Origin of the sequence: Buttiauxella sp. 3AFRM03 (assembly GCF_003675305.1) — a bacterium.
Classification (GTDB): domain Bacteria; phylum Pseudomonadota; class Gammaproteobacteria; order Enterobacterales; family Enterobacteriaceae; genus Buttiauxella; species Buttiauxella ferragutiae.
The window spans coordinates 2,703,893-2,934,578 of record NZ_CP033076.1; the positions used below are offsets into that span (position 1 = coordinate 2,703,893).

Annotated in this window: 186 protein-coding genes, 15 tRNA genes, 9 rRNA genes, 1 other RNA gene, 3 pseudogenes and 3 riboswitches (1 of these 217 only partly in view); of the genes and pseudogenes, 75 read left to right on the top strand and 139 right to left on the bottom strand. The window is 50.7% G+C overall.

The window, feature by feature from the left end; genetic code table 11:
• Nucleotides 1-34 precede the first annotated feature (34 nt).
• The gene (gene yjbE, locus D8682_RS14100; RefSeq protein ID WP_064541276.1) at nucleotides 35-280 is read right to left on the bottom strand and encodes an exopolysaccharide production protein YjbE; all 246 of its coding nucleotides are present in this window, start codon (nucleotides 278-280) and stop codon (nucleotides 35-37) included.
• Between the two features lie 379 nt (nucleotides 281-659).
• Nucleotides 660-2,306, bottom strand: a complete 1,647-nt coding sequence (gene pgi / locus D8682_RS14105) for a glucose-6-phosphate isomerase (RefSeq protein WP_064541280.1) — start codon at nucleotides 2,304-2,306, stop codon at nucleotides 660-662.
• Nucleotides 2,307-2,646: 340 nt separating this feature from the next.
• Between pgi and D8682_RS14110 the strand changes: the two are divergent.
• From D8682_RS14110 to D8682_RS14125, 4 genes and pseudogenes are all read left to right on the top strand, one after another.
• Nucleotides 2,647-3,111: pseudogene (locus D8682_RS14110) on the top strand (sodium:proton antiporter); the annotation flags it as partial.
• A gap of 51 nt (nucleotides 3,112-3,162) precedes the next feature.
• Nucleotides 3,163-3,396, top strand: a riboswitch (Lysine riboswitch).
• Nucleotides 3,397-3,553: 157 nt separating this feature from the next.
• On the top strand, nucleotides 3,554-4,909 hold the full coding sequence (lysC, locus tag D8682_RS14115; RefSeq protein WP_121814542.1) for a lysine-sensitive aspartokinase 3: 1,356 nt from the start codon (nucleotides 3,554-3,556) through the stop codon (nucleotides 4,907-4,909).
• Nucleotides 4,910-5,001: 92 nt separating this feature from the next.
• Nucleotides 5,002-5,949: a ketopantoate/pantoate/pantothenate transporter PanS gene (panS, locus tag D8682_RS14120; RefSeq protein WP_064541288.1), complete on the top strand. Its 948-nt coding sequence runs from the start codon at nucleotides 5,002-5,004 to the stop codon at nucleotides 5,947-5,949.
• A gap of 196 nt (nucleotides 5,950-6,145) precedes the next feature.
• Complete coding sequence (locus D8682_RS14125) at nucleotides 6,146-6,418, top strand: DUF3811 domain-containing protein (RefSeq protein ID WP_064541291.1); 273 nt, start codon at nucleotides 6,146-6,148, stop codon at nucleotides 6,416-6,418.
• Here the strand turns inward: D8682_RS14125 and rluF are convergent, their stop codons facing one another.
• The 4 genes from rluF to metH form a co-directional block, all read right to left on the bottom strand.
• Complete coding sequence (rluF, locus tag D8682_RS14130) at nucleotides 6,419-7,291, bottom strand: 23S rRNA pseudouridine(2604) synthase RluF (RefSeq protein WP_121814543.1); 873 nt, start codon at nucleotides 7,289-7,291, stop codon at nucleotides 6,419-6,421.
• 95 nt (nucleotides 7,292-7,386) lie between these two features.
• On the bottom strand, nucleotides 7,387-7,800 hold the full coding sequence (locus tag D8682_RS14135; RefSeq protein WP_370090666.1) for a hypothetical protein: 414 nt from the start codon (nucleotides 7,798-7,800) through the stop codon (nucleotides 7,387-7,389).
• 61 nt (nucleotides 7,801-7,861) lie between these two features.
• Complete coding sequence (locus D8682_RS14140; protein ID WP_064541300.1) at nucleotides 7,862-9,490, bottom strand: Na/Pi cotransporter family protein; 1,629 nt, start codon at nucleotides 9,488-9,490, stop codon at nucleotides 7,862-7,864.
• Nucleotides 9,491-9,732: 242 nt separating this feature from the next.
• Entirely contained in the window at nucleotides 9,733-13,416 is a 3,684-nt protein-coding gene (gene metH / locus D8682_RS14145) for a methionine synthase (protein WP_064541318.1), read from the bottom strand.
• A gap of 185 nt (nucleotides 13,417-13,601) precedes the next feature.
• Here metH and iclR point away from each other — a divergent pair, with 185 nt between their 5' ends.
• The gene (iclR, locus tag D8682_RS14150; RefSeq protein WP_064541323.1) at nucleotides 13,602-14,435 is read left to right on the top strand and encodes a glyoxylate bypass operon transcriptional repressor IclR; all 834 of its coding nucleotides are present in this window, start codon (nucleotides 13,602-13,604) and stop codon (nucleotides 14,433-14,435) included.
• Here iclR and aceK read toward each other — a convergent pair.
• The 8 genes from aceK to D8682_RS14190 form a co-directional block, all read right to left on the bottom strand.
• Nucleotides 14,432-16,174 (bottom strand): bifunctional isocitrate dehydrogenase kinase/phosphatase, encoded by a 1,743-nt coding sequence (aceK, locus tag D8682_RS14155; protein ID WP_064541325.1) that lies wholly within the window; start codon nucleotides 16,172-16,174, stop codon nucleotides 14,432-14,434. The genes iclR and aceK overlap by 4 nt on opposite strands.
• Nucleotides 16,175-16,331: 157 nt before the next feature.
• On the bottom strand, nucleotides 16,332-17,639 hold the full coding sequence (gene aceA / locus D8682_RS14160; protein ID WP_064541328.1) for an isocitrate lyase: 1,308 nt from the start codon (nucleotides 17,637-17,639) through the stop codon (nucleotides 16,332-16,334).
• Nucleotides 17,640-17,672: 33 nt separating this feature from the next.
• Nucleotides 17,673-19,271: a malate synthase A gene (aceB, locus tag D8682_RS14165; RefSeq protein ID WP_121814544.1), complete on the bottom strand. Its 1,599-nt coding sequence runs from the start codon at nucleotides 19,269-19,271 to the stop codon at nucleotides 17,673-17,675.
• Between the two features lie 259 nt (nucleotides 19,272-19,530).
• Nucleotides 19,531-20,460 carry a homoserine O-succinyltransferase gene (gene metA, locus D8682_RS14170; RefSeq protein WP_064541334.1) on the bottom strand — a complete coding sequence of 310 codons (930 nt, stop codon included), beginning with the start codon at nucleotides 20,458-20,460 and terminating at the stop codon, nucleotides 19,531-19,533.
• A 257-nt stretch (nucleotides 20,461-20,717) separates the two neighbouring features.
• A 5S ribosomal RNA gene (gene rrf / locus D8682_RS14175) occupies nucleotides 20,718-20,833 on the bottom strand.
• Nucleotides 20,834-21,037: 204 nt separating this feature from the next.
• Nucleotides 21,038-23,946: ribosomal RNA gene (locus D8682_RS14180) — 23S ribosomal RNA — on the bottom strand.
• Nucleotides 23,947-24,165: 219 nt separating this feature from the next.
• Nucleotides 24,166-24,241 (bottom strand) — tRNA-Glu (locus tag D8682_RS14185).
• 90 nt (nucleotides 24,242-24,331) lie between these two features.
• Nucleotides 24,332-25,873: ribosomal RNA gene (locus D8682_RS14190) — 16S ribosomal RNA — on the bottom strand.
• The 16S, 23S and 5S rRNA genes sit together here with 1 tRNA gene alongside, the layout of an rRNA operon.
• 610 nt (nucleotides 25,874-26,483) lie before the next feature.
• Between D8682_RS14190 and purH the strand changes: the two genes are divergently transcribed.
• Together purH and purD are read left to right on the top strand one after the other, a co-directional pair.
• Nucleotides 26,484-28,073 carry a bifunctional phosphoribosylaminoimidazolecarboxamide formyltransferase/IMP cyclohydrolase gene (gene purH / locus D8682_RS14200; RefSeq protein ID WP_121814545.1) on the top strand — a complete coding sequence of 530 codons (1,590 nt, stop codon included), beginning with the start codon at nucleotides 26,484-26,486 and terminating at the stop codon, nucleotides 28,071-28,073.
• 17 nt (nucleotides 28,074-28,090) lie between these two features.
• The gene (purD, locus tag D8682_RS14205; RefSeq protein ID WP_121814546.1) at nucleotides 28,091-29,383 is read left to right on the top strand and encodes a phosphoribosylamine--glycine ligase; all 1,293 of its coding nucleotides are present in this window, start codon (nucleotides 28,091-28,093) and stop codon (nucleotides 29,381-29,383) included.
• A 46-nt stretch (nucleotides 29,384-29,429) separates the two neighbouring features.
• Here the strand turns inward: purD and D8682_RS14210 are convergent, their stop codons facing one another.
• From D8682_RS14210 to nudC, 6 genes are all read right to left on the bottom strand, one after another.
• Nucleotides 29,430-30,074, bottom strand: a complete 645-nt coding sequence (locus D8682_RS14210) for a DUF1481 domain-containing protein (RefSeq protein ID WP_370090667.1) — start codon at nucleotides 30,072-30,074, stop codon at nucleotides 29,430-29,432.
• A gap of 67 nt (nucleotides 30,075-30,141) precedes the next feature.
• On the bottom strand, nucleotides 30,142-30,414 hold the full coding sequence (gene hupA, locus D8682_RS14215; protein ID WP_032615913.1) for a nucleoid-associated protein HU-alpha: 273 nt from the start codon (nucleotides 30,412-30,414) through the stop codon (nucleotides 30,142-30,144).
• A 185-nt stretch (nucleotides 30,415-30,599) separates the two neighbouring features.
• Nucleotides 30,600-31,190, bottom strand: a complete 591-nt coding sequence (locus D8682_RS14220) for a YjaG family protein (RefSeq protein WP_064541343.1) — start codon at nucleotides 31,188-31,190, stop codon at nucleotides 30,600-30,602.
• 43 nt (nucleotides 31,191-31,233) lie between these two features.
• Nucleotides 31,234-31,905, bottom strand: a complete 672-nt coding sequence (gene nfi, locus D8682_RS14225) for a deoxyribonuclease V (protein ID WP_064541346.1) — start codon at nucleotides 31,903-31,905, stop codon at nucleotides 31,234-31,236.
• Nucleotides 31,906-31,914: 9 nt separating this feature from the next.
• Nucleotides 31,915-32,979 carry a uroporphyrinogen decarboxylase gene (gene hemE / locus D8682_RS14230; protein WP_064541349.1) on the bottom strand — a complete coding sequence of 355 codons (1,065 nt, stop codon included), beginning with the start codon at nucleotides 32,977-32,979 and terminating at the stop codon, nucleotides 31,915-31,917.
• Nucleotides 32,980-33,013: 34 nt separating this feature from the next.
• Complete coding sequence (gene nudC / locus D8682_RS14235; RefSeq protein WP_121814548.1) at nucleotides 33,014-33,787, bottom strand: NAD(+) diphosphatase; 774 nt, start codon at nucleotides 33,785-33,787, stop codon at nucleotides 33,014-33,016.
• Between the two features lie 93 nt (nucleotides 33,788-33,880).
• On the opposite strand from nudC, the gene D8682_RS14240 reads away from it, so the two are divergent.
• The 7 genes from D8682_RS14240 to thiH all read left to right on the top strand — a co-directional run bounded on the left by D8682_RS14240 (nucleotide 33,881) and on the right by thiH (nucleotide 40,014).
• Nucleotides 33,881-34,384: an Rsd/AlgQ family anti-sigma factor gene (locus D8682_RS14240; protein WP_064541354.1), complete on the top strand. Its 504-nt coding sequence runs from the start codon at nucleotides 33,881-33,883 to the stop codon at nucleotides 34,382-34,384.
• A 51-nt stretch (nucleotides 34,385-34,435) separates the two neighbouring features.
• A riboswitch (TPP riboswitch) is annotated at nucleotides 34,436-34,546 on the top strand.
• Between the two features lie 88 nt (nucleotides 34,547-34,634).
• On the top strand, nucleotides 34,635-36,536 hold the full coding sequence (gene thiC / locus D8682_RS14245) for a phosphomethylpyrimidine synthase ThiC (protein ID WP_121814549.1): 1,902 nt from the start codon (nucleotides 34,635-34,637) through the stop codon (nucleotides 36,534-36,536).
• Nucleotides 36,536-37,171 (top strand): thiamine phosphate synthase, encoded by a 636-nt coding sequence (gene thiE / locus D8682_RS14250; RefSeq protein ID WP_121815709.1) that lies wholly within the window; start codon nucleotides 36,536-36,538, stop codon nucleotides 37,169-37,171. Before thiC ends, thiE begins: the two co-directional genes overlap by 1 nt.
• Nucleotides 37,164-37,919, top strand: coding sequence for a HesA/MoeB/ThiF family protein (locus D8682_RS14255; RefSeq protein WP_121814550.1), 756 nt, complete (start codon nucleotides 37,164-37,166; stop codon nucleotides 37,917-37,919). The genes thiE and D8682_RS14255 overlap by 8 nt, the downstream gene beginning before the upstream one ends.
• Complete coding sequence (gene thiS, locus D8682_RS14260; RefSeq protein WP_064541363.1) at nucleotides 37,903-38,103, top strand: sulfur carrier protein ThiS; 201 nt, start codon at nucleotides 37,903-37,905, stop codon at nucleotides 38,101-38,103. Before D8682_RS14255 ends, thiS begins: the two co-directional genes overlap by 17 nt.
• Nucleotide 38,104: 1 nt before the next feature.
• Nucleotides 38,105-38,884: a thiazole synthase gene (gene thiG / locus D8682_RS14265; RefSeq protein WP_064541368.1), complete on the top strand. Its 780-nt coding sequence runs from the start codon at nucleotides 38,105-38,107 to the stop codon at nucleotides 38,882-38,884.
• Nucleotides 38,884-40,014: a 2-iminoacetate synthase ThiH gene (thiH, locus tag D8682_RS14270; protein WP_121814551.1), complete on the top strand. Its 1,131-nt coding sequence runs from the start codon at nucleotides 38,884-38,886 to the stop codon at nucleotides 40,012-40,014. Before thiG ends, thiH begins: the two co-directional genes overlap by 1 nt.
• 164 nt (nucleotides 40,015-40,178) lie before the next feature.
• Here thiH and D8682_RS14275 read toward each other — a convergent pair whose 3' ends face one another.
• Entirely contained in the window at nucleotides 40,179-41,324 is a 1,146-nt protein-coding gene (locus D8682_RS14275; protein WP_064541375.1) for an SIS domain-containing protein, read from the bottom strand.
• 53 nt (nucleotides 41,325-41,377) lie between these two features.
• On the opposite strand from D8682_RS14275, the gene D8682_RS14280 reads away from it, so the two are divergent.
• The gene (locus D8682_RS14280; RefSeq protein WP_083963232.1) at nucleotides 41,378-42,157 is read left to right on the top strand and encodes a GntR family transcriptional regulator; all 780 of its coding nucleotides are present in this window, start codon (nucleotides 41,378-41,380) and stop codon (nucleotides 42,155-42,157) included.
• On the opposite strand, the gene D8682_RS14285 is transcribed toward D8682_RS14280, so the two are convergent.
• Nucleotides 42,147-43,460, bottom strand: coding sequence for a 6-phospho-beta-glucosidase (locus D8682_RS14285; protein WP_121814552.1), 1,314 nt, complete (start codon nucleotides 43,458-43,460; stop codon nucleotides 42,147-42,149). The two genes, D8682_RS14280 and D8682_RS14285, sit on opposite strands and share 11 nt — an antisense overlap.
• Nucleotides 43,453-44,805, bottom strand: coding sequence for a PTS sugar transporter subunit IIC (locus tag D8682_RS14290; RefSeq protein WP_121814553.1), 1,353 nt, complete (start codon nucleotides 44,803-44,805; stop codon nucleotides 43,453-43,455). Before D8682_RS14290 ends, D8682_RS14285 begins: the two co-directional genes overlap by 8 nt.
• A gap of 289 nt (nucleotides 44,806-45,094) precedes the next feature.
• On the opposite strand from D8682_RS14290, the gene D8682_RS14295 reads away from it, so the two are divergent.
• A complete protein-coding gene (locus tag D8682_RS14295) occupies nucleotides 45,095-45,403 on the top strand; it encodes a PTS sugar transporter subunit IIB (protein ID WP_064541379.1) in 309 nt (102 codons plus the stop codon).
• Nucleotides 45,404-45,406: 3 nt separating this feature from the next.
• Entirely contained in the window at nucleotides 45,407-45,724 is a 318-nt protein-coding gene (locus D8682_RS14300; RefSeq protein WP_064541387.1) for a PTS lactose/cellobiose transporter subunit IIA, read from the top strand.
• Between the two features lie 69 nt (nucleotides 45,725-45,793).
• On the opposite strand, the gene rpoC is transcribed toward D8682_RS14300, so the two are convergent.
• From rpoC to D8682_RS14365, 13 genes are all read right to left on the bottom strand, one after another.
• Nucleotides 45,794-50,020, bottom strand: coding sequence for a DNA-directed RNA polymerase subunit beta' (gene rpoC, locus D8682_RS14305; RefSeq protein ID WP_064541391.1), 4,227 nt, complete (start codon nucleotides 50,018-50,020; stop codon nucleotides 45,794-45,796).
• A gap of 85 nt (nucleotides 50,021-50,105) precedes the next feature.
• Nucleotides 50,106-54,134 (bottom strand): DNA-directed RNA polymerase subunit beta, encoded by a 4,029-nt coding sequence (gene rpoB, locus D8682_RS14310; RefSeq protein ID WP_064541394.1) that lies wholly within the window; start codon nucleotides 54,132-54,134, stop codon nucleotides 50,106-50,108.
• A 325-nt stretch (nucleotides 54,135-54,459) separates the two neighbouring features.
• Nucleotides 54,460-54,825: a 50S ribosomal protein L7/L12 gene (gene rplL, locus D8682_RS14315; RefSeq protein ID WP_034461801.1), complete on the bottom strand. Its 366-nt coding sequence runs from the start codon at nucleotides 54,823-54,825 to the stop codon at nucleotides 54,460-54,462.
• 66 nt (nucleotides 54,826-54,891) lie between these two features.
• Nucleotides 54,892-55,389, bottom strand: coding sequence for a 50S ribosomal protein L10 (rplJ, locus tag D8682_RS14320; RefSeq protein ID WP_034461803.1), 498 nt, complete (start codon nucleotides 55,387-55,389; stop codon nucleotides 54,892-54,894).
• 295 nt (nucleotides 55,390-55,684) lie between these two features.
• Nucleotides 55,685-56,389, bottom strand: coding sequence for a 50S ribosomal protein L1 (rplA, locus tag D8682_RS14325; protein ID WP_121814554.1), 705 nt, complete (start codon nucleotides 56,387-56,389; stop codon nucleotides 55,685-55,687).
• Nucleotides 56,390-56,392: 3 nt separating this feature from the next.
• Nucleotides 56,393-56,821 (bottom strand): 50S ribosomal protein L11, encoded by a 429-nt coding sequence (gene rplK, locus D8682_RS14330; RefSeq protein ID WP_064541401.1) that lies wholly within the window; start codon nucleotides 56,819-56,821, stop codon nucleotides 56,393-56,395.
• 159 nt (nucleotides 56,822-56,980) lie between these two features.
• Complete coding sequence (gene nusG / locus D8682_RS14335) at nucleotides 56,981-57,526, bottom strand: transcription termination/antitermination protein NusG (RefSeq protein ID WP_034461806.1); 546 nt, start codon at nucleotides 57,524-57,526, stop codon at nucleotides 56,981-56,983.
• A 1-nt stretch (nucleotide 57,527) separates the two neighbouring features.
• A complete protein-coding gene (gene secE, locus D8682_RS14340) occupies nucleotides 57,528-57,911 on the bottom strand; it encodes a preprotein translocase subunit SecE (RefSeq protein WP_034461807.1) in 384 nt (127 codons plus the stop codon).
• 235 nt (nucleotides 57,912-58,146) lie between these two features.
• Nucleotides 58,147-59,331 carry an elongation factor Tu gene (gene tuf, locus D8682_RS14345; protein ID WP_121814555.1) on the bottom strand — a complete coding sequence of 395 codons (1,185 nt, stop codon included), beginning with the start codon at nucleotides 59,329-59,331 and terminating at the stop codon, nucleotides 58,147-58,149.
• 111 nt (nucleotides 59,332-59,442) lie between these two features.
• Nucleotides 59,443-59,518 (bottom strand) — tRNA-Thr (locus D8682_RS14350).
• 5 nt (nucleotides 59,519-59,523) lie between these two features.
• Nucleotides 59,524-59,598 (bottom strand) — tRNA-Gly (locus D8682_RS14355).
• A 117-nt stretch (nucleotides 59,599-59,715) separates the two neighbouring features.
• Nucleotides 59,716-59,800: transfer RNA gene (locus D8682_RS14360), tRNA-Tyr, on the bottom strand.
• A gap of 10 nt (nucleotides 59,801-59,810) precedes the next feature.
• Nucleotides 59,811-59,886 (bottom strand) — tRNA-Thr (locus tag D8682_RS14365).
• Between the two features lie 675 nt (nucleotides 59,887-60,561).
• Between D8682_RS14365 and coaA the strand changes: the two genes are divergently transcribed.
• Nucleotides 60,562-61,512 (top strand): type I pantothenate kinase, encoded by a 951-nt coding sequence (gene coaA, locus D8682_RS14370; protein WP_064541419.1) that lies wholly within the window; start codon nucleotides 60,562-60,564, stop codon nucleotides 61,510-61,512.
• 31 nt (nucleotides 61,513-61,543) lie between these two features.
• Here the strand turns inward: coaA and birA are convergent, their stop codons facing one another.
• From birA to pepQ, 11 genes are all read right to left on the bottom strand, one after another.
• On the bottom strand, nucleotides 61,544-62,506 hold the full coding sequence (gene birA / locus D8682_RS14375) for a bifunctional biotin--[acetyl-CoA-carboxylase] ligase/biotin operon repressor BirA (RefSeq protein WP_121814556.1): 963 nt from the start codon (nucleotides 62,504-62,506) through the stop codon (nucleotides 61,544-61,546).
• Nucleotides 62,503-63,531 (bottom strand): UDP-N-acetylmuramate dehydrogenase, encoded by a 1,029-nt coding sequence (gene murB / locus D8682_RS14380; protein WP_064541417.1) that lies wholly within the window; start codon nucleotides 63,529-63,531, stop codon nucleotides 62,503-62,505. The genes birA and murB overlap by 4 nt, the downstream gene beginning before the upstream one ends.
• 221 nt (nucleotides 63,532-63,752) lie before the next feature.
• Nucleotides 63,753-63,868, bottom strand: a 5S ribosomal RNA gene (gene rrf, locus D8682_RS14385).
• Between the two features lie 110 nt (nucleotides 63,869-63,978).
• Nucleotides 63,979-66,887: ribosomal RNA gene (locus tag D8682_RS14390) — 23S ribosomal RNA — on the bottom strand.
• A gap of 207 nt (nucleotides 66,888-67,094) precedes the next feature.
• Nucleotides 67,095-67,170, bottom strand: a tRNA-Ala gene (locus D8682_RS14395).
• A gap of 114 nt (nucleotides 67,171-67,284) precedes the next feature.
• Nucleotides 67,285-67,361, bottom strand: a tRNA-Ile gene (locus D8682_RS14400).
• 69 nt (nucleotides 67,362-67,430) lie between these two features.
• A 16S ribosomal RNA gene (locus tag D8682_RS14405) occupies nucleotides 67,431-68,970 on the bottom strand.
• A 409-nt stretch (nucleotides 68,971-69,379) separates the two neighbouring features.
• Nucleotides 69,380-69,913 carry a menaquinone-dependent protoporphyrinogen IX dehydrogenase gene (gene hemG / locus D8682_RS14410; RefSeq protein WP_064541421.1) on the bottom strand — a complete coding sequence of 178 codons (534 nt, stop codon included), beginning with the start codon at nucleotides 69,911-69,913 and terminating at the stop codon, nucleotides 69,380-69,382.
• A gap of 12 nt (nucleotides 69,914-69,925) precedes the next feature.
• Nucleotides 69,926-71,377, bottom strand: coding sequence for a Trk system potassium transporter TrkH (trkH, locus tag D8682_RS14415; protein WP_121814557.1), 1,452 nt, complete (start codon nucleotides 71,375-71,377; stop codon nucleotides 69,926-69,928).
• Between the two features lie 41 nt (nucleotides 71,378-71,418).
• The gene (locus D8682_RS14420; protein ID WP_064541425.1) at nucleotides 71,419-72,033 is read right to left on the bottom strand and encodes an IMPACT family protein; all 615 of its coding nucleotides are present in this window, start codon (nucleotides 72,031-72,033) and stop codon (nucleotides 71,419-71,421) included.
• Nucleotides 72,033-73,364 (bottom strand): Xaa-Pro dipeptidase, encoded by a 1,332-nt coding sequence (gene pepQ, locus D8682_RS14425; protein WP_064541428.1) that lies wholly within the window; start codon nucleotides 73,362-73,364, stop codon nucleotides 72,033-72,035. Before pepQ ends, D8682_RS14420 begins: the two co-directional genes overlap by 1 nt.
• Before the next feature lie 193 nt (nucleotides 73,365-73,557).
• Between pepQ and fadB the strand changes: the two genes are divergently transcribed.
• Both fadB and fadA read left to right on the top strand, forming a co-directional pair.
• Nucleotides 73,558-75,747, top strand: a complete 2,190-nt coding sequence (fadB, locus tag D8682_RS14435; RefSeq protein ID WP_121814558.1) for a fatty acid oxidation complex subunit alpha FadB — start codon at nucleotides 73,558-73,560, stop codon at nucleotides 75,745-75,747.
• Between the two features lie 9 nt (nucleotides 75,748-75,756).
• Nucleotides 75,757-76,920, top strand: a complete 1,164-nt coding sequence (fadA, locus tag D8682_RS14440) for an acetyl-CoA C-acyltransferase FadA (RefSeq protein WP_121814559.1) — start codon at nucleotides 75,757-75,759, stop codon at nucleotides 76,918-76,920.
• Nucleotides 76,921-77,106: 186 nt separating this feature from the next.
• On the opposite strand, the gene fre is transcribed toward fadA, so the two are convergent.
• Complete coding sequence (gene fre, locus D8682_RS14445; RefSeq protein ID WP_121814560.1) at nucleotides 77,107-77,808, bottom strand: NAD(P)H-flavin reductase; 702 nt, start codon at nucleotides 77,806-77,808, stop codon at nucleotides 77,107-77,109.
• 47 nt (nucleotides 77,809-77,855) lie between these two features.
• On the bottom strand, nucleotides 77,856-79,349 hold the full coding sequence (ubiD, locus tag D8682_RS14450) for a 4-hydroxy-3-polyprenylbenzoate decarboxylase (RefSeq protein WP_121815711.1): 1,494 nt from the start codon (nucleotides 79,347-79,349) through the stop codon (nucleotides 77,856-77,858).
• Nucleotides 79,350-79,525: 176 nt separating this feature from the next.
• Between ubiD and rfaH the strand changes: the two genes are divergently transcribed.
• The gene (gene rfaH / locus D8682_RS14455; protein ID WP_064541440.1) at nucleotides 79,526-80,014 is read left to right on the top strand and encodes a transcription/translation regulatory transformer protein RfaH; all 489 of its coding nucleotides are present in this window, start codon (nucleotides 79,526-79,528) and stop codon (nucleotides 80,012-80,014) included.
• Between the two features lie 42 nt (nucleotides 80,015-80,056).
• On the opposite strand, the gene hemB is transcribed toward rfaH, so the two are convergent.
• The 10 genes and pseudogenes from hemB to udp form a co-directional block, all read right to left on the bottom strand.
• Nucleotides 80,057-81,079, bottom strand: a complete 1,023-nt coding sequence (gene hemB, locus D8682_RS14460; protein ID WP_121814561.1) for a porphobilinogen synthase — start codon at nucleotides 81,077-81,079, stop codon at nucleotides 80,057-80,059.
• A 15-nt stretch (nucleotides 81,080-81,094) separates the two neighbouring features.
• Complete coding sequence (gene tatD / locus D8682_RS14465) at nucleotides 81,095-81,874, bottom strand: 3'-5' ssDNA/RNA exonuclease TatD (RefSeq protein WP_121814562.1); 780 nt, start codon at nucleotides 81,872-81,874, stop codon at nucleotides 81,095-81,097.
• Nucleotides 81,875-81,916: 42 nt separating this feature from the next.
• Entirely contained in the window at nucleotides 81,917-82,708 is a 792-nt protein-coding gene (tatC, locus tag D8682_RS14470) for a Sec-independent protein translocase subunit TatC (protein WP_064541450.1), read from the bottom strand.
• A gap of 2 nt (nucleotides 82,709-82,710) precedes the next feature.
• A complete protein-coding gene (gene tatB, locus D8682_RS14475; RefSeq protein WP_064541453.1) occupies nucleotides 82,711-83,277 on the bottom strand; it encodes a Sec-independent protein translocase protein TatB in 567 nt (188 codons plus the stop codon).
• 3 nt (nucleotides 83,278-83,280) lie between these two features.
• Nucleotides 83,281-83,541 carry a Sec-independent protein translocase subunit TatA gene (gene tatA / locus D8682_RS14480; protein WP_121814563.1) on the bottom strand — a complete coding sequence of 87 codons (261 nt, stop codon included), beginning with the start codon at nucleotides 83,539-83,541 and terminating at the stop codon, nucleotides 83,281-83,283.
• A gap of 83 nt (nucleotides 83,542-83,624) precedes the next feature.
• Nucleotides 83,625-85,264, bottom strand: a pseudogene (gene ubiB / locus D8682_RS14485) (ubiquinone biosynthesis regulatory protein kinase UbiB).
• Complete coding sequence (locus D8682_RS14490; protein WP_121814564.1) at nucleotides 85,261-85,881, bottom strand: SCP2 domain-containing protein; 621 nt, start codon at nucleotides 85,879-85,881, stop codon at nucleotides 85,261-85,263. The pseudogene ubiB and the gene D8682_RS14490 overlap by 4 nt, the downstream one beginning before the upstream one ends.
• Before the next feature lie 13 nt (nucleotides 85,882-85,894).
• Nucleotides 85,895-86,650 carry a bifunctional demethylmenaquinone methyltransferase/2-methoxy-6-polyprenyl-1,4-benzoquinol methylase UbiE gene (gene ubiE / locus D8682_RS14495; RefSeq protein ID WP_064541465.1) on the bottom strand — a complete coding sequence of 252 codons (756 nt, stop codon included), beginning with the start codon at nucleotides 86,648-86,650 and terminating at the stop codon, nucleotides 85,895-85,897.
• Nucleotides 86,651-86,742: 92 nt separating this feature from the next.
• Nucleotides 86,743-88,176, bottom strand: coding sequence for a DNA recombination protein RmuC (gene rmuC / locus D8682_RS14500; protein WP_121814565.1), 1,434 nt, complete (start codon nucleotides 88,174-88,176; stop codon nucleotides 86,743-86,745).
• 134 nt (nucleotides 88,177-88,310) lie between these two features.
• Complete coding sequence (udp, locus tag D8682_RS14505; protein WP_034492150.1) at nucleotides 88,311-89,072, bottom strand: uridine phosphorylase; 762 nt, start codon at nucleotides 89,070-89,072, stop codon at nucleotides 88,311-88,313.
• 257 nt (nucleotides 89,073-89,329) lie between these two features.
• Between udp and D8682_RS14510 the strand changes: the two genes are divergently transcribed.
• Entirely contained in the window at nucleotides 89,330-90,157 is an 828-nt protein-coding gene (locus D8682_RS14510) for a dienelactone hydrolase family protein (RefSeq protein ID WP_121814566.1), read from the top strand.
• 1,052 nt (nucleotides 90,158-91,209) lie between these two features.
• Here the strand turns inward: D8682_RS14510 and metE are convergent.
• Nucleotides 91,210-93,471, bottom strand: a complete 2,262-nt coding sequence (gene metE / locus D8682_RS14520) for a 5-methyltetrahydropteroyltriglutamate--homocysteine S-methyltransferase (RefSeq protein WP_121814567.1) — start codon at nucleotides 93,469-93,471, stop codon at nucleotides 91,210-91,212.
• 116 nt (nucleotides 93,472-93,587) lie between these two features.
• Between metE and metR the strand changes: the two genes are divergently transcribed.
• Nucleotides 93,588-94,541 carry an HTH-type transcriptional regulator MetR gene (metR, locus tag D8682_RS14525; RefSeq protein ID WP_064541480.1) on the top strand — a complete coding sequence of 318 codons (954 nt, stop codon included), beginning with the start codon at nucleotides 93,588-93,590 and terminating at the stop codon, nucleotides 94,539-94,541.
• Here metR and D8682_RS14530 read toward each other — a convergent pair.
• The 3 genes from D8682_RS14530 to pldB all read right to left on the bottom strand — a co-directional run bounded on the left by D8682_RS14530 (nucleotide 94,429) and on the right by pldB (nucleotide 97,268).
• Nucleotides 94,429-95,328, bottom strand: coding sequence for a carboxylate/amino acid/amine transporter (locus D8682_RS14530; RefSeq protein WP_121814568.1), 900 nt, complete (start codon nucleotides 95,326-95,328; stop codon nucleotides 94,429-94,431). The two genes, metR and D8682_RS14530, sit on opposite strands and share 113 nt — an antisense overlap.
• A 112-nt stretch (nucleotides 95,329-95,440) precedes the next feature.
• Complete coding sequence (gene yigL / locus D8682_RS14535; RefSeq protein WP_121814569.1) at nucleotides 95,441-96,247, bottom strand: sugar/pyridoxal phosphate phosphatase YigL; 807 nt, start codon at nucleotides 96,245-96,247, stop codon at nucleotides 95,441-95,443.
• Between the two features lie 28 nt (nucleotides 96,248-96,275).
• Nucleotides 96,276-97,268, bottom strand: a complete 993-nt coding sequence (gene pldB / locus D8682_RS14540) for a lysophospholipase L2 (RefSeq protein ID WP_121814570.1) — start codon at nucleotides 97,266-97,268, stop codon at nucleotides 96,276-96,278.
• A gap of 79 nt (nucleotides 97,269-97,347) precedes the next feature.
• On the opposite strand from pldB, the gene rhtB reads away from it, so the two are divergent.
• Nucleotides 97,348-97,965 carry a homoserine/homoserine lactone efflux protein gene (rhtB, locus tag D8682_RS14545; RefSeq protein WP_121814571.1) on the top strand — a complete coding sequence of 206 codons (618 nt, stop codon included), beginning with the start codon at nucleotides 97,348-97,350 and terminating at the stop codon, nucleotides 97,963-97,965.
• 69 nt (nucleotides 97,966-98,034) lie between these two features.
• Here the strand turns inward: rhtB and rhtC are convergent, their stop codons facing one another.
• From rhtC to pldA, 3 genes are all read right to left on the bottom strand, one after another.
• Complete coding sequence (rhtC, locus tag D8682_RS14550) at nucleotides 98,035-98,655, bottom strand: threonine export protein RhtC (protein WP_064541498.1); 621 nt, start codon at nucleotides 98,653-98,655, stop codon at nucleotides 98,035-98,037.
• A gap of 65 nt (nucleotides 98,656-98,720) precedes the next feature.
• Nucleotides 98,721-100,547, bottom strand: coding sequence for an ATP-dependent DNA helicase RecQ (gene recQ / locus D8682_RS14555; protein WP_121814572.1), 1,827 nt, complete (start codon nucleotides 100,545-100,547; stop codon nucleotides 98,721-98,723).
• A gap of 30 nt (nucleotides 100,548-100,577) precedes the next feature.
• The gene (gene pldA / locus D8682_RS14560) at nucleotides 100,578-101,447 is read right to left on the bottom strand and encodes a phospholipase A (protein ID WP_064541503.1); all 870 of its coding nucleotides are present in this window, start codon (nucleotides 101,445-101,447) and stop codon (nucleotides 100,578-100,580) included.
• A gap of 171 nt (nucleotides 101,448-101,618) precedes the next feature.
• Here pldA and D8682_RS14565 point away from each other — a divergent pair, with 171 nt between their 5' ends.
• Both D8682_RS14565 and rarD read left to right on the top strand, forming a co-directional pair.
• Entirely contained in the window at nucleotides 101,619-102,089 is a 471-nt protein-coding gene (locus tag D8682_RS14565; RefSeq protein ID WP_064541505.1) for a thioesterase family protein, read from the top strand.
• 51 nt (nucleotides 102,090-102,140) lie between these two features.
• Nucleotides 102,141-103,037 (top strand): EamA family transporter RarD, encoded by an 897-nt coding sequence (gene rarD, locus D8682_RS14570; protein ID WP_064541508.1) that lies wholly within the window; start codon nucleotides 102,141-102,143, stop codon nucleotides 103,035-103,037.
• Between the two features lie 80 nt (nucleotides 103,038-103,117).
• On the opposite strand, the gene corA is transcribed toward rarD, so the two are convergent.
• From corA to D8682_RS14605, 8 genes are all read right to left on the bottom strand, one after another.
• Nucleotides 103,118-104,068: a magnesium/cobalt transporter CorA gene (corA, locus tag D8682_RS14575; protein WP_064541513.1), complete on the bottom strand. Its 951-nt coding sequence runs from the start codon at nucleotides 104,066-104,068 to the stop codon at nucleotides 103,118-103,120.
• 163 nt (nucleotides 104,069-104,231) lie between these two features.
• Nucleotides 104,232-104,288, bottom strand: coding sequence for a YsgD/CorL family protein (ysgD, locus tag D8682_RS27455; RefSeq protein ID WP_367597360.1), 57 nt, complete (start codon nucleotides 104,286-104,288; stop codon nucleotides 104,232-104,234).
• A 148-nt stretch (nucleotides 104,289-104,436) separates the two neighbouring features.
• Nucleotides 104,437-106,599: a DNA helicase II gene (uvrD, locus tag D8682_RS14580; protein ID WP_064541517.1), complete on the bottom strand. Its 2,163-nt coding sequence runs from the start codon at nucleotides 106,597-106,599 to the stop codon at nucleotides 104,437-104,439.
• A gap of 55 nt (nucleotides 106,600-106,654) precedes the next feature.
• Nucleotides 106,655-107,371, bottom strand: a complete 717-nt coding sequence (gene yigB / locus D8682_RS14585) for a 5-amino-6-(5-phospho-D-ribitylamino)uracil phosphatase YigB (protein WP_121814573.1) — start codon at nucleotides 107,369-107,371, stop codon at nucleotides 106,655-106,657.
• Nucleotides 107,371-108,276, bottom strand: coding sequence for a tyrosine recombinase XerC (gene xerC / locus D8682_RS14590; protein WP_064541522.1), 906 nt, complete (start codon nucleotides 108,274-108,276; stop codon nucleotides 107,371-107,373). The genes yigB and xerC overlap by 1 nt, the downstream gene beginning before the upstream one ends.
• Nucleotides 108,273-108,977 (bottom strand): DUF484 domain-containing protein, encoded by a 705-nt coding sequence (locus tag D8682_RS14595; RefSeq protein WP_064541525.1) that lies wholly within the window; start codon nucleotides 108,975-108,977, stop codon nucleotides 108,273-108,275. Before D8682_RS14595 ends, xerC begins: the two co-directional genes overlap by 4 nt.
• Nucleotides 108,974-109,798 carry a diaminopimelate epimerase gene (gene dapF / locus D8682_RS14600; RefSeq protein ID WP_121814574.1) on the bottom strand — a complete coding sequence of 275 codons (825 nt, stop codon included), beginning with the start codon at nucleotides 109,796-109,798 and terminating at the stop codon, nucleotides 108,974-108,976. The genes D8682_RS14595 and dapF overlap by 4 nt, the downstream gene beginning before the upstream one ends.
• A gap of 38 nt (nucleotides 109,799-109,836) precedes the next feature.
• Complete coding sequence (locus D8682_RS14605) at nucleotides 109,837-110,043, bottom strand: lipoprotein (RefSeq protein WP_121814575.1); 207 nt, start codon at nucleotides 110,041-110,043, stop codon at nucleotides 109,837-109,839.
• Nucleotides 110,044-110,168: 125 nt separating this feature from the next.
• On the opposite strand from D8682_RS14605, the gene cyaY reads away from it, so the two are divergent.
• The gene (cyaY, locus tag D8682_RS14610) at nucleotides 110,169-110,489 is read left to right on the top strand and encodes an iron donor protein CyaY (RefSeq protein WP_064541534.1); all 321 of its coding nucleotides are present in this window, start codon (nucleotides 110,169-110,171) and stop codon (nucleotides 110,487-110,489) included.
• Here the strand turns inward: cyaY and cyaA are convergent.
• Nucleotides 110,486-113,038 (bottom strand): class I adenylate cyclase, encoded by a 2,553-nt coding sequence (gene cyaA / locus D8682_RS14615; protein ID WP_121814576.1) that lies wholly within the window; start codon nucleotides 113,036-113,038, stop codon nucleotides 110,486-110,488. The two genes, cyaY and cyaA, sit on opposite strands and share 4 nt — an antisense overlap.
• A 281-nt stretch (nucleotides 113,039-113,319) precedes the next feature.
• Between cyaA and hemC the strand changes: the two genes are divergently transcribed.
• The 4 genes from hemC to hemY are packed head-to-tail and all read left to right on the top strand — an operon-like array spanning nucleotide 113,320 to nucleotide 117,403.
• Complete coding sequence (gene hemC, locus D8682_RS14620) at nucleotides 113,320-114,261, top strand: hydroxymethylbilane synthase (RefSeq protein WP_064541540.1); 942 nt, start codon at nucleotides 113,320-113,322, stop codon at nucleotides 114,259-114,261.
• The gene (gene hemD / locus D8682_RS14625) at nucleotides 114,258-114,998 is read left to right on the top strand and encodes a uroporphyrinogen-III synthase (protein ID WP_121814577.1); all 741 of its coding nucleotides are present in this window, start codon (nucleotides 114,258-114,260) and stop codon (nucleotides 114,996-114,998) included. Before hemC ends, hemD begins: the two co-directional genes overlap by 4 nt.
• A gap of 24 nt (nucleotides 114,999-115,022) precedes the next feature.
• A complete protein-coding gene (gene hemX, locus D8682_RS14630; RefSeq protein ID WP_121814578.1) occupies nucleotides 115,023-116,204 on the top strand; it encodes a uroporphyrinogen-III C-methyltransferase in 1,182 nt (393 codons plus the stop codon).
• A gap of 2 nt (nucleotides 116,205-116,206) precedes the next feature.
• A complete protein-coding gene (hemY, locus tag D8682_RS14635) occupies nucleotides 116,207-117,403 on the top strand; it encodes a protoheme IX biogenesis protein HemY (protein WP_121814579.1) in 1,197 nt (398 codons plus the stop codon).
• A 631-nt stretch (nucleotides 117,404-118,034) separates the two neighbouring features.
• Here the strand turns inward: hemY and D8682_RS14640 are convergent.
• From D8682_RS14640 to trxA, 17 genes are all read right to left on the bottom strand, one after another.
• Nucleotides 118,035-118,148: non-coding RNA, RtT sRNA (locus D8682_RS14640), on the bottom strand.
• Between the two features lie 36 nt (nucleotides 118,149-118,184).
• Nucleotides 118,185-118,261 (bottom strand) — tRNA-Pro (locus D8682_RS14645).
• A 46-nt stretch (nucleotides 118,262-118,307) separates the two neighbouring features.
• Nucleotides 118,308-118,394: transfer RNA gene (locus tag D8682_RS14650), tRNA-Leu, on the bottom strand.
• A 16-nt stretch (nucleotides 118,395-118,410) separates the two neighbouring features.
• Nucleotides 118,411-118,486: transfer RNA gene (locus tag D8682_RS14655), tRNA-His, on the bottom strand.
• Nucleotides 118,487-118,559: 73 nt separating this feature from the next.
• Nucleotides 118,560-118,636, bottom strand: a tRNA-Arg gene (locus D8682_RS14660).
• 157 nt (nucleotides 118,637-118,793) lie between these two features.
• Nucleotides 118,794-119,534: a lipopolysaccharide N-acetylmannosaminouronosyltransferase gene (gene wecG / locus D8682_RS14665; protein ID WP_121814580.1), complete on the bottom strand. Its 741-nt coding sequence runs from the start codon at nucleotides 119,532-119,534 to the stop codon at nucleotides 118,794-118,796.
• Nucleotides 119,531-120,907, bottom strand: a complete 1,377-nt coding sequence (gene wzyE, locus D8682_RS14670; protein ID WP_121814581.1) for an ECA oligosaccharide polymerase — start codon at nucleotides 120,905-120,907, stop codon at nucleotides 119,531-119,533. Before wzyE ends, wecG begins: the two co-directional genes overlap by 4 nt.
• A complete protein-coding gene (locus D8682_RS14675; RefSeq protein ID WP_121814582.1) occupies nucleotides 120,904-121,983 on the bottom strand; it encodes a TDP-N-acetylfucosamine:lipid II N-acetylfucosaminyltransferase in 1,080 nt (359 codons plus the stop codon). The genes wzyE and D8682_RS14675 overlap by 4 nt, the downstream gene beginning before the upstream one ends.
• A complete protein-coding gene (wzxE, locus tag D8682_RS14680; protein ID WP_064541560.1) occupies nucleotides 121,980-123,230 on the bottom strand; it encodes a lipid III flippase WzxE in 1,251 nt (416 codons plus the stop codon). The genes D8682_RS14675 and wzxE overlap by 4 nt, the downstream gene beginning before the upstream one ends.
• A gap of 1 nt (nucleotide 123,231) precedes the next feature.
• A complete protein-coding gene (gene rffA, locus D8682_RS14685; protein ID WP_121814583.1) occupies nucleotides 123,232-124,362 on the bottom strand; it encodes a dTDP-4-amino-4,6-dideoxygalactose transaminase in 1,131 nt (376 codons plus the stop codon).
• 4 nt (nucleotides 124,363-124,366) lie between these two features.
• On the bottom strand, nucleotides 124,367-125,056 hold the full coding sequence (rffC, locus tag D8682_RS14690) for a dTDP-4-amino-4,6-dideoxy-D-galactose acyltransferase (RefSeq protein WP_121815712.1): 690 nt from the start codon (nucleotides 125,054-125,056) through the stop codon (nucleotides 124,367-124,369).
• Between the two features lie 25 nt (nucleotides 125,057-125,081).
• Complete coding sequence (wecC, locus tag D8682_RS14695; protein ID WP_121814584.1) at nucleotides 125,082-126,344, bottom strand: UDP-N-acetyl-D-mannosamine dehydrogenase; 1,263 nt, start codon at nucleotides 126,342-126,344, stop codon at nucleotides 125,082-125,084.
• Nucleotides 126,341-127,474, bottom strand: coding sequence for a non-hydrolyzing UDP-N-acetylglucosamine 2-epimerase (wecB, locus tag D8682_RS14700; RefSeq protein ID WP_064541569.1), 1,134 nt, complete (start codon nucleotides 127,472-127,474; stop codon nucleotides 126,341-126,343). The genes wecC and wecB overlap by 4 nt, the downstream gene beginning before the upstream one ends.
• Nucleotides 127,475-127,536: 62 nt before the next feature.
• Nucleotides 127,537-128,586 (bottom strand): ECA polysaccharide chain length modulation protein, encoded by a 1,050-nt coding sequence (wzzE, locus tag D8682_RS14705; RefSeq protein WP_121814585.1) that lies wholly within the window; start codon nucleotides 128,584-128,586, stop codon nucleotides 127,537-127,539.
• Between the two features lie 23 nt (nucleotides 128,587-128,609).
• Nucleotides 128,610-129,701, bottom strand: coding sequence for a UDP-N-acetylglucosamine--undecaprenyl-phosphate N-acetylglucosaminephosphotransferase (gene wecA / locus D8682_RS14710; RefSeq protein WP_121814586.1), 1,092 nt, complete (start codon nucleotides 129,699-129,701; stop codon nucleotides 128,610-128,612).
• 252 nt (nucleotides 129,702-129,953) lie between these two features.
• Nucleotides 129,954-131,213, bottom strand: coding sequence for a transcription termination factor Rho (gene rho, locus D8682_RS14715; protein WP_034492237.1), 1,260 nt, complete (start codon nucleotides 131,211-131,213; stop codon nucleotides 129,954-129,956).
• A gap of 356 nt (nucleotides 131,214-131,569) precedes the next feature.
• A complete protein-coding gene (gene trxA / locus D8682_RS14720; protein WP_034461718.1) occupies nucleotides 131,570-131,899 on the bottom strand; it encodes a thioredoxin TrxA in 330 nt (109 codons plus the stop codon).
• A gap of 131 nt (nucleotides 131,900-132,030) precedes the next feature.
• Between trxA and rhlB the strand changes: the two genes are divergently transcribed.
• Complete coding sequence (gene rhlB / locus D8682_RS14725; RefSeq protein ID WP_064541580.1) at nucleotides 132,031-133,302, top strand: ATP-dependent RNA helicase RhlB; 1,272 nt, start codon at nucleotides 132,031-132,033, stop codon at nucleotides 133,300-133,302.
• A 6-nt stretch (nucleotides 133,303-133,308) separates the two neighbouring features.
• A complete protein-coding gene (gene gppA / locus D8682_RS14730) occupies nucleotides 133,309-134,793 on the top strand; it encodes a guanosine-5'-triphosphate,3'-diphosphate diphosphatase (RefSeq protein ID WP_121814587.1) in 1,485 nt (494 codons plus the stop codon).
• A 1-nt stretch (nucleotide 134,794) separates the two neighbouring features.
• Here gppA and rep read toward each other — a convergent pair whose 3' ends face one another.
• Entirely contained in the window at nucleotides 134,795-136,816 is a 2,022-nt protein-coding gene (gene rep / locus D8682_RS14735) for a DNA helicase Rep (protein WP_064541587.1), read from the bottom strand.
• Nucleotides 136,817-136,905: 89 nt separating this feature from the next.
• Here rep and ppiC point away from each other — a divergent pair, with 89 nt between their 5' ends.
• Complete coding sequence (ppiC, locus tag D8682_RS14740) at nucleotides 136,906-137,187, top strand: peptidylprolyl isomerase PpiC (protein ID WP_064541590.1); 282 nt, start codon at nucleotides 136,906-136,908, stop codon at nucleotides 137,185-137,187.
• 1 nt (nucleotide 137,188) lies between these two features.
• On the opposite strand, the gene rtcR is transcribed toward ppiC, so the two are convergent.
• Nucleotides 137,189-138,769, bottom strand: coding sequence for an RNA repair transcriptional activator RtcR (gene rtcR, locus D8682_RS14745; protein ID WP_121814588.1), 1,581 nt, complete (start codon nucleotides 138,767-138,769; stop codon nucleotides 137,189-137,191).
• 188 nt (nucleotides 138,770-138,957) lie between these two features.
• Here rtcR and D8682_RS14750 point away from each other — a divergent pair, with 188 nt between their 5' ends.
• Genes D8682_RS14750 through D8682_RS14760 form a run of 3 tightly spaced genes read left to right on the top strand, consistent with a single transcriptional unit; the run spans nucleotide 138,958 to nucleotide 142,352 of the window.
• Nucleotides 138,958-140,193: an RtcB family protein gene (locus D8682_RS14750; RefSeq protein WP_064541596.1), complete on the top strand. Its 1,236-nt coding sequence runs from the start codon at nucleotides 138,958-138,960 to the stop codon at nucleotides 140,191-140,193.
• Nucleotides 140,194-140,196: 3 nt separating this feature from the next.
• Nucleotides 140,197-140,988 carry a nucleotidyltransferase domain-containing protein gene (locus D8682_RS14755; RefSeq protein ID WP_064541600.1) on the top strand — a complete coding sequence of 264 codons (792 nt, stop codon included), beginning with the start codon at nucleotides 140,197-140,199 and terminating at the stop codon, nucleotides 140,986-140,988.
• 11 nt (nucleotides 140,989-140,999) lie between these two features.
• Nucleotides 141,000-142,352, top strand: a complete 1,353-nt coding sequence (locus tag D8682_RS14760) for a HEAT repeat domain-containing protein (protein WP_121814589.1) — start codon at nucleotides 141,000-141,002, stop codon at nucleotides 142,350-142,352.
• Between the two features lie 60 nt (nucleotides 142,353-142,412).
• Here D8682_RS14760 and ilvC read toward each other — a convergent pair whose 3' ends face one another.
• Nucleotides 142,413-143,888, bottom strand: a complete 1,476-nt coding sequence (gene ilvC, locus D8682_RS14765; RefSeq protein WP_064541606.1) for a ketol-acid reductoisomerase — start codon at nucleotides 143,886-143,888, stop codon at nucleotides 142,413-142,415.
• Between the two features lie 166 nt (nucleotides 143,889-144,054).
• Between ilvC and ilvY the strand changes: the two genes are divergently transcribed.
• Nucleotides 144,055-144,948 carry an HTH-type transcriptional activator IlvY gene (gene ilvY, locus D8682_RS14770; protein ID WP_064541609.1) on the top strand — a complete coding sequence of 298 codons (894 nt, stop codon included), beginning with the start codon at nucleotides 144,055-144,057 and terminating at the stop codon, nucleotides 144,946-144,948.
• Here the strand turns inward: ilvY and ilvA are convergent.
• The 6 genes from ilvA to ilvL all read right to left on the bottom strand — a co-directional run bounded on the left by ilvA (nucleotide 144,945) and on the right by ilvL (nucleotide 151,494).
• On the bottom strand, nucleotides 144,945-146,489 hold the full coding sequence (ilvA, locus tag D8682_RS14775; RefSeq protein ID WP_064541612.1) for a threonine ammonia-lyase, biosynthetic: 1,545 nt from the start codon (nucleotides 146,487-146,489) through the stop codon (nucleotides 144,945-144,947). The genes ilvY and ilvA overlap by 4 nt on opposite strands.
• A 2-nt stretch (nucleotides 146,490-146,491) precedes the next feature.
• Nucleotides 146,492-148,342, bottom strand: a complete 1,851-nt coding sequence (ilvD, locus tag D8682_RS14780) for a dihydroxy-acid dehydratase (RefSeq protein WP_064541615.1) — start codon at nucleotides 148,340-148,342, stop codon at nucleotides 146,492-146,494.
• 61 nt (nucleotides 148,343-148,403) lie between these two features.
• The gene (locus D8682_RS14785; protein WP_064541618.1) at nucleotides 148,404-149,336 is read right to left on the bottom strand and encodes a branched-chain amino acid transaminase; all 933 of its coding nucleotides are present in this window, start codon (nucleotides 149,334-149,336) and stop codon (nucleotides 148,404-148,406) included.
• 19 nt (nucleotides 149,337-149,355) lie between these two features.
• A complete protein-coding gene (gene ilvM / locus D8682_RS14790) occupies nucleotides 149,356-149,613 on the bottom strand; it encodes an acetolactate synthase 2 small subunit (RefSeq protein ID WP_064515142.1) in 258 nt (85 codons plus the stop codon).
• Nucleotides 149,610-151,256 (bottom strand): acetolactate synthase 2 catalytic subunit, encoded by a 1,647-nt coding sequence (gene ilvG / locus D8682_RS14795; RefSeq protein WP_121814590.1) that lies wholly within the window; start codon nucleotides 151,254-151,256, stop codon nucleotides 149,610-149,612. Before ilvG ends, ilvM begins: the two co-directional genes overlap by 4 nt.
• A gap of 139 nt (nucleotides 151,257-151,395) precedes the next feature.
• Complete coding sequence (ilvL, locus tag D8682_RS14800) at nucleotides 151,396-151,494, bottom strand: ilv operon leader peptide (RefSeq protein ID WP_072009493.1); 99 nt, start codon at nucleotides 151,492-151,494, stop codon at nucleotides 151,396-151,398.
• A gap of 354 nt (nucleotides 151,495-151,848) precedes the next feature.
• On the opposite strand from ilvL, the gene D8682_RS14805 reads away from it, so the two are divergent.
• Nucleotides 151,849-153,369 carry a YifB family Mg chelatase-like AAA ATPase gene (locus tag D8682_RS14805; RefSeq protein WP_121814591.1) on the top strand — a complete coding sequence of 507 codons (1,521 nt, stop codon included), beginning with the start codon at nucleotides 151,849-151,851 and terminating at the stop codon, nucleotides 153,367-153,369.
• A gap of 27 nt (nucleotides 153,370-153,396) precedes the next feature.
• On the opposite strand, the gene D8682_RS14810 is transcribed toward D8682_RS14805, so the two are convergent.
• Nucleotides 153,397-153,735, bottom strand: coding sequence for a DUF413 domain-containing protein (locus tag D8682_RS14810; RefSeq protein WP_121814592.1), 339 nt, complete (start codon nucleotides 153,733-153,735; stop codon nucleotides 153,397-153,399).
• Between the two features lie 119 nt (nucleotides 153,736-153,854).
• On the opposite strand from D8682_RS14810, the gene hdfR reads away from it, so the two are divergent.
• Complete coding sequence (hdfR, locus tag D8682_RS14815) at nucleotides 153,855-154,679, top strand: HTH-type transcriptional regulator HdfR (protein ID WP_121814593.1); 825 nt, start codon at nucleotides 153,855-153,857, stop codon at nucleotides 154,677-154,679.
• A gap of 80 nt (nucleotides 154,680-154,759) precedes the next feature.
• Here the strand turns inward: hdfR and D8682_RS14820 are convergent.
• The 9 genes from D8682_RS14820 to btuB form a co-directional block, all read right to left on the bottom strand.
• Nucleotides 154,760-154,835 (bottom strand) — tRNA-Trp (locus tag D8682_RS14820).
• A 55-nt stretch (nucleotides 154,836-154,890) separates the two neighbouring features.
• Nucleotides 154,891-154,967: transfer RNA gene (locus D8682_RS14825), tRNA-Asp, on the bottom strand.
• A 60-nt stretch (nucleotides 154,968-155,027) separates the two neighbouring features.
• Nucleotides 155,028-155,143 (bottom strand): 5S ribosomal RNA (gene rrf / locus D8682_RS14830).
• 110 nt (nucleotides 155,144-155,253) lie between these two features.
• Nucleotides 155,254-158,161, bottom strand: a 23S ribosomal RNA gene (locus D8682_RS14835).
• A 207-nt stretch (nucleotides 158,162-158,368) separates the two neighbouring features.
• Nucleotides 158,369-158,444: transfer RNA gene (locus D8682_RS14840), tRNA-Ala, on the bottom strand.
• Between the two features lie 114 nt (nucleotides 158,445-158,558).
• A tRNA-Ile gene (locus D8682_RS14845) sits at nucleotides 158,559-158,635 on the bottom strand.
• A gap of 69 nt (nucleotides 158,636-158,704) precedes the next feature.
• Nucleotides 158,705-160,244, bottom strand: a 16S ribosomal RNA gene (locus D8682_RS14850).
• A gap of 400 nt (nucleotides 160,245-160,644) precedes the next feature.
• Complete coding sequence (murI, locus tag D8682_RS14855) at nucleotides 160,645-161,511, bottom strand: glutamate racemase (RefSeq protein WP_121814594.1); 867 nt, start codon at nucleotides 161,509-161,511, stop codon at nucleotides 160,645-160,647.
• Nucleotides 161,456-163,327 (bottom strand): TonB-dependent vitamin B12 receptor BtuB, encoded by a 1,872-nt coding sequence (gene btuB / locus D8682_RS14860; protein ID WP_121815713.1) that lies wholly within the window; start codon nucleotides 163,325-163,327, stop codon nucleotides 161,456-161,458. Before btuB ends, murI begins: the two co-directional genes overlap by 56 nt.
• Before the next feature lie 68 nt (nucleotides 163,328-163,395).
• Nucleotides 163,396-163,587, bottom strand: a riboswitch (cobalamin riboswitch).
• A gap of 109 nt (nucleotides 163,588-163,696) precedes the next feature.
• On the opposite strand from btuB, the gene trmA reads away from it, so the two are divergent.
• On the top strand, nucleotides 163,697-164,797 hold the full coding sequence (trmA, locus tag D8682_RS14865; RefSeq protein WP_121814595.1) for a tRNA (uridine(54)-C5)-methyltransferase TrmA: 1,101 nt from the start codon (nucleotides 163,697-163,699) through the stop codon (nucleotides 164,795-164,797).
• A 44-nt stretch (nucleotides 164,798-164,841) separates the two neighbouring features.
• On the opposite strand, the gene D8682_RS14870 is transcribed toward trmA, so the two are convergent.
• On the bottom strand, nucleotides 164,842-165,198 hold the full coding sequence (locus tag D8682_RS14870) for a YijD family membrane protein (RefSeq protein ID WP_064541639.1): 357 nt from the start codon (nucleotides 165,196-165,198) through the stop codon (nucleotides 164,842-164,844).
• Between the two features lie 14 nt (nucleotides 165,199-165,212).
• Nucleotides 165,213-165,857 (bottom strand): HTH-type transcriptional repressor FabR, encoded by a 645-nt coding sequence (gene fabR / locus D8682_RS14875; protein ID WP_074388501.1) that lies wholly within the window; start codon nucleotides 165,855-165,857, stop codon nucleotides 165,213-165,215.
• A gap of 193 nt (nucleotides 165,858-166,050) precedes the next feature.
• On the opposite strand from fabR, the gene sthA reads away from it, so the two are divergent.
• On the top strand, nucleotides 166,051-167,451 hold the full coding sequence (gene sthA, locus D8682_RS14880; protein ID WP_064541645.1) for a Si-specific NAD(P)(+) transhydrogenase: 1,401 nt from the start codon (nucleotides 166,051-166,053) through the stop codon (nucleotides 167,449-167,451).
• Here the strand turns inward: sthA and oxyR are convergent.
• From oxyR to argC, 5 genes are all read right to left on the bottom strand, one after another.
• Nucleotides 167,425-168,351, bottom strand: coding sequence for a DNA-binding transcriptional regulator OxyR (oxyR, locus tag D8682_RS14885; RefSeq protein WP_064541648.1), 927 nt, complete (start codon nucleotides 168,349-168,351; stop codon nucleotides 167,425-167,427). The genes sthA and oxyR overlap by 27 nt on opposite strands.
• 267 nt (nucleotides 168,352-168,618) lie before the next feature.
• The gene (argH, locus tag D8682_RS14890) at nucleotides 168,619-169,992 is read right to left on the bottom strand and encodes an argininosuccinate lyase (RefSeq protein ID WP_064541651.1); all 1,374 of its coding nucleotides are present in this window, start codon (nucleotides 169,990-169,992) and stop codon (nucleotides 168,619-168,621) included.
• A 157-nt stretch (nucleotides 169,993-170,149) separates the two neighbouring features.
• Nucleotides 170,150-171,367 carry an argininosuccinate synthase gene (locus D8682_RS14895; protein WP_064541654.1) on the bottom strand — a complete coding sequence of 406 codons (1,218 nt, stop codon included), beginning with the start codon at nucleotides 171,365-171,367 and terminating at the stop codon, nucleotides 170,150-170,152.
• A gap of 18 nt (nucleotides 171,368-171,385) precedes the next feature.
• Nucleotides 171,386-172,162 carry an acetylglutamate kinase gene (gene argB, locus D8682_RS14900; RefSeq protein ID WP_121814596.1) on the bottom strand — a complete coding sequence of 259 codons (777 nt, stop codon included), beginning with the start codon at nucleotides 172,160-172,162 and terminating at the stop codon, nucleotides 171,386-171,388.
• Nucleotides 172,163-172,174: 12 nt separating this feature from the next.
• Nucleotides 172,175-173,179 (bottom strand): N-acetyl-gamma-glutamyl-phosphate reductase, encoded by a 1,005-nt coding sequence (gene argC, locus D8682_RS14905; protein WP_121814597.1) that lies wholly within the window; start codon nucleotides 173,177-173,179, stop codon nucleotides 172,175-172,177.
• 183 nt (nucleotides 173,180-173,362) lie between these two features.
• Between argC and argE the strand changes: the two genes are divergently transcribed.
• The 4 genes and pseudogenes from argE (at nucleotide 173,363) to D8682_RS14925 (ending at nucleotide 178,733) form a co-directional block, all read left to right on the top strand.
• Complete coding sequence (gene argE / locus D8682_RS14910; protein WP_064541663.1) at nucleotides 173,363-174,514, top strand: acetylornithine deacetylase; 1,152 nt, start codon at nucleotides 173,363-173,365, stop codon at nucleotides 174,512-174,514.
• A 238-nt stretch (nucleotides 174,515-174,752) separates the two neighbouring features.
• Nucleotides 174,753-177,404: a phosphoenolpyruvate carboxylase gene (ppc, locus tag D8682_RS14915; RefSeq protein WP_121814598.1), complete on the top strand. Its 2,652-nt coding sequence runs from the start codon at nucleotides 174,753-174,755 to the stop codon at nucleotides 177,402-177,404.
• A gap of 90 nt (nucleotides 177,405-177,494) precedes the next feature.
• Nucleotides 177,495-177,617: pseudogene (locus tag D8682_RS14920) on the top strand (fructose-6-phosphate aldolase); the annotation flags it as partial.
• A 12-nt stretch (nucleotides 177,618-177,629) separates the two neighbouring features.
• Nucleotides 177,630-178,733 carry a glycerol dehydrogenase gene (locus D8682_RS14925; RefSeq protein ID WP_064541670.1) on the top strand — a complete coding sequence of 368 codons (1,104 nt, stop codon included), beginning with the start codon at nucleotides 177,630-177,632 and terminating at the stop codon, nucleotides 178,731-178,733.
• Nucleotides 178,734-178,786: 53 nt separating this feature from the next.
• On the opposite strand, the gene katG is transcribed toward D8682_RS14925, so the two are convergent.
• The 4 genes from katG to metB form a co-directional block, all read right to left on the bottom strand.
• Entirely contained in the window at nucleotides 178,787-180,967 is a 2,181-nt protein-coding gene (gene katG, locus D8682_RS14930) for a catalase/peroxidase HPI (protein WP_064541673.1), read from the bottom strand.
• A 250-nt stretch (nucleotides 180,968-181,217) separates the two neighbouring features.
• The gene (metF, locus tag D8682_RS14935; RefSeq protein WP_064541676.1) at nucleotides 181,218-182,108 is read right to left on the bottom strand and encodes a methylenetetrahydrofolate reductase; all 891 of its coding nucleotides are present in this window, start codon (nucleotides 182,106-182,108) and stop codon (nucleotides 181,218-181,220) included.
• Between the two features lie 226 nt (nucleotides 182,109-182,334).
• Nucleotides 182,335-184,767 (bottom strand): bifunctional aspartate kinase/homoserine dehydrogenase II, encoded by a 2,433-nt coding sequence (locus D8682_RS14940; RefSeq protein ID WP_121814599.1) that lies wholly within the window; start codon nucleotides 184,765-184,767, stop codon nucleotides 182,335-182,337.
• 2 nt (nucleotides 184,768-184,769) lie between these two features.
• The gene (gene metB, locus D8682_RS14945; RefSeq protein WP_064541682.1) at nucleotides 184,770-185,930 is read right to left on the bottom strand and encodes a cystathionine gamma-synthase; all 1,161 of its coding nucleotides are present in this window, start codon (nucleotides 185,928-185,930) and stop codon (nucleotides 184,770-184,772) included.
• A 262-nt stretch (nucleotides 185,931-186,192) separates the two neighbouring features.
• On the opposite strand from metB, the gene metJ reads away from it, so the two are divergent.
• Nucleotides 186,193-186,510 carry a met regulon transcriptional regulator MetJ gene (metJ, locus tag D8682_RS14950; protein WP_034461414.1) on the top strand — a complete coding sequence of 106 codons (318 nt, stop codon included), beginning with the start codon at nucleotides 186,193-186,195 and terminating at the stop codon, nucleotides 186,508-186,510.
• Nucleotides 186,511-186,697: 187 nt separating this feature from the next.
• On the opposite strand, the gene rpmE is transcribed toward metJ, so the two are convergent.
• A complete protein-coding gene (rpmE, locus tag D8682_RS14955) occupies nucleotides 186,698-186,913 on the bottom strand; it encodes a 50S ribosomal protein L31 (protein WP_034500060.1) in 216 nt (71 codons plus the stop codon).
• A 208-nt stretch (nucleotides 186,914-187,121) separates the two neighbouring features.
• Here rpmE and priA point away from each other — a divergent pair, with 208 nt between their 5' ends.
• The 7 genes from priA (at nucleotide 187,122) to rraA (ending at nucleotide 195,247) form a co-directional block, all read left to right on the top strand.
• The gene (priA, locus tag D8682_RS14960; RefSeq protein ID WP_121814600.1) at nucleotides 187,122-189,317 is read left to right on the top strand and encodes a primosomal protein N'; all 2,196 of its coding nucleotides are present in this window, start codon (nucleotides 187,122-187,124) and stop codon (nucleotides 189,315-189,317) included.
• Between the two features lie 165 nt (nucleotides 189,318-189,482).
• Nucleotides 189,483-190,517 (top strand): DNA-binding transcriptional regulator CytR, encoded by a 1,035-nt coding sequence (cytR, locus tag D8682_RS14965; protein WP_064541688.1) that lies wholly within the window; start codon nucleotides 189,483-189,485, stop codon nucleotides 190,515-190,517.
• Between the two features lie 89 nt (nucleotides 190,518-190,606).
• Nucleotides 190,607-191,575, top strand: coding sequence for a cell division protein FtsN (gene ftsN / locus D8682_RS14970; protein WP_121814601.1), 969 nt, complete (start codon nucleotides 190,607-190,609; stop codon nucleotides 191,573-191,575).
• Between the two features lie 214 nt (nucleotides 191,576-191,789).
• Nucleotides 191,790-192,320, top strand: a complete 531-nt coding sequence (gene hslV / locus D8682_RS14975) for an ATP-dependent protease subunit HslV (RefSeq protein WP_064541694.1) — start codon at nucleotides 191,790-191,792, stop codon at nucleotides 192,318-192,320.
• Between the two features lie 9 nt (nucleotides 192,321-192,329).
• Nucleotides 192,330-193,664 (top strand): HslU--HslV peptidase ATPase subunit, encoded by a 1,335-nt coding sequence (gene hslU / locus D8682_RS14980; RefSeq protein ID WP_064541697.1) that lies wholly within the window; start codon nucleotides 192,330-192,332, stop codon nucleotides 193,662-193,664.
• Nucleotides 193,665-193,739: 75 nt separating this feature from the next.
• Complete coding sequence (gene menA / locus D8682_RS14985) at nucleotides 193,740-194,669, top strand: 1,4-dihydroxy-2-naphthoate polyprenyltransferase (RefSeq protein ID WP_064541699.1); 930 nt, start codon at nucleotides 193,740-193,742, stop codon at nucleotides 194,667-194,669.
• A gap of 92 nt (nucleotides 194,670-194,761) precedes the next feature.
• The gene (rraA, locus tag D8682_RS14990; protein WP_064541702.1) at nucleotides 194,762-195,247 is read left to right on the top strand and encodes a ribonuclease E activity regulator RraA; all 486 of its coding nucleotides are present in this window, start codon (nucleotides 194,762-194,764) and stop codon (nucleotides 195,245-195,247) included.
• Nucleotides 195,248-195,305: 58 nt separating this feature from the next.
• On the opposite strand, the gene zapB is transcribed toward rraA, so the two are convergent.
• Nucleotides 195,306-195,545: a septal ring assembly protein ZapB gene (zapB, locus tag D8682_RS14995; RefSeq protein WP_064561531.1), complete on the bottom strand. Its 240-nt coding sequence runs from the start codon at nucleotides 195,543-195,545 to the stop codon at nucleotides 195,306-195,308.
• Between the two features lie 444 nt (nucleotides 195,546-195,989).
• Between zapB and D8682_RS15000 the strand changes: the two genes are divergently transcribed.
• The 4 genes from D8682_RS15000 (at nucleotide 195,990) to fpr (ending at nucleotide 200,589) form a co-directional block, all read left to right on the top strand.
• Nucleotides 195,990-196,841 carry an MIP/aquaporin family protein gene (locus tag D8682_RS15000; protein ID WP_121814602.1) on the top strand — a complete coding sequence of 284 codons (852 nt, stop codon included), beginning with the start codon at nucleotides 195,990-195,992 and terminating at the stop codon, nucleotides 196,839-196,841.
• A gap of 21 nt (nucleotides 196,842-196,862) precedes the next feature.
• Nucleotides 196,863-198,377, top strand: a complete 1,515-nt coding sequence (gene glpK, locus D8682_RS15005) for a glycerol kinase GlpK (RefSeq protein WP_064541712.1) — start codon at nucleotides 196,863-196,865, stop codon at nucleotides 198,375-198,377.
• A 353-nt stretch (nucleotides 198,378-198,730) separates the two neighbouring features.
• Entirely contained in the window at nucleotides 198,731-199,741 is a 1,011-nt protein-coding gene (gene glpX, locus D8682_RS15010; RefSeq protein WP_121814603.1) for a class II fructose-bisphosphatase, read from the top strand.
• A 101-nt stretch (nucleotides 199,742-199,842) separates the two neighbouring features.
• Complete coding sequence (gene fpr / locus D8682_RS15015; protein ID WP_121814604.1) at nucleotides 199,843-200,589, top strand: ferredoxin--NADP(+) reductase; 747 nt, start codon at nucleotides 199,843-199,845, stop codon at nucleotides 200,587-200,589.
• Between the two features lie 14 nt (nucleotides 200,590-200,603).
• Here the strand turns inward: fpr and D8682_RS15020 are convergent, their stop codons facing one another.
• Nucleotides 200,604-201,023: a DUF805 domain-containing protein gene (locus D8682_RS15020; RefSeq protein ID WP_034500043.1), complete on the bottom strand. Its 420-nt coding sequence runs from the start codon at nucleotides 201,021-201,023 to the stop codon at nucleotides 200,604-200,606.
• A gap of 114 nt (nucleotides 201,024-201,137) precedes the next feature.
• Here D8682_RS15020 and D8682_RS15025 point away from each other — a divergent pair, with 114 nt between their 5' ends.
• Nucleotides 201,138-201,737 carry a YiiQ family protein gene (locus tag D8682_RS15025; RefSeq protein WP_121814605.1) on the top strand — a complete coding sequence of 200 codons (600 nt, stop codon included), beginning with the start codon at nucleotides 201,138-201,140 and terminating at the stop codon, nucleotides 201,735-201,737.
• Between the two features lie 234 nt (nucleotides 201,738-201,971).
• Entirely contained in the window at nucleotides 201,972-202,739 is a 768-nt protein-coding gene (gene tpiA, locus D8682_RS15035) for a triose-phosphate isomerase (RefSeq protein WP_034461430.1), read from the top strand.
• 49 nt (nucleotides 202,740-202,788) lie between these two features.
• Here tpiA and D8682_RS15040 read toward each other — a convergent pair whose 3' ends face one another.
• From D8682_RS15040 to cpxP, 5 genes are all read right to left on the bottom strand, one after another.
• A complete protein-coding gene (locus D8682_RS15040; RefSeq protein ID WP_121815714.1) occupies nucleotides 202,789-203,547 on the bottom strand; it encodes a CDP-diacylglycerol diphosphatase in 759 nt (252 codons plus the stop codon).
• Between the two features lie 93 nt (nucleotides 203,548-203,640).
• Complete coding sequence (locus D8682_RS15045) at nucleotides 203,641-204,630, bottom strand: sulfate ABC transporter substrate-binding protein (protein ID WP_064541724.1); 990 nt, start codon at nucleotides 204,628-204,630, stop codon at nucleotides 203,641-203,643.
• A 152-nt stretch (nucleotides 204,631-204,782) separates the two neighbouring features.
• Nucleotides 204,783-205,745, bottom strand: a complete 963-nt coding sequence (gene pfkA / locus D8682_RS15050; protein WP_064541727.1) for a 6-phosphofructokinase — start codon at nucleotides 205,743-205,745, stop codon at nucleotides 204,783-204,785.
• A 183-nt stretch (nucleotides 205,746-205,928) separates the two neighbouring features.
• Entirely contained in the window at nucleotides 205,929-206,831 is a 903-nt protein-coding gene (gene fieF, locus D8682_RS15055) for a CDF family cation-efflux transporter FieF (protein ID WP_121814607.1), read from the bottom strand.
• Nucleotides 206,832-206,955: 124 nt separating this feature from the next.
• Nucleotides 206,956-207,453: a cell-envelope stress modulator CpxP gene (cpxP, locus tag D8682_RS15060; RefSeq protein ID WP_064541733.1), complete on the bottom strand. Its 498-nt coding sequence runs from the start codon at nucleotides 207,451-207,453 to the stop codon at nucleotides 206,956-206,958.
• 150 nt (nucleotides 207,454-207,603) lie between these two features.
• Here cpxP and cpxR point away from each other — a divergent pair, with 150 nt between their 5' ends.
• The 3 genes from cpxR to trmL all read left to right on the top strand — a co-directional run bounded on the left by cpxR (nucleotide 207,604) and on the right by trmL (nucleotide 210,231).
• The gene (cpxR, locus tag D8682_RS15065; RefSeq protein ID WP_034461436.1) at nucleotides 207,604-208,302 is read left to right on the top strand and encodes an envelope stress response regulator transcription factor CpxR; all 699 of its coding nucleotides are present in this window, start codon (nucleotides 207,604-207,606) and stop codon (nucleotides 208,300-208,302) included.
• A complete protein-coding gene (cpxA, locus tag D8682_RS15070; protein ID WP_064541736.1) occupies nucleotides 208,299-209,669 on the top strand; it encodes an envelope stress sensor histidine kinase CpxA in 1,371 nt (456 codons plus the stop codon). The genes cpxR and cpxA overlap by 4 nt, the downstream gene beginning before the upstream one ends.
• 88 nt (nucleotides 209,670-209,757) lie before the next feature.
• Nucleotides 209,758-210,231 carry a tRNA (uridine(34)/cytosine(34)/5-carboxymethylaminomethyluridine(34)-2'-O)-methyltransferase TrmL gene (trmL, locus tag D8682_RS15075; RefSeq protein ID WP_064515046.1) on the top strand — a complete coding sequence of 158 codons (474 nt, stop codon included), beginning with the start codon at nucleotides 209,758-209,760 and terminating at the stop codon, nucleotides 210,229-210,231.
• Here trmL and cysE read toward each other — a convergent pair.
• The 5 genes from cysE to D8682_RS15100 form a co-directional block, all read right to left on the bottom strand.
• Entirely contained in the window at nucleotides 210,228-211,049 is an 822-nt protein-coding gene (gene cysE / locus D8682_RS15080; RefSeq protein ID WP_064541738.1) for a serine O-acetyltransferase, read from the bottom strand. The genes trmL and cysE overlap by 4 nt on opposite strands.
• 91 nt (nucleotides 211,050-211,140) lie before the next feature.
• Nucleotides 211,141-212,160, bottom strand: coding sequence for an NAD(P)H-dependent glycerol-3-phosphate dehydrogenase (gpsA, locus tag D8682_RS15085; RefSeq protein ID WP_121814608.1), 1,020 nt, complete (start codon nucleotides 212,158-212,160; stop codon nucleotides 211,141-211,143).
• Nucleotides 212,160-212,633, bottom strand: coding sequence for a protein-export chaperone SecB (secB, locus tag D8682_RS15090; protein ID WP_034461441.1), 474 nt, complete (start codon nucleotides 212,631-212,633; stop codon nucleotides 212,160-212,162). The genes gpsA and secB overlap by 1 nt, the downstream gene beginning before the upstream one ends.
• A gap of 60 nt (nucleotides 212,634-212,693) precedes the next feature.
• The gene (grxC, locus tag D8682_RS15095) at nucleotides 212,694-212,945 is read right to left on the bottom strand and encodes a glutaredoxin 3 (RefSeq protein ID WP_064541744.1); all 252 of its coding nucleotides are present in this window, start codon (nucleotides 212,943-212,945) and stop codon (nucleotides 212,694-212,696) included.
• Between the two features lie 26 nt (nucleotides 212,946-212,971).
• Nucleotides 212,972-213,403, bottom strand: coding sequence for a rhodanese-like domain-containing protein (locus D8682_RS15100; RefSeq protein ID WP_064541747.1), 432 nt, complete (start codon nucleotides 213,401-213,403; stop codon nucleotides 212,972-212,974).
• A 245-nt stretch (nucleotides 213,404-213,648) separates the two neighbouring features.
• On the opposite strand from D8682_RS15100, the gene gpmM reads away from it, so the two are divergent.
• Genes gpmM through D8682_RS15115 form a run of 3 tightly spaced genes read left to right on the top strand, consistent with a single transcriptional unit; the run spans nucleotide 213,649 to nucleotide 217,455 of the window.
• Nucleotides 213,649-215,196, top strand: coding sequence for a 2,3-bisphosphoglycerate-independent phosphoglycerate mutase (gpmM, locus tag D8682_RS15105; RefSeq protein WP_064541751.1), 1,548 nt, complete (start codon nucleotides 213,649-213,651; stop codon nucleotides 215,194-215,196).
• Between the two features lie 9 nt (nucleotides 215,197-215,205).
• A complete protein-coding gene (envC, locus tag D8682_RS15110) occupies nucleotides 215,206-216,489 on the top strand; it encodes a murein hydrolase activator EnvC (protein WP_064541754.1) in 1,284 nt (427 codons plus the stop codon).
• Between the two features lie 3 nt (nucleotides 216,490-216,492).
• A complete protein-coding gene (locus D8682_RS15115; RefSeq protein WP_370090677.1) occupies nucleotides 216,493-217,455 on the top strand; it encodes a divergent polysaccharide deacetylase family protein in 963 nt (320 codons plus the stop codon).
• On the opposite strand, the gene D8682_RS15120 is transcribed toward D8682_RS15115, so the two are convergent.
• Nucleotides 217,446-218,255 (bottom strand): glycosyltransferase family 2 protein, encoded by an 810-nt coding sequence (locus tag D8682_RS15120; protein WP_121814610.1) that lies wholly within the window; start codon nucleotides 218,253-218,255, stop codon nucleotides 217,446-217,448. The genes D8682_RS15115 and D8682_RS15120 overlap by 10 nt on opposite strands.
• Before the next feature lie 186 nt (nucleotides 218,256-218,441).
• On the opposite strand from D8682_RS15120, the gene D8682_RS15125 reads away from it, so the two are divergent.
• Both D8682_RS15125 and D8682_RS15130 read left to right on the top strand, forming a co-directional pair.
• On the top strand, nucleotides 218,442-219,674 hold the full coding sequence (locus tag D8682_RS15125) for a glycosyltransferase (RefSeq protein WP_121814611.1): 1,233 nt from the start codon (nucleotides 218,442-218,444) through the stop codon (nucleotides 219,672-219,674).
• Entirely contained in the window at nucleotides 219,667-220,587 is a 921-nt protein-coding gene (locus D8682_RS15130; protein ID WP_121814612.1) for a hypothetical protein, read from the top strand. Before D8682_RS15125 ends, D8682_RS15130 begins: the two co-directional genes overlap by 8 nt.
• 51 nt (nucleotides 220,588-220,638) lie before the next feature.
• On the opposite strand, the gene tdh is transcribed toward D8682_RS15130, so the two are convergent.
• Both tdh and kbl read right to left on the bottom strand, forming a co-directional pair.
• The gene (gene tdh, locus D8682_RS15135) at nucleotides 220,639-221,664 is read right to left on the bottom strand and encodes an L-threonine 3-dehydrogenase (RefSeq protein ID WP_121814613.1); all 1,026 of its coding nucleotides are present in this window, start codon (nucleotides 221,662-221,664) and stop codon (nucleotides 220,639-220,641) included.
• Between the two features lie 10 nt (nucleotides 221,665-221,674).
• A complete protein-coding gene (kbl, locus tag D8682_RS15140; RefSeq protein WP_121814614.1) occupies nucleotides 221,675-222,871 on the bottom strand; it encodes a glycine C-acetyltransferase in 1,197 nt (398 codons plus the stop codon).
• A gap of 219 nt (nucleotides 222,872-223,090) precedes the next feature.
• Here kbl and rfaD point away from each other — a divergent pair, with 219 nt between their 5' ends.
• Genes rfaD through D8682_RS15170 form a run of 6 tightly spaced genes read left to right on the top strand, consistent with a single transcriptional unit; the run spans nucleotide 223,091 to nucleotide 229,314 of the window.
• Nucleotides 223,091-224,023, top strand: a complete 933-nt coding sequence (gene rfaD / locus D8682_RS15145) for an ADP-glyceromanno-heptose 6-epimerase (protein ID WP_121814615.1) — start codon at nucleotides 223,091-223,093, stop codon at nucleotides 224,021-224,023.
• 16 nt (nucleotides 224,024-224,039) lie between these two features.
• Nucleotides 224,040-225,089: an ADP-heptose--LPS heptosyltransferase RfaF gene (gene rfaF / locus D8682_RS15150; RefSeq protein ID WP_121814616.1), complete on the top strand. Its 1,050-nt coding sequence runs from the start codon at nucleotides 224,040-224,042 to the stop codon at nucleotides 225,087-225,089.
• Complete coding sequence (rfaC, locus tag D8682_RS15155; protein WP_121814617.1) at nucleotides 225,089-226,066, top strand: lipopolysaccharide heptosyltransferase RfaC; 978 nt, start codon at nucleotides 225,089-225,091, stop codon at nucleotides 226,064-226,066. Before rfaF ends, rfaC begins: the two co-directional genes overlap by 1 nt.
• Nucleotides 226,067-226,072: 6 nt before the next feature.
• On the top strand, nucleotides 226,073-227,167 hold the full coding sequence (locus D8682_RS15160; protein ID WP_121814618.1) for a glycosyltransferase family 9 protein: 1,095 nt from the start codon (nucleotides 226,073-226,075) through the stop codon (nucleotides 227,165-227,167).
• 21 nt (nucleotides 227,168-227,188) lie between these two features.
• Entirely contained in the window at nucleotides 227,189-228,112 is a 924-nt protein-coding gene (locus D8682_RS15165) for a glycosyltransferase family 2 protein (RefSeq protein ID WP_121814619.1), read from the top strand.
• Nucleotides 228,100-229,314 carry an O-antigen ligase gene (locus tag D8682_RS15170; RefSeq protein ID WP_121814620.1) on the top strand — a complete coding sequence of 405 codons (1,215 nt, stop codon included), beginning with the start codon at nucleotides 228,100-228,102 and terminating at the stop codon, nucleotides 229,312-229,314. The genes D8682_RS15165 and D8682_RS15170 overlap by 13 nt, the downstream gene beginning before the upstream one ends.
• A 14-nt stretch (nucleotides 229,315-229,328) precedes the next feature.
• On the opposite strand, the gene D8682_RS15175 is transcribed toward D8682_RS15170, so the two are convergent.
• Nucleotides 229,329-230,291 (bottom strand): polysaccharide deacetylase family protein, encoded by a 963-nt coding sequence (locus tag D8682_RS15175; protein ID WP_121814621.1) that lies wholly within the window; start codon nucleotides 230,289-230,291, stop codon nucleotides 229,329-229,331.
• Between the two features lie 157 nt (nucleotides 230,292-230,448).
• Here D8682_RS15175 and rfaQ point away from each other — a divergent pair, with 157 nt between their 5' ends.
• Nucleotides 230,449-230,686 carry the 5' end (the start) of a putative lipopolysaccharide heptosyltransferase III gene (rfaQ, locus tag D8682_RS15180; RefSeq protein ID WP_370090682.1) on the top strand. It continues 839 nt past the right edge of the window, so 238 of the gene's 1,077 nt are visible here — the first part of the coding sequence; the start codon lies at nucleotides 230,449-230,451; the stop codon falls past the right edge of the window.

Consider the following 230,686-nt stretch of genomic DNA (forward strand, 5'->3'; position numbering starts at 1 on the left):
CCGAAGTGTGGTTAGGGTTAAATCACCCGTGAAATTAACGGGTGCTGGTCGTGGTGGTAGTGGTGGTTCCGGTATTGGAGCCATCGCCGCCACCGGTTGCCGCAAGTGCTACACCCACTGCCGACCCGACAGTGCTGGCGCTGGTCGCAGTAGAACTACCTGCGGACACAGAAGTTGCTTGTGCGCCGGCTGCTTCACCCACCGCTACCGGGTCAGCACTCGCCGCGCCAGCAGTTGCCAGCGTGAATATGGCTAAAGCGCCATAAAGAACTTTCTTCATAACTATTTCCCTTCATTGAATGAATGGAGATTTGCCCAAAAGGAATTTCAGGCGGTTTCGAGTATACACAACTAGTAATAGTGTTAGGCCGCAGAGGGGAATATCAGCAGTGCTTTAAGATAAATGGAAATATAACAACAACCAGATATTAATTTTTATTCATATGCATATAAAACAACAAGTTAAAATATTTATAAAAAGCATATCAATCTAATTAATCCGAAAGTAAACCTCCTGAATTATCAGGATACAGTGAATTTTAGGATTAACCTCAGCGGAGAAATAAACAGATATTATGCGGCAAGGGGAATTATCTTATATTCCCCTTTAAATAAATAAGCCGGCATAACGCCGGCTTATATTTGAAGTATGACGGGTATTAGCGCCAGGATTTATAACGGTTAATCAGGCCATTTGTAGAACTGTCGTGGCTGCTGATTTCTGCATTATCACCCAGCTCCGGCAAAATGCGGTTAGCCAGTTGTTTCCCTAATTCCACACCCCACTGATCAAACGTGAAGATGTTCAGAATGACACCCTGAGTGAAGATCTTGTGCTCATACAGCGCAATCAGTGCACCGAGGCTGAACGGTGTGATTTCACGTAGCAGGATGGAGTTAGTTGGGCGGTTACCTTCGAAGACTTTGAACGGTACAACGTGTTCCAGTGTTTTCGGGTCTTTACCCTGGTCGGCATATTCTTGCTCAACTACATCGCGAGCTTTGCCAAACGCCAGCGCTTCTGTCTGCGCGAAGAAGTTAGACAGCAGTTTTGGATGGTGGTCGGAAAGCGGGTTATGGCTGGTTGCTGGTGCGATGAAATCACAAGGAACCATTTTGGTGCCCTGGTGAATCAGCTGGTAGAACGCGTGCTGGCCGTTAGTGCCCGGCTCGCCCCAGATGATTGGGCCAGTCTGGTAATCAACAGCGTTGCCGTTACGGTCAACGTATTTACCGTTGGATTCCATGTTGCCTTGCTGGAAGTAAGCCGCAAAACGGTGCATGTACTGGTCGTATGGCAGAATCGCTTCGGTTTCAGCACCAAAGAAGTTGTTGTACCAGATGCCGATCAGCGCTAACAGCACTGGCAGGTTTTGTTCTGCTGGCGTATTGGCGAAGTGTTTATCCATGGCATGCGCGCCGGACAACAGTTCAACAAAGTTTTCATAGCCGACAGACAGAATGATCGACAGACCGATCGCCGACCACAGGGAGTAACGGCCACCGACCCAGTCCCAGAACTCAAACATATTGGCAGTATCAATACCAAACTCACCGACAGCTTTCGCGTTGGTCGACAGCGCAGCAAAGTGTTTCGCAACGTGTTTGTTATCGCCAGCAGTTGCCAGGAACCAGTCGCGCGCGCTGTGGGCGTTGGTCATGGTTTCTTGAGTGGTGAAGGTTTTAGAGGCTACCAGGAACAGCGTGGTTTCCGGGTCAACGTTCTTCAGCACTTCAGCGATATGCGTGCCATCAACGTTAGACACAAAGTGCATGTTGAGGTGGTTTTTGTACGGACGCAGCGCTTCGGTCACCATGAATGGGCCAAGATCAGAACCGCCGATACCGATGTTAACCACATCAGTAATCGCTTTACCGGTGTAGCCTTTCCAGTTGCCGCTAATAATGCTTTCGGAGAAGGTTTTCATCTTCTCAAGCACTGCGTTCACTTCTGGCATCACATCTTTGCCATCAACGACGATTGGCGTGTTGCTACGGTTACGCAGCGCTACGTGCAGCACAGCACGGTCTTCAGTACGGTTAATCTTCTCACCAGAGAACATGGACTTAATTGCGCCCTGCAAATCAGTCTCTTTCGCCAAAGCCTGCAGCTTCGACAGGGTTTCTTCGGTGATGCGGTTTTTGGAGTAATCCACCAGCATTGAATCGTCGAAAGTAGCGGAGAACTTAGCAAAACGGTCGGCATCCTGCGCGAAAAGCTCAGCGATGGTGACGTCTTTCATTTCGTCAAAATGCGCCTGCAAAGCCTGCCATGCAGCGGTCTGCGTTGGGTTGATATTTTTCATAGCGATACCCTTTTGATTTGAGAACTGTGACTGCGGTCAATTGTATATCCACAAAACGGGATTTGTGATGATTTTTCTACCCTTGTATCGGGAATACCGTTTCAGATTATGTGCCAGCTAAAAAGTCGTCGCGCCTGGTTCCGCCCACGCAGAGCGCGTCTACACTGAGAAAAACAGTATGGCTTCGTAATCCAGGTAAGGTAAAAAATTTACGGAACTGTCCGTACCTCTTCTATCGGTGATTATCACCATCAGCTCACTGGCGGCACGATGGCTGGCGTGGTCGGCGCAAACTGTGGTGTTCGGTTTAGCCTGCGGCGGGCTGTTTGGATGGTTGCTCGGGAACGCGTGGTCTGAGCATGCGGAAAACCACTTCGATTTAAGCAATATTGCGCAAGTGCTGGCACTTTCGCCCAATCGGCATCAAAACGCACTGGCGGTTTATCATTTCAGCCATATTTTCGGCAGTGAAAATGTTTTTTCCATCCGCTCCGGTTCCGCATTAAAAGGTCGAACCAGCAACGAAAGTGCTCGTTTTCGTCGTCACGAGAAATTTTTTCCTGAAGATGTCACCTGGAGCAGTTTAAGCAGTCAGTTGGCCAAAGGTGCAACCATCAAAGCGACGCGACTAAATGAAAATTTTGGCTGGCTGGATTATTTGGAGAAAAATCGCGGTGTAGTGCCATTATTTTCCCGTCTGGAAGAAGGAAAAACTACTGCTATAAATGGCCCCACTGCTCCGACCTTACCCTGCACCCTGATTGCACTGGTGCAGAATGAAAACTCCTCAACTTCCAGGCGTTGACTTCTGTCGCGTTCCATTTTATTTGTATACGGCTACTTGCTCACTTGTGAGTAAGCCAGAAGAGGTGCGTCGCCCAGGTATCGTGTTTGAGGAGCCAATCCGAAGACGACACAGGAGGGGGAGCGACGCCGAGGTAATGTGCGTATGGCAGCGGATATTATCGACTACAAGGGCTGAATCCCTTGGGTTGTCACCTGAAGCATTCGGCAGTTGGATGCTTATACCCGGAATATTGCGCTGTGATGTACAGACTCTGGGTAGACAAGGTGGGGCGCTTCTGGGTGTATCCGTAGTTCAGTCTTCTTTTCTACGTCTGCCCCTTTCCCGCTCCCCCCTTGTGCCAAGGCTGAAAATTTAATGCCATTACCCCGTAATGATTCGAGTGTATCCAACAAAGATGCAGGCTGAAGAATGACGGATTGGTCCCTGACACGAGGTTGTAATGTCTTACCCACAAACCGTTATTGCCAAATTTGGCGGCACAAGCGTAGCCGATTACGACGCAATGAACCGCAGCGCCGATGTTGTGCTTGCTGATGAAAACGTTCGCGTAGTGGTGCTTTCCGCTTCTGCGGGTATCACCAATTTACTGGTTGCCCTGGCGCAAGGCCTGGAAGCGACCGAGCGTTTCGTTAAGCTCGATGCTATTCGCAAAATTCAATATGACATCGTCGAGCGTTTGGCTAATCCGCAGATTATTCGCGAAGAGATTGAACGCCTGCTGGAAAACATCACCACGCTTGCCGAAGCCGCATCACTGGCGACATCCACCGCGTTAACTGACGAACTGGTCAGCCACGGTGAATTAATGTCTACGCTGCTGTTTGTCGAAATCCTGCGTGAACGCAAAGTGGATGCGCAATGGTTTGATATTCGTAAAATCATGCGTACCAACGACCGTTTTGGCCGTGCTGAACCGGATGTGGCAACCTTAGCAGAACTGGCGACCCAGCAACTTCAACCGCGTCTGGTACAATCTCTGGTGATTACTCAAGGCTTTATCGGTAGCGAAGCCAAAGGCCGCACCACTACGCTTGGCCGTGGCGGCAGCGACTATACTGCGGCACTGTTGGGTGAAGCGTTGAAAGCAACCCGTGTAGATATCTGGACTGACGTTCCGGGCATTTACACCACCGATCCACGCATGGTGCCAGCGGCAAAACGCATCGATAAAATCGCCTTCGAAGAAGCCGCTGAAATGGCGACATTCGGTGCAAAAGTCCTGCATCCTGCAACATTACTGCCTGCTGTGCGTTGCGATATTCCGGTGTTTGTTGGCTCCAGCAAAGATCCCAAAGCGGGTGGCACCCTGGTGTGCAACCAAACCGATTATCCGCCGTTGTTCCGTGCGCTGGCGGTCCGTCGCAAGCAAACCCTGGTGACACTAAACAGCCTGAGTATGCTGCATGCTCACGGCTTCCTCGCAGAAGTGTTCAATATTCTGGCACACCACAATATTTCCGTAGATTTGATTACCACTTCCGAAGTGAGCATCGCACTGACGCTGGATACCACCGGCTCAACGTCTACCGATGAAAGCCTGCTGACCACTGCATTGCTGACCGAACTTTCTTCGTTATGCCGTGTGGAAGTGGAAGAAAACCTCGCGTTGGTCGCTATCATCGGTAACAACCTGTCCAAAGCTTGTGGCGTGGGTAAAGAGGTCTTCGGCGTACTCGAGCCGTTCAATATCCGCATGATTTGCTACGGCGCATCCAGCTATAACCTGTGCTTCCTGGTGCCGGGAGACGATGTTGAACAAGTGGTGCAAAAACTTCATCACAATCTGTTTGAATAAATTTTAATCTCATGCCATGAATACCAAGTGCCGGGCTCGATCCCGGCATTTTTATAACCATAAAACAACACAACACTTGCAAGGATCTCAATATGCTCGCTGTATTCACCCGGCTGTTTCCGCTCTGGGCGGTTCTGCTGTCTGTACTCGCCTATTACACTCCCGCAACGTTCACGCCCATCGGCCCGTGGGTCAGCACGCTGTTGATGCTGATTATGTTTGGTATGGGTGTGCATCTGCGCATAGATGATTTTAAACGGGTGCTATCACGCCCAGCTCCTGTTGCGGCAGGGACTTTTCTGCACTATTTGATCATGCCGCTGGCAGCATGGGTTCTGGCAAAGCTGTTCCATATGCCACCTGACCTTTCCGCAGGCATGGTTCTGGTAGGAAGTGTGGCAAGTGGCACAGCGTCAAACGTGATGATTTATCTGGCAAAAGGCGATGTGGCGCTCTCAGTAACCATTTCCTCGGTTTCCACACTGGTCGGGGTTTTTGCGACACCTTTGCTGACGCGTTTGTATGTCGATGCGGATATCAAAGTGGATATAGTGGGTATGTTGCTTAGCATCCTGCAAATCGTGGTCATTCCGATTGGCCTTGGATTGATTGTGCATCATCTTTTCCCGCGCCTTGTAAAGCGTGTAGAGCCCTATTTACCGGCGTTTTCGATGCTCTGTATTCTGGCGATTATCAGTGCCGTAGTGGCGGGTTCGGCTTCGCATATCGCGTCTGTTGGCCTGATGGTTATCATCGCTGTGATTTTGCATAACGGTATTGGGTTACTGAGCGGATATTGGGGCGGGAAGCTGTTTGGATTTGATGAATCCACGTGCCGCACACTGGCAATTGAAGTGGGTATGCAGAACTCAGGCCTTGCGGCGACTCTCGGTAAGATCTACTTCTCGCCATTAGCTGCACTACCTGGCGCACTGTTCTCGGTGTGGCACAATCTGTCCGGCTCGATTCTGGCGGGTTACTGGTCTGGCAAACCGATTGATGAAAACAACGGTAAGCATTTGAAAAAACGCCGCGCCTGATTCAACTCTGATTGAGCAAACTGCCCGGGAATCCGGGCTTTTTGCTTTTAACTCAGCGAAACGATGACAATCTTGCCATTGCAACTGAGCATATTTACCAACATTTTAGGGTAACTTTGCGACCAGACGCTGATTTTTACTGAGCTAGCGGGCACTTTGCTTTACACTGGAGGCCACTTCTTAAGAGGCCGCAACAATGTCCACATCAAGACTGACACAACAAGATATGACCGAAGCCGAGCAGCGCGAATTGAAAACGCGGCTAGACCGCGCACGCATCGCCCATGGTCGTCCCCTGACAAACTCAGAAATCAACCACGTTAAAAAAACTTATATCGACCAACTAATGGAAGCGCGTGAACAAGCAGCTAAAAAAGTTCGCCAAATCAAAAAGCAAAAAGCAGCAAAACCAGATACTTCTGCAACCTATTCCTGGTCTGCCAACAGCCATTCACGCGGAAAGCGCTAACTAGCGCCCTTTCTTTTTGCGCCCTGGCTGGGCAAAGCGTTTGCGCGAAGCAAGCTCTGCCGGGGTTTTCGCGCTGCTCTTTGGCCCTGCACTTACCGGTTTTTTGGCAACGGTAGGTTTGGATTTTGGCTTTTTCGCAGGCTTCGCCTCGGAAGAAGAGTTCTCAATCAATTTAAACAGCTCAACCAATTCATTATCGGTTAAATCACGCCATTCACCCAGCGGCACCCCTTTCATGCTGACGTTCATAATGCGAGTCCGCTCAAGCTTCGTCACTTCATAACCAAAATGTTCGCACATACGGCGAATCTGACGGTTAAGCCCTTGTACCAAAGTGATGCGAAACACAAACGGCGCTTCTTTCTTCACTTTGCATTTCTTGGTGACCGTTCCCAGCATAGGCACACCTGCGCCCATGCCACGAATGAACTCGTCGGTGACTGGTTTATTGACCGTGACGACGTACTCTTTTTCATGGTCATTCCCGGCACGCAGGATTTTATTCACCAAATCGCCGTGATTGGTGAGGAAAATCAACCCCTGGGAGTCTTTATCTAAACGGCCAATCGGGAACACGCGTTTACTGTGGTTAACAAAATCGACAATGTTGTCTTTTTCGCCATCTTCGGTGGTACTCACGATACCCACAGGCTTGTTCAGCGCGATAAGCACCAGGTCGTCTTCATCACGGGGTTCAATTAACTGACCGTTGACCTTCACCACATCTCCGGCAAATACCTGGTCGCCAATCGCGGCGCGTTTGCCGTTGATGAAAACATTTCCCTGTTCGATGTAACGATCGGCATCACGACGGGAGCAGATACCGCTCTCGCTAATGTATTTGTTCAGACGTATAGATGAGTTGGTCAGCATGGTTCCTCCGTAAAACCTGGAATATACCTTACCTGAGGGGCGATGCGAACAGACTCGGGCAACAAACGCGAAGTTCATTGCCCGTAGAGGGGTGTTTATTTTGCAGGTGTCGCCGCAACAATGGCTAACCGTTTCTGAATATCTTTATCGAGGTTATTGACCCAATGATTATACGAGCGGTGAATTTCGCCACCAGAGGCCAGTAAATTCACGCTGTTTACATAGTTAATTGAGTAATCTTTCTCGCTGTAGTTAATACGCACAGTGACGCTGTGCTTGCGAATGTTTTGTGTCGCATTAATGACGCCAGGCCCCGCTACCGACATAATCCAGTCGCGCCCTTGTCCGGCGGTGATAATCGCCTCCTTAACCTGCTCAGTCGTGACATGAGAGGTGATTATCGTCCGTGGCGTGCGAACCGGTTCAGTCCTGTCTAACGCCGAACATCCTGCCAATGCTGCAATACACACTACACCTGCCAACATCTGTTTTAGTTTTAGCTTCATCATTAAATTCCATTTTTAATCCATCAACAGAACGGATTATAAGCTGATGATTCATGCAGGAAAATTAGTATTCATCACGATCATCATCGTCGGGTTGTTCCAGAACGCTGTAGGCCACGGCGCAGAATAACGAGTTCAGGCGCTTCATATCGCCGAGCAAGCCCAGATGAAGTGAGCTGGTTTCGATACTCTGCACGTTTTGCTGATGCAGACGATCAACGTGGGCATGCGAGAAGCGGCGGTTCAGAATGCGGAAGCGATGTTTATTACGGCGCAAACGGCGCGCGCTGTTCACATCCGCGGAGAAGAATACCGACAGACTGAGTTTCAGGTTGCTGGTGAGTTGCTGAAGCAGAATATCCAGTTCTTTCAGGCCATCCGGGGAAAACGCCCGGCGCGCAGCTAACGATTTATCGGCGACTTCGCTACCCATACGTTCGAGAATATCCGCCGCCTGTTCGAGGTTTAGCGACATCTCGATAATTTCCGCCCAACGGCGCGATTCGACTTCCGCCAGCTCTTCTTTCTGCATCTGCGCCATATACAGTTTAATCGCGGTATACAGCACATCGACATCGTCAGCGAGTTTGCGCAGCTCTTTTTCCTGGCGCGGTTCGCCGTGCATCACCTTGCTCCAGGTATCCAGCATTTGCTCAAGCACATCCCCCATACGTAAGGTTTCACGTGCAGCGTTCGATAGCCCAAGCGCCGGAGTATCCAGCGCGGTGACATCCAGATGTTTCGGCTTCATACGCGCATCGACTTCAGGGACTTCGCTAATCACCCTACGGCAAAAACGCGCCATCGCCCCGGCAAACGGCACCATCGCCAGGCAGCGAATCAGGTTGTAGAAGACGTGGAAATAGATAACCAGTTCAGATTCCGGCTGCGACAGTTTCTGCATCGCATCCGCCAGAATATGCACGAACGGCAGCACGATGATACCGCCCACCAGCTTGAACAGCAGGCTCCCTAACGCGACTCGGCGCGCCGCTGCATTCGCGGTGCTGTTGTTGATCATCGCCAACAGGCCAGAACCGAGGTTAGCACCAATCACCAGACACAGCGCGACATCAAACGAGATGATACCAGCAGAGGTCAGCGTGGCGGTCAGCAACACGGCAGCGAGGCTGGAATAACTGATAATCGCAAACATCGCGCCAATCAGTGCATCGAGCATGATGTCGCCCGTCAACGAGGCGAAAATCACCTGCACTCCGGAAGCCTGGGTTATCGGTGTGACGGCGGCAACAATCAATTCCAGCGCCAATAAAATCAACCCAAGGCCGATACCGACGCGCCCGAGTTGGCCCGCCCGCGTCTGTTTACGGCTGAGGAAGAAAATCACGCCAAGGAAGATGAGTAGCGGCGACAGCCAGGAAAGATCGAAAGTCAGGATTCGCGCCATCAGCGCCGTCCCTACATCCGCGCCCAGCACGATGACCAGCGCCGGTGTGAGAGCCACCAAATCCTGGGCAACAAACGAGGTCACCAACATGGTGGTGGCGTTGCTGCTTTGCACCAGCGCGGTGACACCAATACCCGCGCAGAAGGCGAACGGTTTTTTTTCAACACTGCGGCTAAGCACGCTACGGAGATTGGCCCCATACACTCGCATGATGCCGGTACGCACAATGTGTGTGCCCCAGACCAGTAGCGCCACCGCAGAAAGCAGATGCAGTAAAGTAAGCACGCGTTCTCCTGGAGGTTTTTACTTAATAAATTCCAGTATATAACGCCTGGCGACAATTAAACGATTCGAGATGTAAACCACCCTCACCCTGACCCTCTCCCTGAGGGAGAGGGAATAAGGCGGGAAGCGCCTCTCCACGAGGGAGAGGGAATAAGGTGGTAAGCTCCTCTCCACGAGGGAGAGGGCCTAAACGGTGTGCTCCTTCTCCTGGGAGAGAAGGTTGGGATGAGGGCGTGCGAATGTTAGTCCGCGTCGTAGCCCAGGTTCGGAGCTAACCAGCGTTCAACATCGGTCACCGACATCCCTTTGCGACGCGCGTAATCTTCCACCTGGTCACGTTGAATCTGCGCTACAGCGTAGTATTTGCTGTCAGGATGGCTGAAGTACCAACCAGAAACGGAAGCACCAGGCCACATGGCGTAGGACTCGGTAAGTTTCATGCCGATCACGTTTTCTACATCCAGCAATTCCCAGATAGTCGCTTTTTCAGTGTGTTCCGGGCAGGCCGGATAGCCCGGTGCCGGGCGAATCCCCTGGTAGTTTTCGCGGATAAGCTCTTCGTTGCTGAGGTTTTCTGTTGGTGCATAGCCCCAGTAAACTTTACGCACCCGCTCATGCAGATATTCAGCAAACGCTTCAGCCAGACGGTCAGACAACGCTTTCACCATGATTTTGTTGTAATCATCATGCTGCGCTTCATAACCTTCTGCCAGTGCGTCTTCTTCCATACCGCCAGTGACCGCAAACGCGCCGATGTAATCTTCTTTGCCACTATGTTTTGGCGCGACAAAATCAGCCAGACAGTAGTTGGCAAAACCGACTTTCTCGGTCTGCTGACGCAGATGGTGCGCCACAGTTTGTACTTGGGTACGAGATTCATCGCGGTAGATTTCAATGTCATCATCCACGCGGTTTGCCGGGAAAATCCCCACCACGCCACGCGGCGTCAGGAGTTTTTCGGTATGCAGTTTGTCCAGCATATCGTTAGCATCTTTAAACAGGCGCTGTGCCTCTTCACCCACCACTTCATCTTCAAGGATGCGCGGATATTTCCCGGCCAGCGACCAGGTCATAAAGAATGGCGTCCAGTCGATGTAATTGCGCAGCGTTTCGATGCTGGCGGTCACTTCCTGCACACCCGGGCGGTGTGGTACCGGAGGCGTGTAGCTTGACCAATCAAATGCCAGATCGTTTTCACGTGCGGCAGCAAGCGACACCGGTGGAGTGCGCGGTTTTTTACGGCCATGTTGGGTACGCACGGTGACATATTCTTTGCGTGTACGTTCTACGAAATCGTCATGCTGTGTTGGCGAGAGTAGCGCTGAAACCACGCCAACGGTGCGCGAGGCGTTTTGCACGTAAACCGTTGGGCCACTGTAGTTTTGCTCTATTTTCACCGCCGTATGCGCTTTAGAGGTGGTCGCCCCACCAATCAGCAGCGGCAGCGTAAAGCCCTGGCGCTCCATCTCTTTGGCGACGTTGACCATTTCGTCCAACGACGGTGTAATCAACCCGGAGAGGCCGATAATGTCTGCGCCGACTTCGCGGGCGGTTTTCAAAATCTTCTCGGTTGGCACCATTACGCCAAGGTCGATGATTTCGTAGTTGTTACATTGCAACACCACCCCGACGATATTTTTGCCGATGTCGTGGACATCGCCTTTCACCGTGGCGAGCACGATTTTGCCGTTGGTTGAGCCTTTTTCTTTGCTGGCTTCAATGTACGGTTCGAGATACGCCACCGCCTGTTTCATCACGCGGGCAGATTTCACCACCTGCGGCAGGAACATTTTCCCTTCGCCAAACAGGTCGCCAACCACGTTCATGCCATCCATCAGCGGGCCCTCAATAACCTGAATCGGGCGTTCAGCCTGCTGACGAGCTTCTTCGGTGTCGAGTTCAATAAACTCAGTGATACCTTTCACGAGTGAGTATTCAAGGCGCTTTTTCACGTCCCAGCTACGCCATTCGGCTTGTTGCGCGGCCGCGCCGTCGTCACTTTTGCTACCGCGATATTTCTCGGCCAGATCCAGTAAACGTTCGGTACTGTCATCACGACGGTTGAGGATCACGTCTTCGACGGCATCACGCAGCTCCGCAGACAAATCATCGTAAATCGCCAGTTGCCCGGCGTTAACGATGCCCATGTCCATTCCGTTACGGATGGCGTAATAGAGGAATACGGCGTGAATGGCTTCGCGCACCGGGTCGTTGCCACGGAAGGAGAACGACACGTTCGACACGCCGCCGGAGATCATCGCATGCGGCAGTTCGCGTTTAATGTCAGCACACGCGCCGATAAAATCCTGGGCGTAGTTGTTGTGCTCTTCGATTCCGGTCGCGACGGCAAATATATTCGGGTCGAAAATAATATCTTCTGGCGGGAAGCCGACTTCTTCAGTCAGAATTTTATAGGCGCGGCGGCAAATTTCGATTTTGCGCTCGCGAGTATCAGCCTGGCCGACTTCGTCAAACGCCATGACCACCATCGCGGCACCGTAGCGGCGCACCAGTTTGGCGTGATGGATAAATGCCTCAACACCTTCTTTCATCGAGATGGAGTTAACGATGCCTTTGCCCTGAATGCACTTCAGGCCTTTTTCGATGACGTCCCATTTCGAGGAGTCAATCATGATTGGCACGCGGGCGATATCTGGTTCACCGGCAATCAGGTTGAGGAAACGCACCATCGCCGCTTCGGCATCGAGCATCCCTTCATCCATGTTGATGTCGATGATTTGCGCGCCGCTTTCGACCTGTTGCAATGCCACTTCTAGCGCTTCGTTATATTTTTCTTCTTTGATCAGGCGCTTAAATTTGGCGGAGCCGGTGACGTTGGTACGTTCACCGACGTTGACGAACAGGCTGTCAGCGCCGATGTTTAGCGGTTCAAGCCCTGCCAGACGGCATGCCACCGGCAAGTCTGGTAGTTTACGTGGGGCAACGCCTTCAACCGCTTTGCTCATCGCCGCGATGTGTGCTGGTGTGGTACCACAACAGCCACCGATGATGTTCAGGAAACCTGCCTGCGCCCATTCGCCAATCTGGCGCGCCATTTCATCGGCATCGAGATCGTATTCACCAAAAGCATTTGGCAGGCCGGCGTTCGGGTGTGCGGTGACGTAGCAGTCAGCAATGCGTGAAAGCTCAGCCACGTACTGACGCAGTTCATCTGGCCCCAACGCACAGTTCAGGCCGAAGGTCAGCGCATCGGCATGGCGTAATGAGTTATAGAAAGCTTCGGTGGTTTGCCCGGAAAGGGTGCGGCCTGAGGCGTCGGTAATGGTGCCGGAAATCATGATTGGCAGGTCGACACCCAGCGCTTCAAATTCGGTTTTCACCGCAAAAATAGCGGCTTTGGCGTTCAGGGTATCGAACACCGTTTCAATCATGATGAGATCTGCACCGCCTTCCACCAGCGCACGCGTGGATTCGCGATAAGCCTCCACCAGCTGATCAAAAGTGACGTTACGGAATGCCGGGTCGTTCACGTCAGGTGAAATAGACGCAGTACGGTTGGTTGGGCCTAATACCCCAGCCACGTAGCGCGGTTTTTCCGGTGTGCGTGCGGTCCATTCATCGGCACAAGCGCGGGCAAGTTTTGCCGCCTCGTAGTTAATTTCCGCCGACAGGGATTCCATTTGGTAATCCGCCATCGCGATGGTTGTTGAGTTGAAGGTGTTGGTTTCGACGATGTCGGCACCGGCTTCAAAGTAGGCGTAGTGAATGGCGGCAATAATTTCCGGTTTGCTCAGCACCAGCAAATCGTTGTTCCCTTTCAGGTCACACGGCCAGTCTGCAAAGCGTTCACCCCGGAAATCGCTCTCATCAAGACGGTAGCTCTGGATCATGGTTCCCATACCACCATCCAGTACCAAAATGCGTTGCTGCAACTGCTGATGCAGTTTTTCTAATTTATTGCTCACTCTCGCTCCCACCTGTTTACCCAAGCCTGTCAGCCTAACCAATCATACTGTCACAAGTTGTAATGGGCGCAAAGCAATGGAACATGAGACATGTTCACCTGACTGATCCGATGAGTTGGATGCAGGTTGCATTATCGCCAAATAAAACGAAAATGATTTCCACGATATGAAAACAGGAGTCAGTTATGGTCGCTGCCGTTCCCGCCAAACGTGGAAAAAAACCACGTACAGCCACAGTGGCTGCACCACAGCCTACCGGACAGGTTCAGTCATTAACTCGCGGTTTGAAACTGCTTGAATGGATTGCCGAATCGCACGGTAGCGTGGCACTCACTGAACTTGCACAGCAAGCTGGCTTACCTAATTCCACTACGCATCGTCTGCTGACTACCATGCAGCAACTTGGCTTTGTTCGCCAGATTGGCGATTTGGGCCACTGGACGATTGGCGCACATGCGTTTGTCGTCGGCAGTAGCTTCCTGCAAAGCCGTAATCTGTTAGCGATTGTTCACCCGATGCTGCGCAAGCTGATGGAAGATTCCGGCGAAACGGTGAATCTGGCGGTGCTTGACCATAGCGACCATCAGGCGATTATTATCGACCAGGTGCAATGCGCTCAACTGATGCGGATGTCGGCACCCATTGGTGGCAAATTGCCGATGCATGCCTCTGGCGCAGGCAAGGTGTTTCTCGCCAATCTGAGTGATGACGAAGTCGTGACGTTGCTGCACCGCAAAGGGCTGCACAGCTATACGCCTGCCACGCTCACTTCCCCGCTGCATCTGAAAGAAGATTTAGCGCAAACCCGCAAACGCGGTTATTCATTTGATGATGAAGAACATGCGCTGGGGCTGCGTTGTGTGGCGGCGTGTATTTATGATGAGCATCATGAAGCGTTTGCGGCGATTTCGATTTCCGGGCCAATTTCTCGCGTGACAGATGATCGCGTAACCGAGTTGGGTGCGTTAGTGATAAAAGCAGCCAAAGAGATTACCCAGGCTTACGGCGGCGGGCGTTAACCCGCCTGCTTCAATTCTCCGAAACGGAGAATAAACCGCTGACGTTTGCGATAAGCAAAAACATCTTCCACATGCCCGTTGCGGATACGCTCCTGCAATGCGCGCCAGTAATCCGCACGGAACAAGTCGCTGTGCATTTCATCAAATATCTGGCGAATACGCGGGTCGGCGCATAAGTAGTGGCGGAATTCTTCAGGGAACACGTCGCCTGGCGCCACGCTGTACCACGGCTCGGCAGAGAGTTCGTCCTCCGGATAACGCGGCGGCGGGACGTCGCGGAAATTCACCTCGGTCATATAGCAAATTTCATCGTAATCGTAGAACACCACCCGCCCGTGGCGTGTCACGCCAAAGTTCTTAAACAGCATGTCACCGGGGAAAATATTCGCCGCCGCAAGCTGGCGAATCGCGTTGCCATATTCCTCAACGGCATCTCGTAATTGCTGGCCTTCGACCTGTTCCAGCCACAAATTCAGCGGCACCATTCGGCGTTCAATATAAAGATGGCTGATGGCGATGCGGTCACCGAGGTCGGTGAGTTTTTCAGGAACTTCCTGCTGTAATAATGCCAACAGCGGCTGGCTAATTTGATGTTTAGACAGCACAAAGTTTTCAAACTCCTGGGTATCGGCCATGCGCCCGACACGATCGTGCTCTTTGACCAGTTGATAGCATTCGCGCACGCGTTCGGCGGTCACCTCTTTTTGCGGCGCAAACTTGTCTTTAATCACCTTAAATACCCGATCAAAACCGGGGAGCGTAAACACCAGCATCACCATGCCACGAATGCCTGGCGCTTCAATAAACTGCTCATCGGTAGCAGAAATGTAGGTCAGATATTCACGATAACTTTCGGTTTTACCGTGTTTCTGGCAGCCAATCGCCATATACAGTTCAGCGGTGGTTTTGCCGGGGAGCAGCTCACGTAACCATTCCACCAGAGCCGCAGGGTGTGGGGCATAAACCATAAAGTAGGAACGGGCGAAACCAAAAACAATGCTGGCTTCGGCGCTGCTGGTTAAGCAGGTATCCACCACTAAATATCCGTCATCGGTGCGATGAATCGGCAGCAAAAACGGCACCTTGCCCGTCGGAAGCACCAGCTTCCCGACCAGCCAGGCGGCTTTGTTGCGATAAAACAGCTCGTTGGCAATGTCGAGGGAAGCCTGCTGCAAAGCCTCAGCACCAAAGGTTTCGTTGAGATGCGCAATGATGTAACCCGCATCACGTGCTAAATCTTGCCACGGCAGGCGCAAAGGTAAATCTCTGAGCAAGGAACGCAAAAGTGGCTGCCATCCTAAAGCCGGGGTAAAGGTTTTTGACAGCGGACGGGGGATAGTACGGAAACGTTTTTCATCCTGAGAGCTGAAGATAAAAAGCCGCTCGGGAGATAACGAGCGGTGATCGAAGAGGCGACAATAAACAGAATTGAAGAAGCTTTCAGCGATTTCGAAACGAGGGTAATCGGGTAACAATTGGGTGTACTGCGCTTTAACACGCAATAAAAACTCGTCGTCAGTATTTTGGCCGCCCGTGATACAGCGCAATTGCTCCACCACCAGGCCAACATGGTGATCATAAAGATGGATGCGGCTTTTCATCGCCCGCTGAACCGCATGCCAGTCAGCCTGCTCGAAGCGCTGCTGCGCTCCGGCAGTTATCTCAAGAAAGCGCCCATACTGCGCGTCAAAACCTTGCAGGATGGTGTGGGCAATTAACAGTTCCAGCCGACGAGTCATGAGTTACTCCGTGGTGTTTTCCACCCTCACCCTGGCCCTCTCCCTAAGGGAGAGGGGATTGATCGTGTTTTCTCCTTCTCCCTGTGAACTGAGGAAGAAAGGATGGATCGTGTTTTTCTCCTTCTCCCTCAGGGAGAAGGTTGGGATGAGGGTTGTTTTAGAACTGTTCTTCTTCCGTCGAACCCGTTAACGCCGTCACCGAAGACGCGCCGCCCTGAATAATCGTCGTCACTCGGTCGAAATAACCCGTGCCCACTTCCTGCTGATGGGAAACGAAGGTGTAGCCTTCAGGTGCTGCGGCAAATTCTGGTTGCTGGACTTTTTCAACGTAATGACGCATCCCCTCTCCCTGCGCGTAAGCGTGCGCCAGGTCGAACATGTTGAACCACATGCTGTGAATGCCTGCCAGTGTAATGAACTGGTATTTGTAACCCATTGCTGACAGCTCCTCCTGGAAGGACGCGATGGTTTTGTCATCAAGATTTTTCTTCCAGTTAAATGATGGCGAGCAGTTGTAGGCCAGTAATTTACCTGGGAAGCGAGCATGAATGGCATCGGCAAAACGGCGCGCCTGCTCAAGGTCTGGCTTTGACGTTTCACACCACACCAAATCGGCGTACGGCGCATAGGCCAGGCCGCGGCTGATTGCTTGTTCGATACCAGCACGAGTGCGGTAGAAGCCTTCTTGTGTGCGCTCACCAGTGACAAATTCGCGGTCGTATTCGTCGCAATCAGAGGTGATCAAATCCGCAGCATCGGCGTCAGTACGGGCAATCACCAGCGTCGGTACGCCCATAACGTCAGCAGCAAGACGAGCAGCAACCAGTTTCTGAATGGCTTCCTGAGTCGGTACCAGTACCTTGCCGCCCATGTGTCCGCATTTCTTCACGGATGCCAGTTGGTCTTCAAAGTGAACGGCAGCGGCACCGGCCTGAATCATCGATTTCATCAGCTCGAATGCGTTCAGTACGCCACCAAAACCCGCTTCGGCATCGGCGACGATCGGCAGGTAGTAATCGACATAGCGCGGATCCCCTTCTTCAATGTTCGAGGCCCATTGGATCTGATCGGCGCGGCGGAAAGTATTGTTGATCCGATCGACCACCGCAGGGACGGAGTTTGCCGGGTATAGCGATTGGTCCGGGTACATGCTGGAAGCCAGGTTGGCATCTGCCGCAACCTGCCAACCAGAAAGATAGATGGCTTCAATACCTGCTTTTGCCTGTTGTAACGCTTGCCCGCCAGTTAACGCACCCAGGCTATTGATATAACCTTTTTTCGATTCGCCATGTAGCAAACGCCACATCCTGGCCGCGCCATTTTGCGCCAGGGTACATTCCGGATTCACCGAGCCGCGCAGCTTAATGACTTCTTCTGCGCTATACGGGCGCTTAATGCCTTCCCAGCGTGGTTGTGTCCAGTCTTGTTGTAATTGTTGGATTTGTTGGGTGCGTGAGGTTTTCATTGCAGATGCTCCATATTTTTATTTGTGTAGGGTTCAGGCAAGCAGGCGGTAGCCTGGCAGCGTCAGGAAGTCGATTAACGTATCGGAAGTGGTGATTTGCTCCATCAGGCGAGCGGCTTCATCGAAACGCCCCTGGCTGAAACGCTTGTCACCTAATTCTTCCTGAATAACGAACATTTCTTCAGCCAGCATTTGGCTGAACAGCGCCTTAGTGACTGTCTCACCGTTACTCAACGTTTTTTCATGATGAATCCACTGCCAGATAGAAGTACGGGAAATCTCTGCGGTCGCAGCATCTTCCATCAAGCCGTAAATCGGTACGCAACCATTGCCAGAAATCCATGCTTCGATGTACTGCACCGCCACGCGAATATTGGCTCGCATACCCGCTTCTGTGCGCTCACCAGGACAAGGTTCAAGCAGTTGTGCGGCAGTAATCGGTGCGTCTTCTTCACGCAAAACAGGAAGCTGGTTTTTATCGTCGCCCAACGCTTTGCTAAAGACCTCCATCACTGTGTCAGCAAGGCCCGGATGCGCAATCCATGTGCCGTCATGGCCATTGGTCGCTTCCATTTGTTTGTCGGCTTTAACTTTGTTAAGCACCCAGTCGTTACGTTGGCTGTCTTTACTCGGAATGAACGCCGCCATGCCGCCCATGGCGAAAGCACCACGGCGATGACAGGTTTTAATCAGCAAGCGCGAATAAGCATTCAGGAAGGGTTTGTCCATGGTGACGGACTGCCTGTCCGGAAGGACGCGATCCGGATGATTCTTTAGTGTCTTGATGTAGCTGAAAATGTAATCCCAGCGGCCACAATTCAGCCCCACAATGTGATCTCGCAGCGCATGCAGGATCTCGTCCATCTGGAATACCGCAGGGAGCGTTTCAATCAGCAACGTCGCTTTAATGGTGCCACGCGGCAGAGAGAAATGATCTTCAGTAAAACTGAAGACTTCACTCCACCAGGCCGCTTCTTGCCAGGATTGCGTTTTTGGCAGGTAGAAATACGGGCCGCTACCTTTTGCCTGCAAGGCGTCCACGTTATGGAAGAAGTAGAGTGCGAAGTCGAACAAGCTGCCTGGAATAGGCTCATCACGCCAGGTGACATGTTTTTCTGGTAAGTGCAGGCCACGAACACGGCAGACTAATACGGCTGGATCAGGCTTCAACTGGTAGATTTTACCGGCTTCGTTAGTCCAGCTGATCGTCCCGCGAATGGCGTCGCGCAGGTTGATTTGGCCGTCGATCACTTTGCTCCAGCTGGGAGCGAGGGAGTCTTCAAAGTCAGCCATAAAAACTTTGACGTTAGCATTCAGCGCGTTAATCACCATTTTGCGTTCGACAGGCCCGGTGATCTCAACGCGGCGGTCGAGTAAATCGGCCGGAATACCGCGAATAGTCCATTCTGATTCACGAATGGAACTGGTTTCCGAAATAAAATCTGGAAGTTTCCCTGCGTCAATTTCAGCCTGCTGAACGGTGCGTGCCGCCAGTAGCTTATTACGCTGCGGTGTAAAGCGGGTGACGAGCTCACTGAGAAACTCTACTGCATCAGGCGTCAGAATCTGTCGCTCTGGTTCACCAAACGGCTGGCTAAAGGCCAACTCTGCGCTAACTGTCTGTTGTGTCATTGGATTTCTCCCCTCGTCTTATCCCATCGATCATGCCAAATAGATCTGGTACGTCCAGTGTCTGGTTTTCATTCAACAGAGTTAAGACTACTTCATGATTTTTTAAAATCAAAAACAATTTCCATTTTTGAAATGAAAATCATTTATCACATTGATATATATGAAATTAAAATTTATTCATTTGGGGAATGTGTTTTTAGAAAACAAAAAAGGCACCTTAAAGTGCCTTGATCGTAGAGGTGACGGGATGCTGAAACGCTTAGTCGAGCGTTGGATTCATATTGCGCAGATCGAATGGAGTGATCTGGTAGACGTAGTAGTTTAGCCAGTTGGTGAACAGCAAATTCCCGTGGCTACGCCATGTTGCATATGGCTTCTTCTGCGGATCGTTACCAGGGAAATAGTTATATGGCACTTCAGGGTTCAAGCCTGCTTCTACATCGCGGAAATACTCACCTGACAGTGTGTGCGAATCATATTCCGGATGGCCGGTGACAAATGCGATACGCTTGTCTTTGCTGCCAAATAAGTACGCATCCCCCTCTTCTGATTCAGCCAGAACTTCAAGATCGGTATAGTCACGAATCAATGATGCGGGGAAATCTGCGTAGCGTGAGTGTGGTGCCAGAAAAGTGTCGTCAAAACCGCGAGTTAACAAGGCATGTGGGTAAGTGAGGTTGTGTGCATAAACGCCAGACAGCTTATCATTGCGCGTTTGTTTAGGGATGCCGTAGAGAATATTCAGTGCAGCCTGCACAGCCCAACACACAAAGAGTGTTGAGGTAACATGATCTTTTGCCCAATGAATCACCTGTTCGATCTGTGGCCAATACGCAACATCGTTAAATTCTACCAGGCCAAGTGGGGCTCCTGTGACAATCAGACCATCAAAATTTTCATCCTGAATATCTTCGAAGTTGCAGTAGAAATTGTTGAGATGTTCAGTCGGTGTATTACGGGATTCACGGGAGTCGATGCGTAACAGCTGGACGTCAACCTGCAGGGGAGAGTTAGAAAGCAGACGCAAAAACTGGTTTTCGGTCTCAATCTTTTTCGGCATCAGATTAAGTATGAGCACCTTTAGCGGACGGATCTCCTGGTTGCTTGCGCGCGATGTAGTCATAACAAAGACATTCTCATCCCGCAGGAAATTGACGGCTGGTAACTCATCCTGCACCCGAATTGGCATAACCTTATATCCTCACAACATACGTTTAAACGTTTAGACATCCAGATAGCTGAAGATAACCCGACATATGTCAAATGTCGAGTATTCATAAGATAGTTGAAAATGTTTCACTTAAGCACGGATTTTAGAAATAGTGGATTAAACTGCGTACAGGCATGATCTTCAGAGGATTAGAGGGAGGAGATGAGTGTAATTTTCGTAAATCGCAGACAGCAAAAAGCCCTGTACGTCAGTACAGGGCTTTTTGCTTAATTGGAGCCTGGCAGTTCCCTACTCTCGCATGGGGAGACCCCACACTACCATCGGCGCTACGGCGTTTCACTTCTGAGTTCGGCATGGGGTCAGGTGGGACCACCGCGCTAGTGCCGCCAGGCAAATTCTTTGAATTCTTATTATTCGTATCATCCTGATACTCACCCCTTCGGGGCCAACGCTAAGCGTTGTTCAAAATCGTTCCCTACGATTTTGTCTGTTTCATCAACCGTCACAGTCTTACCTGTAACCATCGACTTAAAATCTCGGTTCAAGCTGAAAATCAAATGTCATAGTCTCTCAACCAAAACACCTTCGGTGTTGTAAGGTTAAGCCTCACGGATCATTAGTACTGGTTAGCTCAACGTATCGCTACGCTTACACACCCAGCCTATCAACGTCGTAGTCTTCAACGTTCCTTCAGGACCCTTAAAGGGTCAGGGAGAACTCATCTCGGGGCAAGTTTCGCGCTTAGATGCTTTCAGCGCTTATCTTTTCCGCATTTAGCTACCGGGCAATGCCATTGGCATGACAACCCGAACACCAGTGATGCGTCCACTCCGGTCCTCTCGTACTAGGAGCAGCCCCCCTCAATTCTCCAGCGCCCACGGCAGATAGGGACCGAACTGTCTCACGACGTTCTAAACCCAGCTCGCGTACCACTTTAAATGGCGAACAGCCATACCCTTGGGACCTACTTCAGCCCCAGGATGTGATGAGCCGACATCGAGGTGCCAAACACCGCCGTCGATATGAACTCTTGGGCGGTATCAGCCTGTTATCCCCGGAGTACCTTTTATCCGTTGAGCGATGGCCCTTCCATTCAGAACCACCGGATCACTAAGACCTGCTTTCGCACCTGCTCGAGCCGTCACTCTCGCAGTCAAGCTAGCTTATGCCTTTGCACTAACCTCACGATGTCCGACCGTGATTAGCTAACCTTCGTGCTCCTCCGTTACGCTTTAGGAGGAGACCGCCCCAGTCAAACTACCCACCAGACACTGTCCGCAACCCGGATTACGGGTCTACGTTAGAACACCAGCCATTAAAGGGTGGTATTTCAAGGTTGGCTCCACAAGAACTGGCGTCCTCGCTTCAAAGCCTCCCACCTATCCTACACATCAAGGACCAGTGTTCAGTGTCAAGCTATAGTAAAGGTTCACGGGGTCTTTCCGTCTTGCCGCGGGTACACTGCATCTTCACAGCGATTTCAATTTCACTGAGTCTCGGGTGGAGACAGCCTGGCCATCATTACGCCATTCGTGCAGGTCGGAACTTACCCGACAAGGAATTTCGCTACCTTAGGACCGTTATAGTTACGGCCGCCGTTTACCGGGGCTTCGATCAAGAGCTTCAGCTTGCGCTTAACCCCATCAATTAACCTTCCGGCACCGGGCAGGCGTCACACCGTATACGTCCACTTTCGTGTTTGCACAGTGCTGTGTTTTTAATAAACAGTTGCAGCCAGCTGGTATCTTCGACTGCCTTCAGCTCCATCCGCAAGGGACTTCACCTACCGACAGCGTGCCTTCTCCCGAAGTTACGGCACCATTTTGCCTAGTTCCTTCACCCGAGTTCTCTCAAGCGCCTTGGTATTCTCTACCTGACCACCTGTGTCGGTTTGGGGTACGATTTGATGTTACCTGATGCTTAGAGGCTTTTCCTGGAAGTGCGGCATTTGTTACTTCAGCACCGTAGTACCTCGTCATCACACCTCAGCGTTAGATAAGAGTCCGGATTTACCTAAACTCTCCGCCTACATGCTTAAACCGGGACAACCGTCGCCCGGCTAACATAGCCCTCTCCGTCCCCCCCTTCGCAGTAACACCGAGTACAGGAATATTAACCTGTTTCCCATCGACTACGCCTTTCGGCCTCGCCTTAGGGGTCGACTCACCCTGCCCCGATTAACGTTGGACAGGAACCCTTGGTCTTCCGGCGAGCGGGTTTTTCACCCGCTTTATCGTTACTTATGTCAGCATTCGCACTTCTGATACCTCCACCAGACCTCACAGTCCAGCTTCAACGGCTTACAGAACGCTCCCCTACCCAACAACGCATAAGCGTCGCTGCCGCAGCTTCGGTGCATGGTTTAGCCCCGTTACATCTTCCGCGCAGGCCGACTCGACCAGTGAGCTATTACGCTTTCTTTAAATGATGGCTGCTTCTAAGCCAACATCCTGGCTGTCTGTGCCTTCCCACATCGTTTCCCACTTAACCATGACTTTGGGACCTTAGCTGGCGGTCTGGGTTGTTTCCCTCTTCACGACGGACGTTAGCACCCGCCGTGTGTCTCCCGTGATAACATTCTTCGGTATTCGGAGTTTGCATCGGGTTGGTAAGCCGGGATGGCCCCCTAGCCGAAACAGTGCTCTACCCCCGAAGATGAGTTCACGAGGCGCTACCTAAATAGCTTTCGGGGAGAACCAGCTATCTCCCGGTTTGATTGGCCTTTCACCCCCAGCCACAAGTCATCCGCTAATTTTTCAACATTAGTCGGTTCGGTCCTCCAGTTAGTGTTACCCAACCTTCAACCTGCCCATGGCTAGATCACCGGGTTTCGGGTCTATACCCTGCAACTTAACGCCCAGTTAAGACTCGGTTTCCCTGCGGCTCCCCTATACGGTTAACCTTGCTACAGAATATAAGTCGCTGACCCATTATACAAAAGGTACGCAGTCACCCCATAAAAGAGGCTCCCACTGCTTGTACGTACACGGTTTCAGGTTCTGTTTCACTCCCCTCGCCGGGGTTCTTTTCGCCTTTCCCTCACGGTACTGGTTCACTATCGGTCAGTCAGGAGTATTTAGCCTTGGAGGATGGTCCCCCATATTCAGACAGGATACCACGTGTCCCGCCCTACTCTTCGAGTTCACAGTATGTGCATTTTTGTGTACGGGAGTATCACCCTGTACCCTGCGACTTTCCAGACGCTTCCACTAATACACAAACTGATTCAGACTCTGGGCTGCTCCCCGTTCGCTCGCCGCTACTGGGGGAATCTCGGTTGATTTCTTTTCCTCGGGGTACTTAGATGTTTCAGTTCCCCCGGTTCGCTTCGTTAAGCTATGTATTCACTTAACGATAGTGCAACGAATTGCACTGGGTTTCCCCATTCGGAAATCGTCGGTTATAACGGTTCATATCACCTTACCGACGCTTATCGCAGATTAGCACGTCCTTCATCGCCTCTGACTGCCAGGGCATCCACCGTGTACGCTTAGTCGCTTAACCTCACAACCCGAAGATGTCTCGTAAGACACAATCGTATGTTGTGAAAATTTGAGAGACTCGAACATATCGTATTCCCATTCCTTATTACGGAGGAATGAGACGACATGTCGTTTCAATTTTCAGCTTGTTCCGGATTTTTAAAGAGCAATATCTCAAACATAACTCACTGAGTTAGTTTTGAGATATTCGGTGATAATGTCTTTCACACATTATCGGAGATGGCGTCCCCAAGGGGATTCGAACCCCTGTTACAGCCGTGAAAGGGCAGTGTCCTGGGCCTCTAGACGATGGGGACACGAATAATCCTTTGCAGGATATCGCTTTTTGCTCATTTACTTCTATCAGACAATCTGTGTGAGCACTACGCAAGTTCGTATCTATTAGGTAAGGAGGTGATCCAACCGCAGGTTCCCCTACGGTTACCTTGTTACGACTTCACCCCAGTCATGAATCACAAAGTGGTAAGCGCCCTCCCGAAGGTTAAGCTACCTACTTCTTTTGCAACCCACTCCCATGGTGTGACGGGCGGTGTGTACAAGGCCCGGGAACGTATTCACCGTAGCATTCTGATCTACGATTACTAGCGATTCCGACTTCACGGAGTCGAGTTGCAGACTCCGATCCGGACTACGACGCACTTTATGAGGTCCGCTTGCTCTCGCGAGGTCGCTTCTCTTTGTATGCGCCATTGTAGCACGTGTGTAGCCCTACTCGTAAGGGCCATGATGACTTGACGTCATCCCCACCTTCCTCCAGTTTATCACTGGCAGTCTCCTTTGAGTTCCCGGCCGAACCGCTGGCAACAAAGGATAAGGGTTGCGCTCGTTGCGGGACTTAACCCAACATTTCACAACACGAGCTGACGACAGCCATGCAGCACCTGTCTCACAGTTCCCGAAGGCACTAAGGCATCTCTGCCGAATTCTGTGGATGTCAAGAGTAGGTAAGGTTCTTCGCGTTGCATCGAATTAAACCACATGCTCCACCGCTTGTGCGGGCCCCCGTCAATTCATTTGAGTTTTAACCTTGCGGCCGTACTCCCCAGGCGGTCGACTTAACGCGTTAGCTCCGGAAGCCACTCCTCAAGGGAACAACCTCCAAGTCGACATCGTTTACGGCGTGGACTACCAGGGTATCTAATCCTGTTTGCTCCCCACGCTTTCGCACCTGAGCGTCAGTCTTTGTCCAGGGGGCCGCCTTCGCCACCGGTATTCCTCCAGATCTCTACGCATTTCACCGCTACACCTGGAATTCTACCCCCCTCTACAAGACTCTAGCCTGCCAGTTTCGAATGCAGTTCCCAGGTTGAGCCCGGGGATTTCACATCCGACTTGACAGACCGCCTGCGTGCGCTTTACGCCCAGTAATTCCGATTAACGCTTGCACCCTCCGTATTACCGCGGCTGCTGGCACGGAGTTAGCCGGTGCTTCTTCTGCGAGTAACGTCAATCACTGCGGTTATTAACCACAATGCCTTCCTCCTCGCTGAAAGTACTTTACAACCCGAAGGCCTTCTTCATACACGCGGCATGGCTGCATCAGGCTTGCGCCCATTGTGCAATATTCCCCACTGCTGCCTCCCGTAGGAGTCTGGACCGTGTCTCAGTTCCAGTGTGGCTGGTCATCCTCTCAGACCAGCTAGGGATCGTCGCCTAGGTGAGCCATTACCTCACCTACTAGCTAATCCCATCTGGGCACATCTGATGGCAAGAGGCCCGAAGGTCCCCCTCTTTGGTCCGAAGACGTTATGCGGTATTAGCTACCGTTTCCAGTAGTTATCCCCCTCCATCAGGCAGTTTCCCAGACATTACTCACCCGTCCGCCGCTCGTCACCCAGAGAGCAAGCTCTCCTGTGCTACCGCTCGACTTGCATGTGTTAGGCCTGCCGCCAGCGTTCAATCTGAGCCATGATCAAACTCTTCAATTAAAAGCTTGATTTGCTTCAACTCGTGAAGCGGTGCTCAAAAATTAACTTTCGTAATAATTCAACTAAATGAATTACTGCTTGGTCACTCTTCAAGACTTGATATTTTTTTGATACCCGAAGGCATCTGAGATATCAATCCTGCGAGTGCCCACACAGATTGTCTGATAAATTGTTAAAGAGCAGTGAGTTAGGCGCTTTCGCTTGCTAACTCGAGGTGGCGTATATTACGCTTTCCTCTTTCAGAGTCAACCCTTAATTTCAGGATATTTGACTCTCATCGCCGCCGTTACTCTGTGATGTTGTTCACATGTTCCGTGTCGATGGAGGCGCATTATAGGGAGTTCTGCTGAGGCTGCAAGCCTAAATATGCAGTAATTTTACTGACTGCTGCATTCCACAGCAAAACCCCGCCTTATACGCAGTTGTTCACAAAGTTATCCACAATTGTGATGAAGTCCCAAATTTTGCGAGCGTGACGCAAACGTTTTCGCTACAATGCCCCCGCATTAAAAGGACACCCCGTTTTGGGGCGTTAGCTGAGTTTTAGGGAAAATAACTAAAATTCAGCTAACGCTCTTCTATATGCGAACCAAAGCTAAGGGATCAAACCATGCAACAACGTCGTCCTGTACGCCGCGCTCTGCTCAGTGTTTCTGACAAAGCCGGTATCGTCGAATTCGCCCAGGCGCTCTCCCAACGTGGCGTGGAGCTGCTGTCCACTGGCGGAACCGCTCATCTGCTGGCTAAAGCTGGCCTGCCGGTAACCGAAGTCTCTGACTACACCGGTTTCCCGGAGATGATGGATGGACGTGTCAAAACCCTGCATCCAAAAGTCCACGGCGGCATTCTGGGTCGTCGCGGCCAGGATGATGCCATCATGGAACAACACGCTATCTCCCCGATTGATATGGTTGTCGTCAACCTCTATCCATTCGCCCAGACTGTTGCCCGCGAAGGTTGCTCTCTGGAAGATGCGGTAGAGAATATTGATATCGGCGGCCCAACCATGGTGCGCTCGGCGGCGAAGAACCATAAAGATGTCGCAATCGTAGTAAAGAGCAGTGACTACGAAGCGATCATTAGCGAACTGGATACTAACGAAGGATCCCTGACGCTCGAGACGCGTTTCGATTTGGCGATTAAGGCTTTCGAGCACACCGCCGCTTACGACAGCATGATCGCCAACTACTTCGGTAGCATGGTTCCTGCCTATCATGGCGAAAGCAAAGATCCTTCTGGTCGCTTCCCTCGCACGATGAACCTGAACTTCATTAAGAAGCAGGATATGCGCTACGGTGAAAACAGCCACCAGCAAGCCGCCTTCTATATAGAAGAAGAAATTAAAGAAGCGTCGGTTGCCACCGCGACACAAGTTCAGGGCAAAGCGCTCTCTTATAACAACATTGCTGATACCGATGCAGCACTGGAATGTGTGAAAGAGTTCAGCGAGCCTGCCTGCGTAATCGTGAAGCACGCCAACCCTTGCGGCGTGGCTGTCAGCGATTCCTTATTTGATGCATACGACCGCGCCTATAAAACCGACCCAACTTCCGCATTCGGCGGCATCATCGCGTTCAACCGTGAACTGGATGCCGAAACCGCGCAGGCGATTATCTCTCGCCAGTTTGTCGAAGTGATTATTGCCCCGTCAGCAAGCGTTGAAGCGCTGAAGATTACTTCCGCTAAACAAAACGTTCGCGTTCTGACTTGCGGCCAGTGGCAGCAGCGTGTTCCGGGTCTGGATTTCAAACGCGTTAACGGCGGTGTGTTAGTACAGGATCGCGATCTGGGTATGGTGACGGCCGCAGACCTGCGTGTTGTCAGCAAGCGCCAGCCGACAGAGCAAGAACTACGTGATGCGTTGTTCTGCTGGAAGGTGGCGAAGTTCGTGAAGTCCAACGCGATTGTGTATGCCCGCGAGAATATGACTATCGGTATAGGTGCGGGCCAGATGAGCCGTGTTTACTCCGCCAAAATCGCCGGTATCAAAGCAAGCGATGAAGGCCTGGAAGTGAAAGGTTCAGCAATGGCGTCTGATGCCTTCTTCCCATTCCGTGACGGTATTGATGCCGCAGCGGCAGTTGGCGTGAGCTGTGTTATCCAGCCTGGCGGCTCGATCCGCGATGACGAAGTGATTGCCGCCGCTGACGAACATGGGATCGCGATGATCTTCACAGACATGCGCCACTTCCGCCATTAATCCTGGAGCATCTATAAATGAAAGTATTAGTGATAGGTAATGGTGGGCGCGAACATGCGCTGGCCTGGAAAGCGTCACAGTCGCCATTGGTACGCACGGTATTCGTTGCACCAGGCAATGCCGGTACAGCTCTGGAAACTGCTTTGCAGAACGTGGCGATTAACCCGACGGACATTCCTGCTCTGTTGAGTTTTGCGCAAAATGAAAAAATCGACCTGACGATTGTTGGCCCGGAAGCACCACTGGTGATTGGCGTGGTTGATGCCTTCCGTGCCGCTGGTCTGAAAATCTTTGGCCCAACCCAAGGTGCCGCGCAGTTAGAAGGCTCTAAAGCCTTTACCAAGGATTTCCTGGCTCGCCATAAAATCCCAACTGCTGAATACCAGAACTTCACCGAAGTGGAGCCTGCACTGGCCTACGTCCGTGAAAAAGGTGCACCGATTGTGATTAAGGCCGATGGCCTGGCCGCAGGTAAAGGCGTGATTGTCGCTATGACGCTGGAAGCAGCAGAAGCCGCCGTTAACGATATGCTGGCGGGTAACGCATTTGGCGATGCCGGCCACCGTATCGTGGTGGAAGAGTTCCTTGATGGCGAAGAAGCCAGCTTCATTGTCATGGTAGACGGCGAAAACGTGTTACCAATGGCCACCAGCCAGGATCATAAGCGTGTTGGCGATGGCGATAGCGGCCCGAATACTGGCGGTATGGGTGCGTACTCCCCGGCTCCGGTCGTGACTGATGAAGTCCACCAGCGTGCTATGGATCTGGTTATCTGGCCAACCGTGCGCGGCATGGCGGCTGAAGGGAATACCTATACCGGTTTCCTGTATGCCGGGCTGATGATCGACAAGCAAGGTAACCCAAAGGTTATCGAGTTTAACTGCCGCTTTGGCGACCCTGAAACCCAGCCTATTATGCTGCGCCTGCAATCAGACCTGGTTGAGCTGTGCCTCGCCGCATGTGATGGCAAGCTGGACGTGACAACATCGAAGTGGGACGAGCGCCCATCTCTGGGTGTAGTGATGGCGGCTGGCGGCTACCCTGCCGATTACCGTAACGGTGATGTGATTCACGGTCTGCCCCTTGAAGAAGTCGCAGACGGCAAAGTATTCCACGCCGGAACGACATTGCGTGAAGACGATATGGTGGTGACTAATGGTGGGCGCGTTCTGTGCGTGACCGCATTAGGCGATACCGTCGCACAAGCGCAACAGCGAGCTTATGAGTTAATGAAGGATATCCACTGGGATGGCAGTTTTAGCCGCTCAGACATTGGTTATCGTGCCATTGAGCGTGAAAACGCGAAATAAGACTCGAAGTGCTCCTGAAAGACCGCCCGCGTGGCGGTTTTTTTATCTAGAATTTCGCAGGCTTCGGTTGCCAGCTACAGAAGTCCTGATTCGCCACCAGTAATAGTTGTGAACCTTCTGGTGCTTCCAGCCACGCAATGCTGACATCCATCGATGAGTGACGTTGTCGATTCGCAATATGGCTTAGCGCCGCGCTATCGAGATTGGGTTCGATTGTCTCGCCTTCACAGGTCGTCACTGTACCATTGTTGTGCCAGCGCCCTTGTCGCAAAACAACACGCCCAGTACGCAATGCTTCACTTGTGGCTTTCATCTGGCTCGCCTGATATTGATACAAGGCGATTTGGTCGTTAGAGAGCTGCTGCTTTTGACCGTCTACTTCGCGCTGCATAAAGCTCAGTTCGCCGTGATCGTCAAAACGCACTTTTACGTGCTCTGACGGCTGACTCAAAATCGTCATTTCAATCGAAATGAGTTGCTCACCCTGCCAACGGTAATCACTGGTGGTGGTTGCACCCTTCTGCCTCGGGCTAAACGCCGTAAGCATGCGGATAGTGTCATCATCACTGTTGTCTTTACGCCAAATGCGCACAACACCTTGATCGGCAATATAGCCGCTCGCGGTAAATGGCGGGAGAGGAGGTTTGCTGCTGCATGCCATTAACAGCAATGTGCCTGTCAGAACGGCCAAAGGACGCCAGACAAACAAAAGGGGCGTAAACGCCCCCTGCTAAAACTGTTCACTGACACTTGTTAACTTACTTAACAGCGTCTTTCAGTGCTTTGCCTGAAACAAATGCCGGCACGTTAGCTGCGGCGATTTTGATTTCATTACCGGTTTGCGGGTTGCGGCCAGTGCGCTCAGCACGGTGGTTTACCTTGAAGGTACCGAAACCAACCAGTTGTACAGCATCACCTTCTTTCAGAGACTCAGTAATTGCAGCCAGAGTGGATTCCAGAGCAGCTTTAGCCTGTACTTTAGACAGGTCAGCCTTGTCAGCAATTACATCAATCAGTTGAGTCTTGTTCATAAGTTATCCTTACAATGTGTTTATCGCTTGCTAAGCATCGAGTGCGACGGAAATGCCAAAAAAGCACTCTCCTGCATACACGCACCGATAGCCACTATTTTTCGCCCCACAAATGTAGACCAGACGGGGGCTAATTGGAAGCCTTCAGGGGTGACAATTCGGACTGTAAGTCACGTTTTGCTGTCTTACTGCTGAAAAATTATACCAATATTGCTGCTACCCGCCTCGCGCAGGTCCGAGCGAAGCCCTTTGATCAACTCAATATCACGTTCTTCGCAGTCAGCCAACAGGCGGAAAATCTCCCACTGAATGTCCCATTCCTCTTCAACAGCAGGGTTTTCTTTCAGTTCTTCGTCGGTCATTTCGCGACCAGCCTGGGTCATTTCTAACATAGCAACAGTGGTAATTGATGCCTTGCTGACTTCAATTGCGTGTTCCAGCGTTTCCCCTGAAAGACGTGAATGAAGTAATTCACTCAGCGCAACGCAAGCATCGATTGCCGGATAGACACCGTAAATATCGTAGTCATCAGCAACTGGAATACCTTCTTCGAATTTCTCGAGTTGGCTATCAAAGTTAACTTTCGCATCTTTGACCGTCAATGTTTCCCAAATCAAATCGAGAATGCGGCGATACAGTTGAGGATCACCAAATTCGGTCTGCTGGCAGAACATGGCGTAATTCGGGTACATACGTTCGCATAAAGAAGCCATGAAAGTGACATGCTGCCAGCTTTCCAGTTTCTCAAGGCGCAGATGGATTGGGTTTTGTAACATAACGATGTCTCAAAGACGGAATATTAGTGGCAGTTTACCTTAATCACCCTTGAATTGCTTGCCACCGAGTGAAAGCCGGACGCCCCGAAGCTACGGCATCCGCCCAGCGAGTCGGCTCGGGTAAACGGTAACCTGCCAGGCAACGATTAACCCATAACAACGCGGTATCAAGGCTGACACGATGGCCTGTTGAGACAAACAGCGGGTTGCAGCGCTTTTTACTGCGCAGCACCCAGGCAAGCGCTTCACCTTTGTCGGTCAGCAACTGGCAAGCGCCAGGTTCTTCAGAGAGCGCGTCAAACTTCCCACACAAGCGTTTCTTGGCAACGCCAATCGTCGGCACATCCACCAGTAGGCCAAAATGGGCAGCAACGCCCAAACGCCGTGGGTGCGAAATGCCGTGGCCATCGACAAACAGCAGGTCAGGTTTTTGCGATAGCATTTCCCACGCGGCAAGCAGTGCGGGATATTCGCGAAACGAAAGGAATCCGGGGATATAAGGCATGGTGGTGGCGACACGCGCCACCTGATATTCAACCAGCTCGAGGGAAGGATATTTCAACAGTACGATTGCGGCTCGTGTCACATCACCGCCCTGCTCAAAACCAACGTCAGCCCCGGCGATTAACCGGGGAGGATCTTGATCAAAGCGATCCTCGCGGCAGACCTGTGAAGCGAGTTCGATCTGTTGTGCGCGCAAGCTTGCAAGATCCATCCCCGATCCTTACTGGTGATACGGCTTCGACAAACGGTGCACCGCTTCGACAAATGCACCCGCGTGTTCTGGTGGAACATCCTGGTGAATACCGTGGCCCAGGTTAAAGACATGCCCTTCGCCTTTACCGAACCCAGCCAGAATAGTCGCCACTTCTTCTTCGATGCGAGCCGGTTGCGCATACAGCATGGACGGGTCCATATTACCCTGCAACGCCACTTTATGGCCCACACGACGGCGAGCGTCGGCAATGTCGGTCGTCCAGTCTAACCCCAGCGCATCGCAGCCGGTTTCAGCCATTGCTTCCAGCCACTGGCCGCCGCCTTTGGTAAACATCGTCACCGGCACACGACGACCTTCGTTTTCACGCAGCAGGCCATCAATGATCTTGTGCATGTAATACAGCGAGAACTGCTGATAATCACGCCCGGTCAACACGCCGCCCCAGGTATCGAAAATCATCACCGACTGCGCACCCGCTTTGATTTGCGCATTCAGATACAGCGTGACGCTTTGCGCCAGCTTGTCGAGCAGAAGATGCAGCGCTTGCGGGTCGGCATACATCATCTTTTTGATAACGGTAAAGGCTTTGCTGCTACCGCCTTCAACCATATAAGTCGCCAACGTCCACGGGCTGCCGGTAAAACCAATCAACGGTACTTCGCCTTTTAGCTCACGGCGAATGGTACGCACTGCATTCATCACATAACCCAGTTCATCTTCTGGATCAGGAATGGGCAGTTTTTCAACATCGGCGCGGCTGGTAATCGGTGCGCGAAAACGTGGGCCTTCACCCGCTTCAAAATAGAGACCAAGCCCCATCGCATCAGGCACGGTGAGGATGTCAGAGAAGAGGATCGCTGCATCAAGCTTGTAGCGACGCAGCGGTTGCAGAGTCACTTCGCAAGCCAACTCAGCGTTTTTGCACAGTGACATAAAATCGCCGGCCTGGGCACGCGTCGCTTTATATTCTGGCAAGTAACGACCCGCCTGCCTCATCATCCATACTGGCGTGGTATCTACAGGCTGGCGTTGCAGCGCCCGTAGGTAACGATCGTTCTTCAGTTCAGTCATGTTTAATTTCCTTTGGCTGTATGCCGCCAGTTTATCACTCATATTCCGCGCGACACAGGGCGACAGTATCTTCAATCAAACGGCGCGCGACCGTGCCTGGCGGAGGCAATAATGGCAATTGATCGTAGCGATACCAACCTGCATCAAGTAACTCTTTCGGGTCGATTTCAATCTCACCGCTGTGATATTCCGCCATGAATGCGGTCATCAGCGATTGCGGGAACGGCCACGGCTGCGACGTCACATAGCGTAAATTCTTCACGCGGATACTGCTTTCTTCCATGACTTCCCGTGCCACCGCTTGTTCAAGGGTTTCCCCGACTTCAACGAACCCAGCCAATACCGTGTAAATCCCGTTGCGATGGCGCGTGTGTTGGGCAAGCAGGATATGGTCATCGCGGCGAATAGCCACAATGATGCACGGTGAGATTTGCGGGTAGTAGCGTTCGCGGCAATGGCTGCACAGCATCGCCCATTCGGTTTTGCTGACGTGCATCTCATGGCCGCAATAACCGCAGAATTTGTGCGAGCGATAGAACTCCGCCAGTTGCACACCACGCCCGGCGAGCTGGAACAACCCCACATCCTGGTCAATGACCTGACGAACAGAGCCCATATCCGCACGGCGATTTTGCCGCACCAGCCATACCGGCTCATTTTCCCACTCACCGATGGGCATCCCCATCGCACCATCAAGCTGGAATTCTTGCGCTGCTCCGTGAGGTAGTTCACCTTTTGGTAACCACAATTTTTGCTCATGACTGACGATAAACCAGCCTTGATCTAACTTTTGAATTACACGTTCCATAACCTGGTGCACATCCCCGAGTTCGCTGGTATAAACAAATAGTCATAACTATTTTGGGTACGTTTGCGCTACATTTTACTCACGGAGTCAATCATGCTTAACCAGTTAGAAAATCTGACTGAGCGCGTTGGTGGTAGTAATGCGTTAATCGACCAATGGCTTCATGCCCGCAAACAATTATTGGTGGCTTACTACAATATGGTTGGGATAAAGCCTAACAAGGAATCCCATACTGCGCTCGATGAAAAGGCTCTGGATAATTTTTGCCACAACCTGGTGGATTATCTTTCATCCGGCCATTTCAATATTTATGAACGTATTATCAGTGAAATGGAAGGCAGTAACCCACATTTAGCCGCCACTCACCTCTACTCTCAGATTGAAGCCAATACCCAGCACATCATGGATTTCTACGATTCGCATCTCGAGAGCGCGATCGATGATGATAACTACATTGAGTTCCAGAAAGCGTTGTCCGGTATCGGTGAAGCGCTGGAATCACGTTTTTCGCTGGAAGATAAGCTCATTCTGTTAGCATCCAACCACGATTTAGATAACAGTGCTAATGAGAGCGGCGGGCTGGCACGCCCTGCTTGAGTTCTGCGTTGTTAACGAGTAGTTTACATAGCGACCCGTAGTAATACGGGTTTCTTCTTGTCGGAGTGCCGAGTGCGTCAAGCACCGGCTGAGACCGTTAATTCGGGATCCGCGGAACCTGATCAGGCTAATACCTGCGAAGGGAACAAGAGTAATTCTGCTTTTGGGTTCACCCGTGCGCGGGCGGTCCACATTCATTACTCCTCCGTTGTTCTGACAAGCCACTCCTTGATATTTACTGGAATGAGCTATGTCTATTACTGAAAAAAAATCAAACCGCCGCGAACAGCGCGCTGCTGCCCAACATTTTATCAATACCCTGGAAGGCACTGCTTTCCCTAACTCTCAGCGCATTTACCTTACCGGCTCGCGTGAAGATATCCGCGTCCCGATGCGTGAAATCCAACTTAGCCCAACCGCCACGGGCGGCAGTAAAGAAAATCCCCAGTTCACCCCCAATGATGCCATCCCGGTTTATGACACTTCTGGCGCGTATGGCGACCCGGAAATCAGCATTGATGTCCTGCGCGGTCTTTCGCCACTGCGCGAAAACTGGATTACCGAACGTGATGATTGCGAAATCCTGACCGATAGCAGTTCTGCCTACACCAAAGAGCGCCTGGCCGATGACGGTCTGGATGAATTGCGTTTCGAAACACAGCTCACGCCTAAGCGGGCTAAAGCCGGGAAAGCCGTCACGCAACTGCACTATGCACGCCAGGGAAAAGTGACGCCAGAAATGGAGTTCATCGCCATCCGTGAAAACATGGGTCGCGAACGCATTCGCGATGAAGTGTTACGCCACCAGCATCCAGGCCAGAGTTTTGGCGCTCGTCTGCCAGAAAATATCACGCCGGAATTTGTGCGCGACGAAGTGGCTGCTGGACGGGCAATTATCCCCGCCAACATCAACCATCCCGAATCCGAGCCGATGATTATTGGACGTAACTTCCTGGTGAAAGTGAACGCCAATATCGGTAACTCGGCGGTTACGTCGTCGATTGAAGAAGAAGTAGAAAAACTGGTGTGGTCAACGCGCTGGGGTGCTGACACCGTGATGGATCTGTCTACCGGCCGCTATATTCACGAAACCCGTGAATGGATATTGCGTAACAGCCCGGTCCCCATCGGCACCGTGCCCATTTACCAGGCGCTGGAGAAAGTGAATGGCATTGCCGAAGACCTGACCTGGGAAATGTTCCGCGACACACTCCTGGAACAGGCCGAGCAAGGCGTGGACTATTTCACGATTCACGCCGGTGTGCTGCTGCGTTACGTGCCGATGACCGCCAAACGCCTCACCGGGATTGTTTCGCGCGGTGGTTCGATTATGGCGAAATGGTGCCTGTCGCATCATCAGGAAAACTTCCTGTATGAGCACTTCCGCGAAATCTGTGAAATCTGCGCGGCTTACGACGTTTCACTCTCTTTAGGCGACGGCCTGCGTCCTGGCTCTATTCAGGATGCCAACGATGAAGCTCAATTCTCTGAACTCCACACGCTGGGCGAGTTAACCAAAATCGCCTGGGAATATGACGTACAGGTGATGATTGAAGGCCCAGGACATGTGCCGATGCAGATGATCCGCCGCAACATGACCGAAGAACTGGAGCATTGCCACGAAGCACCTTTCTATACCCTCGGGCCGTTAACCACAGACATCGCACCAGGTTACGACCATTTCACTTCAGGCATTGGTGCTGCGATGATCGGCTGGTTTGGTTGCGCGATGCTGTGTTATGTCACGCCAAAAGAGCATCTCGGCCTGCCAAACAAAGAAGATGTGAAACAAGGGCTGATTACTTACAAGATTGCAGCACATGCCGCAGACCTGGCAAAAGGCCACCCTGGCGCACAAATCCGCGACAACGCCATGTCAAAAGCGCGCTTCGAATTCCGTTGGGAAGACCAGTTTAATCTCGCGTTAGACCCGTTCACCGCGCGCGCTTATCACGATGAAACGTTGCCGCAGGAATCCGGCAAAGTTGCGCACTTCTGTTCGATGTGCGGGCCAAAGTTCTGCTCAATGAAAATCTCCCAGGAAGTCCGCGATTTCGCCGCCAAACAAGCCATTGAAGTTGGTATGGAAGACATGTCGCAATCTTTCCGTGCGAAAGGTGGCGAAATTTATCTGCGTCAGGAGGAAGTGTGATAAATCAATCCGCTTTCCCCCCTGTCCCACTACGGCTGGGCTTGTATCCGGTAGTAGATAGCGTTGAATGGATTGCCCGTTTGCTAGAAGCAGGCGTGCGCACTATTCAGTTGCGTATCAAAGATAAGCGTGACGATGAGGTTGAAGCCGATATTGTTGCGGCAATCAAACTCGCCCATAGCTCCAAAGCTCGTCTGTTCATCAACGATTACTGGCAACTGGCAATCAAGCATCGCGCTTACGGCGTACATCTGGGCCAGGAAGATATGGACGTTGCCAATCTGGATGCCATTCGCGATGCGGGCCTGCGCCTCGGGCTTTCCACGCATGACAATATGGAAATGGATCGCGCCCTGTCGGCGCGCCCCTCTTACATTGCGCTGGGGCATGTTTTCCCTACCAACACCAAGCAGATGCCGTCGGCCCCGCAAGGGCTTTCGCAACTCGCAGCGCATATCAAAACGTTGGGCGATTACCCGACTGTCGCCATTGGTGGGATAAGTATTGAACGCGTTCCGGCGGTGCTTGCCACGGGCGTGGGCAGTGTCGCGGTGGTGAGCGCAATTACTCTGGCTCCAGACTGGCGAGCGGCAACCGCACAGCTACTGGAGCTTGTGGGAGCCGGCGATGAATGATGCCGATTTCATGCGTTACAGCCGCCAGATGCTGCTGGAAGACATCTCCATTGAAGGGCAGCAAAAACTGCTCACCAGCAAAGTGTTAATCGTCGGGCTTGGCGGACTAGGTTCGCCAGCCGCGCTGTATCTGGCTGCCGCGGGCGTTGGTACGCTGATTCTGGCTGACGATGACCTTGTGCATATTAGCAATCTTCAGCGCCAGATTTTGTTCACTTCAAACGATCTAGACCAACCAAAATCCCTGGTCGCCCAACGCCATCTACAGCAACTTAATCCTGATATCGAACTTCAGGTTATTAGTGAACGGCTGGCGGGAAAATTACTCAGGCAGACGGTAAAAAACGCCGATTTAGTACTGGATTGCAGCGACAACCTGGCAACGCGTCATGCTATTAACGCGGCGTGCGTTACGCATAGCAAGCCGCTGATTTCCGCCAGCGCAGTCGGTTTTGGCGGGCAACTGATGGTGCTGACACCGCCGTGGGAAAATGGCTGTTATCGCTGTGTGTGGCCGGATGAACACGAGCCGGAACGTAATTGCCGCACCGCAGGAATCATCGGCCCGGTGGTGGGTGTAATGGGAACATTGCAGGCACTGGAAGCGATAAAACTACTGAGCGGAATGCTCCCGGCCAGCGGTTCTTTGCGCCTGTTCGACGGCCGTCAACATAGCTGGCGCACCCTCGCTATGCAGAAAGCGGCGGGCTGCCCGGTATGCGGAGGGCAAGATGCACATTCAGTTTAACGACGAGCCGATACAATGCGTGGAAAACCTGACATTGGCAAAGCTGCTGGAACAATTGCGTTTCTTGCAGCCAGGCGTCGCGCTGGCGATCAACCAAACCATCATTCCGCGTGAGCAATGGGAAACTTATTTGTTGAATGATGGCGACCAGATCCTGCTTTTTCAGGCTATAGCCGGGGGCTAACATGCTAAAGATTGCTGATAAAACCTTCTCATCACGCTTGTTTACAGGCACCGGGAAATTCTCCTCACCACAGATGATGGTTGAAGCGATTCGCGCTTCTGGCTCACAGTTAGTCACGATGGCGATGAAACGTGTCGATTTGCGTAACCATAACGATGCGATCCTCGCGCCATTACTCGAATCTGGCGTGCAATTGCTACCTAACACTTCCGGTGCAAAAACAGCTGAAGAAGCGATTTTTGCTGCCCAATTGGCACGTGAAGCGCTCGGCACAAACTGGCTAAAACTGGAAATCCATCCGGATGCTCGCTATTTGTTACCCGACCCGATCGAAACGCTGAAAGCGGCTGAGAAGCTCGTCAAACTGGGGTTTGTGGTACTGCCTTATTGCGGTGCCGATCCAGTTTTGTGCAAACGGCTTGAAGAGGCAGGATGCGCGGCGGTAATGCCGTTAGGCGCTCCCATTGGGTCAAATCAGGGCTTACAAACCCGGGCGCTGTTGGAGATTATCATCGAGCAAGCCCGGGTGCCGGTGATAGTTGATGCGGGAATTGGTGCGCCAAGCCACGCCGCGGAAGCGTTAGAAATGGGGGCTTGCGCAGTGCTGGTTAACACCGCCATTGCTGTGGCACGCGACCCAGTTCAGATGGCACACGCTTTTCGTTTGGCCGTGGAAGCTGGTGCAATCGCGGCGCAGTCTGGACTGGGCTCTCGCCACCAGCATGCGCAGGCTTCCAGCCCACTAACGCAATTTCTGCAATTCGGCCAGGAGGATGCGTGATGGCCCGAACTTTCACTGACCGCTGGCGTGAACTGGACTGGGACGACATCCGGCTTAGCATCAACAGCAAAACAGCTGCCGATGTAGAACGGGCATTGAGCAGCAGCAAAATCACTCGCGACGATCTCATGGCACTGCTTTCGCCCGCAGCCAGCCAATATCTGGAACCGCTCGCACAGCAGGCACAGCATTTAACTCGCCAGCGGTTTGGTAACACGGTGAGTTTTTACGTGCCGCTTTATCTCTCGAACCTGTGCGCTAACGACTGCACGTACTGCGGTTTTTCGATGAGCAACAAACTCAAACGTAAAACACTAGACGAGCACGAGATTGAACGGGAATGCGCGGCGATTCGCAAATTAGGCTTTGAGCATTTGCTGTTGGTGACCGGTGAACACCAGAGCAAAGTGGGAATGGATTATTTCCGCCAGCACCTGCCCACGATTCGTCGCCAGTTCAGCTCGCTGCAAATGGAGGTTCAGCCGCTGGATGAACATGAGTATGGCGAACTGAAAACCCTCGGCCTGGATGGCGTCATGGTTTATCAGGAAACCTATCATCAGGCAGTCTATGCGCAACATCATTTGCGCGGTAACAAACAGGACTTCTTTTGGCGGCTGGAAACACCGGACAGGCTTGGTCGTGTGGGGATCGATAAAATTGGCCTCGGTGCGTTAATTGGTTTATCGGATAGCTGGCGTACCGACTGTTTTATGGTGGCAGAGCATTTACTATGGCTTCAGCAAAACTACTGGCAAAGCCGCTATTCGATTTCATTTCCACGATTACGCCCTTGCGCAGGTGGCGTAGAACCGGCATCGGTGATGACAGAAAGCCAGCTGGTGCAGGTGATTTGCGCGTTTCGTCTGCTTTCGCCAGACGTGGAGCTTTCGCTTTCTACCCGTGAATCGCCCTGGTTCCGCGACCATATGATCCCGCTTGCGATTAATAACGTCAGTGCATTCTCCAAAACCCAGCCCGGAGGCTACGCCGATAATCATCCCGAGCTTGAACAGTTTGCGCCACACGACGGACGCACACCTGCAGAAGTTGCAGCCGCCTTAACACATTCCGGTTTACAACCTGTCTGGAAGGATTGGGATAGTTTTTTGGGAAGAGCCTCGCAGTAGCATTGCAAGTTTGCAGGACAAGCAAAATGCTTCCCGAGCCGTGCCGAAGAGTGGTTCATTCACCGTTGTCTTGATGGCTTCAGTAAAATATTGTCGCCCCTGTCGGAATGCAAACCCGGCTGGGGCGGGAACTCATCCCTTCTCATTGCCGCCCCACCTTCCCATTAGTAGACGGTGACTTTCGCGACCTTCGCGACTTTACCATCACGGGAAGGCGTATCAGGCGTGACGCCCAGCTCAATAGCACGGTAAAGCCCAGCCAGTTGTGCGAACACCACATAAATTAACGTAGCCCACGATTCGTGGTAATCCGCCAGTTCCGGAGAGGCAAAATGAAAATAACGATCCCCCGGTTTAGCGCTAGCAGGTAGAGCATCATGACCGATGGCAATAATTTGCGCGGTGGCGCTTCGCTCACGTGTCAGCTCCGCCATCATGTCACTGTCATAGCGGTGGATGTCGGCACGCGCGGCAAGATAACCGATGACGGTGGCATCGCGGTTGATAATAAGCTTTGGCCCATGGCGGAATTCCAGCATTGAATGCCAGGCTGTCATCACCTGGCCGTTACCCATTTCCAGCAGTTTGAGACTGGTTTCACAGGCAACGGCTTTTAGCGACAGGGAACCCACCACCACGACATTGTTGCGAGACTCTGCCGCCCACTGTTCGATATCCGCGGCATAGGTGCCCAGGAAATGGTTCAAACCACGTTGTAAAATCGGCAGGACTTTTTCTGCTTCAGGCCAGCCCGCAGGAGCCACCAGCAACATCAAATACCACAGGGGAACCGTGAATTCGGAAGTGGCGGCAAAGCTACCGTTAGAGGTGCCCTCTGGTACCGGGACAAAAAGCCCTTCGGGATGCTGCTGCGCAAGCTGAGCCAGGCGGCTACTGGCATTATTTGTCACCGCGAGGTGGCGCATTTTCGGATACGTTGCGAGAGCACGCTCCACAACCTTAACGGTTTCTGGTGTGTTACCTGAACTACTCACAGAAACCAACACGGTATTTTCTTGTAAGCTTTCAGGCATGAGTACCAGGTCGGTTGCCGGCACCACATCAATTTGATTTGGTACCACACTACGCAACCAATTCACGCTCGCCTGTGCAGCCAACAAAGATGAACCCGCGCCAGTAATGAGGATACGCATACCGGGATCGCATTTAGCCCAAAATGCTTCAACATCCGACTGACGCGCTTTGATTTGTGCTAGCCCTTCTTCCCACAGACGTGGCTGAGCCACGATGGCTTCAACGGTTAAACTGGCTCCCTTTTGCTGCCAGTACGCTTCATTATGATTTAACATGTTTATTTTCCACCTCTTATGGAACTTGCGCCGCGCCGGAAAATTGCTTTAGCATGCCGACACTCGCACTTTTATTCGTTAACAACCCTATCGGGGGAACCATGAAACCGGTGTACATCCTTATTCGCGATACGCTGAAAAGCGATATTCAGAACCAAAAGTACCCGGTTGGCTCCCTGATCCCTTCTGAACGCGAACTGGCGGAAACCTACCAGGTCACGCGTGCTACGGTGCAAAAAGCCATTGCCCATATGGAACAAGAAGGCCTGGTTAAAAAAGTGGTCGGCAAAGGTACCTACGTAAATCGCGCTTTTGCGCCACCGGTTTATTTGCTCAACCCAGACGGCGAAAGCAGTGCGCTAGGCGTCACGAAAGAACTCAGTGGCAAAGTCACCATCACCAGCCGGCTGATTTACCATGTCCAGCAACCTGCCGGTGAATACCTTGCAAACCAGTTTGGCGTGCCTGAAAACGAGCCTGTACATGCTATCCGCCGCGTTCGCCTGTTTGATGGCACGCCGGTGCTAGTTGAGGACAGCTACATTCCGTTAGCGATTGTCGATGCCATTGACGACGACGTTCTGCAAAACCACTCGCTTTACGCCTTCATCGAAGAGAAGTGCCAGCAAAAAATCGGCGGCACAGACTCAATGGTAGGAGCCAGCTTGTTTGACGATGTAATGGCGGCCCTGCTAGACATCCCCGTTAACTCCCCCATGTTGCACATCAAAGAGAGCACCTGGCTTGAGGACGGCACGGTGTTTAACTACTCGTGGAGTTACAACCGTGGCGACCTCTTCAGAATGCGCAGCCGTAAAAATCTCATTCCTTAAAGAATTGCGGCAGATATTCGCGGTGCGCTTCGAGTAATTCATCAAGCACCACTTTTGCTACTTTTCCCGAAGGAACCAACGGGTTCAGGGTTAACGCTTGCAAAGCTGCACCGTAGTCACCGGTGACAGCGGCTTCGACCGCCATTTCTTCCCAGGCTTTCATCAGAGAAACTAAACCTGAAACAGTGGCAGGCAACGGATCGTTGTTCAGCGGAATCGCACCGTAGCGCCCAATAACGCAGGTCGTTTCAATGGCGACGTTATCCGGCAGTGAACGAATTGCCCCGTTGTTGCGCACGTTAACTGTCATCAGGAGATTTTTATCGTTGTAAATTGCACTGATTAGCTCGCAGGCTGCTTCGGAGTAATAAGCCCCACCGCGCTGCTCAAGCAGTTTTGGTTTTTCATGCAGCTGTGGATTTCTGTACAGCTCAAATAACTCATGCTCAACCGCTTGCACCACTTCGCCACGAGTTCCATGTTCTTCGAATTCCTGAAGCTGCTTTTCCAGCACATCACTGGTGGCGTAGTAATACTGGTGATATGGGCATGGGATCACGCCAAGATGCTGGATTTGCTCCTGAAGCCACGGAATGTCCGGGATATTTTTCGGTTTGTGTTCAGTGTCATATTTAAGGTTTTTCAGCACGTCTGGCATGACATCTTTGCCATCCATGTAGACATGGGTGCCATACAGGAAATGGTTTAAGCCAACGAGTTGCAGCAAGAAGCGAGATTTATCTACACCGAGAATTTCTGCCACCATGCGTTGCATTGACTGGGATAAATTACATAGCCCAACGCATTTAATTTTGCTGTGCTTGATAACCGCTTCAGTGACGATGCCACTCGGATTGGTGAAGTTAATCAGCCACGCGTCCGGACAAAGCTCTTCCATGTCGCGGCAGATATCCAGAATGACCGGAATGGTGCGCAAAGCTTTGGCCAGCCCGCCCGCACCGTTTGTCTCCTGCCCAATTAGCCCATGTGACAATGGAATACGTTCGTCTTTAATACGCGCATCAAGTTGCCCCACACGTAGTTGGGTGGTGACAAAATCAGCATCTTTCAGCGCTTCTCGCCTGTCGAGGGTGAGATGTACCTGGCAGTCGATGCCAGCAGCCTCAACCATGCGTTTTGCCAGGTTACCAACAATCTCGAGCTTTTCGCGTCCGGCTTCTACGTCCACGAGCCAGATTTCTTTAATCGGCATTTCTGCATAGCGTTGGATAAAACCTTCGATAATCTCCGGCGTATATGAACTGCCGCCACCGATGGTCACTATCTTTAATTTATTATTCATTACGTAATCCTTCTTTATATTCCAGGGCTATTTCATCCTGATTAACGATATTTTCTTCTAGCTCGTTTTCTTCTCGCAGATACTGCTTATCCAGCGTCATAACGAACGGATAATAAATTGTCATCGCGACCGCGAGGTTAATGGCCTGGAACAACATACCTTTCCAGCCGCAGATTAAAAAACCGCTGATGAAAATAGGTGTAGTCCAGGGAATTTCCAGACCCGATGTCAATGGCAGCCAGCCAAAAGCCATAGCGCTATAGGTTATGACGCAAAGCACAACCGGAACGATAATAAAGGGGATAAACAACAGTGGATTTAGAGCAATGGGAACGCCAAATATAATGGGCTCATTAATATTAAAAATGGCGGCTGGAGAGGCAAGTTTGGCGATTTCACGCATGCGTTTGCTCTTCGCGCGGAACAACATCACCAACAGCATCGCCAGGGTAAATCCAGTCCCGCCACAAATCAAAAACACATCACGAAACTGTTGAGTAATGATGTTGACCGGTGGTAATCCTTGTTTCATTGCCTGCATGTTTTCAAGCGTTAATGAACGCCAGATTGGCCCCATGATGGCAGTAACGATAGAGTCGCCATGCAGCCCGAAAAACCAGAAGAAGCTGACAAAGAACTCTGCAACCATCTGCGATGGTAGCGTGTTACCAAGATGCATCATCGGTGCTTGCAGCACTTTGAAAATCATCTCCTGGGCCGTACCAAACGGTGTGATTTCAAAGACCAGACGAAGCAGCCAGAAGATAACAACAATCAAAAATGACGGAATGAGCGAGCTGAAGCTATTGGCAACCGCTGGCGGAACGCTGTCCGGCATTGAAATCATCAGCCGTGGATGGTTGAACAACCTGTAGAGCCGAACCGCCACCAGCGTGACAATTAAAGACAGGAAAAGCCCCTGCGCACCAAGCGCAAAGGTCGGAATGACATCCGTGATTGCGTCGCCATTTTCTTGTGGCATTCTGAACGGCGTAACAATTAAAAAAGCCACCAGTGAAATTAACACACAGGATATTTCATTTAACTGCCAGCGCTTTGCGAGGCTGATACTGGTACTGACTACCACCAGCAATGCCATCACAGAATAAGTGGCATCAAGAATATAATTCAGTTGCCCAATAAAATGCTCTCCGAAAATTCGAATAATAAATTCGCTATAACCGGGAATAGGTAAATTCGCTATCAGCAAAAAGAAAGAACCAATAATTAAAAATGGCATAATCCGAATGAAGCCATCTTTAATGGCCGAGAGATAATCATTCCCTTCAATCTTCATTGCCAGAGGCAATATTTTCCTTTCCATAAAAGCAGTGAAATTTTGCATGTTGTGGCTCACTGTGCTGGTTTTGATGTAAGTGGTATATACCACTAAATTGAAGACTATGTAGTTCAGGGTTTTCTGTCAATGGAGCACAATGAGGTTTACCAGGATTAAGCTGGTTTTGTGAGCAGCGCCACAATCGCAAGCTACCAGGGAAACGCGATATGTAACCGGTTTCAGCTCATACGAGTTTCTTTTGTGATACCTCACACACAATCATCGCAAAGCGGTTGTTGTATCGAGGCGTCACGGATAATTATCTGTATATCCAACGGACACTGAGAGCAGATCTATGAAGAATATCGTTTTGTGTTGTGCAGCGGGTATGTCGACTAGCATTTTGGTCCAACGCATGAAGGACGCCGCTCAGAAGAAAGGTATTGAAGTCTCTATCAAGGCAGTGCCGGTTGCCGAATTCAAAGACAATATCGACACCGCCGATATTGTGCTGTTAGGCCCACAAGTTAAATATGAACACGCCAAGCTACAGGCGATTGCAGAACCCATGGGTAAAACCGTGGCTGTCATCGATATGATGGATTACGGCATGATGAAAGGCGATGTCGTGCTGGATAAAGCCATGAAAATGATGGAGTCATAAGACGTGGAAGATTTAGAAACGATTATCATGGAATTGTTGGTCAATGCCGGTAGCGCACGTAGCCAGGCACTGACAGCTCTGCAAATGGCACGCAAAGGTGATTTTGCAGCAGCTCAACAAGCGATGGAAGAATCCCGTGAGTTTGTGAAACATGCTCACAAAATCCAGACCCAGCTTATCGGCTTAGACGAAGGTACTGGCAAACTGCCAGTTAACTTGATTACTGTTCATTCGCAGGATCACCTGATGAATGCGATGGTGATTCAGGATTTAGCCGAAGACATGATTGAACTGTATCGTCGCCTGCCTTTAGCTAACTGATTTTTGATTTATTTCAGGCATAAAAAAACCGCTCTTTCGAGCGGTTTTTGTTTTTGGCGTCTCTAACGATTAATCGTTATCGCTTCCGCCCAGATTACCTGCATTCAACAATTCTGCCAGGCTGGCAGTTGCATCTGCTGCAGTCACCTGAGGTACAACTGGCGCTTCGCCCGCTGCACGACGGCGCATACGATCCTGGTGGTACGCATAACCGGTACCAGCTGGGATCAGACGACCCACGATAACGTTCTCTTTCAGGCCGCGCAGTTCGTCACGTTTACCCGCAACAGCTGCTTCGGTAAGCACACGAGTTGTCTCCTGGAACGATGCCGCGGAGATGAAGGACTCGGTTGCCAGAGAGGCTTTGGTGATACCCAGCAGATCACGCGCAAAGGTCACGTTGATCTTGCCGTTCGCTTCCAGTTCGCGGTTAGCGATCTTGACGCGAGAGTATTCAGCCTGCTCACCTTCCAGGAAGTCAGAACCACCAGCGCTAACGATAGTTGCTTTACGCAACATCTGACGCACGATGACTTCGATGTGTTTATCGTTAATCTTAACGCCTTGCAGACGGTAAACGTCCTGCACTTCGTTGGTGATGTAACGAGTCACAGCATACACGCCACGCAGACGCAGGATGTCATGCGGAGATTCTGGACCATCGGAAACAACGTCACCACGTTCAACACGTTCACCTTCGAACACGTTCAGCTGGCGCCATTTCGGAATCATCTCTTCGTAAGCATCGCTGCCGTCGAGTGGAGAGATAACCAGACGGCGTTTGCCTTTGGTTTCTTTACCGAACGAGATGATACCGCTGATTTCAGCAAGGATCGCAGGCTCTTTCGGACGACGTGCTTCGAACAGATCCGCAACGCGTGGCAGACCACCGGTGATGTCCTTGGTACCACTGGATTCCTGAGGAATACGCGCCAGGGCGTCACCAGAGTGAATCTGAGTACCATCTTCCAACTGAACAATTGCTTTACCTGGCAGGAAGTACTGCGCAGACATATCGGTACCTGGAATCAGTACGTCATTGCCCTGGGCATCAACAATTTTCAGCGCTGGACGCAGATCTTTACCACCGGTGGTACGTTCTGCAGAATCCAGAACAACCAAAGATGAAAGACCTGTCAGTTCGTCGGTCTGACGAGTAATGGACTGGCCGTCGATCATGTCAGTAAAGCGGATGAAACCACTTACTTCGGAAACGACTGGCATGGTGTGCGGATCCCAGTTTGCTACGGTCTCGCCCGCTGCAATCTGCTCGCCATCACCTTTACCCATTACCGCACCATAAGGAACTTTATAGCTCTCTTTAGTACGACCGAATTCGTCAATCAGTTTCAGCTCGGTGTTACGAGAAGTGATGACCAGTTTCCCGGCAGAGTTCACAACCGACTTAGCGTTGCTGAGTTTGAGGCTACCTTTGTTCTTAACCTGAATGCTTGATTCAGCAGCAGAACGAGATGCCGCACCACCGATGTGGAACGTACGCATCGTCAGCTGAGTACCAGGTTCACCGATGGACTGTGCCGCGATAACCCCGATTGCTTCACCTTTGTTGATGATGTGGCCACGCGCAAGGTCACGACCATAGCAGTGTGCACATACGCCGAAGTCAGTTTCACAACCCACAACAGAACGTACTTTCACGCTATCAACAGAGTTAGCTTCTAACAGGTCACACATTTGCTCATGAAGCAGAGTGTTACGTGTAATCAGGATATCAGCAGTACCTGGTTTCAGGACGTCTTCAGCCGTTACACGACCCAATACGCGATCGCGCAGTGGTTCTTTAACGTCGCCGCCTTCGATAACCGGAGTCATCGTGATACCTTCCAGGGTGCCACAATCGTCTTCGGTAACAACCAGATCCTGTGCAACGTCAACCAGACGACGAGTCAGATAACCGGAGTTCGCAGTTTTCAGTGCGGTATCCGCCAGACCTTTACGAGCACCGTGCGTGGAGATGAAGTACTGGAGTACGTTCAGACCTTCACGGAAGTTCGCGGTGATTGGCGTTTCGATGATGGAGCCATCTGGCTTAGCCATCAGACCACGCATACCTGCCAACTGACGAATCTGTGCCGCAGAACCACGAGCACCGGAGTCAGCCATCATGTAAATGCTGTTGAAGGAAACTTGCTGCTCTTCGACGCCGTCACGGTTAATAACGGATTCGGTTTGCAGGTTGTCCATCATCGCTTTGGATACACGATCGTTCGCCGCAGCCCAGATATCGATTACTTTGTTATAGCGCTCGCCCGCTGTTACCAGACCGGACTGGAACTGTTCCTGAATTTCAGCAACTTCAGCTTCCGCTTCAGAGATGATTTCAGTTTTCTTCGCTGGGATGACCATGTCATCGATACCAACAGAAACACCTGAACGTGCCGCATAGGCAAAGCCGGTGTACATGGTTTGGTCAGCAAAGATTACGGTCGGCTTCAGACCCAAAATGCGGTAACAAGTGTTCAGCATTTTGGAGATTGCTTTCTTACCCAACGCCTGGTTGATGATGGAGTAAGGCAGACCTTTCGGTACGATCATCCACAGAATCGCACGACCAACGGTGGTGTCGATAATGCTGGTTTTCGCAACGAACTCTTCGTTTTCGTCTTTTTCGTACTCGGTGATACGCACTTTTACACGCGCATGCAGAGAGGCCAGACCTGCGCGATAGATACGCTCAGCTTCTTTAGGGCCAGTCAGCACCATGCCTTCGCCTTTGGCGTTAACACAGTCACGGGTCATGTAGTACAGACCCAATACAACGTCCTGAGAAGGAACGATGATTGGCTCGCCGTTCGCTGGTGACAGGATGTTGTTGGTAGACATCATCAGCGCACGCGCTTCCAACTGAGCTTCAAGCGTCAGTGGAACGTGTACTGCCATTTGGTCACCATCGAAGTCGGCGTTATATGCCGCACAAACCAGCGGGTGCAGCTGGATAGCTTTACCTTCGATCAGTACTGGCTCAAATGCCTGGATACCCAAACGGTGCAGAGTTGGTGCACGGTTCAGCAGTACCGGGTGTTCGCGGATAACTTCGTCCAGGATATCCCAAACGACAGCTTCTTCGCGCTCAACCATTTTCTTCGCAGCTTTAATGGTGGTAGCAAGACCACGCAGTTCCAGCTTGCCGTAGATGAACGGTTTGAACAGCTCCAGTGCCATTTTCTTAGGCAGACCGCACTGATGCAGACGCAGGTATGGACCTACGGTGATTACAGAACGACCGGAGTAGTCAACACGTTTACCCAACAAGTTCTGACGGAAACGACCCTGCTTACCTTTGATCATATCAGCCAAAGATTTCAGAGGACGCTTGTTAGAACCGGTGATCGCACGACCGCGACGGCCGTTATCCAGCAGGGCATCTACCGCTTCTTGCAACATACGTTTTTCGTTACGTACGATGATGTCAGGAGCAGCCAGATCCAGCAGGCGTTTCAAACGGTTGTTACGGTTGATAACGCGACGATACAGATCGTTCAGATCTGACGTTGCGAAACGACCGCCATCCAGCGGAACTAATGGACGCAGATCTGGCGGCAGAACCGGCAGAACTGTCAGGATCATCCACTCTGGTTTGTTACCAGACTGAACGAACGCTTCCAGCAGTTTGATACGCTTGGTCAGCTTTTTACGTTTGGTTTCGGAGTTGGTTTCGTTCAGCTCTTCGCGCAGAGTTTCACACTCTTGCTCCAGATCCATGTTTTTCAACAAGGCCTGAATAGCTTCCGCACCCATCTTCGCATCGAATTCGTCACCGAACTCTTCCAGCGCATCCAGATACTGCTCTTCAGTCAGGATCTGACGACGCTCGAGGTTGGTCATACCGCCTTCGATAACCACATAAGATTCGAAGTAAAGTACACGTTCGATATCACGCAGTGGCATATCCAGCAGCAAGCCGATACGAGACGGCAGTGACTTCAGGAACCAAATGTGTGCAGTTGGGGAAGCCAGCTCGATGTGACCCATGCGCTCACGGCGCACCTTAGTTTGGGTTACTTCAACGCCGCACTTCTCACAAATTACACCACGGTGTTTCAGGCGCTTGTACTTACCGCACAGGCACTCATAGTCTTTTACTGGCCCAAAAATACGAGCACAGAACAGACCGTCACGTTCTGGTTTGAACGTACGATAGTTAATGGTTTCCGGCTTTTTAACTTCGCCGAACGACCAAGAACGGATCATGTCTGGCGATGCCAGAGCGATTTTGATCGCATCAAACTCTTCGGTCTTAGTTTGCGCTTTCAGAAACTTAAGTAAGTCTTTCACGGATTAGCTCCCGTCGGAGTGAGACTTCTCAGAGACGTCCGGTGTGACCCGGACATCCTGTAACCAGTACAGCAGATGCGAGTAATTACTCGTCTTCCAGCTCGATGTTGATACCCAGCGAACGGATTTCTTTCAACAATACGTTGAAGGATTCCGGCATGCCTGGTTCCATCTGATGGTTACCATCCACGATGTTTTTATACATCTTGGTACGGCCATTAACGTCATCAGATTTAACAGTCAGCATTTCCTGCAGGGTATAAGCAGCACCGTAAGCTTCCAGTGCCCACACTTCCATCTCACCGAAGCGTTGACCACCGAACTGAGCCTTACCACCCAGCGGCTGCTGAGTAACCAGGCTGTAAGAACCGGTAGAACGCGCGTGCATTTTGTCATCAACCAAGTGGTTCAGTTTCAGCATGTACATGTAACCTACGGTTACTGGACGCTCAAACTGCTCACCACTGCGGCCGTCGAACAGTGTGATCTGGCCAGAAGTCGGCAGGTCACCCAGTTTCAGCAGCTCTTTGATTTCCGACTCTTTTGCACCGTCGAAGACAGGAGTAGCAATCGGCATACCTTTTTTCAGGTTCTCAGCCAGACGCAGAACTTCATCATCAGTGAAGGTGTTCAGGTCAACTTTCTGACGAATATCAGAACCCAAATCATAGGCTTTCTGGATGAATTCACGCAGCTTGGAAACTTCTTCCTGCTTCTTCAGCATAGCGTTGATTTTCTCGCCGATGCCTTTAGCAGCCATACCCAAGTGGGTTTCCAGAATCTGACCGATGTTCATACGAGATGGTACGCCCAACGGGTTCAGTACGATGTCTACCGGCGTGCCGTTTTCATCGTAAGGCATATCTTCGATCGGGTTGATCTTGGAGATAACACCTTTGTTCCCGTGACGACCTGCCATCTTGTCACCAGGCTGGATCTGACGTTTAACGGCCAGATACACTTTAACGATTTTCAGCACGCCAGGTGCCAGGTCATCGCCCTGAGTGATTTTGCGGCGCTTAGCTTCAAGTTTCTTCTCAAACTCGTGCTTCAGCTCGTCGTACTGCTCTGCCAGCTGTTCCAGCTGGTTTTGCTTCTCTTCGTCAGTCAGACCCAGTTCCAACCAGCGATCGCGTGGCAATTTGTCGAGCTTCTCAGCTTCAACACCGCCAGCAACCAGCACAGCATGGATACGAGCAAACAGACCAGCTTCAAAGATCTGCAGTTCTTCAGTCAGGTCTTTCTTCGCCTGCTTCAGTTGCATCTCTTCGATTTCCAGCGCGCGCTTGTCTTTTTCCACGCCATCGCGGGTAAAGACCTGCACATCGATAACGGTACCGGAAACGCCGTTTGGTACGCGCAGAGAAGAGTCTTTAACGTCAGACGCTTTCTCACCGAAGATTGCACGCAGCAGTTTCTCTTCTGGAGTCAGCTGGGTTTCGCCTTTAGGCGTTACCTTACCAACCAGAATGTCGCCACCGGTCACTTCAGCACCGATATAAACGATACCGGATTCATCCAGTTTAGAGAGAGCTGCTTCACCCACGTTCGGGATGTCAGCGGTGATCTCTTCTGGCCCCAGCTTGGTGTCACGAGACACACATGCCAGTTCCTGGATGTGAATAGTGGTGAAACGATCTTCCTGAACAACACGCTCGGATACGAGGATGGAGTCTTCGAAGTTGTAACCGTTCCACGGCATGAACGCTACGCGCATGTTCTGGCCAAGAGCCAGTTCACCGAGGTCAGTAGACGGACCGTCTGCCAACACATCGCCACGTTCAACAGGTTCGCCCAAAGAAACACATGGCATCTGGTTGATGCAGGTGTTCTGGTTCGAACGGGTGTATTTGGTCAGGTTGTAGATGTCGATACCAGCTTCACCAGCCAGCATTTCGTCTTCGTTAACTTTGATAACGATACGAGACGCATCAACGTACTGAACAGTACCGCCACGTTTAGCAACCGCAGTAACACCGGAGTCAACGGCAACAGCACGTTCCATACCAGTACCAACCAGCGGCTTATCAGCACGCAGAGTTGGAACGGCCTGACGTTGCATGTTCGCACCCATCAATGCACGGTTGGCGTCATCGTGTTCCAGGAACGGAATCAGGGACGCACCGACGGAAACTACCTGTTGGGTAGAAACGTCCATGTAGTCAACCTGGTCGTTGCTGAACAAGCTGGATTCGCCTTTACTACGGCAAGTTACCAGGTCGTCTACGAAACGGCCTTCTTCGTCCAGATTGGTGTTCGCCTGAGCAATAACGTAGTTACCTTCTTCAATTGCAGAAAGGTAATGGATTTCGTCAGTGACAACACCTTCAACAACGCGACGATACGGAGTTTCTAAGAAACCGTATTCGTTAGTCTGTGCATAAACAGACAGGGAGTTGATCAGACCGATGTTCGGACCTTCAGGGGTTTCGATTGGACATACACGACCGTAGTGGGTTGGGTGTACGTCACGTACTTCGAAGCCTGCACGCTCACGGGTCAAACCACCCGGGCCGAGTGCGGAGATACGACGTTTGTGCGTAATCTCAGACAACGGGTTGTTCTGGTCCATAAACTGAGACAGCTGGCTGGAACCGAAGAACTCTTTAACCGCAGCAGAGATAGGCTTGGCGTTGATCATATCCTGAGGCATCAGGGTATCGAGATCGCCCAGAGACAGACGCTCTTTCACCGCACGCTCAACACGTACCAGGCCAACGCGGAATTGGTTTTCCGCCATTTCGCCTACAGAACGGATACGACGGTTGCCGAGGTGGTCGATATCATCCACTTCGCCTTGACCGTTACGAATGCCGATCAGCTTACGCATTACCTGGATGATGTCGTCTTTGCTCAGGATACCTGAACCTTCGATCTCATCACGCAGCAGGGAACGGTTGAACTTCATACGACCAACCGCTGACAAGTCATAACGGTCTTCGGAGAAGAACAGGTTCTCGAACAGGTTTTCAGCCGCTTCGCGAGTTGGTGGCTCGCCAGGACGCATCATGCGATAGATTTCAACCAGTGCGCTAAGGCGATCGTTGGTTGGGTCGACACGGATGGTCTCAGAAATGTATGCGCCGTGATCCAGGTCGTTGGTAAACAGCGTTTCGATACGCTTATGACCACACTGGCTCAGTTTTGCCAACAGATCCAAAGACAGTTCCATGTTCGCCGGGCAAATCAGTTCGCCAGTCGATGCATCAACGTAGTCTTTAGCCGCGACTTTACCAGCAATGTATTCAACCGGAACTTCGATAAGCTTAATATCGTCTTTTTCCAGTTGGCGAATATGGCGCGCTGTAATACGGCGGCTTTTTTCGACATAGATTTTGCCGTTAGCTTCGATGTCAAAGGATGCAGTCTCACCACGAAGGCGTTCTGGCACCAATTCCATCTGCAGCTTGTTGTCACGGATTTCGAAATAAACTTTCTCAAAGAACAGATCAAGAATCTGCTCAGTGGTGAACTGCAATGCACGCAGAATGATAGTCGCAGGCAGTTTACGGCGACGGTCGATACGCACGAACAGGTTGTCTTTCGGGTCGAATTCGAAATCCAGCCAGGAACCACGGTAAGGGATGATACGTGCGTTATACAGCACCTTCCCGGAAGAGTGGGTTTTACCTTTGTCACTATCGAAGAACACGCCTGGGCTACGGTGTAACTGAGAAACGATAACACGCTCAGTACCGTTGATAACGAAGGTGCCGTTATCAGTCATGAGTGGAATTTCACCCATGTAGACTTCTTGTTCTTTAATATCTTTAACGGTGCCTTCCGGCGCTTCACGCTCGTAGATCACCAGACGCAGTTTTACGCGCAGGGGAGCGGAATACGTCACGCCGCGGATCTGACATTCTTTAACGTCAAATACCGGCTCACCCAGACGATAGCTCACATATTGCAGCTCAGAGTTACCGCTGTAGCTTGCAATAGGGAACACGGAACGGAAAGCCGCTTCCAGACCGTACTGGCCTTCAGGATCTTGCTCGATGAACTTCTGGAACGAGTCAAGCTGGATAGAAAGGAGATAAGGAATGTCCAAAACTTGTGGACGCTTTCCAAAATCCTTACGAATACGTTTTTTCTCGGTATAGGAGTAAACCATTAGGGTTCCTCAGCTCGCTGACAAGTCGACCCATCTGCCCGACAAGGGGACAGTTTGTGCAACACTATTTTGTGGACCGGAAAGTGGAACACTTTCCGCAATACCTGTTTCTATCACTCTTAAACCATTTCGCTACGCTTTACCCCGGAACTCCCGGCGTAGAAAGTCGTAGTATATTAAGGCGTAGATAGAGACAAACATTGAATGGAAACCAGCAGTCAAACAGTGTGAAACGCTACTGGTACCCTACAGCGCAAAAAGGCTGGTGACTAAAAAGTCACCAGCCATCAGCCTAATTTCTCAGGCTGCAACCGGAAAGGTTGGCTTATTTAACTTCAACTTCAGCGCCAGCTTCTTCCAGAGATTTTTTCAGTGCTTCTGCGTCATCTTTGCTCACGCCTTCTTTCAGCGCAGCTGGAGCGGATTCAACCAGGTCTTTAGCTTCTTTCAAGCCCAGACCAGTTGCGCTACGTACTGCTTTGATGACGGCAACTTTGTTAGCGCCAGCAGCTTTCAGAATAACGTCGAACTCAGTTTTCTCTTCTACAGCTTCAGCAGCAGCAGCAGGGCCTGCAACAGCAGCAGCAGCTGAAACACCGAATTTTTCTTCCATTGCAGAAATCAGTTCAACAATGTCCATTACAGACATAGCGGATACTGCTTCAATGATTTGATCTTTAGTGATAGACATAACAATTGTTCCTGAAAATCAGAATAAGTTTATACGTAAGCAAATGCGTGAGAAAGAAAAGTGCTATTAAGCCGCTTCTTTCTGATCGCGTACAGCAGCCAGAGTGCGAACCAGTTTGCCTGCAGAGGCTTCTTTCATGGTTGCCATCAGGCGTGCGATTGCTTCTTCGTAAGTTGGCAGAGTTGCCAGGCGATCGATCTGGGCCGCCGGGATCAGCTCACCTTCAAAGGCTGCAGCTTTAACCTCGAATTTTGCATTCGCTTTAGCGAATTCTTTGAACAGACGAGCAGCAGCGCCCGGGTGTTCCATAGAATATGCAATCAAGGTTGGACCAACAAACGTGTCTTTCAGGCACTCAAACTGAGTACCTTCAACAACGCGGCGCAGCAGGGTGTTACGAACAACACGCATGTAAACGCCAGCTTCACGACCTGCTTTACGCAGTTCAGTCATTTTACCTACGGTCACGCCACGGGAATCCGCAACAACCGCAGACAGCGCACCTTTGGCTACTTCGCTGACTTCAGCAACAATCGCTTGTTTGTCTTGAAGATTTAAAGCCATTAGCTTTGCTCCTGGATATTAGCCGGGGTTTCCCCCGGAACTCACTTCATTCATTACCAAAACGATAATGAACGTCGACATACGGTGAGCAGAAACAAGCCAAAGACTATCAAAAATATTCTTCAGGTTCTGTCACCGTCTACGCAGGGGATTAAGTCTCTTGCGAAACTCCTGCGGTCTTGGACGGAGGCCTGGATAAGGCCAGGCTCCAACCGAAAATTCTGTGTGCCCTGCATTGCAAGGCAACGGGCGTAAGATTTTAGACTAATCGAACGCCCGCGTAAAGCAGTGAATCTTAGTTCACTACTGCGCTCAGACCAGAGTGGTCGATCGCAACACCTGCACCCATAGTGGTAGACAGGCTAACTTTCTTAATGAAAACGCCTTTAGCTTGAGATGGTTTAGCTTTTTTCAGCGCAACCAGCAGAGCTTCCAGGTTTTCTTTCAGTTTGTCAGTGTCAAAATCCACTTTACCGATGGTGGTGTGAATGATGCCGTTTTTGTCGTTACGGTAACGAACCTGACCAGCTTTAGCGTTCTTAACCGCTTCAGCAACGTTAGGAGTTACAGTACCAACTTTCGGGTTAGGCATCAGGCCACGTGGACCCAGAACCTGGCCCAGTTGGCCAACAACGCGCATTGCATCTGGAGATGCGATAACAACGTCAAAGTTCATTTCGCCTTTTTTGATCTGGTCAGCCAGATCTTCCATACCTACCAGCTCAGCGCCAGCAGCTTTAGCTGCTTCAGCGTTAGGGCCTTGGGCAAATACGGCTACGCGAACTGAACGGCCAGTACCGTGCGGCAGTACAGTTGCACCACGTACGTTCTGGTCAGATTTACGAGCGTCGATACCGAGGTTTACAGCAACGTCAACGCTTTCTACGAATTTCGCAGTGGCCAGCTCTTTGAGCAGAGCAACGGCTTCGTTGATGTCATACTGTTTAGTTGCATCAACTTTGTCACGGATCACGCGCATGCGCTTGGTCAGTTTAGCCATTTCTTAATCCTCCACTACCAGGCCCATGGAACGAGCAGTACCTTCGATGGAGCGAGTCATCGCTTCAACGTCAGAACCAGTCATGTCCGCAGCTTTGGTTTCTGCGATTTCACGCACCTGAGCACGGGTCACTTTACCCACTTTGTCTTTGTTCGGCTTGCCAGAACCAGACTTGATACCTGCAGCTTTCTTCAACAGAACAGCAGCTGGTGGAGTTTTAGTAACGAAAGTGAAAGAACGGTCAGCGTAAACGGTAATAACAACCGGAATTGGCAGACCTTTCTCCATGGAATCAGTTTTGGCGTTGAACGCTTTACAGAATTCCATGATGTTCACACCTTGCTGACCCAGAGCTGGACCAACTGGTGGACTTGGGTTCGCCATACCAGCTGCAACTTGCAGCTTGACGTAGGCTTGTACTTTCTTAGCCATCTTAATTTCCTCTAGTGGGTTATAGCGCCTTACACAATGAAGGCTCCCCGTGAATAAATCGTTTCATACGTACAAGACGCATAAAAACAAAAGGCGCGAAATTGTAGTCCAATCTCGCGCCTTGTGCAACGAATAATCGCTGCTTTTACAACCTAATTATTAGGCTTTCTCTACCTGAGCAAAATCCAGCTCAACCGGCGTAGCACGACCAAAGATAGATACAGAAACCTTCAAGCGGCTCTTTTCGTAATCTACTTCTTCAACCACACCGTTAAAGTCGGCAAATGGACCATCACTGACGCGTACCATTTCGCCTGGCTCAAACAGCGTTTTAGGACGCGGCTTGTCACCAACCTGCTGCAGGCGGTTCATAATCGCATCAACTTCTTTATCGCTGATTGGTGCAGGACGGTCAGATGTACCGCCGATGAAACCCATCACTCGAGGCACGCTGCGCACCAGGTGCCAGCTAGCATCGTTCATTACCATCTGGACCAGAACATAGCCCGGGAAGAATTTACGTTCGCTTTTGCGACGTTGGCCACCACGGATTTCGACCACTTCTTCGGTCGGAACCATGACTTCACCAAACAACTCTTCCATGTTGTGCAATTTGATATGCTCACGCAGCGATGTTGCTACGCGGCCTTCAAAACCGGAAAACGCCTGAACGACGTACCAGCGCATTTTAGGGGCTTCAGACATCTCAGAACCTCAGGCCAGTAATAAAAGAAACCAGGCGGACAAGAATACCGTCCAGCCCCCACAAAATCAGTGACATTACAGCTGTAACAGCCGCCACGATTAAGGTGGTGTGTAAAGTCTCCTGCCGAGTTGGCCAAATCACTTTACGAACTTCGGTTCTCGCTTCGCGGGCGAAAGCAACTGTCGCTTTGCCTTTCGTCGTTAACAGCGCGACACCACCCGCTGCAGCAATCAGCACAACCACTGCCAGGGCACGCAGAGGCAGAGACACATCACGATAAATGTAGTTGCCCACGATCGCCACAATAAGCAGAGCAGCAACTGCCAGCCATTTCATCGCTTCCAGGCCGCGCCCGCTTCCTTGAGCTTCGGTATTCGCACTCATAAACCAACCCGTCACAGTAATTCAGACAAACATTTTTGCCCCGCATATGCGAGGCAAAACCAAACCGAACGGCTATTACTCAGGTGCTATTCGGTATAACGCCATCTTCAGAGCCTGTCTCAGCAATGATTATGAGTAAAAAATCACTGATGAGCCAGGTTCTGGGTAGAGAGCGTACAAAAAGGGCATCAAATGATGCCCTTTTCTTGCGCGTTGCGTCAAATGTTATCAGCGATTAAGCGATAACTTTAGCAACAACGCCCGCACCTACAGTACGGCCGCCTTCACGGATTGCGAAACGCAGACCGTCATCCATCGCGATTGGGTGGATCAGGGTAACAACCATTTTGATGTTGTCGCCCGGCATTACCATCTCAACGCCTTCTGGCAGTTCGATGGTACCAGTCACGTCAGTTGTACGGAAGTAGAACTGTGGACGGTAGCCTTTGAAGAACGGAGTATGACGGCCGCCTTCATCTTTGGACAGAATATAAACTTCAGATTCGAACTGGGTGTGCGGCTTGATTGAGCCTGGCTTAGCCAGTACCTGACCACGTTCGATATCTTCACGTTTAATACCACGCAGCAGAACACCAACGTTCTCACCAGCACGGCCTTCGTCCAGCAGTTTGCGGAACATTTCAACGCCAGTACAGGTTGATTTCACGGTATCTTTGATACCAACGATTTCAACTTCTTCACCAACTTTAACGATACCGCGCTCTACACGACCGGTAACAACTGTACCACGGCCGGAGATGGAGAATACGTCTTCGATTGGCAGCAGGAACGGCTTGTCGATAGCACGTTCTGGTTCTGGGATATAAGTATCCAGGAAGCCAGCCAGTTCGATGATTTTAGCTTCGTAATCCGCGTCGCCTTCCAGTGCTTTCAGCGCTGAACCACGTACGATTGGAGTATCGTCGCCTGGGAAGTCGTACATAGACAGAAGTTCACGAACTTCCATTTCTACCAGTTCCAGCAGCTCTTCATCATCAACCATGTCGCATTTGTTCAGGAACACGATGATGTAAGGAACGCCAACCTGACGACCCAGCAGGATGTGCTCACGAGTCTGTGGCATTGGGCCATCAGTCGCAGCAACAACCAGGATAGCGCCGTCCATCTGAGCAGCACCGGTGATCATGTTTTTAACGTAGTCGGCGTGCCCTGGGCAGTCAACGTGCGCATAGTGGCGAGTCGGGGTGTCATATTCAACGTGGGAAGTGTTGATGGTGATACCACGAGCTTTTTCTTCTGGTGCGTTATCGATCTGGTCGAAAGCACGAGCAGAACCACCGTAGGTTTTAGCCAGAACGGTAGTGATTGCTGCAGTCAGAGTGGTTTTACCATGGTCAACGTGGCCGATAGTACCGACGTTGACGTGCGGTTTTGTACGTTCAAATTTTTCTTTAGACATCGATTGTCCCTCTAAGACACGGATAAATCGGTGATATCACCACATCAACCAGGCGAAAGCCTGAATTTGTTGAATTCATTAACAGAAGAGAAACAGGAAGGATAAAGGAGGTGGTGCTGATAGGCAGATTCGAACTGCCGACCTCACCCTTACCAAGGGTGCGCTCTACCAACTGAGCTATATCAGCACATCTGGAGCGGGCAGTGGGAATCGAACCCACATCATCAGCTTGGAAGGCTGAGGTAATAGCCATTATACGATGCCCGCATCTCTGGAACTCGGCTACCTGCTTGAATTCTGTTTTAACTAAGGAGAGGCTCCTTAGTATTCGAGTCGACTAGTTGGATCTCGTCGCCTCGGGCTACGCATAGCGTTGCCTGAAAATGGTGGTGGGGGAAGGATTCGAACCTTCGAAGTCGATGACGGCAGATTTACAGTCTGCTCCCTTTGGCCGCTCGGGAACCCCACCAAGCACTTGATGGTGCCGACTACCGGAATCGAACTGGTGACCTACTGATTACAAGTCAGTTGCTCTACCTACTGAGCTAAGTCGGCATCAAGTAGCGCGCATTCTAGGAACACCGGCTCCATGATGCAACAAAAAAATTAAAGAAAATGCACTACCGCTTATATTTTGCGCGATAGCTCGTAAAACTGGTGGATTAATCATCATTACAGAGTGATTTTTGTACGCGGGATACGGAGGTGATGTATTCAAACTGCCTTTTTTCACGCTTTAATGCATCTTCGTCATGCATTCCTTTCTTTTCGATGTGCTCTTTTATGTAAATTTCGTGTCCGGTGTCTGGAAACAATGGATATACCCACTACGCGGCGTTTGGAACACTACTTGTTTGAGTGAGGCACGAGTTTGATATGCCCACCAAAGAGGAGGAATGAAGATACCGCTGTTTGGGGTGTTGCCTGAGTATACCGGTTCGTCAGACGGCTTTTATCTTCCCGCCGTCATCTATTACAAATAGCTTATACGCCGTTAATCAATTTGCGCAGCGCATAGCAAGTTGAAGTCACACCACAACGTGATGCTTTCCTCTGAAAGCATCATCACTTTGTTTTTTTCTTATTATTCTCACTCATCTGGTGTTACCCTCCTGCCCATTGTGAAAAGTAATATACGTTGCACGCCTTTGATTTCCTGAGATGAGTATCCTTTTCTCAGTCCGCGTACTACGTTCATTTTTGTCCTGAATTACAGGCAGAAGCATGCTTATGAGTAATAAAGAGCAAATGTTGACGACTCCTTATATGCAGTTCAACCGCAACCAATGGGCAGCCTTGCGCGACTCAGTACCGATGACCTTGACTGAAGGTGAGATCGCTCAGTTGAAGGGTATCAATGAGGACCTCTCTTTAGAGGAAGTTGCAGAAATTTACCTGCCTCTTTCACGGCTATTGAATTTTTATATCAGTTCAAACCTACGCCGACAGGCAGTGTTAGAGCAATTTCTCGGCACTAATGGGCAACGTATTCCCTACGTCATTAGTATCGCCGGAAGCGTTGCGGTCGGGAAAAGTACAACCGCTCGCGTGCTGCAAGCTCTGCTGAGTCGCTGGCCTGAGCATCGTCGTGTGGAATTGATTACGACTGATGGTTTTCTGCATCCGAATAAAGTGTTGAAAGAACGCAATCTGATGAAGAAAAAAGGATTCCCACAATCCTACGATATGCACCGTTTGGTGAAATTCGTTTCTGATATTAAATCAGGGGCACCGAATGTGACTGCACCAGTCTATTCTCACCTTATTTATGATGTTATTCCTGATGGTGATAAAACAGTTGCTCAGCCTGATATTTTAATCCTTGAAGGATTAAATGTTTTGCAAAGCGGCATGGATTACCCACACGATCCACATCATGTATTTGTATCAGACTTTGTCGATTTTTCGATTTATGTCGATGCGCCAGAAGATCTGCTACAAGATTGGTATATCACGCGATTCCTGAAGTTCCGTGAAGGTGCATTTACCGACCCTGACTCTTATTTCCACAGCTATGCGAAGCTCTCAGAGGATGAAGCCGTTAATGTCGCATTACAGCTATGGAAAGAGATTAACTGGCGGAACCTAAAAGAAAATATACTACCAACTCGTGAGCGTGCCAGCCTGATCATGACGAAAAGCTCAAATCACGAAGTTGAGTGCGTACGGCTAAGGAAATAAAAAAGCGGGGGGATAAAATCCCCCGTGCGAATTAGTTAACGCCACGCAGTGATATTTCTCCACCCACCCAAGGTTTAACGACTCCGTCCTGCTCTAATAACAATCCACCTTGCTCGTTAATCCCTCTTGAAATGCCGTGTATTTCTCTATCCCCAATTATTAACTTCACCTGGCGATGAATAAAGTTATCCAGTGGCTCCCAACGCGGCAGGAAAGGTACTAAACCTTCATCTTCAAATAACTGTAATGCTTTTCGCAATTCTTTTATGATTCTAATAGCTAACGCATTACGATCTATATTAATTCCGGCTTCCTGGAGATTAATCCAGCTTTGATTAATCACATCCGTCGCTACATTACGCATTGCAAGATTAATACCTGCCCCAATAACAATCTGCGCGGCATCTCCAGTTTTACCAGTCAATTCAACCAGAATACCAGCAAGTTTACGATCGTTGAGATATAGGTCATTTGGCCACTTAACTCTGACATCTTCAGCACCTAGTTCACGTAGTACCTCGGCCATAACAATCCCAATGACAAGACTTAAGCCAACAGCTGCCGCAGGACCTTGCTCAAGTCGCCAGTACATGGACAGGTAAAGATTAGCACCGAAGGGTGAAAACCACTGACGTCCTCGACGACCTCGACCCGCCTGCTGATATTCAGCAATACAGGCATCCCCCGAGTGAAGTGTTTCAAGTCGGTCGAGTAAAAACTGATTGGTGGAGTCAATGACAGGTAGAACCGTAACTGAGCCTGTATCAATCTGCAATTTTATAAGTTCTTCATCAAGCAACTGAATGGGATCGGGTAGGCTATACCCTTTTCCAGGCACGGTAAAAACATCAACACCCCAATCTCTTAAAGTTTGGATGTGTTTATTTATGGCCGCCCGGCTCATACCAAGCTGCTCACCTAACTGCTCACCAGAGTGAAACTCGCCATCTGCAAGAATACTAATTAGTGTCAGAGGAATTTTATTATCTTTCATGCAATGGTCTCCACAGCGCTAACTTCGCCACACGTACCTATGAAGCGAACTTCGGGTTCCAACCATACTTTAAATTTATCCCCGACACACTGGCGAACGTGATGAGCCAGACCCACAACATCCAGGCTGGAAGCGCCGTTTTCATTTATTAATACCAGAGCTTGCTGTTGATGCACTGTTGCACCACCAACCTTGTAACCCTTCAACTGGCACTGATCGATTAACCAGCCTGCCGCCAGTTTTATTGACCCATCGGGCTGAGGGTAATGTGGAATGGCGGCGAAAGTAGCAATAAGCACAGATGCCTGTTCGGCAGTAATGACTGGATTCTTGAAAAAGCTTCCCGCATTTCCGTTAACACGCGGATCCGGAAGTTTTGTCATACGCATATGGCAAACTGCATTAAACACTTCCTGCGGCGTGACATTTGCAGCGTCAAGCCGGGTTAAATCACCATAACTTAATACTGGCTGCCATAATTTTGGCAAACGTAATCCCACAGCAATAATTGCATAGTGATTCTGATATTCATGCTTAAAAATACTGTCGCGATAGCCAAACTGGCACTGTGAATTATCCAGGCGATGCATCTCACCGCTGAGCAAATCGACACAATCAACGTAATGACAGACGCTTTTGAGCTCTACACCATAGGCACCGATATTTTGAATAGGTGAAGATCCGGCACATCCTGGAATTAAAGCCAGGTTTTCAAGCCCTGGCATTCCTTGCTGTAAGGTATATTCAACCAGATGATGCCAGTTTTCCCCCGCGCCAACATGTAAATACCAGGCATCTTGCTCTTCTGTAACTTGAATGCCTGAAATTCGGTTAACAATTACGGTACCGGAGTAATCCTCAAGAAAGAGAACGTTACTTCCCTCACCCAAGATCAAAACGGGCATATTTGCTGCCACTGTCTCACTCCAGGCGTCTTTTAATTGCTGTACTGTTTCAGCAATGACAATACGTGAAGCGTTAGCCTGAATACCAAATGTATTGAAAGGTTTAAGAGAAGTGCTCATGTTGGGTATCTTTCCTGAGTTTAAACCCAGTTAGTTTACCTTATATGCCAGGGGTTCGCTTGCGTGACAGGGGTTATACCGTGAGGTTGATAAATTACTCATATCATCCTGGTACTCCCCTCCGGTACCACCGCCAGCGGTGTTCAACATTGTTCACGACTATTTTATTGCAGACAGCAAAAAGCCCTGTACGTCAGTACAGGGCTTTTTGCTTAATTGGAGCCTGGCAGTTCCCTACTCTCGCATGGGGAGACCCCACACTACCATCGGCGCTACGGCGTTTCACTTCTGAGTTCGGCATGGGGTCAGGTGGGACCACCGCGCTAGTGCCGCCAGGCAAATTCTGTTTTGTTAACCGTTGCGTTATCCACACAACCATCAACTTAATCTCGGTTCAAGCTGAAAATCAAATGCTTAGTCTCTCAACCAAAACACCTTCGGTGTTGTAAGGTTAAGCCTCACGGATCATTAGTACTGGTTAGCTCAACGTATCGCTACGCTTACACACCCAGCCTATCAACGTCGTAGTCTTCAACGTTCCTTCAGGACCCTTAAAGGGTCAGGGAGAACTCATCTCGGGGCAAGTTTCGCGCTTAGATGCTTTCAGCGCTTATCTTTTCCGCATTTAGCTACCGGGCAATGCCATTGGCATGACAACCCGAACACCAGTGATGCGTCCACTCCGGTCCTCTCGTACTAGGAGCAGCCCCCCTCAATTCTCCAGCGCCCACGGCAGATAGGGACCGAACTGTCTCACGACGTTCTAAACCCAGCTCGCGTACCACTTTAAATGGCGAACAGCCATACCCTTGGGACCTACTTCAGCCCCAGGATGTGATGAGCCGACATCGAGGTGCCAAACACCGCCGTCGATATGAACTCTTGGGCGGTATCAGCCTGTTATCCCCGGAGTACCTTTTATCCGTTGAGCGATGGCCCTTCCATTCAGAACCACCGGATCACTAAGACCTGCTTTCGCACCTGCTCGAGCCGTCACTCTCGCAGTCAAGCTAGCTTATGCCTTTGCACTAACCTCACGATGTCCGACCGTGATTAGCTAACCTTCGTGCTCCTCCGTTACGCTTTAGGAGGAGACCGCCCCAGTCAAACTACCCACCAGACACTGTCCGCAACCCGGATTACGGGTCTACGTTAGAACACCAGCCATTAAAGGGTGGTATTTCAAGGTTGGCTCCACAAGAACTGGCGTCCTCGCTTCAAAGCCTCCCACCTATCCTACACATCAAGGACCAGTGTTCAGTGTCAAGCTATAGTAAAGGTTCACGGGGTCTTTCCGTCTTGCCGCGGGTACACTGCATCTTCACAGCGATTTCAATTTCACTGAGTCTCGGGTGGAGACAGCCTGGCCATCATTACGCCATTCGTGCAGGTCGGAACTTACCCGACAAGGAATTTCGCTACCTTAGGACCGTTATAGTTACGGCCGCCGTTTACCGGGGCTTCGATCAAGAGCTTCAGCTTGCGCTTAACCCCATCAATTAACCTTCCGGCACCGGGCAGGCGTCACACCGTATACGTCCACTTTCGTGTTTGCACAGTGCTGTGTTTTTAATAAACAGTTGCAGCCAGCTGGTATCTTCGACTGCCTTCAGCTCCATCCGCAAGGGACTTCACCTACCGACAGCGTGCCTTCTCCCGAAGTTACGGCACCATTTTGCCTAGTTCCTTCACCCGAGTTCTCTCAAGCGCCTTGGTATTCTCTACCTGACCACCTGTGTCGGTTTGGGGTACGATTTGATGTTACCTGATGCTTAGAGGCTTTTCCTGGAAGTGCGGCATTTGTTACTTCAGCACCGTAGTACCTCGTCATCACACCTCAGCGTTAGATAAGAGTCCGGATTTACCTAAACTCTCCGCCTACATGCTTAAACCGGGACAACCGTCGCCCGGCTAACATAGCCCTCTCCGTCCCCCCTTCGCAGTAACACCGAGTACAGGAATATTAACCTGTTTCCCATCGACTACGCCTTTCGGCCTCGCCTTAGGGGTCGACTCACCCTGCCCCGATTAACGTTGGACAGGAACCCTTGGTCTTCCGGCGAGCGGGTTTTTCACCCGCTTTATCGTTACTTATGTCAGCATTCGCACTTCTGATACCTCCACCAGACCTCACAGTCCAGCTTCAACGGCTTACAGAACGCTCCCCTACCCAACAACGCATAAGCGTCGCTGCCGCAGCTTCGGTGCATGGTTTAGCCCCGTTACATCTTCCGCGCAGGCCGACTCGACCAGTGAGCTATTACGCTTTCTTTAAATGATGGCTGCTTCTAAGCCAACATCCTGGCTGTCTGTGCCTTCCCACATCGTTTCCCACTTAACCATGACTTTGGGACCTTAGCTGGCGGTCTGGGTTGTTTCCCTCTTCACGACGGACGTTAGCACCCGCCGTGTGTCTCCCGTGATAACATTCTTCGGTATTCGGAGTTTGCATCGGGTTGGTAAGCCGGGATGGCCCCCTAGCCGAAACAGTGCTCTACCCCCGAAGATGAGTTCACGAGGCGCTACCTAAATAGCTTTCGGGGAGAACCAGCTATCTCCCGGTTTGATTGGCCTTTCACCCCCAGCCACAAGTCATCCGCTAATTTTTCAACATTAGTCGGTTCGGTCCTCCAGTTAGTGTTACCCAACCTTCAACCTGCCCATGGCTAGATCACCGGGTTTCGGGTCTATACCCTGCAACTTAACGCCCAGTTAAGACTCGGTTTCCCTGCGGCTCCCCTATACGGTTAACCTTGCTACAGAATATAAGTCGCTGACCCATTATACAAAAGGTACGCAGTCACCCCATAAAAGAGGCTCCCACTGCTTGTACGTACACGGTTTCAGGTTCTGTTTCACTCCCCTCGCCGGGGTTCTTTTCGCCTTTCCCTCACGGTACTGGTTCACTATCGGTCAGTCAGGAGTATTTAGCCTTGGAGGATGGTCCCCCCATATTCAGACAGGATACCACGTGTCCCGCCCTACTCTTCGAGTTCACAGCATGTGCATTTTTGTGTACGGGAGTATCACCCTGTACCCTGCGACTTTCCAGACGCTTCCACTAATACACAAACTGATTCAGACTCTGGGCTGCTCCCCGTTCGCTCGCCGCTACTGGGGGAATCTCGGTTGATTTCTTTTCCTCGGGGTACTTAGATGTTTCAGTTCCCCCGGTTCGCTTCGTTAAGCTATGTATTCACTTAACGATAGTGCAACGAATTGCACTGGGTTTCCCCATTCGGAAATCGTCGGTTATAACGGTTCATATCACCTTACCGACGCTTATCGCAGATTAGCACGTCCTTCATCGCCTCTGACTGCCAGGGCATCCACCGTGTACGCTTAGTCGCTTAACCTCACAACCCGAAGATGTCTCGTAAGACACAATCGTATGTTGCGAAAATTTGAGAGACTCGAACACACCGCATTTTCCTTTCTTATTACGGAGAAAGGAAACAGTGTGTCGTTTCAATTTTCAGCTTGTTCCGGATTTTTAAAGAGCAAATACTTCTCAGCACACTGTTAAACAGTACACTTAGAAGTATTGGGTGAGCATGAAATGATGGTGGAGCTAAGCGGGATCGAACCGCTGACCTCCTGCGTGCAAGGCAGGCGCTCTCCCAGCTGAGCTATAGCCCCATCGATTTCGTAAAACCTTTTGATTTACCTTTAACTTCTCATCAGGCAAGGCGCGTCACCGCGAAGCATACTAAAGTATGTGAGCGGGGTCGCAACACAGCATGGAGAGAAGTTTGGTAGGCCTGAGTGGACTTGAACCACCGACCTCACCCTTATCAGGGGTGCGCTCTAACCACCTGAGCTACAAGCCTATAAGGTTTTACTGCTCGTTTTCTATCAGACAATCTGTGTGAGCACTACGCAAGTTCGTATCTATTAGGTAAGGAGGTGATCCAACCGCAGGTTCCCCTACGGTTACCTTGTTACGACTTCACCCCAGTCATGAATCACAAAGTGGTAAGCGCCCTCCCGAAGGTTAAGCTACCTACTTCTTTTGCAACCCACTCCCATGGTGTGACGGGCGGTGTGTACAAGGCCCGGGAACGTATTCACCGTAGCATTCTGATCTACGATTACTAGCGATTCCGACTTCACGGAGTCGAGTTGCAGACTCCGATCCGGACTACGACGCACTTTATGAGGTCCGCTTGCTCTCGCGAGGTCGCTTCTCTTTGTATGCGCCATTGTAGCACGTGTGTAGCCCTACTCGTAAGGGCCATGATGACTTGACGTCATCCCCACCTTCCTCCAGTTTATCACTGGCAGTCTCCTTTGAGTTCCCGGCCGAACCGCTGGCAACAAAGGATAAGGGTTGCGCTCGTTGCGGGACTTAACCCAACATTTCACAACACGAGCTGACGACAGCCATGCAGCACCTGTCTCAGAGTTCCCGAAGGCACTAAGCTATCTCTAGCGAATTCTCTGGATGTCAAGAGTAGGTAAGGTTCTTCGCGTTGCATCGAATTAAACCACATGCTCCACCGCTTGTGCGGGCCCCCGTCAATTCATTTGAGTTTTAACCTTGCGGCCGTACTCCCCAGGCGGTCGACTTAACGCGTTAGCTCCGGAAGCCACTCCTCAAGGGAACAACCTCCAAGTCGACATCGTTTACGGCGTGGACTACCAGGGTATCTAATCCTGTTTGCTCCCCACGCTTTCGCACCTGAGCGTCAGTCTTTGTCCAGGGGGCCGCCTTCGCCACCGGTATTCCTCCAGATCTCTACGCATTTCACCGCTACACCTGGAATTCTACCCCCCTCTACAAGACTCTAGCCTGCCAGTTTCGAATGCAGTTCCCAGGTTGAGCCCGGGGATTTCACATCCGACTTGACAGACCGCCTGCGTGCGCTTTACGCCCAGTAATTCCGATTAACGCTTGCACCCTCCGTATTACCGCGGCTGCTGGCACGGAGTTAGCCGGTGCTTCTTCTGCGAGTAACGTCAATCGCCAAGGTTATTAACCTTAACGCCTTCCTCCTCGCTGAAAGTACTTTACAACCCGAAGGCCTTCTTCATACACGCGGCATGGCTGCATCAGGCTTGCGCCCATTGTGCAATATTCCCCACTGCTGCCTCCCGTAGGAGTCTGGACCGTGTCTCAGTTCCAGTGTGGCTGGTCATCCTCTCAGACCAGCTAGGGATCGTCGCCTAGGTGAGCCATTACCTCACCTACTAGCTAATCCCATCTGGGCACATCTGATGGCAAGAGGCCCGAAGGTCCCCCTCTTTGGTCCGAAGACGTTATGCGGTATTAGCTACCGTTTCCAGTAGTTATCCCCCTCCATCAGGCAGTTTCCCAGACATTACTCACCCGTCCGCCGCTCGTCACCCAGGAGCAAGCTCCCTGTGCTACCGCTCGACTTGCATGTGTTAGGCCTGCCGCCAGCGTTCAATCTGAGCCATGATCAAACTCTTCAATTAAAAGCTTGATTTGCTTCAACTCGTGAAGCGGTGCTCAAAAATTAACTTTCGTAATAATTCACTTAAATGAATTACTGCTTGGTCACTCTTCAAGACTTGATATTTTTTTGATACCCGAAGGTATCTGAGATATCAATCCTGCGAGTGCCCACACAGATTGTCTGATAAATTGTTAAAGAGCAGTGAGTTAGGCGCTTTCGCTTGCTAACTCGAGGTGGCGTATATTACGCTTTCCTCTTTCAGAGTCAAGCGTTTATTTTCGCTTTTCATCTGGCTGACGGGCCGGTTTGTAAGCCGTTGTGCCGTGTCAGTGGAGGCGCAGTATAGGGATTTTCTGGGAGCTGACAAGTGTTTATTGCAAATAAATGACTGAGCGCATCTTTTTTCATCAAACAGGGTGTTTTGGACACTATTTGCTGTTTAAGTGCGCTATCTCGTGGGCGAAACGCGCCACCTGAGGCCAATCTGTATAAACAACTTCTTTGCTGATATCTGTTTCACCGCCCGTCATCTTCATAATCAAACGAATCATCACGCGATCATACCAGCGATAACGCGGATAACGCAGTGCACCCGCAAACACCGCGCAATGATTTGGCTGCCACGGGGAGGTCAGCAAGAACTTACGCGTATAAGAGTTGGTTTGAGGAGAACGCTTCTCTGGTTTACGGGCGACCAGGTTTACGGAAAAGAAAGCGCTGGGAATCTTATTCAATGCTTGCTGATGCTTTTTCACAAACGCAGCCACTGACGAATGGAAATGCCCATAGCGAATAGAAGCGCCAATAACGACGCGTTCGTAGTTTCCCCAGGCGATCTCGCCACTGCGATGCAGATTAACCACATCACTCTCGGCGCCCAGCTCTTTAAGTTCAGATGCTATATAAGAAGCAATCTCGCGAGTTTGACCATCGCGGGTCGAAAATAGAATCAACGTTCTCACAGCAGGCTCCGATTACTCTCGCCAGAAGGTTGGCGTAAACAGTACAAGTAAAGTAAACACTTCAAGACGACCAAACAGCATATTGGCTATCAATATCCATTTTGCCACAGGATTCATGCTGGCGAAGTTATAAGCCACAACCCCCAAACCTGGGCCGAGATTATTCAGCGTTGCCGCCACTGAAGCAAAGGCGGAGAAATCATCCACGCCGGTGGCGATAATCGCGAGCATGCTGAGGATAAACACCAGCGCATAGGCAGAAAAGAATCCCCATACTGCTTCAAGGATACGTTCGGGCAGGGCTCGATTGCCAAGCTTGATGCTATAGACCGCATTGGGGTGAACAAGTCGCTTCAGTTCGCGGTTGCCTTGTTTGAACAGCAACAGAATACGGATGACCTTCAGACCACCACCGGTCGAACCAGCACACCCCCCTATAAAAGCAGAGCACAACAACAGCACCGGTAAGAATAGAGGCCAGCGAGCAATACTATCAGTCGTAAACCCGGCGGTCGTCGCCATCGAGACCACCTGGAAGAATGCCTGGTTTAGCGTAAGCAGGGCGGTTTGGTAAGTGTTGTGGAACCAGAGTACTAAGGTACAGATAGCCACCAGCGTCAGTTGCACGCCAATAAACATGCGGAACTCAGGGTCACGCCAATAGACTTTTATATTACGCCCGCTTAATAGAGAGAAGTGCAGGCCATAGTTACAACCGGAAATCAGCAAGAAGATGGCGATAATTGTATTAATGGTTGGGCTGTCGAAATAACCGACGCTGGCATCATGAGTAGAAAAACCACCAATCGCGATAGTCGCAAAGCTGTGACCTATTGCATCAAACGCAGGCATCCCTGCAAACCAAAGTGCCAACGCACAAGCGACAGTTAACAGAACATAAATAATCCACAGAGTTTTTGCGGTATCTGCAATACGCGGGCGCATCTTATTATCTTTAAGCGGCCCCGGCATTTCGGCACGGTATAGCTGCATCCCGCCGACGCCCAGAATCGGCAGAATGGCCACTGCCAGCACGATGATCCCCATGCCGCCAAACCACTGCAACATTTGCCGATAAAACAGAATGGCGTGAGGAAGCGTATCCAGCCCGACAAGCGTTGTCGCACCGGTGGTAGTTAAACCCGAGAACGATTCAAAGAATGCATCAGTAATAGTGAGATTCGGTTGTTCCGCGAAGATAAAAGGCAGCGCACCCACGCTCCCCAACACCGTCCAGAACAAGACGACGATCAGGAACCCTTCTCGTGGTTTCAACTCACTTTTTTGCCGCCGGTTAGGCCACCACAAAAAAGAACCAATCAGTAGCGCTGCGAAGAAAGTCTGGGTGAAAGCTCGGCCAGCACCATCGCGATAAATTAAAGCTACCAACCCAGGAATAATCATGGTCACGGAAAATAGAATGACTAACAGACCAACGATTCGGGTTATGGCGCGAAAATGCATTTCAGCCGCTTCCTTAACTATCAATAAAATACGAGTGGGGATTATTGTTCAGCCGGCAATAAATGCAATGCACCGCGGCTAAAATCAGCAAGTCTGACTGAAAAGTCAGCGAGTTTCGCGTGTGGTAACGCGATAAGTAATAAAACAGACGCCTGAAAATCACTTTGCACCACAACGCCGTCACACTGTTTAAGCAACGCCTCGATTCCGGCAAGCTGCGCGTACTCACATTGCAAAGTATATTCGGTTAACGGAGTTTTGAGCACGGTAGGCAATTGATTTAACGCTGCCTGCACCCCGCCGCCATAGGCTTTCACCAGGCCGCCAGTACCTAGTTTGATGCCGCCAGAATAACGTACGACGACTGCGGTAATTTCACCAATACCACTTCCCATAAGCTGGGCAAGCATCGGCTTACCGGCTGTGCCAGCAGGTTCACCATCATCAGAAAAGCCTAACTGCTGCGAGTCATCTGGCGCACCAGCCACCCAGGCCCAGCAATGATGCCGGGCCGTCGGGTGCTCTGAACGTACTTTTTCAAGAAATGCTTTCGCCGCAATTACGCCAGTCGTATGAGCGACCAGAGTAATAAAGCGGCTTTTCTTGATTTCCTCACTGAACGCAACGGTTTCAGCGGGAATCAGCCAACTATCCATTACGCCAGTTTCAGATCGCGCGTCATGTTTTCAATACTATTTTCATGAACAATCACGTTGTCTTCAATGCGAACGCCACCGAAAGGTTTCATTGCCTCAATGCGCTGCCAGTCAAAGTGCTTGCTGTACTGGCCTTCGCGCCACGGTGCGAGCAAAGATTCAATGAAGTAAATGCCCGGTTCAATGGTCAGAACCATACGCGGTTCAAGAATACGCGTGCAACGCAGATACGGATACTGAGAAGGTGCAGCAAGGTGTGTACCGGAATCATCCTGCATAAAGCCTGCAACATCATGCACCTGCAAACCCAGCGGGTGGCCCAGACCATGTGGCATAAATGGCCCAGTGATGCCGGTTTCAACCATCGCTTCTTCGCTAATCCCGGTAACCAATTTATGGCGGCTCAGCAGCTTCGCGATACGTTGATGGAACTGGATGTGGTAATCGGTGTAGCGCACACCTGCTTTCAGGGTATCAATCAGCGCTAGTTGCTCGCTGTTAACGTCTTTAACCAGTTGTGCATAATCGTTATCGCTTTTTGCCGACCAGGTACGCGTTAAATCAGCCGCATAACCGTTATATTCCGCGCCAGCATCCAACAGGAAACTGCGCATTTCGGCAGGTGCGCGGTTCTCAAGTTTGGTGTAATGAAGAACTGCTGCGTGCTCGTTGAGCGCAACAATGTTGCCATAAGGCACATCGGTATCGCGATGTCCGGTTGCGGTCAGATACGCGAGATTAATGTCAAATTCGCTCATTCCAGACAGGAACGCTTCGTGAGCCGCCTGATGACCAACCACTGCGGTTTTCTGCGCTTCACGCATACATGCCAGCTCATAATCAGTTTTATAAGCACGATGATAATGCAGGTAATCAATCACCCCTTTCGGGTTGATGTTAGCGCCCTGGATTTCAAGCTGTACGGCACGCTCTGGAACCGGCCCGATATAACCGATATTGCCACGCGCGGCAGGCAACTGGCTGCCAATGCCATCAGCTTTCGGCAGCGCAATCACTTCAATTTCGTCAGTCCAGAAGGATTCTGGCAGCGGCTCAACGTTGTGCCAGTAATCAACCGGCAGGTAGAACCACAGCTTCGGTTTGTTAACACCATCCACCAGCAGCCAGCAGTTTGGCACTTGTGTGACCGGAACCCAGGCTTTGAATTGTGGGTTAACTTTGAACGGATATGGATGATCATCGAGGAAGACGTTGACTAGCTCGCCCGAGTGAATCAACAGCGCGTCAAGATTGAAGCGCGCCAGAACATTGCGGGTACGTTCCTGCAAAGTTGCCACATGATCTTTATAAAGTGAGGCCAGTGAATCCATGATTTACCCTTCTGGTTTTTTATAAACTGAACGCCACGCATCTTAGCACACCGTAAACAGAGCGAACTTATTTCCAGCGGCTGTGATCATCTTTGCAAATATTTAAAGAGTTATTTGCATTTCATTAACATCAATTCCACACTCACCCTCATCTGGTACGACCAGATCCCATTGCTGGATTCAGGAGACTGACATGCTCTACCAAGGTGAAACCTTACATCTCGACTGGCTGGAAGATGGCATCGCAGAATTGGTATTCGATGCCCCCGGTTCAGTGAACAAACTCGACACCGCGACCGTAGCAAGCCTGGGCCACGCGCTGGATGTACTGGAAAAGCAGCCTGGTCTGAAAGGCCTGCTGCTCAGTTCCAACAAAGCCGCGTTTATCGTTGGTGCGGATATTACTGAATTTCTGTCGCTGTTCCTGGTTCCTGCGGAGCAACTGACTCATTGGCTGCAATTTGCCAACAGCGTCTTCAATCGTCTGGAGGACTTGCCGGTTCCGACCATTGCAGCAGTGAATGGTTACGCCCTTGGCGGCGGTTGTGAATGTGTACTGGCAACCGATTATCGCCTGGCAACACCAGATACCCGTATTGGCCTGCCAGAAACCAAACTCGGCATCATGCCTGGTTTCGGTGGATCTGTACGTTTACCTCGTTTGCTGGGTGCTGATAGCGCGCTGGAAATTATCACCGCCGGTAAAGATGTCGGCGCGGTTGAAGCGCAAAAGCTCGGCTTAGTCGACGGCATCGTTAAAACTGAGAAACTGCGCGACGGCGCACTGGCGGTATTACGCCAGGCGATTAATGGCGATCTGGACTGGAAAGCCAAACGCGCGCCAAAACTGCAGCCGCTGAAGCTGAGCAAAATCGAAGCCACCATGAGCTTCACCATTGCTAAAAGCATGGTGATGCAGATTGCGGGCAAGCACTACCCTGCCCCGATGACGGCAGTCAAAACCATCGAAGCCGCGGCAAGAATGGGCCGTGACGAAGCATTACAACTGGAGACTCAAAGTTTCGTGCCGTTGGCGCGTTCCAATGAGGCCCGTGCGCTGGTCGGGATTTTCCTTAACGACCAATACATAAAAGGTCAGGCGAAGAAGCTGACCAAAAATACCGAAACCCCGAAACAGGCAGCCGTTCTTGGTGCCGGGATCATGGGCGGCGGCATTGCTTACCAGTCTGCCTGGAAAGGCGTACCGGTATTAATGAAGGACATTAACGAGAAGTCGCTGGAGCTGGGTATTAACGAAGCCAGCAAGCTGCTGAACAAACAGCTGGAACGCGGCAAAATTGACGGCATGAAACTGGCGGGTGTGATTGCCACCATTCATCCAACGCTGGATTACGCCGGTTTTGAGCGTGTCGATGTGGTAGTTGAAGCAGTGGTAGAAAACCCGAAAGTGAAGAAAGCCGTTCTGGCAGAAGTGGAAGATAAAGTACGCCCGGATACCGTTCTGGCGTCGAACACCTCCACCATTCCAATTGGCGAACTGGCAAACAGCCTGAAGCGCCCGGAAAACTTCTGCGGCATGCACTTCTTTAACCCTGTGCACCGCATGCCGTTAGTGGAAGTGATTCGCGGCGAGAAAACCTCTGAGCAAACTATCGCGAAGGTTGTTGCGTGGGCCAGCAAAATGGGCAAAACGCCGATCGTAGTGAACGACTGCCCTGGCTTCTTCGTCAACCGTGTGCTGTTCCCGTACTTTGCCGGCTTTAGCCAGCTGATGCGCGACGGTGCAGATTTCCGCCAGATCGACAAAGTAATGGAAAAGCAGTTCGGCTGGCCGATGGGCCCGGCATACCTGCTGGATGTAGTCGGTATTGATACCGCGCACCACGCGCAGGCTGTTATGGCTGCCGGTTTCCCACAGCGTATGCAGAAAGATTATCGCGATGCGGTCGACGCCATGTTTGACGCAGGCCGTTATGGCCAGAAAACCCAGCAGGGTTTCTATCGCTACAAACAAGACAGCAAAGGCAAACCGCGTAAAGAACAAGACGAAGCCACCGATAGCTTGTTGGCTGATGTCAGCAAACCGCGCCAAAACTTTAGCGACGAAGAGATCATCGCTCGCATGATGATCCCAATGGTCAACGAAGTCGTGCGCTGCCTGGAAGAAGGCATTATCGCCAGCCCGGCAGAAGCAGATATGGCACTGGTTTACGGCCTGGGATTCCCTCCGTTCCACGGCGGCGCATTCCGTTGGTTAGACACCATCGGCAGCGCGAAATATCTCGATATGGCGCAACAGTACGAACATCTTGGCCCGCTTTACCAGGTGCCGGACGGTCTGCGTACTAAAGCGTCCCGTAACGAGCCGTACTATCCACCCGTTGAGCCAGCGCGCCCAGCCAGTGACCTGAAAAGTGCCTGAGGAGTGATTATGGAAAAGGTTGTAATTGTTGATGCCATCCGCACCCCGATGGGCCGTTCAAAAGGCGGTGCGTTTCGTAATCTGCGTGCGGAAGATCTTTCTGCCCATCTGATGCGTGGCATTTTGTCACGCAACCCGGCTTTAGAAGCCGCTGCACTGGATGACATTTATTGGGGCTGTGTGCAGCAGACGCTGGAGCAAGGTTTTAATATTGCTCGTAACGCCTCGCTACTGGCAGAAATCCCACATTCAGTACCGGCGGTTACAGTGAACCGCCTGTGTGGTTCTTCGATGCAAGCGCTGCACGATGCTGCTCGTATGATTCAGACCGGTGATGCGCATGCTTGTCTGGTAGGCGGCGTGGAACATATGGGCCACGTGCCAATGAGCCATGGTGTTGATTTCCATCCAGGCCTGAGCCGCAACGTTGCAAAAGCAGCTGGCATGATGGGCTTAACCGCCGAAATGCTGTCTCGTATGCATGGTATCAGCCGTGAAATGCAGGATCAGTTTTCTGCACGTTCACACCAGCGAGCCTGGGCTGCAACCGAAGCGGGTCATTTCAAAAATGAAATTCTGGCAACCAGCGGCCATGACGCAGACGGTGTGCTCAAACGTTTTGATTACGATGAAGTGATTCGCCCGGAAACTACAGTTGAAGGTCTGGCGGCATTGAAACCTGCGTTTGATCCGGTCAATGGCACCGTTACAGCAGGCAGTTCTTCCGCGCTTTCCGATGGTGCCTCAGCGATGTTGCTGATGAGCGAGTCACGCGCCAAAGAGCTGGGCCTGAAGATCCGCGCTTATGTTCGCTCTATGGCAGTCGTTGGCTGCGATCCATCCATTATGGGTTACGGCCCAGTTCCGGCATCACAACTGGCGTTGAAAAAAGCGGGCCTGACTGCCGCCGACATAGACCTGTTTGAGATGAACGAAGCCTTCGCCGCACAGATCCTGCCATGTATTAAAGATCTGGGGCTGATGGATAAGATCGACGAGAAGATTAACCTGAATGGCGGTGCGATTGCACTGGGTCACCCGCTGGGTTGTTCCGGTACACGAATCAGCACCACGCTGCTCAATTTGATGGAACGTCGCGATGCGCAGTTTGGCCTCGCCACCATGTGCATCGGATTGGGTCAGGGGATTGCCACAGTTATTGAACGCGTTTAAGGAATTGATCCAATTTTCAAAGTCATTGATGTTGTAACGCGGCGGCAAATGAGCGAATCCCGATGAGCTTACTAAAGTAAGTGATTCGGGTGAGCGAATGCAGCCAACAAAGTTACAACACCAAGGACGCAGAAAAAAGTTTAGTTGCCGTTTTTCCCGCCTGTCAGGGGCGGGTTTTTTATTGCATTAGATAAACGAAAACGCGTCGCCAAACATGCGGTCGGCCTGCGCACTACGTTCATTGCAGAACAGGTCACGGGCAATTTTCGCCATTTCAAAACGTCCGGCAATATAGATGTCGTGCCCGGCAAGCGTTCCGTAATCCTGCATCACCGCGGTTAACACAGTGCCAGTACGCCCACGCCAGCCTGTTTCCGGTTGCTCAACCACCGCTTCAACACGCAGATTCGGGTGAACCACGGACAGCGCTTCTAACTCAGACAGATCATAAAGATGTTTATCTTCACGGCCGCCCCAGTAAATGGCGATTTCACGCTGCGGGTTACGCGCCAGCGCCGTCAGCAAAATAGAACGCACATAAGAGAAGCCGGTCCCGCCAGCAATCAGAATCAACGGGCGATCTTCATCTTCACGCAGCCAGGCATCGCCGTGTGGAATATCAACAACGATTTCTTTCTCTTTCAGAATGCGATCCATCACCGCCATGGCGTACAGATTGATATCTGATGCGCCAATGTGCAGTTCGATAAACTCCTGGTCGCTCGGCGTGGATGCCATGGAGAACGGGCGTTTATCGCGCTCATCCATCACCACCATCAAATACTGCCCGGCCTGAAAGGAGAATTTCGCTTCCGGCAGTAATCGAACGCGATACACCGTGTCAGTTATCGCTTCTACCGAGGTCACTTTACAGCTTAAGGTTGTCATGCTTCCCCTCTGTCGGGTCAATAATGCAAAACGGTAAAACCCGCCGATCAGGCGTTTTTACTGTCGTCGAAAATAGCCAGTTCATCCCAGATAGCATCAATACGCGCACATACTTCTGCATCTTTCTTAATAGGACGCCCCCACTCACGCTGGGTTTCCCCAGGCCATTTATTGGTGGCATCCAATCCCATTTTTGAGCCAAGGCCGGAAACCGGCGAGGCAAAATCCAGGTAATCAATTGGCGTGTTTTCTACCAGAACGGTATCACGTGCCGGGTCCATCCGCGTGGTGATGGCCCAAATTACATCGTTCCAGTCACGCGCATTAACATCGTCATCGCAGACAATGACAAACTTGGTATACATGAACTGCCGCAAGAAAGACCAGACGCCCATCATCACGCGTTTCGCGTGGCCAGCGTACTGCTTCTTGATAGTGACAACCGCAAGGCGATAAGAACACCCCTCCGGCGGCAGGTAGAAATCGACAATTTCCGGGAACTGCTTTTGCAGAATGGGCACAAACACTTCATTCAATGCCACGCCGAGAACCGCAGGCTCATCTGGCGGGCGACCGGTGTACGTTGAATGATAAATCGCATTCTGGCGCTGGGTTATATGCGTCACGGTAAACACAGGGAAGTCATCTACTTCATTGTAGTAGCCCGTGTGGTCACCATATGGCCCTTCAGGTGCCATTTCGCCAGGCTCGATATACCCTTCCAGCACAATTTCAGCGCTAGCTGGCACTTCAAGATCGTTAGAAATACACTTAACAACTTCGGTTTTTGTACCACGTAGCAAACCAGCAAAAGCATATTCTGACAAAGTATCTGGCACTGGAGTGACCGCGCCAAGAATGGTTGCCGGATCAGCACCCAGTGCAACAGAAACCGGGAACCGCTCACCAGGATGTTCAGCACGCCACTCCTGGAAATCCAGCGCGCCGCCGCGATGCGAAAGCCAACGCATGATCAGTTTATTTTTGCCAATCAGTTGTTGGCGATAAATCCCGAGATTCTGCCGTTCTTTATGCGGACCACGCGTTACCGTCAAACCCCAGGTAATCAGCGGCGCGGCATCTTCAGGCCAACACTGCATAATCGGAATACGAGATAAGTCGACTTCATCCCCTTCCCAGATTTGTTCCTGGCATGGGGCATTACGCAGACGCTTAGTCGGCATATTCAGGACTTGTTTAAACTGCGGAAGTTTATCGAATAAATCGCGGAAACCCTTCGGTGGCTCGGGTTCTTTCAGGAAGGCCAGTAATTTCCCGACTTCACGCAGCGCAGAAACATCTTCTTGCCCCATTCCCATCGCGACGCGTTTCGGAGTGCCGAACAGGTTGCACAGCACCGGCATGTCGTACCCTTTTGGATTCTCAAATAACAGAGCCGGGCCATTAGCGCGCAAAGTACGATCGGCAATTTCAGTCATTTCCAGGTACGGATCGACAGGCATTGCGATACGCTTTAGCTCGCCGCGTTGTTCAAGTAGTTCCAGAAAGTCGCGTAGGTCGTGGTATTTCATGCCATTAATCATCGTCAGGATTTGGCGGACATTATACGGGCTTCATGCAGCGCATGCTGTATTTTTGTTAAAAAGGTGTAGATGGTTGCCTGATGACCAAACAGTCATTGGTTATACTTCTGCTGTCTATCTCTCATACCAGCCTTTTGCTATTCTTCCGCGGCTGATTAGGAAAAAGAGACATTATGGAATCCTGGTATCTTTTGTACTGCAAAAGGGGTCAATTACTGCGGGCGCAAGAACATCTTGAGCGTCAGGAAGTGAATTGCCTCACCCCGATGATCAAAATTGAAAAGATCGTGCGAGGAAAACGCACTGCGGTCGACGAACCATTGTTTCCAAATTATATGTTTGTCCGCTTTGATCCTGAGACTATTCACACCACGACAATACATTCAACGCGTGGCGTCAGCCATTTCGTCCGCTTCGGCAGCCTTCCAGCCACTGTACCGAATGATGTGATTGAACAACTTATCCATCATCAGCCAGAAAACGTGACTGACCCAGACACCCCTTATCAGGGCGATCGCGTGGTGATAACTGAAGGGGCATTCGAAGGTTTGGAAGCTATCTTCAGCGAACCGGACGGTGAAGCCCGCTCTATGCTGCTGCTGAATTTGTTGAATAAACAAGTGATGCAGAGTGTGAAGAATACCGATTTCAAAAAGACGTAAAAAAGGCCAGCGATTGCTGGCCTCTTAGTCTGTATTCCGTTCCTAGCGCTGCATTTGCTCGTCGTGCAGCCATTGTGCGACACGCTTCGAGAAGTACGTCAGCACACCATCTGCGCCGGCACGTTTAAAGCACAACAGTGATTCCATAATGGCCGGTTTTTCTGCCAGCCATCCGTTTTGAATCGCCGCCATATGCATCGCATACTCACCAGAAACCTGATAGGCAAATGTCGGCACGCCGAAAGTATCTTTCACGCGGCGAACCACATCCAGATAAGGCATACCCGGTTTCACCATCACCATATCCGCGCCTTCTTGCAAATCCTGCGCAACTTCCTGCAATGCTTCATCGCTATTGGCCGGGTCCATCTGATAGGTCTTTTTATTGCCGCCTTTCAGGTTGCCGGATGAGCCAATTGCGTCGCGGAACGGGCCGTAATAACAGGATGCGTACTTCGCTGCATAGGACATGATTTGGGTGTTCACTAAACCATCCAGCTCAAGCTGATCGCGAATCGCGCCGATGCGCCCATCCATCATATCGCTTGGCGCGATGATTTCCGCACCAGCTTCTGCATGAGACAACGCCTGACGTACCAGAATCTCACGAGTAATGTCGTTGATAACGTAACCGTCTGCATCAATCACGCCGTCCTGGCCGTGAGTGGTATACGGATCAAGCGCAACGTCAGTCAGTAAACCCAGTTCTGGCACGGCATCTTTCAGTGCACGAACCGCACGCTGAACCAGGCCGTTCGGGTTATAAGCTTCTTCAGCATGCAGCGACTTTCCTGCGCTCTCGATGACCGGGAACAGGGACAGCACAGGCACACCCAACTTCGCAACGGCCTCCGCTTCTTTGAGCAGCAAATCGATAGTCATGCGGTAAACACCCGGCATTGACGACACTTCTTCCTGACGGTTTTGACCTTCCATCACGAACACAGGGTAGATCAGGTCGTTAACCGTTAACTGATTTTCTGCAACCAGGCGGCGGCTGAAATCGTGACGACGAACGCGGCGCATACGGCGGCCAGGAAACGTACCGGGAAATGCATAGCTCATTAATTTTCTCCTGATTTAAGCCAGCCGGAAAAGACGGCGGGCATTGTCATCTGTTACTTGCGCAAGCCAGGTGGGGTCTTCTCGACGCCATTCGGCTACCTTGTTCAGGATATGCGGCAAGTAGCAGGGTTCGTTCCGGCGGGAAGCAGGTTTTGGTTTTAGATCCCGCGGTAACAAATAGGGGGCATCAGTTTCCAGCAACAGTTGATGTGCTGGGATTACCGGTAGCAGCTCACGTAATTCAAGGCCGCGGCGCTCATCGCATACCCAGCCAGTGACACCTATAAAAATGCCTCGGGCCAGGCATTCACGAACTTCATTTTCTGTTCCGGTAAAACAGTGCAAAACCACACCCGGTAACTTATCCAGCCACGGGTCCAGCAGAGCAATAAAGCGTTCGTGTGCTTCCCGACAATGTAAAAATACCGGCATCATCAGGTCTGCAGCAAGGGCCAGTTGTGCGGTAAAAGCGCGTTCTTGTTCAGCTGGCGTCGAGAAATTACGGTTGAAATCCAGGCCACACTCACCAATAGCTACCACTTCCGGCGCACCCGCAAGCTCGCAAATCACAGCCGCAGTTTCATCTTGCCATTGGCTGGCATCATGCGGATGAACACCCGCAGTAGACCAGCAGCCCTGATACTGTTGTGCCAGTAACAATGCCTGCTGACTTTCGTGAATATTTGTCCCGGTAAGCAGCATGCCGCTCACGCCGGCATGATGTGCGCGAGCCACAACGTCAGCGTGGTCTTTAGCAAACTGTGAGCTGGTAAGATTTACACCGATATCAAACATAGCGTCTTCCAAACGACGACCGCCCTAATGGGCGGTCTGAAATTATGATTCTTTTTTAGAGTGATCGTCTTCTGCTTCTGGAGCATCTTCCGGGTCTTCCTCTCCACCTCTGCGCCCTTTACCGACGTAGAAACGAGAGAAAAATACACCAACTTCAAACAGGCAGTACATCGGTATTGCCAGCAGCGTTTGCGAGAAAACATCAGGCGGCGTTAACAACATGCCAACAACAAATGCACCAACCAGAATATACGGACGCTTTTTCTTAAGCGCTTCAGGCGTTGTTACACCCATCCAACACAACAGAATAATGGCAACGGGGACTTCAAAAGCCACGCCAAATGCCATAAATAGCGTCATGACAAAATCAAGGTACTTGCTGATGTCAGTCGACACCACCACACCTATCGGGGCGGTTTTGGTCAGAAAACCAAATGCGAGCGGGAACACCACAAAATAAGCAAAAGCGATGCCGATATAAAACAGCATTGAGCTGGAAAACAGTAACGGCATAACCAGCTTGCGCTCGTGCTTATAGAGCGCAGGGGCGATAAACGCCCAAATCTGATAAAGAATGACCGGTGCAGACAAAAATACCGAAACATAAATCGTCAGTTTGATTGGGGTGAAAAACGGTGACGCCACATCAGTCGCAATCATCGTTGAGCCAATAGGCATCTGCTTAATCAGCGGTGAGGCGACAATCTGATAGATGTCATTGGCAAAGTAAACCAGTGCCAGGAAAATCACCAGCACAGCGATAATGCTATTTAACAGTCGCTTGCGCAGCTCTATCAGATGGCTGATAAGCGGTTGGGTATCTTCAACGGCCATGTTTACTGTTTATCACTCGAAGTTGGGGAAGACGCTGGAGTTTTGACGGGCTCTGCTACAGGTTTAATCTGAGGTTGAATCAGCTCTTCAGAAACCTCTGCTGCAGCTGCAGCTGATGCAGGAACAACTGCTTCAGTTTCAACAGCGGGCGCTTTCTCAGGCGCGCTGGCCTGATGCGCAGCAGTAGCTGGAGTCACGCCATCATGGCTGTCCTGGGCATCTTTCACTAGTGGGTTATGGATGGTGTGAGCTTCGTCACTCGCCTTTTCAGGGTCGAGAGTGTACGAGCGCTTCATCGACTCTGCTGCCTGACGCAGCTCATCCATTGATGCCTTTAGTTCCGGAGTGAGGTTATCCATGCTCGCTTTTTCAACCTTCTTCAGGCTGTCTTGTAGCTCCTGGATTTTCAACTCCTGAACCAGTTCGTTTTGTACAGTTGCTGCCAGCGAACGCAAAGCACGGACCCAACCGACGACCGTTTTAACGGCCACAGGCAAACGCTGTGGCCCGAGTACGATCAAGCCAATCACAAAAACCAGTAGCAGCTCACTGAAACCAATATCGAACACGGTTTACACCTGCTCTTTATCGTTGCTCTTTGCTTCGTTTTTTTTCACATCAGCTGGTTGCTTATCGGCCAGTGTTTTTGCTGTGAAATCAGCATCCTGAGCAGATTTATCTTTCTCTTTGTCTTCATCGTCACTCATGGCTTTTTTAAAGCCTTTGATGGATGCGCCCAAATCAGAGCCGATAGAACCCAGTTTCTTAGTACCGAAAAGCAGAACCACGATGACAGCAATGATCAACAATTGCCAAATACTGATACCACCCATAATGTTGCCTCAAATCACTGTGATGAATAGATTACGGTCTGTATTGTACCGCACGTTGTCCGTTAAAAACGATTAAAAACAGCTCAGGATGAGCGCCGCCAGCCAATCAACCAGGCCACGATGCCACCGGCCATTATCCAGGCGGGCATAAATTCCCACTCTGGCTTATTAATCAACAGCAAAGTACCACTGAGCATCAACACCGCACCAATACCAAACAGATAGCGTGACTGCGACTGGCGTACCTGGTTGCGTTGCAAATCGCGCGTTATTTTATCAACACTGTGCTGCAATTGTTTACCCTGACGCAAACTGTCGTACATCAGTTCTGGAAGTTCTGGCATTTTTTCTATCCAGAACGGGGCTTTTTCTTTAAGTGTACGAATAAGAGCCGGAATACCAACCTGATCTTTAATCCAGTCTTCCAGGAAAGGTTTGGCGGTTTTCCACAAATCCAGCTGTGGATAAAGCTGCCTTCCCAGGCCTTCAACGTAAAGTAGTGTCTTTTGTAGCAAAACCAGCTGTGGTTGCACTTCCATATTAAAGCGGCGTGCCGTATTGAACAGGTTCAGCAGCACATGGCCAAAGGAAATTTCCGCTAATGGCTTTTCAAAAATAGGCTCGCAAACGGTGCGAATAGCAAACTCGAAGTCTTCAACATTGGTTTCTGGAGGTACCCAACCTGAATCAACGTGCAGTTCAGCAACTTTGCGATAGTCACGGTTAAAGAAAGCGATAAAGTTTTCAGCCAGGTAGCGTTTGTCTTCTTTATTGAGCGAGCCGACAATGCCGCAGTCGATACCAATGTATTGCGGATCTTCAGGATGCTCGTAGCTGACAAAAATATTTCCAGGGTGCATATCCGCATGGAAGAAGCTGTCGCGGAAAACCTGGGTGAAGAACACTTGCACGCCGCGTTCCGCTAACAGTTTCATGTTGGTGCCTTGCTTGTGAAGCATCGCAATATCTGAAACGGGAATACCGTAAATTCGCTCCATCACCATCATGTCCTGGCTGCAATAGTCAGAGAACACTTCCGGCACATACAGCATCGGGCTGTCTTCAAAATTGCGGCGTAACTGAATGGCGTTTGCCGATTCACGCAACAGATTCAGCTCATCGATCAAGGTTTTTTCATATTCGCGTACCACTTCGAGCGGGCGTAAACGGCGGCCATCCGGCATCAAGCGCGGTACCCAGCGTGCGAGGCGATAGATGAGTTTCATATCCGCTTTAATGATTGGCAGGATGTCCGGGCGAATCACTTTGATGACCACATCTCGGCCATTCTCTTTCAGGCGAGCAGTATGCACTTGCGCGATAGAAGCCGATGCGAGCGGTGTTATGTCGAAATCGTCAAACCAGGTTTCAATAGGAATCCCCCCATCGCCTGTTCGATTTGTTTCTTAGCCAATGCCCCGTCAAAAGGTGCAACACGGTCTTGCAACATAGCGAGCTGGTCAGCGATTTGTGGTGGGAACAGGTCACGACGGGTAGAGAGCATCTGCCCAAACTTGATCCATACCGGTCCCAGTTCCTGCAATGCCAGACGTAAACGCTCGCCGAGAAGTTTGTCTTTATGGCGGTTTGGCATCCAGAAAAGCATGCGCCGCCAGATGCGTAACGGCAGCGTAATACGAATGCGTGGGATCAGCTCATCCAGACCATAGCTGAGAAAAGTACGGATAATGAAATAGAGGCGACGAATTTCTCCAGGCGTCATTTGTTCTCCAGTTTGTCCAGTCGCGCAATGAGTGCGTCAACCTTACGTTCGACTGCTGCCGTTTCCTCGGCAAACCATGCGACTTCCAACGACCCCGGTGCCATTCTCCACTCTTCAGTAATGGCTTCTGAAAGGTATTGTTGGTTACGGGTAAAGCCTTTTTTTAGCAACTTACTGCCGCCGCGAATCACCTTGCCGATGCCTTCCGCAGCAATGTCTCCGATATAGGGAGCCAACAATTCTGCCGGGTCAAATTCAGCAAGGTCCATCAACGCAACCCAATTCTGCACAACCTGAAGGTCACCTTCTACTTCCAGCTCACCGCTACGAATCAGCGCCGTAAGCTGCTGTCGGTCACGCAATTTCGGTAATGTGCTCAGCCCAGTTTTCACCAGACAGTCGGCTTCGCCTTCCCACTGCGCTAACACATCAAGTTGTTGCTCGCTGAAGACCAGCACAATCGGCGATGAGAACTCTTTGAGTTCAACACGCAACACCTTACCCACTAAGCGCTGACGCGCGGCTTTCAATCCACGGTCACGCCAGAGAAATGTATTGAGGATATTTTCTATTCCAGCAGTGATTAGCGGCGTACCTGAAGAAAGCAGCAATGGCATCACGAGTTCCCTGTCAGAATTTATAACCACGGTGCAGTGCAACCACGCCAGCGGTCAGATTGAAGTAGGTGGTATTTTCAAAGCCAGCCTCTTCCATCATCGCTTTCAGTGTTTCTTGATCCGGGTGCATACGAATAGATTCAGCCAGGTAACGGTAGCTTTCGGCATCTTGTGCAACGATTTCACCGATACGCGGCAGAATGTGGAAAGAATAGGCATCGTAGGCTTTGCTCAGGGGTTCGATAATCGGTTTGGAGAATTCCAGAACCAGCAGACGACCACCTGGTTTTAATACGCGGTACATTGAACGCAGTGCTTTTTCTTTATCGGTCACATTACGCAGGCCGAAAGAGATAGTGATGCAGTCAAAGAAGTTATCCGGGAAAGGCAAGGCTTCAGCGTTAGCCTGAACATAGTTCACATTGCCAACCACACCGATGTTGCGCAGTTTTTCGCGCCCCATTTTCAGCATTGAGTCGTTGATATCCGCCAGAACCACTTCGCCCGTTTCGCCAACCAGACGGGAGAACTTAGCGGTTAAATCGCCAGTGCCTCCAGCTAAATCCAGTACGCGCTGACCACGGCGAACACCACTGCAATCAATGGTGAAACGCTTCCAGATGCGATGGATGCCGAATGACATTAGATCATTCATGACGTCGTATTTTGCGGCCACAGAGTGGAACACATTAGCGACCATATCGGCCTTTTGTTCTTTCGCTACAGTGCGGAAGCCAAAGTGTGTTGTTTCCTGGGATTCTTCAACCATCTCAATGCCTGCTTGTCCAAAAAAATGTTCGTGAAGTGTAACAGAATGAGCCCTAAAGCCCTATGCTTCAAGCTGCAGGGATTAACCTGAACTTAACGCTCACCAACGATACGTCGGTTCTCTAAACTGTTGTCCGTGCTCTTTTCTTCGTCGTTTTCATGCTCGTGGCGAACTGAATTCTCGTCTTCTTCAAATCTGGCCTGCTCGACCAAATCTGGATTAATCTCACGTTTAACCTCAACGCCCAGACCGCGAAATGCGTCGGCCTGGATGAGGATATTTCCACGGCCTGATGAGAGTTTTTTCATCGCCTGCCGATAGTTATCCTGGGCTTTATCCAGGCTTTGGCCTATCGCAGACATATCATCAACAAAGAGGCGCATTTTGTCATACAGGCGACTGGCGCGTTCGGCAATTTGTTGCGCATTACGGCTTTGGTGTTCATAACGCCACAAATTGGCAACGGTTCGTAGCGCCACCAGCAAGGTCGTCGGGCTGACCAGCATAATGTTATTTTTGAGCGCTTCACTGATGAGTTCAGGCTGGCGGTCAATTGCCAGTAAAAACGCAGGCTCGACAGGAATGAACATCAATACATAATCCAGCGAACGCAACCCCGGCAACTGCTGATAATCTTTACGGCCCAACATGCGAATATGGTTACGCATGGCGGCAATATGTTCGTTGAGGGCGCTTTCACGGGTCAGTTCATCGTCACCGTTGTAATAACGTTCGTAGGCCACTAACGTCATCTTGGCGTCGATCACCACATCTTTACCCTGTGGCAAACGCACGATCACATCAGGCTGCATACGGCTGTTATTTTCGAGCTGAATATTCACCTGTGTTTCGTATTCATAACCTTCGCGTAAACCTGACGCCTCCAACACCCGCGTCAAGATCACTTCGCCCCAATTGCCCTGAGTTTTGTTATCCCCTTTCAGGGCTTTGGTGAGATTCAGTGCCTCTTGCGCCATTTGGGCATTCAGCTGTTGCAGGCTGCGGATTTCATGGGTCAGCGTGTGGCGTTCACGAGCCTCCTGGCCAAAGCTTTCCTGAACCTGGCGGCGGAAACCATCCAGTTGCTCACGCAGCGGCGACAGTAATCCGTTCAAACTCTGGCGGTTTTGTTCTTCAACTTTGCGGCCACTTTGCTCAAAAATACGGTTAGCGAGGTTTTCAAACTGTTCGCTGAGGCGCTGCTCGCTGTTGAGCATCTGGCGATGTTTGTCATCGGCATTCAGGCGGGTTTGTTCCAGCAATGTGGAGAGTTCGCGAATATCAGCTTCTTGCGCACTGTTGATTTCGAGCTGGGTGCGTAGCTCGCGATTAAGCTGCTCACACTCCGCTTTCCAGTGCTGATTTTGCTGCAACTCTTGCCGGGCCGCAGTCAGTTCGCCGTAGATTTCTCGTTGTTCTTCATGCAGTGCGGATTGCCGCCCGGCAGCCCGCAAACTTGCCAGCAACCAACCCGTCAAAACCCCCACCAGCGTAACGCCGATGCCGAATAAAATAGAAAGATCCACAGTCACTCCTACAAGCCATGCCAAACCCCAGCAAAATAAAATTCTGCTGTATAAATGTCCAGATGAAAAGGGATTTCCTGCGAGGTGTTACGCAAAGCGTAAAAATTAAGCCGGCTTGCACCGGCTTTGGGGGACTAGATCAGGCGACGAGCTGCTTCCACGACGATTTTCACCGCATGGCTTTCAGTTTTCTTCATGGTTTCAGCGTTCGGGATCTCTTGCTGAGTACGGTTTACAATCACACCAGCAACCATACCCGCACGCAAGCCCTGGCTTGCACACATGGTCAGAAGGGTCGCAGATTCCATCTCGTAGTTCATCACGCCCATCTGCTGCCATTCTTCCATGGAGCCTTTGTAGCGGTTAACAACGCGGCCTGAGAAGGTGTCGTAGCGTTCCTGACCCGGGTAGAAGGTATCAGAAGATGCCGTCACGCCAATGTGCGTGGTCGCGCCGATAGATTTCGCGGCTTCAACCAGTGCGGTGGTACAAGCAAAATCTGCAACTGCCGGGAATTCCATTGGTGCAAAGTGCAGGCTGGCACCGTCAAGGCGCACAGACGCGGTGGTCACCAGAACATCACCAACATTAATATGCGGCTGAATAGCGCCTGTCGTCCCGATACGCAGGAAGGTACGAATACCCAGTTGTGCCAGTTCTTCCACAGCGATTGAAGTAGACGGGCCGCCGATACCGGTAGAGCACACGATAACTGGCTTGCCGTCTAATTCCGCACGCCAGGTAGTAAATTCACGGTGGGCAGCCAGTTTGACCGGCTTGTCCATCAGCACAGCGATTTTTTCAACTCGCTCAGGATCGCCCGGGACGATGGCAAGTGTTGCCCCCTGCAGATCACTTTTGGTTAGGCCGAGGTGAAAAACATCAGACTTGGACATAACAGAACTCCTGCGTTGAATAGATTGGCTTGCGCCTCAAGAAGGTACTTTACAGAACCCCTGCAAAAAATTTCGTGACGCATTTCACTTTGAATGAAACAAATTACATCAATTTCATATTTTTTGGTGACTCCTGTCACATTTAAGCGTGCTACCTGTTCCTTTTTCAGACAGCGAAAACATTTTAGTCTGGAGATTAGCCTAAATAAATCCTGGCTATAGTTATCGCACTGCGCTAATCAAAAAGGAGAATGCTAATGAAAGAAGAACAAGCCACAGGTCATTTGCCGGGCGGGAATTTTGCGCCAGCGACCTCCCCACCTGCTTCAACAGTACTGCATACCCCAGATGACGCAATTCAGGCCGGGGAAACCTCGATTCCCACCCGGGGCGAGAATATGCCCGCTTATCACGCCCGCCCAAAAGACGCGGCAAGTTCTTTGCCTATCGTAATTGTGGTGCAGGAAATTTTCGGTGTGCATGAACATATTCGCGACATTTGCCGCCGTCTGGCGCTGGAAGGGTATCTCGCCATCGCGCCAGAGCTTTATTTCCGTCAGGGCGATCCTAATGAGTATGCCGACATTCCAACTTTATTCAGCGGGCTGGTATCCAAAGTACCTGATGCACAAGTGCTGGCCGACCTCGATCATGTCGCCAATTGGGCGGCTCGTAACGGCGGTGATGCTCATCGCCTGATGATGACTGGCTTTTGCTGGGGCGGACGGATTACCTGGCTGTACGCCGCGCATAATCCTCAATTAAAAGCAGCGGTAGCGTGGTACGGCAAGCTGGTCGGCGAAAAGTCGTTAAATTCACCGCATTACCCTGTAGACGTTGCCATTAATTTGAACGCGCCGGTTTTGGGATTGTATGGCGCAGAAGATACCAGTATTCCGCCTGAAACTGTGGAGACCATGCGTCATGCGCTGCGCGCCGCAAATGCCAACGCAGAAATCATTGTTTACCCGGAAGCGGGCCATGCGTTCAATGCTGACTACCGCCCGAGCTATCATGAAGAGTCCGCAAAAGATGGCTGGCAACGCATGTTGCAGTGGTTCGTACGCTATGGTGCGAAGAAGTAACGAATACGACCCTGGCCATGGTCAGGGTATTAACCAAAGGAGGGATGAAGGAAATAGCGTAAATGAGATAAACAACATGTCACTCTGATTAGAATAATAAATAGAAAACTACATTCCCGCCATGACAATACATACCATCCACCAATGAATTATCACTTAATTATATGAATATTTCATTGTTGATAATTCATTTATAAAAATGTTGCATCTCAATATTATCGGGAACAAAATAAAAACATTAAAGTTTGTGGGTGGTATTGCAATTTTGTTAAGTGCACCAATAGTTCTTACAACATTTTTTATTATTGCAATAGGTATCAGTCTAAATGTAGGGTTAAATACGTTAGATAACGAAATGGGTTTATCTGCCAGCCTAAAAGAAAAACTTCGCATTGCACTCGAACAAGAACAGCGAATAAAGGAATGGAATAGCCAACATACGTCGCTATTTTTCAATCTATTCTCTAATGCATCGAGCTAAAAAATGAGTAAAGAGACTATTTTACATTGGATTATTATTAAGTTCGCTAATGTAGCATTGCTGCTTTCAGCATCAGCTTTATTGTATTTTATTGTTTATTCCGTACCAATGAATGATCTACACTCACTGTATATACAAGGTGATATTATCTTTACCATGCTAAATCCATCACTTGTGTAGGCACAATCCCCCTTTGTATCTATTTTATATTTTTATCCCTGCGAGTATTTTTTGCTAAAGGAGTTGCACCACCAACAAAGCAAACATTTATTGGTACTATTTGGGGGGGATTTAGTGTTTTCACATTTCTTATATTTTTAATTATCGCATTCCTGCTCCCTATATGGTTGATGTTCTCACCTTATAGCAACTGCCCTCAGGAAAGACTCGGCGCCTATTATGTTACCGATTTAGAACTCTGTAAGACCATCGACCCGAGAAACTGGAAAATCGAAAAAATAAACCAGGGTTGACGATGGTGATCGGAGCAGGAATATCAATAATTGGCTGAGTCGACGGTATGTACGAATACCCTCTCCCTGAGGGAGAGGGTTAGGGTGAGGGCAAAAAATCAAGCGCTACGCAGGTTCTGTGCCGCTTTTACCATGTTTGCCAACGCCTGGCGGGTTTCCGGCCAGCCGCGGGTTTTCAGCCCGCAGTCCGGGTTCACCCACAAGCGCTCAGCCGGAACAGACTCTGCCGCTTTCTTCAGCAATGCTTCAATCCATTCCACACTTGGCACGTTTGGCGAGTGGATGTCATACACGCCCGGCCCAATTTCGTTCGGGTATTCGAACTCTTTAAACGATTCCAGCAAGTCCATATCGGAACGTGAGGTTTCGATAGTGATCACGTCTGCATCCAGCGCCGCAATGGAATCCATGATGTCGTTGAACTCGCAGTAACACATGTGAGTGTGGATCTGCGTGTCGTCGCGCACTACGGCGGCATTCAGGCGGAAGGCTTCCACGCCCCATTCCAGATACGCCTGCCAGTCGGACTGGCGCAGCGGTAAACCTTCGCGCAGTGCGGGTTCGTCAATCTGGATGATGCCGATACCTGCAGCTTCCAGGTCTGCCACTTCGTCACGCAGCGCTAAGGCGATTTGTTTGGCGATGGTTTCACGGCTCACGTCTTCGCGGGGGAATGACCAGCAAAGAATGGTGACCGGGCCAGTTAGCATGCCTTTCACTGGTTTGTCGGTCAGGGATTGCGCGTACTTCGCCCATTCCACCGTGATAGCTTCCGGGCGGCTGATGTCACCAATAACAACCGGTGATTTCACGCAGCGAGAACCGTAGCTTTGCACCCAACCGTTTTGGGTAAACACGAAGCCGTCGAGGTGTTCGCCGAAATATTCCACCATGTCGTTACGCTCGGCTTCACCGTGAACCAGCACGTCCAGACCTAAACGTTCCTGCTCAGCAACAGCCTGTTTGATGTGTTCAGCAATACCGGTGCGGTAGTTGTTGGCGTCCAGATTGCCTTTTTTGAAATCGAGGCGTAGGCCACGGATTTCAGTGGTTTGCGGGAACGAACCGATCGTCGTTGTCGGCCAGGCTGGCAGATTGAAGCGCTGACGCTGAGCCTGAGCACGAACGGTGTAGTCGTTCTGGCGTTGGCTGTCTTGCGCAGTGATCGTCGCCAGGCGCTGTTCTACTGCCGCATTATGTACGCGTTGTGAATGACGGCGAGCCTGAATCGGCGCACTCCACTCAACCAGTTTTTCTGTGTTACCGCTGTTCAGCGCGTCAGTCAGCAAAGACAATTCGGCACATTTTTGCAGAGCGAAGGCAAACCAGCTTTTCACTTCCGCATCCAAACGCGTTTCAACGCTCAGGTCGATTGGGCTGTGCAGCAGTGAGCAAGAAGAGGCAACCCACAGATCACGTTTACCAACCAGGTCTTTAAGCTGCGCATATTTCTCAATCAAATCCGCACGCCAGACGTTGCGGCCATTAATCACGCCGGCTGACAGCAGCCAGCCAGCAGGCAATTGCTGATGCAGCGCGTTGATGTCGTCTTTGCCATGCACGAAGTCAACGTGCAAACCCTGCACAGGCAGCGCGGTGATGGTATTCAGGTTTGGCGTCACGCCTTCAAAATAGGTGGTTAGCAGCAGCTTAACGTTGCCAGCCAGCGCGTCGTAAGCCGGTTTGAAAGCATCCAGCCAAACTTGCGGTAACTCCAGCACCAGCGCTGGTTCGTCAATTTGCACCCATTCGATACCGCGTTTTGCCAGTTCAGCCAGCACCTGCTGGTAAACCGGAAGAATATCTTTCAGCAGGCTCAGGCGGTCGAACTGCTTGCCTTTCACTTTACCCAACCACAGATAAGTGACCGGGCCAAGCAGCACAGGTTTCACGTTGTGGCCGAGTGCCAGCGCTTCGTCGACTTCATCCAGAAGCTGCGTCCAGGTCAGTTTGAACTGCTGGCCTTGGGTGAATTCCGGAACCATGTAGTGGTAGTTGGTGTTAAACCATTTGGTCATTTCAGCGGCTGCGGCAGGTTCACCCGTTGGCGCACGGCCACGGCCCAGGCGGAACAGGGTATCGAGACTGACGCTGCCGTCCGCGTTCTGATGACGAGCCGGCACATTGCCAAGCAGCAAGCTGGTGGTCAGAACGTGATCGTACCAGGCGAAGTCGCCTACAGGCAGTAATTCCACACCCGCTTCTTTTTGTTGTTCCCAGTGGCGGGCACGCAGTTCGCGGCCCACCGCCAGTAATTCTTCCTGAGTGGAGTTGCCCGCCCAGTAACTTTCTTGTGCTTTTTTCAGTTCGCGACGCAGGCCAACACGGGGGAAGCCGAGGGTGTGATTAAGTATTGTCATTTTATGCCCCTTGATGAATTTTCAGATTTAGCCATCCAGATGTTTACACCGCTATCTTGCAAAGGTACTGTATAATCCTCAAGCGCAATTTGCTCATGCCGAAGTGAAGGACATTCATGATCGAGATCAAACACCTGCGGACGCTACAGGCGTTACGAAATTGCGGCTCTTTAGCCGCCGCCGCCGCCGCGTTGCATCAAACCCAATCGGCGCTTTCTCATCAGTTCAGCGATCTGGAGCAGCGCCTTGGGTTCCGCTTGTTTGTTCGTAAAAGCCAGCCACTGCGCTTTACTCCGCAGGGCGAAGTGCTGTTACAACTGGCTGAACAGGTGCTGCCACAAATAAGCCGTGCCCTTCAGGCTTGTAACGAACCACATCAGACTACGCTGCGAATCGCCATCGAATGCCATAGCTGTATTCAGTGGCTGACACCGGCGCTGGAGAACTTCCACAAGAGCTGGCCGCTGGTGGATTTGGATTTCAAATCAGGCGTGACGTTTGACCCACAGCCTGCTTTGCAGCAGAGCGAACTGGATATCGTTTTAACCTCGGACATTCTGCCGCGCAGTGGCCTGCACTATTCGCCGATGTTTGATTATGAAGTGCGCCTGGTGCTGGCCACGGATCACTCGCTGGCGAACAAAACGCGTATTGAGCCTGAAGATTTGAGCAGCGAAACGTTGTTGATTTACCCGGTGCAGCGCCAACGTCTGGATATCTGGCGCCATTTCTTGCAACCGGCTGGAGTTAGCCCATCGCTGAAGAGTGTCGATAACACATTGTTATTGATTCAGATGGTATCAGCACGCATGGGCATTGCCGCACTGCCGCATTGGGTGGTGGAGAATGTTGAACGCCAGGGTTTGGTGGTGACCAAAACCCTGGGCGAGGGATTGTGGAGCCGGTTGTATGCCGCCGTGCGCGATGGCGAACAGCGCCAACCCGCTACGGAAGCGTTTATTCGCTCGACGCGTTCACACGCTTGCGAGCATCTGCCGTTTGTGCGGAACGCGGAGCGACCCAACGGCGATGCACCCATAGCGAAGCCATTATCACCGTCCCACCAATAATGAAACTCGGCCAGTGGGGTTGCTCTTGCCAGATGGCGAGGTTAACCAGCAGCCCTGCCGGAACATGCACGTTGTTCATGATGCCGAGTGTCCCCGCATCCACTTGAGTCGCGCCATAGTTCCACATGAAGTAACCCAGCCCAGATGCCACCACGCCGAGCCATATCAGGATGCCCCATTGCAGATGGGTCGTTGGGAGCTTTTGTGGGTTCCCCAGCGCAAACCATGCCGTCACCGCCACCATAAAAGCGCCAAGATAAAACCATGAAAATGCGCAGTGCTGCGGCATCGGGCGCGTTTCCATCAGGCGTTTGTAGCCGACCATACCTATGGCGAAACAGATGTTTGCCGCCTGTACCAAAAGCAGGCCAATCCAGAAGTGATCGCTGACTTTGTCATAGCGAATAATCGCCGCACCTATCACCGCCAGTCCTGCACTCAATGCATATCCCCAGCGCAATTTATTACCGCTTATCAAATCGTAAATCAGCGTGACATACAGCGGCGTCATCACCGTAAACAGCAGGAATTCCGAAACGGTGAGGTAGAGATAAGCCTGGAAGCTAAACAGGTACATCACACCAAGTTGCAGCGCACCCACCAGCATATAAAGCAGCAGTGTTTTCACGCTGTAGCCTTTAAAACGCAGGAACGGCAAGAACACTAACGCCGCAAGCCCGACGCGCATCAGCACGGAAAAATAGCTGTCGACATGCCCGGCAAGGTATTCGCCAATCAGGCTAAAAGAGAAGGCCCACAGAATGGTGGTGATGATGAGTAACGGCACGATGAAGTCTCTACAACAGGCAATTTATTCACCATTGTAGCGAAGGGTATGACGCGGAGTTGAATTATTTGGTTGACGAGTGGTGATTAATTCACCACTCGTTTTTCACGAATTAATCTTTACCGAGGAACATTTTACGCAGGTAATGTGGAACGGCGTTATCCGCGTTGGTACCAATCACTTCCAGCTCTGACAACAAGTCTTTCAGGCGCTGGTGAGCGTTGCCCATGATGCAGCCTTTACCCGCCATGCTGAGCATTTCAGCGTCGTTCATGCCGTCGCCAAAAGCGATGCACTCTTTCAGGCTATAACCCATCGCTTTGGATACCGCTTCCAGTGCGTGGCCTTTCGATACGCCACCCGCCATCACTTCCAGGCAAGTCAGGGTTGAGAAACTCACGTTGACGCGGTCACCCCAACGGGCAATTAACGCTTGCTCAAGCGGCAGCAGTTTTTCGTGCGAATCGCAGGTAAAGAACACTTTGCTGACGCCATCGGATTCCAGCAAACCAGGTTCAAACAGGCTGTAATTGAACACCGCTTCTTTAAAATATTTCATCTCTTCCGGGCGGTGGCGGTTCATAAACCACTGGTCGCCACGGTAGACGTTGGTCACGATATCTTGATTGGTATGCACCACACCAAACAGATCATGAGCGATGTCGGTATCAAGGTCGTGGCTGAACACCAGGTTGCCGTCTGTATCGTGAACGCGCGCACCGTTTGAGGTGATCATGTAGGCTTTGATTTCGAGGTTGTCGCGGATTTGCCCGACATCAATATGGTGACGACCGGTCGCGAAAACGAAGTGAACGCCTTCAGCGGTGAGCAGTTTCAGCGTTTCTTTAGCATACGGGGTCAGAAGGTGGTCGGGGGACAGCAACGTGCCATCTAAGTCAGACGCAACGACATGGTACATAGGATTAGTAAACCTCTGGTGAAGAAAATTAACGATGCCGATCAAAAAACGCGATGATGGCATTCAGCGCTTCGGTTCGCATATCGTCCTTTTCGAACAGGATCTCATGATACGCACCGTTTATGACGTAAGGTGTTTCCCCCTCACAAGGGTTGCCCGCCGCAGCTCGAAGTTCACAGAATTGGTCATGCGCGCGGTTATCAACAACGCGTTCCTCTTCTGCTTGCAGGATAAATATCGGCGTGGTGATAGCAGTGGCTCCCGCTAAAACCTGTTCTCCTGCGAGTATCCCTTCTCTTACCCAGTGATTCGTTGGCCCACCCAACCGCAATGCTGGCTCATCAGCATAAAAACGCAGATTGCGGCGGTAACGTTCACGGCTATGGGTCAGGACATTAACGCTAAATGGTAATGCGCGCCAGCGGCCAGTTCCGATTGCATAACCCTCGCGAATACGTTGATGGCCTTCCGCCCAATCAAGAATATGGCGCACCATCCAGTCAGGCCAGCGCAAGGCGATACCAAACATCGGTGCACACAGCGCAACGGCATCAAAGCATTGTGAATTTTTTTCAAGCCACAGGGTGATGATTGCCCCGCCCATAGAGTGCGCTAAAGCGTAGCGTTTTCTCCACGGGCCATTGGCGACTTCGTGCCGATAAAAGCGGTCAAAGTCGTCAACATAGTCGCTAAACTTCGCCACGTGCCCGCGATGTGAATCCGATAGCATTCGCCCGGATCGCCCTTGGCCACGGTGGTCGATAATTAAAACGTCGAACCCACAGTGGAACAAGTCATAAGCCAGTTCAGCGTATTTTACGTAGCTTTCGATACGCCCAGGGCAAACCACAATCACTCTGTCATGATCCTGCGCGCGAAAGCGTACGTAGCGTACCGGCACTTCATCGACGCCTGAAAATTCACACTCTTCGCGCTGCCGCCAGAAGTCCATCAGTGGACCGGTGGTGAAAGCTGCAAAGGCGCTTTCCCTGTTTGACCATCCATTTTTATGCTGAGTCATATCGCTTTTTTGTGATTCGTAGCACGCTCATCAACAATAGCGTATTGTGGCATAAAAGTGTTCTTTCAGGGAATTTCACATGAGTGTTGAGTGGTGGTTTACCTATCTCGTGACCACAATAATCCTGAGTCTTTCCCCCGGTTCTGGGGCGATTAATACCATGACTACCGCCATCAGCCACGGCTATCGCGGCGCGGCTGCGTCCATTGCCGGGCTGCAAACCGGCCTGGCGATTCATATCGTGTTGGTGGGGATTGGACTGGGCGCTATTTTTTCGCACTCGCTGCTGGCATTTGAAATATTGAAATGGGCGGGTGCCGCTTACCTTGTCTGGCTGGGTATTCAGCAATGGCGTGCCGCAGGGGCGATTGATTTAAATACGCTCGCCACCAGCCAGCCACGTAGCCGCCTGTTTAAACGGGCGGTTTTTGTGAATCTCACCAACCCTAAAAGCATTGTCTTTCTCGCGGCACTTTTCCCGCAATTTATCGCACCAAATCAGCCGCAAGCGGCGCAGTATTTAATACTCGGCGTCACCACGGTGGTGGTCGATATTATTGTGATGATTGGCTATGCGGGGCTTGCGACACGCATTGCGGGCTGGATTAAAGGGCCACGTCAGATGAAAGCGTTGAACCGCGTGTTTGGTTCGCTGTTTATGTTGGTTGGCGCACTCCTCGCCTCAGCACGCCAGTAATACCCGTCATACTTCAAGTTGCAGGGGTGTTGGCTGCAACTCGAATTATTTTGGGTATACAAGGAAGGATTAGCGGGAAATAATCAGGTGGATGCCGAATCCGGCAAACAATGCACCGGCAACACCATCAATCCACTTCGCAAGGCGCTGATAACCCCGGCGCATTTGCGGCAGTGCGAACAAGCTGGCAACGATGGTAAACCAGGCGAAAGTTTCCAGCGCAATCATCACAAATAATCCCCAACGCTCAGCGCTTCCTACATCATTGCTAACAAACAGCGAGAACACGCTCCCGAAGTAAATAATAGCTTTAGGATTCGACAGGTTGGTGAGCAGACCTTTCAGGAAGCTGCGCCCGCCATGTGCTAATTCGACCGCTGGCAATTCCTGGGTGACCTTTTCTTTCTTCAGTGCGCTACGCAGCATCTGATAGCCCATCCAGCACAAATACAAGCCACCACCAATCATGATGATGTTATGCAGCCAGGCCATTTTTTCGAGGATCAGGTTAAGGCCGAGCAGCGCCACACCTGACCAGACCATCACACCACCGGTAATACCCAGCACGCCCATCATCGCTTCTTTACGGGAACGGCTCACCGCGGTCTGCGAAACAAAAAAGAAATCCGGGCCGGGAGTGACCAGCGCAACTATATGCAATACCGCTACGGTCAGAAAAAGCGTCAACATAGGAAATAACTCGCTGGATTATTATTTTGGAGAATAACTATACGAGTTGCAGCCAGGGCTGGCTACTACTCATCTTCGCCGTCGACATGGCTACGAATAAGTGCCATAAACTCGCGCCCAAAGCGTTCAAGCTTCCGCGTACCCACACCGTTCACACCCAGCATTTCACCCGGCGAGAGCGGCATTTGCTCGGCCATTTCAATCAATGTGGCATCGTTGAATACCACGTATGGCGGGATGTTTTCTTCATCGGCAATGGCTTTGCGCAGTTTACGCAGCTTGGCAAACAGCTTGCGGTCGTAGTTGCCACCGAACACTTTCGGGCTGGATTTCGATTTGATGGCCACAACGCGAGGCACTGCGAGCATTAAAGGTTCTTCACCGCGTAAAAATGGACGAGCGGCTTCGGTTAACTGCAACGCAGAGTGTTGAGCAATGTTTTGCGTCACCACACCAAGGTGAATCAACTGACGAATAACGCTAACCCAGTGCTCGTGCGTATGGTCGCGCCCTTCGCCGTAGATCTTGAGTTTATCGTGCCCATATTCGCGAATACGCTGGTTATTCGCCCCGCGCAGCACTTCGACTACATACCCCATGCCGAAGCGCTGACCGACACGATAGATACAGGATAGTGCTTTTTGCGCGTCCATCAGCCCGTCGTAACGGCGCGGTGGATCGAGGCAAATATCGCAGTTGCTGCAAGACTGCTGGCGACCTTCGCCAAAGTAATTCAGCAGTACCAGGCGGCGGCAGGTTTGCGCTTCAGCAAACGCGCCCATCGCATTCAGTTTATGGCGCTCGATGTCCTGCAATTGCCCGACGGGTTTTTCTTCGAGGCATTTACGCAGCCAGGCCATATCAGCCGGATCGTAAAATAGCATCGCTTCCGCAGGCAGGCCGTCACGCCCGGCGCGGCCCGTTTCCTGATAATAGGATTCAATATTACGTGGTATGTCGAAGTGCGCGACAAAACGGACGTTGGGCTTGTTGATGCCCATACCGAATGCCACGGTAGCGACCACGATTTGCAGATCATCACGCTGGAATTTTTCTTGCACTTCAGCACGCACCTGGTGTTCAAGCCCGGCGTGATACGCACCAGCGCTGATCCCTTTGCTTTGCAGGCGTGCGGCGGTGTCTTCGACTTTTGCGCGGCTATTACAGTAAATAATGCCGGATTTCCCGCGCTGTTCTTGCACGTAACGCATCAGTTGATCGATAGGCTTAAACTTCTCCATCAGCATGTAGCGAATATTTGGGCGGTCAAAACTGCTAATTTCGATATACGGATCTTGCAGACCTAACAGGCGAACAATATCAGCACGTGTGGTGTCGTCTGCTGTAGCGGTGAGGGCAATAAACGGCACCGTCGGCAGGCGCTGGCGCAATTGGCCCAGTGCGGCATATTCCGGGCGAAAATCGTGGCCCCACTGCGAAATGCAGTGCGCTTCATCGACCGCCACCATCGACAAGTGCCAGTGGCTGATTTGCTCGATGAAGTTATCCATCATCAACCGCTCTGGTGCGATGTAAAGCAGGCGAATCTGCCCGGTGCGGCAACCGGCGAGCACGTCTTGTTGCTGCTCGCGGCTTTGTGTGGAGTTAAGACAGGCCGCCGCAACGCCGTTTGCCAGCAGTTGATCGACCTGATCTTTCATCAGGGAAATCAGCGGGGAAACCACCACGGTCAACCCGCCGAATACCAGGGCCGGGATTTGATAGCACAGAGATTTGCCACCGCCGGTCGGCATGACAACCAGGCAATCGCGCCCTTCCAGCACCGTTTCGATGATGGTTTCCTGACCCGGGCGGAACTGTTGATAGCCAAAGGTATCTTGCAAAACCTGTCTGGCCAGCACTGCCTGATTAATTACTTCCGCCTGTGTCACGCTTTCCCCACCACAAAAACCGCCGAATTTTTAGAACAGATCGTTAAGCATAACGCCGACACCGAAGCGTGTCTGGTTAAAGTTGTAATCAATTAATGACTCGCCGTAGCCACTATAAAGTTGGGTATAGAGGCGAACGTGCTTAGTGACCGGATAACTAAAGCCAAATTCCGCGCCGCCGTAACCGGTATTCCAGTTGTACTGGCCTTTCATACTCAGGATCGCATCACCAAATTGATAACCAACGCGCAACTGGTAGTAGCCCATGTATTTGGTGATATCCGGGTTGTCGTCGGTGTCGCCGATGACATACCACGGTTTCACTTCAACCATCCAGTTACCATTTTCAGCCATCAGGCGCGTGTATAAACGGTTCCAGCTACGGGAAGTCGGGTCAGAGCGACCGTTGGAATCGTGATTATAACCAAACTCCACGTCACGTAATGTCCAGCCCGCAAAGGATTCATCGGTCGCGAAACCGAGGAAAACCTGCGGTTCGTAGTTAGTTTCGCGGAAAGGTGAAGACTCGCCGCTGTTCGATAACTGCCACCAGGATTTCTGGGTATAGGACGCACCTAATACCGAGTTTGAGCCGAGAATACCGCGCCAGATAGGGAACGCGAGGCTAAGCTGGAATTTTACTTCATCCTTTCTGGCGTTATCAGACCAGTTGTAACTTTTGATCGCTTCTTTATTGAGGTCATCTGTCACCGTATAAATTAAATAGTTGGTTTCATACGGATACAGTGTGAACGGATTATCGTGCTCCAGCAGCATGTTAGCGATGATACTGCCGCGAACAGCAGGTTTATCATGCACTTCTTTAATCGTGGCTTCCTGTGCGTAAGCCGTCATTGGCAACAGACTGGCAGCCAATAGCCATCCCAGAAACATGCGCATCGGCAATATTCTCCTGAACAAAAAGGTTTCAAATTATTTTCTCGGACACATTCTACATAGATATGGATGCGCAAGCTCTGTCTACATTTCTTAAAGTGGCAATCAACGATTCCGAAGCATAAAATAAACAATTGGTTAACATTATGATTTTGTTTTGATCGAGGATGATCCATGTCTACCGCATTTCTGACCCCTGAAGCCGCCTTGCAACTGGTCGGTGAGATTTTTGTTTATCACATGCCGTTTAACCGCGCGCTGGGTCTGGAGCTTATACGCTATGAGAAAGACTACGCTGAGCTGTGCTTTAATAATCAACCCATGATGGTCGGGAATTGGGCGCAAAGCATCCTGCATGGCGGGGTGATTGCCTCTTCACTGGATGTCGCGGCAGGCCTGGTTTGCGTCGGCAGTACGCTCACGCGCCACGACAGCATTAACGAAGAAGAACTGCGTCAACGCCTGTCGAAAATGGGCACCATTGATTTGCGCGTCGATTATTTACGTCCGGGACGTGGGCAACGCTTTACCGCCAGCAGCAGCCTGCTACGTGCCGGGAATAAGGTGGCGGTTGCCCGTGTGGAGTTACACAACGAAGATAAGCTACATATCGCCAGCGCCACGGCGACCTACATGGTGGGGTGAGAAGATAAATCCTGTTACTATTTGCACACTATTTTTCTCAGAGTTTATTTCATGGATGCGAAACAAACCCGCCAGGGCGTGATTCTTGCACTTATCGCGTATTTTATTTGGGGCATTGCACCCGCCTATTTCAAACTGATCCAGGATGTACCGGCTGATGAAATCCTCACTCATCGCATCATCTGGTCTTTCTTCTTTATGGTGGCGCTGATAAGCATTAGCCGCCAGTGGCCGCAGGTGAAAAAATCCTGTCAGAACCGTAAAAAGGTGCTGGCGATGGCGGTTTCTGCGGTGCTAATTGGCGGCAACTGGCTGCTGTATATCTGGGCGGTGAATAATCATCACATGCTGGAAGCCAGCCTCGGCTACTTCATCAACCCGCTGGTTAACGTGGTGCTGGGGATGATTTTCCTTGGTGAGCGTTTCCGTCGCATGCAGTGGGTCGCCGTGGCACTGGCGGCCTGTGGGGTTTTAGTTCAGCTTTGGACGTTTGGCTCGCTGCCAATTATCGCACTTGGTCTGGCGTTCAGCTTCGCATTTTACGGGCTGGTGCGTAAGAAAATTGCCGTGGATGCGCAAACCGGAATGTTGGTGGAAACGCTGTGGTTGCTGCCGATTGCCGCCATCTATTTGTTTGGCATCGCAGACAGTTCGACCAGCCATATGGGGCAAAACTCACTGTCGCTGAACTTACTGCTGATTGCCGCGGGCGTGGTAACAACGATCCCATTGCTGTGTTTCACCGCTGCGGCAACGCGCCTGCGCCTCTCGACGCTGGGTTTCTTCCAGTACATTGGCCCGACGCTAATGTTCCTGCTGGCGGTAACGTTCTACGGTGAAGTAATAGGCAAAGATAAGTTGCTGACCTTTGGGTTTATTTGGGCGGCACTGGCGTTGTTTATTCTTGATGCGGTTTATACCCAGCGTAAGCTGCGCAAAATAGCCTAACGGTGGATGACGCTGTCGCTTATCCACCCTACGATCAAATGGTTTTGTAGGCCGGGTAAGCGCAGCGCCACCCGACAATTTCACAACCAGTTCTTGCGCTTGAAGTAAAGATACGGTGCCAGGCCCGCGAGAATCATCACGATAATCGCCGCCGGGTAACCGAAGCTCAGTTTCAACTCAGGCATAAACTCGAAGTTCATCCCGTAGCTGGATGCCACAAGCGTTGGCGGCAGGAAAACGACCGATACCACCGAGAAGATCTTGATGATGCGGTTCTGCTCGATGTTGATAAAGCCCATCGCCGCCTGCATCAGGAAGTTCACCTTCTGGAACAGCGATTCGTTGTGTGGCAGCAGGGATTCGATATCGCGCAGGATTTCACGCGCCTGCTCAAGCTGGCCGCTCGGCAAACGCGCTTTACGCACCAGGAAGTTCAGGGCGCGTTGGGTATCCATCAGACACAAACGGACTTTCCAGCCGATATCTTCCAGCTCTGCGAGTGTGGAAAGTGCGGCGTCGTATTCATCGCCCTGGTGCCCTTCCATAATCACGCGGCTGAGTTTTTCCAGATCGCTATAGATGTTTTCGATTTCGTCTGCCAGCTGTTCGATTTTGGTTTCAAACAGGTCGAGCAGTAGTTCGTAAGCATTGCCGTCCACCATGCTCTGGCTACGGGCGCGCATGCGATAAAGGCGAAACGCCGGTAATTCACGTTCGCGTAGCGTAAACAGGCGGCCTTCACGAATGGTAAATGCCACGGTGCTGTTGCCCGCGTGATCGTCGGCATCTTCGTAAAAGAAGAATGAGTGAATGTGCAGGCCGTCTTCGTCTTCAAAGAAACGAGCGGATGCTTCGATGTCTTCCAGTTCCGGGCGGGTTGCCAGGCTTTGACCAAGTTCCGTTTGCACGCGCTGACGCTCGCTCTCTTCAGGCTCGACCAAATCAACCCAAACAGAATTGCTCAGGTTATCGGTCTCATCTAATTCAAGACGGGACAGACGATTGTTTTCCAGTTGAAATGCGCTCAGCATGACCGGTACTCCCAATGCAAAAAATATCAGGGACAGTTCGGTTGGCACACAGACAGAAACTAACGAGGTTTCAGACCATTAAAAAGTCTGACTCATTGCGACGGGATATACGAGATATGAGGTCGCCGACAACCACTAAGGCTATCAGCATACGAGGATAGCCTTAGAAGTTGTACCTGGATGACAGGTTATTGAGCCAGTATTTACTGGGTGTGTCCAAGGCGAGTGTCCTCTTAGCGTAATCGTGCGCGCATGTTACGCCAGCAAAAATATGGCGTCAACACGCAACGGGACACCATAGGCTAATAAACTAAGGTGATATTTATAAGGTAGCAAAAGCGTGAAAAACGATGAGTTATTTCGCTAACTTACACCGTTTCCAGTCGCGCATAAGCGGCGACTAACCACTTAATCCCTTGCCCAGGGAATGCCACCTGGATTCGGCTATGTTCACCACTGCCTTCAAGGTTAACGACCGTCCCTTCACCAAATTTGGCATGGCGCACACGCTGCCCGAGGGTAAAGCCAGAATCATTTTCAGAGATTGGCGTGCCCATGCGTTTATGGCTGACCGGGCGGCTGATGCTGGCTCGCAGGCGAACTTCTTCTACGCAGTTTTCTGGCAGTTCACCAACGAAGCGTGACGGGCGGTGATAAACCTCTTTGCCATACAGGCGGCGGGTTTCAGCGTAGGTCAGTGTGAGTTTTTGCATTGCACGCGTCACGCCAACGTACGCCAGGCGGCGTTCTTCTTCCAGGCGGCCACCTTCATCCAGCGACATCTGACTTGGGAACATGCCTTCTTCCATGCCGACGATAAACACTTGCGGGAATTCCAGCCCTTTCGCCGAGTGCAGCGTCATCAATTGCACCGCATCTTGCCAGGTATCGGCTTGCCCTTCGCCGGCTTCAAGTGCTGCATGAGACAAGAATGCCTGCAACGGCATCAAGTCTTCATCTTCATCCTGATAGCTGAACTGGCGCGTTGCCGTGACCAGTTCTTCTAAGTTTTCGATGCGCGTCTGGCCTTTCTCGCCCTTTTCCTGCTCGTACATCATCATCAAACCCGAGTCTTTAATCACCCGATCGGTTTGGACGTGCAGCGGCATATCGATGGTTTCGTGTGCCAGCGCGTCGATAAGCTCCATAAAGCGTTGCAGAGCAGAAGCAGCACGCCCCGCCAGCGCTTTTTCCTGCAGCAACAAACGGCAGGCTTGCCACATTGTCAGTTGCTGGTCGCGCGACGTTTGGCGCACCACGTCTAATGTGCGGTCACCGATGCCACGCGTTGGCGTGTTAACCACGCGTTCAAACGCCGCATCGTCGTTACGGTTGGCAATCAGGCGCAGATAGGAGAGCGCATCTTTGATTTCCTGGCGTTCGAAGAAGCGCATGCCGCCATAGATACGGTATGGCATACCGACCTGTAATAACGCCTCTTCCAGTACACGCGACTGGGCGTTACTGCGATAGAGAATCGCACAGTGCTCAAGCGCACCGCCGCTTTCCTGCCACGTTTTGATGCGGTTAACCACAAAACGCGCTTCGTCTAATTCGTTAAATGCGCAATACAGTGAGATCGGCTCACCGTCACTGCCATCCGTCCATAGCTCTTTACCCAGACGACCAGAGTTGTTGGCTATCAGGGCGTTGGCAGCATTCAGAATGTTGTTGGTCGAGCGGTAGTTTTGTTCAAGGCGAATGGTTTGTGCGCCAGGAAAGTCGGTCAGAAAACGTTGGATGTTTTCAACTTGCGCGCCGCGCCAGCCGTAGATTGACTGGTCATCGTCACCGACGATCATCACTTTGCCCGTTTCACCCGCCAGCATGCGAATCCACGCATACTGGATGCTGTTGGTATCCTGGAATTCATCCACCAGAATGTTGGTAAAGCGCTCGCGGTAGTGGTTAAGAATGTGTGGTTTGTTCAGCCACAATTCATGCGCGCGCAGCAGCAGCTCGGCAAAATCCAGCAAACCCGCACGATCGCACGCTTCCTGATAAGCCTGGTAAATTTTTTGCCAGGTTTGCTCAACCGGATTGCCGTAACTTTCAATGTGATGAGGGCGTAAACCTTCGTCTTTTTTGCCGTTGATAAACCACATCGCCTGGCGTGCAGGCCACTGTTTGTCATCGAGATTCATGGCTTTGATCAGGCGCTTTAACAAACGCAGCTGATCTTCGCTATCGAGGATTTGGAAATCCTGCGGTAGGTTGGCATCCATGTGATGCGCGCGCAGTAAGCGGTGCGCAAGACCGTGGAAAGTCCCGACCCACATGCCGCCCTGGCTGGTGCCCATCAACTGGCCGATACGGTGGCGCATTTCTGCTGCCGCTTTGTTGGTAAACGTCACCGCCATAATGGAGTACGGCGAGCAATTTTCGACGCTAATCAACCAGGCGATACGGTGCACCAATACGCGTGTCTTACCACTGCCCGCCCCGGCCAACACTAGCATGTTGCTTCGCGTGGCTGCGACGGCTTCGCGCTGTTTGTCATTGAGGCTGTCGAGCAGGTAAGAAACGTCCATTGGCACCGCCGTTGAGGAGATAAAAATATACTGGAATTTTATACAGACTTGTTGATTATATCAGCGCGGTGAGGGATGCCAACTGCGAAATTTCCAGATGTGGTAATAAGCGGCTGTCATCTATCTGCATCAGGTCGCCATCACGCAGGTTTATCCAGCACGCCTGCATCCCGCAACGAACGGCTCCGGCGACGTCTGTCGTCAGGTCATCGCCAACATGCAGAATATGAGCAAGCGGCACATCCAGCTTCTCTGCCGCCAGGTGATACATGTCGTTAAATGGTTTGGAGCGGCCATGTGGGCCAGCGCGTAACACAAACTTAAAGTAATGATCGAGACCAAAAAGATGCGGTTCGGCGTTACCGTTGGTGATCGCCACCAGCGGCCACTTTTCAGCGAGTTTCGCTAATGTATCGTGCGTTTCTTGCGGTACGTCGATTTGGCTGCGCCAGTGGGCGAAATTCGCCATACAAGCCAGTGCGCCAGCGGCAGCTTCATCTGCTGACAAGCCCGCGTCCAGCATGGCTTGTTCAACTGCACGGCGGCGCCATTCGGTCACATCGTGATAAATATCCGGCTCTGCAAGCCGCAGCGCATGACGGATGCGCAAAAAATCAGGGCGTTGAAGATGGTTAAGCTTTGGATGGTAATTCTGCACAAAGCTCATTGATTCACGTTCGGTACGTTCAATCACCGCGCGGTTGTCGTACAACGTGTCGTCGAGATCAAATGTGAGCGCGGCAATAGTCCCTAACGGGCGATAAAAGTGCATTACGATTTCCCTCGTTTAGCGCGTGGATGCGCAGCATCATACACTGTGGCTAAGTGCTGGAAGTCGAGATGGGTATAGATTTGTGTGGTCGAAAGGTTGGCGTGGCCCAATAATTCCTGCACACCACGCAAATCCCCACTGGATTCCAGCATATGCGTGGCGAACGAATGACGCAGTTTGTGCGGATGCACGTGGCTGTTCAGCCCCTGTTTTATTCCCCACTCGCTAAAGCGTTTCTGGACGTTGCGCGTCGAGATACGCTTCCCTTGTTTAGAGAGAAATAGCGCGTCGTCGTCCGGGCCAAAAAGCTCGCGCAGATCGAGCCAGTGCTCAACCCAGCTAACAGCGGATTTCCCCACCGGCACGCGTCGTTCTTTGCTGCCTTTACCAATCACCCAGACTTCGCCCGTGGTGAGGTCGATATGGCGACAATCCATATTAACCAGCTCTGAAAGGCGCAGACCCGCGCCGTACATCACTTCCAGCATGGCGCGGTCACGCACCGCAAGCGGATCGTTGATATCGATATCCAGCAGACGGCTAACGTCATCAACATCGATATTTTTGGGTAGATGGCGGCCAGCTTTCGGCGTGGTTATCCCTTTTGCGGGATTGGCTTTGAGTTCGCCCTGGCTGACACACCAGTCGAAGAAACTGCGCAGTGCGGAAAGACGTAATGCGAGGCTTGATGGGCCGAGGCCAGCCTTGCGGCTGCGAACCGTGATTGAACGCACCGCTGCGGCGTCACACTGTTGCCAGGTACTCATTTTCATCTCGCCCGCCAGAGCGATTATTGCACTGAGCTGGCGGCCATAATTGAGAAGTGTCAGCGGGCTTAACTGGCGCTCTACTTTCAGGTAGCGCAGGAAACCATCGACTAAAGATTGCAGCGGAGAGGCCGTCATACTCGTTCGACCCAGCGCTCCAGCAAGTCTGGCAACATCAGCGCCAGTTCATGAAGGAGTTGTGTACCTTGTCCATCCTGATAATGTTGAGGATCGCGACTACTGAAAACCAGCACGCCTAAATCCGCATCGCTGCCCATCAAAGAAACAGCAACCGAACCGATAGCTTTAGCCTGCGGTAAAACAACCAGTAATTCAGGGCCATTTAGCGGCCCGAGATAATGTTGCCTGTCGCCCAGACGCTGAATACGCAACGGCTCGAAAGCCTGTCGATTCAGCGCCAGATGAGTGAAATCAGAAGGGGCACCAATCCGCCAGCGATCGGCAAAAAGACGCACATTTGCGCCCGCGAGGCCCATTTCACGCGCCCAACGGTGCAGACGATTCAACATTTCCTGCAAACTGGTGGCGGAGGCCAGCCGGCCTTGCAACTTCAGTAAGCGGTAAAACAGCCCTTCGTTGGCACTCGCCTGCTCCATCAGCAGGGTCATGTTTTCCTCAAGAAAATTGATGTGGTTACGGCTACGCGCCATATGCCATTCAACCAACGAAACGGTGCCACGAACCGGGTGTGGCACCTGCATTTGTTCTACATGCTGAGCGTTCCGAATAAAGAAATCAGGATGACGCAGCAGATATTCCGCCACCATACGGTCATCCAGTTCCAGTACGGCTTCTTGCTGTTCCTCGGCGTTCTTCATAGATGTATAAATCCATCATAGACGTGGGCCGCCGGACCGGTCATAAACAGCGGAGTTCCCGGCCCTTTCCAGGCGATATCAAGACGGCCACCAGGCAGCTCTACGCGAACCTGTTCCGCAAGTATTCCTTGCAAGATACCCACAGCAACTGCGCCGCAAGCGCCACTGCCACAAGCTTGTGTTTCTCCGGCACCACGTTCATACACACGCAGGCGGATATGTTCTTTGGTGACAACCTGCATAAAACCGATGTTCGCTCGCTCCGGGAAACGTTCATGGTTTTCCATCACTGGCCCCAGAGTTTCCACGGCCGCTGTCGTCACATCATCGACTTGAATAACGCAATGCGGGTTACCCATCGATACGACGCCGCACATAATGGTTTGTTCGGCAGCACGCATAATATAGGTCTTTTCTGCTTTGTTTGCGCGGAACGGTACGGTAGAGGGTTCGAAATTCGGCTCACCCATATTTACGCACACCAGTTCGTCTTCAGTCACACTGAGAACCATGCGGCCATTGGCGGTGCTGACGCGAATATCGCGTTTGTTAGTCAACCCTTTCAGGCGCACAAATCGCGCGAAACAACGAGCACCATTACCACATTGGGAAACTTCGCTGCCATCGGCATTGAAAATACGGTAATGGAAATCGAGATCAGGATCATAAGGCGGTTCAACCACTAGCAACTGATCAAACCCTACTCCCAAATGCCTGTCAGCCAGACGGCGAATCAGCTCCGGGGAGAAATAGACGTTTTGAGTCACCGCGTCGACGACCATAAAGTCATTACCGAGGCCATGCATCTTCGAAAACTGCATCTTCTGCTCCATATACGCGGCTACTTATCAATAGTTTGCTAGTAGGCAACCTGAGTCGGTGCGTTATCCGTACCACGGTTATTTCGGTCTGGGGTCGCCGGTTGCTGCTGTTTTACAGGAGTGACCTGGCTCGTGGGTTTGGTTGTGCCATCGGCAGGTGGAAAGTACAGAGGACCTTTAAGACCGCAGCCAGAAAGACTGAAAAGTGCCAGCATAAATGCCAGTGGGCAGAAAATTTTCTTCATTATTGAGATGCCTGTAATCCAATATTCTGCCTTCTATCATCGCAGGTGATCCCTGAAAAGCAATACTCTTTTCTCTTCGCGACTGTTGCTATACTGCCGTGAAGACGAACAACTGAGAAACAGATATGAATGACAGTGAATTTCATCGCCTGGCCGACGGTCTGTGGTCAACAATCGAAGAACGCCTGGATGACTGGGATGGTGACAGCGATATTGACTGTGAAATCAACGGTGGCGTACTGAGCCTGAGTTTTGAGAACCGCAGCAAGATTATTATTAATCGCCAGGAGCCTTTGCATCAGGTCTGGCTGGCAACCAAAAACGGCGGTTACCATTTTAATTTGCAGGGCGATAAGTGGATTTGCGATCGCAGCGGCGCTGAATTTTGGGCGTTGCTGGAAGAAGCTTGCACGCAGCAAGCGGGCGAGCCTGTGAGTTTTAGCTAGCTGTTGCTGTACTGCTGAAGCAGCGGCGTATTGCTGTCGTCATGATTAGCTGGCGTCGCTGCTGTAATAGCCTGGTTGCGGAACGGAATAACCTGCGAGCGCCCCTCTACTTTCACAATCTGATAGAACTGCGGCAAGTTGAAGTTGATAAAGCTTGAACCATAGGTAAAGCGATCGTGTGACGAAGAGTAGAAACGGCTCACGTCACGCACTAAATCTTCTTTGCTTCCTTCGCAGTGGTGGTAAACCTCTGCGCGGTTACTTTCATCAAGAATATAGATATTGAAGCCGTGGTCCTCACTCGCTTCTTCAAAGAAGAACTGAATGATCCCTTCACTGGCAAACCCATCGACCACTGACGGTAGCTGAACCTGGTTGGTTTCAACCTGCACTGACAGGCCATGAAGTTTGTTGTGCGAAATCGCGCCGTAGAATTCGACTGCATTCTCCAGTTTTTGCACTGAAACGCTCAGGCGCTCGAAGAACAGCCCCCACGTTTGGCCAGAAATACGCAGCGCTTTAAAGCGCCCAGGCTCCTGGCGAGTGCTCGATAAACGGAAGTCGATGCATTCCGAAACCAGTTGCTGAACACGCGTGCGAATAAGCCCACGCAGATGCTGGCTATAGCAGAATACTTCCACGCTATCTGGTGGCGCAGCATCCTGGTGCATTTTGCCCAGAATGGTTTTCAGCGCCTCAATCATCGATTGCTCACCGTTAAAATGCAGGGTACGCACTTCATTCCAGGAGTTGCGATAAAGCAAGTCAACGCTGCCCACCAGACACTGCTGCTGCTGCCCGAAACTGAACACATCCAGCTTACGGAAATCGAAATGCACGACTTGGTTGCGGAATGCCGCCGTCGGGTCGTATTCGAGGTTCACAATAATTGCCAGATGGCGAATTTCACATGGGCTGTACAACGCTTTCGCGCTTGGCGCAGGCAAACGCAACGGGAAGTGGTGCGAAACGTCAGCCACCATCTCCTGAAGTTTTGGCAAATCGCAAATACCGTTGCCCTTAATAAACAGACGGGTGCGGGAAGTCAGCAGGCCATTAAAGTAGGCCCAGGCCACCAGCTTATTAAGATAACGGTTATATTCCAGCGGTTGATGGCTGACGATGGAATCCATGTTTGGTGCACGGTTGTAGAGATACCAGCCTGAACGGTTAGCACGGCCTGGCGGCACATGAATAAAGGTCAGGTTCGGTTCTGACAAATCAGGGGAGATCTGCGGGTTAACCAGCGTGACTTTGCCTGGCAGCGCTTCAAACGCGGCATACAATTTACGGGTCAACACCCCGATATCTTGCGGGCTTGCGCTGACGCTCAGGTTATTACGGCGCGCGAAACGAATCAGGTTGCGATAGCTTTGCATCATCGCATCAAGCAACTCGTTGTGTGCATCCCGAACCTGGTCAATTTTCCAGTTAGCGCGGTTATCCAGCATCGCCAGACGTGGCTCGTCCCAACCCCAGTCTTTGACCAGTTGGCTCAGGACTTCACGACGCCAGCCTACGCAGGCGCGTTCACGGGAAAGTTTTTCGCACACTTTGAGATAGAAGCAACGGCGAACTAAATCCAGACGTGCGGTATCTTCTATTTGCGTGAGGTAGTGAGTCACACGCTCCAGCATCATGCAGTAAGGATCAAGCCCAAAGGAGACTATCTCGCCATCATGCAAACGCTGCTTAATGTCTTTTGCCAATAAACGAGTGTTCGGGTATTCCCAGGAATAAGCTTCCAGCAACAGTGTTTTCAGCACCGCTTTATAAGGGGAGTCGATACTTTTATAAAGCTGCCACAGGCTGGCACCAAAGTACTCTTCGGCCGAAAGGGTGCTTAAACCACCGAGATCGAGCCACTCGTTTGGCGTGAGCACACCCTGCGAGTAGAGGCTCATCACGTAATCGTCGTAATGATCTTCTTCATCACCCGGAACCATACTCCAGAGAATACGTTTCCCGGCCAGGCGCACTGCGGTGCGGTAGAATTCATCAAGCAGCAAGATGTGTTGTGTTGAACCACAGTCTTCGCCGCCCAGGCTACCACTTTCGTTGTGGCGGAAGCGGTTTTCGTCAATCAGGAAGAAGCTGACTTCAACGCCTAAAGAGGCGGCCCAGCTTTCCAGTACGCTACATTTACGTTGCAGCAACTGGCGCTCGTCGTTATCGAGCCATGACTGGTGACAAACCCAAATATCCAGATCGGAAGAACAGCTTTGCCCAACGGACGATGTGCTGCCCATTGAATAGAGGCCAGTGATCGGTAATTCGCCAGATTCGGTTTTCTGCGGCGGCATGCCGCGCATCAATTCGAGTTCGTTGAGGTAGTGGCGTTGGGTTTCATCAGGCGTGTAAATGCAAATGCCGTGTGGAACGTTACCGTCAAGGTAACCTGGCATCAGCGGGTGATGATAATGTAGCAATGTTGGCAGAAGACTGTAGACCTGTTGAAAAGCAGGCCCCATGGCAGCAAGTGCGCGATCTACACGCAGTTGGTTAATGGCATCCAGTCTCTGTTTAAGAGTCTCAATATAGAGGTACAAGACATATCGCCTGATGGTTTCAGTATTTCGAAAAAACCCGTTTCCCGGTTGTTGCCTCTATTATAAACGACAAGGCAAAGAATTGCTGGAAACGTGATCAATTTAACACCTTGCTGGTTGACCGTAAAGAAAGATGCGCTACGCGCCAAGTTCCTTACCGGCTCCCTGCTTTATATTCCATAATACGAAAGACGTCCCTCTTTTCCGCAAAACCGTTGAAACTGACAGTCTTCTGTGAAGAGTGGTAGGATGGTCAGGGACGATAATTACGGTAACTAGCAATGTTAGACAATGTATTAAGAATTGCCACCCGCCAAAGTCCATTAGCACTCTGGCAAGCACATTATGTCAAACAACGCCTCGAGGCGAACCATCCCCAGCTCACGGTTGAACTGGTACCAATGGTTACGCGTGGCGACATCATTCTTGATACACCGCTAGCGAAAGTAGGTGGCAAGGGATTGTTTGTCAAAGAGTTAGAACTTGCACTTCTTGAAGGGCGCGCGGATATCGCAGTACATTCCATGAAAGATGTGCCAGTCGAGTTTCCTGAAGGCCTGGGTCTGGTGACCATTTGCGAGCGCGATGATCCGCGTGATGCTTTTGTTTCCAATAATTTCACCGACCTCGACTCTCTGCCTGCTGGCAGCGTAGTCGGCACTTCCAGCCTCCGCCGCCAGTGCCAGATTGCTGAGCGCCGCCCAGACCTGGTCATTCGCTCATTACGCGGCAATGTCGGGACTCGTTTGGGCAAACTCGATAACGGTGACTACGATGCAATTATTCTTGCGGTTGCCGGGCTTAATCGACTGGGGCTGCAATCACGTATTCGCTACGCCTTGCCAGCAGAAGTTTCCCTGCCTGCTGTGGGTCAAGGGGCAGTAGGAATCGAGTGCCGTCTTGACGACATACGCACTCAAGAGTTACTTGAGTCGCTGAATCATGAAGAAACCGCGATTCGCGTCAGCGCAGAACGAGCCATGAACATGCGTCTTGAGGGCGGATGCCAGGTACCAATCGGCAGTTATGCCGAGTTGATTAACGGTGAGCTCTGGCTGCGAGCATTAGTGGGCGCACCAGACGGCTCAATCCTGGTTCGTGGTGAGCGCCGTGGTAAACCAGAAGAGGCCGAAGTGATGGGAATTTCTCTTGCGGAAGAACTCCTTGATAAAGGAGCCCGTGAAATTCTGGCCGCGGTTTATGACGGAGATGCCCCGGCATGACGATCCTTGTCACCCGCCCTTCCCCAGCAGGGGACGAGTTAGTGAGCAGACTGCGCGCACTGGGGCAGGTGGCGTATAGCTTCCCTCTCATCGAGTTTTCCCCTGGTCGGCAGTTGGACAAACTGCCGTCTATGCTAGCGAGCCTGTCCACAGGCGATCTGGTGTTCGTGTTATCACAACACGTTATACAGTACGCCCAGCCGCAATTAAGCCAAAATGGTATGCCATGGCCTGCAAATCTTGCCTGGTTTGCTATTGGACGCACCACTGCGTTAGCGTTTCATACCGTGAGCCATTTGCCGGTTCGCTATCCGCAAGACAGGGAAACAACGGAAGTCTTGCTACAATTACCTGAATTACAGAATGTTGCTGGTAAACGTGCACTCATTTTACGCGGCAATGGTGGCCGTGAACTGTTAGGCGAAACGCTGACAGCGCGCGGTGCAGAAGTCACTTTCTGCGAATGTTATCAAAGAAATGCCAGAATTTATGATGGAACCGAAGAAGCCTTTCGCTGGCGCGAACGTGGGGTTTCAACGCTGGTCGTGACGAGTGGTGAAATGCTACAACAACTTTATGCGCTCATTCCCGAATGGTATCGAACAAATTGGTTACTCCACTGCCGGCTTATCGTCGTCAGTGAGCGTCTGGCAGGCCTTGCCCAGGAACTGGGTTGGCAAGATATTCGAGTCGCCGATAACGCTGACAATGATGCGCTGCTTCGCGCATTACAATAAATCAATGACATGGGATGCCCCACAATGACGGAACAACAGAACACCTCCGCCATGGTTGAAGAGACCACACCTGCGGTAGAAAACAAACAGCTTCCAGAACAGCCACCACAAAAAAATCGTAGTGGTATTGCAGGCATTGCGCTGGGCGCTATCGCCATTGCAATTGCTCTGGCGCTGGGTGCAGGTCTGTACAGCTACGGAAAACATGAGGTGGCGGCGCAAAACACCACCAGTGATGCTCTGGCAACGCAACTGACCGCGCTACAAAAGCAGCAAGAACAGCAGCAATCAGCTCTGGAAGCCACCATCAAGCAGCAAGCCACCGCGCTTGAAGAGTCGAATCGCCAACAGGCAAATCTGGCTCGTGAACTGAATGAAGTACAGCAAAAAGTCGCCACGATTTCTGGCAGCGATGCGAAAACATGGCTGCTGGCGCAATCCGACTTCCTGGTGAAATTGGCAGGGCGCAAACTGTGGAGCGATCAGGACGTCACGACCGCCGCCGCATTATTGAAAAGCGCCGATGCCAGCCTGGCGGATATGAATGACCCAAGCCTGCTTACCGTTCGCCGTGCACTAACAGATGATATTTCAACGCTGTCTGCGATTACTCAGGTCGATTACGACGGGATCATTCTCAAGCTCAATCAGCTTTCTAATCAAGTCGATAATCTGCGTCTGGCGGATAACGATACCGATGACACGCCGATGGATTCCGACGGGAACGAACTTTCTTCTACCGTGACTGAATGGCGTCAAAATCTGACCAAAAGCTGGCACAACTTTATGGATAGCTTCATTACTATCCGCCGCCGTGATGAAACGGCCGTTCCGCTTTTGGCTCCGAACCAGGACGTTTATCTTCGTGAGAACATCCGTTCGCGCTTGCTGGTTGCAGCCCAGGCGGTTCCACGTCATCAGGATGAAACCTATAAGCAATCGCTGGAGAATGTCTCCACATGGGTTCGGGCTTATTACGATACCAATGACAGCGTCACCAAGTCGTTCCTTGATGAACTGGATTCTTTGAGCCAGCAAAGCATCAATATGGATGTGCCGCAAACGCTGGAAAGCCAGCCGCTGTTGGAAAAGCTGATGCAGACTCGGGTACGCAATTTACTCGCCCAGCCCGCAGCCAGCACGGCATCCCCTGCTCCAGTTGAACCCGCGCCTGCACCGGTTCCCGCACCCACTCAAGGAGAATAAGCATGATTAAAGTCTTATTACTCTTTCTGCTGTTGATCGCCGGGATCGTGCTCGGGCCAATGCTGGCGGGTCATCAGGGTTATGTGCTGATCCAGACAGATAATTACAACATGGAAACCAGCGTCACAGGCCTGGTGATCATTCTGATCTTAAGTCTGGTTGTGCTATTTGCCATTGAATGGGTGCTGCGTCGTGTTTTCCGCACCGGTGCCCGTACTCGTGGCTGGTTCGTAGGGCGTAAAAGCAGCCGTGCGCGTAAGCAAACCAAAGCGGCATTGCTGAAACTGGCAGAAGGCGATTACCAGCAGGTTGAGAAGCTGATGCTGAAAAATGCCGATCATGCGGAACAACCAGTGGTGAACTATTTGCTGGCAGCCGAAGCGGCACAACAGCGCGGTGATGAAGTCCGGGCAAATCAGCATCTAGAACGTGCAGCTGAACTGGCAGACCACGATCAATTACCGGTAGAAATTACTCGCGTGCGCCTGCAACTGGCTCGTAATGAGAATCACGCGGCACGCCACGGTGTGGATAAATTGCTGGAAACCGCTCCGCGTCATCCGGAAGTTTTGCGCCTGGCTGAAATGGCCTATGTCCGTACCGGAGCATGGGGCTCGCTGCTTGATATTTTACCGGCAATGAGCAAAGTTCAGGTGAGTGATGAAGCCCATCGTGCAGAGCTTCAGCGCCAGGCATGGATTGGGTTGATGGATCAGGCAATGGCAGATCAAGGTAACGATGGCCTGAAAAGCTGGTGGAAAAACCAAAGCCGTAAAACGCGCCACGAGACAGTGTTGCAGGTCGCTATGGCAGAGCATCTGATTGAATGTGACGATCATGACGCCGCGCAGGAAATCATTCTCGATGGCCTGAAACGCCAGTTTGACGAGCGCCTGGTGTTACTGATGCCACGTTTAAAATCTGGAAACCCAGGGCAACTCGAGAAAGCCCTTCGCCAGCAGATTAAAACGCAAGGCGATCGTCCGTTGTTGTACAGCACTCTCGGCCAGTTGCTGATGAAGCACGGTGAGTGGCAGCCAGCATGCGAGACCTTCCGCGAAGCCATTAAACAACGCCCTGATGCGTTTGATTACGCCTGGCTGGCTGATTGCCTGGACAGGCTGCATCAACCTGAGGAAGCCGCGACCATGCGTCGCGATGGCCTGTTGTTAACTCTGCAAAATAATCCTAATCCGTAGATCCCAGGGGCGAAATCTTTCGCCCTTTTCCCTTTCTCGCTTTCCCTTACTGCATGCAAAAAAAAAACACCTGCCAATTGGCAGGTGTTAAAACAGGTCTGTATGACAACTAAGTGGTGCTTCACTCAACGTTATGTCCATGGTGTCGGATGAGGTCTGAAAGACGACATCTGTCGGTGGACGATAAGCACCGTAATCGGCTCTGCGTCATTCCTGGGTTTATGAAGCCTAAGCAAACATAAGAAGTGGAATGAGCATCTACCTGTATATTATTGCACGATGTGTGCCAGGTTTGAATCCATAATTGCCATGAACCTATAATCGTTTGGTATTCATGTTGTTATCGTTGATAGCCCTGGCAGCTGATGGGTTTTGTCTGGACTTTAGGTTTTCCGCAATAGTGTCTCTGTTTAGAGACACATAAACTCAATCCTGGTATTATTCATTTTTATCAATGAGTTAATAGTCACCAAACGGCGACAATCAAAACAGGAATGTCGCGAATAAGAGACTGGGATTGAGATGGACTGTTTTCGCAAGGGTGTCGGATGACGCTGCGCTTATCCGACCTACGAAACGGTAAACTACAGACGTAAGAAAGCCCAACCTTGCGGTTGGGCTTTCTTGAATTTGGTCGGCGAGAGAGGATTATTCCCCTGCGGGCCGTTGCTGAAGCAACGTTGTCTCGCTACGCTCGGCTCAAACCTCCTTCGGAGATTCTCATCCTCTATAAACTCCAGACGTAAAAAAACCCAATCTTTCGATTGGGTTTTCTTGAATTTGGTCGGCGAGAGAGGATTCGAACCTCCGACCCACTGGTCCCAAACCAGTTGCGCTACCAAGCTGCGCTACTCGCCGAAATACTGCTTTTACTTCTTACTTCTTACTTCTTTTAAATTAGAGATGGTGCGAAGAGAGGGACTTGAACCCTCACGTCCGTAAGAACACTAACACCTGAAGCTAGCGCGTCTACCAATTCCGCCACCTTCGCAATATCACTAAATTAATGGGGTGGCTAATGGGACTCGAACCCACGACAACTGGAATCACAATCCAGGGCTCTACCAACTGAGCTATAGCCACCACTGTAAATCTTTTCGCGCGGTCTACCTTCCTAAGAAGAAGTACCGCCGCAGCTCCAGCGCCATTCAATTAATGGTGCGCCCGACAGGATTCGAACCTGAGACCTCTGCCTCCGGAGGGCAGCGCTCTATCCAGCTGAGCTACGGGCGCATAGCGCCGTTGCGGGGTCGGATATTACGGGCTTCATGCCCACCTGTCTAGTGCTTATTTAAATAAAATGCGCATTTGGTTATGCTTTGCACATTCTGATGATTATCCAGCCAAATTCAGCCGTAAAACTCACTTTAACGGTGTGTCGGGTAGCGTTTTATAACCGACCGGTGTAATGCCAGGCCAGATAACGCAGCAACTTTATTTGGCGTGTGATGCGGCTCGGTTGCGACAACAAACGATAAAGCCATTCCAGACCAAGGTTCTGCCATATCTTTGGTGCACGCTTCACATGGCCGGTAAACACATCGTAGGTACCACCCACTCCCATATATAACGCATCAGGATGAACCTTACGGCAATCCCTCATAAAGATTTCCTGCCGCGGCGACCCCATCGCTACCGTCACAATAGCCGCGCCACTGTCCCGAATACGTTCAAACAAAGCCGCTTGCTGTTCCGCTTTGAAGTAACCATCCTGGCAACCGACAATATTAACCTGCCACTGTTCGCGCAGTTTGGCTTCGGTTTGCGCCAGTATTTCTGGTTTGCCGCCAATGAGGAAAACTGGTGTATCTTCTTGCCCCGCACGCTGCATCAAAGCTTCCCATAGGTCAGCACCAGGCACTCGTGACACAACCGCGCCAGGGAATTTTTTGCGAATGGAACGCACCACGCTAATTCCGTCGGCGTATTTGTATTCCGCGGCTTCGATCAGCGTTCGCACTTCCGGCTCACGTTCTGCGGCAAGAATTTTCTCTGCGTTAATCGCCACCAGCGTACCTCTACGCAGTGTTCCTTCTATGTAGAGGTAATCCAAAGCATGCTGCATATCGCGCCAGCCCAGAAGGTTCAGACCGCGAATGGCATAGGAAGGGGCGGTAGTCAGTCGGTTCATGATATTCCTTGTGATGCTTTTTGGGTGCCTGAGACAGCTTGCGGGGAACGTCTTAACCGTTGATGTATCAGCTCCGCACTATCAAATAACCAGTAGAGCAGTTTAGCCAGCAGCAAGCAGGCACCAAATACCATCAGGAAAAATACAACGCGTGAGACGAAGGAATCCAGGCCCTCTCGTGCCAGAACAATCATGTTAAAGATCGCCCCGAAACAGAAACTATGCAGAATGGCTGCTTTGTACTTGTTGGTTTCCCGATTCCCCAGCTCATACAACCAGTCGAACCATTTGATGATTAGCCCCACTACCACTGCGCCCAACGGGATAAACCACACACCGCCCATCACCACTAGCGAGCCAATTAAGGTTGGTGAAATCGCCAGGCCAGAATGGTTGTTGAGAATTTCCCAGGTAAAGTAGTTCGCACTATTCAGTACAATACCAGGCCTACCTGGCCACAGCCATGTCGGAATAAAGACATAGAAATCACGTACTATCGGTGCCAATCCCTGGAATTCAATTTTGTCGTAATTTTGCAGTAGTAATCCCAGGTTTTCCCACGGAGAGAAGGTATCGCGCGTCAGGTACAAGAAGGTATAAAACGCTTCATCACCACTCACATTGAGACCATAGCGTTTCAATGCCAGCCAGAACATGCCGACGATACCGAAGACGCCAGCCGCCGCCAGCATCCACAGCGAAATCCAACCGCGAATAATACCGATGAACAAAAAGATGGCGAACGCGATGATGATATTGGCGCGAGTCCCGCCAACAATCATGTAAGTCAGCAAGCCAAACGCTACTGTGCTGACCAGGAAGAACATCCAGGCGCGGCCATCTTGTTTAAGGAAATAGACCACCAGCATGGCGGGGATAAAGAAGTAGAAGAAGCGCTTTAACGCAACGCCCGACACTTCACTGGAGAAAATCTGGCTGTAGGAGTGCAGCTTAAATAACAAAAAACCATTATGCATAAAGAAGATGCCAACACTGACCAGCGCCACCACCATCAACATCACCCACGTCAGATGAGTCTCGACCCGGTTCATGGTAAAGACAGGACGCCGCACCGTTTCAGTTCTCTTCGCACGCAGCCTCGTTTTGTAGGCAACATAGTAGATACCGTAGAAACAGACTGCTGCAAGTTGTGCTTGTAGCAACACATCGGCCGGTACGACCGCCACGCCGAAGCGGAACACCAGCGTGCAGGTAAACGGGAAGCCAAAGAAAAATGTCAGCAGATAAAGCAGCGAGAAGAACACATTAAAATTGAAACGCACCCGGCGAAATTCCTGGTACGTTAACGTGCCAATGAACATCACTGATAAGAACCAGACCACAAACAAACCGCCAAATTGCAGCATACTCATGCGGTTTCTCCCGAAGCGATGTCCAGCGCCCGTTTCCAGCCGTCAATGTAATTAGGGTTGAAGAAGGCAATTTGTTGTTTATCCAGTAAGCGTAGTTGACGCTGCGCTTCGCGGACGATCGACTCATCCAGTGTGTCACCAGCAAAGAGCACGGGAATATGCTGTTCAGCCATATCCTGCCAGAACGGGTTTTTGCGACTCAACACGCACGGAATGCCCGCCTGAATCAGCAAGCAAAGCGTGCCGATTCCTTGCTGGCGGTCAAAAATGAAATATCCCAGCGAGCATTGACGCAACAGCGCCAGATAGTCGTCGAAGTCCATTTTTTCCGTCAGCACTTGTAGGTTCTCTTCGCTGAACAACGCTCGGCCTGCTTGCTGTACCTCATGAATATACGCATCGTTGTTAGCGGGATAGCCCATCGGAACCACCACGCGTACCGTGTCGCCAAACTGGGCATGAATCGCTTTCAACGCCACAATATGTTGATTGCTAAGATCGCCAGAATTGCCCACCAGCAGCGTCATTTTGCCGATTTTCACGTCACCAGGGTCCAAAGTATTCAGCGACGAATCCATGCGCGTCGGGAAATAAATCAGTTCGCCAGCTACATTCGGGTGACGTTCATGGAAGTAGTTCAGGTCGCCGCGCGTGGCAAAAACTCGCCCCACCCGCCCCTGCGCAATACGGCGCAGCAGGTAAAATACCCGAAACTTGAGGCTCTTCGAGGCCTCGTAAAGATCAGCGCCCCAAATATGCCAGTACATCTGGGTGGGCTTCAAACCACCGGTCAGCAAGGCAATCCATAGCGCACTGTTAAACTGCCCATGGAAGAAAAAGCGTTGTTGGCGATTAGCCCGCGCCTTTTCCACCACGGCCTGCGCCAGCGCTTTTTTAGTTGGGTAAAGCGTTACGGTAAGTGCCGGAAAAGCGGAAAGCAAAGCGTCGTCCTTTGACACCACCATAAACTGGCGGGCATGCAGATTTGAAACAGCCAGTGCGTCATTGAAGAAGCGCAGTACCGTTTGATTATGGTGTGGGATATCCGATCCCAAAACGTGAATCAGTGTCGTCATGCTCGTCTACGATAAATGAGGAAAACGCTGCAACAGAGCGTAAAGTAAATGATGTACGTTGCCATATATGCCTGCGCGGCCCCCAAGGCACCATGCGCAGGTATAAGCCAATGTGAAAAACCGGTCAATAATGTGAACTGGCTGATTTCAGTCAAGATATAGAAGCGAAGCGAGGCTTTGGCTATCACCAGATAACCAAACACATATGAGCCCACTTTCAGCACATCGCCCACCAACTGCCAGGCAAAAAGATCGCGCATCGCAATGAATTTATGCGAAAAAAGCAGCCAGATAGCAAAGTCGCGTAACAGCCAGACGGTGACGCTTGCCGCCGCAACCGCAGGCAGAACAAACTTCAGAGAACGAACAATCTCGCGGCTGATGTCGGTTTTGTTGGTTAAGCGTGAAAGCGTTGGCAGCAAATAAACGCTAAACGAAGCGGTGATGAATTGCAGGTAGGCATCCGAAATGCTGCTTACGCCCTGCCAAATCCCGACATCTTCCCAACTGTAGTGAGCAGCAAGCAGGTTACGCATCATGACATAAGCCACTGGGAGCGTCACAGAGGTGATCAGCGCCATGATAGTGAATTTACCAAGGCTACTGGCGTAAACTTTATCCCACTGCGGTTTCAGGTAGCCAAATGGTACGTGCTCGCGGCGAACCAGCATGATACCTGCCGGAATAAGTACCAACGCAGGCACCAACGCAAGCCCCAGCAACGCCCCCTGATATCCGCCCAGGCGATAACAAAGGTAATACGCCATCACGCCAATAAGACTGCCACCAATCAGTGCCAGCGCGTTACCAGCCGCATCACGAAAACCTTTCATGATGGCTAACGACAAGTTCGCCCAGGCGATACCCATCTGCACTAACGCCACCAGACGCACTAATCCCTGGTAATTCTCATGCCCAAATAAACCAAGGCTGATGGGCTTTGCTGCAACCACAAAAATGATGGCTAAAAGTGTTGAGAAACCCAACACCATCGCCGACGACGTGCCGATAACCTTGCGTAATTGCTCGGGCTGATCGTGATACTGCGCGACGTATTTTGTCACGCCGTTGAAGATCCCCGCTCCGGCAAGCACGCCCAATACCGTGACCATCTGGCGGAAGTTTCCCGCCTGACCGACGCCAGCTGGGCCATATGCCACCGCAAGCAGTTTCACCACCAGCAAACCGGCAGCAATTTTTACCAGTGTGGACCCTGCGGTCCACACTGAGGCTTTCGCGAGTGACATATCAGGAGAAGAAGCTTAACAACGTATTGATAACGGTACGTTGGTTCGCTGGAGACAAGTTGTAGAACAGTGGCAAACGCAGCAGGCGCTCGCTTTCTTGTGTGGTGAAACGGTCTTCGCCGTGGAAGTAACCAAACTTCTCGCCAGCCGGGCAATCATGTAATGGGATGTAATGGAACACCGCCATAATTTCTGCCTCTTTGAGATACGCAATCAGCGCGCTGCGGTCTTCGATATCACGCAGCTTGATATAAAACATGTGCGCATTCTGTACACAGTCTTTTGGAATCGATGGCAATTCGATTCGCCCGGCTTTAGCCAGTGGTGCAAGCGCGTCGTAATAGGCATGCCACAGTTTCAGGCGCTGTTGGTTAATCTTTTCAGCGGCTTCCAGTTGCGCCCAAAGGTACGCGGCCTGTAGGTCGGCCATCAAGTAGCTAGAGCCAATATCACGCCAGGTGTATTTGTCGACCTGCCCACGGAAGAACTGGCTGCGGTTGGTGCCTTTTTCGCGAATAATTTCCGCGCGTTCGATAAGTGAAGCGTCGTTTATCAACGTCGCTCCCCCTTCGCCACCGGCAGTGTAGTTTTTGGTTTCATGGAAGCTGAAACAACCAATATGGCCAATTGTTCCTAAGGCGCGGCCTTTGTAGGTCGACATCACACCCTGCGCGGCATCTTCCACCACAAAGAGTTTATGTTTTGTCGCAATCGCCATAATGGTGTCCATTTCGCAAGCAACACTCGCGTAATGAACCGGAACAATGGCTCGCGTTTTCTCGGTGATGGCTGCTTCAATCAGCTTCTCGTCGATGTTCATGGTGTCCGGGCGAATATCAACAAAGACAACTTTGGCGCCACGTAGAACAAAGGCATTCGCTGTAGAAACAAAGGTATAGCTTGGCATAATCACTTCATCGCCGGGCTGAATATTCAGCAGCAACGCGGCCATTTCCAGCGATGCGGTACAAGAAGGTGTCAGCAGCACTTTTTTGCTGCCAAAACGGTGCTCCATCCATTGCTGACAGCGACGGGTGAAACCACCGTCGCCACAGAGCTTGCCGCTACCCATCGCAGCCTGCATGTATTCGATTTCCGTACCTACAACTGGCGGAGCATTAAATGGAATCATTTTTTCACCTGTATAACCAGAAGGCGGTGCTTTCTATGTTGGCACCGCTTTGAATATAACGTCGCAGAGCTGCGGTATTGCTGGTTTGTGTAGCCACGCGCAGCGTTTGTAGCCCACGCTGCTGACACCATAAACGCGCGGCATCCATCAATTCGGCACCCACACCGCGTCCCGCCAGTAAACCAATACGCGCCTCGCGCTCATTGAGTTGGCACATGCTGACAAAGCCTTGTATCACATCACCATTTTTCAATATCAGGCACTCGTGGTCAAAAGTACCAAGCACTGCATTTTCAACCCATTGTGCATAGAAATTTCCACTATCAGCTGGTTGATACCAGGGCGCGCGAAAACGGCTTTGTGTGAAAATTTTAGCGGCTAAATCCCGTAATACAGGGATATCCGTATCTGTGGCTAGCTGTAGAGAAGATGGAGCATGTTGCGTGCCAACTTTCAGTGCAAGATCGACTTCTCCTTCAACCAGTTTAAAACCGAGTTGCTGCAAACCATCAAGCAAGAGGGTTTGCTGGGTAGCGATTTTTGCCTGCACACGGGTAAACGCCGCAAGGAGTGGTGGAGTCAGCAAGGGCGCGTCATCTTCAAAACGAAGAATTCCGCTATTCGCCGCAAAGAATTGGTTCTCCCAGTCGAGAGATTCAATTCTTGCGTGAACGGGTACAGAGTTAGACGTCATCGGCTTCATCTGCGTCTGGCGAGAACTAGCGCCAGACTCCTTTGGTATCAACAATCCAGCGTTGCTGAACTTGTGTACCCGGAATAACTTTGAATGCCTGGTGATCGACTAACATCACCAACACGTCAGCTTGTGAAAGGGCTTCATCCGTAGTGGCTAATTCACAGTGTCCGAGCAGTTTTTTCGGCAGCTGGTGAATGTTGGGCTCAACTGCGAGAGTTTTACCACTATGCCAGGTGCTGAGAAGCTCAGCGATTTCCATGGCAGGGCTTTCACGCAGGTCGTCAATGTTAGGTTTAAACGCAAGGCCAAAGCAGGCAATAGTGATTTCACTGGCGCGCTTTCCTGTTTCTGACAGGCAGTCAGCTACGGCGGCTTTCACCTGATTGACAACCCAGTGCGGCTTGCCATCGTTGACCTCACGCGCGGTACGGATCAACTGTGCTTGCTCTGGGTTCTGCGCGACGATAAACCATGGGTCAACCGCGATGCAATGCCCACCAACACCCGGACCCGGCTGCAAGATATTGACGCGCGGGTGACGGTTCGCCAGGCGGATTAATTCCCAGACGTTAATCCCTTGTGCGGCACAAATCAGCGACAGCTCGTTGGCGAAGGCAATATTCACATCGCGGAAGCTGTTTTCAGTGAGCTTACACATTTCAGCGGTGCGGGAGTTCGTCACCACACACTCACCTTCCAGGAAGATTTTGTACAGTTCGCTGGCACGAGCCGAACAGATTGGCGTCATGCCGCCAATAACCCGATCGTTTTTGATAAGCTCAACCATCACCTGGCCTGGCAATACTCGTTCCGGGCAGTAAGCCACGTTAACATCTGCTGCTTCACCAGCCTGCTGAGGGAATGTCAGGTCAGGGCGAAGTTCGGCTAACCATTGCGCCATTTGCTCGGTTGAACCGACCGGAGAAGTGGACTCCAGAATCACCAAAGCCCCTTTCTTAAGGACGGGAGCGATGGACTCGGCGGCAGCTTTAACATAAACCATGTCCGGTTCGTGATCGCCTTTAAATGGCGTTGGCACCGCAATCAAAAAAGCATCAGCTTTAACTGGCCTGGTACTGGCGCGTAAAAAACCACCTTCCACAGCAGTTTTGACCACCTTATCCAGGTCAGGCTCAACGATGTGAATAGCACCACGATTTATGGTGTCTACAGCATGTTGGCTGATATCAACCCCTACGACGTGTTGCTGTTTAGAGGCAAATGCAGCCGCAGTAGGTAATCCGATATAGCCAAGACCAATCACAGAGATGGTTGCAAAACTCATTGTTGTGTCACCTGATTCTTCTTCAATGCAGCCAAAATTTGTTCACAGGCCTTACCGTTACCGTAAGGATTATGTGCCCGACTCATCACTTCGTATTCGTTTTGGTCTTTCAACAAACGCGTTACCTGGCGGACAATCTCTTGAGTATCCGTACCCACCAAACGAACGGTTCCTGCATCAACCGCTTCCGGGCGCTCTGTAGTATCACGCATCACCAATACGGGTTTTCCCAGCGATGGCGCTTCTTCCTGGATACCACCGGAGTCGGTCAGAATCAGGTAGGCATGGTTCATTAAATAGACAAACGGCAAGTATTCCTGTGGGTCGATCAGCACCACGTTTTTAACATCACCAAGAATACGCGTCACAGGCTCGCTAACATTTGGATTCAAATGCACAGGATAAACAATCTGAACATCGCTGTTTTCTTTAGCAATTTCAGCCAGCGCGTGACAAATACGTTCAAAACCATCGCCAAAGCTTTCGCGGCGGTGACCGGTAACCAGAATCAGTTTTTTGCTGTTATCGAGGAACGGATGACACTCCGCCAAAGAGCTGCGCAAGCTATCATCAGCCAACACGCGATCGCGGACGGAAATCAGCGCATCAATCACCGTATTACCGGTAACGAAGATCTTACTGTCGCTGATATTTTCACGTAAGAGGTTTTGTCGGGAATTCTCTGTTGGCGCGAAGTGATACATCGCCAGATGCCCGGTAATGGTTCTGTTCGCTTCTTCTGGCCACGGGGAGTACAGGTCGCCAGTACGCAGACCCGCTTCAACATGCCCAACGGGAATACGCTGATAAAATGCAGCAAGACTAGTGGCGAGTGTCGTTGTGGTATCGCCATGTACCAGAACCACATCCGGCTTAAATGACTCAAGAATCGGCTTTAGTCCCTCGAGGATGCGGCAGGTGATTTCCGTCAACCCTTGCCCCGGTTTCATGATGTTTAAATCATAATCCGGCTCGATAGAAAATAGATTCAGCACTTGATCCAGCATCTCGCGATGCTGTGCTGTCACGCAGACTTTTGCGTCAAAAAACGGGTCTTTTGCCAACGCATCAACAAGTGGAGCCATTTTAATGGCTTCTGGGCGCGTGCCAAAAACAGTTAACACTTTCACAGCGATTCTCTTTAATTAAAAAAGGTGAAAGCCGTCCATCGAGCTTTCACCGGGTAAGGGCGTTATAACAATTTTGGACGGCGGGCTAATGCCACACCAGCACCAATCAGGGCCCCAACCATACCCCACATAATCAGCAAGAATGCCCGGCGCGGACTATCACGCTTCACAGGTTCCTCAGGGGTACGTAAATAGCGGTAGGTTTGGAAGCGAGCGTCGAGCGTCGGCCCAACATTCAGCGTCGACAGCATGGCTCGATTCTGGTCATAGTCGATGTCATAGTCTGGACCTACCGCTTGCAAGCTTTCAAGGCGTGCTTGCAACATAGGACGTCCTAACATGAACATTTCAGAATCTGGTAACTCGTCGGCAGGAACTTCTGTTTCACTTTTAGAAATATTTTGCTGCTGTGCTATTTTCAGCGCTTGCTCGACACTGTGCACTTTGCGGTCAAAAATTGCCTTCGCTACTGCTTCCTGGCGTTTAACTTGCGCTTTCATCTGAACAGTACGAGCAGCCCAGGCCCCCGTCAGTTCTTCATTGAGATGGCTTGCCGCACGCTGGCTGGCAAAAGCGACATATTGGCGCAGCAAGTTGTTAGCATCAGCGGCAGTTTCAGCAATTAGCTTCACGCTATCGCTAGTGTTACGGGTGGCATCACCAGCAATAAATTGAATGTTATCAATGACTTCATCCAATAGCGCGGCATCCACTTTACTATTGCCAACCTGACGTTGTTTGTAATAGTCAGTCTGCAGCCAAAAATCACGACGGGTATCGTAAGCAGACAGCTGCATGATGAATTCTTTGTAAGCTTCATCCATCACCGACGGCTGATCGACCGGCAACATGTTAGATCTGAGGTCAAGATTGCGCAGGAATTGCTGCTGAGAATAAAAACCACCCAGCATATTCACGGTTGGACGATCGGTTATCGCGTTAGCACTCCACTCCTGCTTGGCAAAGAAAGTATAGATCAGCGCTACGGCAGCAAACAAAGCTGCCACGCCAATAATCCACAGCTTCCCTTGCCAAAGTGTCCGGAATAAACCACGAATGTCCAACTCGTTGTCTACCATTCCCGGGTTATTTCCTGGCACGTTTTGTTTCATCACTTCCCCAATTACATTCAGAATTAAGAAATGCTACTGCTGTTTCTACGTTGCCGACGCTTATGGCGTCTTATAAAACGAGCCACTTTCCAGGCGCGTTTGATGCAATAATCATATAGGACAAATGCAAGCAAGAATAATGCCAACATTACCCACTCGGGTATGGAATGAATATATTCAGCAGCCACGCCAATACTCGCAAGCAATGCTGCTGCGGCTGTGATAAGCACAAAAGCCTGACGGGAAGTAAACCCAGCACGCATGATTAAATGGTGAATATGCTGGCGGTCTGGGGAGAATGGACTCATGCCTTTGCGTAAACGGCGGTACATGATGGCAATCATGTCCATCAAAGGAATAGCAATAATCCACAAAGCAGTGACTGGACTGATTGGATGAGTTTGACCCTGAGTGGTTTCCAGTAGGATCCAGATAACCGTAAATCCGATGAGCGTGCTACCCGCATCCCCCATAAATACTTTATAGCGACGTCCAAGTATCCCGAGGTTTAAAAGAATATAAGGCAAGATGGCGGCAATCATTGCGAAGCACCACATCGCCAGGCTCAATTGCCCATCGAAATAAAGGATGATTCCCATTGCTGCAAAGGATACGCAAGAAAGCCCACCCAACAGGCCATCAATACCATCAACCATATTGAAGGCGTTTATTGCAGCCCAGACGGCAAACAGGGTTAAAAAATAACCGAATGGGCCGAGAACCATTTCCCAGGAACCAAATATATACCCAAGGCTGACCAGGTATAATTTCCCGACAACCATCATGACAATGCCAATTAATGCCTGAATCGAGGCTCTAATTTTTACACTGATATCAAAGCGATCATCCAGAGCACCGATGAACACCAGTACCCCGGCACAAGTCAAATAAAGCCATGCGTGTGGGATGTAATAATTGGCAATCAGGAAAGTAAAGCAGATCCCGGCATAAACAGAAATGCCTCCGACCAAAGGGATGAGTCCCTGGTGGCGTTTGCGGAAGTTTGGTTTATCTACCAGACCGATTCTTTTTGCCACCTTACGAGCGAAAAAAAGAAAAACGGTAGTGAATAAAAAAATACTTACCAGGTCAGTTCCAGCGGTGATTAAATTCACAGTGCAAGCTCTCTGCAAAATAAAAGGTCAAGGAAAACTCAATCGAAGTCAGCCCCGTCCAATGGTTATATACATCGAATCCCTGAACAACCCGTTTGTTATTTAAACAACACTATCCAAGCGTTGCGACTAATAACATCATGGCATCCATTGCCACGGTTGATGCTTAACCGTGATAGTTGATTCTATATCGTATATACCAGAAAAGAAAAACGCCACGACTAAGCGTGGCGTTCCCCGAGTTTTTATGGCTTACGAGCGTTTCATCATATCGAAGAAGTCTTCGTTGGTTTTCGTCATCGCCAGCTTGTTGATGAGGAATTCCATGGCATCAATCTCACCCATTGGGTGGATGATTTTACGCAGGATCCACATTTTCTGCAGTTCTTCCTGGGTAGTCAGCAATTCTTCTTTACGGGTACCAGAACGATTATAGTCGATGGCAGGGAACACACGCTTCTCAGCGATTTTACGCGCCAGATGCAGTTCCATGTTGCCGGTACCTTTAAATTCTTCGTAGATAACTTCATCCATTTTAGAACCGGTATCAACCAAAGCCGTTGCGATGATAGTCAGGCTACCACCCTCTTCCACGTTACGTGCAGCACCGAAGAAGCGTTTTGGACGATGCAGGGCGTTAGCGTCCACACCACCGGTTAACACTTTACCAGATGCCGGTACCACGGTGTTGTAGGCACGAGCCAGACGGGTGATGGAGTCGAGAAGAATAATTACGTCCTTCTTGTGCTCAACCAGACGTTTTGCTTTCTCGATGACCATTTCGGCAACCTGAACGTGGCGCGAGGCTGGCTCATCAAAGGTAGAAGCAATAACTTCACCTTTAACCAGACGCTGCATCTCGGTCACTTCTTCCGGACGCTCGTCAATCAGCAGAACCATCAGTACACAATCAGGATGGTTATACGCAATGCTGGTAGCAATGTTTTGCAGCAGCATGGTTTTACCAGCTTTCGGCGGTGCCACAATCAGGCCACGCTGGCCGCGACCGATTGGCGATGCCAGATCCAGTACGCGTGCGGTTAAGTCTTCGGTAGAACCGTTACCACGTTCCATGCGTAAACGAGAGTTCGCATGCAGCGGGGTTAAGTTTTCGAACAGGATTTTGCTACGCGCATTTTCCGGTTTGTCATAGTTGACTTCGTTTACTTTCAGCAGTGCAAAGTAACGCTCACCTTCTTTCGGCGGGCGAATCTTACCGGAGATGGTATCCCCTGTGCGGAGGTTGAAACGGCGGATTTGGCTGGGAGAAACGTAGATGTCATCAGGACCGGCGAGGTAGGAGCTGTCTGCAGAGCGGAGGAAACCAAATCCGTCCTGCAATATCTCCAGCACACCGTCACCAAAGATATCTTCACCACTCTTAGCATGTTGCTTCAGGATGGAGAAAATAATGTCCTGCTTGCGCATACGGGCTTGGTTTTCCAGCCCCATATTTTCGCCGAGAGTAATCAGCTCAGAAACCGGCGTATTCTTTAATTCGGTAAGATTCATAATGGTGGGTTCTTAAACTCGGGGTAAATCTCGAACATGATCGTGAATGGTATGGCAGGATCATCCATGCCTGTTTAATGGCCACCACCACATGTCTTATCGCTGTCTGGTCATAGGAAAAACGCAGAACTGAAACGACACGACGGAATGGGTGATATGCCCGAAATCGATTTTGCGACCATATGTTCACTGTAAAACAGCGTCTTAGTGAAAGTTAACTGGAAGCATTGGGTAATACAAAGATTCAAACTACAAGACAAGTTCAAAATGCAGTAAAAGTAACTTAGCATGACTGACGCCGGGCGTCCAGCAGCTCACAAAAAATTGCGAACCCGCACGCACCGGCTGAGATTCCATTATGCCAGATTAGCGTCGAGGAACTCTTTTAACTGGCCTTTAGACAGCGCACCAACTTTGGTCGCAGCCACTTCACCATTCTTGAACAGCAACAGAGTTGGGATACCACGGATACCGTATTTCGGTGCGGTGCCCGGGTTCTGATCGATGTTCAGTTTAGCAACGGTCAGATTGCCCTGATATTCATCAGCGATTTCATCAAGAATCGGGGCGATCATCTTGCATGGACCACACCACTCTGCCCAGAAATCAACCAGGATCAACCCATCAGCTTTTAGCACGTCCGTGTCGAAACTGTCGTCAGTCAGGTGAATAATTTTATCGCTCATGTTCTACTCCGCAGGATTATGTCTACCTTGTTGGTGTAGCCTCAACCAACTTGGGGTGACTTTATTTCACCCCGTTTATTTCAACGGATGTGCTTTCGTAAAGCAATAGTAAACTGATATTCTACTACACTATGAGCAAAACACATTTGACCGAACAGAAGTTTTCCGACTTCGCCCTGCACCCTAAGGTGATTGAAGCCCTTGAAAATAAAGGGTTCCATAACTGCACCCCAATTCAGGCACTGGCACTACCGCTGACACTAGCGAATCGTGACGTTGCAGGGCAGGCGCAAACCGGTACTGGCAAAACGATGGCGTTTTTAACGTCAACGTTCCATTATTTACTCTCTCACCCGGTTCCAGAGAATCGCCAGGTGAACCAGCCGCGTGCTTTAATCATGGCACCGACTCGTGAACTGGCAGTACAAATTCACTCTGACGCAGAGCCACTTGCACAATCGACCGGCCTGAAACTCGGCCTGGCTTACGGTGGCGACGGCTACGACAAACAGCTTAAAGTGCTGGAAAGCGGTGTTGATATTCTTATCGGTACCACTGGCCGTTTGATTGATTACGCCAAACAAAACCACATCAACTTAGGTGCAATTCAGGTTGTGGTGCTTGATGAAGCTGACCGTATGTACGATCTCGGCTTTATTAAAGATATTCGTTGGTTGTTCCGTCGCATGCCTCCTGTTACCCAACGCCTGAACATGCTGTTCTCTGCCACCTTATCTTACCGTGTGCGTGAACTGGCGTTCGAACAGATGAACAACGCGGAATACGTGGAAGTTGAACCGGAACAAAAAACCGGTCACCGCATCCAGGAAGAGCTGTTCTACCCTTCTAACGAAGAGAAAATGCGCCTGTTGCAGACGCTAATCGAAGAAGAGTGGCCAGACCGTGCCATTATCTTTGCTAACACCAAACACCGTTGTGAAGATATCTGGGGTCACCTGGCTGCTGATGGGCATCGTGTTGGTCTGTTAACCGGCGATGTGGCTCAGAAAAAACGTCTGCGCATTCTTGATGAATTCACTCGTGGCGATCTCGACATCTTAGTTGCAACCGATGTTGCCGCTCGTGGTTTACACATCCCGCTTGTCACTCATGTTTTCAACTACGATTTACCGGATGACTGCGAAGACTACGTTCACCGTATTGGCCGTACCGGTCGTGCTGGCGAAAGTGGCCATTCCATCAGCCTTGCTTGTGAAGACTATGCGTTAAACCTGTCTGCCATTGAAACCTATATCGGTCACTCAATCCCAGTCAGTAAGTACAAAACTGAAGCACTGTTAAGCGAACTTCCTCCACCGAAGCGTCTGACACGTTCCCGTCCGGGTAACGGTCCTCGCCGTAATGGTGGTGCCTCCCGTGGTAATCGTCGTCGCACAGGTTAAAAATTTATGCTCAGCTCCACCTCGCTGTATGCAGCAATTGATTTAGGCTCAAATAGCTTTCATATGTTGGTTGTACGTGAGGTGGCAGGGAGCATACAAACCCTTGCCAGGATTAAACGGAAAGTACGCCTTGCTGCTGGTTTAAGCAGCGACAATACGCTTTCACGCGAAGCGATGGAGCGCGGGTGGCAATGCCTGCGCTTATTTGCTGAACGTCTACAAGATATCCCTCAGTCACAAATTCGAGTTGTCGCCACCGCGACACTACGCCTGGCTACCAACGCCAATGAATTCATCCAGCAGGCTGAAAAAATCCTCGGTTGTCCGGTGCAAATCATCCACGGCGAAGAAGAAGCACGCCTGATTTATCAGGGTGTTGCCCATACGACGGGCGGTGCCGATCAGCGCTTAGTGGTTGATATCGGCGGTGCCAGCACGGAACTGGTGACAGGCTCGGGGGCGCAAACAACCGCACTCTTTAGCTTATCAATGGGTTGCGTGACCTGGCTTGAACGCTTTTTTAGCGATCGAAATCTGGCAAAAGAAAACTTTGATGCTGCCGAAACCGCTGCAAAAGAGGTTCTCAGGCCGATTTGCGATCGGTTAAAACATCATGGCTGGAAAGTCTGCGTTGGCGCTTCAGGCACCGTACAAGCCTTGCAAGAAATCATGATGGCGCAGGGAATGGACGAACGAATTACGCTTGCAAAGCTTCAGCAGTTAAAGCAGAGAGCCATTCAATGTGGGCGACTCGAAGAGCTGGAAATTGAAGGGCTTACGCTAGAAAGAGCCCTGGTATTTCCAAGCGGTCTCGCCATTTTAATCGCGATATTCGAAGAGTTATCGATCAATTGTATGACGCTGGCTGGCGGTGCGCTGCGTGAAGGTCTGGTGTACGGAATGCTTCATTTGTCCGTTAACCAGGAAATCCGCAGCCGTACCATACGCAATATTCAGCGTCGTTTTATGGTTGATACCGGGCAAGCAGAACGCGTGCAGCAACTGGCACAGGCACTAGCCAACCAGGTAACGGATTCGTGGAATCTGACGCCACTGAGTGTAGAAATGCTCGACAGCGCGGCCCTGCTGCATGAAATTGGCCTGAGCGTCGACTTTAAGCAAGCGCCTCAACACGCCGCCTATCTGGTGAAAAATCTCGATCTTCCGGGTTATACACCAGCCCAGAAAAAACTGCTGGCGACACTGATGTTGAACCAGACAAACCCCGTTGATCTCTCGTCTCTCCACCAGCAAAATGCCGTACCACCGCGTATTGCAGAATATCTTTGCCGCCTGTTACGCCTGGCTATTATTTTCGCCAGTCGCCGTCGCGATGACATTCTGCCGGATATTACGCTGAAGGTGGAAGGCGAAACTTTAATTCTTGAGCTTCCCGAAAAGTGGCTGGAATGCCACCCACTCGGAGCTGAATTACTCGAACAAGAAAGCCTGTGGCAAAGCTATGTCCACTGGTCACTGGCTATCAAATAACTCAGCTTTTACGTGCTTTTGCCAGCATTTCACGAATGTTGGCTACATTATTCTGGCCTTTGTGCATCCGTTCTTCAGCTGATACCACTTTACGTTCCGTTTCCCACAGCAAATCATCTTGTGGTAATTCCAGCAAGAAACGGCTGGGTTCGGGGCGAATCAGCTCACCATACTGGCGGCGTTCTTTGCAGAGCGTAAAAGTCAGTTCTTTTTGCGCACGAGTAATTCCCACGTACGCCAGACGGCGCTCTTCTTCAATGTTATCTTCATCGATACTACTCTGATGCGGCAGCAGCCCTTCTTCCATCCCGACTAAAAAGACATACGGGAATTCGAGACCTTTTGAAGCATGAAGCGTCATGAGCTGAACCTGATCGGCTTCTTCATCGCTCTCCCCGCGCTCCATCATATCGCGCAGCGTAAAGCGAGTGACCACCTGAGTTAACGTCATTGGATCATCGATTTCCGACCCCTCAAGCATTTCCGTCATCCAGCTAAACAATGTATTGACGTTTTTCATGCGCATTTCGGCGGCTTTCTGGCTGGGTGAGGTTTCATATAGCCAGCTTTCATAATCAATGCCGTGAATCAAATCGCGCACGGCAGCAATGGGGTCGCGTTCTGACAAAGTCGCCACATCGCGTAACCACTGAGTGAAGCGCTGTAACGACTCCAGACCACGCCCACTCAGCGTCTGGCTCAACCCCATGTCGAAGCTGGCGCTAAACAATCCTTTATTGCGCTGCATCGCCCAGGCACCCAGCTTTTGCAGAGTCGCCGGGCCTATTTCACGCTTCGGTGTATTCACTATCCGCATGAATGCACTGTCGTCATCGGGGTTGGTCAGTACACGCAGATAAGCCAGAAGGTCTTTGATTTCCGGTCGCGAGAAGAACGAGGTGCCACCTGAGATGCGATACGGGATGCGGTTCTGCATCAGCATCTTCTCAAACACGCGCGACTGGAAATTTCCGCGATAGAGAATGGCGTAATCTTTGTAATTTGTCTTATTTATGAAGTGATGGGCAATAAGCTCGCCAGTAACGCGTTCAGCCTCATGATCTTCACTGTTTGCCGTCACTACTTTTAATTCGGTGCCATAACCCAGTTCAGAGAAGAGACGTTTTTCAAACACATGTGGATTATTGGCAATCAGAATGTTTGCCGCTTTCAGAATACGCCCGGAAGAACGGTAATTCTGTTCAAGCTTAATCACCTGAAGTGCCGGGAAATCCTGACTTAGCAAGACGAGGTTTTGCGGCCTTGCGCCGCGCCAGGAGTAAATCGACTGGTCGTCATCACCCACCACGGTAAATCTTGCTCGCGCCCCTACCAGCAACTTCACCAGTTCATACTGGCTGGTGTTGGTATCCTGATACTCATCCACCAGCAAATAGCGGATGCGGTTTTGCCAACGCTCACGAACTTCTTCATTGCTCTGTAAAAGCAGTGTTGGAAGCAAAATCAGATCATCAAAATCCAGAACATTGCAGGATTTCAGATGTGTATCGTACAAGCCATAGCAGTGAGCAAAGATTCGGTCGCGCTCCCCTTTGGCCTGCGCAGCCGCCTGCGAAGGCGTCATCAGATCGTTTTTCCAGTTTGAGATCGTCGAGATCAACTGCTGCAATAAAGTCTTATCGTCCTCGAGCAAACCTTCGGTTAGCTCTTTGAGCAACGCCGTCTGATCGGTGTCATCAAATAGTGAGAAGTTAGCCTTCATCCCCAGCGCTGCGTACTCGCGTTTAATAATCTCAAGACCTAAGGTATGGAAAGTGGAGATCAGCAAACCACGTGCTTCTTTGCGCCCTAACGTTTGCGCCACACGCTCTTTCATCTCGCGGGCCGCTTTGTTAGTAAACGTGACCGCTGCGATGTGACGTGCCTGATAGCCGCATTCGCGAATCAAATGCGCCATTTTATTGGTAATCACACGTGTTTTGCCCGAGCCTGCGCCCGCCAGGACCAGGCAGGGTCCGGTGACAAATTCGACGGCTTGTTGTTGGCCAGGGTTTAAACGCATAAGGTCACTCAGTGAAGTCAGGAAGGTACGAAGGGGAAAAAGAGCGTGGTAGTATAGCGAGCCTAATCCATGCGACTCAAGGCACTATCATGGCAAAAACCGCAGCAGCATTGCATATCCTTGTTAAGGAAGAAAAACTGGCCCAGGAAATTCTGGCGCAGCTTCAGAATGGCGGCGACTTCGAAAAACTGGCTAAAAAGCATTCCACCTGCCCATCAGGCAAAAAAGGCGGTCACTTAGGTGAATTCCGTCAGGGCCAGATGGTTCCTGCGTTCGATAAAGTGGTGTTTTCCTGCCCGCTGCTCGAACCATACGGCCCGCTGCACACGCAGTTTGGTTACCACATCATCAAAGTGCTGTATCGTAATTAACTCAGCTATTTTTGACGTCATCCCAACTCAACCCAAAGCGCACCAGATACTTACGTAACCTGTCTGCGTCATTGGGTTGTTTCTTTTGTTCACGTGACACCGCAAAAAGCCGTCGCCCCGCTTCTGAAAGTGAAGGCGAGTTGCGACACACTTCAATAACAGTTTCCAACTGACGTCTGTCAAAGAGATCGATATGCTCGGGCACGGCGCTAAATACCGTACTTGAACCTCGTTCCTGCCCGTTAGTTTTCAGCCTGACAACCTCTTCATCAACCAGCGCCTTTGTCACGCGCCCTTGTTCTGCAAGCGTTGCCATACGCGCTATTGAGGCGCTCAACTCACGGAAGTTACCGCGCCAGGTGGCTTGCGAAGAACACGCGAAAGCCAGATATTCTTCCTTTGCGCCTTTGTCGAAGCGAACCTGGCTTTTTTGATTACGGGCAAAGCGCTGTAATTCGTATTCAATATTAGGTGCGATATCCTCACAGCGTTCCGCAAGTCCTGGTAATCGAAAAGTCCACATGTTGATACGAGCGTATAAATCCTCACGAAACCGGCCCTGCGCGATCCACTCTTGCATGTTGCGGTGAGTACCAGCAATAAGCTGGAAATCACTACTGACTTCTTTATCAGAGCCAAAGGGAAAGAACTTTTTCTCTTCAATGGCTTTTAGCAACATTGCCTGCTCATCCAGCCCTAGTTCAGCAATCTCATCAAGGAACAGCACACCCTCATTAGCTTCCCTAAGCAACCCGGTTCGTGCTTGCAACGCACCGGTAAAAGCCCCTTTCACATGGCCGAATAAAGTAGACATCGCATTATCGCCGCGCAGCGTGGCACAGTTCACCGCAACAAAACTGCCCTTAACCAGATGCCGGGATTCGCGCAACGCGTAGATTCGCTGCGCCAGAAATGATTTACCGGCACCCGTCGGGCCAGTCAGCAGCATTGGTGCATCAGAGCGCAGCGCCACTCGTTCAATTTGAGCGATAAGTGTGTTGAACGTTTTATTACGGGTTTCAATACCGGATTTCAGGAAAGAGACCGACTGCTGCTGTTCACGCAAGAAACGGCTGGTCAGCGTGGCATAGCGGCTGAGATCCAAATCAATGACAGATGCCGTTCCTTCGGGGCTGTTCGCACGATCGGTTTTTTCCCCCGGTGCCGTTTGCAGCAGTCTTGCCGGGAGATAGCGTGCTTCTGTCAGCAAGAACCAGCAAATCTGCACCACATGCGTACCGGTAGTGATATGTACCAAATACTCTTCTGATTCAGTATCGAAAGGATAACGGCTGGCAAAATCGAGCAACGCATTGTAGACCACTTCAAAATCCCAGGGGTCACTCAGCTCCACTTCGTTTAACACGACCTGAGTCGCGGGTGAAACTTTGCCAATGTCCTCCGCAGCCTGTAAAGCCATACCTTTATCTTTAGGCTGGTGCAATAATTCCAGACGATCGACCGTTAGCCAATCCTGCTGGCACAGCCCTATTGTGGGGCGCCATTTCGTCCACCGATTTTCTCGCTTGCCTCGTTTATCCAGCGTGGTCCCCAATACGCCAATAACAACATTGCGTTTCATTTTATCCCTTCATATAAACCAATATCCTTAAAAATAAAATATCTTACAAAGCGATATTTAACCACAAGCGAAGTAATTATTTTTTATCCTTAAATTTCATATAACTAAAAGTATATTTATGGCTATTTTCGTTATTGGCACAGCTTTCGCTATATCTACAGGGACAACAATCAAAAAGGGACAAGACTATGGAAAGCAAAATATTGAACGATTACCAACTTTTGAATCAAACCAACGGTGCGCCGATAAAAATGTGGACTCAGGGCGTACCTGTGGAACCCAGAGCACAAGAGCAATTGCTGAATACAGCAAAAATGCCTTTTATTTTTAAACACATGGCCGTAATGCCGGATGTACATCTGGGTAAGGGTTCGACTATCGGCAGCGTTATTCCCACCCGTGGTGCAATTATCCCGGCGGCCGTTGGCGTTGATATTGGCTGTGGAATGATTGCCGTGCGGACGTCACTGCTGGCAAGCGACCTGCCGGATAACCTTGCCGGTTTGCGTAGCGCCATCGAACAGGCGGTACCACATGGGCGTACTTCAACCCGTTCGAAAAGGGATCGTGGAGCATGGGAAACCCCTCCGCAAGAAGTAGACAAGCACTGGGCCGAACTGGCACCACGCTTCAAGCACCTGACGGATAAGTACCCGCAGTTGGCGAAAACCAATAACTATCAGCACCTCGGAACACTGGGAACAGGTAACCATTTTATTGAGGTGTGCCTTGATGAAACACAGCAGGTCTGGGTAATGCTGCATAGCGGATCGCGCGGAGTAGGCAACGCCATCGGTTCGTTGTTTATCTCGCTCGCACAGCAAGATATGCAGCAGCACATCGCCAATTTGCCGGATCGTAACCTCGCCTACTTTGAAGAAGGGAGCCAGCATTTTGAGGATTACATGGAGGCAGTCAGTTGGGCGCAGGATTTTGCCCGCCATAACCGTGAAGTGATGATGGCACACACGTTGGCAGCGCTTTCGCGCATTGTGACAAAACCCTTCACCACTCAGCAGGAAGCGGTTAACTGCCACCACAACTATGTGCAGCAGGAAACTCATTTTGGTGAATCGGTACTGGTGACACGTAAAGGTGCAGTCTCTGCGCAAAAAGGACAGATGGGGATTATTCCCGGTTCGATGGGGGCAAAAAGCTTTATCGTGCGCGGCCTGGGTAATGAAGAAAGCTTCTGCTCATGCAGCCACGGCGCGGGGCGTACTATGAGCCGCAAAGAGGCAAAAAAGCGCTTTAGCGTAGCGGATCAAATCCGCGCCACGGCCCATGTGGAATGCCGTAAAGACAGCGACGTTATCGACGAAATACCGATGGCTTACAAAGATATTGACGCAGTAATGGCGGCGCAGTCTTCGCTGGTAGAAATTGTTCACACTTTGCGCCAGGTCGTGTGTGTAAAAGGATAAGAGATGAAAACGGGACTGAATAGTGTTGATGCGGTTATGCGTAGCCGTGTGCAACAGGCGCTGCGGGATATCGAAAAACGCCACGACGTGCGCGTGCTGTATGCCTGCGAATCCGGCAGCCGTGGCTGGGGCTTTGCTTCGCCAGACAGCGATTATGACGTGCGATTTCTCTATGTTCATCCACCTGAGTGGTATTTGCGGGTTGAGCCACAGCGTGATGTGATTGAGCTGCCTATAGACAGCGAGCTGGATGTTTGCGGCTGGGAATGGCGTAAAGCGCTGGGGCTGTTAAAAAGCGCCAACCCTACGTTACAAGAGTGGCTTCACTCCCCGCTGGTCTATGAACAAGACAATGAATGTATGGATGCGCTACGAGCACAGGTTCCAGATTGGTTTTCGGCACAGCGAGCAAGATGGCATTACTTCTCGATGGCTCGCAAAAACTTTCGCGGCTATCTACAAGAAGATGAAGTTCGCCTCAAAAAATACTTCTATGTGCTGCGGCCTTTACTGGCAGTGCAGTGGCTGGAAGCAGGAAAAGGATTTCCACCCGTGCGTTTCGACCAATTAATGGAAGGAACGGTAACTGACCCCCTGCTTCTTGAGGAAATCCACCAGTTGCTGGAGGTAAAACAGAATGCAGGCGAAGCGAAATATGGCCCACGCAGGCCACGAATCCACGAGTTCATCCTGCAAGAGCTGAATACTGATAAAGATCGAATGCTGCTTCCCGAAAGCCGGATGCAGGGCACAGCGGCATTGGATGCCTTGTTGTTTAAAACAGTGATGGTTTGAGGATTAAATTAATGGCAACGGAATTATTCTTACTGCGCCAGCTTGATGCATTTATGGCTGAGCCAAATAACTGGGATTTTTGGTACTCGCAGAAGCCCGAGCCAGACCTGGCAAAACGTCTTGAGCAATTAACCCGACATCACAACGGCCACGTTCGGGAACGCGCCGTTTTATGCCTGGGTTTGATGGGGACAGTCCCGGCATTACCAGCTCTGATTGAAAGGGTAAATGACTGGGCAATGCAGGTCAGAAGGGCCGCCCGCACGAGCATTTTGCGGTTTATAAAACCAGAAAACGCACAATCACTGGCGAATTGCTTACCCAATTTATTTCGTCTGCTCGACGGCAAGCGTGACGATCATCAGTCGCTGGTGAATCAAATTATTCACTTCCTGGCACTCTCTGAAAACCGGGGTGTGCTATTAGATATATTGGTTTCTCAAGATAAAAATGTTGCCAGAGCAGCCCTGCGAGTACTGCTTGAGCATCAGATCTTCTCTGAAGATGTGCTTTTTCAGCGCGCAAAACAAAGCAACGACGCGGTAGTGAGGTTAGTGGCAACCAACGCATTGTTGATGCGCCCCGCGATGGTGACAACAGAACGAATAGCCAGGCTGCTTAAAGACAGCTACGCACCGATTAAACAAGCGGTGCTGCATTATATTGTTGAGGAAAAACTGCCTGTTTCGCCATCGTTACTCTTACCGTTGTTGCTGGATCGCAACGAGCTAGTAAGAAAACGGGCGGCCAGGCTCCTGACTGCTGGCGATGTATCGCCGATCAAATGTTATATCGCCGCATTTCACGACAATTCCCGCAAAGCCGAAGAAAGAGGCACGGCATTGCTGGGCCTTGATGAGCAGAAATATGAGCACGTCATTGAGCTGGCGTTAAACAGTCTGGATTGCAGCTCAGTGGCAATGTATAAGGCTGCGCTGCTGGTGATAGTGCGAAACTTGCAGGAAGACGCCCGTGAATATCTTTTAAAAGCATTCACTTACCCATCGTATACAATCGCGAGAATGGTGGTTAAAACATTTGTTAAATTAAAGCTCTACCTAACCATGGCAGATATTCAGCAAAGCCTTGAGGCTGCGCCAACGGTGAAACACGCAGAACTTTGTTTTGCACTAGCCCGCCGCTTTAACGAATGGAATCAACTGATTTTGCTGCTCTCTCACACCAACATTAAAGCGAACGAATTCACGCCAGAAGCCGTCGCCCGTTGGACTTTGCAGCTTAATAGATTCACCGCACAACCCTCCGAATCGCAAAAGAGGGAATTACTGCTTTTAATTGAAAAACACCCCGCAATTACCCATAAAGACAGGGGTTGTATAATGCAGTTCATCGGTAGCCAGTAAAGAAAAATCCCCGGTGTTTTCACCAGGGATTTTTTTTAGAGAGAATATTAACCAGCCAACTTAACCCGCTACAGCAATACGCTTCATATCTTTCATATAGCCGCGCAGTTTCTTGCCAACGGTTTCGATTTCGTGGTTACGAATCGCTTCGTTAACGTCACGCAGTTGCGCGTTATCAACCGCACCCGCCGGGATTTCTTTGCCCAAATCACCCGCTTGCAGAGTTGTCATGAATTCTTTCAGCAATGGAACCGCAGCGTAAGAGAACAGGTAGTTGCCGTACTCAGCGGTATCAGAGATAACCACGTTCATTTCGTACAGGCGCTTACGAGCGATGGTGTTCGCAATCAGCGGCAGTTCGTGCAGTGATTCGTAGTAAGCAGACTCTTCGATGATGCCCGCATCAACCATGGTTTCGAATGCCAGCTCAACGCCCGCTTTCACCATCGCGATCATCAGAACGCCTTTGTCGAAGTATTCCTGCTCGGAAATTTTACCGTCAAACTGTGCAGCGGTTTCAAACGCAGTTTTGCCGGTCTCTTCACGCCAGGTCAGCAGGTTCTTATCGTCATTTGCCCAGTCAGCCATCATGCCGGATGAGAACTCGCCGGAAATGATGTCGTCCATGTGTTTCTGGAACAATGGAGCCATGATGGTTTTCAGTTGTTCAGACAGCGCATAAGCACGGACTTTCGCCGGGTTAGACAAGCGGTCCATCATCAGCGTGATGCCGCCTTGTTTCAGCGCTTCGGTGATGGTTTCCCAGCCGAACTGAATCAGTTTTTCTGCGTATGCCGGGTCAGTGCCTTCTTCCACCAGCTTATCGAAGCACAGCAGGGAACCGGCCTGCAGCATGCCGCACAGAATAGTTTGCTCACCCATCAGGTCAGATTTCACTTCGGCGACGAAGGAAGATTCCAGAACACCTGCACGATGACCGCCCGTTGCAGCAGCCCAGGCTTTAGCGATGGCCATGCCTTCGCCTTTTGGATCGTTTTCCGGGTGAACCGCAATCAGAGTCGGTACGCCGAAACCACGTTTGTATTCTTCACGAACTTCAGTACCCGGGCATTTTGGCGCAACCATCACCACGGTGATGTCCTTACGGATTTGCTCGCCAACTTCAACCACGTTGAAACCGTGGGAGTAGCCCAATGCTGCACCGTCTTTCATCATTGGCTGAACAGCCTTAACAACCGCAGAGTGCTGCTTGTCTGGCGTCAGGTTAACAACCAGATCCGCTTGTGGGATCAGTTCTTCGTAAGTGCCAACTTTAAATCCGTTTTCGGTCGCTTTACGCCATGAAGCGCGTTTTTCAGCGATAGCTTCAGCACGCAGAGCATAAGCAACATCCAGACCAGAGTCGCGCATGTTCAGACCCTGGTTCAAGCCTTGTGCGCCACAACCGACGATGACGACTTTTTTGCCTTTGAGGTAGCTTGCTTCATCAGCGAATTCTGCACGCGCCATGAAACGACATTTACCCAGTTGCGCCAACTGCTGACGCAGGTTCAAAGTGTTGAAATAATTAGCCATCGTGGTGGTACTCCGTAGTCGTTGTGTTGTGCTTTTATAAGGTTCGCCAGCCGTGTCTTGCTTGCGATAATGAACTCACTATATGACAGGAAATGCGTTGCTTAAATTGATATATTAACAACGTGACGTTGCAATTTATGCAACGTAGAAACAAGGGCTGATGACCATGGATTTACGCGACCTGAAAATATTTATCCACCTTGCTGAAAGTCGCCATTTCGGCAGGAGCGCACGCGCGATGCACGTCAGCCCGTCGACGCTTTCGCGCCAGATCCAGCGCCTCGAAGAGGATTTAGGTCAACCCTTGTTTTTACGCGATAACCGCACCGTTACGCTGACCGAGGCCGGAGAGCAACTGAAACAGTTCGCCCAGCACACGCTGTTGCAGTATCAGCAAATGCGCCACACCATCGGGCAGGAAGGGCCGTCGCTCACCGGCGAGTTACATCTTTTTTGCTCCGTCACCGCCGCCTACAGTCATTTACCGCCAATTCTCGACAGATTCCGTGCTGAGCATCCCAACGTGGAGATCAAACTGACCACCGGCGATGCAGCCGATGCAGTAGAAAAAGTGGATTCTAACGAAGCCGATATCGCTATTGCGGGTAAACCGGAGACATTGCCGCCAGGCGTTGCCTTTTCGATTCTGGATAATTTATCTGTGGCGCTTATTGCGCCCGCGCTGCCGTGCCCGGTTCGAGCGCAGGTAAATCAACCGGATCCCGACTGGGCAAAAGTGCCATTTATTTTACCGGATCAAGGCCCGGTACGCCGCCGTATTGAGTTGTGGTTCCGCCGTCAGAAAATCAGCAACCCGTTTATTTACGCGACGGTGGCAGGGCATGAGGCAATGGTTTCAATGGTGGCGCTGGGTTGTGGCGTGGCGCTGATTCCTGAAATCGTGCTGGAAAACAGCCCGGAACCGGTACGAAACCGCGTGCAGGTGCTGGAACGAAACGATGAGACCACACCGTTTGAGCTGGGCGTTTGCGTACAAAAAAAGCGGCTCAATGAGCCGCTTGTGCATGCGTTCTGGAAATTACTGCCCGGAAGCCATTAACCTGCAAGGAAGAAACGGAACGCTGGGTTACTGGTTTCATCGTGGCAGTCGTAGCCCAGTTCATTGAGACGGGTTTCGAAATCTGGCTCATTGTCGCCCAGTTCGAACGCCGCCAGCACGCGGCCATAATCCGTGCCGTGGCTGCGGTAATGGAACAGGGAAATATTCCAGTGCGTGCCGAGCGTTTGCAGGAATTTCAGCAAAGCGCCTGGCGACTCAGGGAATTCGAAACTGTACAGACGCTCTCGCAGGGGTTTCGACGGACGCCCGCCCACCATGTAACGCACGTGCAGTTTCGCCATTTCGTCATCAGACAAATCGACAACGCCGTAACCACCTTCGTTAAGCAATTCGATGATTTCATGCCGCTCTTCGAGGCCACGCGTCAAACGAACGCCAACGAAAATGCAGGCTTCCGCCGAACTGGAATAGCGATAGTTAAACTCGGTAACTGAGCGCCCGCCCAGTACCTGGCAGAATTTCAGGAAGCTGCCTTTCTCTTCAGGAATGGTGACCGCCAACAGCGCTTCACGTTGTTCACCCAGCTCGCAACGCTCGGAAACATAACGCAGGCCGTGGAAGTTAACGTTCGCACCTGATAATACGTGCGCGAGGCGTTCACCACGAATCTGGTGTTGCTGGATGTATTTTTTCATCCCCGCCAGAGCCAGAGCGCCAGACGGTTCAGCAACTGCACGAACATCTTCGAACAAGTCTTTCATCGCAGCGCAGATAGCATCGCTATCCACCGTGATAATGTCGTCGAGGTATTCCTGGCAAAGACGGAACGTTTCATCGCCGATACGCTTAACCGCGACACCTTCAGCAAACAAACCGACACGCGCCAAATCAACCGGCTTGCCCGCATCCAAAGCCGCTTTCAGGCAGGCTGAATCTTCCGCTTCCACGGCGATGACTTTGATTTGTGGCATCAACTGTTTGATCAGCACTGCCACGCCAGCCGCCAGGCCACCGCCGCCAACCGGTACGAATATACGGTCGATATGGGCGTCTTGTTGCAGGAGTTCGAGCGCCAGCGTGCCCTGCCCGGCGATGACTGCCGGGTGGTCAAACGGAGGAACGTAAGTGAAACCTTGTTGCTGCGAAAGCTCGATAGCACGCGCTTTGGCTTCATCAAAGTTTGCGCCATGCAGCAGCACTTCACCGCCAAACGCCCTGACGGCATCCACTTTGATATCTGCCGTAGTGACTGGCATGACAATCAAAGACTTGATGCCTAAACGCGTTGAGGAAAGCGCAACACCTTGAGCATGGTTACCAGCTGAAGCCGTAATCACGCCGCTGGCTTTTTGCTCACTGTTCAGCCCGGCAATCATTGCGTATGCGCCGCGCAGTTTGAAACTGTGCACGGGTTGCCGATCTTCACGTTTCACCAGAATGACGTTATCCAGCCGTGATGACAGTTTTTCCATCTTCTGCAATGGGGTAACTTGCGCGACTTCGTAAACCGGAGCGCGCAATACAGCTCGCAGATATTCCGCCCCGCAAGGGGCATCAGGTAGCGGTTGCGATTCGGCCATGATTAGCCTCCAAGCTTACTTTTATCGCGCACCGCGCCCTTATCGGCACTGGTGGCAAGCATTGCGTAAGCGCGCAGAGCAAAGGAAACCTGGCGTTCACGCGCACGTGGCGTCCAGGCTTTGTCACCGCGAGCTTCTTGCGCTTCACGACGAGCAGCCATTTCCTGATCGCTCAATTGCAGTTGGATACCACGATTCGGGATATCAATCGCAATCATATCGCCATCTTCAATCAGCGCAATATTGCCGCCGCTTGCCGCTTCCGGAGAAACGTGACCGATAGAAAGTCCAGAAGTACCGCCGGAGAAACGACCATCAGTGACCAGCGCACAGGCTTTGCCCAGCCCCATAGATTTCAGGAAGGTTGTTGGGTAAAGCATTTCTTGCATGCCCGGCCCGCCTTTTGGCCCTTCGTAACGAATAACGACCACATCGCCCGCGATGACTTTGCCACCAAGGATGGCCTCAACCGCATCATCCTGGCTTTCGTAGACTTTCGCTGGGCCGCGGAATACCAGGCTTTCATCGTCCACACCCGCAGTTTTCACGATGCAGCCATTTTCGGCGAAGTTGCCGTACAACACCGCCAAACCACCTTCCTGGCTGTAGGCATTTTCTTTGGAACGGATACAACCGTTTTGGCGGTCAACGTCCAGAGAATCCCAACGGCAGGATTGCGAGAAAGCTTTTGTGGTACGAATGCCCGCCGGACCTGCTGAGAACATGCTTTTCACGCTTTCGTCTTTGGTCAGCATGACATCGTACTGTTCCAGCGTTTGCGTCAGAGTCAGACCGAGAACGTTTTTCACATTTCGATGCAATAATCCGCCGCGATCCAGCTCGCCCAAAATACCGATTACGCCACCTGCGCGGTGCACGTCTTCCATATGGTATTTCTGGGTACTTGGTGCGACTTTACACAGCTGTGGCACTTTACGTGACAGCTGGTCGATATCGGTCATGGTGAAATCGAGTTCTGCTTCCTGAGCTGCTGCCAGTAAGTGCAGAACGGTATTCGTTGAGCCGCCCATTGCGACATCTAGCGTCATGGCGTTCTCAAACGCTTCTTTGCTGGCGATGCTACGTGGCAATGCACTTTCATCATCCTGCTCGTAATAACGTTTGGTCAGGGCGACGATGCGTTTACCAGCATTGAGGAACAACTCTTTACGATCGGAGTGCGTTGCCAGCAGAGAACCGTTACCCGGCTGAGACAGGCCCAGCGCTTCGGTCAGGCAGTTCATCGAGTTTGCCGTGAACATACCAGAACAGGAACCGCAAGTTGGGCAAGCAGAGCGTTCAACCTGCTCGCTTTGCTCGTCACTCACTTTCGGGTCAGCGCCCTGAATCATCGCATCAACCAGGTCGAGCTTGATGATTTGGTCAGACAGTTTGGTTTTCCCGGCTTCCATCGGGCCGCCGGAAACAAAAATAACCGGAATGTTCAGGCGCAAAGAGGCCATCAACATCCCTGGGGTGATTTTGTCGCAGTTGGAGATACAAACCATCGCGTCAGCGCAGTGCGCGTTCACCATGTATTCCACGGAGTCAGCGATAAGCTCGCGTGACGGCAGAGAATAAAGCATGCCGCCGTGGCCCATGGCGATACCGTCATCAACGGCAATGGTGTTGAACTCTTTAGCCACGCCACCGGAGGCTTCGATTTGTTCGGCGACTAATTTGCCCAAATCGCGCAGGTGAACGTGTCCCGGCACGAACTGAGTAAAGGAGTTCACTACCGCAATAATTGGCTTGCCGAAATCGTCATCGGTCATCCCGGTTGCGCGCCACAAAGCGCGGGCACCCGCCATATTACGGCCGTGGGTGGTGGTGGCTGAACGGTACTTAGGCATGCTTATTTACTCCAGTCTGTCTGTCGAGCGGACGGTAATCGCCATCCGCCTGGTTATATTTTTACTTAGGGTTGACCTGATCTAACCAGCCCCATTTATCTTCTGTTTCGCCAGTGAACAGGCCAAAGAATGCCTGTTGAATGCGTTTGGTGACCGGGCCACAACGGCCTTCACCCACTTGAATGCGGTCGACACTTCGCACTGGAGTGATTTCTGCGGCAGTGCCCGACATGAACACTTCGTCTGCCAGATACAGGGATTCGCGAGACAGCACTTGCTCACGCACTTCGATACCCAGGTCTTTCGCCAGTGTAATGATGGCGTCACGGGTAATGCCTGGCAGCGCGGAAGAGGTAAATGGCGGGGTAAACAGGATGCCGTCTTTAACTTCAAAGAGGTTTTCACCCGCGCCTTCAGACAGGTAGCCGTTCACGTCCAGCGCGATGCCTTCCTGATAACCGTGACGACGTGCTTCACTGCCAACCAGCAAGGAAGAAAGGTAGTTACCGCCCGCTTTCGCCGCCGTTGGAATGGTATTTGGTGCCACACGGTTCCAGGAGGAAACCATCGCGTCGATCCCTTGTTCCAGCGCTTCTGCGCCGAGGTATGCACCCCATGGGAAGGCTGCGATGATCACATCAGTGGTATAGCCGTCTGGCGGGTTCACGCCCATACCGACATCACCAACAAACACTAAAGGGCGGATATACGCGCTGGTCAGGTTGTTTTTACGGATAACTGAACGGCAAGCTTCCATCAGCTCATCAACACTTTGTGATACAGGGAAACGATAGATTTTTGCTGAATCACGCAAACGCTGCATGTGTTCACGATGGCGGAACACCACTGGGCCAATGTGAGATTCATAGCAACGGATACCTTCAAATACCGATGTGCCGTAATGCAGCGCATGGGACATTACATGGACCTTTGCCTCGCCCCACGGCGTCATCTCACCATTGAACCAAATGTAATCAGCTTTCTTCGTTGTCATTGTTCTCTTCCTTCTGCGCTCAGGCGCGGATTTGTTGTGTTGTTTGTTGCTGGATTTCGACGCGACCAACGTCAACCAGTTTGCTTAATTGACTAAACAGTAATTCGACTGGGCGCAGGCTGGCAACGGTCAATTCAATATTAATGTCGTCGGTGTTCCCCACCGTGACCATGTTCATAGAACACACCTGAAAACCACGATGACGCACCACGCGTAACACGCGCTCCAGCGTTTCTGGACGAAAACGAGCCGTTACTGCGAGCTGATGTTGCATCATGATAATTTCTCCAGCATTTGTGAGTTACTGGCACCTGGTGGCACCAACGGCCAGACGTTTTCGTACTCATCAATTGAGACGTGAAGCATGTACGGGCCATCGCTGTTCAACATCGTTTCGATGGCAGCTTCTACCTGGTCTTTACGAGTGATGTGTTGGCCAGGGATACCAAAGGCGCTGGCCAGCATGAGGAAATCAGGGTTATCGGAGAGGTTGGTTTCGCTGTAACGTTCTGAGAAAAACATTTGCTGCCACTGGCGAACCATTCCTAAACGTTGGTTATCCAGCAAAACGATTTTCAACGGCAACTGTTTTCGTTTTACCGTGCCCAGTTCCTGAACGTTCATCATGAATGAGCCGTCACCCGAGATACAGATGACCGTATCATTCGGGCGGGCCACCTGCGCACCAACCGCTGCCGGCAAACCAAAACCCATCGTCCCCAAACCGCTAGACGTGATGAAGTTTTCAGGGCGAGTGAATGACATATGTTGAGCCGTCCACATTTGATGCTGGCCCACATCAGTGGTTACCACGCACTCCTGCGGCTTGCGATCGGAGATCTGTTTCAGCAATAACGGAGCAAAAATGGCCTCACCGGGGTGATCATATCGCCACGGGTTTTCGGCACGTAAGTTGGCCACTTCTTGCTGCCAGTCCGCGATATTCAGCGGCTGTTGCAGTGCCTGTAATAACTGGACTAAATCCCCCTGCAACCCAACGTGCGCCTGGCGCAATTTGCTTAACTCTGCCGGGTCGATATCCATGTGAATTACTTTCGCGTGCGGAGCAAAGGTATTCAGTTTGCCGGTAACACGGTCGTCAAAACGCGCGCCGACGGCAATCAGCAAGTCGCACTCTTGCACCGCAAGGTTCGCCGCTTTGGTGCCATGCATGCCTAACATGCCGGTGTAAAACGGATGGTCCGCCGGAACCGCACCCAGACCTTTCAGCGTGACGGTAGAAGGCATATTGGTAGCCGCAATAAATTCACGCAGCGCGGGAACGGCCTGTGCCATGCCGACCCCACCACCGACATATAACATCGGCTTGTGGGCATTCGCTATCATTTCGCGAGCTTGTTGCAGCTCGGCATGCGGCATTTCGAAATCATCTTCAACAGTCGATAACCACGGCTCCAGATCACCTTGCGCTAACTGAATGTCCTTAGGGATATCCACCAACACAGGGCCTGGGCGACCGGAGTTTGCTATCTCGAAAGCTTCGGCAAGAACGCGAGGTAAATCGTCAAAAGATTCAACGAGGAAACTGTGTTTGGTGCATGCGAGGGACAATCCTAAAACATCCACTTCCTGGAACGCATCAGTGCCGATGAACGGAGCGGCAACCTGGCCTGTGATCGCGACGACTGGAACGGAGTCTAACAGCGCATCGGCAAGGCCAGTTATCAGGTTGGTTGCGCCAGGTCCGGAAGTGGCGATGCAAACCCCTGTTTTTCCTGTAGAACGTGCGTAACCAATGGCTGCCATTGCTGCGCCTTGTTCATGGCGACAGAGTAAATGTTCGACCCCACCGTCATACAACGCATCGTAGACTGGCATTATTGCACCACCTGGATAGCCGAAAACTGTCTCTACCCCCTGCGCTCGCAACGCATGTACCACCCACTGCGCACCATTCATAGTTAGTTCCCCGTCTCATTATCGGAGAAACAGCATTTTATTCTGTAACGCATCATCTGTTTCTCTCCGAATTTCTTTGCCCAACAAAAAACCCCCGGACCTTTCGGTGCGGGGGTTCTTTTCGATTCAGGCTTGATTTTTAAGCCTTTCTTTCTCCAAGTGCAGCCCCGCACGGTGGGATAATAATCACCACCACGCTAATCACGACCAGGCTAATCACTTGTAGAAGGGCTTTCATGTTTGTTTATTCTGTCTACTTGTTCGAAGTAATGTCTACAGAGTTATCACAGGGTCTGGAGGAAGCACAAGATTTTTTTATGATACATATCGTGCTTTAAAAATCAGGATGAGGAAAAACTTTTTGTTTTCAGCAGATAACGAGATAGTGAAAATATTTCATCCAGAATAAATTCGTATCTCCTTTCGCGAGGTAACCATCAGAAATTAAATCTTTTGCGAGATACATCGCAGAATAATTTCCAAAAAAGAAATCCCAGCCGAAAGCCTGGAAGACATCCCGAAGAACCTCGTTTCAGCTCTTTAGACAAAATTCGCAAACTGACAGGATGAAGTTCACTCAGAGGAACTAACTATGTCATTGGCAGTTGTGAATACAAGAGCTGCTTTAGGTATCGCGGCGCCACAAGTAACCGTAGAGGTCCATATCAGCCAGGGATTGCCTGGCTTAACTCTGGTGGGTTTACCGGAAACTACGGTCCGTGAAGCGCGTGACCGGGTGCGGAGTGCCATCATCAATAGCGGCTATACCTTTCCGGCCCGTAAAATCACAATCAATCTTGCGCCAGCGGATCTTCCTAAAGATGGTGGCAGGTATGACTTACCTATCGCTCTGGCGCTGCTGGCAGCGTCTGAGCAACTCTCTATCGATAAGTTGGATCAATATGAGTTCGTAGGTGAGCTGGCGCTTACTGGTGCATTACGTGGCGTGCCAGGGGCTATTTCATCCGCAATGGAGGCTTTAAAATCAGGGAAGAAGATTATTGTTGCTGATGAGAATGCCGCAGAACTTAGTTTGATTGAGCAGCCCGGCTGCCTTATTGCAAAGCATCTCACTGAAGTTTGCGCATTTCTGGAAGGTAAAGGCGAACTCTCAGCACCAGATAAACTACAACAGCAGTACGTTGAATCCCAGCATGACCTCAATGAAATCTTTGGCCAAGCTCAAGGTAAGCGGGCGCTTGAGATCACCGCTGCTGGTGGACATAACCTACTGCTGATTGGGCCCCCTGGCACGGGTAAAACAATGCTGGTCAGCCGCCTGAATACCTTACTTCCACCATTAAGCGACAGCGAAGCCCTGGAGAGTGCAGCCATTATTAGCCTGGTCAATCCACATGCGTTACAGCAAAAGTGGCGCCAGCGTCCGTTCAGAGCGCCTCATCATAGTGCTTCATTGGCTGCGATGGTTGGTGGAGGCTCGATACCCAGACCCGGCGAGATTTCACTGGCACACAACGGTGTGCTGTTTCTCGATGAACTTCCGGAATTTGAACGACGTGTGCTCGATGCATTACGTGAGCCAATAGAATCAGGTGAGATTCACATATCTCGCACTCGCGCCAAAATTAGTTATCCCGCCCATTTCCAACTACTGGCGGCCATGAATCCCAGCCCGACGGGTCATTATCAAGGCAAACATAATCGCTGCACACCCGAGCAAACGCTGCGCTACCTCAGCCGACTTTCAGGGCCATTTCTCGACCGCTTTGATTTATCAGTCGAGATCCCTCTCCCGCCACCCGGCATGTTAAGTAATCCGGCATTAAGCAGTGAAAGTAGTGCGGATGTAAGAGCTCGGGTCATTTCTACGCAGCAACGGCAATTTGATCGTCAGAAAAAGCTCAATGCAAGGCTCGATAACCATGAGATTCGTAAACATTGTGCCATTGAACATAATGATGCCGTATGGCTGGAAGAAACTCTGATTAAGCTGGGTTTGTCGGTACGTGCATGGCACCGCTTATTGAAGGTCGCTCGAACGATTGCTGATATTGAGGAGTGTGAACAAATAACGAGGGAACATATTTTGGAAGCCCTAAGCTATCGCGCAATTGACCGTTTACTGATTCACTTACAGAAGCTTATAGGATAAAAAAATGGGGCTTTAGCCCCATTTTTATTAGTCATCGCTGTCGGTGTAATCTTCGACCACATCCGCCTGTAGCTTGCCACCAGAGAGAGTATGGAAACGCTTAGGACGCTTGATTCGCGTCATATACTTGCTCCACACACGCTCAGCTTCTGTCACTGGCTCACGTTCACCACGGCATACCGCAACAAATAGAACTTCTTCTTCAGTACCAGGTTCACGCTTGCCAAGATCCAGCTCATTGAACGCGTAACCATGACGTTCTAACAGCTGGGCTTCTTTGATGGTGAAATCACCATGGCGAGCGAACCCACGCGGATAATGTTTATTGTCGAAAAACCGATTAGTCGTCGTAAAGCTTTCCGCCATCCTGCACGCTCCTAATTCTCTTGGTCTAGCTATTTATGGCGCGGAGTATTAGTTACGCTTGACAGAGCGTCAAACAAAACATTTAAATCATAACGACAAATTTTTTTTGGGAGTGGGTCGTGGATACTGAATTACTAAAAACGTTCCTCGAAGTGAGCAGAACGCGGCATTTTGGGCGAGCAGCGGAAGCTCTTTATCTAACGCAATCAGCTGTCAGCTTTAGAATTCGCCAATTAGAGAATCAGCTTGGTGTAAATCTTTTTACTCGCCATCGTAATAATATTCGTCTTACCACGGCGGGTGAACGTTTGCTGCCTTATGCAGAAAATCTCATGAGTATTTGGCTTGCTGCCAAAAAAGAGGTTTCCCACACCTCTCAGCACAATGAGCTCACGATTGGTGCTAGTGCATCGCTTTGGGAATGTATGCTCTCAGAATGGCTAGTGGCGCTCTATCAAGAGCATAAAGACATGCAATTTGAAGCTCGTATTTCCCAACGACAATCGTTGGTTAAACAGTTACATGAACGACAACTTGACCTACTGATCACAACAGAATCACCAAAAATGGACGAGTTTTCCAGCCAATTATTGGGACATTTCAACCTGGCACTATTTTCCGCTTCTGCACAAAACTCTACTGCAGGATTAACATATTTACGCCTGGAATGGGGGCCTGACTTCCAACAGCACGAAACGGGGCTCATCAGTAATGATGATATTCCAGTACTGACGACCAGTTCAGCTCAAATAGCTTATAAGCTATTACCACAGCTCAATGGATGTTCATTTTTACCTGTGGAATGGGCTAAAACTCGCGAAGGGATTTACCAGTTATCCGATACAATTACGCTCTCGCGGCCACTGTATGCGATTTGGTTACAAAATAGCGATAAGCAAAGCATAATCAAAGAGTTATTAAAGACACCACTCACAGCGCAGTAATGCGCTTTTGTAGTTTTGGGGAAGAATTTTGAGGAATTTTAGACAAAAAAAATCCTTTGCCGAAGCAAAGGATCATTATATGGCAGGGGCGGAGAGACTCGAACTCGCGACACCCGGTTTTGGAGACCGGTGCTCTACCAACTGAGCTACGCCCCTAAAGAACGCTTATTATTAAGCCCGCTAATTTAGCAGGCATAATATTTTTAATAAGTGGCGGAACGGACGGGACTCGAACCCGCGACCCCCTGCGTGACAGGCAGGTATTCTAACCGACTGAACTACCGCTCCACCGAATTTCTTTACTACCACCAGATGTCACAGTCTGGCTTTTACTGCTTTGAATTTGGAGCCTGGCAGTTCCCTACTCTCGCATGGGGAGACCCCACACTACCATCGGCGCTACGGCGTTTCACTTCTGAGTTCGGCATGGGGTCAGGTGGGACCACCGCGCTAGTGCCGCCAGGCAAATTCTGTTTTGTTAACCGTTGCGTTATTCACACAACCATCAACTTAATCTCGGTTCAAGCTGAAAATCAAATGCTTAGTCTCTCAACCAAAACACCTTCGGTGTTGTAAGGTTAAGCCTCACGGATCATTAGTACTGGTTAGCTCAACGTATCGCTACGCTTACACACCCAGCCTATCAACGTCGTAGTCTTCAACGTTCCTTCAGGACCCTTAAAGGGTCAGGGAGAACTCATCTCGGGGCAAGTTTCGCGCTTAGATGCTTTCAGCGCTTATCTTTTCCGCATTTAGCTACCGGGCAATGCCATTGGCATGACAACCCGAACACCAGTGATGCGTCCACTCCGGTCCTCTCGTACTAGGAGCAGCCCCCCTCAATTCTCCAGCGCCCACGGCAGATAGGGACCGAACTGTCTCACGACGTTCTAAACCCAGCTCGCGTACCACTTTAAATGGCGAACAGCCATACCCTTGGGACCTACTTCAGCCCCAGGATGTGATGAGCCGACATCGAGGTGCCAAACACCGCCGTCGATATGAACTCTTGGGCGGTATCAGCCTGTTATCCCCGGAGTACCTTTTATCCGTTGAGCGATGGCCCTTCCATTCAGAACCACCGGATCACTAAGACCTGCTTTCGCACCTGCTCGAGCCGTCACTCTCGCAGTCAAGCTAGCTTATGCCTTTGCACTAACCTCACGATGTCCGACCGTGATTAGCTAACCTTCGTGCTCCTCCGTTACGCTTTAGGAGGAGACCGCCCCAGTCAAACTACCCACCAGACACTGTCCGCAACCCGGATTACGGGTCTACGTTAGAACACCAGCCATTAAAGGGTGGTATTTCAAGGTTGGCTCCACAAGAACTGGCGTCCTCGCTTCAAAGCCTCCCACCTATCCTACACATCAAGGACCAGTGTTCAGTGTCAAGCTATAGTAAAGGTTCACGGGGTCTTTCCGTCTTGCCGCGGGTACACTGCATCTTCACAGCGATTTCAATTTCACTGAGTCTCGGGTGGAGACAGCCTGGCCATCATTACGCCATTCGTGCAGGTCGGAACTTACCCGACAAGGAATTTCGCTACCTTAGGACCGTTATAGTTACGGCCGCCGTTTACCGGGGCTTCGATCAAGAGCTTCAGCTTGCGCTTAACCCCATCAATTAACCTTCCGGCACCGGGCAGGCGTCACACCGTATACGTCCACTTTCGTGTTTGCACAGTGCTGTGTTTTTAATAAACAGTTGCAGCCAGCTGGTATCTTCGACTGCCTTCAGCTCCATCCGCAAGGGACTTCACCTACCGACAGCGTGCCTTCTCCCGAAGTTACGGCACCATTTTGCCTAGTTCCTTCACCCGAGTTCTCTCAAGCGCCTTGGTATTCTCTACCTGACCACCTGTGTCGGTTTGGGGTACGATTTGATGTTACCTGATGCTTAGAGGCTTTTCCTGGAAGTGCGGCATTTGTTACTTCAGTACCGTAGTACCTCGTCATCACACCTCAGCGTTGAATAAGAGTCCGGATTTACCTAAACTCTCCGCCTACATGCTTAAACCGGGACAACCGTCGCCCGGCTAACATAGCCCTCTCCGTCCCCCCTTCGCAGTAACACCGAGTACAGGAATATTAACCTGTTTCCCATCGACTACGCCTTTCGGCCTCGCCTTAGGGGTCGACTCACCCTGCCCCGATTAACGTTGGACAGGAACCCTTGGTCTTCCGGCGAGCGGGTTTTTCACCCGCTTTATCGTTACTTATGTCAGCATTCGCACTTCTGATACCTCCACCAGACCTCACAGTCCAGCTTCAACGGCTTACAGAACGCTCCCCTACCCAACAACGCATAAGCGTCGCTGCCGCAGCTTCGGTGCATGGTTTAGCCCCGTTACATCTTCCGCGCAGGCCGACTCGACCAGTGAGCTATTACGCTTTCTTTAAATGATGGCTGCTTCTAAGCCAACATCCTGGCTGTCTGTGCCTTCCCACATCGTTTCCCACTTAACCATGACTTTGGGACCTTAGCTGGCGGTCTGGGTTGTTTCCCTCTTCACGACGGACGTTAGCACCCGCCGTGTGTCTCCCGTGATAACATTCTTCGGTATTCGGAGTTTGCATCGGGTTGGTAAGCCGGGATGGCCCCCTAGCCGAAACAGTGCTCTACCCCCGAAGATGAGTTCACGAGGCGCTACCTAAATAGCTTTCGGGGAGAACCAGCTATCTCCCGGTTTGATTGGCCTTTCACCCCCAGCCACAAGTCATCCGCTAATTTTTCAACATTAGTCGGTTCGGTCCTCCAGTTAGTGTTACCCAACCTTCAACCTGCCCATGGCTAGATCACCGGGTTTCGGGTCTATACCCTGCAACTTAACGCCCAGTTAAGACTCGGTTTCCCTGCGGCTCCCCTATACGGTTAACCTTGCTACAGAATATAAGTCGCTGACCCATTATACAAAAGGTACGCAGTCACCCCATAAAAGAGGCTCCCACTGCTTGTACGTACACGGTTTCAGGTTCTGTTTCACTCCCCTCGCCGGGGTTCTTTTCGCCTTTCCCTCACGGTACTGGTTCACTATCGGTCAGTCAGGAGTATTTAGCCTTGGAGGATGGTCCCCCATATTCAGACAGGATACCACGTGTCCCGCCCTACTCTTCGAGTTCACAGCATGTGCATTTTTGTGTACGGGAGTATCACCCTGTACCCTGCGACTTTCCAGACGCTTCCACTAATACACAAACTGATTCAGACTCTGGGCTGCTCCCCGTTCGCTCGCCGCTACTGGGGGAATCTCGGTTGATTTCTTTTCCTCGGGGTACTTAGATGTTTCAGTTCCCCCGGTTCGCTTCGTTAAGCTATGTATTCACTTAACGATAGTGCAACGAATTGCACTGGGTTTCCCCATTCGGAAATCGTCGGTTATAACGGTTCATATCACCTTACCGACGCTTATCGCAGATTAGCACGTCCTTCATCGCCTCTGACTGCCAGGGCATCCACCGTGTACGCTTAGTCGCTTAACCTCACAACCCGAAGATGTCTCGTAAGACACAATCGTATGTTGCGAAAATTTGAGAGACTCGAACACACCGCATTTTCCTTTCTTATTACGGAGAAAGGAAACAGTGTGTCGTTTCAATTTTCAGCTTGTTCCGGATTTTTAAAGAGCAAATACTTCTCAGCACACTGTTAAACAGTACACTTAGAAGTATTGGGTGAGCATGAAATGATGGTGGAGCTAAGCGGGATCGAACCGCTGACCTCCTGCGTGCAAGGCAGGCGCTCTCCCAGCTGAGCTATAGCCCCATCGATTTCGTAAAACCTTTTGATTTACCTTTAACTTCTCATCAGGCAAGGCGCGTCACCGCGAAGCATACTAAAGTATGTGAGCGGGGTCGCAACACAGCATGGAGAGAAGTTTGGTAGGCCTGAGTGGACTTGAACCACCGACCTCACCCTTATCAGGGGTGCGCTCTAACCACCTGAGCTACAAGCCTATAAGGTTTTACTGCTCGTTTTCTATCAGACAATCTGTGTGAGCACTACGCAAGTTCGTATCTATTAGGTAAGGAGGTGATCCAACCGCAGGTTCCCCTACGGTTACCTTGTTACGACTTCACCCCAGTCATGAATCACAAAGTGGTAAGCGCCCTCCCGAAGGTTAAGCTACCTACTTCTTTTGCAACCCACTCCCATGGTGTGACGGGCGGTGTGTACAAGGCCCGGGAACGTATTCACCGTAGCATTCTGATCTACGATTACTAGCGATTCCGACTTCACGGAGTCGAGTTGCAGACTCCGATCCGGACTACGACGCACTTTATGAGGTCCGCTTGCTCTCGCGAGGTCGCTTCTCTTTGTATGCGCCATTGTAGCACGTGTGTAGCCCTACTCGTAAGGGCCATGATGACTTGACGTCATCCCCACCTTCCTCCAGTTTATCACTGGCAGTCTCCTTTGAGTTCCCGGCCGAACCGCTGGCAACAAAGGATAAGGGTTGCGCTCGTTGCGGGACTTAACCCAACATTTCACAACACGAGCTGACGACAGCCATGCAGCACCTGTCTCACAGTTCCCGAAGGCACTAAGGCATCTCTGCCGAATTCTGTGGATGTCAAGAGTAGGTAAGGTTCTTCGCGTTGCATCGAATTAAACCACATGCTCCACCGCTTGTGCGGGCCCCCGTCAATTCATTTGAGTTTTAACCTTGCGGCCGTACTCCCCAGGCGGTCGACTTAACGCGTTAGCTCCGGAAGCCACTCCTCAAGGGAACAACCTCCAAGTCGACATCGTTTACGGCGTGGACTACCAGGGTATCTAATCCTGTTTGCTCCCCACGCTTTCGCACCTGAGCGTCAGTCTTTGTCCAGGGGGCCGCCTTCGCCACCGGTATTCCTCCAGATCTCTACGCATTTCACCGCTACACCTGGAATTCTACCCCCCTCTACAAGACTCTAGCCTGCCAGTTTCGAATGCAGTTCCCAGGTTGAGCCCGGGGATTTCACATCCGACTTGACAGACCGCCTGCGTGCGCTTTACGCCCAGTAATTCCGATTAACGCTTGCACCCTCCGTATTACCGCGGCTGCTGGCACGGAGTTAGCCGGTGCTTCTTCTGCGAGTAACGTCAATCGCCAAGGTTATTAACCTTAACGCCTTCCTCCTCGCTGAAAGTACTTTACAACCCGAAGGCCTTCTTCATACACGCGGCATGGCTGCATCAGGCTTGCGCCCATTGTGCAATATTCCCCACTGCTGCCTCCCGTAGGAGTCTGGACCGTGTCTCAGTTCCAGTGTGGCTGGTCATCCTCTCAGACCAGCTAGGGATCGTCGCCTAGGTGAGCCATTACCTCACCTACTAGCTAATCCCATCTGGGCACATCTGATGGCAAGAGGCCCGAAGGTCCCCCTCTTTGGTCCGAAGACGTTATGCGGTATTAGCTACCGTTTCCAGTAGTTATCCCCCTCCATCAGGCAGTTTCCCAGACATTACTCACCCGTCCGCCGCTCGTCACCCAGGAGCAAGCTCCCTGTGCTACCGCTCGACTTGCATGTGTTAGGCCTGCCGCCAGCGTTCAATCTGAGCCATGATCAAACTCTTCAATTAAAAGCTTGATTTGCTTCAACTCGTGAAGCGGTGCTCAAAAATTAACTTTCGTAGTACTTCTTTAGTTAAACAAGTCAACTAAATGAATTACTGCTTGGTCACTCTTCAAGACTTGATATTTTTTTGATACCCGAAGGTATCTGAGATATCAATCCTGCGAGTGCCCACACAGATTGTCTGATAAATTGTTAAAGAGCAGTGAGTTACGCGCTTCCGCTTGCTAACTCGAGGTGGCGTATATTACGCTTTCCTCTTTCAGAGTCAAGCGTTTATTTTCGCTTTTCATCTGGCTGACGGGCCGGTTTGTAAGCCGTTGTGCCGTGTCAGTGGAGGCGCAGTATAGGGATTTTCTGGAGGCTGACAACCCCTATTTTCAATTTTTATTTCAACCGTCGATTTTTTATTCAAAATTGCTACGAACAGCCAGTTTTTCTAGTCTTGGGAAGCCATAACGCTGCAAAACGGGTGTTAATTGTGCAATCTCAGGAGTCAGCCCCATACAGAATGCAATATTCTCATCAGAAGATACTGCATGCGGAGATTCATGCTCTAAAAGCCATACAGTACGGCGAGCAATCGCAGCACCGGAATCTATCAGCCTTGTGCCTTCGGGTAAGACTTGTAGCAACTCTTCTTCTAATAGAGGGAAATGGGTGCAACCTAATACCACGGTATCTGGCGGCTCCTTCATTCGCAGCCATGGACGAAGAATCTTGCGTAGTTCCTCAAGATCTACAGGCTGACCATGCAGCTTGGCTTCCGCTAATTCCACCAGCTCTGCCGAACCGAGCATTTCGATTTTGCATTCCGACGCAAAGCGTGCGACCAGTTCGTGAGTATAAGGGCGGCGAACAGTGCCGCGAGTCGCCAGCAAACCTACAACGCCGTTAGTCGTCAAACGCGCTGCCGGCTTAATAGCAGGAACGACGCCCACCACAGGGAATGCGAATTTCTCACGCAGAGCGGGAAGTGAGACGGTACTTGCCGTATTACAGGCGATGATGGCGAGTGCGAGTGGGTAGCGTTCCTGAACCGCAGTAACAATTTCGACTACGCGTTCAACAATGAACTCTTCGCTTTTCTCGCCGTAGGGGAATGCTACGTTGTCGAAAGCATAAATGTAGTGCAGGTCAGGCAAAAGCTGCCGGACTTCATCATACACAGAAAGCCCACCGACACCGGAGTCAAAAACCAGTACGGTGGGACGTGTATTAGAAGGTATAGCTGCCAGAGAGATAGTATTCCCGTCCTGGGGTTTGATAGCCATAAACCGTCTCGTAATCTTTATCGAACAGGTTGGCGATTCTACCACGAACAGTGAGATGAGAGGTGACCGGATATGAAGCCGCTACATCAACTGTGCTATAACTCGGCAAAATTTGCTGAGTCGGGTTATAAGCAGAGGTGTTGTTGTCGTAGCGTTTGCCGTAATACTGCCACGCTACATCCATATTCACGTTAAACATCACCCAGTCGAGCTGGTACTTAGCCTGGCGCTTAGCGCGGCGAGCCAGCACTTCATCACTCTGGTCATCACGCGGATCCATATACTGCAACGTTAGCTTATGAGTAAAGATGCCAGTATCCACGCTACCGACCCATTCCAGTCCTTTGATAGTCGCAGATTTGATGTTGTCATAAGACCCGTCATAAGTGACCGGGTCGGAGTAGTAGGTAATCAGATTTTCAATCGTGTAGTGATAAGCAGACAAACGCCAGTCCACAGGACCTGTTAATCCTTCAAGCCCAGCTTCCCATTGTTTGGATTCTTCTGGTTTCAGATTTGGATTGGAGTCGATACCAAAGCGCGTGGAGCCATATTGTTGCCCGAGGGAAGGTGCAAGGAAGCCCGTGCCATAAGAAACTGTCGCACGATACCCTTCAACGAATTCCCATCCAGCCGCGGTTTGCCATGTACCGTGCCAACCGAATTGCTCGTCGTGGTCTTCACGACCTGAAGCTTCCAGGGTCACATCGCCAAACTGCTGCTGACCACTCAAGTAGACGCCCGTGTTATCACGGTTATAACTGTCAGACATGACTGTGTCAGAAGAAGTCAGACGCTGTTGCTGCCAATCAATACCTGCGCTGATCGAGCCATTCCCGACAACAAAGTTGTTACCCCACTGGACGTTGCGTTGGGTCATATAGTCGAGCGTCGTACCGTCGTTATAGCGGCCATACACGCTGCTATAGTTATAGTCCTTCACTTTTTGATAGCTCGCCAACAGCTGCGAAGAGTAGATCCCGGAATGGAAACGCAGGCCCGCATCGTAGTTCTGGTTATAGAGTTGATGCTCGTCTGCGCTATACGCCGGAGTATAAGGAGGCGCACCTAAATCGTAATCGCTGTTGTTGGAATAGCCATAAGTACGGAAGAAGCCGTCAAACTCCTCGCTAAACTTATGCTCCAGGCCAGCCCAATAGCTTTTGCTACGGTAACCATCTCTATCGTTATCACCGCTATAAGTAGAATGCGGCTGAACGTTAAAACCCTTAGTGGTTTCGTATGAGCCAGACACTGTCGCTACCGTATCGCCAAAACGCTGGCGCCAGGAACCATCATATTGCTGATAGCTATCCGAACCCACACCCGCATTGATTTGCGACTTTTCTTCATCGCTCTGCGTGATGATGTTAACCACGCCGCCAATCGCGCCAGAACCGTAAACCGCGGAACGTGGGCCACGAATGTATTCCACGCGCTGCACTAAAGAAATCGGGATTTGGCTAACATCCGAGGAGTTGGAAATGCCAGGGCGGGCAAGCGGAATACCATCCACCAGCACCAATACATGGCTGGCGCTGGTGCCACGGACAGACATTGAAGAACTCTGCCCAAGACCACCATACTGAGCAATATCGACGCCAGGTAAACGACGCATGACATCGTTCATCGATTTTGCCTGCCATTGGTCGATCTCTTCCCGGGTCACAATATCAGTTGGCGCCAGAACGGTATTGACGGGTTGCTGAAAACGGTTGGCCGTTACCACCAGAGTATCGTCAGAATTGCTGTCTTGCGCCCAGCCTGAAAAAGCCGTTACGGACAGAGCCGTAAGCAGCGAAAGTTTTTTTACCATCATTTTAATAAGCATCCGCTTTCCAATAAGGATGCCGCAGACATAACCGATAGCACGCGATAGTTATGCAGATTGCGACGTATACCGGCAGGTCTTCGGGCTTGGAGGTGTGTGACTACTGGATGATGACTTCCCGCTTTGTTTAGCAGTGTCTGCACTTGGCGCTCATCCCACCGTTCCTTACCGCTGCGCGTCAGCCCCAGAGTTGCACTGGGTTCCCTTTTAACTCATGTAAAAAGGCCGGAAGCGCTATGCTACGATTTTGTTAATAAGATTGTCCAGACACATCAAAATGCAACAGCACTGGACATCATCAACCTATTCCCTACAATCGCCGCGTAGTTTGACTTTATTAACAGGTAGCAGCTCATGACTCCCGAACATCTCCCAATTGAACAGTACGACGCGCAACTGGCCGAAAAAGTCGCCCGCTTGCAAAGCATGATGGCCCCTTTTGCAGCACCAGCGCCGGAGGTGTTCCGTTCGCCAACCAGCCACTATCGGATGCGTGCTGAATTTCGTATCTGGCATGATGAAGACGACCTGTACCACATCATGTTTGACCAGGAGACAAAGCAGCGCATCCGGGTTAACACCTTCCCGGCAGCCAGCACACTTATCAACGCGTTGATGCCTGCGATGCTCGACGGCGTGCGTGATATTCCCGCCCTGCGCCACAAACTCTTCCAGATTGATTATCTGACGACGATGAGCAACCAGGCGGTTGTCTCGATGCTTTACCACCGGAAATTGGGTGAAGAGTGGCAGCAACACGCTGAAGCACTGCGCGACAATCTGCGGGCTCAGGGTTTCAATGTTCATTTAATTGGCCGTGCGACCAAAACCAAAATCGAGCTGGATCAGGATTTCATCGATGAGCGTTTGACTGTTGCCGGTAAAGAGATGATTTATCGCCAGGTGGAAAACAGTTTCACGCAACCCAACGCGGCGATGAATGTTCATATGCTGGAATGGGCGCTGGATGCCACGCACGGTTCAAAAGGCGATCTGCTGGAACTGTATTGCGGTAACGGTAACTTCTCGCTGGCACTGGCTCGCAACTTTAATCGCGTGCTGGCAACTGAAATCGCCAAGCCGTCTGTTGCTGCCGCGCAATACAATATTGAAGCGAATGAAATTGAAAACGTGCAAATCATTCGTATGGCCGCGGAAGATTTTACCCAGGCGATGAATGGCGTGCGCGAGTTTAACCGCCTGAAAGGTATCGACCTGAAAAGCTACCAGTGCGAAACCATTTTCGTCGATCCACCACGCAGTGGTCTGGATGCTGACACCGTGAAAATGGTGCAGGCGTATCCGCGCATCCTTTATATCTCCTGCAACCCGCAAACCCTTTGCGAGAACCTGGAAACATTAAGCGAAACCCATAACGTGTCACGGCTGGCGCTATTTGACCAATTCCCGTACACGCACCATATGGAATGCGGTGTGTGGCTAACACGCAAATAGCAAAACGGACGCCTCGGCGTCCGTTTTTGTTTTAGAGCAGGCTGCTATTCCGTCACCTGGGATTTACGTGCGCGGATTTTAATACCAATCCAGAACAACAATGCGACCGAAAGAACCGCTGGCAAGAAGTTGGAGCCAATAGCTGGATATTCAGCGCGTACCACTGCGCTATACAGCAACACGCCCAACACGAAACAAGCCGCTGCGATACTTGGCAAACCCACCGGCATCGTGCGGTTTTGGTAGCGTTGATGCAAACAGTACACCGTCAGCACCAGCGCGATAATTGGAAAAATGGAAAACGGCACAACCGAGCTGAACACTGCGGCAAACGTTCCGTTGATCGCAAGGCCTGCAATAAACGCTAACCCGAGCGTACCTCTATCTTGTAACTGTTTCATTGCCCTTCCTTCATTCACTCTTCAGATATTTGAGCCAATGCCATTTTTTCTTGCTCCCGGCGATACCAGTAATACGCACCTTTGGAAATCATGCGCAACTGAAGTACCAGACGCTCTTCAAGCTGACGACGCTGATCGGCATCGACGTCTAACGCTTCGGCACCAGCACTAAAAACAATCGTCACCATCGCTTCTGCCTGCGCTTCAGTAAAGCTGCGCGACATACGATTTTCGAGTTCCAGATAATCAGCAAGTTCCGCAATAAAGTGCTGAATTTCACGCGCGACGGCGGCACGAAATGCGGCTGACGTTCCAGAACGCTCACGTAAAAGCAAACGGAACGCGTTGGGATTATTACCGATAAATTCCATAAATGTTGAGACGGAGGTACGAATTACGCTTCCTCCTTTGGCAATTCTTTGGCGGGCCTGGCGCATTAACTGGCGCAGCATCAGTCCACTCTCGTCGACCATTGTCAGCCCAAGCTCATCAACGTCACGGAAATGGCGATAAAACGATGTTGGCGCAATACCAGCCTCACGAGCGACCTCGCGCAAACTCAGGCTGGCAAAACTTCGTTCAGCACTTAACTGGCTAAACGCGGCTTCCACCAGAGAACGCCTGGTTTTTTCTTTTTGTTGCGCTCTTACACCCATCATGTTGCCTGAATCCCTTAAATCGAGCCCGCACTATACCAGAGAATAACTTAACTGCTTTTATACAGGATTGTGAATGATTGTTTACGCGACCCTCCTCGCGTTACGCAGTAAAAAGCACAACGACAATTGGGTTATCCCGGCGTTGATGTTACCATCGTGTTGCTTTTATGTATAAGAACAGGTAAGCCTTACCATGTCACACACCTACGATTATGACGCAATAGTAATTGGTTCCGGTCCTGGCGGCGAAGGCGCTGCAATGGGGCTGGTGAAACTTGGAGCAAGGGTAGCTGTCGTCGAGCGCTACCATAATGTGGGTGGCGGTTGTACCCACTGGGGAACCATCCCCTCGAAAGCCCTCCGCCACGCCGTCAGCCGCATTATCGAATTTAATCAAAACCCTTTATACAGCGACCACACCCATCTTCTCCGTTCTTCCTTCGCCGACATTCTTAATCACGCCGACAGCGTTATTAACCAACAAACTCGCATGCGCCAGAGCTTCTACGAGCGCAACCGCTGCGAGATGCTGCAGGGCGATGCACGTTTTGTAGATGAACACACCATCTCGCTGGAATGCCACGATGGCTCGGTAGAAATGATCACCGCCGATAAATTTATTATCGCCTGTGGTTCACGCCCTTATCGTCCACCAGAAGTCGATTTCAGCCACCCACGCGTGTACGACAGCGATTCCATTCTTAACCTGCACCACGAACCACGCCACGTCATTATTTATGGTGCTGGGGTAATTGGTTGCGAGTATGCGTCGATTTTCCGTGGCATGAACGTTAAGGTTGATTTGATTAACACCCGCGATCGCCTGCTGGCGTTTCTCGATCAAGAGATGTCCGATTCGCTCTCTTATCACTTCTGGAATAGCGGTGTCGTTATTCGCCACAACGAAGAGTTCGAGAAAATCGAAGGTGTGGAAGATGGTGTAATTGTCTCGTTGAAATCAGGCAAAAAAGTGAAAGCTGACTGCCTGCTTTATGCCAACGGACGCACCGGTAATACCGATTCATTGTCACTGGAAAATGTCGGGCTGGAAGCGGATGGCCGTGGTCTGTTGAAGGTCAACAGCATGTACCAGACTGCACAGCCGCATATTTATGCCGTGGGCGATGTGATTGGTTATCCAAGCCTGGCATCTGCGGCCTACGATCAGGGGCGAATTGCCGCGCAAGCGATGGTCAAAGGCGAAGCAACTGCTCATCTGATTGAAGATATTCCGACCGGTATTTATACCATTCCGGAAATCAGCTCCGTCGGCAAAACCGAACAGCAATTGACCTCGATGAAAGTGCCGTACGAAGTAGGACGGGCTCAGTTCAAGCACCTGGCTCGTGCACAAATTGTTGGCATGAACGTGGGTACGCTAAAAATTCTCTTCCATCGCGAGACAAAAGAGATTTTAGGTATTCACTGCTTCGGTGAGCGCGCGGCTGAAATTATTCACATCGGCCAGGCGATTATGGAGCAGAAAGGTGGCGGCAACACGATTGAGTACTTTGTTAACACCACCTTCAACTACCCGACCATGGCGGAAGCCTATCGGGTTGCGGCACTAAACGGCTTGAACCGCTTGTTTTAACGCTGGCTCAAAATGGCCATCCATGTGTGTACGGATGGCCTCTGCGAGTTGCTCATAGCGACCACGCAGCGGAGAACCCGGACGATAAACCAGGCCGATAGTCCGGCGCGGTTCTGGTTTATAACATGGCAGATAGACGACACCATCACGGCAACGCTCATTCGGCACGGCCAGCGCAGGTAATAATGTAATTCCACTGCCTGCCGCAACCATGTTACGCAGCGTTTCAAGGCTAGTTGCACGGAAATGCGTATCTTCGTCTGCACCCGCTTCAAAACAGAAACCCAGCGCCTGATCGCGCAGACAATGCCCGTCTTCCAGCATCAGCAGCTTTTCACCCGCTAAATCAGACAACGGGACGCGATCGCGCTCGGCCCATGGGTGATCCTGATAAATCGCCAGCATCATCGGCTCGTCGAATAACGGTACTTCAATAAACGCTTCGCTCTCTTTCACCAAAGCCAGAATCGCACAATCAAGCTTGCCGCTATCAAGCTGCGCAAGCAGTTGATGGGTTTGCGCTTCGTGAAGATACATTTCTAGTTTGGGGAAAGTTTTATGCAGCATCGGGATAATCTGCGGCAGCAGATAAGGCCCAACGGTTGGGATCAAACCAATGTGTAGCGGCCCGGACATCGCTTCGCCTTGTTGGCTCGCCATCTCTTTCAGGACTTTAACTTCGCGCAGCACAGTACGCGCCTGATCCACCAGCAGTAAACCTGCCTGAGTGAACAATACTTTTCGGCTAGTGCGCTCAAGCAACATTACGCCGAGCTCATCTTCAAGTTTACGAATCTGGCCGCTCAGCGTTGGCTGACTGACGTGGCAGGCATCCGCTGCCCGGCGAAAGTGACGATGTTCAGATAACGCCACCAGGTATTCAAGATCACGAATATTCATTCTCTATCCTCCGGCGCCATGATAGACCATGGCGATAGAAATCATAGCAACGAACGATTATCCCTATCAACCATTGATGTTCAATAATAGCCATCAACAGCACAAACCATCTACGACTCTGGAATGTGTTGTGAGAACTCAGTTCTCCGAATGACCTACTGAAGCCAACGTGAATCATTTAGCGGACATTATGTCCGCTCTTTTTTTATCCCTTATAAACAAACAAGCCCGGCACAAGGCCAGGCTCTTCTTATCTTGCAGATAACGTTAAACCAGACGCTGTTTCGCGTCGACAATCGCCTGTGCTACCTGTTTCGGAGACACGCCGCCTTTGGCTGAACGTTTATCCAGGCAAGATTGCAAAGACAGAATCGGGTAAACATCGTCACCAATCGTCGCACTGAATTTTTGCAAATCGGCGAGCGACAAAGCTTCCAGCGCCTTGCCCTGACGAATCGCTTCCACTACGGCCTCACCCACAATGTGGTGCGCTTCACGGAAAGGAACCCCTTTCGCGACCAGGTAATCAGCCAGTTCAGTTGCGTTGGCATAACCCTGCTCTGCAGCTTCTTTACAACGCGGGCGCTTCACCTGAATGCCATCCAGCACCAACACGGACATATGCAGGCAATCGAGCCAGGTATCAAGCGCGTCAAACAAGCCCTCTTTGTCTTCCTGCATGTCTTTGTTGTACGCCAGCGGCAGACCTTTCAGGGTCATCATCATGCCAGTCAGCGCACCCTGCACACGGCCACATTTGCCACGAATAAGCTCCAGCGCATCTGGGTTTTTCTTCTGCGGCATCAGGGAAGAACCTGATGTCACGCGGTCAGATAACTCAACAAAGCCCGCTTCACCCGTGTTGAAGAAAATCAGGTCTTCAGCAAAACGCGATAAGTGAACCATGCCGATAGACGCGTCAGAAAGCAGTTCCAGGACGTGGTCACGATCGGACACGCTATCGAGGCTGTTACGGGTGGCCGAGGCAAAACCTAACCAGCCCGCCAGTTGATCACGGTCGATTTCATAAGCCGTGCCTGCCAGTGCGCCGCTACCCAAAGGGCTAACGTCCAGGCGTTCGAGCGTGCTCTGTAAACGGCTTTCGTCACGCGCCAGCATTTCAACATAAGCCAGGCACCAGTGCGCAAACGTCACTGGCTGCGCACGTTGCAAGTGCGTGTAACCCGGCATCACGGCATCTTGGTTGTTTTCAGCGGTTTCAATCAGCGCCTGTTGCAATTGGCGAGTCGCCCCCAGCAATTCGCTGATTTGCATTTTGCACCACAGTTTAAGATCGGTGGCGACCTGGTCATTACGGCTACGGCCCGTGTGGAGTTTTTTACCAAGCGCACCAACTTTATCGATGAGCTTCCCTTCCACCCAGCTATGAATATCTTCCGCATCGCTCTCAAGAATGGCTTGCGGATTCGCCTGAACTTCTTCAAGCAGGAAATTAAGCGCTTGCTCAAGCTCCTGTTGTTCAGCAACGGTCAGAACACCAACGGTAACCAGCGCTTTGGACCAGGCGACAGAACCGACAATGTCTTGCTCAGCCAGTCGGTAGTCAAAACGTAATGAGTCATTGAACGATTTGAACCGCTGATCTGCTGCCTGAGTAAAACGTCCACCCCAAAGTGCCATATTGATGCTCCATTAAATTCTTTTGTTCCCTTCTCTGAATGAGAAGAGTTAAACCATTCTGATCCCCTCTCCTAAGGGAGAGGGTTAGGGTGAGGGGAAATTTTGACTACAGACGCCCTCACCCCGGCCCTCTCCCCCAGGAGAGGGAGGCTATTGATTACTTCTTCAGTTCGTTCAGTGCACGAATACGTGACGACAGCGAGAACAGACGGATAAAGCCGCCCGCATGGCTATGGTCATACACTTCGTCTTCACCAAAGGTCGCGAACTCTTCGCTGTACAGGCTGTCAGGAGATTTTTTCTGCGTCGCGGTAACCTGGCCTTTATACAGCTCCAGCACCACTTCGCCGTTCACTTCTGCTGCCAGCGATTCAGCAGATGCCTGCAAAGATTTACGCAACGGCGCGAACCAACGGCCATCGTAAACCACGTAAGACATTTCCAGGCCCAGTTGCTCACGCCATTTGAAGCTATCGCGATCCAGAACCAACTGCTCAACACCACGCAGTGCCGCCATCATAATGGTGCCTCCTGGGGTTTCGTAGCAGCCACGGGATTTAATCCCCACCAGACGGTTTTCTACGATATCGATACGGCCAATGCCGTGTTTAGAGCCAATCTTATTCAGCGTTTCCAGGCACTGATAAGGCGTCATGGTTTCGCCGTTAACCGCAACCACTTTGCCTTGCTTAACAGTAACCGTCACTTGCTCTGCCTGGTCTGGCGCTTCTTTAGGGTCAACAGTCCACACCCAGCAATCTTTGTTTGGTGCATTCCATGGGCTTTCCAGCACGCCGCCTTCAGTGGAGATGTGCCATGCGTTTTCATCACGGCTGTAGATTTTCTCAAGTGACGCGGTGGTCGGAATATCACGCTCTTTCAGGTAATCCAGCAACGCTTCACGGGAACGCAAATCCCACTCACGCCATGGCGCAACCACTTTCAGATGTGGAGCCAGTGCAGCCCAGGTGGATTCGAAACGGACCTGGTCGTTACCTTTGCCGGTCGCACCGTGGCACAGCGCATCGGCGCCCACTTTAGTGGCGACATCAACCAGTGCTTTCGCAATCAGCGGACGCGCCATAGACGTACCCAGCAGGTAGCTGCCTTCGTACAGTGCGCCAGTCTGCAATACTGGATAGACGTAATCGCTGATGAATTCTTCACGCGCATCAACGACATAACACTCAGTTGCGCCAGAGCGCAGTGCTTTTTGCTCAACACCTTTCAGGTCTTCACGATCCTGGCCGATATCCACCACACAAGCGACCACTTCACAGCCGCCGTAGTTTTCTTTCAGCCATGGAATGATGGCTGAAGTATCAAGGCCGCCAGAATAAGCGAGAACGATTTTTTTGATGCCGTGATTTTGCATTGTCTTATCCTTTCAAAACTAAGCCAGAATACGGGTGCCAATGGCCACGCCGTTAAATAAAGAAGGTAACTGCTCCGCGTGACGCCATGACGCAATATCCACCGGGCGACCCAGCGTACGTGCTGCATCCAGCGCCGCGTTAACCTTAACAATCATGCCGTCGGTAATAATGCCTTGAGCGATCAACTGCTCGGCTTTTGCCGCCGTCATTTCTGCAATACGTTGCCCTTTGCCATCCAGAATACCGCTGACGTCTGACAGCAGAATGAGATCCGCGCCGAGCGTGGCAGCCAGTGCCGTAGCGGCCTGATCGGCATTGACGTTCATCAGCTCGCCTTCAGCGGTAACGCCAATAGAGCTAACAATCGGCAGGAAACCGGAATCCAGCAGCGTGGTAATCAGCTTAGCTGAACCTGGCTTTGCAAGGCCGACATGGCCCAATGCTTCATCGAGTTTGGTCACCGTGACGCTGTCGCCATCGCCGAGGCAAAGACCGACACCATTGATGTCATGTTTTTTGGCCCACGCCAACAACGTTTTGTTCGCCGTACCCGCCAGCGCACCGGTAATAATGTCAATCTGGTCAGCAGGCGTAACACGCAGGCCGTTTTTCTTGGTCACCGGTAAGGAGAGCTTTTTCATCAGCTCATCAACCACACAGCCACCACCGTGAACAATCACCAGCGGACGTTGATGGGACTGACGATAGTTCACCAGCGCGGTAAACAAGCGCTCCAGCGCTTCTTCGCTATCCAGCAGTACGCCGCCTAATTTGATAATTAATGGATTCATCATTCACCCAGCCGATTAAATAAGAGACTGCGTTTCGGCAAAGCCAAAACGAATATTCAGGCACTGCACAGCCTGGGCCGACGCGCCTTTCAGAAGGTTATCTTCGGTCGCGACGACAATCAGATGCTCGCCCTGCACTGCGAAACCAATATCGCAGAACGGCAGGCCAACCACGTTTTTCAGTGCTGGCACGCCTTTGTCATACAGGCGCACTAACGGTTTATCTTGATAAGCCTGATTAAACACCTCGGCGACTTGCTGCTGGGTCACCCCGGCTTTCAGGCGGCAAGTAATGGTCGCCAAAATCCCGCGCGGGAAATTGCCCAAGTGTGGAGTGAAAATCACTGGAGTCCCGAGATGCGTGACAATTTCGGGATGATGGCGATGATTAAAAATGCCATACGGTTGCAGGCTCACTTCGCAGAAACTGTTAGAGATCGCCGCTTTGCGCCCTGCACCGCTCACACCGCTGGTTGCGTTAATCACCGGCCACTGGTTTAAATCCAGCAAACCCGCTTCAATCAGAGGTTTTAACGCCAGTTGGGAGGCCGTTGGATAGCAGCCAGGCACAGAAATTAAACTGGTTTCTTTTATTCTGTCGCTCTGCCATTCCGCGAGGCCATAAACCGCCTGCTCCAGCAATTCAGGGTGCTGATGCGTAAAGCCGTAATAGAGTTGATAAAACTTAGCATCGTTGACGCGGAATGCACCGGACAAGTCAATGACAACGCAGCCTTTCGCAAGAAACTGCGGTGCCAGGTCATGGCTGACTTCATGGGCTGTGGCAAGAAAAACAACATCCACACCATCGGTAAATTCGCTGATATCCGACATTGGCAGTAACGGCATGTCCACGATACCTTTTAATTGCGGATGCAAATCAGATATCAATTTTCCTGCGTCATTACTTTGCGCTGAAACCGTCAAAGCGGTTATGTTCATATGAGGATGGCGATTCAAATAGGTCACAAGCTCTGCGCCTGCATAACCGCTGGCACCAACAATCAGCGTATTCAACATCTCGGCTGTACACCTTCTTAGGTTGTGTCTGCTAAAGGTGTCAGCTGAAAGCCATCACCCAACGTACAACGACGTGGTTCAATCCACCGGAACCAGGGGTTCCATCGCGGCAGGTAATAATGTATTTTTATTCAATATTACTGCATGATTATGTATACCAACCTGAGCTAAGGCCTGTCAACAGTGAAGATGAAATTACCTCCTTTTATCGAGATTTACCGCGCATTGATCGCCACCCCTTCCATCAGCGCTACCGACAGTGCATTGGATCAGAGCAATCAGTCTTTAATCAATTTGCTGGCGGGCTGGTTCCGCGATCTTGGCTTTAATGTCGAAATACAACCCGTACCAGGTACACGTAATAAATTCAATATGCTGGCGAGCACCGGTACCGGTGCCGGTGGGTTGTTGCTGGCGGGTCACACGGATACCGTTCCGTTCGACGATGGCCGCTGGACACGCGATCCGTTCACGCTGACCGAACATGAAAATAAACTGTACGGCCTCGGCACTGCCGATATGAAAGGTTTCTTCGCCTTTATTCTCGATGCGCTGCGCGATGTGGATGTGACGACGCTTAAAAAGCCGCTCTATATTCTGGCAACCGCCGATGAAGAAACGACTATGGCGGGCGCACGCTATTTCTCTGAAAACACCAGCATACGCCCGGACTGCGCCATTATTGGTGAGCCGACTTCGTTGCAGCCAGTGCGCGCCCACAAAGGCCATATCTCTAACGCAATCCGCATTCTTGGCCAGTCCGGTCACTCCAGCGATCCCGCTCGGGGCGTGAACGCTATCGAACTGATGCACGACGCAATCGGCCACATCATGTCGCTGAAAAACACGCTGAAAGAGCGTTATCACCACGATGCCTTCACCGTGCCGTATCCAACGCTAAACCTCGGCCATATCAGCGGTGGCGATGCCGCCAACCGTATTTGTGCCTGTTGTGAACTGCATATGGATATTCGCCCGCTTCCGGGCCTTACGTTAAATGATCTTAACGGTTTGCTTAACGAAGCGCTGGAACCGGTAAGCCAGAAATGGCCAGGCCGCCTGACGGTTTCTGAACTTCACCCGCCGATTCCGGGCTATGAGTGCGCCAAAGACCACCAGCTAGTACAAGTGGTCGAAAAGTTATTAGGCGCGCAAACAGAAGTGGTGAACTACTGCACCGAAGCGCCATTTATTCAGACCATTTGCCCGACGCTGGTTCTGGGACCAGGTTCTATAAACCAGGCACACCAGCCGGACGAATACCTCGAAACACGGTTTATCGAGCCAACTCGCAAACTCATTACACAGGTTGTGCATCATTTTTGCTGGCATTGAAAAATAGCGATTCAGGGGGTTTTGCCCCCTTTTTCAGCTGCTTTTTAGCGGATCCTCATAAGAAACGCTTATCCACGAAGTTAGTAATTAAATTTCATGAATTAGCGCCATTTATTCGTTTGCTGAAACGATTTCGTAGCAATTGACGAATGATAACTTACGTGGCTTTATAAAGACGGTGTTGAACCTTCACGGGTGAAATTAAGTTACATAAAAAGATGGGGTGTGTGGGACTACAATGAACGAACAATATTCCGCTTTGCGAAGTAATGTCAGTATGCTCGGCAAGTTGCTCGGGGATACCATCAAAGATGCATTAGGTGAAAACATCCTTGACCGGGTAGAAACAATCCGTAAGTTGTCGAAATCGTCACGAGCGGGCAATGAAGCGAACCGTCAAGAGTTGCTCACCACGTTACAGAACCTGTCTAATGACGAACTACTCCCTGTAGCCCGTGCATTCAGCCAGTTCCTGAACCTGGCCAACACCGCCGAGCAATATCACAGTATTTCCGCTAATGGCGAAGCCGCCAGCAATCCCGAAGTTATCGCTAAGACACTCCAAAAATTAAAAAATCAGCCGGATATTAGCGAAGATGCCGTTCGTGATGCTGTTGAATCGCTGTCATTAGAATTAGTTCTGACCGCACACCCAACCGAAATCACCCGCCGCACCCTGATTCACAAGCTGGTTGAAGTAAACAGCTGCCTGAAACAACTCGACCATAGCGACATTGCCGATTACGAACGTAACCAGATTATGCGCCGTCTGCGCCAACTGGTGGCACAGGCCTGGCACACCGATGAAATCCGTAAATACCGCCCGTCCCCTGTAGATGAAGCGAAATGGGGTTTTGCGGTAGTTGAAAACAGCCTGTGGGAAGGGGTTCCTAACTACCTGCGCGAACTGAACGAGCAACTCGAAGACAATCTGAATTACAAACTGCCGGTCGATTTCGTCCCGGTACGATTCACCTCCTGGATGGGCGGCGACCGCGACGGCAACCCGAACGTGACCGCCGATATTACCCGCCACGTGCTGTTGCTCAGCCGCTGGAAAGCCACCGACCTGTTCCTGCGCGATATTCAGGTGCTGATTTCTGAGCTTTCGATGGTGGAATGCACGCCTGAACTGAGCGAACTTGCAGGCCCGGACGCCGCACAAGAGCCGTACCGTTGCATCATGAAAGGCATTCGTCAGCAATTAATGGTGACTCAAGCCTGGCTGGAAGCACGCCTGAAAGGCCAGCATCTGCCACAACCAGAAGGTTTACTGACGCAAAACGAACAGCTTTGGGATCCGCTCTACGCGTGTTACCAGTCGCTACAAGCTTGCGGTATGGGCATTATCGCTAACGGTCAGTTACTCGACACCTTGCGCCGCGTGAAATGCTTCGGCGTTCCGTTGGTGCGCATTGATGTCCGCCAGGAAAGTACTCGCCATACCGAAGCGCTGGGCGAGATGACTCGCTACCTGGGCATTGGTGATTACGAAAGCTGGTCCGAGGCGGACAAACAAGCCTTCTTGATCCGTGAACTGAACTCTAAGCGTCCACTTTTGCCGCGCCAGTGGGAACCGAGCGAAGAAACTCGCGAAGTGCTGGATACCTGCAAAGTCATTGCCGAAGCTCCACGTGGTTCAATCGCGGCTTACGTGATTTCGATGGCAAAAACGCCGTCGGACGTGCTGGCGGTTCACCTGTTACTCAAAGAAGCGGGCTGCACTTTCGCGCTGCCTGTGGCTCCACTGTTCGAAACCCTCGACGACCTGAACAACGCCGACGACGTAATGACTCAGTTGCTGAATATCGACTGGTATCGCGGCTTTATTCAGGGCAAACAGATGGTCATGATTGGCTATTCTGACTCGGCAAAAGACGCAGGCGTGATGGCGGCATCCTGGGCGCAGTATCAGGCACAAGATGCGCTGATCAAAACCTGCGAGAAAGCCGGAATTACCCTGACGCTGTTCCACGGACGCGGCGGTTCTATCGGTCGTGGCGGTGCGCCAGCGCATGCAGCTCTGCTTTCTCAACCGCCGGGCAGCCTGAAAGGCGGCCTGCGCGTGACTGAACAAGGCGAGATGATTCGCTTCAAATACGGTCTGCCGGAAATCACTATCAGCAGCCTGTCGCTCTACACCAGTGCGATTCTTGAAGCTAACCTGCTGCCGCCGCCAGAGCCGAAGAAAGAGTGGAAACATATCATGGAGGATCTGTCTGCGACCTCCTGTGATATGTATCGTGGGTATATCCGCGAAAACGAAGACTTCGTGCCGTATTTCCGTTCAGCAACACCAGAGCTGGAACTGGGTAAACTGCCGCTGGGTTCACGCCCTGCGAAACGTAAACCTAACGGTGGCGTTGAGTCTCTGCGAGCCATTCCATGGATTTTCGCCTGGACGCAGAACCGTCTGATGCTTCCAGCCTGGTTGGGCGCGGGTGCCGCGTTACAAAAAGTTGTCGAAGATGGCAAACAAGATGTGCTGGAAACGATGTGCCGCGACTGGCCATTCTTCTCGACACGCCTTGGGATGCTGGAAATGGTCTTTGCCAAAGCTGACTTGTGGTTGGCGGAATACTACGACCAACGTCTGGTGAAACCGGAACTGTGGAAGCTAGGTAAACAGCTACGCGACCAACTGGAAGCGGATATCAAAGTGGTGCTGGATATCGCCAACGATTCCCATCTGATGGCCGACTTGCCGTGGATCGCCGAATCTATCCAGTTACGTAACATCTACACCGATCCGTTGAACGTATTGCAGGCTGAATTGCTGCACCGTTCTCGTCAACTGGAAGAGAAAGGTGAGGAACCAAATGCGCAGGTAGAACAGGCGCTGATGGTGACCATTGCCGGTGTTGCGGCAGGTATGCGTAACACGGGTTAAGCCCGAAATCAGGCAGTTTTCAAACCCCGCGCAAGCGGGGTTTTTGTTTTTACCCCTATGCGGTGCCACCCACGATATTAACTGCCAGTCTGCGAAACGATCACCCTGCCGTTAGATGTAGCTCAACAAATACTCAACACCCCTACGGTAGAGTCAGTAGTAGTGAAGTTCGGGCAAGACTCGACTCACGGACTTGACCCTATCCACTTATAAGGGAAATAAAGTATGGATCGCATCATTCAATCACCGAGTAAATACATCCAGGGTGCCGATGTCATTACAAGACTAGGAGAATATCTGAGCCCACTGGCCGAACGTTGGCTGGTCGTGGGTGATAAATTTGTATTAGGTTTTGCGCAGGAAGCATTAAGCAAAAGCATGAAGGATGCCGGATTAGCGCTAGAAGTCGCGCCATTTGGCGGTGAATGTTCGCAAAATGAAATAAATCGTTTACGCGCCGTGGCAGAAAAAATGCAGTGCAGTGCAATACTGGGTATCGGTGGCGGAAAAACGCTCGATACCGCAAAAGCACTGGCGCACTTTATAGATGTTCCGGTCGCGATAGCTCCGACCATTGCCTCCACAGACGCTCCATGTAGCGCCCTTTCCGTTATTTATACCGATACCGGCGAATTCGACCGTTATCTGCTGCTCCCCAACAACCCCGAAATGGTTATTGTCGACACTAAAATCGTCGCCGGTGCGCCAGCTCGTTTACTGGCTGCAGGGATTGGTGATGCTCTGGCGACCTGGTTTGAAGCCCGCGCATGTTCACGCAGCGGTGCCACGACTATGGCGGGTGGCCGTTGCACTCATGCCGCGCTTGCTCTGGCAGAATTGTGCTACAACACACTGCTCGAAGAGGGTGAAAAAGCGATGCTTGCAGCAGAGCAGCATGTTGTTACGCCAGCACTGGAACGCGTCATCGAAGCCAACACCTATTTGAGCGGCGTCGGTTTTGAAAGCGGCGGCCTCGCGGCGGCTCATGCAATTCATAACGGTTTGACCGCAATTCCAGATGCGCATCATTTCTATCATGGCGAAAAAGTGGCTTTCGGTACGCTGACCCAGTTAGTGCTGGAAAACGCCTCGCAAGAAGAGTTCGAAACCGTTGCCGCACTGTGTCACTCGGTAGGTTTACCGCTCACGCTGGCACAGCTGGATATCAAAACTGAAGTTGCAGAAAAAATGCGCATTGTTGCGAGAGCTGCCTGTGCAGAAGGCGAAACTATCCACAATATGCCTGGCGGTGTGACAGTTGATCAAGCCATTGCCGCGCTGTTAGTTGCTGACCAGTACGGTCAGCGCCTGTTAGAAGCCTGGGAATAATACCCATAAAAAATCCCCGCAGTTACGCGGGGATTTTCATGTCAGATAGCAGATTATTTCAGGTCAAAGCGATCCAGATTCATCACTTTCACCCAGGCTGCAACAAAGTCTTTCACAAACTTCTCTTTAGCATCGCCACTGGCATACACTTCCGCCAGCGCACGCAGAACCGCATTGGAACCAAAGACCAGGTCTGCACGAGTCGCCAGATGTTTCACCTCACCCGACTGACGATCGCGGCCTTCAAACAACTCAGAAGAGTCATCGGTCGCTTTCCATTCGGTGCGCATATCCAGCAGGTTGACAAAGAAATCGTTACTGAGCACGCCAAGACGATCGGTGAATACACCTTGTTTACCGCCATCAAAATTCGCACCCAGCGCACGCAAACCACCTACCAGCACGGTGAGTTCTGGTGCGGTCAGCGTCAGTTGCTGTGCTTTATCAATCAGCAGGGATTCTGTTGTCGCCGCATCCACGCGAGCACGGTAGTTACGGAACCCGTCTGCCGCTGGCTCAAGCAGGTTGAACATCTCGATATCGGTCTGATCCTGGCTGGCGTCCACACGACCCGGAATAAACGGAACACGTACGCTGATGCCAGCCGCTTCCGCTGCCTGCTCAACACCCACCACACCGGCCAGTACAATGATATCGGCCAAAGATACTTTACCAGAGGCTTTCTGAATCGCTTCCAGCGCTGGCAGAGCACGCGCTGCCGTCGCATTCACATCCCAGCTACGCTGAGGTGCCAGTGCCAGGCGCGCACCATTAGCACCGCCACGTTTATCGCCGCCACGGAAAGTAGAGGCCGATGCCCAGGCGACAGACACCAGTTCACTCACTGACAAACCGGAACGGGCAATTTCTGCTTTCAGGTGGTCGATATCTGCTGGTGTTGGGCTGAATGTCGCTTTCGGCAACGGATCCTGCCAAATCAGTTCTTCTCTTGGCACTTCCGGGCCGATATAACGCGCTACTGGCCCCATATCGCGGTGAGTCAGCTTGAACCATGCGCGGGCAAAGGCTTCATTGAATGCCTGAGGATCATTAAGGAAACGACGTGAAATTTTCTCGAATTCTGGGTCAAAACGCAGCGTCAGGTCGGTAACCAACATTGTTGGTTTACGCTTTTTCGAGGGGTCAAAAGGATCAGGAATGATTTCTGGTGCATTTACAGCTTCAAACTGAATGGCACCAGCCGGGCTGCGCGTCTGTACCCATTCAAATTTGAACAGGTTCTCGAAGAAGTAGTTACTCCACTGCGTTGGCGTTTGTGACCAGACGACTTCCAGGCCAGAAGTAATCGCATCAGCACCTGCACCTGAGCCGTGGCTGCTCGTCCAGCCTAAACCCTGCGCTTCAATTGGCGCGGCTTCCGGATCGACGCCCACATGGGTTGCTTCCGCCGCACCGTGGGTTTTACCCAGCGTATGACCACCCGCGATAAGCGCGACAGTCTCTTCGTCGTTCATCCCCATATTGCCAAAAGTCGCACGAATGGCAGCGGCCGCGGAGAGCGGTTCACCACTGGCATTTGGCCCTTCCGGGTTAACATAAATCAGCCCCATTTCGGTCGCGGCCAATGGGCGTTTGGCGAGCGCTTCAGGATCACGATGCTCAAGCCAGGCTTTTTCATTACCCCAGTTCACATCAAGGTCTGGCTCCCAAACGTCTTCACGCCCAGCGCCAAAACCGAAGGTACGGAAACCGGAGTTTTCCAGCGCCACGTTCCCCGCTAACACATAAAGATCGGCCCAGGATATTTTCTGACCATATTTCTGTTTAATAGGCCACAGCAGGCGACGGGCTTTATCAAGGCTAACGTTATCCGGCCAGGAATTAAGAGGAGCAAAACGCTGCTGACCACGGCCTGCGCCACCACGACCATCGACTGAACGATAGGTGCCAGCACCATGCCAGGCCATACGAATGAACAGCCCGGCATAGCTGCCCCAATCAGCAGGCCACCATGGCTGAGAATCGGTTAACAGGGCTTTGAGGTCGCCTTTCAGAGCAGAATAATCAAGTTTGCTGAATTCTTTGCGGTAGTCAAAATCTTCGCCCAGGGGGTTTGAACGGTTAGAGTGCTGATTGAGGAGGTCAACACGGAGTTGCTTTGGCCACCAGTCACGAGTGCTTGTACCCGCTCCTGCGCTTACATCCTGACTGCCCTGATGAAACGGGCACTTTCCTGCTGACAACGTATTATGATCGTTTTCGTTCGTGCTCATCTTCCTGCTCCCTTTCACTGTTGTAGTACCAGGATATACATCTCTGCAGATAAGTTATAGATGAAAAAAACTACAGATTTGATAGTTATTACCTTCTGACCAGAGGCAAGGTAGCAAAAGTTTTTTTAACAAAACGTCGACAACCCCATAAACTTTCAAAATTAAGAATTAAAAGTTCGAAGGAAATCAGGAGAATGGATGTGAGTTTACTGCGGAGAAAGTCATGGCCCTTGCGGGCCATTTTCTTCAATCAGATAGTCGGGCGAACACCCAGCGTGTGGCAAATTGCGTAACTCATCTCTGCGCGGTTTAGCGTATAGAAGTGGAAGTCTTTCACGCCTTCACGGCTGAGAATTTTCACCATATCCATCGCAATATTAGCACCGACCATTTTGCGAGTTTCCGCGTCGTCATCCAGGCCTTCAAACATTTGCGCCATCCAGTGCGGAACGCGCACATTGGTCATGGTGGCAAATTTGTGTGCCTGCTTGTAGTTACTGACCGGCAGAATACCCGGCACGATTTCAACGTCGATACCCGCAGCGGCGCAGCGGTCGCGGAAGCGCAGATAACTTTCTACATCGAAGAAGAACTGAGTAATAGCGCGGTTTGCACCGGCATCAATCTTGCGCTTCAGGTTGATAAGATCAGCCTGCGCACTTTTCGCTTCAGGATGAACTTCCGGGTAAGCGGCGACAGAAATATCAAAGTCACCGACATCTTTAAGTAACGTCACCAGGTCAGAAGCGTACATATCCGGTTTGCCGCCGCCTGGCGGTAAATCACCGCGCAGAGCCACGATATGACGGATACCGTTATTCCAGTAATCCTGCGCGATAGCACGCAGTTCATCGCGCGTTGCATCAATACAAGTCAGGTGCGGTGCCGCTTCCAGACCGGTGCGGTCTTTAATGCCTTTGATGATGCTATGCGTGCGGTCACGTTCGCCCGAGTTTGCGCCGTAAGTCACGGAGACAAATTTTGGCTTCAGGCTGCTGAGTCGATCAATTGAGCTCCACAGGGTTTGTTCCATTTCACTGGTGCGCGGCGGGAAAAATTCAAAGGAAACGTTAATTTGCCCGGCGACTTCGGCCAGACTCTGATTCAGTGCTTCCCGCTGGTTGGCGTGAAAAAAGCTCATACCCTTACCTCATTAATCGCATTTTATTATGTGATGTTGTGTTTTGTTGCTATCCAGACGTTTAGACGTCCAGATAGCAAGATGAAGGAAAAGCGTGACGTCGTCAACAGAAAATTCAACACAAGAAATGAGGATTTCTCACTCAAGTTGAAATTTATTCATGTTCGAGGGGAGGATGAAAAAAGGCCAGCTAAAGCTGGCCTCGGTATTTCTGTCACTGCACCGTTTACAGCAACTGCGCCAAACGGTTGAGATCCGACTGAATAGCGCCAGCCGTCACATCCCGACCAGCGCCAGGCCCACGAATCACCAGCGGGTTATCGCGATACCAGCGGCTTTCGATGGCGAAAACGTTATCGCACGGCAGCAGCGAAGCCAACGGGTGCTCAGGGCGCACCGCCTCCACGCCGACACGCGCTTTACCATTGGCATCGAAACGCGCCACGTAACGTAACACCAGACCCATTTCCTGAGCCGCGTCAAAACGCTGAACCATCTGTTCGTTCAGCTCATCGCCATTTTCAAAGAAATGGTCAATTGAACCAGTTTCACTACCGTTTGTTACCAGCGATTCAACGCGCACCTGATCTGGCTCGATGTCATAACCTGCTTCACGGGCAAGAATCACCAGCTTGCGCATCACGTCTTTACCGGAAAGATCAACGCGCGGGTCTGGTTCAGTCAACCCTTGCTGCCAGGCCTGGTCCACCAAATCGGTAAACGGCACCGTGCCATCGAATTGCAGGAACAGCCAGGAGAGCGTACCGGAGAAAATACCGCTGATGGCAAGAATTGAGTCACCGCTTTCACGCAGGTCACGAACGGTATGGTTGACCGGCAAACCTGCACCCACGGTGGCGTTATACAACCAGTGGCGGCCTGTCTTGGTAAAGGCGTTGCGAATTTCACGGTACTTCTGGCTGTTGCTGGCACCGGCCAGTTTATTGGCGCTGATCACGTGGAAACCGTGGCTGGCAAAATCAAGATACTGATCGGCCAATTGCTCACTCGCCGTCACATCCAGAACCACCAAGTCGTCATACGGATGCGAACGCATCCACTGGAACAGGGATTCTTCATCCTGCTCTACCGCTTCGTCGTTAAAGAAAGCGAGCGCGCGGCTGGCATCCAGCCCTTCGTAATTCAGCAAACTGCGGCGGCTATCTACAACACCCGCCAGAACGAATTCAAAACCGGTACGCGCAGAAATAGTTTCTTGCTCGCGGGCGAACAATTCCAGCCAGCGAGAACCAATATTCCCTTTACCGAAAAGCACCAGACCAACACGTTTTTCAGCGCGGAACAGGGACTTATGCAGACCCTTGATGAGATTTTCAGTTGGGCCAACACGCAGTACCGCAACCAAACTAATTCCGTCTTCAGACTGCCAGATAAACTCAACAGGCTGGTCTTTCAACTGCTGCCAGAAGCGGTGGCTATGCAGCGGGTTACGACATACGCCTGCGCCCACCATCGCCACCAGCGCCAGGCCTTCACGCAGACGTAATTCGCCCGGCAGGTTAGCTTTCGTGAGCGTTTCTAACACGCTGCCGGCAACTTCTGAGGTATAGCAAAGTTGCAGCAGGTTACGATCGGGATGAACGCCAACAGACAGCGGGCGAATCTGAGCACGTTTTAACAACGTATCCAGCTCTTTGTGTGCCAGCTTAAAATCTTGCTGCGGGGAAACCTGCAGTTCAATCAGGCAGACATCATCGTGGCTGGTGACGATACGTGCGCCAGTACCGGAAGCCAGCACACGCTCGATACGTGTTGAACCTTGTTCTGGTGAATAGCTGCAACGTAATTGCAGGTCGATATCGCTACCAGAAACAGGCTGCAAGGTACGGGCGTGCAGGACAGGAGCGGCCAGGCGAGCCAGCTCACTCGCTTCATCCAGGCGCAAAAGAGGCAGCAAGCACGCATCTTTCACTTTACGTGGGTCAGCGCTGTAAACCCCGGCAACGTCACTCCAGATGGTCACGCGGGAAACCCCAGCCAATGCACCAATTTGAGTGGCGGAATAGTCAGAACCATTACGGCCAAGCAGCACGGTTTCACCCGCATCATTACGGCAAATAAAGCCGGTAACGACGAGGCGCTTATGCGGATGTTGCGCCATAAGTTCTTGCAGCAAAGGCCAGGATAAGCCTTCGTTAACTTGTGGTTGAGCAGCACGTTCAGCGCGCATAAATTCACGCGCATCCAGCCATGCAGCCGGATGACCTAACTGATTCAGCACCGCAGACATCAGGCGTGCAGACCAAATTTCACCATGACCTACGACTTCGGCATACACTGCGTCAGTCATTTTGCCATCCAGCAAAGCCGCCAGACGCTCAAGATCCTGAATGAATGCACCGATCAGAGCATCAGCAACCTCAGGAGCCACAAGGCCGCTAATCAACTCGCTCTGATAACGACGCAGCGCTTGTTGAACCTGATGAGCAGAAAGACGATCGCTTTGGCTCAATTTTAGCCAGTTAATCAACTGGTTGGTCGTGCTACCGGCGGCGGAAACCACCATCATGTCGCCAGGATGAGAATACTCGGCCATGATCCCTGCAACGCGCAGGTAACACTTCACATCTGCCAGACTACTGCCACCAAATTTATGCAGTTGGCGAACCGGCGCCGCTGCTGGTGCTGAAACACTCATGCTTACCCCTCGGCTGCAACCCGGAACGCATTTTCCAGGTCAGCAATTAAATCTTCACTATCTTCAATGCCAGTCGAAATACGCAGCAAGGTTTCTGAAATCCCTGCTGCTGCACGCGCTTCTGGCGCCATGCCCGCATGGGTCATCGTCGCCGCGTGTGAAATCAAACTTTCTACTCCACCCAGCGATTCCGCTAACGTGAAGAGAGTCAGGCTACTCAGGAATCGACGCAGCGTTTGCTCGTCGCCATTAAATTCAAAACTCAGCATCGCGCCAAAACCTTTTTGCTGACGAGCAGCAATTTCATGGCCCTGGTTTTCTGGCAGCGAAGGATGATACAGCTTTTTCACCAGCGGTTGCGTTTGCAGGAAATCGACAATCGCCTGGGCATTTCGTTGCGCCACTTCCATACGTGGTGAAAGTGTACGCAGGCCACGCAGCAGCAAGTAGCTATCGAAAGCACTGCCGGTTACGCCAATGTTGTTTGCCCACCAGGCAAGCTCGGTGACGGTTTCCGCGTCTTTCGCAATCACCACACCGGCAACCACATCTGAGTGACCATTCAGGTATTTAGTACAAGAGTGCAGAACCAGGTCTGCGCCCAATGCCAGCGGGTTTTGCAACGCCGGGCTCAGGAAGGTGTTATCCACTACACTGATTGCCCCGGCTTCACGCGCGGCGGCGCAGATTTTCGCAATATCTACCACTCGTAACAAGGGATTACTTGGGCTTTCGACCAGCACGAGTTTTGGGTTTTCGTTAAGTGCTGCCGCTAAAGCAGCTTCATCACCTTGATCGACAAACAAAACACGGTATGCACCGCGTTTTGCCAGGCTGTCAAACAGACGATAACTGCCGCCGTAACAGTCATGCGGAGCCACCAGCAGATCGCCAGGCTTCAGGTAAACAGTCGTCACCAGATGGATTGCTGACATGCCGGTATTTGTCAGCACTGCGCCCGCACCACCTTCCAGTTCGGCCAGCGCACGCTGTACGACATCACGCGTAGGATTGCCACGGCGCGAGTAATCATGCGCGCGCGGTTCATTAAATCCGGTGAAATTATAAGTACTGGAAAGATGGATAGGGGGTACAACGCAGCCGTATTGCTCGTCATCGTTCAAACCGCTACGTACTGCGATAGTTGCCTGTTTACGCGTCATGGCTCTCGAATCCTTGCTGGTCGAATAAAAGTCAGAGACCAGAGTAAACACTGCTGAGTTAGACGTCAATACATCTGGACATCTAAACTTCTTTGCGTATAGATTGAGCAAACGCGCAATAGCCGTTAAAATTATACGCTTTAGGGTGATAGCGCCGCAGACCGCGGATCAATAAACGCTGTACACTACGTCCAGAAAATCGCTTCTGTCGTGTGTTGTCCGATTGAAGCACATTTATATTGATAAGAGGATTAAGTATCTCATGGCTGAATGGAGCGGCGAATATATCAGCCCTTACGCTGAGCACGGGAAGAAGAGTGAGCAAGTAAAGAAAATTACGGTTTCCATTCCTCTGAAGGTGTTAAAAATCCTCACCGATGAGCGTACCCGTCGCCAGGTGAATAACCTGCGTCACGCAACCAACAGTGAGCTGCTATGTGAAGCATTTCTGCATGCGTTTACTGGCCAACCGCTGCCAAACGATGCAGACCTGCGTAAAGAACGTAGTGATGAGATTCCTGAAGCAGCGAAGGTGATCATGCGCGAGTTGGGGATTGATCCAGAGACCTGGGAATACTAGTTACAGAAATTATCCTTATTCCCTATAGCATTCGAGTCGTAGGTAGGCGGCAAGGGAGCAAATCCCCGGGAGCTTACTGAAGTAAGTGACTGGGGTGAGTGAGTGCAGCCAACACCCCTACGGCTTGAATGATGACGGGAATAACAAAAAAGGCGCCGTTAGGCGCCTTTCTCTTACCGTCGGCGAATTACTTCTTCGCGCCTGGAACGCTGAAACGCTTGTTGAAGCGGTCAACGCGGCCACCGGTAGCAACATCACGCTGCTTGCCAGTGTAGAACGGGTGGCATTCGCCACAGACGTCCAGGTTCAGATCATGACCCACGGTAGAGCGAATCTTGATAGAATTACCACATGAGCAGTTTGCAGTAATTTCTGCGTAGTTCGGGTGAATATTCTTTTTCATGGAAAACCTCTGTATAAGGCCGCGTCGCTCTTCCAGCCCTAACGCCAGACACCACGCGAAGTTGATAAATTAGGTTTTTTGATACCAAAAACTGCGCATCAAAGGCGGCGAATCATACAGAACCCCGCGAATGGATGCAAACTGATCCGCATTTTCTGGAACACACAGTGTACACTATCTCGTCATTTTTATCAGCCTGGATGCATTCATGCCTGTCGCCCACGTCGCTTTGCCGGTTCCCCTTGCCCGTACTTTTGACTATTTCGTTCCTGATGGAATGCAGGTGGAATCAGGCTGTCGCGTCATGGTGCCGTTTGGTAAACGCCAGGCTGTCGGGATTGTTGTCGCCGTTAGTGAACACAGCGAATTGCCGATTAATGAACTAAAACCTGTTGCTGAAGTTCTGGATGGCGCTTCGTTGTTTCCTGTTTCACTGTGGCGCGTTCTGCTGTGGGCTGCTGAGTATTATCACCATCCGCTTGGCGATGTGCTTTTCCACGCGCTGCCCATTTTGCTGCGCCAGGGGAAACCCGCACACCACGCGCCGTTGTGGTACTGGTTTGCCACTGAAGAAGGTAAAGCCACCGATCTTAATAGCCTGAAACGTGCACCTAAGCAGCAACAGGCTTTGGCGGCAGTTCGACAAAATATTATCTGGCGGCATCAGGTGAGCGAGCTGGAAATCAGCGAAACAGGGCTACAAGCGCTGCGCGCTAAAGGTTTATGCGACCTGAAAAGTGCCGCGCCTTCAACGCAAGACTGGCGCGATAGCTATTCCGTCGAAGGTGAACGTTTACGCCTGAACACCGAGCAAGCCACTGCAATCGGTGCGATTCACAGCTCAGCCGAAAGCTTTGCAGTCTGGCTTCTGGCAGGTATTACCGGTTCAGGCAAAACGGAAGTGTATCTCAGCGTGCTCGAAAATGTGCTGGCACAGGGCAAGCAGGCGCTGGTTCTGGTGCCGGAAATTGGCTTAACGCCACAAACTATTGCCCGTTTCCGTGAGCGTTTTAACGCACCGGTGGAAGTTCTGCACTCCGGGCTTAACGACAGCGAACGTCTTGCCGTGTGGCTAAAAGCGCGCAGTGGCGAGGCCGCGATTGTGATTGGCACACGCTCGTCGCTGTTTACGCCGTTTTGCCGGCTCGGCGTGATCGTGATTGATGAAGAACATGACAGCTCCTACAAACAGCAAGAAGGCTGGCGCTATCACGCACGCGATTTAGCGGTGTATCGCGCACATGCGGAGGATATTCCCATTATCCTTGGCTCCGCGACCCCCGCTCTGGAAACGCTGCACAACGTGCAGTTGGGGAAATATCGGCAGTTGCGCCTGACAAAGCGCGCCGGTAATGCGCGCCCGGCAACGCAACAAGTGGTGGATTTAAAAGGACAGCCGCTGAAATCCGGCCTGGCACCTGCGCTTATCAAGAAAATCGGCCAGCATTTGAAGGCTGATAACCAGGTGATTCTGTTCCTTAACCGTCGTGGATTTGCACCCGCCCTGCTGTGCCATGAATGCGGCTGGATAGCGGAATGCCCACGTTGCGATCACTACTACACCTACCACCAGGGCCAGCGCCATTTGCGCTGCCACCATTGCGACAGCCAAAGACCGGTTCCTCAGCAATGCCCGAGTTGTGGTTCCACTAATCTGGTTCCGGTCGGCATGGGGACGGAGCAACTTGAGCACAGTCTTGCGCCGGAATTCCCGGGCGTGCCGATTTCGCGTATCGACCGCGATACCACCAGCCGTAAAGGGGCGCTTGAACAGCAACTGGCTGAAGTTCATCGTGGCGGCGCACGCATTTTGATTGGTACGCAAATGTTAGCGAAAGGGCATCACTTCCCGGACGTGACGTTGGTGGCTTTGCTGGATGTTGATGGCGCGCTGTTTTCCGCTGATTTCCGCGCAGCAGAACGCTTTGCCCAGCTCTATATTCAGGTTTCCGGGCGCGCTGGACGAGCAGGCAAACCAGGCGAAGTCCTGCTACAAACGCACCATCCAGAGCATCCCTTATTACAAACATTGCTCACCAAAGGTTATGACGATTTCGCCAGCCAGGCTTTGAAAGAGCGCCAGACGGTGTTCTTGCCACCGTTTACCAGCCACATCATGTTCCGTGCGGAAGACCAAAATAACCATCAGGCCCCCCTGTTTTTACAGCAGTTACGAAATCTGCTGGAGTCCAGCCCGTTAAGGGATGACCAACTGTGGATAATGGGGCCAGTGCCTTGTTTACAGCCCAAACGCGGGGGCCGTTTCCGCTGGCAAATTCTGCTGCAACACCCTTCGCGCGCACGCCTGCAACGGCTGGTTAGCCATTCGCTGAAACTGGTTAATACGTTACCTGAATCACGCAAAGTGAAATGGATGCTGGATGTTGACCCGATAGACGGGTAGCACAAAGCGCTACGGATATGCGAAGCGGATCGAAAAATTCAACAACCATCACACTTTTAATGAAATAACTGTAACCAACGGGTCTCAATTTCTGCTAAGAATGTGAGCATGGTCAGACACCAGGGACGTTGTCAGCACCTGTAAAGTGCACGCGAGGAGAAGAAGTTGAAGCCGAAGAATCAGGTTGCCAATGCAACCATGAAAGATGTTGCAGTGCAGGCGAAAGTCTCAACTGCAACAGTGTCCAGGGCGTTAATGAACCCGGATAAAGTATCGCAAAGCACTCGTAATCGTGTGGAACAAGCGGCTATAGCCGTAGGTTACTTACCCCATTCATTGGGGCGAAATTTAAAGCGTAATGAATCACGCACCATTCTGGTTATTGTCCCGGATATCTGCGATCCCTTCTTTAGCGAAATCATTCGCGGTATTGAAGTGACGGCGGCGGAACAAGGCTATTTGGTGTTAATTGGTGATTGCGCTCATCAAAACCAGCAAGAAAAAACGTTCATCAATCTGATTATCACCAAGCAGATTGACGGGATGCTATTGCTCGGCTCGCGCCTTCCTTTTGATGCCAGCATCGAAGAGCAACGCAATTTACCGCCGATGGTGATGGCGAATGAATTTGCGCCTGAACTGGAACTGCCAACCGTTCATATTGATAACCTGACGGCTGCATTCAACGCCGTTTATTATCTGCAACAGCTTGGCCATCAAAAAATTGCCTGTATTGCTGGCCCTGAAGAGATGCCGCTTTGTCACTACCGCTTGCAAGGGTACGTGCAGGCATTGCGCCGCACGGGAACGGTGGTCGATCCACATTACATCGCACGTGGAGACTTCACCTACGAAGCCGGTGCGGCGGCGTTATCGAAATTACTGGCACTACCAAATCCACCAACCGCTGTGTTCTGTCATAGCGACGTTATGGCGCTGGGCGCATTGTCTCAGGCCAAGCGCAGTGGCTTGCGCGTGCCAGAAGACTTATCAATCATGGGCTTTGATGACATCGCTCTGTCACAGTTCTGTGACCCACCTCTCACCACTGTGGCGCAACCCCGTTTCGATATTGGGCGAGAAGCTATGCTGTTGCTATTGGATCAGCTTCACGGGCAAGCCGTGAGTAGTGGTTCGCGTTTGCTGGATTGTGAGCTCATTGAACGAGGCACCACCAGCGCACCTGGCAGTAGAAAATGAACCGCTTTAGGACACTGGATTCTGGTCAAAGGGATGTCCATTAAGTAACATGGCGGGCTGATAAACGTAAAAAATATAGCGAATCGATAGTGGCACAACGAGATTATGTACGCCGCGGGCAATCGGCAGGTACGCGGCGTAAGAAAAGTAGCACCCGCAGCAAGCAACGCAGCCTACCATCTGTCTCGCCGACAATGGTCGCCATTGCGGCCGCCGTTCTGGTGACCTTTATTGGTGCCCTGTACTTCATTACTCATCATAAGAAAGATGAAAGCGAAACCCTGCCTGGACACAAAGTCACAGGTAACGGCCTGCCACCTAAACCGGAAGAACGCTGGCGTTACATCAAAGAACTGGAAAATCGCCAGACCGGTGTGCGTAGCCCTACTGAGCCGACTGCCGGTGGCGAAGTGCAGAATAAAGATCAGCTCACCAGCGAGCAGCGCCAGTTGTTGGAGCAAATGCAGGCGGATATGCGCCAGCAGCCGACTCAGTTGAATGAAGTGCCATGGAATGAGCAAACGCCAGAACAGCGCCAGCACACACTCCAGCGCCAGAAAGCTATTCAACAGCAACAGTTCACCGCTCAACAAGTTGCACCGCAACCAAGAGCTGTGCAGCCGCAGCCGGTAACGCAGCAGCCACGTCCAGTGCAGCAGCAACCGCGAACGACGACGTCAACGCAGCAGCCGTATCAAGATTTGTTGCAAACCCCGCCGCATACCCAGCAGCGTGCAGCGACAACAACGACACAACCCAAAGCGGCTCAACCGGCAGCACCGATCGAAGCGGTCAAACCCGCTCCGGCACCACAGGAAAAGCCGAAAGACGAAAAACGCTGGATGGTACAGTGTGGTTCCTTTAAAGGCAGTGAGCAGGCGGAAACCGTCCGTGCGCAGTTGGCTTTCGAAGGTTTTGATTCGCGCATTACCACCAATAATGGCTGGAATCGTGTGGTGATTGGGCCAATCAAAGGTAAAGAGAATGCCGATGGTACGATCAACCGTCTGAAGATGGCGGGTCACTCTAACTGTATTCGTCTTGGCTCCGGGGGTTGAAACCCCCAAAATCCCCCCATCTATAATTGCATTCAGCCCCGAACATATTTTGGGGATCATATTTCTACCCTAAATAATTCGGGTTGAAGGAAGGCGGCAAAAGAAGGAATCCCGATGAGCTTACTCAAGTAAGTGATTCGGGTGACTGAAAGAAGCCAACGCACCTACAACTTGAATTATGAAGGGTACAGCTGATGCAATAAGGGGTCTGCTCGTGACAACAATAGTAAGTGTGCGCCGTAACGGCCATGTCGTAATCGGTGGTGATGGTCAGGCCACGCTCGGCAACACCGTAATGAAAGGCAACGTTAAAAAAGTGCGTCGTTTGTATAACGACAAAGTGATTGCCGGTTTTGCTGGCGGCACTGCGGATGCCTTCACCCTATTCGAACTGTTTGAGCGCAAGCTAGAAATGCACCAGGGCCACCTGGTGAAAGCGGCGGTTGAACTGGCAAAAGACTGGCGTACCGACCGTATGCTGCGCAAGCTCGAAGCGCTATTGGCTGTCGCCGATGAAAATGCCTCGCTGATCATTACCGGTAATGGTGATGTTATCCAGCCAGAAGATGATCTGATTGCGATTGGTTCAGGTGGCCCTTATGCACAGGCCGCAGCGCGTGCACTGCTTGATAACACCGAACTGGGTGCTCGTGACATCGTAGAGAAATCGCTGGGGATCGCCGGTGATATCTGCATCTACACCAACCATTTCCATACTATTGAAGAATTAGCGTCTAAGGCGTAAGGAATCCCCATGTCTGAAATGACCCCACGCGAAATTGTCAGCGAACTGAACAAACACATCATTGGCCAGGACAATGCCAAGCGTTCCGTGGCGATTGCGCTGCGCAACCGCTGGCGCCGTATGCAGCTTGATGAAGAGCTGCGCCATGAAGTTACGCCAAAAAACATTCTGATGATCGGCCCAACCGGTGTCGGTAAAACCGAAATTGCTCGTCGTCTGGCGAAACTCGCCAACGCGCCGTTCATCAAAGTTGAAGCCACCAAATTCACCGAAGTTGGTTATGTTGGTAAAGAAGTGGATTCTATCATCCGCGATCTGACTGATTCTGCGATGAAAATGGTGCGTTTGCAGTCCATTGAAAAGAACCGATTCCGCGCCGAAGAAATGGCCGAAGAGCGCATCCTTGATGTTCTGCTGCCACCAGCTAAAAACAACTGGGGCCAGGCTGAAGCGCCACAAGAACCTTCTGCGGCTCGCCAGTCTTTCCGTAAGAAATTGCGTGAAGGCCAGTTAGACGATAAAGAAATTGAAATCGATCTGGCTGCAGCACCGATGGGTGTTGAGATCATGGCTCCTCCTGGCATGGAAGAAATGACCAACCAGTTGCAGTCTATGTTCCAAAACCTCGGTGGCCAGAAGCAAAAGCCACGCAAGTTGAAAATCAAAGACGCGATGAAACTTCTGATTGAAGAAGAAGCTGCGAAGCTTGTGAATCCAGAAGAGCTGAAGCAAGACGCGATTGATGCGGTTGAGCAACACGGCATCGTGTTTATCGATGAGATCGACAAAATCTGTAAGCGCGGTGGCAACAGTTCCGGCCCGGATGTTTCTCGTGAAGGCGTTCAGCGTGACTTGCTGCCACTGGTTGAAGGCTGCACCGTTTCTACTAAACACGGTATGGTCAAAACTGACCACATTCTGTTTATTGCATCTGGTGCATTCCAGGTGGCAAGCCCGTCAGACCTGATCCCTGAATTGCAGGGGCGTCTGCCAATTCGTGTGGAATTGCAGGCACTGACGGTTGAAGATTTCGAACGCATTCTGACCGAGCCTAACGCGTCTATCACTGTGCAATACAAAGCGCTGATGGGCACTGAAGGCGTGACTATCGACTTTACCGCAGATGGTATTCGCCGTATTGCTGAGGCCGCATGGCAGGTGAACGAATCCACCGAAAACATCGGTGCACGTCGTCTGCACACGGTGCTGGAGCGCCTGGTTGAAGACATCTCTTATGATGCCAGCGATCTGAGCGGCCAATCCATTCTGATCGATGCCGAATATGTTAGTAAACATCTGGATGAGTTGGTAGCAGATGAAGACTTGAGCCGTTTTATCCTATAATCGCGCTCAACGTATTTTCTTCATTACAAATGGAGGGCTTATGCCCTCCATTTTTTATATCTAACAGAGAGAACTATGAGCGAATCGCACTCTGTAAGCACCACTCAGGCCTGGCTTGAAAGCTTGCGCCCCCGCACTTTACCGCTGGCTTTTGCCTCTATCGTTTGTGGTTCTGCGTTGGCTTTTTGGCAAGGCGTGTTTAATCCGGCTATTGCGTTACTGGCGTTGCTGACTGCGGGGCTACTGCAAATCCTCTCGAATCTGGCTAATGACTACGGCGATGCGGTAAAAGGCAGCGATAAAGAAGACCGAATAGGGCCATTGCGCGGAATGCAGAAAGGTGTGATTACCCAGGCGCAAATGAAAAAAGCGCTTATCATTAGCGTGGTATTAATTTGCTTGTCTGGCATGGCATTGGTCGCTGTCGCCTGCCACACACTGGCCGATTTCCTCGGTTTCATGGCGCTGGGTTTGCTGGCAATCATCGCCGCAATTACCTACACCGTAGGTACACGTCCATATGGATACATGGGGCTTGGCGATATTTCAGTGCTGGTCTTTTTTGGCTGGCTGAGTGTCGCGGGAACCTGGTACTTGCAGGCGCATACTCTGGCACCTTTGGTCTTTTTACCCGCCACGGCGTGCGGATTGCTCGCAACAGCGGTGCTCAACATCAACAATTTACGCGATATCGACAGCGACCGGGAAAACGGTAAAAACACGCTGGCGGTGCGATTAGGCCCGGTGCTGGCACGTCGTTATCATGCCTGCCTGTTGATTGGGGCGCTGGTGTGCCTCGCAGTATTCAATCTTGTCTGGCTGCAAAATTTGTGGGGATGGTTGTTTGTCCTGGCCGCGCCGTTGCTCATTAAACAGGCGCTTTATGTGTTAAATGAAATGGAACCTGTCGCCATGCGCCCGATGCTTGTACGCACGGTGAAAGCCGCATTGCTCACTAACTTGTTGTTTGCGGTAGGAGTTGTGCTCAGCACGGTTTCGTTTTAGCTGACAAATATCAATTAACAATTGATGATTTTGCCAACAGTTAATATTAAGCGATATACTGACAACTCGTGCAGCAACAGAATCTTAATCCTATGAAATATGATACTTCCGAGCTTTGCGACATCTATCAGGAAGATGTCAACGTCGTTGAACCGCTGTTTTCCAATTTCGGTGGGCGGTCGTCCTTTGGCGGGCAAATCATCACGGTGAAATGTTTCGAGGACAACGGATTGTTGTATGATCTGCTCGAACAAAATGGCCGTGGACGTGTTTTGGTGATCGATGGTGGCGGCTCTGTACGCCGTGCTTTGATTGACGCAGAACTTGCCCGTCTGGCGGCTCAAAATGAGTGGGAAGGCATTGTGGTATACGGTGCCGTGCGTCAGGTCGATGACCTGGAAGAACTGGATATTGGTATTCAGGCAATTGCCGCCATTCCTGTTGGCTCTGCTGGTGTTGGCGTTGGCGAAAGTGACGTGCGCGTTAACTTTGGCGGCGTGACATTCTTCTCCGGCGACCATCTGTATGCGGATAACACCGGCATTATCCTTTCCGAAGATCCCCTCGATATTGAGTAACAAAATCGAATAACAAAACGGGCGCCCTGGGGCGCCCGTTTTTATTGAAGCTGTGGTCTTACACTTCTTCCATTTTACCCAGCAGGGCGTGCAGACGATCCTGCCACACATGCTGTTGCTCTTTCAGAGAATTGTTTTCGCGTACTAATTCTTCATGATTGCTCTGAGATTGCTGAACTTGCTGAGACAGATTGGTGTTCGTCTCTTTCAGTTCTTCGATTTCCATCTGCAGCAGGGTAATGGTATCAATCGCCTGCTGTACTTTTGCTTCCAGTTTCTCAAACACTTCAAATGACATTTCGAACCTCTCCTGAATTGCAAGGCGTTGATGGATGTCTAAATCCCCGTCCCGGATATTCCCCGAAGACACCTTATGAATATATGCGCACCACGCAGCGTGTCTCGATTGTAAGTAGCGTGAGTAGCCGTGTCCAGCGAGTTGAAGCGCTCTTTGCGTAACATAACGTTTTTCGGCATATACCGAATGGCGGCATGTCTTAAAATCACTATTTGTTAACGCATTAATTGCGGTTATGAATGTCGAAGTTATCTTCCCTGGGTGATAATGCGCACAAATTGGCGCGAAATCGCTCATTTTTATGACGTGACACACAAATTTAAAGCTCGATATTTCTCGTTTATGTTCGTTAACGATAAATTAACACAACGCCTACATGGCACCTGCGCGGCAGGGAATGCCCGAACAAACAATAAACATTAATTTTGCCTTCAGGACCCTATTATGAGTCAGACAGCTCCATCAACCTTGAAAGGTCAGTGCATCGCCGAGTTTATGGGTACCGCGTTGTTGATTTTCTTTGGTGTAGGATGTGTAGCCGCCTTAAAAGTGGCGGGCGCAAGCTTCGGGCAGTGGGAAATTAGCGTCATCTGGGGGTTAGGGGTGGCGATGGCTATCTACCTGACCGCAGGGGTTTCCGGCGCGCATCTCAATCCTGCGGTGACCATCGCATTATGGCTTTTCGCCTGTTTTGAAAAACGCAAAGTGGTGCCATTTATTGTGTCGCAGGTTGCAGGTGCGTTCTGTGCCGCAGCTTTGGTGTATGGCCTGTATTACAATTTATTCCTCGATTACGAGCAGACGCATCACATGGTGCGCGGCAGCGTAGAAAGCCTGGATTTGGCGGGGATCTTCTCAACCTATCCAAACCCACACATTAATCTGGTACAGGCGTTTGCCGTAGAGATGGTGATTACCGCCATTTTGATGGGCGTTATCCTGGCGCTGACGGACGATGGCAACGGTGTCCCTCGTGGCCCGTTAGCCCCGCTGCTGATTGGCTTGTTGATTGCGGTTATCGGCGCATCAATGGGACCATTGACCGGTTTTGCCATGAACCCAGCGCGTGACTTTGGCCCGAAACTTTTCGCTTGGTTAGCAGGCTGGGGCGATGTCGCCTTTACCGGTGGCCGTGATATTCCTTACTTCCTGGTACCGGTGTTTGGCCCGATTGTAGGCGCGGCGTTAGGTGCCTTTGGTTACCGTAAGCTGATTGGTCGCCATTTACCTTGTGATGTTTGCGTGGCAGAGGAAGAAAAATCCAGCGCCGCCAAACAACAAAATGCTTCTTCGTAAGACTGACTTCAGGACAAAATTATGACTCACGAAAAAAAATACATTGTCGCACTCGATCAAGGAACCACCAGCTCTCGCGCCGTCGTCCTGGATCACGATGCCAACGTCGTTAGCGTTTCGCAGCGCGAATTTCAGCAAATCTACCCAAAAGCAGGATGGGTAGAACATGACCCGATGGAGATTTGGGCAACTCAAAGCTCCACACTAGTCGAAGTGCTGGCGAAAGCAGACATCAACTCAGACCAAATTGCCGCCATTGGTATCACCAACCAACGTGAAACCGCGATTGTCTGGGAAAAAGAGACCGGTAAACCGATTTACAACGCCATCGTCTGGCAGTGCCGCCGTACCGCAGAAATCTGCGAGCAACTCAAGCGCGACGGCCTGGAAGAGTACATCAAATCGGCAACCGGCCTGGTGGTTGACCCGTACTTCTCCGGTACCAAAGTAAAGTGGATTCTTGATCACGTTGAAGGCTCGCGTGAGCGCGCTCGCCGTGGTGAATTGCTGTTTGGTACTGTCGATACCTGGTTAATCTGGAAGATGACTCAGGGACGCGTGCACGTTACTGATTACACCAACGCCTCACGAACCATGCTGTTTAACATCCACGATCTGACCTGGGATGATCGCATGCTGGAAGCGCTGGATATTCCGCGCGCCATGCTGCCAGAAGTGCGTAAATCCTCAGAGGTGTACGGCCAGACCAACATTGGTGGTAAAGGCGGTACGCGTATTCCTATCGCCGGGATCGCCGGTGACCAGCAGGCTGCACTCTTCGGTCAGTTGTGCGTAAAAGAAGGGATGGCGAAAAACACCTACGGTACCGGCTGCTTCATGTTGATGAACACCGGCACGCAGGCCGTTAAATCCACTCACGGTTTGCTGACCACGATTGCTTGCGGCCCACGCGGTGAAGTGAATTATGCGCTGGAAGGTGCAGTATTCATGGGTGGCGCTTCTATCCAGTGGCTGCGCGACGAGATGAAACTGATCAGCGACGCGACGGATTCCGAATACTTTGCCACCAAAGTAAAAGACACCAACGGCGTGTATGTCGTCCCGGCATTTACTGGCCTGGGCGCGCCTTACTGGGACCCGTATGCTCGAGGCGCAATCTTCGGCCTGACTCGCGGCGTGAACGCAAACCACATTATCCGCGCCACACTTGAGTCCATCGCTTACCAAACACGCGATGTGCTGGAAGCGATGCAGGCTGACGCTGATATTCGCTTACACGCTTTGCGTGTTGATGGCGGTGCGGTGGCGAATAACTTTCTGATGCAGTTCCAGGCGGACATTTTGGGGACTCGTGTTGAACGCCCTGAAGTTCGCGAAGTGACAGCATTGGGCGCCGCTTATCTGGCAGGCCTGGCCGTTGGCTTCTGGCAGAACCTGGACGAAGTCAGCGAGAAAGCGGTTATCGAAAAAGAGTTCCGTCCGGGTATCGAAACGACCGAACGTAATTACCGTTACGCTGGCTGGAAAAAAGCCGTTAAGCGTGCGCTGGCCTGGGAAGATCACGAAGAAAGTTAATTGCCCTCACCCACCGGGAGCTGTCTCTTATACACAACTCACCCTGGCAATTTTGTCAGGGTAAGATCTGTAAGCCTCGCAAGTTTTCCGTTCACCCGTGAGTTCAGTTATCTCTGTAAGTCCCGCAAACGGTTAACGTATCAATGGGTTAACGCCAACCCCTTGATAATCCAGGCGCCCGGCAAATCAATCGCGACATAAACATGCTGTCACCTGGTGAACGGAACCTTCTCCGGCTCGGCAGGAACCAGTCCTCAAAGATGTGACTAAGAGACAGCCCACCGGGAGAGGGGATCACCCTACCCCGCCTGTGCTAAACTCCGTCGCAATTGGGCTTGCTAAATGAGTGTGCAATGAGACGAGAACTGGCGATAGAATTTTCCCGCGTAACTGAAGCCGCAGCGTTGGCTGGTTATAAATGGTTGGGGCGTGGCGACAAAAATACGGCTGACGGTGCTGCCGTTCACGCGATGCGTATTGTGCTTAATCAGGTCAATATTGACGGCCAGATTGTGATTGGCGAAGGGGAAATCGACGAAGCACCCATGTTGTACATTGGTGAAAAAGTCGGTACCGGCCAGGGCGACGCGGTAGATATCGCCGTTGACCCGATTGAAGGCACACGCATGACCGCCATGGGCCAGGCAAACGCGCTGGCAGTATTGGCCGTTGGCGACAAAGGCAGCTTCCTGAACGCTCCCGACATGTACATGGAAAAGCTGATTGTCGGCCCTGGCGCTAAAGGCATTATCGACCTGAACCTTCCGCTGGCAGAAAACCTCTATAACGTCGCCGTAGCGCTCAATAAACCGCTCAGTGAACTCACCGTCACCATTCTTGCTAAACCTCGCCACGATGAAGTCATTGCCGAAATGCAAAAGCTTGGGGTGCGCGTGTTTGCGATTCCTGATGGCGATGTTGCAGCATCTATTTTGACCTGCATGCCGGATAGCGAAGTCGATGTGATGTACGGTATTGGCGGCGCACCTGAAGGCGTGATTTCTGCGGCGGTTATCCGCGCGCTGGACGGCGATATGCATGGCCGCCTGTTGGCTCGTCACCACGTAAAAGGTGACAACGAAGAAAACCGTCGAATCGGTGAGCAAGAGATAGCCCGCTGCACAGCAATGGGCATTGAAGCAGGCCTGGTGTTGAAGCTCGATGATATGGCGCGCAACGACAACGTTATTTTCTCGGCAACTGGTATCACCAAAGGCGATTTGCTGGATGGGATCACCCGTAAAGGGAATATGGCGACCACTGAAACTCTGCTGATTCGTGGTAAATCACGCACCATTCGTCGCATCAAATCTATTCACTACCTTGACCGTAAAGACCAGGAAGTACAGACCCATATTCTGTAAGCCCATCGTTTGTCTGATTGAGCTTTCCAGCTTTAACCAGCTGGAAATCTCTCACTTTTCTGGTGAAGATAGGAAAAACACAACACAGGGGAATGAACATCATGGCGGAATGGGTCAAAGGTAAAGTTGTCCAGATTGAAAACTGGACTGACGCTCTTTTTAGTCTCACTGTTCATGCGCCTGTCGCCCCTTTCACCGCCGGGCAATTCACTAAACTTGGGATGGAAATTGACGGCGACCGCGTACAACGCGCTTATTCCTACGTCAATGCACCCAGCGATCCGAACCTCGAGTTTTATCTGGTCACCGTGCCTGAAGGCAAGCTCAGCCCACGTCTGCATGCTCTGCAGCCTGGGGATGAAATTATGCTGGTGAGCGAAGCGGCTGGATTCTTTGTGCTGGATGAAATCCCTGATTGCCAGACATTATGGATGCTGGCAACGGGAACAGCACTCGGCCCGTATCTTTCGATTTTGCAGGAAGGTAAAGGCCTTGAGCGCTTCGATAACATCGTTTTGCTTCATGCCGTACGTTATGCGCAGGATTTGAGTTATTTGCCATTGATGCAAAAACTCCAGCAGCAATATGAAGGGAAATTACGCATTCAGACGGTCGTTAGTCGGGAATCAATTCCTGGTTCGTTAACCGGCCGCGTGCCTGCACTTATCGAAAGCGGCGAACTGGAAGCGGCTGTTGGCCTGCCAATGAACATTGAGACCAGTCATGTGATGTTATGCGGAAACCCGCAGATGGTACGAGATACACAGCAGTTGCTGAAAGATACCCGGCAGATGACCAAACATTTACGCCGCCGACCGGGCCATATGACTGCAGAACACTATTGGTAACTTTATGGGTAATGCTAGCGGTACTTCACTTCGCTGGTGTCTTTGCCAAAGCGGTTTTCACCCTGGGTGCCAACAAACGCGCCCAGGTCCATAATAACCATCACCAAAATCAGCGTTGGGATAAAACGGCCAAGCCCCCACTGCGCTAACGTTCCGAAAGTTTCCCAGTTACCTGCAAGCAACAACCACGCAGGAATAAACAGCAGCGCCCACCAGCCTTTTTTATTGCGGTCATGAAGACGTTTGACGATCACGGCGGCAGTCGGTATCAACGAACCCGAAAGAAAGAAGCCGGCAGTGGAGTAAGGCATAATTTCAGCACCCGCGAGGGTGAAGAGAATGATCAGCGCAATTAGCCAGACGCCAATCCAAATCCAGAAGTCACGACGTCCAATACGTCCGTTAAAAGAGAACAGCCATTGCTGTATGGTCATGGTAAGGTCCATTTTATTGTTTAGCGCCGTAGTGTACCCCAGCTATGATGGGTTTTGACAAGCCAACGGAATGCCGATTTAATCGGAAAGCAGAATTCACAGGAGAATTTGTCGATGAGACATCTGGTTGCAGGTCTGGCTTTGCTGATACTACCCGTTACGGTGGTGTGGGCTGATCCGCCTTCAGATTCCACCTCAACGCTACAAGTTGCTCCCTATTTATTGGCAGGCGCCCCAACGTTCGACATGAACATTACGCAGTTTCGGGAAAAATTCACAACTGCAAACCCGTCTTTGCCCATCAATGAGTTCCGTGCCATCGACTCCAATTCCGATGAAGTGAACCTGATGCGTGCCGCCAGCAAAATCAACGAAAACCTCTACACATCAACTGCGTTAGAACACGGCACTCTGAAAATAAAATCTATCCAGATAACGTGGTTGCCGATTCAAGGGCCTGAGCAAAAAGTGGCGCGAGCAAAAGCGACAGAGTACATGGCCGCGCTGATTCGTACCTTTACCCCCTCGCTTTCAAAGCCACAAAGCGTAGCAAAACTCACCAGGTTGCTCAGTAACGGAAAGAACAAACGTTACTACACACAAACCGATGGCGCGATCCGCTATGTTGTCGCAGACAACGGTGAAAAGGGGCTGACCTTCGCTGTTGAACCGATTAAGCTAACGCTATCTGAAACACTTAACAACGGCGAATAAATGACAAAAAGCAAAGCCTTTCGCCTGTTGAGTCTCTATACCCAAATAATTCAAGTTGCAGCGCGGCGGCAAGAGAACGAATCCCGATGAGCTTACATAAGTAAGTGATTCGGGTGAGCGATCGCAGCCAACAAAGATGCAACTTGAAGTATGACGGGTATATACTGTTCCACAGACCATGCTGCCCTAAATGGCAGCGATTCTTTTATTAGTTTGACCTTGTGGAGAATTAAGATGCGACATCCTTTGGTGATGGGTAACTGGAAACTGAACGGCAGCAAGCACATGGTACACGAGCTGATTGCTGGCTTACGCAAAGAGCTGGCTGGCGTTGCTGGATGTGGCGTTGCTATCGCTCCTCCAACTATGTATCTGGATCTGGCTAAACACGCTGCATCTGGTAGCCACATCATTCTTGGTGCTCAGAACGTAGACCTGAACCTGTCCGGTGCTTTCACTGGTGAAGTTTCTGCAGAAATGCTGAAAGATGTTGGCGCTAAGTACATCATCATCGGTCACTCCGAGCGTCGTACTTACCACGCAGAGTCTGATGAACTGATTGCTAAAAAATTCGCAATTCTGAAAGAAGTTGGCCTGATCCCAGTTCTTTGCATCGGTGAAACTGAAGCAGAAAACGAAGCTGGCAAAACTGAAGAAGTTTGCGCACGCCAGATTGATGCAGTGCTGAAAACTCAGGGCGCAGCAGCTTTCGAAGGTGTGGTTATCGCTTACGAACCAGTATGGGCAATCGGTACTGGCAAATCAGCCACTCCTGCTCAAGCTCAGGCTGTTCACAAATTCATTCGTGACCACATTGCTAAAGCTGATGCGAAAGTAGCAGAGCAAGTGATCATCCAGTACGGCGGTTCCGTAAACGATAAGAACGCAGCAGAGTTGTTTGCTCAGCCGGACATCGATGGCGCGCTGGTTGGCGGTGCATCTCTGAAAGCAGACGCGTTTGCCGTTATCGTTAAAGCTGCGGCTGAAGCGAAAAAAGCGTAAGTCTCTCGCTTAAACATATACAGGCCCTGCCAGCAATGGCAGGGCTTTTTTATTTCAGTAACCCACAATCGTGATCTTGTAGTTGCTCAGAAGAAGCCAGATTCAAACGCAGTAAATTCCGCTCCGTCGCCAACGCTACCCATTCCCCATCGGCCAGTTTAGCCATCGCCAGACTATAACGCCCCATATGCTCCCGAGCCTGTGGAACCTGAGTCGCCAACATCATGAATGGGCTACGTTGTGAAAATTCAGCTGCGCCGACTTTTCTGGCGATGTATGAGTTTCCAGCCAGATCTACCGTGAACGCCTGCCATTCGTTATTTAACGTTTTCGCATACCGATCCAATTCCCCGCGCACATCAGCGCGTAAACAAGAAATGTGGATATGAAGCTGATTTTGCGAGCGACCTGTCGCAGAGTTAATAGTGAGTGAAATAATATCGTCAGGAATCTGAGATCCCCGGCGCAGACTCAAAATAGTGCGCTGTTGCCAGGCTAGCCAGAAGAAATTAGCAGTTTTTGGCTGCAACAATTCCGGGCTTTCCATGCCGCTTATTTTTGCTGTTGGCAACAGCAGATATTGCAGCGGGCCATTGATATCTTTTAGCAGCACGTATCCCGACGGCAAATCCACTTTGGCACATGGCTCAGGGTTCTGATTGTCACGCTGATTGGGAACACATTGCTGGCTGACAATACGCCACAGCGCATCAGGATGATGCAGGTATTGCCGGAGACTGAAGCCGATCACCACAGCAATGGCCAACAACAGGAGAAGGAGAACTAACTTGCGTCGACACCACTGCATTGAAACCTCAGAAACCATAAGAGGGTCGCTCAGCGTAACGCAAACTCTGAAATCCCAAAAGCAAAACGGCCCTTTTCAGGGCCGTGAATACGATTAACGCTGACTAATTTGGTCGAAGGTTCCACCGTTCGAGAAGTGTTCTTTCTGCGCTTTTGTCCAGCCGCCAAACTCTTCATCAATAGTGAACAATTTAATTTTCGGGAAGGCATTCTCATACTTCTTCGCGACTGCGGCGTCACGTGGGCGATAGTGGTTTTTCGCCGCAATCTCCTGGCCTTCTGGCGAGTAGAGGTATTTCAGGTAAGCTTCTGAGACTTCCCGAGTCCCTTTCTTGTCGACGACTTTATCCACCACCGATACGGTAGGTTCGGCGAGAATAGATTCACTTGGCGTGACAACCTCAAACTTGTCTTTGCCCAATTCGTTGGTTGCCAGTAACGCTTCGTTTTCCCAGGCAATCAACACGTCGCCGATTCCACGCTCAACGAAAGTACTGGTTGAACCACGAGCGCCGGAATCCAACACTTCAACGTTCTTATACAACGCCTTCACGAAATCCTGAGCTTTGGCTTGATCGTTGTTGTTGTGATGTAGGGCATAACCCCAGGCCGCCAGATAGTTCCAGCGCGCTCCGCCAGAGCTTTTTGGATTCGGAGTGATAACAGAAACGCCTGGTTTAATCAGGTCATTCCAGTCATGAATTTGTTTCGGGTTGCCTTTACGCACCAGGAAAACGATGGTCGAAGTGTAAGGCGCAGAGTTTTCTGGCAGGCGTTTGATCCAGTTTTTGTCGATACGGCCACGCTCAGCAATCGCATCCACATCGTATGCCAACGCCAGGGTCACCACATCAGCCTCAATGCCGTTGATAACAGAGGTCGCTTGTTTGCCAGAACCACCATGAGACTGCCGAATAACTACGTTGTCGCCGGTTTGTTGCTTCCAGTGAGCGCTGAAGGCTTTGTTGTACTCGTCATAAAGTTCGCGAGTGGGATCATAAGAGACATTAAGTAACTGAATATCTTTCGCCAGCACACTGCCAGACGCCAACAGTAATGTAAGTCCAACTCCCCACTTATTCATTTTTCGCTCTCTTTAATCAGATTTGATAAAAGCAGCGTGCCAGAAAGTTATCCATTCATTAAAGAATAAAAAAAGATTTGCTATAACTATTGAGCATATAACAAACAACAAAAAGCCGGGTTTCCCCGGCTTCAATTTTCACAGAAAGTGAATTAGTACAGTTTCTTAGCGCAATCCAGCCAGTCACCTTTGAACGGACGCTTCATGTTTTCGATAGCGTCGATGATGTCATGGTGAACCAGTTTCTCATTCTGAATGCCTACGCAACGACCGCCGTGGCCTTGCAGCAGCAGTTCGATGGAGTAAGCGCCCATGCGGGAAGCCAGAATGCGATCGTAAGCAACCGGTGAACCACCACGCTGAATGTGGCCCAGAACCGTTGCGCGGGTTTCGCGTTTGGTTTCCGTCTCGATATATCGGGCCAATTCGTCGATGTCACAGATGTGCTCAGTGATAGCCACGATAGCGTGCTTTTTACCTTTAGCGATACCCGCTTTGATTTCTTCAACCAGGTCTTCGCGATTAAACTCAACTTCTGGCAAGACAACAAACTCACAGCCACCAGCGATGGACGCAGCTAAGGTCAGATCGCCACAGTAACGGCCCATCACTTCCACGATAGAAATACGCTGGTGGGAGGAAGAGGTGTCACGCAGGCGGTCGATTGCTTCCACGACTGTTTCCAGAGCGGTGAAGAAACCGATAGTGTAATCGGTGCCTTTGATATCGTTATCAATGGTACCTGGCAGGCCGATGCATGGGAAACCCATTTCGGTCAGGCGCTTAGCACCCATATAGGAACCATCACCGCCGATAACAACCAGTGCATCAATACCGCGATTTTTCAAATTCTCGATAGCCACTTCACGGACTTTCTCGTCCCGGAATTCCGGGAAACGAGCTGAGCCCAGGAAAGTACCGCCACGGTTGATCATATCGGACACGCTGTATCGGTCCAGGTTAACCATGCGGTCTTCATACAATCCCAGATAGCCATCATAAATGCCCGCGACTTCCAGACCTTCCGACAATGCCGCCCGCACCACACCACGAATCGCAGCGTTCATGCCCGGAGCATCACCGCCACTCGTCAACACACCAATTTTTTTGATCATGACTACCTCTGAACTTTTGAATGCAAATTAATCCTGTTGCCGGAAACGGCCTTCGGCATGCCGAGGCATCGACTCTGCTACAAATAGTATAACAACCGCTTCTTGCTGAATTGATTCAGGTCAGGCCATTTATCGGTATTCTATCCAAAAAATATCGACTCTGTCTGACTTTACAACGAAATATTAAAGCTCAAAATGCCCTTGCTGCTGCGTCGGGACAACCGAGCAGGGGTCCTGGTGAATAATCACATCTGACCCAGGGAAACGACGCAAAATCGCCTGTTCAACCTGGTCGGCAATCACATGCGCCTGAACCAGTGGCAGGTTGTCTTCCATTTCGATATGGACTTGAATAAAGCGGGTCGGCCCTGACTGCCGCGTTCGTAGATCATGCGCCCCTTTAACGCCGGGCCATGAATTGATGATCTCAATAATTACCTGTCGCTCATCATCTGGTAAAGCACGATCTAAAAGAGATTGCACAGCTTCATAACCCATGCGCAGTGCGCTATACAAAATATAGACGCCAATCCCTAACGCAAATATTGAATCTGCGCGATGCCAGCCATACCAGGACAACGCAAGAGCAACAAGAATTGCTCCATTCATCATAACATCAGACTGATAATGAAGCATATCTGCTCGAACTGCCTGACTTTGCGTTTTCCGCACCACCCAGCGCTGAAAAGTCACCAGAATTAACGTGCTGAACAACGCAATGACCGTAACCACCACACCCACTAAAGGCTGCTTCATTGGTGACGGTTCAGCTAAATGCTGAATGCCAGTCAAAAACAGGAACAGTGCAGAACCGGAAATAAACATACTTTGTGCCAGTGCTGCCAGCGATTCCGCTTTGCCATGACCAAAGGTGTGTTCTTCATCTGCGGGTTGTAGAGAATAACGTACGACAAGAAGGTTAGTTAGCGACGCGGCAATGTCCACTAGCGAATCGACCAATGCAGCCAGAATACTGACCGAACCGGTGTACCACCAGGCGAAAATCTTAATCAAAAGTAACAGTGAGGCCATTACCGTCGCAGCAATTGCTGCGCGGCTAACCAGCTTCCCATATTGTTGATTCATAGGGGCTCCAGCAAATGATTGCTGGCTAGTATAGCGGATTCATCTGAACCATCAGGCAAAAAAAACCCGCCGGTTAAGGCGGGGAAGACAGGGATGGTGTCTATGGCAAGGAAAACAGGGTTTGTTACTGGTTACTACGCTTACTGCTACTACTCAGTGCCTGCAACGAAGACTTCTGTTGCAGATCCGCCAGTTCACGAAATTGATCCATGCGCTGTTGGTGTTTGTCGTTTAAAACGGCCTGCTGTTCAGGGCTTAACAAGCGGTACATTTGGTTGCGTACTTTCGCCATTTCAACCTGGCGAGCCACTTGTTCTTGTGCCATTTTTTCAGCCTGGGCACGCACTGCCGTTTCATCAAAATTTTCAGCGATGACCAGATTATGCATGGTCTCCATTTCGCTTACATTCACGGGTGGGCTATCATGCCGTGCCCGGTGCATTAGATCGCGCATTTGTTGGCGCTGTTGTTCGGTCAGGTTTATCCCTTCGAACATATGGCTCTGAAGGTTATTTCGCTTAACTAAGCCTTCACCGCCTTGGTACCAGTTATCGCTTGCCTGACTGGACAGGGTAATCAGAGTCAATGTAGAGGCCATGACGGCAGCGGTAACATTGCGCATCACTTGCTCCTGAAATCATCTGTGCTGCGATTCAACGAGATTCAGTCTACGATTCCCGCTGCAAACTAGCGTCAGGGGGTGTAAAACAACGTAAAGTCATAGATTAGCGCGCCTTGATGACGTAATTTCTGCCTCGGAGGTAATTTAACAATGAATAAAATTCTGCTAGTTGATGATGACCGAGAGCTTACTTCCCTGTTGAAGGAACTGCTCGACATGGAAGGTTTTAACGTAATTGTCGCCCATGATGGCGAACAAGCGTTGGAGCTTCTTGATGACACCATTGACCTTTTATTGCTCGACGTAATGATGCCAAAGAAAAATGGCATTGATACTTTGAAAGAGTTGCGCCAGTCACACCAGACTCCAGTCATTATGCTAACAGCACGAGGAAGTGAGCTAGATCGTGTTCTCGGCCTTGAACTGGGTGCAGATGACTATCTACCTAAACCATTCAACGATCGTGAACTGGTGGCCCGTATACGCGCTATTTTGCGTCGTTCACATTGGAGTGAGCAGCAACAAAACAGCGACAGCGGTTCTCCGACGGTCGAAGTGGACGGTTTGAGCCTGAATCCTGGTCGCCAGGAAGCAAGCTTTGATGGGCAAGCGCTTGATTTGACCGGCACTGAATTCACCCTGCTCTATTTGTTGGCTCAGCATTTGGGACAGGTGGTTTCACGCGAACACTTAAGCCAGGAAGTTCTGGGCAAACGCCTGACACCTTTCGACCGTGCAATCGACATGCATATTTCCAATTTGCGTCGTAAGTTGCCGGACCGTAAAGATGGTCATCCGTGGTTTAAAACATTACGTGGCCGCGGCTACCTGATGGTGTCTGCTTCATGATAAGTAGCCTTACCGCGCGTATTTTTGCCATCTTCTGGTTGACGCTGGCGTTAGTGCTGATGCTAGTGCTGATGCTGCCTAAACTGGATTCGCGTCAAATGACCGAATTGATGGAGAATGAGCAACGTCAAGGCATCATGATTGAACAGCATGTCGAAGCGGAACTTGAAAACGATCCACCAAACGACCTGATGTGGTGGCGTCGTTTGTTCCGGGCCATTGATAAATGGGCACCACCGGGACAGCGTTTGTTACTCGTGACCAGCGAAGGGCGAGTTATTGGCGCCCAGCGCAATGAAATGCAGATTATTCGTAACTTTATCGGCCAGTCTGATAACTCCGATCATCCGCAAAAGAAAAAGTATGGCCGCGTTGAATTAGTGGGGCCGTTTTCGGTACGCGATGGTGAAGATAATTACCAACTTTACCTGATCCGCCCTGCAAGTAATTCCCAATCTGATTTTATTAACCTGCTGTTTGATAGACCTTTACTGTTACTCATTGTCACGATGCTGGTCAGTTCACCGCTGCTGTTATGGCTGGCGTGGAGCCTGGCAAAACCGGCGCGTAAGTTGAAAAATGCTGCTGATGAAGTGGCTCAGGGGAATTTGCGTCAGCACCCTGAACTCGAATCCGGGCCGCAAGAATTCCTCGCAGCCGGTGCCAGTTTTAACCAGATGATTACCGCGCTGGAAAGGATGATGACAACCCAGCAAAGGCTGTTGTCTGACATTTCGCATGAACTGCGTACTCCGCTCACTCGTTTGCAATTAGGCACAGCGTTGCTGCGCCGTAAAACAGGTGAAAGCAAGGAACTGGAGCGCATTGAAACGGAAGCTCAGCGTCTGGACGGTATGATCAACGACCTGTTGGTGATGTCCCGCAACCAGCAAAAAAATGCGCTGGCGAGCGAAACCATGAAAGCCAATCAAATTTGGTCAGAAGTGCTGGATAACGCCGCCTTCGAAGCTGAACAAATGGGCAAATCGCTGGAGGTGACTTATCCACCAGGTCCATGGTTGATGTACGGTAATCCCAACTCACTGGAAAGTGCGCTGGAAAATATTGTCCGTAACGCATTACGCTATTCGCACACAAAAATTGCCGTCAATTTCTCCGTTGATAATCAAGGTATTACTATCACCGTCGATGATGATGGCCCAGGCGTCAGCCCAGATGATCGTGAGCAAATATTCCGTCCTTTCTATCGTACAGACGAAGCGCGCGATCGTGAATCTGGCGGGACTGGGTTGGGGTTAGCGATTGTTGAAACTGCTGTTCAGCAACATCGTGGTTGGGTGAAAGCCGATGACAGCCCGTTGGGCGGATTGCGGTTAGTGCTTTGGCTGCCGCTTTATCATCGTTAATTTTTCGCCATAAAGAACAGGTCCTTCGGGCCTGTTTTCCTTCCTGCCATAAATTGATATTCTGCGCGCCAGGTCTTATGGGGGCAGTATGCTAAATATCGTTTTGTTTGAACCAGAAATCCCACCCAATACCGGGAATATTATCCGTTTATGCGCCAATACCGGCTTCCGGTTGCACATCATCGAGCCAACAGGTTTTGGCTGGGATGATAAGCGCCTGCGCCGTGCAGGTCTGGATTATCATGAGTTCGCAGCCGTGAATCGCCATCATAACTACGATGCATTTTTGGCGGCTGAAAACCCGCAGCGAATCTTTGCGCTGACCACAAAGGGAACGCCTGCGCACAGCGCAGTGAGCTATCAGGATGGGGATTATTTGGTGTTTGGCCCGGAAACACGTGGCCTGCCAGCAACGATTCTTGATGCTTTGCCTGCTGAGCAAAAAATCCGTATTCCAATGATGCCGGACAGCCGCAGCATGAATTTGTCGAACGCAGTATCGGTGGTGGTATATGAAGCGTGGCGCCAGCTTGGGTACCCCGGCGCCGTTCTGAGAAGCTAGATTCCGTCGCCGTACTCGAAGCCGTTGTTAGCACCGTTAAAGTGCTGATCCATATCGATGGCTGGCATATCGCTTTCAGGCTTGCCGACAATTCGCGCCGGAACGCCAGCTGCCGTGGTATGAGGCGGAACGGGTTGTAACACCACTGAACCTGCACCAATTTTCGCACCGCGCCCAATTTCAATGTTGCCGAGGATTTTCGCCCCGGCACCAATCATCACACCTTCACGAATTTTCGGGTGGCGATCGCCGCTGGTTTTGCCAGTACCACCAAGCGTTACAGACTGCAAAATCGACACGTCGTTTTCAACGATAGCCGTTTCACCGATCACAATACCAGTTGCGTGATCGAGCATGATCCCACAACCAATTTGGGCTGCCGGGTGAATATCCACCTGGAATGAGACTGAAACCTGGTTTTGCAGGAAAATCGCTAACGCCCGCCGCCCTTCTTTCCACAGCCAGTGGCCGATTCGATAGGATTGCAGAGCATGAAAGCCTTTCAGATATAACAGCGGGGTGGAGTATTTATCCACTGCCGGGTCACGAGTGCGCACAGCCTGAATGTCACAAGCGGCTGAAGCAATCATTTGTGGTTCCGCCGCGTAAGCTTCTTCGACAACTTCACGAATGGCGATAGCAGGCATAATCGGCGAGGCTAGCTTGTTGGCGAGCATATAGCTCAGCGCGCTGCCGAGGTTTTCATGCTTGAGGAGAGTTGCGTGGTAAAAACTGGCCAACATCGGTTCACAATCGGCAAGCGCTCGTGCTTCGGCTTTAATGTTGTTCCACACCAGATCCAGTTCTTCAGACGACATTGCACTCTCCAGATAGAAAAACAGCGCCCGGCACAAAGTACCGGAACGCTTCAGTTATTGCGGTTATGTTGTTCCATCAATTGCAACTGAACTAGTTGCCGCTCCGTTCATCCTTGCGTGTACGACCAAGCAACGTTAATGCTGCCTCGCGAGCGTTTTTTCCGCAATACAATACCTGATAAATTTCCTCGGTTATTGGCATTTCGACGCCAAAACGCGCCGCCAATTCCCGCACTTCTTTGGTATTGCGATAACCTTCAACCACCTGGCCGATTTTCTGCTGCGCAGAGTCAACATCGGCACCCTGCCCCAGCGCCATGCCAAAGCGACGGTTACGTGATTGGTTATCGGTACACGTCAGTACCAGGTCGCCTAAGCCAGCCATTCCCATGAAAGTTTCAGGGTCAGCGCCTAAAGCGGTACCAAGACGCGTCATTTCCGCAAGACCACGAGTAATCAACGCGGTACGAGCATTCGCACCGAAGCCAATACCGTCAGACATTCCCGCGCCAATCGCAATCACGTTTTTCACCGCGCCACCCAACTGCACGCCGATGAAATCAGGGTTGCTGTAGACACGGAAGCTCTTGCCGCAGTGCAGCAATTGCTGGAGATCCTGAGCAAAGGTTTCGTCGGTTGCCGCCAGTGCAATTGCCGTCGGCAAACCCGCAGCCAGCTCTTTGGCAAACGTCGGGCCGGAAATCACCGCTAATGGGATTTCGTCACCGAGAGCTTCACGCGCAACGTCTTGCAACAGGCGTCCGGTTTCCGCTTCCAGCCCTTTAGTCGCCCAAACGATACGCGCGTCTTTGCGCATAAGCGGTTTGATTTGGCGCAGAACTTCGCCAAAGACGTGGCTCGGCACTACGACCAGAATATTACGGCTGGCAGATAATGCTTTCGCTAAATCGCTTTCAAGGTGAAGTGTGTCAGGGAAAGGAACGTCCGGAAGAAACGCCGCATTACAGCGATCGGCCTGCAATACAGCAAGGTGTTTAGGGTCATGGCCCCACAATACAACGTGGTGGCCATTACGCGCCAGAGTGATGGCAAGAGCGGTGCCGTACGAACCGGCACCGATCACAGTCATTGAAGCATTAAGGCTGTTCATCAGGCATCCTGATGGTTTTCAGCACCTTCGCCTTCGCCAGATTGCTGCTGCAGATAGCTCATGAACAGCGCATCGAAATTAACCGGTGCAAGGTTCAACTGCGGGAAGGTACCACGAGAAACCAGGCTAGTGATTGCTTCACGTGCATAAGGGAACAGAATGTTCGGGCAGTATGCACCCAGGCAATGTGCCATCTGCGGACCTTCGATCCCACCGATGGAGAAGATACCAGCCTGCTGAACTTCACACAGGAATGCAGTATCTTCGCCCAGTGTTGCGGTCACGGTTACACGCAACACAACTTCATAAACGTCGTCTGCCAGTTGGCTGGAAGCGGTATCAAGATCCAGCTTCACTTCTGGCTGCCAGTCTTTCTGGAAAACGTGTGGTGCATTTGGTGCTTCGAAAGAGATGTCCTTGGTGTAGACACGCTGAATCTGGAAAGCCATTTCTGTGTTGTTTTGTTCTGACATTGTTAAACCCTTAAAAAATTAATACGTCCTTAAACGACAGTAAGCGACAAAGGAGCTGCTCTAGCGCAGCAGGGGATCGAGTCCACCACGAGCATCAAGCGCATACAAGTCATCGCAACCACCAATGTGCTGTGCATCAATAAAAATCTGCGGCACTGTGGTTCGCCCACTGCGTTTAATCATCTCTTCGCGCTTAACAGCGTCGCCATCAATCGCTAACTCCTGAAACTCGACCCCTTTGCTTTGCAAGAGGTCTTTTGCACGATGGCAAAACGGACAGGTTGCTTTAGTGTAGATTTCAATATTCGCCATGGTTTTACCCCAGTGTGCGTATCAATTTATTTACCGCGAACTAATGGCAGGTTTTCCCCGCTCCAGCCAGCAATCCCTTCTTTCAGTAAGGTCACTTTTTCGAAACCGGCTTTTGTCAGCAGTGCGGCTGAATCTTGAGAGGAAACGCCATTGCCACAAACCACGATTACAGGCTGTGATTTATGTTTTTCCAGCTCACCGAAGTTACCACTTTTAATATCAGCTGGCAGTACATTCAGTGAGTTAGCAATATGGCCCTTGCGGTAATCATCACGAGAACGCACATCAACAACAACGGCATCTTCTTTGTTGATGAGGCGTGTCGCTTCACCACGGGTGATCACCTTAACCTTAGAGGTCAAACCTTTAAAAGTCATGAAAAGTACGGCGGCAAACAAGCCAACCCACGCCAAACTAAGTATGGGATGACGACCAATGAATTGCATAATTTCTTGCATGGGGGGGTGTAGCTCCCGACTAAGTAATATGAAAAAACCAAGTGAGGAGTATACATTTGCGTTGTGCCAAATACAGCCAGTCTGCGTTAGGTTATGTTGATTCTGCGGACTGTTACGAAAAAAATTACCTTAACGACGTAAAACCGATCACAATCCAACCCGTTTCTTTGATCTTCTGCGGCTATTTACCCCGTGGCCTGTAGTAAAATTACGCAAATTTTGTCTTTGACTTAGAGGTTATCGCAATGTCAGTTACTAAAAAACCTATGGTTCTGGTGATTCTGGATGGCTATGGTCACCGCGAAGAGCAGCAGGACAACGCTATTCTGAATGCTAAAACCCCGGTTATGGATAACCTGTGGGCACAGCGTCCACATACTTTAATCAACGCATCCGGTATGGAAGTCGGTCTGCCAGATGGCCAAATGGGTAACTCCGAAGTCGGTCACGTAAACCTTGGTGCTGGCCGCATCGTTTACCAGGATCTGACTCGTCTGGACGTTGAAATTAAAGAACGTACTTTCTTCGCTAACCCAACGCTGACTGCAGCTGTAGACAAAGCAGTTGCTGCTGGCAAAGCAGTGCACATCATGGGCCTGGCATCCGCCGGTGGCGTTCACAGCCACGAAGAACACATTCTGGCGATGATTGAACTGGCCGCTGAACGAGGTGCTGAAGCCATTTACCTGCACGCGTTCCTTGATGGCCGCGATACACCGCCACGCAGCGCAGAATCTTCTCTGAAGAAATTTGCCGATAAGTTTGCTGCACTGGGCAAAGGACGCGTTGCTTCGCTGATTGGCCGTTACTACGCAATGGACCGCGATAACCGCTGGGATCGCGTTGAACTGGCTTACGATCTGCTGACTCAGGCTAAAGGCGAATACCAGGCAGAAACCGCTGTTGCGGGTCTGGAAGCTGCATATGCTCGTGATGAAAACGATGAATTCGTTAAACCAACTGTGATTCGTGCAGAAGGCGAAGCTGACGCTGCCATGAACGACGGCGACGCGCTGATCTTCATGAACTTCCGTGCAGACCGCGCGCGTCAAATCACCCGTACTTTTGTTAACGCTGACTTCGACGGTTTTGCCCGTAAGAAAGTGGTTAACTTCGGTGATTTCGTGATGCTGACTGAATACGCAGCAGATATTAAAGCCGCTTGCGCTTACCCACCAGCGTCACTGACCAATACCTTTGGTGAGTGGATGGCGAAGCACGACAAAACTCAGTTACGTATCTCCGAAACTGAAAAATATGCTCACGTTACCTTCTTCTATAACGGCGGCGTTGAAGAACCGTTTGCTGGCGAAGACCGTATTCTGATCAACTCCCCGAAAGTTGCTACTTACGATCTGCAACCAGAAATGAGTTCAGTAGAATTGACTGAAAAACTGCTGGCAGCTATCAACAGCGGCAAATACGACACCATCATTTGTAACTATCCAAATGGTGACATGGTCGGGCATACCGGCGTTTTCGAAGCGGCTGTTGCTGCAATCGAAGCACTGGATAACTGTATTGCTCAGGTGGTTTCTGCAGTAGAAAACGTGGGTGGGCAGTTGCTGATCACCGCTGACCACGGTAATGCAGAACAGATGGCTGACCCGGCAACGGGTCAGGCGCATACCGCGCATACCAGCCTGCCAGTTCCATTGATTTATGTAGGTTCCCGTAGTGTGAAAGCGGTTGAAGGCGGCAAGCTTTCTGATATCGCACCAACTATGTTGAACCTCATGGGCATGGAAATCCCGCAAGAGATGACTGGCAAGCCGCTGTTCATCGTGGAATAATCCCTCCCCATGAGGGGAAAGGCGATTTTTTCAATAACATGGGCCGTGAAACCGAAAGCGTTTTCAGTCAGGCCTATGATCTACGCCAGCGTTCTAAGCGCTGGCGTATTGTTATGCCCGTTTCCCAGCCATGCAGACGATCGCGCCGATTTGAAATCTATCCAGCAGGATATTGCAACGAAAGAACGCGCGGTACGCCAGCAACAGCAGCAACGTTCCGCCTTGCTTGCTCAACTCCAGGCACAAGAAAAAGCGATTGCCGAAGCCAGCCGCAAACTGCGCGAAACGCAAAACACGCTTGCCGATCTGAATCGCCAAATTGCCACCATGAATGCTTCCCTCGCGAAACTGCAAAAACAGCAGGCATCGCAGGAACGTAATCTGGCCGCTCAACTCGACGCCGCATTCCGCCAGGGGCAACATACTGGCATCCAGCTGATTTTAAGCGGTGAAGAAAGCCAGCGCGGGCAACGCTTGCAGGCATACTTCGGCTACCTGAACGCCGCGCGTCAGGAAACTATTGAACAGCTTAAGCAGACTAAAGCGGAAGTTGATGAGCAAAAAGCCAGTCTGGAGTCTAAGCAAACCGAACAACAGACGCTGCTTTACGAACAGCAAGCTCAACAAAGCAAGCTTGAAGGTGCGCGTAACGAACGTAAAAAAACGCTCTCCACTCTCGAATCCTCTTTGCAACAAGATCAGCAGAAGCTGAGCGAAATGCGCCAGAACCAGGCGCGCCTTCAGGGGCAAATTGCCCGTGCAGAAGCCGCTGCCAAAGCGAGAGCGGAAAAAGAAGCCCGTGAAGCTGAGCAAGTTAAAACTCGCCAAAAGGAAGCAACCAGCAAAGGCAGTACCTATAAACCAACAGAAAGCGAACGTTCTTTGATCTCGCGCACTGGTGGCCTGGGTGCACCGCGTGGACAAGCCTTCTGGCCGGTTCGCGGTTCAATCCTGCATCGCTATGGCGAACAGCTTCAAGGTGAGCTACGTTGGAAAGGGATTGTTATCTCCGCAGGTGAAGGCACTGAAGTTAAAGCTATTGCTGATGGGCGTGTAATCCTTGCCGATTGGCTACAGGGATACGGCCTCGTGGTTGTCGTTGAACACGGTAAAGGCGATATGAGTTTGTATGGTTATAACCAGAGCGCACTGGTTAATGTTGGAACACAAGTTCGCGCCGGCCAGGCTATTGCACTGGTAGGCAACAGTGGCGGTCAGGGCCGCCCGTCACTTTATTTCGAAATTCGTCGCCAGGGCCAGGCCGTCAATCCACAACCGTGGTTGGGAAGATAAGTTTTGCTTCAATTCCGTCGTGTGTTTTTCTCTCTCGTCAGCACACTCATGCTGACAACCCCCGTTTACGCTGGAAAGCTGGCAATTGTAATAGATGACTTCGGTTATCGCCCCGCGCAAGAAAACAAAGTTATCGCCCTGCCTGCCAACATTTCCGTCGCAGTTTTACCCAATGCTCCTCACGCCCGTGAAATGGCCACTAAAGCGCATAATGCCGGGCATGAAGTCCTGATTCATTTGCCGATGGCCCCCCTGAGTAAACAGCCGCTGGAAAAAGACACGCTGCGCCCGGATATGGGCAGCGGCGAAATCGAGCGTATCATCCGCGAAGCTGTCAATGATGTTCCCTATGCCGTGGGGTTGAATAACCATATGGGTAGCGCGATGACATCCAGCCTGTTCGGCATGCAGAAAGTGATGCAGGCATTAGGGCAATACAATCTCTATTTTCTTGACAGTATGACGATAGGAAATAGCCAGTCGATGCGGGCGGCGGCCGGAACTAACGTCAAAGTGATCAAACGTAAAGTGTTCCTGGATGACACTCAAAACGAAGCCGATATTCGTTTTCAGTTTAATCGTGCGGTGGAGTTGGCCCGTCGAAATGGCTCAGCGATTGCCATTGGTCATCCTCATCCGTCGACCGTGCGTGTTCTGCAACAGATGGTCTATAGCTTACCGGCAGATATCACGCTGGTGCGCCCGAGCAGCTTGCTCAATGAGCCTCAGGTGGATACCTCAAGACCAAATAACACGCGTCCTGTAGCGCCAGGCAAACCAGCTGAACAACCGCGTAATCCGTTCAAAGGTGTGAATTTATGTAAGCCTAAACAACCTTTGCAACCCGTCTATGCAACGACATTCTTTAGCGTGATCGGCGAAAGCATCAGCCAAAGCCAGTTGTTGAAGTACATGCAACACCAGTGGCAAGGCTGGGATAAATCGTTAAAGGCTACTCAATCCTGATTTTGTGGGCGTGCAGAGGAAGGATTTTCTCTGCACGTATTGCTGTTTAATTTTCCGTCCCAATACCAGGCCTTGAAGTATTTTAGAAAACTATAGAAAGTGGCATACAAACCTGTAACAAGCCCCACTCGCCCTTTCCTCCACGCCCCACTGAACAAATACCATTTAAAAAATGCACCGATGGCACTTATTATGCCCCTCAGCAATGAGGGCTTGATTTTTTTATTTATGACCAGGCGAGTCGTATAAGTGTTTAATTTATTGAAAACCTCATGAATAGTATAAAAGGTATCATGGCGAACAAAACCAGGAATAACAGATGAGTTAATAAACCCCTCAGCTTGATCATCTACCGGACGATCGTTAAATCGCGTCTGCCGACGGTTATACAAACGCACCGGGAAGTCCGGTGAGGATATGGGATAAATGGTTCGCACCTGTTCTCCGAGTACAAACCAGTAGCGCGAAAAACGCCATGCCTGCCCTTGTTCAGGTTCTTCACCCTGCTTGAGCTTAAGGATAAAAGCGGTTGTCTGCTCATCAAGAATTTCATCACTATCCATACATAACACCCAGTCATGGCTCGCAAGCCCGGTAGCATGGTTCATTTGTTCACCGTGCGTGTTAAATGGGTGATATATAGGTTCAATACCATAACCACGAGAAATATTAATAGTTTCATCACTACTCCCCGAATCCACAATAATGATTTCATCTGCAATTGATATTAATGGCTGCAATACTTCGTGAAGCAGACGTGCAGAGTTATAAGTCAGTAAACAAACTGATATTTTAAACATAGCCATTATGCCATAACAAAAAATCAATTATATCATGGTGAATAATTGTAGCTGCGAATTCGAAATCCGGATTCGAATTTTTATATTATTAATTCCTCCCGTAAAAGAGTCATCAAAAGCGTTAGTTATCACTCAATACTGCCTTTATAATGCCGCGTTGAATAATGCTACAGGAGCTGGTCGACGATGACGCAACAGCGGCATAAGATTCTCTTACTGGATAACGGTAAAGAGTGGGGAGGCGGTACCAATAGTATGTTGGAACTGCTCAAACGTATTGACCGCCAACGGTTTGATATCACGTGCTGCTTTTACTACAACTATGCGCGTGGTGAAGGTGAAACCATTGAGAGCGTGCTGAGCAGCATTCAGATTCCTGTCATTTTCATTCCTCAACGCAAACAACCTGGCTGGGCAAAAATCAGCAAAGAAGTCGCGCGAGCATTTTTGTTTTTCAGCAAGTCTGGGCGTAAAAAGATCACGGCATATATTGATAAACAATGGCGAATCAAACCGAATGCCACGGCTTTGCGCCAGCGATTGCAAAAAGATGGCTACGAAATTCTGTACATGAATAACCAGCCTGGTTCCAATTTGGAAGGTTATTTGGCAGCGGAGCCTCTTGATGTTGCAGTCGTTCAACACTGTCGCATTGAGCCGGTGATGAGTCAGTCGATAACCAGAGTGGTAAACCGTGTCGGCGATGCCGTGATTGCTGTTTCTCATGGCGTGGAGAGTGTGCTGCTCAATCATGGCGTGAAGAAATCACTCTGTGTTACGGTCCCAAACGCCATTGATATTCACCAGCCACTCCCATCAGGTATAGCAATACGTCGGTCACTAGGCATTGAAGATGGCACATTTTTATTTGGTAGTATTGGGTCGTTGATTCCAAGAAAATCCTGCCACCATACGCTTGAAGCATTGCATCGTTTTCAACTGCAACATCCCGAAGCAAAATGGAAATTTGTCCTGGTAGGTGAAGGGAGCGATCGCGAAAAGTTAAAGCGCCAGGCCGCTGACTACGGATTTGCCGATCGCGTCATCTTTACTGGCTTTCGTAATAACCCGCTGGATTATTTGGCCGCATTTGATGCCTTTATTCTTGCATCAAAAAGCGAAGGGTTACCGCGCGTCATTCTCGAATCCATGTTGCTTAAAACGGTAGTTATCGGTTCAAATGTGACGGGGACTGCGGAGTTAATCGACTCAGGCCGCACTGGCCTGCTCTACCCTTATGGCGATACCATTAAGCTCGCTTCACAACTTCAGCAAGTGTGGCAAGATAGCGCGTTACGTGATGCCTTAACTCAGCAGGCCTGGCGGCGCGTGATTAATAATTATGCGATCGAGCACTATGTTGCCGGTGTCGAAGCCGTACTTGGCGCAGTAAAACCAACCCGGAATGAAAATGTTTAAATTTCTGAATCCAAAATATCGCCATATTACGGCGCGACATAATATTCCTTTGGCTCAGGCGGTTAGCGGGGCTAAAACCGTCCCAGTAACCTCCGTTGTGATCCCATGCGTTGGCAAAGATTATATTGAAGAAGGTACGCTTTCTGCGGTTTTTGCTGACCGTTTCGCGCCGCAACTTGAAGAAATTGTCATCGTCTCCGATCAACCAGCCAGTGCCTTTACCGATTTGCCAGGTAAAGCCCGGGTTGTTACGTTGAACGTTCCAGAAAGAGATGACAGCTATCGCTTCAAACAAATTTATCGTAGCCGCCTGATAAAGATTCAGGCTCCGCTATATGCCAGCACAGAAGGCTCGTTGATCATTGATTCCGATCTTAATCTTTTGCAGATGCCGAAGCTTGAAGTCGAAGAAAACACGCTGTATTCCAGTTTTCGCCAGGGGAAAATGATCGCTAAACTGGCAAATGCTCCAGCAGGAAAAGCACCAGCCTATTATCAAGGAACGATTCGCCCCACTCTCCAGGATCACGTAAATAGCGCCTTTCTTGCTGCAACACACAGCACCTGGCACCGGTTATGCCCACTTTGGTTGGCTCTGTTCCAGGATACCTGGGAACTGATGGATGATTCGCAACCCCCAACAGATCAGTTGCCTTTAGCTGCACTTCTCGACTTGCTGGATTTCAAAACCGTAAATTTAGGTGACTGGGTGAACTGGCCTGTCTCAAAACGCATCGGTGGTACCCCGGCGGTGATCCCAAAAGAAGTCATCGGTGCACATGGCGGCTTCCCACTTTCAGAATGGCAAAAGTATCTTGTCTCACCAGAGAGTGAATTGCTGTTTAAAGGGCAAGATTACACGCGAAAAGTGCGTTACCTGACGGATGCAGAAAAGCAGACCGCAAGCGAATAAAGATGTGAAAAAGGCCGGTTTCCCGGCCTTTTCTAACTTATCGTCGCGCAATTAATCCCAGCTAAGAATAACTTTGCCAGACTGCCCGGAACGCATGGCATCAAACCCTTTCTGGAAATCATCGATTCCAAAACGGTGAGTGATAATCGGTGACAAATCCAGGCCAGACTGGATCAGTGCCGCCATTTTGTACCAGGTTTCGAACATCTCACGCCCGTAAATCCCTTTAATGAACAAACCTTTGAAGATGACTTTCGTCCAGTCGATAGACATATCTGATGGCGGAATACCCAGCATCGCAATACGACCACCGTGGTTCATAGTATCGAGCATGGTACGGAACGCCGGTGGAGCACCGGACATCTCAAGACCAACATCAAAACCTTCGGTCATGCCCAACTCTTTCATTACGTCGGTCAGATTTTCTTTGCTGACGTTGACCGCACGGGTCACGCCCATTTCACGCGCCAACTCCAGACGGTATTCGTTCACATCGGTGATCACGACATTACGCGCACCAACATGTTTAGCGACAGCCGCCGCCATAATACCAATCGGGCCGGCACCAGAAACCAGAACATCTTCACCAACCAGATCGAATGACAGCGCGGTGTGAACAGCGTTACCGAACGGGTCAAAGATAGAAGCCAGATCGTCAGAAATGTTGTCCGGGATTTTGAAAGCATTAAAAGCAGGCAGCACTAAATATTCTGCAAAACATCCAGGGCGGTTTACACCGATGCCAGTCGTATTACGGCACAGGTGCGTACGGCCCGCACGGCAATTACGACAGTGACCACAGGTAATATGGCCTTCACCGGAAACACGATCGCCAATTTTAAAACCTTTAACTTCCTGGCCGATGCCGACCACTTCACCAACATATTCATGACCGACAACCATTGGAACCGGAATAGTCTTTTGTGACCATTCATCCCAGTTATAGATATGCACATCGGTGCCGCAAATCGCAGTTTTACGGATTTTGATCAGCAGATCGTTATGACCCATTTCTGGCTTAGGCTCATCTGTCATCCAGATGCCTTCTTCTGCTTTCAGTTTCGCTAATGCTTTCATGACCGCTCCCTCAGGCGATAACGCCCAACTGTTTACCGATACGCGTAAATGCGTCAACCGCACGTTCAATTTGCTCTGTGGTATGAGCCGCAGACATCTGAGTACGGATACGCGCCTGACCTTTTGGTACTACCGGGTAGAAGAACCCAGTGACATAAATGCCTTCTTTTTGCAGCTCACGAGCAAAATTCTGTGCCACAACCGCTTCGCCTAACATCACCGGGATGATGGCGTGATCGGCACCGGCCAAAATAAAACCAGCCGCGGACATTTTCTCGCGGAACAGGCTGGCATTCGCCCATAAGCGATTGCGCATCTCAGCACCAGTATCCAGCATTTCCAACACTTTGATGGATGCAGAAACAATAGCTGGAGCCAGAGAGTTGGAGAAAAGATAAGGACGAGAACGCTGACGCAGCCACTCAATCACTTCTTTACGACCCGCAGTGTAACCACCGGAAGCGCCGCCCAGAGCCTTGCCCAACGTGCCGGTGATAATGTCTACACGATCCATCACATCGCAATATTCATGCGTACCACGACCGTTTTCACCCACGAAACCGACCGCATGAGAATCATCAACCATGACCAGCGCGTCATATTTATCGGCTAAATCGCAAACCCCATTCAGGTTAGCAATCACACCATCCATAGAGAACACACCATCGGTGGCGATCATGATATGGCGAGCACCTGCCGCACGCGCTTCTTTCAGGCGAGTTTCAAGTTCCTGCATGTCGTTGTTGGCATAACGATAACGCTGAGCCTTACACAGACGCACACCATCAATAATAGAAGCGTGGTTCAGCGCATCAGAAATAATCGCATCTTCTGGTCCGAGGAGAGTTTCAAACAGACCGCCGTTGGCATCAAAGCAGGAAGAATAAAGAATCGCATCTTCCATTCCCAGGAAGCTGGCAAGCTTGCCTTCTAGCTCTTTGTGGCTGTCTTGTGTTCCACAAATGAACCGAACAGAAGCCATCCCAAAACCATGTTTATCCATGCCCTGCTTCGCGGCATCAATCAGTTGCGGGTGGTTAGCAAGCCCCAGGTAGTTATTGGCGCAGAAGTTAATAACGTGGCTGCCATCAGCAACAGTGATATCAGCCTGCTGGGCTGAAGTAATGATACGTTCTTCTTTAAACAACCCTTCCGCGCGTGCGGTTTCAAGTTGGGATGTTAACTGTTGGTAAAAATCTCCGCGCATTGTGATTCTCCAGGCATGGCTAATTTCGGAACATATTACCCAAACCTATACCAGGAGACGAGATGACGTTTCAATGAAATTGGAATTTTCAGCATAAATCACGAGGTGCTTTCCAGATTCGGGTTATTAGGAAAGACAATTCGGGTGATGGTATGATAGGAGTCATTAACGCGTGAGGTATTGGGCCTCATTGCCCCCTAATTTGTTAAGGTTACGCTTATGATCATTGTCACCGGTGGTGCCGGATTTATCGGCAGCAACATCATCAAATCACTGAATGATATCGGTCTTACGGATATCCTGGTTGTAGACAATCTGAAGGATGGCACTAAGTTCGCTAACCTTGTGGATTTAAATATTGCCGATTACATGGATAAAGAAGACTTCTTAATCCAGATTATGGCCGGCGAAGAATTAGGCGAGATTGAAGCAATCTTCCATGAAGGTGCATGCTCTTCCACCACCGAGTGGGACGGTAAGTACATGATGGATAATAACTATCAGTACTCAAAAGAAGTTCTGCATTACTGCCTGGAGCGCGAAATTCCGTTCCTGTATGCCTCATCCGCTGCAACCTACGGTGGCCGCAACAGCGATTTTATCGAGTCACGTGAATTCGAGCAGCCTCTGAATGTTTACGGTTATTCAAAATTCCTGTTCGATGAATATGTACGTCAAATCTTGCCTGAAGCAAGCTCACAGATTACTGGTTTCCGTTACTTCAACGTCTACGGGCCGCGCGAAGGGCACAAAGGCAGCATGGCAAGCGTTGCGTTCCATCTGAATACCCAGTTGAACAACGGCGAAAATCCAAAACTGTTCGAAGGTAGCGATAGCTTTAAACGCGACTTCATCTATGTAGGCGATGTCGCCGCAGTGAACCTGTGGTTCTGGCAAAACGGCGTATCCGGTATTTATAACTGCGGTACAGGTCGTGCAGAATCATTCCAGGCTATTGCTGATGCCGCTCTCGCTTTCCATAAAAAAGGCAGCATTGAGTACATTCCGTTCCCGGAAAAACTCAAAGGCCGCTATCAGGCGTTTACTCAGGCCGACTTAACCAATCTGCGTGCCGCAGGTTACGACAAGCCATTCAAAACTGTTGCCGAAGGCGTAACAGAATATATGGCCTGGCTGAACCGTGACGCATAAGCAGGTAGCCTGACGCATGAAAATACTGGTGATTGGCCCGTCATGGGTGGGCGACATGATGATGTCGCAAAGTCTCTATCGCACGCTCAAAGCGCGCTATCCCCAGGCAATCATTGATGTGATGGCACCGGCATGGTGCCGTCCATTACTATCACGTATGCCGGAAATTAACGAAGCACTATCAATGCCATTGGGGCATGGTGCTTTGGAAATTGGAGAACGTCGTCGTCTTGGGCACTCCCTGCGTGCTAAACGTTACGATCAGGCGTATGTGCTGCCAAATTCATTTAAGTCAGCACTTGTTCCATTCTTTGCCAACATCCCACACCGCACGGGCTGGCGTGGGGAAATGCGCTATGGGCTACTCAACGACGCCCGCGTTTTGGACAAACAAGCCTGGCCATTAATGGTCGAGCGCTACATTGCGCTGGCTTATGACAAAGGCAAAATGCAGTCCGCGAAAGATCTTCCCCAACCGTTACTGTGGCCTCAACTACAGGTTAACGATGGGGAAAAAATGCAGACTTGTCAGGCCTTTAATCTCGATGCACTTCGGCCGATTATCGGCTTTTGCCCTGGCGCCGAATTTGGCCCAGCTAAACGCTGGCCGCACTATCACTACGCAACCCTGGCAGCCAAACTCATTGATGACGGTTATCAGGTTGTGTTGTTTGGTTCAGCAAAAGATAAAGAAGCCGGAAATGATATCGCCGCCGCGTTAGCCACACAGCAGCAGGCTCATTGCCGCAATCTGGCGGGTGACACGGCGCTTGAGCAAGCCGTTATTTTAATTGCGGCTTGTCAGGCTGTGGTGTCCAATGATTCAGGTCTGATGCACGTTGCAGCCGCGCTCAATCGCCCGCTTGTGGCATTATATGGCCCAAGTAGCCCCGACTTTACTCCACCGTTGTCGCATAAAGCGCGAGTTATTCGTCTTATTAGTGGCTATCACAAAGTCCGTAAAGGCGACGCCGCAGAAGGCTATCATCAGAGCTTGATTGATATTACGCCCGAGCGCGTGATGGATGAGCTAACCGCACTGTTACTGGCGGAGAAGGAAACGTAATGCGGGTATTGATCGTCAAAACATCATCAATGGGTGATGTCCTGCATACGTTGCCTGCACTTACGGATGCCATGCAGGCCATTCCCGGCATCCGCTTCGACTGGGTTGTAGAAGAAGGTTTCGCACAAATCCCGGGCTGGCACCCTGCTGTCGATAAAGTTCTCCCAGTCGCAATTCGTCGCTGGCGTAAAAGCTGGTTTTCGGCCCCAGTAAAAGCTGAGCGAGCAGCGTTCTACCAGGCACTGCGAACTGAAAACTACGACGCTGTCATTGATGCTCAGGGGCTGATAAAGAGTGCCGCTCTGGTTACCAGAAAAGCCAGAGGGGAAAAACACGGCATGGACTGGAACAGCGCCCGTGAACCGCTGGCCAGCTTGTTCTACCATCGTCGTCACGCCATCGCGAAGCAACAACATGCGGTTGAACGCACACGTGAGTTGTTCGCCAAAAGTCTGGGTTACCAGAAACCAACTGCTCAGGGCGATTACGCCATCGCGAAGCACTTTCAGGCGACAGCCTCCTCCGATGTGGGGGAGTATTTCATTTTCCTTCACGCAACGACTCGCGATGAAAAGCACTGGCCGGAATCACACTGGCGAAATCTTATTCAATTAATGCACAAAAAGGGCTTACGTATTAAACTCCCGTGGGGTGCGGAGCACGAGCACAAACGAGCAATCCGTTTAGCTGACGGATTTGATAATGTTGAGGTGTTGCCGCGCTTATCGCTTGAGCAAGTAGCCAAACAACTTGCCGGAGCCAGAGCTGTTGTTTCAGTTGATACAGGACTTAGCCACCTGACTGCAGCACTAAATCGGCCGAACATAACGTTGTATGGCCCTACCGATCCGGGTTTGATTGGTGGTTACGGTGAAAATCAGAACGAAATACGAGGCGCAGACAAAAACATGGCTAACATTACCGCTGCAGATACGTTTATCGCACTCCAGAAAATTAGCCACATAGCAGCAGAATAACCATTAATGAGCTATCTATTCCTCTTCATACTCTTTCTCCCGTTCAAGTTGTTCGGGAAACTGTTTTATAACAAAACAGGCCGAAACTTGCTGATTCAAACGGCAAAAATAGGTGACTTCGTCAATGTCACCCCTGTACTCGCCCATCTGAAACATAGCGATGTTTTAATCAGCAAAACTGTTCTTCCGTTGGCCAAATATGATGAAACTATTAATACTATTTTTCTGATCGAAGAGCATAAAAAGAGTCTGTGGCGCAAATTTCGCCTCGCTGTTAAGTTGTTAAATCGATATGAAAATATCTACTTGCTACAACCTAACAGCACTAATCTTTTCTTCGCTTCAGTCTGTAATGCCGCCAATAAGCAGTTTTTATCTACCTATACCCGCCGTTGGTATCATGCGTTGTTTTATCTGACGGCAAATGGCGTTGTAGAACATCGCAAAGACCAATTAACCGTAGATGATTACCTTAAACTTGCGGATCGTAACCTGACCTGGCGAGACTCTCCGAAGCATGCGACTTTGCCATTAAGAAAACCGCAGACCTACCCTGCATCACTTGATAAACAAAACGTGATCAAAATAGGTCTGAGCATTTCTGCAGGAAACAAATCAAAAACTATCCCTTCAGAAGTCTGGAAGAAAATTTTTGATGCATTACAGGGGCTAAATTGTATTTATTATGTTTTTGGCCCTCAAAGCGAACAAGTCTGGTTAGATGATCTATATCGTGAAGTCGGGATGCGTGAGGATATTGTTAGCCTGGTTGGCGACCTTCCTTTAGAAGATGTCCCTTTCGCTATCAGTAAAATGGATTTCTATATCGCGTCAGACTCGGGAAATGTTTACATAGCCGATGCAGTAGGAGTCCCGATTGTTCTTATTTATGGGCCATGCTGTATTGCGGAGCAACGTCCTCTGGGGGATGTGTTACTGATTGGCAGCAAAGTGTATGAAAAATCATACATCTTCGAAGCACCTTATTATTTCGACCGTACAAGAGAAGAGATGTTTGCATTAACTGAGGATAATCTTAAAAAAATACATACATTCATTAATACTCAGTTAATTGTAAAAAAAACGTCTCACAGTGCATAATTATTTGATATGAGCTTACTAATGACTGATAGCAAAGTTTTTCTAAGTATTATCATTGCTGCACATAATTGTGAAAAAACTATCGATGTCACTTTTCAGAGTCTTGTCGATGCGCTGGGTTCTGCATTAGAGTTATCTGAAATAATTATCATTGATGATGCGTCAGAAGACTCAACAGCAGAAAAAATTGCTCTTTTCTCTATCCAATATCCGCAAGTCATCATTTCCAGGGTCAATTATCAAAATGTCGGTAAAGTCCGCCAGCATGGTATTTCTTTATCATCTGGGAAATACATCACTATGCTCGATAGTGATGACATCTTAAAAGCTGACAGTTTATTGCCTATCGTTAACTTTTTGTGTGATGTCCAACCTGATATGTTCCTGACAAAATTACATGAAATTCGTGACGTAAGTAGAATAGACCATCAGTGGTCAGGTCTTAATCCTGAGAAAATATCTCAAGATACCGCTATTACACGCTTCCTTATTCACAAAGATCTACAAGCACATTTGATCGGCCAATTTATTAAACGTGATATATATCTTAATAACAAAATCCCTCCGATGACTTGCTATGAGGATTTCTACATTTTCCCTAGAATGTTAACAAGTGCGGATAATATATACTTTCAGTTTGATAGCCATTATTACTATATAAAAAGAAAAGATAGTTTATCTACCACACTGGATCAGGATAAAATAAAAAACCTACTCCTCTGCACTGTTAAAATGGAAATTGATTTACCGCAAAAATTCCGTCCACTTATATTATGTCATTGGCTCGATATCTATCTTAAATATTATGATTTACTTACAGATAATGAACATCAACGCCTCGTTAAAGAACATGTGATGATGTCTCATTCATTAGGTTTTTTTATTAATCGCCATGTTCGGTTAAGCTATAAGAGAAAAGCTTTGAGTACATTATGGAAAAATTAAGATCTCGACTATACATTACTGTTTTTGTTTTTGCTGTTCTTTCGCTCGCTTTTGCACTGCTGAGTAATGCCAGGCAAAGAGACTTCTATTATATCGCGGTATATTTAGGTGTTATTGGCCTAGTCATTGAGCGCAAAAATATAACCTTCAGAAAATTTAACATTGCGTATCCTATAATATTACTTGGCGTGGTGAAGTTAATATGGTTCTTATGGCTTGGTCGCGATGCAACTGGCTACAATACCTATAGCGATCAACTTGGTGCGGGGAAAAAATTACTCTTGGGTGGAATATTAGTTTTTTATATCACCCAGTGCAGTTACTACATTCGGGCGATAAAATGTAAAAACGTGATGCTTGCAATAATAGGTTTTGCATTCTTATCAGCAACTTGTTATGCCTTCTGGCAGTTCTACCACGGAATGGGACGAGTAGAGATGGCCGTTAACCGTGCCACCATTTCTGCTTACATTTACTCGACACTGAGTATGGTCTGTATTTATTTTCTGTATCTTCAGAAGAAACCCGTGTGCTATGTCATTGCAGCTTTAGCTATCCTGTTATCCTTTGTGGTAATAATTTTAACAGGTACACGTGCAGCCATCATTCTTCATTTATTGATTATCGCACTGATGACGGTTTACTATTTCAAGAAGATTCATATCAAATCAACTTTGGTAGTTTTGATCATCGCGATGCTTGCGGTCCTTTCACTATATAAGAACTATATCCACCCTAAAATTGAACAAACTTATAATGAAGTCACACTGTATCAGGAAGGGCGAGATAACACTTCTTTAGGTTCTCGATTCTCAATGTGGACTGTCGGTATTAAAAACTTTGGTAATGCCCCATTTGGGCAAACCATGCAGTCTCGATTAAATTATTCAGATGAATTTACTTCAGAAAATCCGCAATACAGAACGACAATGGAATTTATCAACGTTCATCTACATGATGAAATGATTGAAACATTGTCTTTGCAAGGCATATTTGGCGGGCTGTCTTTGTTATGGTTCTACGTGAGCATTTGCTGGATCGCTTTAAGGGAACGTAACACTCCATTGTTATTCACAATGAATGGTTTGATCACATACGGCTTGAGTGATGTATTACTTTTGAGTTCAGAAGCCATTTTGTTTTACATCGCGCTAATTGCAGTGTGTTCTGTTAAAACCCCACCGAAACAAATAGCAGAATAATATGAAAAGCCGGTCTAAACCCCGGCTTTTTTAACTTCATAATACTCAGCCAAAGTCATTCCTTTGGTTCGCTCTGCGAGCCAGGAAAATAACGTATTCAGATCCTGATATAGCCTTTCAATATCAGCCTCATCTTTGAAAGTTGGACTACCGCCGGGCATAAATTCTGATGAATGAAGCATAAACTCTACGTAATCGTTGCCTTGGGATAAGGTTTTTTCTGCAACAGCTATCATTTGTGCAGCATTGCCACCTGATGGGCGCAACCAATTTACTGAAGGACTACGATATTTCCCGCGCATCTGGTCATAGCCTTGCTTAAAGCTATTCATCAGATTGCTATGCTTATATTGAATACTCATCGGGACTTCGAGTAATGCGGAGTTACCAGACTGGTCAATATTTTCCAGATCCATAAAATAAGCCTGGGTCGGGAAATGTTGATAATCCGTTCCGCCATTACCAGTAGGAGCCCCCTTCGCATTTCGCCAGTTAACTCTCGGCGTCACAGAGCAATCCACCTTATAGCCCAACTCCACCAGTAATTTGGCATAGCGACTATCAAATGACCAACGTCCGGCACGATGACTAATCATTTTTGTGCCAAATGTTTCTTCCAGCAACGTGGTCATATAAACCACTTTCTCCCGCATGATCTCATCACTGTACTCAATGAGATAGGGCTGCCAGCGCCAGTCATCGCCCGTTAAATCGTGATCGGGTGGGCTATTCCATGCGTGTAAGTGCATGCCAACTTCGCCCTGACCACGAGCAATAACATCTTTGGCAAACTCGATAAAAACCGGATCTACAGCCATCTCATAGTTCGTAAGCCAAACCGGCTTAAAACCATATTTTTCACATAAAGACTGAAAACGAGGTAAGAACCGAGCATTCTCAGTTTTGATTTGTCGATGGTTTTGCCAGAGATTATCGCCTTCGGTATCAATGGTGATAATGAATGCAGGTTTGGTCATTTCCGTCTCTGAAATAAAGATGTTCACATCATGTTACGCAGCCTGCCAGATAAGGGCAAACCGCATACGATCAAATTTCTAACTCCTGAGCACAAATGTAGCAACCACACTCAAGGTCTATTAGAATCACCCTTTGGTTAATCTTCTAAAGATGATAATGAGTAACGCTTTGAATGCTCTTGCAGCCATGCCACCTACCCGTATTTTACTGATAAAGTTGCGCCATCATGGTGACATGTTGCTCACCACTCCGGTGATCAATGCATTACATCAAGCCTGGCCACACGCAAAAATCGATGTTCTGCTCTATGAAGAAACGAGAGACATGCTGGCGGCACATCCATTCATTCATCGTATTTATGGAATTGACCGTAAATGGCGCAAACTCGGTACCC

Bases quoted from the DNA above. Each gene is read 5' to 3' on its own strand.
- rraA (WP_064541702.1), top strand. From the start codon at position 194,762: ATGAAATATGATACTTCCGAGCTTTGCGACATCTATCAGGAAGATGTC.
- hemE (WP_064541349.1), bottom strand. From the start codon at position 32,979: ATGACTGAACTGAAGAACGATCGTTACCTACGGGCGCTGCAACGCCAG.
- wecG (WP_121814580.1), bottom strand. From the start codon at position 119,534: ATGAACCGACTGACTACCGCCCCTTCCTATGCCATTCGCGGTCTGAAC.
- lysC (WP_121814542.1), top strand. From the start codon at position 3,554: ATGTCTTACCCACAAACCGTTATTGCCAAATTTGGCGGCACAAGCGTA.
- pldB (WP_121814570.1), bottom strand. From the start codon at position 97,268: ATGACTCAGCATAAAAATGGATGGTCAAACAGGGAAAGCGCCTTTGCA.
- tatD (WP_121814562.1), bottom strand. From the start codon at position 81,874: ATGTTTGATATCGGTGTAAATCTTACCAGCTCACAGTTTGCTAAAGAC.
- D8682_RS15120 (WP_121814610.1), bottom strand. From the start codon at position 218,255: ATGTTTAAAATATCAGTTTGTTTACTGACTTATAACTCTGCACGTCTG.
- D8682_RS14285 (WP_121814552.1), bottom strand. From the start codon at position 43,460: ATGAATAATAAATTAAAGATAGTGACCATCGGTGGCGGCAGTTCATAT.
- D8682_RS14895 (WP_064541654.1), bottom strand. From the start codon at position 171,367: ATGCAAAATCACGGCATCAAAAAAATCGTTCTCGCTTATTCTGGCGGC.
- D8682_RS14940 (WP_121814599.1), bottom strand. From the start codon at position 184,767: ATGAGTGTTTCAGCACCAGCAGCGGCGCCGGTTCGCCAACTGCATAAA.
- tdh (WP_121814613.1), bottom strand. From the start codon at position 221,664: ATGAAAGCATTAGCGAAACTGAAAGCAGAAGAAGGCATCTGGATGACA.
- wzzE (WP_121814585.1), bottom strand. From the start codon at position 128,586: ATGAAACAAAACGTGCCAGGAAATAACCCGGGAATGGTAGACAACGAG.
- aceK (WP_064541325.1), bottom strand. From the start codon at position 16,174: ATGACTCGTCGGCTGGAACTGTTAATTGCCCACACCATCCTGCAAGGT.
- gpmM (WP_064541751.1), top strand. From the start codon at position 213,649: ATGTCAGTTACTAAAAAACCTATGGTTCTGGTGATTCTGGATGGCTAT.
- yigB (WP_121814573.1), bottom strand. From the start codon at position 107,371: ATGCACTTTTATCGCCCGTTAGGGACTATTGCCGCGCTCACATTTGAT.
- purH (WP_121814545.1), top strand. From the start codon at position 26,484: ATGCAACAACGTCGTCCTGTACGCCGCGCTCTGCTCAGTGTTTCTGAC.
- rffA (WP_121814583.1), bottom strand. From the start codon at position 124,362: ATGATTCCATTTAATGCTCCGCCAGTTGTAGGTACGGAAATCGAATAC.
- D8682_RS15025 (WP_121814605.1), top strand. From the start codon at position 201,138: ATGAGACATCTGGTTGCAGGTCTGGCTTTGCTGATACTACCCGTTACG.
- metE (WP_121814567.1), bottom strand. From the start codon at position 93,471: ATGACAATACTTAATCACACCCTCGGCTTCCCCCGTGTTGGCCTGCGT.
- yigL (WP_121814569.1), bottom strand. From the start codon at position 96,247: ATGTACCATGTCGTTGCGTCTGACTTAGATGGCACGTTGCTGTCCCCC.
- secB (WP_034461441.1), bottom strand. From the start codon at position 212,633: ATGTCAGAACAAAACAACACAGAAATGGCTTTCCAGATTCAGCGTGTC.
- D8682_RS14785 (WP_064541618.1), bottom strand. From the start codon at position 149,336: ATGACAACGAAGAAAGCTGATTACATTTGGTTCAATGGTGAGATGACG.
- D8682_RS14870 (WP_064541639.1), bottom strand. From the start codon at position 165,198: ATGAAACAGTTACAAGATAGAGGTACGCTCGGGTTAGCGTTTATTGCA.
- hemX (WP_121814578.1), top strand. From the start codon at position 115,023: ATGACGGAACAACAGAACACCTCCGCCATGGTTGAAGAGACCACACCT.
- pepQ (WP_064541428.1), bottom strand. From the start codon at position 73,364: ATGGATTCACTGGCCTCACTTTATAAAGATCATGTGGCAACTTTGCAG.
- D8682_RS14595 (WP_064541525.1), bottom strand. From the start codon at position 108,977: ATGAAGAACGCCGAGGAACAGCAAGAAGCCGTACTGGAACTGGATGAC.
- D8682_RS14255 (WP_121814550.1), top strand. From the start codon at position 37,164: ATGAATGATGCCGATTTCATGCGTTACAGCCGCCAGATGCTGCTGGAA.
- rfaF (WP_121814616.1), top strand. From the start codon at position 224,040: ATGAAAATACTGGTGATTGGCCCGTCATGGGTGGGCGACATGATGATG.
- argB (WP_121814596.1), bottom strand. From the start codon at position 172,162: ATGATGAATCCATTAATTATCAAATTAGGCGGCGTACTGCTGGATAGC.
- envC (WP_064541754.1), top strand. From the start codon at position 215,206: ATGAGGGGAAAGGCGATTTTTTCAATAACATGGGCCGTGAAACCGAAA.
- gppA (WP_121814587.1), top strand. From the start codon at position 133,309: ATGCTCAGCTCCACCTCGCTGTATGCAGCAATTGATTTAGGCTCAAAT.
- fadA (WP_121814559.1), top strand. From the start codon at position 75,757: ATGGAAAAGGTTGTAATTGTTGATGCCATCCGCACCCCGATGGGCCGT.
- wzyE (WP_121814581.1), bottom strand. From the start codon at position 120,907: ATGAGTATGCTGCAATTTGGCGGTTTGTTTGTGGTCTGGTTCTTATCA.
- rfaC (WP_121814617.1), top strand. From the start codon at position 225,089: ATGCGGGTATTGATCGTCAAAACATCATCAATGGGTGATGTCCTGCAT.
- corA (WP_064541513.1), bottom strand. From the start codon at position 104,068: ATGCTGAGCGCATTTCAACTGGAAAACAATCGTCTGTCCCGTCTTGAA.
- trmL (WP_064515046.1), top strand. From the start codon at position 209,758: ATGCTAAATATCGTTTTGTTTGAACCAGAAATCCCACCCAATACCGGG.
- metJ (WP_034461414.1), top strand. From the start codon at position 186,193: ATGGCTGAATGGAGCGGCGAATATATCAGCCCTTACGCTGAGCACGGG.
- aceA (WP_064541328.1), bottom strand. From the start codon at position 17,639: ATGAAAACCTCACGCACCCAACAAATCCAACAATTACAACAAGACTGG.
- aceB (WP_121814544.1), bottom strand. From the start codon at position 19,271: ATGACACAACAGACAGTTAGCGCAGAGTTGGCCTTTAGCCAGCCGTTT.
- thiH (WP_121814551.1), top strand. From the start codon at position 38,884: ATGGCCCGAACTTTCACTGACCGCTGGCGTGAACTGGACTGGGACGAC.
- cpxP (WP_064541733.1), bottom strand. From the start codon at position 207,453: ATGCGCAATGTTACCGCTGCCGTCATGGCCTCTACATTGACTCTGATT.
- rhtB (WP_121814571.1), top strand. From the start codon at position 97,348: ATGAGTGTTGAGTGGTGGTTTACCTATCTCGTGACCACAATAATCCTG.
- D8682_RS14420 (WP_064541425.1), bottom strand. From the start codon at position 72,033: ATGGATAGTTGGCTGATTCCCGCTGAAACCGTTGCGTTCAGTGAGGAA.
- rarD (WP_064541508.1), top strand. From the start codon at position 102,141: ATGGATGCGAAACAAACCCGCCAGGGCGTGATTCTTGCACTTATCGCG.
- D8682_RS14280 (WP_083963232.1), top strand. From the start codon at position 41,378: ATGCCGACACTCGCACTTTTATTCGTTAACAACCCTATCGGGGGAACC.
- D8682_RS14565 (WP_064541505.1), top strand. From the start codon at position 101,619: ATGTCTACCGCATTTCTGACCCCTGAAGCCGCCTTGCAACTGGTCGGT.
- uvrD (WP_064541517.1), bottom strand. From the start codon at position 106,599: ATGGACGTTTCTTACCTGCTCGACAGCCTCAATGACAAACAGCGCGAA.
- rplJ (WP_034461803.1), bottom strand. From the start codon at position 55,389: ATGGCTTTAAATCTTCAAGACAAACAAGCGATTGTTGCTGAAGTCAGC.
- ilvM (WP_064515142.1), bottom strand. From the start codon at position 149,613: ATGATGCAACATCAGCTCGCAGTAACGGCTCGTTTTCGTCCAGAAACG.
- fadB (WP_121814558.1), top strand. From the start codon at position 73,558: ATGCTCTACCAAGGTGAAACCTTACATCTCGACTGGCTGGAAGATGGC.
- ilvD (WP_064541615.1), bottom strand. From the start codon at position 148,342: ATGCCTAAGTACCGTTCAGCCACCACCACCCACGGCCGTAATATGGCG.
- D8682_RS14750 (WP_064541596.1), top strand. From the start codon at position 138,958: ATGGAAAGCAAAATATTGAACGATTACCAACTTTTGAATCAAACCAAC.
- ilvC (WP_064541606.1), bottom strand. From the start codon at position 143,888: ATGGCTAATTATTTCAACACTTTGAACCTGCGTCAGCAGTTGGCGCAA.
- D8682_RS14510 (WP_121814566.1), top strand. From the start codon at position 89,330: ATGAAAGAAGAACAAGCCACAGGTCATTTGCCGGGCGGGAATTTTGCG.
- D8682_RS14295 (WP_064541379.1), top strand. From the start codon at position 45,095: ATGAAGAATATCGTTTTGTGTTGTGCAGCGGGTATGTCGACTAGCATT.
- D8682_RS15100 (WP_064541747.1), bottom strand. From the start codon at position 213,403: ATGCAAGAAATTATGCAATTCATTGGTCGTCATCCCATACTTAGTTTG.
- tatA (WP_121814563.1), bottom strand. From the start codon at position 83,541: ATGGGTGGTATCAGTATTTGGCAATTGTTGATCATTGCTGTCATCGTG.
- hemC (WP_064541540.1), top strand. From the start codon at position 113,320: ATGTTAGACAATGTATTAAGAATTGCCACCCGCCAAAGTCCATTAGCA.
- iclR (WP_064541323.1), top strand. From the start codon at position 13,602: ATGGTCGCTGCCGTTCCCGCCAAACGTGGAAAAAAACCACGTACAGCC.
- rfaD (WP_121814615.1), top strand. From the start codon at position 223,091: ATGATCATTGTCACCGGTGGTGCCGGATTTATCGGCAGCAACATCATC.
- hupA (WP_032615913.1), bottom strand. From the start codon at position 30,414: ATGAACAAGACTCAACTGATTGATGTAATTGCTGACAAGGCTGACCTG.
- ilvA (WP_064541612.1), bottom strand. From the start codon at position 146,489: ATGGCCGAATCGCAACCGCTACCTGATGCCCCTTGCGGGGCGGAATAT.
- pfkA (WP_064541727.1), bottom strand. From the start codon at position 205,745: ATGATCAAAAAAATTGGTGTGTTGACGAGTGGCGGTGATGCTCCGGGC.
- zapB (WP_064561531.1), bottom strand. From the start codon at position 195,545: ATGTCATTTGAAGTGTTTGAGAAACTGGAAGCAAAAGTACAGCAGGCG.
- ppiC (WP_064541590.1), top strand. From the start codon at position 136,906: ATGGCAAAAACCGCAGCAGCATTGCATATCCTTGTTAAGGAAGAAAAA.
- ilvY (WP_064541609.1), top strand. From the start codon at position 144,055: ATGGATTTACGCGACCTGAAAATATTTATCCACCTTGCTGAAAGTCGC.
- fabR (WP_074388501.1), bottom strand. From the start codon at position 165,857: ATGATGGGTGTAAGAGCGCAACAAAAAGAAAAAACCAGGCGTTCTCTG.
- kbl (WP_121814614.1), bottom strand. From the start codon at position 222,871: ATGCGCGGAGATTTTTACCAACAGTTAACATCCCAACTTGAAACCGCA.
- rluF (WP_121814543.1), bottom strand. From the start codon at position 7,291: ATGCTGACCAACTCATCTATACGTCTGAACAAATACATTAGCGAGAGC.
- D8682_RS14925 (WP_064541670.1), top strand. From the start codon at position 177,630: ATGGATCGCATCATTCAATCACCGAGTAAATACATCCAGGGTGCCGAT.
- D8682_RS15160 (WP_121814618.1), top strand. From the start codon at position 226,073: ATGAGCTATCTATTCCTCTTCATACTCTTTCTCCCGTTCAAGTTGTTC.
- murB (WP_064541417.1), bottom strand. From the start codon at position 63,531: ATGAGCACTTCTCTTAAACCTTTCAATACATTTGGTATTCAGGCTAAC.
- D8682_RS14605 (WP_121814575.1), bottom strand. From the start codon at position 110,043: ATGAAGAAAATTTTCTGCCCACTGGCATTTATGCTGGCACTTTTCAGT.
- birA (WP_121814556.1), bottom strand. From the start codon at position 62,506: ATGAAAGATAATAAAATTCCTCTGACACTAATTAGTATTCTTGCAGAT.
- metB (WP_064541682.1), bottom strand. From the start codon at position 185,930: ATGACGCGTAAACAGGCAACTATCGCAGTACGTAGCGGTTTGAACGAT.
- rep (WP_064541587.1), bottom strand. From the start codon at position 136,816: ATGCGTTTAAACCCTGGCCAACAACAAGCCGTCGAATTTGTCACCGGA.
- panS (WP_064541288.1), top strand. From the start codon at position 5,002: ATGCTCGCTGTATTCACCCGGCTGTTTCCGCTCTGGGCGGTTCTGCTG.
- rho (WP_034492237.1), bottom strand. From the start codon at position 131,213: ATGAATCTTACCGAATTAAAGAATACGCCGGTTTCTGAGCTGATTACT.
- xerC (WP_064541522.1), bottom strand. From the start codon at position 108,276: ATGACGGCCTCTCCGCTGCAATCTTTAGTCGATGGTTTCCTGCGCTAC.
- hemD (WP_121814577.1), top strand. From the start codon at position 114,258: ATGACGATCCTTGTCACCCGCCCTTCCCCAGCAGGGGACGAGTTAGTG.
- rfaH (WP_064541440.1), top strand. From the start codon at position 79,526: ATGGAATCCTGGTATCTTTTGTACTGCAAAAGGGGTCAATTACTGCGG.
- D8682_RS14675 (WP_121814582.1), bottom strand. From the start codon at position 121,983: ATGACGACACTGATTCACGTTTTGGGATCGGATATCCCACACCATAAT.
- fre (WP_121814560.1), bottom strand. From the start codon at position 77,808: ATGACAACCTTAAGCTGTAAAGTGACCTCGGTAGAAGCGATAACTGAC.
- trkH (WP_121814557.1), bottom strand. From the start codon at position 71,377: ATGCATTTTCGCGCCATAACCCGAATCGTTGGTCTGTTAGTCATTCTA.
- thiC (WP_121814549.1), top strand. From the start codon at position 34,635: ATGTCTATTACTGAAAAAAAATCAAACCGCCGCGAACAGCGCGCTGCT.
- D8682_RS15040 (WP_121815714.1), bottom strand. From the start codon at position 203,547: ATGCAGTGGTGTCGACGCAAGTTAGTTCTCCTTCTCCTGTTGTTGGCC.
- rplL (WP_034461801.1), bottom strand. From the start codon at position 54,825: ATGTCTATCACTAAAGATCAAATCATTGAAGCAGTATCCGCTATGTCT.
- purD (WP_121814546.1), top strand. From the start codon at position 28,091: ATGAAAGTATTAGTGATAGGTAATGGTGGGCGCGAACATGCGCTGGCC.
- oxyR (WP_064541648.1), bottom strand. From the start codon at position 168,351: ATGAATATTCGTGATCTTGAATACCTGGTGGCGTTATCTGAACATCGT.
- secE (WP_034461807.1), bottom strand. From the start codon at position 57,911: ATGAGTGCGAATACCGAAGCTCAAGGAAGCGGGCGCGGCCTGGAAGCG.
- cyaY (WP_064541534.1), top strand. From the start codon at position 110,169: ATGAATGACAGTGAATTTCATCGCCTGGCCGACGGTCTGTGGTCAACA.
- trxA (WP_034461718.1), bottom strand. From the start codon at position 131,899: ATGAGCGATAAAATTATTCACCTGACTGACGACAGTTTCGACACGGAC.
- nfi (WP_064541346.1), bottom strand. From the start codon at position 31,905: ATGGATCTTGCAAGCTTGCGCGCACAACAGATCGAACTCGCTTCACAG.
- D8682_RS15175 (WP_121814621.1), bottom strand. From the start codon at position 230,291: ATGACCAAACCTGCATTCATTATCACCATTGATACCGAAGGCGATAAT.
- dapF (WP_121814574.1), bottom strand. From the start codon at position 109,798: ATGCAGTTTTCGAAGATGCATGGCCTCGGTAATGACTTTATGGTCGTC.
- priA (WP_121814600.1), top strand. From the start codon at position 187,122: ATGCCTGTCGCCCACGTCGCTTTGCCGGTTCCCCTTGCCCGTACTTTT.
- D8682_RS14760 (WP_121814589.1), top strand. From the start codon at position 141,000: ATGGCAACGGAATTATTCTTACTGCGCCAGCTTGATGCATTTATGGCT.
- thiG (WP_064541368.1), top strand. From the start codon at position 38,105: ATGCTAAAGATTGCTGATAAAACCTTCTCATCACGCTTGTTTACAGGC.
- D8682_RS15045 (WP_064541724.1), bottom strand. From the start codon at position 204,630: ATGAATAAGTGGGGAGTTGGACTTACATTACTGTTGGCGTCTGGCAGT.
- D8682_RS15020 (WP_034500043.1), bottom strand. From the start codon at position 201,023: ATGACCATACAGCAATGGCTGTTCTCTTTTAACGGACGTATTGGACGT.
- murI (WP_121814594.1), bottom strand. From the start codon at position 161,511: ATGGCTATCAAACCCCAGGACGGGAATACTATCTCTCTGGCAGCTATA.
- rplK (WP_064541401.1), bottom strand. From the start codon at position 56,821: ATGGCTAAGAAAGTACAAGCCTACGTCAAGCTGCAAGTTGCAGCTGGT.
- D8682_RS15170 (WP_121814620.1), top strand. From the start codon at position 228,100: ATGGAAAAATTAAGATCTCGACTATACATTACTGTTTTTGTTTTTGCT.
- glpX (WP_121814603.1), top strand. From the start codon at position 198,731: ATGAGACGAGAACTGGCGATAGAATTTTCCCGCGTAACTGAAGCCGCA.
- btuB (WP_121815713.1), bottom strand. From the start codon at position 163,327: ATGGTAAAAAAACTTTCGCTGCTTACGGCTCTGTCCGTAACGGCTTTT.
- rplA (WP_121814554.1), bottom strand. From the start codon at position 56,389: ATGGCTAAACTGACCAAGCGCATGCGCGTGATCCGTGACAAAGTTGAT.
- cpxA (WP_064541736.1), top strand. From the start codon at position 208,299: ATGATAAGTAGCCTTACCGCGCGTATTTTTGCCATCTTCTGGTTGACG.
- D8682_RS14275 (WP_064541375.1), bottom strand. From the start codon at position 41,324: ATGTTAAATCATAATGAAGCGTACTGGCAGCAAAAGGGAGCCAGTTTA.
- pldA (WP_064541503.1), bottom strand. From the start codon at position 101,447: ATGCGCATGTTTCTGGGATGGCTATTGGCTGCCAGTCTGTTGCCAATG.
- hemB (WP_121814561.1), bottom strand. From the start codon at position 81,079: ATGAGCTATGCATTTCCCGGTACGTTTCCTGGCCGCCGTATGCGCCGC.
- hemY (WP_121814579.1), top strand. From the start codon at position 116,207: ATGATTAAAGTCTTATTACTCTTTCTGCTGTTGATCGCCGGGATCGTG.
- tatC (WP_064541450.1), bottom strand. From the start codon at position 82,708: ATGGCCGTTGAAGATACCCAACCGCTTATCAGCCATCTGATAGAGCTG.
- sthA (WP_064541645.1), top strand. From the start codon at position 166,051: ATGTCACACACCTACGATTATGACGCAATAGTAATTGGTTCCGGTCCT.
- rhlB (WP_064541580.1), top strand. From the start codon at position 132,031: ATGAGCAAAACACATTTGACCGAACAGAAGTTTTCCGACTTCGCCCTG.
- argC (WP_121814597.1), bottom strand. From the start codon at position 173,179: ATGTTGAATACGCTGATTGTTGGTGCCAGCGGTTATGCAGGCGCAGAG.
- rpmE (WP_034500060.1), bottom strand. From the start codon at position 186,913: ATGAAAAAGAATATTCACCCGAACTACGCAGAAATTACTGCAAACTGC.
- D8682_RS14805 (WP_121814591.1), top strand. From the start codon at position 151,849: ATGTCATTGGCAGTTGTGAATACAAGAGCTGCTTTAGGTATCGCGGCG.
- metF (WP_064541676.1), bottom strand. From the start codon at position 182,108: ATGAGCTTTTTTCACGCCAACCAGCGGGAAGCACTGAATCAGAGTCTG.
- udp (WP_034492150.1), bottom strand. From the start codon at position 89,072: ATGTCCAAGTCTGATGTTTTTCACCTCGGCCTAACCAAAAGTGATCTG.
- gpsA (WP_121814608.1), bottom strand. From the start codon at position 212,160: ATGAACAGCCTTAATGCTTCAATGACTGTGATCGGTGCCGGTTCGTAC.
- D8682_RS14810 (WP_121814592.1), bottom strand. From the start codon at position 153,735: ATGGCGGAAAGCTTTACGACGACTAATCGGTTTTTCGACAATAAACAT.
- pgi (WP_064541280.1), bottom strand. From the start codon at position 2,306: ATGAAAAATATCAACCCAACGCAGACCGCTGCATGGCAGGCTTTGCAG.
- yjbE (WP_064541276.1), bottom strand. From the start codon at position 280: ATGAAGAAAGTTCTTTATGGCGCTTTAGCCATATTCACGCTGGCAACT.
- D8682_RS15125 (WP_121814611.1), top strand. From the start codon at position 218,442: ATGACGCAACAGCGGCATAAGATTCTCTTACTGGATAACGGTAAAGAG.
- thiS (WP_064541363.1), top strand. From the start codon at position 37,903: ATGCACATTCAGTTTAACGACGAGCCGATACAATGCGTGGAAAACCTG.
- D8682_RS14240 (WP_064541354.1), top strand. From the start codon at position 33,881: ATGCTTAACCAGTTAGAAAATCTGACTGAGCGCGTTGGTGGTAGTAAT.
- wecC (WP_121814584.1), bottom strand. From the start codon at position 126,344: ATGAGTTTTGCAACCATCTCTGTGATTGGTCTTGGCTATATCGGATTA.
- fieF (WP_121814607.1), bottom strand. From the start codon at position 206,831: ATGAATCAACAATATGGGAAGCTGGTTAGCCGCGCAGCAATTGCTGCG.
- grxC (WP_064541744.1), bottom strand. From the start codon at position 212,945: ATGGCGAATATTGAAATCTACACTAAAGCAACCTGTCCGTTTTGCCAT.
- rtcR (WP_121814588.1), bottom strand. From the start codon at position 138,769: ATGAAACGCAATGTTGTTATTGGCGTATTGGGGACCACGCTGGATAAA.
- rhtC (WP_064541498.1), bottom strand. From the start codon at position 98,655: ATGTTGACGCTTTTTCTGACCGTAGCGGTATTGCATATAGTTGCGCTG.
- menA (WP_064541699.1), top strand. From the start codon at position 193,740: ATGAGCGAATCGCACTCTGTAAGCACCACTCAGGCCTGGCTTGAAAGC.
- rpoB (WP_064541394.1), bottom strand. From the start codon at position 54,134: ATGGTTTACTCCTATACCGAGAAAAAACGTATTCGTAAGGATTTTGGA.
- ilvL (WP_072009493.1), bottom strand. From the start codon at position 151,494: ATGAAAGCCCTTCTACAAGTGATTAGCCTGGTCGTGATTAGCGTGGTG.
- ilvG (WP_121814590.1), bottom strand. From the start codon at position 151,256: ATGAATGGTGCGCAGTGGGTGGTACATGCGTTGCGAGCGCAGGGGGTA.
- cysE (WP_064541738.1), bottom strand. From the start codon at position 211,049: ATGTCGTCTGAAGAACTGGATCTGGTGTGGAACAACATTAAAGCCGAA.
- glpK (WP_064541712.1), top strand. From the start codon at position 196,863: ATGACTCACGAAAAAAAATACATTGTCGCACTCGATCAAGGAACCACC.
- metR (WP_064541480.1), top strand. From the start codon at position 93,588: ATGATCGAGATCAAACACCTGCGGACGCTACAGGCGTTACGAAATTGC.
- D8682_RS15165 (WP_121814619.1), top strand. From the start codon at position 227,189: ATGACTGATAGCAAAGTTTTTCTAAGTATTATCATTGCTGCACATAAT.
- fpr (WP_121814604.1), top strand. From the start codon at position 199,843: ATGGCGGAATGGGTCAAAGGTAAAGTTGTCCAGATTGAAAACTGGACT.
- D8682_RS14290 (WP_121814553.1), bottom strand. From the start codon at position 44,805: ATGCAAAATTTCACTGCTTTTATGGAAAGGAAAATATTGCCTCTGGCA.
- cpxR (WP_034461436.1), top strand. From the start codon at position 207,604: ATGAATAAAATTCTGCTAGTTGATGATGACCGAGAGCTTACTTCCCTG.
- metA (WP_064541334.1), bottom strand. From the start codon at position 20,460: ATGCCAATTCGGGTGCAGGATGAGTTACCAGCCGTCAATTTCCTGCGG.
- tpiA (WP_034461430.1), top strand. From the start codon at position 201,972: ATGCGACATCCTTTGGTGATGGGTAACTGGAAACTGAACGGCAGCAAG.
- rffC (WP_121815712.1), bottom strand. From the start codon at position 125,056: ATGACGTCTAACTCTGTACCCGTTCACGCAAGAATTGAATCTCTCGAC.
- D8682_RS15000 (WP_121814602.1), top strand. From the start codon at position 195,990: ATGAGTCAGACAGCTCCATCAACCTTGAAAGGTCAGTGCATCGCCGAG.
- katG (WP_064541673.1), bottom strand. From the start codon at position 180,967: ATGAGCACGAACGAAAACGATCATAATACGTTGTCAGCAGGAAAGTGC.
- ppc (WP_121814598.1), top strand. From the start codon at position 174,753: ATGAACGAACAATATTCCGCTTTGCGAAGTAATGTCAGTATGCTCGGC.
- D8682_RS14135 (WP_370090666.1), bottom strand. From the start codon at position 7,800: ATGATGAAGCTAAAACTAAAACAGATGTTGGCAGGTGTAGTGTGTATT.
- trmA (WP_121814595.1), top strand. From the start codon at position 163,697: ATGACTCCCGAACATCTCCCAATTGAACAGTACGACGCGCAACTGGCC.
- argH (WP_064541651.1), bottom strand. From the start codon at position 169,992: ATGGCACTTTGGGGTGGACGTTTTACTCAGGCAGCAGATCAGCGGTTC.
- hslU (WP_064541697.1), top strand. From the start codon at position 192,330: ATGTCTGAAATGACCCCACGCGAAATTGTCAGCGAACTGAACAAACAC.
- tuf (WP_121814555.1), bottom strand. From the start codon at position 59,331: ATGTCTAAAGAAAAATTTGAACGTACAAAACCGCACGTCAACGTCGGT.
- D8682_RS14755 (WP_064541600.1), top strand. From the start codon at position 140,197: ATGAAAACGGGACTGAATAGTGTTGATGCGGTTATGCGTAGCCGTGTG.
- D8682_RS14220 (WP_064541343.1), bottom strand. From the start codon at position 31,190: ATGTTACAAAACCCAATCCATCTGCGCCTTGAGAAACTGGAAAGCTGG.
- nusG (WP_034461806.1), bottom strand. From the start codon at position 57,526: ATGTCTGAAGCCCCTAAAATGCGCTGGTACGTCGTTCAGGCGTTTTCC.
- wzxE (WP_064541560.1), bottom strand. From the start codon at position 123,230: ATGTCACTCGCGAAAGCCTCAGTGTGGACCGCAGGGTCCACACTGGTA.
- D8682_RS14125 (WP_064541291.1), top strand. From the start codon at position 6,146: ATGTCCACATCAAGACTGACACAACAAGATATGACCGAAGCCGAGCAG.
- coaA (WP_064541419.1), top strand. From the start codon at position 60,562: ATGAGTAATAAAGAGCAAATGTTGACGACTCCTTATATGCAGTTCAAC.
- D8682_RS14490 (WP_121814564.1), bottom strand. From the start codon at position 85,881: ATGCCATTGCTGCTTTCTTCAGGTACGCCGCTAATCACTGCTGGAATA.
- nudC (WP_121814548.1), bottom strand. From the start codon at position 33,787: ATGGAACGTGTAATTCAAAAGTTAGATCAAGGCTGGTTTATCGTCAGT.
- ubiE (WP_064541465.1), bottom strand. From the start codon at position 86,650: ATGGTTGAAGAATCCCAGGAAACAACACACTTTGGCTTCCGCACTGTA.
- D8682_RS15130 (WP_121814612.1), top strand. From the start codon at position 219,667: ATGTTTAAATTTCTGAATCCAAAATATCGCCATATTACGGCGCGACAT.